Below are 223798 nucleotides of genomic sequence, written 5' to 3'. Positions count from 1 at the left end.
AGCGAGCCATGCTTTTCGCTTCGCATCGGCTTCCGCCGCGCCCGCAGCATCTGCCCCAGCCGCGTCACTTGCTCCGCCGGGCGCCGCGCCCGCAGCGTCCGCGCCAGGCGCTTCAGCAGCAGGCTCGTCATCGGGTCCACCTTCGGCCGGCTCCAGCGCATCGCCTCTCTCCTCGTCGCGTTCGATCGCCTCCACCATCGCCTCGGCGGTGGTGCGCGTGTCTTGCGGCGCGGCGGCGAGCAGCGCCGTCAGCGTCTCGGGCAGCCAGCCGCGGTCCTTGGCGAGCAGCGCCGCGCGCTCGATCAGCTTCGGCTTGCGCAGCTTGCGCGCCTCCGCGGCGGCGGCCTCGCCCTCCAGCGCGCGAATGGCCTCCTCGGCCTCCTCGCGCGGGGAGGCCTCGAATAGCGCCTTGTAGTCGAGTGTCGCGGCGACATCGGCGCGAAGCGACACATGGCGCTCGGCGAGCGCGACGAGAGCGCGCGCCTTGGTGAGCGTGATCTCCTCAGGGGCTATCGTGTGGCCGATCAGCTCGGCGAAGGCGGTGGTGAGATCAGCGAGCGGCGCTTCCGAGACAATAGCGAGCGCCGTCTCGAAGCGCATATGATGGAAGCGCGCGAGCAGCTCCGAGCGCGTCTCATAGAACAAGGTCTCGGAAGTGAGCGTGACGCCGAAATGTCCATGTGAGCAGCCGAGCGTCGCGACAGTGAGCGCCAGCGCCAGATTGAGGCTGCGGGCCGTCGCCGCGGTGAGCGCGCCACCGATCGCGGCCGCGAGAATTTCCTCGGCCTCCTTGCCGCCGGCGGGCGGCGGCAGCGGCGGCGCCTCGGGCTCCGGCTCGCGCGGCTCGCGCGGCGTCGCGGGCTTGGCGGCGCTCTTGTTGGCTGGCGGCGGCGGCGCGCGCTCCTCTTTCGGCGGCGAGGCCGGCACGGCGCGGGTGATCACCAGCGCGCCGGTGTTGTCGTAATCGGCCGTCACGCCGAGCGTGGCGCGCTCGCGCTTCGGAATGGCTCGCAACAGCGCCTTCGTCTCGATCTCCTCGCGCTCCGCGTCGGGAAGATCGATGTCCAGGAGCTTCTTCTGCTCGGCCTTGGTGTAATCCGGCGTGATGTCTTCGGGGTCCTCGTCGTCGACGACATTCGTGATCGACGCGCGGCCCCAGCCTTCGGCCTCAGCCACGCGCTCGGCCTCGGCGAGCAGCAGCGCATCGGCGGTGCGGCGGGCGATGGCGCCGTCGAGCAAGAGCACCTGCTCGTCGAAGAGGTCGTTCTCCTCCACGCGCCCGCCGGCGAGCACATAGGCGGTGCGTCGCGCCTCGTCGCCGAGGATGAACTTCGCCAGCGCATCGGTGTCGGCGATGACGTCCTGGCGCATCGCGCGCTTGACGATATAGGCGGACAAAGAGAAGCCGCCGCCGCGCGTGTGCTCGTCGAGATATTCCTCTTGCCGGGCGGTCGATCCGGCGGCGAAGGCGGTGGCGATGTCGCGATTGACCTCGCCGGTTCGCCACATATCGCGCACGCGCGGCGAGAGGCGGCCGAGCGCCAGGCGCTGGCGCACGCGCTTCTCGTCGAGCGCGAAATCGCGGGCGATGGTGGCGATGTCGAAGCCGTCCCGCTCCAGCGCCGAAAAGGCCTCGAACTCGTCGACCGGATGCAGCGGGACCTGCGTCACCGATTCCGCGAGCGCCGCCTCGCGCGCTTCGGCCTCTGTGCCGTCGAAGATGCGGACCTTCACATGTTCATCGTGCAAATCGAGCGAGCGCAGCGCGCGCCAGCGGCGGCCGCCGGCGAGGACCTGATAGGCGTCGATCGCATCGTAGAGCTTGGTGACCAATATCGGATGCAACAGCCCGCGCGCGCGGATGGTGGCGGCGAGCGTCGACACGTCGCTCTCCATGTCCTGGCGCGGATTGAGTGGCGATAGAGCGACGATGTCGCTCAAATAGACTTCAGCGTCGCGGATCGTGCTCATCGCTCGGGCCTCTCCAGAAAGCGGACGCGGGGCAGGGAGATCGTGACCATGGTCGGTGTATTTCCCGTGCCCTGGTAATGCGCGCTGGTGCGCGTGATCGTCACCGCCTCGATCGGCGGGACCGCGCGGCGCTCATGCGAGGTTTCGCGCTCTCGGCCGCGCGCGATCGTGGCGGCGAGGCGGGGCTTGGCGTCGATGGCGGTCATCGGCTTCCCCTTTCGATGCGATCGGCGATCAGCGCCAGCACCAGCGCGCCGCAGGCGGCGGCGAGATCGAGCATGGCGATGAAGACAAGCGTCGCGGCGGCGGCGTCGGCGATCGGCGCGCCGCCCAGCGCGTCGGGCAGAGCGGGCGGAATGGCCATCGCCGCGGCGGGCAGGGGAGCGCCGGCGGCGAGCGCCGCGCCGAGGCCGGCGGCGCGCATGGCCCGCGCCGTCGCCGCGATGCGCGGCAGCAGCCGCAGCGCCTCGCGCCAGGGCAGGCCGTCGCGGATGATCTCCTCGAGGAGACGCGGCTCGTCGGCGGGATCGGCGGTCGCGGCGGCGGCGTGGAAGAGGATGGTGGCGTTGTCGGGGGAGGTTGGAGGTCTGGACATGAGGTCCCTCGCAAGGCGCGAGCTGCGCTGACGAGGAATAATATGAAACTAATTGCAGCCGTCAATTAGTTTCTCATTATCCATTCTGCTAAGTTCGCGCTGTCGCGGCGCAACGCGGGTAATTTGATGACTAATCAACTGATTTTTTCGGATGAGCGGGCGATCATCACGGCGGCCATCGCCACGCTCGACGGCGTTTCCTATCCGACGGCGGCGATCAGCTCGCTATCGGTCCGCCAGGCTCCCGCGCGACATGGTTGCGCCATCGTGATTCTGTGGCTTATCGCCTTGCCCTTGCTCGCTTTCGGCGCGCTGGCCGCGCTGGTCGTCGTCGTCGAGGGGGTGCAATATTTCTCCGGGACGGCGCCGGCGGTTCACGCGCATGAGGTGCGGGAAACGATCGGGCCGGCCGGCGTCGCGCTCGTGCTCGGCCTCGTCGTGGCGAGCTTCGCGCGCCATCTCGCGCGTTCGAACGAAGTGTTCGAGCTGTGCATCGCCACCTCGGGAGCGGAACGTGTCGCGCTCGCCTCCCAAGATAAGGATTATCTCCAGCGGTTACGCACGGCGATCGAGGCGGCTATTCAGGCTGCGCATGGCGTTCGGCCGCCCCCTGCCGGCGTATAGCGCGGCATGTTGCGCGCTCGTCGCGATCTTTGAGACGAGCCTCCTCCCGCGTCTGCCACTGCATATTGGCCGGCGCGTCCGCGCCGCCGGCGCAGAGCGGCTCGATATGATCGATGATCCAGCCGGGGCAGGGGCCGGAGCGCCGTCCGGTCGCCGGACAGTGCTGCGCATGACGGAAGGCGAGTCGCGCCCAACCGCTGCGAGCGCTTTTCGCCCTCGCCGAATCGGAGCCGATAGCGAGCGGCGCGGCCGTCAGACAGGCGGCAAGGCACCCAGATAGCGCCAAGCCGAGAGCAGCTTGACGCCCTTTTCGTCCGGCGCGTTGTGAGATTTGAGCGTCCAAGTGTCTATCTGCGGACCTTCATCGATAATTTTCAACATGCAACGTCCGTCGAGCGCCTGCACGATCGCCAATTGTCCGATGAGCTGCCGAGGCGTCAAAGGCTCTGGATCATAGAGAATGAACTCGCCGTCGCAGAAGCGCGGATATTGCGAATCGCCCCGGATGATCAGGGCGGCCAGCCGTCGCTCCAGCGGCAGATAGACGGCGTCCGGGATATTGTTCTGGTCAGCGGCGTCGAGCTCCACACGGCCGGCAAGCACATAGCCGGTGACCGGAATCGCCATGGCGTCGCCCTTCATCGGGCTTTTGCCGGTCAAGAGCCAATCGAGCGAGACCCGAAAAAACGCCGCATAGCGCTTGCCGGCGCGGCTGAGGCCGGCGTGCCCGTTTTCGTGGCTGATATAGGTCGTCTTGTTCGCGCCCATGGCCTCGGCCGCGGCCGTGGCCGAGGGATAGCCGGCCGCGATGCGGGCTTGGCGAAGGCGCTCGTTGGGCTCGTCGATCATTTAATCATCATGCCGAAAAGGATGATGAGAAACTAATTGACCATGAATAATGAGTTTCATATTGTCGCCTCATGTCCCGCACCAAGCGCCTTCGCTCTCAGCTCGATTGGTCTCAGGCCCGCATCGCCGAGTTTCTCGGCGTTACGCAGGGAAATATCGCGCGCATCGAGGGCGGCGCGTCCGAATCGGGCGCGATCGGGCGGCTGCTCGATCAGCTCGAGGCCGGCGTGGCGAGCGGGGCGTTTCGCGCCGGCATGACGCCCGAGCAGGTGGTCGCCGCCATTCGCGCCGCCGCCGCCTCCCCTTTTCCGACCGAGGCCGAAGCATGACCGCACCTTGCGAGCCCCTACGTAGCGAGGCCGTGGCGGTCGACCGGCTGCTGCATCCGATCTCCCGGGCCGTCTCCGTCGAGCTGTCCGTTTGGCGCGGCGGCGAGTCGGAGACGATCGTGCTGGCGTTGCCGCGCGAGAACGCGCTCGGCCTCGCCGAGGCGCTGGCGAATGTCGCCGGCGGCCATGTTCCCCATTCGGCGGTCAAGCGCGGGAGCGGCGAGTGATGAGCGGCCGCATCGTCTTTCGCGCTTCGGCGCTCCTCTTCGCGCGGGGCCCGGTCCGCGCGTCGCGACTGGCCGGCGTTAGCGGCTACGTCCCTCCTGGGCGTTTCCTCCCAAAACTCCCCGAGGCTTCGGCCTCGGGGCTCTTTGCGTAAGGCGTTCGTTCCGCGTCGTGTCGTGATTTCAGTTCGGCCGCGGCGGCGTTGGCCCGCCGCCGCGGCGTCGCAGGGTGAATGAGATGCGCTTTCCCGACGGCTATCCTCTCGTCTCGTCCGTTTCTCCGTTGCCAACAGCATCGGGGGAAACGGTGAGAAGAGATTCGTCGAAAAGTGGAAACTATTCGTCGAACGCGCGACGCTTTTCGCGCGCGCTGGACGGGGCGGCGCGGGAGCGCGCCTGCGAATTTCTGCGCCGGGCGCATCCGGCGAAGCCCGCCGAGGCGGTCGAGGCGCGCACGGGCGGGGCGATCTCGACGGCGCGCGTGCGCAAATGGCTCGCCGGCGACGCCGCGCCGGACTTCTATGCGCTGATCCATCTCATTCGCGCCTATGGCGCCGAGTTCCTCGTCTTCGTGATCGGCGACGCGCCCGAGTCCTTGCTCGAGGCGGCGCTCGCCGAGCGCCGCGCGCGTTATCTCGCGGGCGTGAAGAAGCTCGAGGACGAAATGCAAGCGTTGCGTCGGTAGCCCGCGTTTCCTCGCATTGCGAGAGAGACATATGCGAAAATTCTGGCTGCGCGCGGCGCTCGCCGCGTCGCATTTGCGCGACTGCATTTCCGCCGGAGCCTATGCCGTCTGCACATTCGGCGTCGCTCTGGCGAATGGCTGCGATGGACTGGTGCAGCGCTGCGAGCGGCGCGCGCGCGGCGAGTTGTTTGCACAAAATGCAAACAAGGTCGGCGTGAGCGGTCTGTGGGGGCGCAGCTTCACATGGCCCGCGCCGCCGGAAGGGTGGCGAGTCGAGACGGGGGCGGACTGCGAATTTGCGCGTCGATATCTCGACCGGATTCGGCAACGCGAGATCGAAAGGCGGATTGTTTCGGCAGTCGCCAGCGGGCCGGTAGGCCCCGCGTCTTACGTCGTGACCGACGTCAATGGGCAACCGCTATGGCCGCGCTCCTGACTGTCGATGGCGCGGCGCTGCGCGGCTTCGTCGAGCGCATCGAGCGGCTCGCGGAAGAGAAGGGCGCGATCGGCGACGACATCAAGGATGTCTTCGGCGAGGCGAAGGCGCACGGCTTCGATCCGAAGATCATCCGCAAGATTATCGCGCTTCGCCGCAAGGACAAGACCGAGCGGGAGCGAGAGGACGCGCTGCTCGCGCTCTATGTCGAAGCCATCGGCGATTTTTTCGACACGCCGCTCGGCGGCGCGGCCGAGCGCGGCGATGAGTGACTGCGCGCGTCAATTTCACCAAACGAAAGGAAACGACATGCCCCTGATGACGACGGAAAAATGTTGGAGAGGCCGGACCGACTGCGTCGGCTTCGATTCGATCGAATCCGTCCCCGAAAATGTGACGGAAGAGCAGCTCGCCACGCTCGATTTCGAGCCGGAGACGTTTGTCTGCTGCGGCTTGATCGCGGCGGATTCGCGTGTGCTGCCACAGGATGCATATCGCTTCTGCTTCAAGTCGCGCGGGTCGGACAGCATGTCGGACAATGATGAGCAAGACCTCACACATGCCGCGTCCGTGATTCTCAGATCATTGGCGGTCGTCGCCACGCGCCGGGTCAATAGCGGCTGCGTCGAGGTCCCGACGATGCAGGGGCAAGGCGAAGACGATGGCTGACCTCTTCGGCGGCGCATCGGCCGGCGCGATGTTCAGATTTGCGCCCTCGAAAGAGGGCGGAAAAACTGACATCGCGATGACGCGCGACGAGATCGTGGCGCGCTTTGGTGTCGCCGATCTCAAATCCCCGCAGGCGCACAAATGCTTTCGCTGCAAGGCGTTGACGGGGACCGCGTTCGGATTTTTGAACCGGCCGGGCGGGCGGCTCGTCTTCGCCTGCACGGCGCATTTTCGGGAGTTGCAGTGATGACGCGACGGTTCACGGCGGAAGAGGATGCGCGGCTGCTGGCGCTGCGCAAGCAGTTTCCCGGCGGCAAGGGCCGGGGCGGCGTCGTCGACATTGCCGCGATCATGGAACGCCAGCCGAGCTCGGTGAGCGCGCGCTTGCGGCATCTCGGCCAAAAAGCGCCGGCCCGGCGAAAATTCACGCCCGAGGAAGATGCGCGCCTGCTGGCGCTGCACGCCGAGCATCCGAGCGCGGCGCCGCGCAAGGGCGAAACCTATTCGCATCCGATCGGCGCGCGAAAGATCGCCGCGCTCATGCAGCGCCCGGTCGGCTCGATCCAATCGCGGCTGAAGAAAATCGAGGGGAGGCAGGCGTGAGCGAGCGGGGCGAGTGGATGCAGACATATACCGGGCGGGCGTTCTACCCGCTCGATCCGCGGCCGCAGGATGTCGCGATCGACGATATCGCGCATGCGCTGGCGCATCTTTGTCGCTATGGCGGTCACTCGCGCTTCTTCTACAGCGTCGCCGAGCATAGCCTGCTGCTCGCGCGCTATGCCGCTGCCTCGCCGGACATGGCGCCGAAGGATGCGGCCGACCTCGCTTTGTGCGCTTTGCTGCACGATGCGTCCGAGGCCTATCTCGTCGATGTGCCGCGACCGTTGAAGATAATGCTGCCGCTCTATGCGGTGATGGAAGCGCGCGTGCAGGCGGCGATTGCGGCGCGCTTCGGCCTATCGCATGGCCTGTCGGGGCTGGTGCGCGATCTCGACCATCGCATTCTGACCGATGAGCGGCTGCAGCTGATGGAGACGCCGCCGCAGCCATGGGCGACGGACGCCGAGCCGCTCGGCGTGATCATCACCGGCATGTCGCCGCGGCGGGCGGAGCGCGAGTTCCTCGACGAGTTTCATCGGCTGCGATGGGGGGCGCGATGACCGCGCTCGCTCATTTCGACGCGGCGCGCGCGGCGCTCGCCGAGGCCTGCCGCATCGATCAGGCGCGCAGGATTCGCGATAGCGCCAAGGCGTTCGAGGCCTATGCGCGCGAGGCGAAGGATGGCGAGCTGATGGCGCGCGCGCTCGAATTGAGCCTGCTCGCCGAACGGCGCGCCGGCGAGCTGCTGATCACCATGGCCGAGAGCGGCGAGCGCGATGCGGGCGCGGGCGGTGATCGAAAATCACGGTCCCGCGACGGAACCGTGAAAACTCTGGCCGAGCTCGGCGTGTCGAAGAAGGAATCGGCGGCGTGGCAACAGGTCGCGCGGCTCGGCGAGCAAGAGTTCGGCGCAAAGCTCGCCGCGACGATCGGCGAGGCGCGGCGCGCGCTCATCGCCACACATGCGGAGCGCCAGGCCGCGAAGAAAGAGGCGCGGGCGCGGCGCGAGGCCGAGCTCGGCGCGGCGCAACGGGCGCTTCCGGATCGACGCTATGGCGTCGTCTATGCGGACCCGGAATGGCGTTTCGAGCCGTGGTCGCGCGAGAGCGGCATGGATCGCGCGCCGGACAATCATTATCCGACCTCCGATCTTTCGACGATCCTCGCGCGCGACGTCGCCTCGATCGCCGCGCCGGATTGCGCGCTGTTCCTGTGGGCGACGGCGCCGATGCTGCGCGAGGGGCTGGCGACGCTCGTCGCCTGGGGGTTCGAATACAAATCGCATTGCGTGTGGGTCAAGGATCGCATCGGCACCGGCTATTGGTGGCGCGCCAAGCATGAATTGCTGCTGCTCGGCGTGCGCGGCGATGTGCCGGCGCCGGCTATGGGGCTGCAATTGCCGAGCGCGATCGAGGCGCCGGTCGCCGAGCATTCGGCCAAGCCCGATGTCTTCGCCGAGCTGATCGAAATCTATTTCCCGTCGCTGCCGAAGATCGAATTGAACCGGCGCGGGCCGGCGCGGAAGGGCTGGGACGCCTGGGGCAATGAGGCCGGTTCATGAGCGAGCAGGTGCGGAAAATCTCGCTCGCCGAGCAGATACGCGCTGTCGAGGCCGCGTGGCGCATCGTCACCGGGCGCGAGCGCGCGCCGGCGCGGGCGGTGGAGCGCGAATATGCGGGCGATGTGCTGGCGCAGGCCCTGGCCTCGCTGCGCTGGCTGAAGGCCCATGAGGGCGATGTGCGGGCGGCCGTGGCGCGCGCGCCGGCGGCTGTTGCTGCGCCTTCTGTGGACGCCGCGCCGGCGGCCGAGCGCGGCAAGCCTTGCGAGTTTCCGATCGCGCGGCGCGCGGCGATGCGCTGCGCCGAGGGCGGCTTTCAGCGCTTTCTGGGCGCCGCCGATGCGGATGGCGCAGCGGCCGAGCTGCGCCGGCGCTGCGGCGTGGCGAGCCGCAAGGATTTCGATCGCGACGAGGGCGCGCGCGGACGCTGGCGCGCGCTCGAGGCGGATTATGCGGCGTGGCTGCGCTGCGCGGATGAGGGGGGCGGCGAGTCGTGATCGTGAAATGTCTCGAAAGTCGCGCCGGCGAGATGACGCGTCCTCTCGTGCGCTGGCACGGCGGCAAATGGTTGCTTGCGCCGTGGATCATATCGAACTTTCCGCAGCACCGCAGTTACGTCGAGCCTTTCGGTGGCGGCGGAAGCGTCTTGCTTCGAAAGCCGCGTTGTTATGCCGAGGTCTATAATGACCTCGACGGACGTGTCGTAAATCTGTTTCGAGTTCTGCGCGACGAGGCGAAAGCGGCTCGGTTGGTCCGAGCGCTCGAATTGACGCCCTTTGCGCGTGAAGAATTTGTCGCGTGCCATTCGCGCGATGGCGACGATGTCGAGCTCGCGCGACGCATGCTCGTCATCTGCTTTCAAGGGTTCGGGTCGAATGCACATGGGCGCGCGACTGGTTTCCGCGCCAATTCGAAGAGAAGCGCGACAACGCCGGCCGGCGACTGGCGCAATTATCCGGATGCGCTCCCAGCGATCATCGAGCGGCTACGCGGCGTGGTCGTCGAGAATCGTCCAGCGCTCGACGTGATGGCGCAACACGATTCGCCGGATACGCTGTTTTATCTCGACCCTCCATATTTGCCGAGCGTGCGAGACCGCGGGCGAGATTACGAGCATGAAATGAGTATCGAAGATCACAGCGAGATGTTGCGCGCCGTGCAATCGTTGTGCGGAATGGTTGTTCTCAGCGGATATGCCAGCGCTCTTTATGACCATTCGCTTGCCGGGTGGTCGCGCGTCGAACGACGCGCGTTCGCGGACGGCGCTCGCGAGCGAGTCGAGGTCCTCTGGCTTAACCCTGCGGCGACACATGCGTTGCCGGAGCCGTCCCTGTTTCTGAGGGGCACGCGATGAGCCTCGAGGCGCTCACTTGGGCGAAGAAGATCGGCGCGCCCTCATCGGGCGCGAAATATCTGCTGATCATGCTCGCGAACTATGCCGGGCGGAAGGGGGAGAGCTTCTATCCGCTCACCGAGATCGCCGACGACATGCAGGTGTCGGTCGATTCGGTGCGGCGCCGGCTCGGCGAGCTGCAGGATGCGGGGATGATCGCCCGCGTGGCGCGGCTTCGCAATGATGGCTCGCGCTCCTCGGACGTCGTCATTCTGCTGATGGACGATGAGACGCGCGGCTTCGCCGAGAGCCTCGGCTGGACCGCGGCGCGCGTCGGCGAGGCGGCGGCCGAAGAGGGCGATGGCGCGGAAAAGCCCGGAATAGAGCCCCTAGCAGATTGCGACCACCCCCCCGCAGATTGCGACCACCCCCTGCGGAATCTGCAAGGGGGTGGTCGCAACTGTGCGACCCCCAAAAAGAACCAACAATTAACCAACACTCAACCATCCCCTACCCCCGCTGCGCGGGGCGAGGTGGAGGTCGCTTCGCTTCGGGAAGAGGCGCAGGCGGCCGAGGGGCGCTGGAAGGCGTTCAAGGACCTCTGGCCCTTCGAGCCCTCGGCCTCTCCGGGGAAGGCGCGGGCGGCGTTCTTCGCGCTCTCGGCGGAGGATCGCGAGCACGCCATCCGCTTCGCGCCGCGCTACCTCGCGGCGACCGAGGGGAAGCGGCGCAAGCATCCGGGAAATTGGCTCGGCGATCGGGACTGGACCGGGTTTCTCGATCAGGAGCGGGAGGCCGCGGCGGCGCGCGAGCGGGTCGAGCAGGCGCAGGCCGAGCGCGATGAGCGCGATCGGGCGCGCTATGGCGGCGTGATCATCTATCCGGACAGCGAGATGGGGCGGCGGCAACATGCGGCGTGGCGACGCTATGACGCGGCGCGGGGCGTCGACAGCCGGCGGGAGCTGCGGAGCTTCCCCTTGGGGCAGGGCTATGTGCGGCCCTCGCGCTTTCCGCCCTCGGGCGGCGAGGCGCGCGACGGGCCGGACGATGCGGCGGCGTGAGACGAGGAGGGCGAGGCGAGCGGGCGGGGATGCGATGAACTGGTATGTGATCGAATGCTATCCGGGGCAGGATTTCGACGTCTGCCGCAAGCTGGCGCAGGCCGATTACAACATCTGGCGGCCGATGAAGAAGATCACCACCACCTTGCGCGAGGGGCCGATGCGCGGGCGGCGCTGTCGATCGGTTCCCCGATTCGGGCGCTATCTGTTTCTCGACTGCGAGCTGACGCCGGGGCGTCGCTTCGCGATATCCACAGAAACGGGCGTGCGTGGGTTTCTGAAGCGAGCGGGCGTCGACGAGCCGGCGATCGTGCCGGACGAATGGATGAATTTCCTGATGTTCGGCAAGGCGATCGAGGATCGGCGCGGGATCGTGTTCGCTCCCGGAACGCGCGTCACGGTGAATGCGGGGCCGCTGCGCGGGCGCGAAGGCGTCGTGAGGTCGGTTGACGACGGAACTGCCAAGGTCATACTCGACGCATTCGGATGCTTGGCCGTCGAGTCGAGCTATCTCGATCCCCTGGTGCTATGCCGCGCGATGAGCGAGAGGCGTCCGACGGGGCGGGAGACACGATCCGAACGAGATGGCACTCCGGCGCCCATGCGCACGAAAGCCGGAGACGCGAGCCCTGGTGCTATGCCGCAGGCGTCCGAGGGGCAAGCGTGACGAGACCCGCCATCGGCGGGAAGTGCGAAGCTATGAGCGCTCTCACACATGGCCACAGCCCCGCGCAACGCGGGCCGTCGCGGCGACGCACGGCCCGACAGCGACGCCGACTATGAGCGCCGCCGCCGCGACGGGCTGGCGTGGCGGGCCTGGTATGGGCTGCGGCGCTGGCGCGCGCGGGCCAAGGCGCAGCTCGCCGACGAGCCGCTGTGCCGCATGTGCGCCGCCGAGGGCAGGGTGACGGCGGCGACCGTCGCCGATCACATCGAGCCCCACCGCGGCGACCCCGCGCTCTTCTGGGCCGGCGCCCTGCAGAGCCTATGCGCCCCGCACCACAACCGCGCGAAGCAGCGCGCCGAGGCCGCCGCCCGCCACCCCTGACCAGCGCCCGCCCGCACCCCCGGGGGGTGGCAAAAGTCCAACGCGTCCCGCCCGCGACCGGTCGCCTAATCCGGCGAAAAATACCGCGTTATTCTGGAAACTTTTTTTGTTGTGGAGCCAATGGGCCGTCGACCTGACACGCCGGGCATGCAGGCAGCGAAAGGGGCTCCGGGCAAGCGGCTCTCCAAGGCGGAGCGCGCGCGCCTCGAGGCCGAGCGTCTCGCCGCCGTCATCGCCGCCGCTCCCGCCGAGTCCACCGACCCTTTCGCGCCGCCCGTCATGCTGCTCGACGAGCGGTTGAAGCCGGCCCTCACCGTCTGGCGCGAGCTCGCCGGCGAGCTGCGCCAGCTCAACATCGTGCGGACGCTCGATCGCTACACCTTCGCGGTGCTCTGCCTCTCGATCGCCGACTATATGGCCGCCGTCGACAACATCCTCGTCAACGGCGCGCAATATTGGGCGAAGACTCACGGCGGCAATAAGATGCTCCGCACCAATCCCGCCGTCCTCGTCAAAGAGCGCCTCGGCAAGTTCATCTTCGACGCCGCCGCCGAGTTCGGCCTCACGCCGCTGCGGCGCTACGCCCTGCTGCGCGAGCAGTCGCAATATGGCGGCGGCCCGCGCGCCCCCGCAGCGCCCGCCGAGGCCGCCGCCAAGGATACCGATCTGATCGGCCTCGCCGCCGTCCACGACGCCGAGCCGCCCTGCACCCAGCATTGACGTGCCTGAAACTCTCCGCGCCGCCCCGCTCATTCACGCGGCGGCGGCCGACCTCCCCGAGTTCATCGCGCGCGGCGCCGCCGAGGGCTGGGATTGGCCGACCATCTTCTGGCGCCGCGCCGCCGCCACGCCCGGCACGTGGTATGACGCCGCCAAGGCCGACTTCATGGTGGACCTGTGGCCGGACATCTTCGTCCTCACCGATCTGCGCTTCGCCGGCGTCCCCTTCCGCCTGGCGCTGTGGCAGGAGATCACGGTCCGCCTGCTGTTCGGGTGGAAGATTCCGACCGAGATCGTCGACCCGCGAACCGGCGCGAAAACCATCGCGCATGTCCGCCTCTTCCGCCGCTTGCTGCTGTGGATCGCCAGGAAGAACGGAAAGTCTGAATTTCTGGCGTCCCTCGCTCTCGCGTTTTGGGCCATCGACGCCGTCTATGGCGGCCAGGGCTATTGCTTCGCGCTCAACGAAAAGCAGGCAGGAACGGTCCTCACCAAAATGAAGGCGATGATCGCGCAACAGCCGCGCCTCGCGCGCGAGCTCGCCGTCTTCGGCAAGTCGATCTGGTGCGCGCGCAAGCTCGCCCGCTTCGAGCGGCTCACCGGCAAGGCGGCCGGCAAGCACGGCATGTCGCCCTATGTCTCGGTCGGCGACGAGATGCACGAATGGGACTCGCGCGATCTCGACACCACGATTCGGCAAGGCATGGCCGCGCAGCTGCAGCCGATCGAGCTGTTCGCCTCCACCGCGGGCCTGAAAACCGCCGTCGTCGGCTATGATCTCTACAAGGAATCGCGCGCCATTCTCGCCGGCCCGATCGAGCCGCCCGACGCCGGCGCCGACACCGGCGAGGGCATTTACGATCCGCGCTCGCTCGTCGTGATGTTCGGCCTCGAGGATGACGACGATTGGCGCGACGAGGACAATTGGCGCAAGGTCAATCCCAATCTCGGCCTGTCGCCGACGATGGACTTCCTGCGCGGCGAATATGCGAAGGCCCGCAACAACCCGCGCGCCGAAAGCCATTTCCGCCGCTATCACCTCAACCAATGGGTCGACGCCAGCATCCGATGGCTGAATGTCGCCCGCTGGGATGCTTGCGCCGCCGACAAGCAGGCTTGGAAAACCCGCGCCGAAACGCTGCGCGGCCGCGCCTGTTACGGCGGGCTCGATCTCTCCTCGGTCAAGGACCTCACCGCCCTCGTCTGGATTTTCCCGCCGGAGGAAGCCGGCGGAAAGCTCGAGATCATCGCGAAATTCTGGTGCCCGGAAGAGACGATCGAGCAGCGCTCGCGCGAGGATCGCCTGCCCTATGACCGCTGGGCGAGAATGCAGGCGCTCACGCCGACTCCCGGCGACATGGTCGATCAGAACTATGTGATGCGCGCCATCCTCGAGGATGCGCAGGTCTTCGATGTGAAGATGATCGGCTATGATCCGATGTTCGCAACCAAGCTGATCTCGGACCTGCAGGAGGAAGGCTTCGGCGCCGAGCGCATGCTCAAAGTCCGCCAGGGCCATCTCACCCTCGCCGAGCCGACCAAGATGCTCGAGGTCGAGGTCCTCGCCGGCCGCTTCGATCATGGCGGCCAGCCGGTGTTGCGGCAAATGGCGCAGAACGCGCACATCGCCTTCGATCGCAACATGAACTTCGTGCCGTCCAAGAAGCACAGCGCCGAAAAGATCGACGGCATTGCGGCGAGCGTCAACGCGCTGACGGCCATGCTGCATGCCGAAGACAAAACCTCGGCCTACGAATCCGACCGCCTCATCATCTAAGGCTGGCATTCAGTGACAGACGCCATCGCATCGAGACTGAGCAGCGCGCGCCGCCGTCGCCGCGCCGCGGCGGCCTCGGCGCCGCGCGCGAGCGGGCAGAGCTTCGCCGGTCTCGATGATCCGGCGTTCCTCGAATTCGTTCGCACGGGCCGCAATTCCATCTCGGCTTACGAGACATCGGCCGTGGTGCGTTGCATCGATCTGCGCGCCGGCGCCATCGGCATGTTGCCGCTGCGCCTCATGCGCAAAGCGTCGGCTGGCGGCGGCGTGGCCGGCGAAGCGGAGGATCATCCGCTCTTCGATGTGCTCATGCACGAGCCGAACGCTTTTCAGACGGCTTATGAGTTCAAGCGGCTGATGGAGATGCGCGTCCTGTCGCAGGGCGACGCCTTCGCGCGCATCGTCCGCACGGGGCAGCGCATCGCCGGGTTGCTGCCGATCGACCCGGCCGGCGCCGATGTGGAAGTTCAAGGCGACGGCCGCCTGCGCTATCGGTTCACGCAGAGCAATCGCAGCTTCGATCTGCCGCAGGAGGAGGTCTTTCATCTTCGCGGCTTTTCGGTCGATGGCGTGCGCGGTCTCTCGATGCTGACGCTCGCCGCCGAGGCGATCGGCCTCTCGCGCGAGGCTTCGGCGTCGCTGTTCTCGATCTATAAAACCGGCATGGCGGCCGGCGGCGCGCTCAAACATCCGAATAAACTGAGCAAATCGGCAAAAGAGGATTTGAAGCAGCAGCTCGAGAGCTATGCCGGATCGAAGAACCGTGGCCGCTTCATGGTGCTCGATGAAGGTATCAGCGTCGAGCATTTCCAGCAGACGGCCAAAGACGCGCAGACGATCGAGACGGCGCGTCACATGGTCGAGGACATCGCCCGCTTCTTCGGCGTCCCGCGCCCGCTGATGGGCATGGATGACACGTCCTGGGGCTCCGGCGTCGAGCAGCTCGCCATTCTGTTCGTGCGCTTCGGCCTCGCGCCGAGCTTCGCCAATTGGGAGCAGGCCATTCGCCGCTCGCTGCTCACGCGCGAGGAAAAGCGCCGCTACACGATCGATTTCGACGAGCGCGAATTGCTGCGCGGCTCGATGAAGGATCAGGCCGAGTTCTTCGCCAAAGCGTCCGGCTCCGGCGGTCACAAGCCGTGGATGGAGGCGAACGAAATCCGCGATCTCGTTGGCCTCCCGCCGCGTCCGGACGGCGTCGGCCTCACGCCCCCCGGCGTTCAATCGCCCGCATCACCGCAACAATGAGGCTTTCGCATGTCGCTCCGCCAGCTCCCCGCGGTCAAAGCCTTCGAGCGTCCCGATTCTTATCAGTGGGACGCCCCGTCCTCGGCGCTGGAGCTCTGGGCCGCCGCGCCCATGGTCGCGCCCCAGGCCGCGGCCGAATCCGATCAGACGATCACGATCTATGATGTGATCGGCGAGGATTACTGGACCGGCGGCGGCTTTACGGCGAAGCGCATGTCGGGGGCGCTGCGCGCGATCGGCGAGAAGCCCGTCACCGTCTCCATCAATTCGCCGGGCGGCGACATGTTCGAAGGCCTCGCCATCTTCAACATGCTCAAGGACCACAAGGCCGAAGTGACGGTGAAGGTGATGGGCCTCGCCGCCAGCGCCGCTTCGCTGATCGCCATGGCCGGCGATCAAATCCTGATGGGCCAGGGCTCGTTCCTGATGATTCACAACGCCTGGGGCGTCGTCGTCGGCAATCGCCACGACATGCGCGCCGGCGCCGACATGTTCGAGCCCTTCGACTCGGCGATGGCGGAAATCTACGCCGCGCGCTCGGGACAGACGGGCGACAAGATCGCGGCGATGATGGACGCCGAAACCTTCATCAATGCCAAGGATGCGCGCGACCTCGGCTTTTCGGACGGCGACTTCGCCGCGCCGGAAGGCGACGCCGCCTCCGATGGCGGGGCCAGCGCGCGCATGCAGTCGCGCCGCCGCCTCGAAGCTCTTCTCGCGAAACAGGGCGTGCCGCGTTCCGAGCGGCGCAAGATGTTTCGCGACGCCGGCATGCGCGACGCTGCCGATCCCGCCACGCCTCGCGCTGGCTTCGACCACACCGGTTTCGATATGGCGGCGGCCGAGCGGCTGCTCGCGACTCTCAAAGCCTGAAAGGATCAAGCATGAGCATGCACACCTCGCCGCTCGCCTATCGCGGCGTGACGCGCCTGCGCGCGGAAGGCGACCCGAACAAGATTCTCGTCGAGCTGAACAAGGCCTTCGCCGACTTTCGCGCGGCGCATGACGAGCAGCTGCGCGGGATCGACAAGCGCTTCGCCGATGTCGTCAGCGCCGAAAAGGTCGATCGCATCAATGCGGCGGTCGGCGATCTGCAGGGTGCGCTCGACGAAGCCAATCAGCGCATCGCGGCGCTCGCGTCCGGCGGCGCCGGCGGCGCGCCGGGCCGCCCGCGCGACGCCGAATATACCAAGGCCTTCCTCGCCCATATGCGCCGCGGCGATGTGCAGGCCTCGCTCAACAAGGGCACGGCGTCCGAGGGCGGCTATCTGACGCCGGTCGAATGGGATCGCACCATCACCGATCGCCTCGTCAATATCTCGCCGATGCGCGCCATCTGCCGCGTGCAGTCGATCTCGACGGGCGGCTTTTCCAAGCTGTTCAACAATCGCGGCACGGCGTCGGGTTGGGTGAACGAGACCGCGGCGCGCACCGTGACGGCGACGCCGACTTTCGGGACGCTCACCTACACGCCCGGCGAAATTTACGCCAACCCGTCCGCGACCCAGCAGCTGCTCGATGACGCCGAGGTCGATATCGAGCCCTGGCTCGCCGGCGAGGTGGAGACGGAATTCGCCTATCAGGAAGGAATCGCGTTCGTTTCGGGCGATGGATCGAACAAGCCGAACGGCGTGCTCACCTATATCACCGGCGGCGCCAATGCGGCGGCGCATCCCTGGGGCGCCATCCTCACCGTCAACAGCGGTCACGCGTCGCAGGTGACGTCGGACGGAATCGTCAATCTCATCTATGCGCTGCCGTCCCAATATACGTCAGCTGCGCGCTTCGCGATGAACCGTGACACACAGAACAAGATTCGCCTGCTCAAGGACGGGCAGGGCAATTACCTGTGGCAACCCTCCTATCAGGCGGGCCAGCCGCCGACGCTGTGCCAATATCCGATCACCGAATTGGCGGCCATGCCCAATGTCGCGGCCGGGACCAAGCCCGTGCTCTTCGGCGATTTCGACATGGGCTATCTGATTGTCGACCGGATCGGCGTGCGCGTGCTGCGCAATCCCTACAAGAACCCGCCCTATGTCGAGTTCTACACGACGAAGCGCGTCGGCGGCGGCCTGCTCAACCCCGATGTGCTGAAGGCGCTCAATATCTCCGCCTGATCGCTGATCGCGAAGCTCCGCGCGTGGCTCCTCGCGCGCCGCGCGCTCATGAAAGGACGATGGTCATGAAACTGGCGAAAGACTTCTATTGCGCGCCCATGGGCGAAATCTATCCGCGCACCATTCCGGCCGGCGAAGCCTGCCCGCCGGAGCTCGTCGACTCGGCGCGTGCGCTCGGCCTCCTCGAGGAAGAGGATAAGGGCGCGGGCGACGGCAAGGCCGGCGGGAAGCCCGGCGCCGATAAGAAGGCCGGCGGCGCGACCGGCGCGGGCGCGTAATCGCCATGTCCGGCGTCTGGCGCCTCGTCGCGCGCTCCTCCACCACCATCGTCTCGCTCGCCGAGGCGAAGCGCCAGACGAACACGGAGGATTTTACCGATGACGATGCGCTGCTGACGTCGCTGTGCGATCTGGCGACGCATCATCTCGACATCGGCGGCAACATCACGCGCCGTCCTCTGCTGACGCAGACATGGGAATATCTCGCGCCGGCGCCGATCTGCAGCGCCGATCTCCTCGAGGCGCGGCTGCGCAAGCTGCCCTTGTCCGCGGGCTTCCGGCTCGATCGCGCGCCGCTGCAGGCGGTCACGAAGGTCGAGGCGATGCAGAGCGGCGCCTATGTCGAGATTCCGCGCGAGCAATTCGTGACGCGGAGCCTCTCCGATGCGGCGACCTGGCTGCGCCTTTCCGCTGATCTTTCCTGGCCCGATGCGGATGTCGATGAGGAGGCGTGGCGCATCACCGTCCGCCTCGGCTATGGCGACTCCGCGAGTGATGTCGAGCCGGCGCTCCGCCACGCCGCATTGCTGCTGATCGGCCATCTCTATCAGCATCGTGAGGCGGTGAGCGGCTTCGGCTCGGATTTGACCGCGACGCCGCTCGGCTTCGACGCGCTGATCGCGCCGCATCGCTTCCACGACATCTAAAGGACGCCCGATGTCGACTGAATCGGAAATCGCCGAGCTGCGCGAGGAAATCGCCACGGCGCGCCAGCAAACCGCCGATCTCGCCGAGGTCCTGGAAGCGCACAAGCGCCGCACAGGCCTGCAGCTCCGCGACCTCGAGAACGAACGCGATAGGCTGAAAGCGCAAGTCGCCCAGCTCGAGGAAATGGCGATGTCGCTGCGCAAGAAACTGAGGGCCTCATGACCCTCTTCGCCGCCGAATCCTACATCCGCGAGCTGCAAGACGCGCTGCGCCCGCTGCCCGAGCCCGCCCTCGCGGCAAAGGCCGAGCGCTATACGGCCTACACCGCCGCCGGCCTCGTCACCCTCGCGCCGACCATGGCGGCGCTGGCCGAGTCCGATCGCTGCGCCCTCGTCGCCGAATGCGCCCGCCGCATGGTGAAGGCCGCCGGCGGCGATCTCCGCCCGCCCCGCCATTGCGAGCGCAGCGAATCCATCCAGAGCCACCCCGCAATCGCCGCCGAAAGGACCTGACGCCATGACCCTCTCCGTGAAGCTCGATTTCGCCCTCACCGTCGCCCAGGCCGCCGCCGGCAATTTCGGCGACGGCCCGATCTATCGTGCCCAGCTCGCCGTCCTGAAAATGTTCGGCAATGGCGTCGGCGCCGATCAGGTCGACAAATTCGTGATGCTCGAACGACAAGTGGCCTCGGCGACCAATGACGATATCGATCTCTCCGGCGTGCTCACCGGCGTCATGGGTGAGACGGTCACCTTTGCGCGGATCATCGCCGTCGCCCTCGTCAATGCCCCAAAGCTGGACAGCGCCGCGCGCAATACCACCAATCTGACGGTAGGCGGCGGCTCCAATCCGTTCTTGGGCTTCCTCGGCGGCACCACGCCGACGCTCGGCCCGTTCCGTCCCGGCGCCGGCGTCGTCCTCTGGGCTCCCGATTCGACCGGCTTCGGCGCCGTCACCAACGCCAGCAATGACATTCTCCGCATCGCCAACAGCTCCGGCGCCGCGGCGACCTATCAGCTCGGCATCATCGGCCGCTCGGCTTAAAGCAACATGCAAGCCGGCCGCATGCGCTATCTGGTGACGATCCGCCGCCGCGAGGTCATTCCCGGCGACCCCGGCGGCGTCCCGCGCGGCGATTATGCCGACGCCTTCACCACTCGCGCCGCCTTCGCACAATTGTCGGCGATGAAGGCGGCGGAAGCCGGCCTCGTCGAAGATCAGGCGCACGGCCAGCTCACCGTCTACGACTGCGCCCAAAACCGCACCATCACCGCCGCCGATCGCATCTCCTTCGCCGGCGCCGATTGGTCGATCGAGAGCGTCCAGCTCCCCGACAAGCTGCGCCGCTGGATCAAGATCGACGTGGCCCGCAAGATTGGAGGGTGAGATGAGCCCATTCGAAGCCTTGCGCAATGCGATCATCGCGGCGCTGCAGGGCAATGCCGATATTGCCGCGATCGTCGAGGCGAAGATCTATGACGAGATTCCGCGCGACGCGCGCGGCGACCCGAGCGACGCCATCGCGCCTTACATCTATCTCGGCGTGCTCGAATGGCGACGCGCCGAGATCGGCTGCCACCGCTCCTATGACGTCTCGCTCGCCATTCACGCGGTCTCGACGGGTTTCGGGCGCGCCGACATCTGGCGCCTGCATGACGCCATCGTGCCGGCGCTCGATCTCGCCGAGCTCACCCTCGCCGGCGGCCATGCGGCGACGCCGCTGCGCTGCACGGCCGGCGGCGACACGCCGGCGCTGGCGGCGCCGAAGGAAGTCACCGTCCTCCTGCAAACGCTGCTCTCCGACGCCAATCCGTGACCCGAAAGGACCGAACATGACCGTCAGCCTCGTGAACCCCTTGCCGGGGCAGAAATTCTATCTCCTCGTCGGCGACGGCGCGGTGTCGGAAGCCTTCACCTTCCTCTGCGTCGCCACCACCGTCAGCTCCAAGCATGGCGCCGAGGTCGAGGACGCCTGGGTGCCGGATTGCAACGACCCCACCGCGCTCGCCGCGCGCTCCAGCGCCGTGAAGGGCCTCACCTGGGATTTGACCGCCAGCGGCAAATGCGACCCCGCCAAGGCCTGCTATCGGCGCGTCATCGCCGCTTATCGTTCCGGCCAGCCGATTAATCTCCAGCTCATGCGCGATCTTCCCGGCGCCAGCGGCGGCGATGTCGAGCAAAGCGCCTTCATCGTCACCGATTGGTCGGAGGGGTCCTCCGATCGCGGCCTCGTCACCTTCGATCTGAGCCTGCGCGGCCAGGGCTATCCGACCGTCACCGCCAACGCCTGAGGCCATCATGCCGCAAACCTGCATTCACGCCGATCTCGCCGGCCGCCGCCGCAAATTCGAGCTGCGCCTCGGCGAGATCGGCGAATTGGAGCGCCTCTGCAACGCCGGCATAGGCGCGATCTACATGCGCCTCGTCTCCATGCAGTGGCGCAATGACGACATCCGCGAGACCATCCGCCTCGGCCTGATGGGCGGCGGCGCCAGCGAGCCGGACGCGACCATGGTGGTGATGCGCTATATCGATCCGGAGCCGAAGGGCCGCCACCTCGCCCTCGCCGCGTCGATCCTCTCGGCCTGCATAGAGGGAGCGCCCGAGGGAAACGCCGAAGGGGAGGGGCCGAAGAGCGACGCCTCGGAGACCTCTCCCCCTTCTACGAAGTCGGCGGCGCCCTCCGCTTGAGCCCGCGCGAGGTCGATCGCCTCACGCTGGCCGAGTTCGACGCGATGATCCGCGGCTATGCGCGCTCGCGCGGCGCCAAGGTCGATGTCGCCTCGGATGACGAGTATTTCGAGGCCCTGGCCGCCTTCGAAGCCGCCGGCCTCGCCTGACTCTGGACCGCGAGCCTCCAGGCTCGCTCTTTCGACGCCGAGGAAACCATGGCGCTCTCCTTCCGATTCCCCATCAGTGACGAGCGCGTCGTCATCGGCGTCGGCGGCGCGTTCGGCCCCGAGGTCCGCGCCCGCGCCTTCGCCGATATGGTGCGGCAGGATGTCGCCCGCATAGACGACGAGAACGCCCGCGCCGCCGGCGCTCGCCTGCCGTATGACATTTCGATCGACCGCAGCGGCGCCGACTTCTCGCGCATCACCGTCAAGAGCGAGATCGTCGCGCGCTGGCGGCTCGGCCATGGCGCGGTCGAGTTCATCTGGCGCATGTTGCGCAATTCCGGCCCTCATAAATCCGGAGCCTATCGCGCCTCCATGCGCTGCTATGCGGATGGCCGCGAGATCAAGGACCCGACCGAAGCGGCCGGCGCCCGCGAGGTGATGTTCCTGTCGATCGTGCCTTATGCCCGCAAGATCGAGCGCGGACAAAAGGGCTATTCGCCCGGCAAGGTCTATGAGGCGGTCGCACAAGCGGCGAAAGCCCGTTACGGCAAAGCCGCGATCATCAAATTCACCTATGCGACGCCGGCCGGTCCAGCCCCGGCGCTCACATCTTGGGCGGCCCGCAGCGCCACCGCCGCATCGCAGCGCAAGCGCAAAGGCCGCGACAATCCGCTGCGGCAGCCGGCCATTCTGATTTTCCTGGAGGCGAGATGAGCGATCTGAAGCGCGAAGCGCTCTATGTGCTGAAAGAGGAGGGCGTCGACGAAACCGCCGCGAGCCTCGCGAACCTCGCGGACCAAGAGCGCGCGGCGGCGGCCGCCGCAGAGATCCTGCAGCGCCAGCAAAAGCTACAGGACGATTCGACGACGCGCCTCGGCTCGAAGATCGAGCAGCTGACGCGCAAGCATGATCCGCTGCACAAATCCACTCAGGAGCTCGCGCGTTTCGAGGGGCTGGTCACAGTCGCACGCAAAGAGGGACTGCCCGTCAGCGATGCGGTCGTTCGCTCGCTCGATCTCGCGCGCGAAAAGCATCGCCAGTTGTCGGCGGCGATGAACGACAATGCCAAATCCTCCGGCCTCGCGCGCCATGAATTGATCAATCTGGCGCAGCAGGGCCAGGATGTCGTCGTCAGCCTCGCCGGCGGGCAAAATCCCTTCACCGTCCTGTTGCAACAGGGCTCGCAAATCGGAACGGTTCTCGGCGCGCATCAGGGCGGCGCCGGCGCGGCGATCAAATCCCTCGGCGGTTTGATCGGCGGCCTGCTCACCCCGACCGTCGTGGCGACGGGAGCCGTCGCGGCGCTCGGCGCCGCGACGCTGGCGGCGGCGTCGCATGCGGTCGCCAAGCTCGAGGAAATCGACGCCGGCGCGCGCAAGGCCGGCGTCTCCTCCGATTTCTTCCAGGTCTGGACCAAGCAAGCCAAGATCCTGAAGCTCGAGGTCGACGATCTGACCGCCGCGCTCGCCGCGGCGCGCGCGGCGTCGGCCGACACGCTGGAAAAGGGCCAGGTGCAAATCGGCTCGGGCGGCAAGCTGCTCGCCGAGCTGCAGAGCGCGGGCAAAATCTCGCGCGGCGATCTCGCCTCCTATCTCGGCGCCGATACGCAGGATGCGCGTTTGAACGCGGTGTTGCGCATCATGCGCGAGCTGCTCGCCGCCGGCCGCGAGGTCGAGGCCTTGAAGCTCGGCGAGGCTTTCTTCGGCGCGCCGGAGACGGTGCAGAAAATCGCCGACGGCTTGAAGGCCGGCAAGCTCGATATGGAGGCGCTGACCGCAGAGGCGAAAGGCGCGGGAGCGATTTTCGACGCCGAACTGGTGAAGCGCTCGGAAGAGCTGAACGCCGAGCTCGTCGTCGCTTATGCGCATCTCTCCGATTCGCTGAAGCCGGTCATGCAGGAGCTGGGCGTCCTCGGCCTGGCGCTGCGCGGCGCCTGGGTGGGGATCGTCGAGAACATCGCGGCGGCGGTGCAAAAGGCCGAAGCGCTCTATGCTCGTGTGCGCCCGGTCGTCGAGTTCATCGCTCGCGCCAAGCGCGACGGCGAGGCGATCAATCAGCTGACCACGCCGCATGCGGCCGGCGAGCCGGCGGCGAAGGTTTTCGACCGCATGCGCGGCCAGTCGACTCAGGTCTATGGCCCCGTCTATCGGCCCGAGGCGACAGGCGCGAGCAACGCCGACGTGCAAGGCGCGGTCGACACAAATCGATCGGCCGCCGCCGCCTTTTTGAAGGGGCTGGAGCCCGACACGAAAACCAGCGGCGCCGGCCGCTCGCGCGCGCCGGCGGCCGAAAAAACCGATCAGGTCGAGACCTATCTCGCGCAGCTGCGCAAGAGCGTCGAGGTGCTGCAGGCCGAGGCGGACGCGCAAGGCAAGAGCAACGCCGAGAAAGAGCGCGCCGTCGATCTCGCTCGCGCCGAGGCGGCGGCGCGCGAACGCGGAACGCCGCTCACCGAAAAGGAAATCGCCGATATCGAACGCCTCGCCGCGGCGCGCGCCGGCCTGCGCCAGCGCATAGAGGACACGACGCGCGCCGAGGAAGCCGCGCGCCAGCAGATGCAATATTTCGGCAATATCGCCGCCGACGCTTTCGAAAAAGCGATACAGGGGGGCGCCAGCCTCGACGACACGCTGCAGAGCGTGCTCAAATCGCTCGAATCCGCGGCGCTGAAAGCGGCGCTGCTCGGCGAAGGTTCGCTCGCGAACCTGTTCGGGACGCAGGGCGCGAAGGGCGAGACCGGCGGCCTCATCGGCGCGATCGGCTCCATCGCGAGCAACCTCTTCTCCGGCAAATTCGCCGCCGGCGGCACCATCCCCGCCGGCCGCTGGGGCGTCGTCGGCGAGCATGGGCCGGAGCCGGTCTATGCCGGCGACATGCCGCTCTCGGTCATGCCCAGCGCCATGGCGCGGTCGGCCTTCGGCGCGGCGCGCGGCGGCTCCGGCGCGGCGGCGTCGCCCTCGGAGATTCACATTCACCAATCGGCCAACACCGCCGTCGCGGTGAAGGAATCGCGCACGCCGCAGGGCGGCCGCCGCACCGATATTCAGGTGGTGGAGGCGGTCACCTCCGCGCTGCAATCGTCGGCGGGCCGCGCCACGCTCACGCAAATGGGCCTTCGCCCGAAGCTCCCGCGCTGGTGATCTCATGGCTTTGGTGAGATGGCCCTCGGACCTGCCGCAGCGCGTGTTGTGGGAGGGCTATTCCGAGCAGCCGGCGGACGGCCGCCGCTTCACGGCGACCTCGGTCGGCCCGCCGAAGACGGCGGGCCTCTCGTCGCGCACGCCGAAGCAAGTCCCTTGTGCGCTCATTCTCGATTACGCCGGCAAGGCGCGGCTCGAGCGCTTCGAGGAGATCGACACGCGCGGCTGCCGCCTGCCGTTTCTGATCCCGGCTCAGTCATATGACGGCCTGCCATTCTGCGACGCCGCCGGCGCGCGCCTCATCGATCACCTCGGCAATGTCTTCACCGCCAGCCGCAACTGGCTGGTGATCTTCGCCCAGGGCGCGACGCCTCAATACGCCCGCCGCGCCCATGACTGGCGCGTCACCTTCACTCTGCTGGTGCTACCCTAATGCCGCGCGTCCCATTGGGCTTCCGCCGCGCCATCACCGATCCGTTCTCGGCCGAGGATCAAGCGCTCTTGCTGACGATTACTCACCCCGATCTCGACGCCCCTGTCTATCTCTCCACCGATCCGACCGACCGCCTCTCGGTCGATCCGCCGAGCTATGGCACGGTCTCCGGCGACATCACCTATCTCTATGTGCAGATGACGGCGGTGCTGCCCGACGACAATCCGAAGACGCCGCGCCGCACGTCGCTCGAATTCGGCAATGTCGACGCCTCCTATGTCGCGCTCGCGCGCTCCTTCCTCACGCCGGCGCGCGTCGACATGGCCCTCGTCTTCGTCTCTGACCCGAATGCGGTGATGAAACGCTTCGCGCGCATGTGGCTCACGCGCGCCTCGGGCACGGACACCACCATCGCCTTCGATATCGGCCGCTTTCGCGCCGACAACATCCCCGCCGGCCGCCGCATCACCGTTCAGGAATGCCCCGGCCTGCGCGGCTCCTCCTCCTCATGACGCACTGGTCGACCGATTACATCGGCCTGCCCTGGCGCGCCGGCGGGCGCACGCGCGACGGCGTCGATTGCTATGGGCTGGCGCGCCTCGTCTATGCCGAGCGCCTCGGCATTGATCTGCCCGGCTATGACGAATCCTACGCGACCGCCGAGGAATGGGTGGAGCTCGCCGCGCTGATCGACGGCGGCCTCGCCGCCGGCCCCTGGCGCGAGATCGCGCTCGACGAAGCGCGCGAATATGACGGGCTGCTGTTTCGCCGGGGCGGCCTCGCGACACATATCGGCCTGTTCGTCGCGCCCGGCCTGGTGCTCCATGCGAGCGCTGGCCGCGCCTCGGCGATCCAGCGCCTCGAGCGCGTGCCGCTCGCGCTCGCCAAAATCCTGCGCCACTCCTCCCGCCCCTGATAGGAGCGACATGCTTCTTCCCGCGCCCGCCGGCGCCCGCATCATCGCGGCGCCGAGCTTCGATCCGTCGCGCCATGTGACGCTCGATGCGCCGGCCGGCGCGTCGATCGCCGAGATCGTCGCGCTGGCTCTGCCCTGCGCCAGCTCTGACCTGCTCGCCAATGTGCGCGTCGCTATCGGCGCGGAGATCATCGAGCGCGAGCGATGGGAGACCGAACGGCCGCCCGCCGGCGACATCGTGCTGATCCGCGTGCTGCCCGGCAATAGCGGCACATTGCGCACGGCGCTCTCGCTCGCCGTCACCGTCGCGGCCTTCGCCGCCGGGCAATTCTGGCTCGGCCCGGCGCTCGCCTCCTCGTCGCTCGGCGCCTCGCTCGGGCTCACGCAAGCGACCGCGGCGTCGCTCGCCTCGGGCCTCGCCATCGGCGCCAGCCAGGCGCTGCTCAATGCGCTGGTGCCGCTGCGCAGCAGCAGCTCGACCACGAGCGGCGACACATCGCCGAGCTATGCGGCCACCGGCTGGCGCAACACCAACAACCTCGGCGGCTTCTTCCCCGATGTGCTCGGCGAAATCCGCTTCTCGCCGCCCTATGCGGCGCTGCCCTATACGGAGGTAGTCAACGGCCAGACCTATCTGATCTGCGCCTTCCTCTTCGGCTATGGCCCTTTGGAGATCCCCGAGGATCAATTGCGCATCGGCGACACGCCGATCTCCAAATATGCCGAGGTCGAGCTCGAGATCCGCGAGGGCTATGCGGATGACGAGCCGATCACGCTCTATCCGCAGCAAGTGGCGCAGGAAGATTTCAACATCAGCCTGAAGAAGTCCTATTCCGACCAGTTCGGCGCCGCGACGCGCTCCACCGCCTCCGACGTCGCAGAGAGCGAGATCGTCGTCACCTTCACGAATGGTCTCTTCCACATGCGGACGGATGTCTCCGGCGGCAAGTCGACGACCTATGCCAAGCCCTTCGCCGTGCAGTTCCGCATCTCCGAGCGAAAGGCTGGCGTCGACGATTGGTCCGAGGTCGAGGTGTGGACCGTGCCGGATGTGCGCTTCTCGGGCTTCCAGGCGTCCCGTCGCTGGCCGCATCCGGAGCGCGGCGATTGGCAAGTGAAATGCGAGCGCCTGACGCCCGATTGGGATGACTACTCCACCGGCTCGCAAGATCAGATCGTCTCCGCCGCGACATGGACGACGCTCCGCTCCTTCCGCCCCGAATATCCGTTCAACTTCACCCATCCGATGGCGCTCGTCGTCGCGCGCGTGCGCGGCACCGATCAGCTCAACAGCGTGCTCGACACGCTCAACGGCCTCGTGCGCCGCATCTGCTGGGATTGGGATGCGGAGAGCGGCCAATGGGTGAAGCGGGCGACGCGCAATCCCGCCTCGCTCTATCGCTATGCGCTGCAGCGCTCTTCGGCGCTCTATCCGATGGAGGATGAGGACATTGACCTCGAATGGCTCGAGACGCAGTTTCACCCGTTCTGCGCCGCGAACGGCCTCACCTATGATCGCGTCCACGACTTCGAGCAGACAGAACAGGAGATGTATGACGACATCTGCGCCGCCGGCCGCGCGCTCTCGCGCGACGATGGCGCGAAATGGACCGGCTTCATCGATCGCCCGCAGGAGATCGTCTATCACCATGTGTCCGCCCGCAACGCCTCGGAGTTTTCGTTCGAGCGGCCCTATGTGATCCAGCCCGACGCTTTCGGCGTCGATTTCCTCGACTCGACCAATGATTACAAAGCGGCTAAGCGCATCGTGCCTTGGCCCGGCTTCGTCGGCGAGCCGCAGAACATCGAGAGCATAGAGCTACCCGGCGTCACCCATCCGGACAATATCTGGCTGGAGGCGCGCAAGAAGCAATATGAGGCGATCTATCGCCCCGACTCCATCACCATGATGCAGGACGGCGAGGCGCTGATGGCGGCGCGCGGCGATCTCTGCCATGTCAATTATCCGCTGCTGCATGCGTCGAACCAATCGCTGCGCGTCAAGGCGGTGAATGGCGCGGCCGTGGTGCTCGACGATCGCGTCGAGATGGAGGCCGGCAAGTCCTACGCCATTCGCATTCGCCAGCTCGCGAGCGTCGAGGGCGCGGAAGACCAGAGCATCCTGCGCAGTGTGATGACTGTGCCCGGCGATCAGGATGCGGTGATCGTCACCGGCTCGGGGACCATGCCGGCGCCCGGCGATCTGATCTTTTTCGGCGAGGCCGAATATGTCTCGGAGCGCGTGCTGCTGCATTCGGCCGAGGGAACGGACAGCCTCGGCGCGCGCGTGACCTTCATCCCCTATGCGCCGGAGATCTTCACGGCGCTGGCGGCGGAAGTCCCGCCGCCATGGAACGGCCGCATCGGCGCCGAGATCAGCGCGCCGTCGACGGCGCCCGGCCTTCCGGCGATCGGCCTCCTGCGCTCCGGCCTCGAGGCCGGCGACGAGCCGCCCTGGCAGCTCTTCGTCCCGCTCACCATCACCGTCGCCGGCGCCAAGACGGCCCGCGTCGAAGTGCAGCACCGCCTGCTCGGCGCGAGCGATTGGAGCGATTGGGCGAGCGTCATCACGTCGCCGGGAAATGTGCTGCTCGATTTCGACGATCTCGATCAGGTGCAAATCCGCGTGCGCGCCATCGGCGCCGGCGTCTCGCCGCTCGCCTCCGATTGGACGGCGATCGTCGAGCATATCGTCGCGCTCAATGATCAGGTCGAGCGCGACTATGGCGATATAGACGAGGCGGCGGACATCTTCGACGATTACGGCGCCATCACGAGCGCCGTCGGCCAGACTGCAGACTGGGGAGCGATCGAGTGAGCGCGCGCGTCAAGCATCGCCGGGGCACCGCCACGCAAAATGACGCCTATGTCGGCGGCGAAGGCGAGATCACTGTCGACACGACCAACAACCGCATAAGGCTGCATGATGGCGTGACGACCGGCGGCGTCGCGATGGCGAAGCTCTCCGATATCGCCAGCCTGCTGCCCCAAAACACCACCTCGCGCGCCGGCGCTTTATTCGCGCTGCGCGGCCATGACACGGGCGCGATCAATTGGCTCTCCGCGGTCGCCGATGCGGTGAGCCCCGATGAGGCCGACCCGTTCAACATCGTCTATTCGGACCCTTTCTGGCCGCCGTCGAGCGCCGTCTGGGCCTATGTCTTCTCCACTTTGGGCGCGGCGCTCGGGAGCTTTACGGGCGAGCAGCTCGTAGCCCTGCAAGTGGAGGCGGCGCAACTCTCGCCGACGCGCATGGCGACGACGCTGATCCGCCGCGGCCAGGCGCTGCAGGCGCTCGCGGCCATGGGCGATCTCGTCACCGTCCAGGCGGCTATCGCCGCCGCATCCGATGCGGACAGCGCCATCCTCTACGCCGAGGGCTATTGGCCGGTCGGCGGCGAGATTTGGACGATCGTCCAAACGATACTTTCGCTTACAGATCCGCAGCTCGCCGATTTGCAGGCGGCCGCGCTCGCCATCCCATGAGGCTCGGCATGACATCCCGACTGATCCACGCGCTCTTCGTCCTGATCGTCGTCGCCGGCGCGGCGATCGCCGACACCAATTGGTATAATCGCTTCAAGGTCGGCGCGGGCCTCTCGATGAGCTCGGGCGGCGTGTTGTCGTCGAGCGGGGGCGGGGGCGGCGTTGCGTTCACCTATGCGACCAAGGCGGCGTTGGTCGCTGCGATCGCTGGCGGCGCCAATCCGGAAAAGGCGACCGTCGATGCGGTCGCGACGCCCGGCGCCGGCTATGGAACATGCGGCCTCACCTATGCGTTCGCCGAGACGACGGCGGGTCTCTATGGCGAGATCGCCGCCGGCGGCGGCTTCATGATCCCGCAATATTCAAATTCGCCCGTGAAAGCGTGCGAGTTCGGCGTGGTCGGCGACGCCTATTTTCAATATGCCGGCGATGTCGGCGCCGTGACGTCGACGGGCGGCGCGTCGATTTCTGTCAGCGGCGTTCCCTATTTTCGCGCGGGAATGCAATGCGCGAGCCCTCATTGGCATTCCCGCGGCGGCGTGACATCGATCGTCACGGCGACCACCGATCTCACCTCGGGACATATCAGCGTCTCTCCCTCGATCCCGTCCGGCTCCTATAAGCTCGCGTGCTGGTTTCCGATGTCGTCCGCGACGGGGACCGACAATTGGGCGGCGCTGCAGGCGGCGATCGATTATGCGCTCTACAAAACCGCCTCCACTGTCGTCGTTCCCGATGGCGCCTTCGTGGTGTCGAAGGGGCTCAATGTCGGTTATGGCGCCAACGGCTTTCAGTCGATTTCGCTCGAAGGGCAGCAGGCTCCTCTCGTCGGCCTGGCGGGCACGAAAATCTTCTGTCGCGACACGACGCGCCCCTGCGTGAACTTCCAGGGCACGCGCTCCTCGAGGCTGCGGCGCATCGCGCTCTATGGCGCGAATTACGGTTTTGGCAGCTTCGGCGCGACATTCAACATCGGGCCGTCTCCTGATCCGCTCGATTATATCGATCCTTCTCTCGCCGTCACCGGCTCGACGCCGGGCGGACTTCAGACGAACTCGCCGCTCGTCGGCGTCTGCGTCGACTGCTATTCCGGCGATGCGCCGTCGGCTCCCTATGGCGCCGTCACCTATCCGTCGCTGCTGTTCGGGACCGCTCCCAGCCAATATGGCAAGAACTACTCCTCCGACGTGCATGTCGAGGATTGCCAGATTTTCGGCTTCGGCATCCAGGCGGCCGTCGGGCTGAACACGAACACCCAGGGCGACTTTTTCGGCGTCGACCGAACCAATATGGGCGCGGGCGCCTATGGGCTGGGAGCGTTCAACACCCAGTCCCGCAATGTTCGTGGCGTCGCGCAACAATTCCTCGGAGTGCACAGCGCCTATGTCGGCACCGCGCTCGGCGAGGGAACTGGGCAATGGGATGGCGTCTTCGATAGTCCGTCCGCCTCGACGATCTATCAATGGGTGAATTTTACAAACACGGCCTATGCAGGCGGCCTGATCCTCACGCAGAGCTATTGCGAGGTCTGCGTCCGTCTTGGCGACTGGATCGGCACCTCGACCTGGAACAGCTCGCTCGTGTTCGACGGCGGGACGTTCCAGAACGGGGAGGCCTTCAGCAATCTGATCCCCGGCTCTTATCTGACAGTCGGCCACAGGGCCGCGGTCGAGTTTCGCGGCGGCTTCCTCCTCACGGGCAACAGCCGCATCGTCACGCTTGTCAATTCGCCGGGCGGCGACGTCCATGATCTGATCCTGAATGACGTCTATCTTCGCGGCGCCTTCTATTACACGGGGGGCGACAGCGCCGTCGCGATCGCTGCGAACTACACCGGCGGCATGCCGATCGGCGCGCCGCTCTTCTCGGGTCCGCCCAAGCGATATCTGACGTCCGGCGCTGTGATCGGCGCCAAATGCGTCACCTCCGGCGCGAGCTGCGTGGACTCGCAGTTGATGCACGCCGATCTCGACGTCACGACGCGCGCCAGCCTCACACAGTTCACGACCGGCTTCGTGGATGTCGCCGGCCGCCAGTGGAAGTTCGACCTGCCGGTGTTGCAGGTCCAGCCCTACACATCCTCGGCGTTCACCACCGGCGGCGCGCCGAACTATACGTCTTGCGACGTCATAACATTCACGATCAAGGCGGCCAATTATGCTCAATCCCGGCTGCATATCGCGCCGGGCTGGCAGGTCATGGACCGCGACACAGGCACCGATTGGGTTGTGACCGCCGTGACGATCGACGGTTCCGGCAATGCGGTGGCAACGGCGCAGCAGCAGAACAGCCTGGATTTCAATGATGGCTGCGCGTCGACCTACGGCTTCTCCTCCGCCGCCTTTTTCACCTTCATTCCCGCGCCGCCGACGATCGGCGCACAGGTCGAATATGGCGACTTCACCGCTGGCTCCGCGACGGTCGCCAATGTGTCTCGCGGCGACGGCGACAATTACGGGGGCGACATCTCGAGCTGGCTCGCTGTCGGCGATACGATTTCCGGCCCGCTCCGTTACGAAAGCTCGCGACCCTGGCCGATCGGCGCCGGCAAGCAGGTGACGATCACCGATATCGTGAATGGCTCATCGGGAGGGACTGTGACGCTCTCGGCGCCCGCGGACTATTCCGGCCGATTCCCGCTTCTGCCCTATCCGGCGCATTAAGCCGCGAAATCAAAAAGGAAATAGACCATGGCCGAGGCGAAAACGCCGCTCGCATTGGTCCCGCCTGTCTCCTCGCTCGACACGGTGGTGGGCGTGCGCGACGACGGCACGGGCGCGCAAATCGTCCAATTGACCACGTCCAATCTCGCCGCGCTGCTGCAACTCGACGCGGGCGGGCTGGTGCGGTCCTCATGGACGCAGCTCGAGACGATCGTCGGCAGCTATGATGGCCAGCCGGCGCGCGTGCTCGGCGATAGCGGCCACCATAATGATCCGGTCACCTCCGGCCATCCGCAGGTCGACAATGAGGGGGATTATGGCTGGGTGGCGGCCTCCTCGGCCTGGCAGTGGCTGCGCGGGCTCTCGCCGACGCAGGCGGATGTAGCGGCCGCTGTGGCGGCCGAAGCGGCGCTCCGCACGGCGGCGGATAGCAGCGAGCAGACGGCGCGCATCGCCGGCGATGCGGCTGAGGCGACAGCGCGAGCCGCCGCCGACGCGACAGAGCAGGGGGCGCGCATCGCCGGCGATGCGGCTGAGGCGACAGCGCGAGCCGCCGCCGACGCGACAGAGCAGGCGGCGCGCATCGCCGGCGACGCCGCTTTGCAGAGCGAGGTGGACACCCTCTCCGCCGAGCTGCAAGCGCCGCTCGAGGCCGTGTCTCATCTCGCGCTCTACAGCGGCTCCGGCGACATCACGCCCATAGCGGCGAGCGACATCGGCCAAATCATCCTCGGCGTCGATCGCGCGACCGGCGCGCTGGTCGGCGATGGCGTCGGCGAGACGCCCGTCAATCGCGTGCTCGGCGCCGGCGGGATCATGCGCTACATCGGCGATGGCGCGATCACTCCGATCGTCACCGACTCCTTCGGCCGCATCTTGCTCGGCGTCGATCGGGAGACCGGCGAGGGCGTCGGCCTCTTCGCCGGCGGCGTCTCGTCATCCTCGGGCGACCCGAACGCGACGCCCGCGCCGATCGCCAGCGTCGCGAAAAACCATCTGCTGTTCTACGGCCAGTCTTTGACGGTCGGCGCCGCCGCCGGCGCGGTGCTGTCGACGACGCAGCCCTATGTCAATCTCACCTTCAGCGGCGGCCCGCGCGCGTGGAGCGGCACGGACTGGGATTTCGCGAGCTTCAAGGCGTTGGTCGAGGATGCTGTCGCGCCGGCGCCGGACGGCTACAGCAATCGCGCCGAGACCATGTGCTCCGGCGCGGCCAATTATGCGAGCACCTGCCTCGCGCTGGCCGGCGTCGCGCCGAGCGATCATGTGATCCTCGCCTCGACCGCCGGCCATGGCGGCTATCGCATTGACCAGCTGGCCAAGGGCTCTGCATGGTATGACAATTTCAAAGCCCATGTGACCGGCGCGCATCTGCTCGACGCCTCGCATGCGGTGCAGACGGTCGGCTACGGCCAGGGCGAGAGCGACGCCGATGACGCGACGCCCTATGCCTCCTATTACCCCGCGCTGGCGCAGCTGCGGTCCGACATGGATGCGGATATCCGAGCGATCACCGGCCAGAGCTCGCCGGTCTATATGCTGCTCTATCAATCGAGCTATGGCGCGCGAACGCATTCGGACATTGCGCTCGCGCATCTCCACTTCGCACAATCGAGCGACTACGCCTATCTCGTCGCGCCGACCTATGCGTTCCCCTATGCCGATGATCACACGCATCTGACGGCCGTCGGCTATAAATGGCTCGGCGCCTATTACGGCCGCGCCTATGCGGCGATCGCGCGCGGCAAAAAGCCGGTGTGGCTCGATCCCGTCAGCGCCACTGTGCGCGGCGCATTGGTGCGCGTGCGCTTCACCGTGCCGACGCTGCCGCTGGTGCTGGACGCGACCAATCTCGCGAGCACCACAGACAAAGGCTTCAAGGTGCTGGACGGCGCCTCGCCGGCGACGATCTCCAGCATCGCGGTCAGCGGCTCCGATGTGCTGATCACGCTCTCGGCGGCGCCGAGCGACGTGGTGACGGTGCGCTATGCGCTCGACGCGCTGGGCGCAGGAATCAGCATCGTCGGCGGCGCGTCTGGCAATCTGCGCGACTCGACGCCGGACATCATCACCATCAGCGGGACCGATTATCCGCTCTATCACGTCTGCCCGGCCTTCGAGCTGGTGGCGACGAAGCTCGGGGAATGACATGGCGCAAAATCCGCTCTTCATCATGCTTCCGTTCTCGGTCGATAATCCGTCGCTGCCCGTCATCCCGCTCACGCAAATCGAGCCGCTCGCGCCCGGCGAGCCCGCGGCATGGGATCATTGGATTTTCGGCGCCGGCGAAACGACGCTCACGGGCCGGGTCAATAATCATGTGTTGACGCCGCAAGGCTCGCGCGCCTGGGCCCCGAACTATGTGACGATTCCGATGGCGACCGGAAACGCGCTGGTGTCGTCGAAGACGGAATCGGCGACCGTCGCGGACACGCTCTGCTGCGTCGCGCGCATTCCCGGCGCTCTGCCGTCCGGCTCGGCGGTGATCATGGGCTCGCTCGGCGATGCGGTCTCGCCCAACACCGGCGGCGGCCTATTCGCGAGCGGATCGGCTCTCAGCCAGAATCACCGCGGTCTCTCCGGCGTGATCACCAACACCGGCCTCACGCTCGCCGCGGACATATGGATGTTTCTCGCCGTGGCCCGCGATTTCAGCGGCGCGAGCAAGACCACGCGCGTGCTGCTCGGCGGCTCGCCGCTGGTCGAGAATGGCGGGATCAGCGGGGCCTACAACAACAGCGCCGGCTATCAGGCCTTCGGCGACGCCTATCTGACGACGGCGACGACAGCGCATCTCGATCTGGCCGAGGCGGCGATCTACGTCGGCGCGATGAGCGGCGCCGACATGGCGCTGGCCTATGCCCGCGCCAAAGAGCGCCAGGCCGCGCGCGGCATTGCGGTGCTCTGACCTCGGCCCTCGTCTTCTCATTCTTCTCCATCGTCTCCCGCGCCGTGATCGCACGGCCGCGGCCTCGCGCCTGCGCGCAATCTCAAAACAGGTGACTCATGACCATGCGAATGAGCGCGGACGGCCGCGCAACATTGATTCAGCGCGAGGGCTTTCGCACGAAAGCCTATCGCGACAGTGTCGGCGGCTGGACGATCGGCGTCGGCCACACATCCGCGGCCGGAGAGCCGAAGGTCACATCCGGCCTCGTCATCACCAAGGCGCAGGTCGACGAAATCCTCTCGCGCGATCTCGGTCAATACGAGGCCGCTGTGAGCAGCGCCGTGCGCGCGCCGCTCACGCAAGGCCAGTTCGACGCGCTCGTGAGCTTTTGCTTCAACATCGGCGTCGGCGGCTTCACGAAATCGACCGTCGTCAAGCGGTTGAACGCCGGAGATTACAAGGGTGCGGCCGACGCCCTGCTATTGTGGAGCAAGCCGCCGGAGATCATGGGTCGCCGTCGCAGCGAGCGCGAGCAGTTCCTCGCCGCGCCGAAGGCGTCGCGAGCTCCTGCTCCCGAGTCGCCCGCGCCCGCGCCGTCGTCGACGACGGCCATCGCCGAGCTCCATCCCGATGAAGCGATCTCGGCCGATTATCTTCGCGCCGCGGGCTCGCGCACGATCGCCGGCGCCGATCTCGTCAAGAGCGTCGCGACCAAGGCGATCGGCGGTGACGCTGTCGCCGCGATCGTTCAGAGCCCCGATGCGATCGGCAAGCTGCAGGACGCCTATGCGGGCTTCCAGCACGGCGCCGATCTGCTGGAAATCGCAAAGAGCTATTGGCCGCTCCTCGCTGGCCTGGTTCTCGCGCTGCTCATCGCCTGGCTCGCATGGCGCGCCATCCATGCCGCCGACAAGATCGCCATGGCGCGGGTCGACGACGCCGTGAACGGCCTCAACATCGGAAGGTGATGACATGCAAGCTCTGAAGATCCTCGCCGGCGTCGTCGCCGGCCTCGCCATCCTCGCCGCCCTGGTGAGCATTCTCGCGCCCGTGGCGGCGGGCCTCTCCTTCGTCATCCGCTGACGGCCGCGCCGGGCGGTTTCCCGGCTTATTGCAAAGGTGAATAATGACCTCGATCGAATCCACTTCCGACAGTCGCACCATCAACAATGCGGTGCGTCACCAGTATCGCGTGCTCAGTGACGCCGAGAAGGCGAACATGCAGGCGATCAAAGATAAGGGCCTCGAGTTCCTGGAGCTCGTCGACAGTCTCGGGTCCAGCCGCGAGCTGTCGATCGCGCGCACCAAGACCGAAGAGGCCGTCATGTGGGCCGTGAAGCACATCACCGCCTAATCCGTCGAGTGACGGCCGCGCCGGGCGGCTTCCCGGCAACCAAAGGTGCAAAATGACGACAACGATCACTATCACGTCGCACAACTATCCGGTCCTGGTCGAAACCGTGGATCGGACGCAGACTCCGAACGGGGAACATATCTCGCGTCATGTGAGAGTGCTCTGGCCCGAGGACGGCGCGGTCGGTTTCTATTCGACCACCAGCCGCAGCATCTTCGTGCGCGACATGGAATATGACGACCCGCGCGCGGTCGCCGATCGCGCGGCGCGCTTTCCTGTTGCCGTCGCCTGATCGGCAACTCGCAAATAATCCTTACAAATTCCCCGCGCCGGGCGGCTTCCCGGCAACCTCCAAAAAATCGAAAGCACCACCATGAAAATCACATCCGCATTCGCGGGCGCGGCGCTGGCCGCTGCGTTCTGCGTCACGCTCTCAGTCTTCCTCGCGCTCACTCCGCTGCGGGATATCGGCCTCGTCGCGCTCGGCGTCCCGCTCGGCCTGTTTGGCGAGTCGATCGCCCTCCGTTGCGCCCGCCTTCCGGTGAAGACGGCGGGCTCCGCCTTCCTCTCGGCATGCGCCCTGATCGACGCCGCGCGCACGCGCGAGGCGGCGATCGTCGCCCGCATCGCCGCCGCGGCGGCCGTCGCCACCGCGGCGCTGCTGGCCGTCGCCGGCCCGTCCTATGCGGCGCAGGCCGTCGCCGCCGCGCCGCCGGCCGCCAATGTCGTCTCCATCCCCTGGGGCGACTGGCTGGCCTCACTGGCCATGGCCTCGGGCGGCCTGTTCACGTTGATCGCCTCCTACGCGCTGCGCGGCGCGCCGGCGGCGCTGCGCGCCTATCTCACCAATGACGCGATCGCCAAGGCCGCGCATTATGTGATCGCGACCGAGGTCGGGCTGGTCCAGGGCAAGACAGTGGAGATCGGCGTCGCCAATGACCTGATCTTCACCATCGCGAGCCGCCTCGTCGACAGCGAGCCGAAGATCGCCAAATGGGCGGGCGCGCGGCTCGAGCCGCTGATCGTCGCCGAGCTCTCCCGCCTCGGCCTGATCCCGCCCGAAGCCGACGCCGCCGCCCTCGGCCTGACGGCCGGAACCTGACCAGCATCGCCGCGGCAAAAAGGAAAGGGGGAGGGGCAATGCCGACGCCGAGCTGTCACGCGCAAACCGCGCTGTCTCAAATCGTCTCCGGACTTGCGACCACGACGAGCGACCGGATCGCGCTCGCGCTCGCGCCGGCGGTCGGAACGGCGCCGTTATGGATCGACAGGGCGCGCCAGATATCCGAGCTCGGCGCCATTCTCGGTCCAGGGCTCGCCGCGCTGTTCGTGGCGAGCAAGATCGTCTTGACCTGGGTGCAAATCTGGCGCGCCGCCCGCGCCCCATTGCGGGAATAGCACGCGACTCCACCCGCGACACCAAGCCCCGCCGGCTCTGCCGGCGGGGCTTTTTCGTCCGTGCTTATCCGCGGGCGGGAAAAAGGAGGTCTTGAGCCGCTGCGCGCATTGTCGCGGACATCGTGGGATATTGGCCCGTAGCTTCTTGAGCCATTGCCCATGCTTCTAGCTCAGCGGCAATTGCTGGGTCTGATTCCCGGCGTTGAATTCGAGTGATGGCTCGCTCGAGCAAGCCGATCTGCTGCGCGCGAATGTCCGCATCGGTGGCCGGGCCCCGAATAACCTGCAGCCACGTTTTAAGAGCCTCGGTAGTGTCCACGATAAGCCTCCGTTTCCAGCTGTCGGCGCTACACAATAGAGATTTTTAGCGTGAATGAGGGGGCGAGAAAATCATGTCCCCGGTCGTTGGCCTCGAGACCCGCAACACCGAGCCCCGCCGGCCCCCGCCGGCGGGGCTTTTTCGTATCCGTGCGAGGACCGAACAAGCCGCGAACCGCCACGGGACTTTTTACGGGACTCTGCGCGCCGAAAAGCTCCGTTCGTTTCCTTTTCCTGCCTCAGCCAGCGCTCGGCGGCTTGCTCAGCCAACCGAAAAATTCTATACAAACCGGGCCGTTCCGGCGGAGCGCGGGCGTAGTTCAGTGGTAGAACGACAGCTTCCCAAGCTGTATGTCGTGGGTTCGATTCCCATCGCCCGCTCCAAATTTCGTCAGGCGTGACAAGGGCTTGTCGCTCTACCGCTAACCTACGCGTTCCCCACGTTCCCCATGGCGTTCCCTATGCGTCGTTCGGCTTGCGTTCGGCTCGATGCGCCGTCCGGAGCTGCGCGACCTTGCGCGACTTCCCGATGGTCCCGCGGACGTAGCGGGCCGTGGTCGAGGCCTGCGCATGAGCGGCCTGCGACCTGATGTCGTCGAGAGCCGCGCCGGCGTCGTCGGCCTCGGATATTCCGCCCGCCCGCGCGTCCATGTTCCAGACGCCCGCCGGCACTCCCGCCGCCCGCGCCACGATGCGCCACTCTCGCGCATAGGCGTGCTCGGCGTAGGGCCGCCCGGCGAGCTCGTCGACGATCAGCGGACCAACGCGGCAATCGGCCGGGACCATGGCGAGGATCTTCATCACCAAGGGGCAGAGCTTCAGGTCATGGGCGGCGACCGCGCCCGTCTTCGTCGTGACCTTGTAGACTTCGAAGTCGGCGGACAGGTCCGCCCAGGTCAGGCCCTTCACCCAGCGCCGCCGGCCGAGACAAATTCCCGAGGCCTCCTCGCCTTCGGCGATCGGCTCCCATTCGCCGATCACGTCCCGCTGGCGCAGCGTCGTCTCGAATTGCAGCGCCGTCCCCAGCGCCAGCGACAAGCGCCCGCGCTGGAGCGCGACCGGGAGCAGGGCCTCCACATGCTCGAGCGTCAGCTTCGATCGCCGTTGCGCCGGCTGCTCGAACTCGGTCACGCGCAAGATGGCGTGGAGCCGCTGGCACTCCGGCAGCTCGGCCGCGACGCCATAGGCGACCAGGCGCCGCACCATGCTGACAATCCCATGCGCCTTGCGAACGCGCTCCGGCGCGCCGGGCTTCTTCGGCTTGCGCGCGGCGTCATACCAGCGGCGGAAATCCGCGAGCCCCAGGCAGGCCAGCGCCCGCGCGCCGAACGCCTTTTCGATGCTCTCGAGCGTCTGATCGTAAGTGCGCCGCGTGTTCCACTTCAGCCGCTGATAGGGGCTCGCCTCGTCTCGCTGATAGAGCCGCACCAGCGCCGCGACCGTGCCGTCGAAGGGGCGCTTCGACGGCGCGCCCGAGGTCGCCGCCCATTGCAGCATTTCGGCTTGCAGCTTCAAACAGGCGGACGCGATCAGCGCATGTTGCGACGAGTCGCCGATGTCGTAATGCAGCGGAACCGTTTTCGGGCGATAGCCCTTCTTCGCGATGTCGGCGCGCGCGACCCAATAGAGCCGCGTCCCGCCGCCTTTGTTCGGCCTTCGCTTCAGACCGGGGAAGTCATAGTGCATCGAGGTTCTCCTTTCCGTCCGGATTGGACGCCTCGATGTTAGAGAGGCCGTAGCGCCGGCGGAAGAAGACTTCCACGGCGGGCCAATAGCGCCCGCCCATCAGCGGATCGACGCGCGGCAGGCCTTCGCGCTCGAGCACGATCGCCTTCGCCGCCCATTCGGCCGGCGATTGCGACAAGCGCCGCGCAATTTCCGCCTCGGGCGGAAAGAGTCCCTGTGTCTTGGCGCGCAAGACGGTCTTTTCGGGAGCGGCGGCGCGCGTCATCCGTTCGCTCCCGTCGCGCCGTCGCCGAGCGGCGGGCCGCCGTTGTGGCCGAGCGGCGCAGCGCCGAGCGGCGCCCAATTGACCGGGACGTGATAGACGTCGCCGCCTTCGATCGGCGGCTCATTCTCGCGGCGGCGAATATCGTTCGGCGAGAACACGCCGATTTCACGCGCGAGCCGATAGCTTTCGTAGCGAGTTTTCATGTCGCCGCGGAGCAATTCGGCGAAATCGTGTCGGAAAAAATACGAGCGTCGGCCCGCGGTCGTAAGCAAGCAGCGCGCAAAGGCGCTTTCAAAGCGCGCAGCGAGAGGCGCAAGACAATTGCGAACAAGGGCCAGCGCCTCCTGTTCTGTATTGGCATACGTCGAACGATCTACAATCCCGACGCTCGTTGGAGGGCAATCGAAAATGCGCGCGATATCCTCGGCAGAATATTTCCTCGTGTCGAGTAACTGGGCATCCGCCGCATTGATACGAATTTCTTTGAACTCGCCGCCGTTCGTGAATACCGCCGGCCCAGCGAAGCGATTGTTGGCGCCGTGCTTGGCCATCCAGTGCTTGCGGATTTCGTCCGGCGCATCCTTGGAGGCGCCGGACGGGAATGTGATGTATCCATCCGGGTTAGAACCATTGTCGAAATAGGATCGAGCGAAATCGTTGGCGGCAACGGCGACGCCAACAGCGCCGTCAGCGATTTGCAGCGGCGACAGGCCGTAAATTCCATCGCGGCTCGGTCCCCGAACGTGAAGCATCTCTTCTTGTAGAAGCGTCCAAGCCTTTCCGCTGAAATCGGTCGCGCGATATCGACGGCGACCATTGGCGAGGACCTCGATCGATACCGTTGTCGGCGCAAACGGATGGAGTGCAATCACCTGGCCACGATTGTCACGCTCGACCCGTGCGTAAGCGTTTCCATGCAAATCATGGGATCGGATCAAGAACTCCCGCAGCTCATAGGCGCTTTGGTAATCATTCGGGCATGTGTTGAGCACATCATAAAGCGGATGATTGTCGGCCTGCTCGACGTTCGAAGGCCCGAGATTGCGATGCACACATAATGGGACGCTCGCCAACCCCTGAGATCGCCGCGCAATGCAAGCGGTCGCCACACCGAGAGCGGAAATTACACCTTCCGGCGATGTGCCGCCGGCGAGATAGCTTCCCCGCGCCGCAACGTAGGATTCGAAATAGCCGCCATTCCCGCCGGCGCGCTTCTCATAGCCGAAGACAAAGGCGAGACGTTCGATAAAGTTCATGTCAGCCTCGCAGCAATTCGGCATAACGGCGCCGGAACCAGCTCGCCGGGCGATCTTTCAGATTGCGCGCACGCGCCTCGACGATCGTATTCGTGTAGGCGGGCCACGCGCTCACAACTGAGACTTCTTTCAGCTCGACGGCGCGCAGCTCGCGGCGATTGCCGTTCCAGCGTTCATCCGTCGCGACGAAGCCAAAGGACATTCCGCCGAGGTCGCCACGCTCGGCGAGCGCGAGCATGTCGCGACCGAGCGTCGTCTCTGGAAGGTCGATCGTGAAGGCGAGGCCGCGCGCATTTTCCGCGAGGCGCAGCGTTCCGCTCTTGGTGCGGCCGAGCACGCGCGACGGATCATGATCGACCAGCGCGAGAATATCCGCGCCGCTCGCCAAGCTCGTCGCGAACGCGCCTGGCCGGATGATTTCGACATAATCGCCGACGCGCGCCTCGCTATCGAATGTCGCGGCATAGCCCTCGAGGCGTCGGGGATTGCTCCCCGACGCGCGAAGCTCGATTTGAAGGGCGCGGCGTTCCATCACTGAATGCCCGTGAGAATTTGAAGCTGCGACGGGCGGGAAACCGTCACGTCCATGGTCGCCAGCGCTGTGAGGCGCAAGCCGCCGCTCGCCGCGTCGCTGTAAGGGTCGCGAATGAGGTCGATCGCACCCCAAAGCCCGACGAAGATCGGAGGCACGCCGCCGGCGCTCGTCGTGAGAAGCGCCTTCGTCGTCGCTGGCGAGCCGGTCGGCGCCGCGAGCGCATTGCCGCTCATGACGATGGCGCCGAAGTTCTCGCGCATCCGGTCGAACTCCCATTTCGGCCCCGCATCGGACGCGAGCGTATTATCGAGCTTGTTCCACACTTCCGGCCGGATCAGCGCCTTGACATCGCCCGGCCCGGCCGCGGCGTTGGCGATCAGGAAGCGCATGACGGCTTCGCTGAAAGCCGCATAGGACGCCGCGGCGTCGATCGCCGTGGACGTAATGCCGTAGGAGCCGACCAGCACGCCCGCGGGCTCGCCGGACGCGCCGGCGCCGAGGAAAACGGCGCGGTCCATCGCCTCGCCGATCGCGCCGTTGAGATCGCGCCGCACGGCCTGCTCGAGCGCGTCGCCGCTCTGCTTTTGCGCCTTGCGCGTGATCTTCGCTTGAATGCCGAGCGTCGAGTTGGGCGCGAGCGGGCGGTCGGTGGTCGCATAGGCGGTCGGGCCGCCGACGTTCCCCGTCTCGCTCGACGCCCAAGCGGCCGCGACGCTCGACGTGGTGACGGGATATTCGACGGCGCCGGAGTCGATTTGCACGATTTCCGCGCCCATGCGGACAGCGGCGGCCTCGGCGAAAAGGCGATCGATAATCGGCATGGTGCGAACCGGGTTCGGCACGCCACTCCCGACCGTCTCGCCCGAGCGCTTCTCGAGCACGCCCCACGGGATCGGCACGCCGCGATAGCCGCCACGATTGCGCAGCTCCGTCACCACTTCGGCGGTCGCGCCGGTGAGCGCGCGGCCTTCGTCGAGATAGGAGACAGCCTGGCGCAGCTCGAACTTGCCGACCAGATCGGCATATTCGCGCTCGCCGCGGTCCGGCGATGCGATGATTTTGCCGGGCGCGTAGCGGCGTTCATACTCTGCGAATTTTTCGGCGCGCAGGATATCGCCGTCCAGCGTGCGGACTTCCTTGTCCAACGCATCGAAGCGCGTCCGGCTTTCCTCGTTCAATTCCGCGCTCGTCAGTGTCGACATTTCGGCGAGCTTTCCGGCGCGGCTTTCCTTCAGTTCGATCAAATTCGGCATGAGTAAGCCCTTCTGAGAGACGGCGCGCCCTGTGGCGGACCGCCACCGGCGGCGTCGCGCCGGCGATTCGGGAATGGGTGCGGTCACGGCGGATTGACACCCGTATCTGTGCTTTCGGGAGCGGCGATCCGCCTTTCCGTTATTGGGCCGACCGCAGGCCCTCAAAATGCGCTCCCGGAAGATCATTCCCGCGGTTTGTTGAAGAGCGCGTCGATAGCCTCGACGATTCCAGCGATGTGAATTACGCCCATGCGTGAAGCCGGCTTGATATCGTCGGCAGGCCCGTCGCCCGGATCGTCGTCGGAAACAAGAACGCCATCGCCAGGGTCATCGGCCATGAAGACTTCACTGGCGAGTCGGGCGATCGATATGGTTTGGGCTGCTGTGCTCAGGAAGGTTCCATTCCCAGTCTTGCGGTTCTCTACCCACCAGGGCGCGAGCTCGCCGCGTGCTTCCTCTGCAAGCCAACGAGAGGCGCGAGCTGCGGCGTCGATCGGCGCGTAGCCGATATCAGTCAGCGCTGCGACGAACGCGATTTCCAACGTGTTGGAGCGGTTGAAGTCGCGGGCAATTCCGGCGGTCGTGGGAGGAAGTTTCGTCGTCATGACGCCACGATTGACGGTATTCGAAACGAAATCGACGGAACAGCCCGCGACTATCGCGACTTGCTGGCGAGTGACCATATGCGCTCTCCTATTCGGAAAAATAGTTACCTATTTTCCTGAATACGTCAAGCGCTCTTGGATGAAAATCGACGACGGCTCAACAAAACTCTTCAGACGCTTTTCGGATTGTGCCTCCATACCGATGAAATTCTAGAACCTTCAACGCCGCGCGGGTCGCCCGCGCCGGGGCGGTGGAAAGCTCGCCTTCGAAGTAGAATTCCTCGTTATCCAACACCCAGAGCGCCGTGACCTCGAGAAGCGCCAAGGCTCCCTCGACGGTCGCCGGCTGGGTTTCGAGCGCGGCGCTCATCGCGGCGAATTCCGCCTTTCCCGATGCGTCGGCCCTCTCTTCGACTTCATCTAACCTATAGCGGCGCCGCACGGCGCGTAGAGCCTCGAGGTTTCTTTCGAGCCGGCTGCGCAGCGCCGTCAGCTCCGGCGTTTCGGGAATAGCCCGAAACATGCGGTCGAATTCCTCGAGGCTGAAAATCTTGCGCTGTAGAGGGTCCAGCGCGTCGACTTCGGCGCCATAAGCGGCGTGGGCGCATTCCGAGCGCTCCGCATCGGCGTCGGCTATGGCCTTCGCCGCGCGCCATTCGGCGATCGCGGCGAGCACAGGATCAATCCCCGTGCTCGCGGCGGCGAGGGCGGGAACGGCGGCGACGGGCGCGGCGGCGAGGCCGGCGATGAATTTGCGGCGCGTGCTCATGATCGGCCCCCTTACGCGGTGATTTCGCCGGAGACATGCAGCTCGATAGCCGCCATGATCTCGGGAGCGCCGCGGATGCGCCAGAGCGGCCCCCAGCGGCGTTTTTGATCAGCGAGCATGTAGCGGAGCTTCACGGGGAAGCTCTCGCCGCAGGGGACGGCCGCCAGCTCGCGGGACGCCGCGTCTTCTTCCGCCGTGAGGGCGGACGGCAGATCGCCGGGGCCAGGATAGGCGGCGACCGCACGGACGGCCGCCTTGTGGCGTTCGATCGCCGTCAGCAGAGGGTCCGCCAATGCGGGCGTCCAGGCGGGCGAACGAAGGATCGACTCGACGAAGGGGCGCAACTCGTGGCCGTCGGCGTCGTATTCGAAAGCATAAGCGAGGCCCGCTCGGACCCCGTCGAGCGTGAGAGGAACGGTCGAGAGGAATGCGGCTTCTTCGGCGCGCAGCTCGGCGAGGGTGCGGTCTCGCAAGGCCTCGGCCTCGGCCTTCGCGCGCGCGTCGCGCTTCACCATCGCTTCATCACAGGCGATATCCGCCGCCGCGTGCCGCGCCTCGGCCGCGCGAAGGCGCTCGATCGCCGCGAAGATCGGATCGACCGCGGGCGCGACATTCGCGGCGCCAGCGGGGCCAGCGCCAGGCTCGGCGTTTTCCGCGGGGAGGAAAGCGACGTTGGACAGGTCGAACATGGTCGAGTCTCCTTTGGGCAATGCGAGGCCGTTCGCCGGAAAGAGGTTTCCCGACGACGACGATGCGTGTAAAATCATGTCTACAGCCTGATTTACGCCCGTGTTTTTCAGGCTGTCAACCTGAAACAGGTTAGCGACATGAAAATCGAAGCCGTTCAATCCAAGATGGCGAGGGTCGCCCTCGGCTTGACGGGGAAGCAGTTGGCTGAAATGGCTGGCGTCTCATTGGACACAATCAATCGCCTCGAGGCCGGCGAGGAGCTGAAGCCCCGCACGGTCGCCGCGATCCGCGCCGCGCTTGAGGCGGCGGGCGTCATCTTCGTCGACGAGAATGGCGAGGGTCCGGGCGTGCGGCTCCGCAAAGGCGGGACCTCTCGCGTCCTGACGTGATCCGCGCTATTTTATCCGAAAGGCCGGCACTCCGACCGAAGAGGACCGAGAACGTGAGCGCTATCCCCTTCGACTCCCATGCCTTCGTAAAACGCCTGATCTCCGCTGGCATGCCGGAAGGACAGGCCGAGGTTTTGGCCGAGGAGCAGGCCAAGCTCATCGAGACGCAGCTCGCCACCAAGACCGATATCGAGCTGTTGAAGCACGAGCTGACAACTCGCATCGGCGGCATGATCGTCGCTCTCGGCGGCGTGCTCATCGCCGTGAAGTTCTTCGTGCATTGAGGCCGTCATGAGCGCCGCCGCCGCCGGGGCGTTCGCCGAGGCCACGAGCCAGGAACTTCCCCGCTCATTGACCGGGCTTGGCGACGAAGGGCGGACCTCGAGGCGCGCCGCGAGGAAGCCGACCCGCAATTTGCGGGTCGGTTCGCCCAAAGAGCCGGACCCGCGCCGCTTCGCGTCCCTTTGCCGAGCCAATTCCACATCAAAAATCCGCGCATAACCGCCATACCACAAGAAAAAAGTTCTTAGGAATATCGCGGAATTTTCCAGGTTGTTAGGCGACCGGTCGCGGGGCGGGCGGTGTTTGTCTTTCGAGGGGGTATCCCCTCGGCCGCCGATCACGGTCCCGGCGCGGGACTGTGATCCAAAGTCGCCGGCTGCGACTATGGCCCCGCTGCCGATCATGCCCTCAAGCCCTCGGCCGCGCCGCTCGCATCCTTCGCCTTGAGGCTCGGAGGCCACTGCGCCGGGCGTATGCAGCCGGTCGCCGCCCTGCCGAGCGTCTTGCGCTCGAACTCATGCCAGCGCTGCAACTCCGGCCCGCCGTCCCTCAACCACCATTTCCCGTCCGGCCTCTCGCAAGCCGTTCCCGCCGAGCCCTTCGGAGCGGTCGCAGGCGATGCGCCGGCCGGCGGGCTCGGCGACCGAGGCCGATAGGTCCACTTCCGCTCGCCGAGATAGGTCGACGCATGAGGCGGATGTGTCCGCCCCGCCATGGCCCCCTGGAAGGCTGCGGCCCCGCTGATCGCCGCCTCCCGATCGGTGACGCTCAACCGATCGAACGCCTTGCGAGCGCCGCCTCGGGACTCGCCGAGGCCGAAGGTCCAAGCCGCCTCGAAGCGCGACCACGCCTCATCGCGAGGGCTCGGCCTCGAAGCCTTCCCTTCTTCCTCGGAAAGCCCTTCCTCCCGCTCCTGCGGCCCCGGCAGGGGCGCGTTCGGTTTTGTGAGAGAGTCTGTGTTTTGTATCTCTATAGTTCTTTTGTATGCGTCCTGATTTACCGTATCCGGTAAATCAGGACGCGGTGATTTCAGGAAGCGGTCCACTTCCTGGATTTCAGGAAGTGGGTCCGGCTCCTCCTGAATGATCCAGCGCGAGCCGGCGATCCGCCCGGTTTCCGGGTCGCGCATCGTCTCCAGGCGAGCGAGGCCATGCTCGCGCAGCTCGCCGAGCGCCTTGTAGACCCGATCGCGACCGATCTTGTTCGCCTTGGCGAGTTGCTCGATGATTACCCGCCAATCCTCGGGCCGCGAGAGCAGATCGAACAGGATAGATCGCGCCTCACACGACAGGCCGAGCTTGTTCTGCAACAGATCATTGCTGATCGCGGTGAAGCGCGAGCGATGCGCGCCGCGCACGATGGTCATGGAAGCCGAGCTCATGCGCGCCCCCATTCGCCGCCGATCGCCGCGACATTTTCGCAAATGTCGCGTGGTGCGACATTTTTCCGCCGGCGCGACTGGCGCGGCTTCGGACATGCGAGAGTGATGCGGTTCACGTCCCGCCCGCCGTCCTCCCGGAAGCTCGGCGAGCGCACGATCAATCCCCGAGCCTCGAGCTTGACGAGGTGGCGCCGGACGCCATCGTTCTCGATTTCGCAGATGTTGCCGATCGTGGCGTTCGTGCAATTCGTCTCGCCGCGCTGATCGGCGAGCCTCGCGAGCGCCAGCAAGACGAGTTTCTGGGGAGCGCCGCCGGCGCGCTGCTTCATGGCCCAAGCCATCGCGCGCGCGCTCATGACGCGCCCCCGAAAGCGGCGGCGGCTCTCTTTTCGAGGTCAGCTTGCACGTTCCCTTCTCCTTAAGAAGAAGGGGAACATAAGGACGTGAAATCAGCGGGTTATCCGAGCTTCCCAAGCTGTATGTCGTGGGTTCGATTCCCATCGCCCGCTCCAATTTTCGTCAGGCGTGACAAGGGCTTGTCGCTCTAGCTTGCGCAACGCCGCCGCGCAGATATCGGACCGCTCGGATTGCGTCCCAGACAGCTGGATCCGGAGAATGCCCCGGCCGCGAGCGGGAGACAGGGCGTGGCTCGTCACGCGGACGTATCCTCCGAAGCCGCCGGCCAGAGCGCCCGGCGGACCTGCTCCTCGCTCAATTCATGCATAGCGTCGAGAAAAGCGCGGTCGGGGAGGAACTCCGCATAGGCGCGATAGAGACGGAACGTCGCCCGGCGCAGGGCGGCGCGATGCGCCTCCAGCCAGCGCCGCGCGAGCAGCTTCTCGAAAACGATCGGTCCGAGCTTGCCAATGGCGAGCAGCCCGAGGCCGAGCAAAGTGAAGGTCGAGACCTGCGCCAATTGCATGATGAAATTGACGAGCCATCCGAAGACGAGGCTCACGACCAGCAGCCGGAACCAGTTTCGCCGCGCCGCGTCGAGACCATAGCGCGGCAGGAAATGTGCGATCTGTCGCGCCACGTCGCGCCGCCGCCCGCGCAAGCTGCCGAGGATCGCCCGCGCGAGATCATTGCTTACCTGCGATGACCAATCGGTCATGAATTCGAATTCCGGCGGCTGGGTGAGATAGCCGCTCTCGCCGGTCAGGCGGCCGACGGTCGCGAGCTGGCGGCGGATGCGCTCGACGCGGAGCGTCCATTCCACATCGCCGAGGCGCCCACGGGCGCGCTCGAGCCGTGCGAGACGCCGATTTTCGACGATGGCCGCGAGCAGGACGAGTAGAAAATTCAGCTCGCGACGGGCGAGCTGAAAATCGAGATCGGCCGTCGCCTCGCGGTAGCGAGCGTCCCGGATCTCGACCAGGAAGCGCGCCGCCTCGCGCGCAAGGCTCGGCGCATCGGCCTCGCGGCGCGCGAGCGTGCGTTGGAGCAGTGCAAAAAACCGTGCGTTCTCAGGATGCTGCTCCGCGGCTCGGGCCCATGCGCCCTGATGCGTGGCGATGATCGAAAGAGCGTGATCGCGAATTTGATTCTGATCGGCTTCGGCAATAAGCGTTTCGTCTCTGGACATGGCGCGAAATCCAGCGGTTCGAGGCTCCGTTGGCGCGCCTTCCGCTCGGAAAGAACGCTCCAAGCGAAAAAGGCGAGAGCCTCGCGTCGCCCGACTTCCCCGAAAGAGCGAGCCTCGACAGGCTCGCGCTCGAGGAACTGCAAGACACGAGGCCGACCATATCGTCGAATTGCGGCCATGTCCCCATTCTCGTTCCTCGACATAGAGCGAGCCTGCCCATCGTGACGCCTCTCGCGCCGTCCGAGGCGAGGCCACTCCTCCGCGACTGACGCACTCGTGGGCGACAAGCAGCCTTGTCGCGCTGTGCGTCCGATTTCAGGCGCTTCTCGTCGTCGGTTCCGTGAGCGGGCGGGTCAATCTCGAGAGGTCGCTGAAGGAGGCCGCGACTCCGTTTGCGGATATATGTCGTCCGGCCCCGGTCACCATCCGCGTCGATCCCCTGGCCGATCGAAGTCGACGCGACGCCCTCGGCGGTTCGCCGAGAATCGAGCTGGTCGCGCGCTCCACCAGCGGCGCTCTGCTGACGATCCCGGAATCCTCAACGTCGATGGAGCGACCAATATTTTTGCGTCTTCCAAAGAGCGCACGCGGCGAGCGGCTTGTCACTCGGCGCGGCTGGTGCTGGCCAGCGGACGCCGATCATGCCGGACCAAAATCGAATTTCATTCGCGAGATCTTTCTGCGCAACAAGCGCGAACAGCTCGACTATCTGAAACGCAGGGTGGCCCGGACGATGCTGCGGACGCATGCGACAGAAGTGGAGCATTTCGCCGATGCGAGCCTCGCGCCGCCGGTCGCGTCAGGGCCCTATGTCGTCGCCGATATGTCAGGCCCGGCCAGCGGCTCGCGCTTCGGCGAGATCTCGAGTTCGCGTCAAAACGGCCTCGGATCAGGCAAGAATCAATTTTGATTCAATCATTTGCGCTGATCGAACCACCAATCGTCGAGGAGGAGGTTATAGGGAAGTATCGGGTAGCGAGGCGTCTTTTCCGGATGTATCAGCCTCGCGTCGTGAGCCGTCCAAATTTCCGAGGCGTGATAGAGCGGCACGAAATAGAACCCCGACAACAGAACGCGGTCGAGCGCTCGGGCCGCCGTGATCAACTCATCCCGGCTCTCGGCGGCGAGCAGCGAGTCGATTATCGCCGACACGGCCGGCGAGGCCGCGCCTGCGAGATCGCCCGCAGCATCCATCGCGATCTCGCTCCAGTGAACGCGCTGCTCGCTCCCGGGCGCCGCCGCGCTGAGCCAGCGCGCGACGACCATGTCGTAATCGAAATGCTGACGTCGCCGCACGAACTGGACATAGTCGACGAGCCGCACCCGGGCGTCGACGCCGATTTTCGCCAAAGAAGCAGAAAAGCCCAGGGCGACGCGCTCCTCATCCCGGCTGCTGACCAGGATTTCGAATTGCAGCGGCGCGCCATCCCTGACCAGCCCCGTATCGGCGCGAGCATAGCCTGCGGACTGGAGCAGCGCCTGCGCGCGTCGGGACAGCTCCCGGTCGCGCGCCGTGCCGTCATGTATCGGCGGCCGCCATTCGCCGGCCATCACATCCGCTCGGACGACATTCGAGAAGCGGGAGAGGAGGCGCATTTCGGCTGCGCTCGCAGCATGGCCCGACGAGGCGAATTCGCTCTCGTCGAAATAGCTAATCGTCCGCTTGTAGAGACCGGAATAATAATTGGCGTTGATCCATTCGAAATCGAACATCATCCCGATCGCCTCTCGCACGCGCACGTCGCGAAACGCTTCTTTGCGGAGGTTGAAGAGAAAGCCCTCTATGCCGACGGGACGCGGCGGCGTGATCGCCTCCTTGACGACGCGACCATCATCGACGATTCGCAAATCATAGTGGTTCGCCCAGCGGCCGGCGCTCGTCTCCTCGCGAAAATCGACGAGGCCGCCCTTGAACGCTTCGAACAGCGCGCCCGCGTCACGGTAGTAGTCGACATCGATCTCGTCGAAATTGAACAGCCCACGCCTCACCGGCAGGTCCTTTCCCCAATAGTTCGGATCTCGCCGAAGCACGAGCCGTTGGCCGGGCCTGACATCGGCGACGAGATAAGGGCCTGACGCGACCGGCGGCGCGAAGCTCGCATCAGTGAAATGCTCCACATCGGTCGCATGCTCGGGCAGGACTGGAAGAACGGCGAGTTGGAGCGGCAGCTCCCGGTCGTCGGTCCCTGTGAGATCGAAGAAGATCGTGTGAGCGTCGACGATCTCGGCGGCTCCGACCCGACCGAGTGTCTCCCTCAGCCGCAGCGCGCCCTTCGTCCGGAGAAGCTCGAAGGTGAACAGCACATCGGCGGAAGTGATCGGAACGCCATCGGAAAAATGCGCGCGGGGATCGAGATGAAAGGTCACGCGCCGACGCGCGTCGTCCATCTCGATGGAGCGCGCGACGAGCCCATAATAGGTCTTCCGCTCATCCTCGGAGCGCGTCATCAGCGTTTCATAGACCGCACCGAGAAGAAAAAGCGGCGACCGGACATAATTCACGTTGAAGCGATTGAGGCTCTCGAAGGCGCCGAGCATTCCGAGTCGAAGCCTTCCGCCCTTGGGCGCGTCGGGATTGGCGTAGGGCAGATGATCGAAGGTCTCGGGCAACGCCGGCGCTCCGACGATGGCGAGCCCATGCCGCGGCTCCGCCGCCTGAGACACATTTCTCGTCGGCTCGACGAGCCCGATCACGAATGCGGCGATCGCCGCGATTGAAAATCTGCGCCATTGGCCGCGCGCAGCTTCGAAAACCACATTCATCGCCGCATCCTTTTTTGATCTCGCTGATCGGGCCGCGTCGCCCTACCGCCGTGCGCGACATTCCCCTCGAACAGCCATGGGTCCTCGCGCGCTCTCCAGCGGAACACTCTCAGCCGAAGCGTTCGCGATATTCTTTAGGTCCGACGCCATGCACGCGGAGGAAGGCGCGCCGCAAGATTTCCTCCGAGCCGAAGCCGCAGCATTTCGCGATGCGCTTGCTCGGAAAATGCGTGTCGAGCAGAAGCTGCCTGGCGGCTTCGACCTTCCGTCGCTCGACCCCTTGGCCGGGCGTCATGCCCGTCTCCTCGCGATAGCGCCGCGAGAAGGTTCTCTCGCTCATTCCGGCTCGGTCGGACAGGCGGCGCAAGGACAGATCTTCCGTGAGATGGTCGTCGATCCAAAGGTGCAGCTCGGCGAAGCTGTGATTGGGCGCCTGCAGCGTCACCGCATCGCTGAATTGCGCCTGGTCGCCCGGACGCTTCGGAAACACGACGAGGCGCCTTGCGACCGTCAGCATGATCGGGCGCCCGAGATCCTCCTCGACCAGCGCGAGCGCGAGATCGATGCCGCTGGTCACGCCCGCCGACGTCCAGATCGGACCGTCATGGATGAAGATCGGCCGGGGATCGACCGTGACGCGTGGAAACTGGTGGGAGAGCCGCGCGCAGAACTCCCAATGGGTCACGGCGCGGCGCCCGTCGAGAAGGCCTGCCGCCGCGAGTATGAACGCTCCCGTGCAGACCGAGGCGACGCGTCTCGCCGAGAGCGCGCGCTGCTTGACCCATTGGGCCAGCCTTTCTTGCTCCCCCGCTTCCGTCGCGCCGCGTCCTCCAGAGATGACCAAGGTGTCGATCCTGGCGCCGGCCGCCTCGAAAGGCGTGGTCGCGATCACGAAGCCGCCGGTCGCGACAATCGCGTCGGAGGAGCTGACGATCCGAACCTCGTAAGCGGGCGGCAGACCGCGGCGCGCGAGAATGTCATTGGTCGTGGTGAAGACCTGAAACGGCCCTGTGACGTCGAGCAGTTGCGCTCTCGGAAAAGCGAGAATGTCGACGATCCGGGATGTGTTTGGCGAGATTGGTTGGATTTTTGGCGACACAGCCGTTTGCGTCCCTGCTAGCTTGCCTTGCCTAGCGCGATACGGCCTCTCTCGAGGGGCTGGACGTTCTCGAATGACGGAATGCGGCTGTCCGGCGCCAGCGGTGGGGTCTGGACAGAGTCGCGGAACGGCAAGTAGTATAGGAGGCCGAGTTGAAAATCGCAACTGCGACTATCGTTGCAAAGTCCAGCGATCCGAGCGCGTCAGAGGAATTCAGCTCCTCCGCCTCCAGCGATCATCTCTTCATGAGCCGGCGTCGAATGTTCGCTTGGCCGACACCTCCTCTGTCCATGGATTTCGCTGTTCCAGACGGCGAAATATAGCGGCGAAACGCCGCAAGTATAATTCTTATACACCTGCATAAGTTCTGAACTGCGCGCCTGTCGCCCGCAGAACTCTTGCGCGCGCCTTCGACCCTCCGGCGAAGCGCCCGGATCGACGCCCCCCCCCCCACGACCACACGGCATGATCGGGAGCCTTGAAAATGCATGACTGGATCGATCGTCGCAGGCTCCTCGCTTTCGCCGGCGCCGCCGCCGTAAGTCCGGCGCTCGGGCAGGAGACGGGGAGCGCTCATTTGCATGCCATGATGGCCCCGGACCCGACGGCGCCGAAGGTGGCGATGCTCGTCTATCCGAGGATGGTCGCGCTGGATCTGATCGGGCCGATGACCGTCTTCACGATCATGCGTTGGAATCTCCAGCTGATCTGGAAGGAGCGAACGCCCGTGTCGACTGACGTCGGCGTTCCGATCGCGGCGAACGCGACGTTCGCAGAAGCCTATTCCGATCCCGACATCTTGTTCGTTCCGGGCGGCTTGCTGGGCACGATCGCCTGCATGCAAGATCCCGAGGTCGTCGATTTCGTCGCGGCGCTCGGCGCGCGCGCCAAATGGGTCACGAGCGACTGCACCGGTAGTCTGATCCTGGGCGCGGCCGGATTGCTGCGAGGATATGACGCAACCTCGCATTGGGGCGTCGCCGATCTTCTGCCGCTGCTCGGCGCGCGCCATGTCGCCAAGCGTGTCGTGCGTGATCGCAATCGCTTGACCGCCGGCGGCGCGACCGCGGGGATCGACTTCGGGCTGGTCTTGGTTTCGGAGCTCGCGGGGGAGGAAGCGTCGCGCAGAGATCAGCTCATTCTCGAATACGCGCCCGCTCCGCCTTTCCGCAACGGAACGCCCGATGAAGCAGGGCCGGAGCGCATGGCGGATATACGCAAGGGGAGGGTCTGGATGGACGAGCAGGCCCGGCTCGCCGTCGAGGTCGCGCGTCGGCGGCTGGCGCCCGGATGACATCCGCGGCCCTGAGAGCTGCGCTGCAAATGGCCTCTCCTCAATCTGCGGGACGACGCCGTCGTCGCGGATCTTTGTCCCGATCAAAAACGCAATGATCAATCTACAGAGAAAGAACGGCCTGATGTCCACCTCGCGCTCCCTGCTCATTTTCATGCTGCAAGCGGGCGCTTCGGCGCCGGCGATCCTCGTTCTCGCCTCGTCGCCGCAGGCTCGCGCGCAATCACCAGAAACGCTCCCGACCATCGAGGTGGGACCACAACGAGCCGCGACGGGGAAGGCGCGGTCGACCGACCCATCGGCTCAGAGCTATATACGAGAGCAGGCGCAATCGACGCTCAAGCTCGCCGCGCCGATCCATGACGTGCCGCTCTCGGTCCAATTCGTGACGCGGCGAGTGATCGAGGAACGTCAGGCTCTCACCGTTCGCCAGGCGATCGAGACCGTGAGCGGCGTCGAGAGCAGCAACGCCTTCCCGGGCTCGCTGTCGTTCCGCATTCGCGGCTTCAACGACGCCGGCGCCAATTTGCGCGATGGTTTTCGCGAGACCAGCAATCAGCAAGATGTGCAAGGGATCGATCGCATCGAAGTTCTCAAAGGGCCCGCATCCGTCCTCTACGGCGGCTCCGTCGCGTCGGGCGGCGTCGTGAACATCGTCACCAAGACGCCGCTCGACGCGAATTTCCTCCATGTCGACATCGCGAGCGGCAGCTATGGATTGGTCCGGCCGACCTTCGATCTCAATCGTGATCTCACGGGCGATCATTCCCTGCTGATGCGACTCGACGGCGCCATCGACCGCTCCCACACGATCAAGCAATTCGGCGAGCAGGAGAACGTGTTCCTCAATCCCAGCATATTGTGGCGCGCGACCGAGCAGGACACGTTGCTGCTCCGCGGGCAATGGTTCAACAGCGGCTTCAGCTATGGCGCCTATCAGGCCCCGCTCGCGCAGCAGACGCTCGCGCTGCCCCTCTCCTTCAGCTACATGGATCCCAATCAGAGCCAATCCCACAAGGACGCCGAGCGCGTCAGCCTGGAGTGGACACACAAGTTCGACTCAGGGGTGAAGCTCCGCGTCGGCATGAATGTCTCCGACGTGAATTATTCGCTCGGCACGGATCGCTTCTCGCGACTGTCGGTGGCGGCGAATGGATATACGCTCTCCCGCTCTGTTCAATCCGGACCCGCGTGGGTTCAGGATTATGATTGGCAGAACGAGCTGTCGGGAAGTTTCACGACGGGGCCGCTGCAGCATGACTGGCTCGTCGGCGCCGAAGCCTATTGGAGCCTCAATCATACGATCGGCTACGCCGTCGCCGTGCCGACGCTGAATCTCCTCTCCCCCGTCTACGACGTCGCCATCGGCGCGCCGAAGCTCTCCTCCAACACCAGATCCCGCGTCGGCGATTTCGCCGGCTATGTGCAGGATTTCGTCACCCTCGCCCCGCAATGGCGTCTGCTCGCGGGCGTCCGCTACGACTCCATCACGACGAGCAGCCTCAATCAATTGTCGGCGACGCCCTGGAGCCTCAACCATGCGCAGCGGTTCTCACCGCGTTTCGGTCTGAATTTCGAGCCCATCCCCGACACCGCGCTCTACTTCAACTGGTCGAACAGCTTCGTGCCGACCACATCCACGACATCCAGCGGATCTCCGTTGCCGCCCAGCGCGTCCCAGCAATGGGAGGTGGGCGTGAAGCAGAAGGCCTTCGACAATCGCGTTCAGGCCACGCTCGCCCTCTACCAGCTGACGAGGAGCAATGTGCCGACGACCGATCCGACGAACAGCCTGTACAGCGTGGCGTCCGGATTGCAGCGGAGCCGCGGCGTCGAGCTCGATGTGGCAGGAGAGATCGCTCCCGGCTGGAACATCGTCCTCAGCTATGCGCACACTCTGGCGAAGGTGCTCCAGGACAATCGCCTTCCGGTCGGAGATCTTCTCGCCGGCGTTCCCCGCCATTCCGGCAATCTCTGGACGACATATGAGTTCCAGCCCGACTCGTCGCTGCATGGATTCGGTCTCGGCGCGGGACTGCGCGCCGAGACGCAGAGAGAGGCCGCGCTGCCCAACACATTTCTGCTTCCCGGCTATGTGCGGCTCGACGCTTCCGCATGGTATCGCTTCGACGTCGGCCGCCAACCCTTCAAGCTCCAGGTCAATTTCCAAAACATGACGAACCGGCAGATCTACGATACGGACGGGGCGTTCACGTTGCGACCGATGCAGCCGTTCACCGCGATCGCCAAGCTCAGCACGGAGTTCTGAGCGGTCGAAGCCAGAGTCGATGGGGTCGCTGGTCAACGCGGCCTCCGATCGCGGTCAGAAGGTCGAATACGTCATGCGCGATCGGAACGATCACCACTGTGAACTTATCTGCATTGACGAAAATGCTTGGTAGGGAAGCGAACAATGCTTCGGCGTGCGAATTTTCCGGAGATCGAGAGAGCCGCCAGCGCGAACGCGCTCGATGCGCGCCGACTATTGGAAACGCTCCGGCGATATTTGCCCCTTGCCGCCCATCCGAGAGGACGATTGCGGGCGTCACTGATCGGAGCCGCACAGCGCGGAGCTTTTGACGACAGATGCAGGGTGACCGGCGTGTTCGACGCCGGCGAGACCTTCGGCCTCATGTGCCAGGTCGAAATCGGCGCCGACGCCGCCAGGGCGATCTTCGTCGCGCCCATCGCCGAACTCGCGTTCGACCGCAGGCGCCCGATAACTCGAGAAATTGTCGACTACTGCCGCCGACGCCGCATATAACGTGTCCGCCAACCGTCATCAGCGAGTGAAGCGCATCAACACGCGAACTTCAAGCCGGGATCACGCTAATGACCCGCCGCGAAAGTTCGCGATGTCCAGAGAATGCGGTCTAAGCGTCTCCTTGTCGGGGATTCGGCCATGTCGAGCCAGCTTCCGTGCTTTGGCGTGTAATGCCGAAAGGTGTTGTCTCTAGGTTTCGTCACGGCCGATTTTCTGATTCGTTGGCGCGGAGGAGATTCGCGCCATGCCCGCATCTGTGGCCTGAGGACGGATTATTCGGCCGACGACCTTCGGCGTCTAGCCAAGGAATCGACTCATCGCACAGCCCTGCAGTGACATTTTTGCCGCTGCTTGTGACGCGTCTTCGTAGGTGATTGATTTTATTGGCTGGAGGACCTGGATCCTCAGCCACACTCGAGAAAGCCCCGAAATTCCGCGAGTTTCGCGGCGTCCGAAATCCGGCGACGAGGCATTTTGGACCATGCTGCTGGGCGATGCAATGGCGCGTGGATCCACAGGAGCGCGAGCCTGCGCATCGTGACGCCTCTCGCGCCGTCTCTGGGGCGATGGAGTGCTGTTGTGATATCGATCTGTAATAATTTTGTTCTGAGCTATACGGGATTTTAGGTGACGGGGCGGATCAAGCGGCGGCTTCGGCTTCGCGGGCGATCTCGATTCCGTCGCGGAATGTGACGCCTTTGATGAGTTTCGGCAACTGATTTTGTCCTTTCAGGCGCCGCCAGTTCTTCGACGCCGCCATCACGAGCTTGAACACCATGAGGCGCGCCGTGTCCTGCGAGAGCGCGCCCTTCATGCGCACCGTGCGATGACGGACCGTCGAAAACACGCTCTCGATCGGGTTCGACGTTCGCAGATGCACGAAATGCTCGGCGGGAAAGTCGAAGAAGGTCAGAAGCGTGTCGCGATCCTTCAGCAGGCAATCGACCGCCTTCTGATATTTCGGAGCATATTTCTCGGCGAAGGTCGCGATCGCCGTCTCGGCCGCCGCGCGGCTCGGCGCCTGTCAGATCTCGCGCAGATCCCTGTGGGCGTTCGGTTGAACGGACTTCGGCAGCTTATCGAGGACGTTCAACGTCTTGTGCACCCAGCAGCGCTGATGGCGCGTCTTCGGGAACGCCTCCTCGAGAGCCTTCCTGAAGCCGAGCGCGCCGTCGCCGATGGCGATCTCGGGCCCGATCGCCAAGCCGCGCTTCTTCAGATCGACGAGCAGCTCCTTCCAGCTCTGCGTGTTCTCGCGCATGCCCGTTTGAAAGCCGACCAGCTCCTTCTTGCCCTCCCAGGGCTCCGAATTCGGGTTAACGGCGGTTAACGGATGGGCTCAGGCGTGATTCCCTATCGGCGGAGTGATTCTGGAGCCGCCGTGATGAGCCTCGCCTTCGCAGTTTTCAAAGAGAAGTCGCGTCTGAAAGCGCTTCTCGACCATTTCTCGATCATTGACGACCCGCGCGAGCCCTGGCGCGTCGCGCATCCGCTTCGCGAGGTGCTGCTGCTCGTCGTCTGCGCCTCCATGGCCGATTGCGATCACTTCGACGCTATTGCATCTTGGGGCAAGGCCAACATCGGCTTCCTGCGCCGCTATTTGCCTTATGAGCACGGCGTGCCGGGCGGACGCTGGCTCACCCTGCTCATGAACCGCGTCGATCCGGCGCTGTTCTCGGCGGCCTTCACTGGCTGGGTGCGCGAGACCTGGCCGGAGCGACCCGAGCTCATCGCCATCGACGGGAAGACCTCGCGTCGCAGCCATGATCGCGCCGAGGACAAAGCCCCGCTGCATCTCGTTTCCGCCTTCGCCACCACGAGCCGCCTCGTGCTCGGCCAGGAGGCGGTCGAGGGCAAGAGCAATGAACTATCGGCCATTCCCGTCCTGCTCGATCGCCTTTCCGAAGGCGGCTCGCTGAAAGGCGCGCTCGTCTCCATCGACGCCATCGCCACCAACGCCAGGATCGCCCAGGCGATCGTGGACAAGGGCGCCGATTATCTGCTGGCGGTCAAAGCCAATCAGCCGACCCTGCGCGCCGAGATCGAGAGCGCTTTTTCCGCCGCGACGCGGATCGACACATGCGTCGATTTCGACAAGGGCCATGGCCGCATCGAGCAGCGCAGCGTGAGCGTCATCACCGAGATCGACTGGCTGAACGGCGAGCGCCGCTTTCCGGGCGAGCTGCGCCTGCCGAACGCCGCGACGATCATTCGCGTCAAATCGCAGGCCGAACTTGCCGACCGCGGCCGCTTCGAGACGCGCTATTACATCTCCTCGGCCCTTCTCCCAGCGAAGCGGGCGGGCGAGGCCGTGCGCGGCCATTGGGGCATAGAGAACCAGCTGCATTGGGTGCTCGACGTCGTCTTCGCCGAAGACCAATCCCGCTTGCGCAAGGGCCATGGCGCGAGAAACATGGCCGTCGTCAGGCATTTCGCCATCAATATGATCCGCACCGCCCCCGAGCCCGAGAACAAGCCCATGAAACCGCAGCGCAAGGCCACAAAGCCCACACGCACCAGCATCAAGCTCCGCAGAAAAATCGCCAGCTGGCGCGAGGATTATCTCGCCATCGCCTTGGAAGCCTCAGCCCGTTAACCCGGATTCAGAGCCCTGCTTGCCCTCCGGCGTCGCGCCGATCAGCACCAGCATGCATTCGGCCTGCGGCTCCATGCGCGCTTGCAGATAGACGCCGTCGGCCCACAGATAGACATAGCGCCGCGCCGCCAAATCCCTCGTCTGCCAGCTTCTATAGTCCTCCTCCCACTCACCTTTCAGCCGCGAGATCACCGCTGGCGAGAGATTGGGCGCGTCCTTGCCGAGCAAGCCCGTCAGCACGTCCTGAAAATCGCCGGTGGAGACGCCGGCGAGGTAGAGAGCCGGTAGCAGCGCATCCAGCTCTTCGTCCGCCGCCGAGCCCATTGCGGCAGGATCGATGAGGCGTAGCGGATGCGCGTGTCGTCGCTCGGCGCGCCGCGGTCGCGCGCTTTCGGCTTTTCCACCTCGACCGGGCCAATGCCGGTCTGGATCACGCGCGCCGGATCGCGCCCGTGGCGAACGACCCGCCGCCGCCCGTCCGGCAGCGCGAACTCGGCGTGTGCATCGAGAAACGCCTCGAATTCCGCTTCGACGGCCTGCGCGATGAGCCGCTTCGCCCCCGCTCGCAGGATTTCGGTGAGCGGATCGTCGATTTCGCCTTCCTGCCGGAGGGCGACAACTCTATCCTTATTCATGGCGTAACGCTCCTCTTGGAGGTTCGGGTCGGCTGCACACCAACCCCGTTACGCCGCTCTCCTCACGCCGTCATCACCCAGTTTCCGCCATAGCTCTTTTGTTCTTGACAGGCTTCGCATCTTGTTGACCATTCGCGCATGATCCGAGGCGAGGCCATTCCTCCGCGACTGACGCGCTCGTGGGCGACAAGTAGCCTTGTCGCGCTGGTCGTCCTATTTCAGGTGCTTCTCGTCGTCGGTTCCGTGAGCGGGCGGGTCAATCTCGAAAGTTCGTTGCGGGAGGCCGCGACACCGTTCGCGGATATCTGTCGTCCGGCCCCGGTCAGCGGCGACGAAGCGCCAACACATCCGATCGGGCGCCACGACTGCGCCCTATGCGGCGGCTGCCAAGACGGGATGATGGGCGCCGCTGCGCGCTTCTACCGAAGAGTTCACGTCCCGTCCCCACCATCCGTGTCGATCCCCTGGCCGATCGAAGTCGACGCGATGCCCTCGGCGGTTCGCCGAGAATCGAGTTGGTCGCGCGCTCCACCGGCGGCGCTCTGCTGACGATCCGGAATCCTCAGTCGACGTCGACGGAGCGACCAATATTTTTGCGCCTTCCAAAGAGCGCGCGCGGCGAGCGGCTTGTCACTCGGCGCGGCTGTTACTGGCCAGCGGACGCCGATCATGCCGGACCAAAAATCGAATTTCATTCGCGAGCTCTTTCTGCGCAACAAGCGCGAACTGCTCGACTATCTGAAACGCAGGGTGGGCCCGGACGATGCTGCGGACCTATTGCAGGAGACGTTCCTCAGAGCGCTGCGGCGCGAGGATCACGGCGCAATCGCCGATCCGCCGGCCTTCCTGCAACAGATTGCGATCAACCTCACCAGGGACTTCGCGCGCCGCCGACGGACGGAGGCCAATTGCCTCGTCTTCGGTGACCTGCCGGACGAGGCGCCCTCCAAAGAGGCGACGCCGGGAGACCTCTTCGAAGCCGACGAAGAATCGCGTCTCCTCCGCCAAGCGGTGGACGCGCTGCCGCCACGCTGCCGCGAGGCGTTCATCCTCTACGTTTCTGCGAGGCTGTCTCCTGCGGAGATCGCGAAGCGGCTGGGCATTTCGACGAATATGGCGCAAAAGCATATCCGTCTCGCTCTTCAGCGATGTCGGATGGCGCTGGAATAGCTGTTCGTTGGCGCGATCTCCTTTGTCTGCGCGGCGGTGCGTCGGACAGGGCGCCCATCCCTATCCGCGCGCTGCGGATGAGGCAGCCTGAAAGAAGGACATCATGCCCTGTGTACGAGCGTCGTGATGGAAAAAGACACGGACAAGCGGAAGGCAGCCGACGACGCTGCGATCGACTGGGTGATGCGATGCAATGATGGTCCGCTGTCCAAGAGAGAGCGGGCGGCTTTTCGCGCCTGGCTCCTTGCCGATGAGGCGAATCAAGACGCGTTCGACAAGATTTCGAGCGTCGTCGGCCGCTTGAGGTCGATGAATTTCGAGACCTCGCCCGAGACTCGCGGCAAGCCGCCCGCTGTCTGGTTGTCGGCGGCGGCTGTCGCGCTGACGGCCGCGACCCTCGCTTTCGGTGATCTGGCGACGATGCTTCGGTCGGGCTATTACACTTGGCCAGGTGAGACGAAACTCATCACGCTCGCCGACGGCTCGCGCGTTCATCTCGATTCGAGGTCGGCCATCGCCGTCGACTATCGCGCCGCGGAGCGGCGTCTCGTTCTCCTCGAAGGGCAGGCATGGTTCGAGGTCGCGGCCGACGCCGCTCGCCCATTCGTCGTCGCGGCGGGGCAGGGAACGACGACGGCGCTCGGCACCGCGTTCGACGTTTCGTTGGATCATGGTCGGACCAGCGTGACGGTCGGCGAGCATCGCGTCGCAGTCGTCAGCGGCGGTCGCACCGTGGTCGTCGGCGAAGGCGAGCAGAGCTCCTATGACGACGGAGCTGCTGCGGCGGCCCCGCGCAAGGTCGATCTCCTGCGCGCGACGTCGTGGCGGAACGGTTCGCTGATCTTCGAGAACGCCACGCTCGGCGAGGTCGTCGAGGCCTTCGGGCGTTATCATCGAGGTCATGTGATTTTCGCCGATCCGAATTTGCGATCGCGCCGGGTGACGGGCGTGTTCGATGCGGATGATCCCGTCGAGTCCCTCGAAGAAATCGAGGCGGCGCTCGGCCTGCGCATGACGGTTCTGACCAAATACCTGATCATCCTGTATCGCTGACGGCGCCTGCGCCGCCCCGAGAAGAATAGAAAAAAATTTTCGCGCGCGACCTCCTCTCCCTCGATCTCATGCGTCGAACTCGGTGAAAGACGTATCTGAAGGCGGCTGATCGAGGTAGAGCGATGATGGGGCGAACTGTTCGGCGCAGGGCTGGTGAGAAACACGAGGGCTCGAGAGTGGGATCGACTCTGGCCATGGCCGCTATGGGCGTTTTGACGATCGGCGCCGGCGCCGCCGACTCGCCCGCACAGGCGTCGATTCCGGCGCGAGAGCGCTTGGGGTGGATCCAGAAATATGAGATTCCGCCCGGTTCGATGGCGACGGCGCTCAACACATTCGCTTATGTCAGCGGGCTGCACATCGCATATGACGCGCGCGTGACCGAGCGCCTGACGACCTCCGGACTCGATGGCGCTTTTTCGACGAAGGACGGCCTCGACCGGCTGCTGCGCGGCTCCGGACTCGCCTATCGTTTCGCGGACAATGGACGGTCCGTATCGATCGTGCTGGCGCAGAACGACACGGGCGTCCGCACTGACGCGAGCGGCGCGACGGCGTTGCCGACCATCGATGTCGGACGCGAGGCTCGAAGCGAGAGGGGCGCCGCCGGGGTACGAGGACCGGGCGACAGAGCGACGGGATATAGCGCCCCGTCCGCCACTTCCGCGTTGAAAACGGATACGCCGATCCTGCAGACGCCGGTGGCGGTGCAGGTCGTCACGCGGCAGACCATGGATGATCAGCAGGCGATCAGCATACAAGAGGCGCTCACCACCAACGCCAGCAGCGTGTCTCAGAACCCCTCGGCCTCGACATACGACAGTTTCAACATTCGTGGCTTTTCCACCAATTACGGCGTCTACCGAAACAATTTGAGACGGCACCTCGTCTCCACCCTCGACACCTCCAATCTCCAATCCGTCGAGATTCTCAAAGGCCCGGCCGGCATGCTCTACGGCCGTGTCGAGCCGGGCGGTATCATCGATCTGGTCGTGAAGCGCCCATTGGAGACGCCATATTATTCCTTTCAGGAACAAGCCGGCTCGTTCGGAATGACGCGAACGAGCGTGGACGCCACCGGTCCCCTGACTCCCGATCGAACCTGGCTCTATCGTATCTCCGGCAATTTCATGCACGCCGATTCGTACATCGATTACGCAAATAGTCAGAACGTTTTTATCGCGCCGACGATCACCTTTCATCCCGACGAGCAATTCCGCCTGAATGTCGACGCGGAATTCCAGGACTCGATTCTCGTCGACGTTTATCAGACGATTCCTGCAATCGGAACGCGTCCGGCTTCGGTTCCCATCAGCCGATATCTGCAAGATCCGGCGGTCACCGCCAACAACCCCACCCGGCATACCCGCGAACTGATCGGTTACGATTGGACCTTCGCCTTCGACAAGGATTGGAGCCTGACCAATCGGCTGCTGTATGAATATGGATATCACGGTGTCACGACGACTTATTTCGGTTCGATCAACGAGGCGACGGGCGACGCGACGCGCCGCCTCTTCATGACACCGACTTACGTCGGATCTCTTTCCACCAATCTCGACCTCAAGGGAAAGTTCGAAACCGGTCCGTTGCGGCACGACTTGCTGGTGGGGGGCGACTTTTTCACCGAGAATCAGGATCAATATAATGGTTATCTCGGCGTATCGCCCTATGTGAAGTCGATCAACATCTATGCGCCGGTCTATGGTTCGGGCGTTCCCTACAAGCCTACGCCCAACGCCTTCACTTACGCGCGAGAGAATTGGAAAGGCCTCTATCTCCAGGACATGATCTCGGCCTTCGACGACAGGGCGCATCTGCTTCTCGGCGGCAGATATGACTGGGCGGATGCCGTCAATTCGTTCAGCTCCGTCTCCTATGTCTCCGCCAAGAACGCCGCCGTCACGATTTACAATGAAGCGTTCAGTCCGCGCATCGGACTTTCGATCCAGCCGTTTCCCTGGCTGTCATTCTATGGAAACTACTCTCAATCCTTCGGCGCCAACAATGGCGTCACCGGCGGCAATATTCCTCTGGCGCCGCAGAGGGCCCGGCAATGGGAAGGCGGCGTGAAAGCGGAGTTCTTCGACAAGCGCCTGACGGCGACCTTCGCCTATTACGACATCACGAAGACAAATATTCCGACGCCCGACCCGCTCAATCCGCGGTTCTCCACGCTGATTGGCGAAGCGGAGAGCGAAGGCGTCGAATTCGACCTCACCGGGCGTTTGGACGACAATTGGAGCGTCATCGGCAATTTCAGCCACGACTACGCCGTCGTCACGAAGGACAATAACAAGGCGAATATCGGCCGCAGGCTGCCCTCGGCGCCGCTGAACGCCGGGAATCTCTGGCTCAAATATGACGCCCACGGGGCTTTCGAGGGGTTGAGCCTCGGCGGCGGCGTCTCGATCGTCGGATCGATGCAGGGCGACACCGCCAATGACTTCCAATTGCCGGACTACACGCTCGTCAATGCGATGGCCTCCTATCGTTTCGAGGTCGAAGGCGCAGCCGTCACGGCGCAGCTGAACGTCAAGAATCTCACCGACGCCATCTACTATCCGGCTTCGTTGAATCGCACCACGATCACAGTGGGCGCGCCGCGCACGGTTCTCGGCTCCATTCGCGTGGAATTCTAGGACGTTCGGGTCTTCTTCGCCGGCGGCTCGAACGTTTGCCCAGAGCCGCCGGACGGGCATCCTCACGCTCGCCGATGATCGTTCGAGACGTTTTCCGTCGCGGACGGGAGTCGGCTGCATCCCATGAAGGAATGTGTCGCTTCTATCGATCCGACGACAAAATTTTTCTCCCGCCTTGTCGGATTCCAACGATTTCATTCGTCGTATCTTGTAGCGAGCGCCCCCCGGGATCATCGATGTCGGCGCAGCGGGAGGACCAAAAATGAAACGAGTTTTGAGTCATGTCCCCGTCCTGGGGCGCGCTCCGAAAGGTCGATCGGCGTGGCGGCTCGGACATGTTGCGTGGGGCTGCGAGAGGGAGGCGACTCGCTTCGGCGCTGACGCCGAGAGTTGGACGCCCGCTTTCGCGACAATCGAAACGCCTGTCGGCGATCCGCCGAGCCGCATATGAGGCGCACATTCCACTCAGGAACGGGCAAAGGAGGCGTGAACGCGCGACGCGAAGGGAAAGCGGGATCGAGAATTGAACGGATCATAGGCCCAAGGCGGTAGTGGACCGACATTCGAGGAACTCACATCCGAGTTTCCTGCGCGTCCCAGCGCGCCGATCGGTCAATATTTATACATATTGCCTGTATTCAGTATTTATCCTTGATACGCTAGATTTATTGATATTTTATATTGACAATATATTTGAATATATGTCTTAATAGATATCGCATGCTGTTTGGAGTTGCAGATGCGGCATCTATATTGAGCGTTCCAGTGGGGCGATCAAGTAGGTATAACTTGGAAACTCCCTTAGGAGGAAGCTATGACTGTCAAGATTGCTCAGAAGAAAGTCCTTCCGGTCATCGGTCGCGCGGCTGCGCTTTGCGGTTCGTGCTATCCGTGCAGCTGCATGTGATCTGACTGCGCCGCCGCCCTCGATGTGCTCGGGGGCGGCACTCGCCTCTTCGGGGCGATTCTGGCCGTATTCCACGAGGCGAAGATGCAGATCGGCTTCAACTTCACGCTGACCGGCACGCTCGACATGGTCCAGCAGATGATCAAAGAGCGGAAAATCGACTATGTCGAAATGTTGATCGACAATTTCGTTCATCTCCCGCCCGAGCAGATCGCGGATTCATTCGATTGTCCCGTTGCATTTCATATCATGCTTTCGAAATACCTCGAAAGAGATCGGGAGGAATTGGAGAAGCTCGGGAAGCGGCTGCGCAGATTCATCGACGTGATGCGGCCCGTCTATGTCTCTGATCATATTTTATACTTCACACACAACGGCAGAAGCCTTTTCCATCTCGGCGAAATCGATTATCGAGAATACGACCACGTGCGGAGCAAGGTCGAGCAATGGCAGGACATGCTCGGCACGCGCCTCTATCTTGAGAATTATCCGTCGATCATGGATGGCGCATGGGACGCGCCGTCCTTCTACGAGCGGCTGAGCCGGGAGACCGGGGTCGGCGTTCTCTTCGACGCGTCGAACGCGATCTGCGCTCAGAACAACACCGGCGCGCCGGTCGAGCTGTGGAAGAAAATCATCGAGACCACGCGCCATTTCCACGTTGCAGGATATGGCACGGCTTTCATCGAGCCGCGCGTCAAGGCCGACACGCACGACCGGGAGATGGCGGAGGACACGCTCGATTTCCTGAGCCGGATGCGCACGTCTTTCGACAAGCCCGGCGCGACGATCACTTATGAACGGGATTTCGACATTGACTATGAGTCGATCTCGGTCGACCTGAAAAGACTGCGCGATATTTTCCCCTGCGTCGAGGAAGAGCGTCATGAGCCTGTTGCCCACTGCGCCGGTTAGAATCGACGCCGATCTCTACGATGATCTCGCAAATCCTGCCCGCCAGTCTCTCTATCCCAGGGATTCGCGCGGCTTCATTCGCATCGATATCAGCCTTCGGGCCTACTGGCACACATTGTTCGACACATGCCCACGCCTGCTGGAGCTCTCGGGGCCGAGCGGCGGCGCCATCTTCCTGCCCTTCATGGCCTGGGCCCGGGAGAACAACCTCGCTTTCGACTGGAGCTTTTTCCTCTGGGTCTATGTCTGGCTGCAGCAATCGGAGTTCCGCGAGCGGCTCGACGAGGATCAGCTGCTGCCCGTCATGACCGCCTCCGCGACGCGATGGTTGATGATCGACCGCGACATCGATGCCTGTCAGATCGTGCTGGGAAGCCGCTCGCTCGCCGGCGCAGCCGTCGTCGGCGCCAAGATCGACAGCATCCACTGCCGGCTCGAGCAGGTCCAGCAGGTCGAATTCGAGAAGCCGCTGCCGCTCCCCGACGGCGAGTTCGGCTATTTCCTGACGCCCGGCTTCGAGATCGACCATTTTCCCGGCTGGCGGCCGCTCCCGCGATGACGCGGCCCAAAACGGGCTTCTGGCGCGGCTACTGGCCATTGCTCATGGCTCTGGCCTCGGCTCAACTCGCGCAGCAAGCGGACATCGTGATGATGAGCCGCCTCGGCGGCCCCGCCGCCGGCGCTTATGTGATGATGATGCGCCTAGCGCTCGTCGAAGTCGTGCTGATGACGGCGATGGGCGCGGTCGCATCGACGGTGGTCGCGCAGGCGCAACGAAACGGCGGGGCCGCGCCGGTCATCGGCCGCATCCTCGGCCTGGCCCTGCTGACGGGACTGCTCTGCGGCGCGCTAGGCTGGCTCCTTTATCCCACGGCGGCGAGGTGGCTGGCGGGGGAAGGCGACGTCGCGAGCCTCGTCGGCGAGGGTGTGTTCTGGCACGCGCTGGCGGCGCCCTTTCGGTTTGTGGTCAACATCGGCGCATTCGTCCTCCACGCCCTCGGTCGTGGCCCTTCGGTCGTTCGGTGGAAATTGACCGAGGCGGCGGCCAAGATCGCCGCCAATCTGCTCCTCATGGATGTTTTGGGATGGGGATTTTCGGGCTGCTTCTTGTCCGGCCTCATCGTCGGCGCGCTGTCGTCGATCTGGTGCCGCCGCATGTTGCCGCCGGGCGACGCGAGGCTTTCGCTTCCCGGATGCTCGTGGACGCTGCGCTTCCTTCGTCCGATCTATTGGGAGGCGCAGCGGCTCATATCCGTGCAGCTCGCCATACTCGCCTGCTTCTCCCTGTTCGCGGCGCCGTGGCTCGCGAATTACAGCGTCTCGCGGATGAATTCCTTCGCGGCCGGCCAGACCTTGATGCTGATGCTGTTCACGCCCTTCGTCGCGCTGACGCGATTCCTGGCGTTCCGGCACGCTGCGCTGCGCGACGGCCGGCTCTCGGCGTCGATGTGGAGAGTGTGGGCGCAGGGCGCGCCTGTCGTGGTCGCCGCCGCCCTCGCCTTGCTGGAGAGCGACGAGCTGCTCGGTCGCTTATATGGCCAGAGCGGGCATTGGTGGTCGACGCTGATCCAGGCGCTGGCGATTTCGCTTCCCCTTCGCTTCGCGGCGAATATCGCCCGAGCCTTGTTCCATTCGCAGGGCTCGTTCGCCATGGTCGCAGCCGCCGACGGCGCCGCGTTTTGGCTGATCGCGACGCCGCTTGTCGCCATCGGGCTCTACGTCGACTCCCCGGCCGTCGCTTATTCCTCGCTGATCCTTCCAGAAGCGGCCTGCGCCGCTTGGATGTGGGGCCGGCTCGGAATTCTCGCTTTCCGTGAAAAAGGACCGGTCGGCGCCGACGAAGGCGTGAAAGCTTTGCTCGAATGAAGCGTGCCGAGGGAGAGACAGGCCAATGACGGCGATCCCATGTGAAACGAACGGGCTCACGAGCGAGCCGATCGCGATGCGAGCCAAATCGAGCCTGGCCGTCCCGATATTCGCCGTTGCGCCGCGGCCCGACGGCATCTTGCTCGACAGCAACGAATTTCGCTTTCCTCTCCCGAAGAGGTTTCTGAAACGCGTCGCGGACGAGCTGTGGCCGGTCGATCTGCGATGCTATCCTGATTTCGCCGAAGTGGAAAAAATCAAGGTCGCCTTGGCGCGAGACCTCGGCGTCGAGCCCGACAATCTGTTGCTCGGGGTCGGCTCGACCGAACTCCTCGATTTGATCAGCCGCGCTTTCGGCGAAAGGGACCACAGAATCGTCACGCCGATTCCATCCTTTCCGATGTATGCTCATTACGCCAATCTGAACGATCGAAAATTCGTTCCCGTTCCGCTCGACGACGATCTCTCCTTGTCTTCGAAAGTGGCGGAGGCGCTGCTGCGGGAGCCCGGGAGCAAATCCTTCTATGTCTGCAGCCCGAATAATCCCACCGGGCTTTCCATAGAGCGAGAGACGTTCGACGCTCTCGCTTCCGATCCTCGCGCCATTTTGTGCCTGGACGAGGCATACGCCGAATATTCCGGCCGCTCCTTCGTCACGGAGGCGGCGACACGCGACAATGTCGTCGTCACGCGCTCCTTTTCGAAGATCGGCCTCGCGGGATGCCGGTTCGGCTATGCGGTCGCCTCGAAAAATCTCATCCGGGAACTCGCGAAGGCCGCTCTGCCCTATGCTCTGAACTCCCTCACCTTGCGCATTGCGCAAATCTTCATCGAGGAGATGCCGCTGATCAGAGCGGTCGTCGAGGACGTCAAGCGTGAACGGGCGCGTCTTTCGACCGCGCTGGCGAACCTGCCCGGTTTCCACCCCTACCGATCCGACGCCAACTTCCTGCTCTGCGCGGCGCCTGGCGACGCCGCCGCGCTCGCCCGAAGGTTGATCGAGCTACGAAAAATCTGGGTGCGACCCTTTTCGCCCCAATCGCGCTTACGCGACTGTCTGCGCATCGCGGTCGGTTCGCCGGAGGACAATGACATCCTTCTAGACGCCTTGAGACAGGAATCGACGATCCACGCGCCTCGGTCGGAATGATCTAGAGGCGATCGCGCCCAGCCGCCGATCGATCTTGCGGCGGGCGCCGGCGAAGCTCATGAGAACAGCAAAAAATTTTTCGGGTTCGACCTCCTCGTAATTCGTCTCATGCGTCGAACTTGGTGAGAGGCGATCATGCAGTGTTGATCAACCGAGGCAGGGCGACGACGAGACGGAACGTGCGCCACAAGGCCGCAGAGGAATCGGAGAATTCGAGGTTACGGCCGACTCTAGCAGTCGCATCGCCGGCCCTCTCACGACGGGGGACGGCGCCTATGACCGCCGGCGCGGATCTGCAAAAGGGCCGCGACCGGGAAGCGAATATATTTTCCTTCAGCTATTCCGCTTTCCGCGCGTCTATGCGTAAGGGGCCGATCATTCGCGGGCGGAGGGAATTCGAGGAGGATCGATCATGTGGGAATTGCATAGAGCGCGGACCGCGACAATTGCCGCCGGAGCGCTGATTGTCGCCGGCGCGGCGCTGGCCGCGGGCGTGAAGACACAGCCGGTCGCAGTCCGTTTCGCGCTCGTCGCCGATGGCAAGGAAGTGGGCTGCGGCGCGCCGCTCGCAAACCTCGGCAGCGGGCGCCTCGCCGGCAAGCTGCACGAAGCGCGCCTCTACGTCTATGGCTTCGAGCTGGTCGACGCCAAAGGGAAGCACACACCCATCGCACTGACGCAGAACGATTGGCAATACGCCGATGTCGCGCTGCTCGACTTCAAGGACGCGCGCGGAGGCAACGCCGCTTGCACGCCGGGCAATCCGGCCAAGAACACGACCGTCGTCGGAGCCGCGCCGCAAGGCGCCTATGTCGGTCTCGCCTTCTCTGTCGGCGCCCCGGTGGAGAGCCTCGTCGACGGCAAGCCCGTCTTCGTCAACCATTCCAATGTCGAGGCCGCGCCGCCGCCTCTCGACATTTCCGGAATGGCGTGGAACTGGCAGGCCGGCCGCCGGTTCGTGACGATCGAGGTCATTCCGCCGGCGGCGGTGATCAAGCCCGACGGCTCCAAGTCGCGGACCTGGATGGTCCATGTCGGCTCGACCGGCTGCAAGGGCAATCCGGCGACCGGCGAGATCGTCGCCTGTGCGCATGAGAACCGCTTTCCTGTCGTCTTCGACCGCTTCGATCCGAAGACGCAGCGCGTCGAGCTCGATTTGACGACGCTGTTCGAGAGCAGCGACATCAGCGTCGACAAGGGCGGCGCGGTCGGCTGCATGAGCGCGCTCGATGATCCCGACTGCCCGGCGGTGTTCCGCGCGCTCGGCCTCAATCTCGCCGACAGCGCGCCCGGCGCCAATGACGCCGGCAAGCCATCGAGGCCCGGCGTCTCGCCGATATTCTCTGTCGGCGCCGCAGCGTCGAAAGTCGCGGGCGGCAAGCAATGATGCGCGCGTCGTTTCTCGTACTCGCCGCGCTCGTTCTCGGCGCGCGCTCTGCGGCCGAGCCGGCCCCCGCCTGGAATTGGGACTTACCGAAATACATCCCGCCGCCGCGTGTTCCCGTCGACAATCCGATGTCGGAGGAGAAGTTCCAGCTCGGGCGGCGCCTCTTCTACGATAAGCGCCTCTCCGGCAATGGAACGCTCTCGTGCAGCTCCTGCCATCTGCAGGAGCGCGCCTTTACCGACGGACGCACCGTCTCCATCGGCTCGACGGGCGCGAAGACGCCGCGCAATGCGCCGTCGATCGCCTATTCCGGCTGGCATGGAACGCTCACCTGGGCCAATCCGGCGCTGGTGACATTGGAGCGGCAGATGCTCAATCCGCTGTTCGGCGCCGATCCGATCGAGATGGGCGCGAGCGACGCCAATAAGGCGGAGATCGTCGCGCGCTTTCGCGCCGACGCCGATTATCGCCGATGGTTCGCCGCGGCCTTTCCCGAAATGAGCGAGCCCATCTCCTTCGCGACGATCATCGCGGCGATCTCGGCGTTCCAGCGCGGCGTCTATTCCTTCGACAGCCGCTATGATCATTATCTGCAGGGCGAGGCGCAGCTCACCGAAGCCGAGCAGCGCGGACATGATCTTTATTTCGGTGAGAAGGCGGAATGTCATCACTGCCATGGCAGCGTCGGCCTCGACGATCAATTCGTGCATGCGAGGACGCGCGAGCCGGAGCTGCCGTTCCATAACACCGGGCTCTACGACATTGACGGAAAGGGCGCTTATCCCGCGCCCAATCACGGGCTCTTCGACATCACCGGCGATCCGGACGACATGGGCAAGTTCCGCGCGCCGAGCCTGCGCAACATCGCGCTGACCGCGCCTTACATGCATGACGGCAGCGTGGCGACGCTGGAAGAGGTGATCGACATTTATTCCGAAGGCGGGCGTAAGATCGCGAGCGGGCCGCATGCGGGCGACGGCCGCGCCAGTGCGCTGAAGAGCGGGCTGATCGTGAAGATCGATCTGACGGCGCAGGAGAAGGCTGATCTCCTCGCCTTCCTGAAGACGCTGACCGACGAGAGCCTGATCGCCTCGCCGCGTTTCTCTGATCCCTGGAGAACGCCGACCGCTGCGAAATGAGAAGCAGAGCGGTTTCGACAAGCTCTACCGCTCGCTCTCGAGAAGTTATCGGCTCCACGAGGAAAACATGGAAATCGATTCGCCGAGAGAACGATTGACTCAGCTCCAGCGAAACTTGCCTCTCCCTGCGCGGGGACGGCCGGCGCTTCTGTCGTTTCTCCGCGCCCATGCCGCCGAAATCGACGCCTCCGCGTGCTTGTGGGTGACGGAGATTTTCGATGCGGGTGAAAAGCTCGGCGTCATGTGCCGAATCGCCGTGGCCAATCGGGAAAATGGTTCATTCATTGCGCCATTCTCGCATGTCGCCGTTTCCCGAAAAGGTTCGAGACGGCGCCGCGCGTCATTCGCCGAGACCGCAGGAACCCGCTCGAGTTGAGCCACATCGACGATGTCGCATCGGCCGAACAGCGAGTTCTCGAACGAGCACATGTCGATAAATATCCAAAGTCGAATCGCCTCTCGCGACGCGGGCAGACGACCGCGGCGCGGATGATAGACTATGATGACGCATGCAACATCGATAGTTTTCCTAAACGTGTCGTTGGCCGAGAGCGGCTTGTAATTCTCCGCGACCGCGGCTTCCGGAGGAGTTCCATGCAAACCCGTCGAGAGACGCTCGAAGATCTATATCGAGCGCATGCGCCGGACATACGCAGATACGCCTGTCGTCGGCTCGGATCACAGGAGTCCGAAGACTTGGTGCATGACGTCTATTTACGTATGCTCCAGGATGCGCACAATGTCAGCCTCGACTGTCCGCGCGCTTTCTTGTTTCGTGTGGCGTCGAATCATATGGCGGATCTGCGGCGAAAGAAGAAATTGCATTCGCGCGTCGTCGACGAAGCAGCCGAGGTCAACTCCTCGGGAATCGTTTTGGAAGCGACGATCGAAGGCCTGATGGCGTTTCAGAAGCTCAAGTCATCGCTCGCCGGTCTCTCGACGCTCTGCCGGGACATGCTTCTGCTCAAGAGCTTCGAGGAACTGTCCAATGAGGAGATTGCAATTCGGCTCGGCGTTTCGACCCGCACCGTCGAGCGCCGACTGGCGAGAGCGCGAAGCGAGCTTCGGCTTCGATGTGGACCTTGATGCGGCCCCGCACAATTCCGTCGGCGACGAATGTCGCCCTGTTTCGCGGAGAGCAGCGCAGATGTCGATTTCCTCCACGCCTCCGATCGCTCCGCTCATCATCGTGGCTGTGATCTCTCTTTCCTGCGCCGCGTCGAGCGCTGCGCTCGGCGCATCGGCCGTGGCGCTCGGACGAAGTGGAAGCGGAGCGTTGACGTCTGGGGCCGCACGTGGGTTCGCGACGCTTCCGGAGGCTCGAGCCGCGGCCGAGAACAATTGTAGCCGCGACGCAAGCCTATGTTCGATCCTCGAGACTTTTCGCGACAGCTGCATCGTCGTTGCGGCCCGTGACGACAACAGCGGCTATGTCGTCAAATTCGATCACGATCTCGCGGTCGCGCACAAAGCCGCGCTGGCCCATTGCTCGATTGGCGGGCGAGGATGTAAAATATTGGAGGCCTTCTGCGACGAAAGCCCCGACACGGTCTCCGTCGCTCGATCCGACGCGGATGTCCTCGAGTTGCTCTTGAACTGGCAAGCGTGCTTCACGAAAGCGAGCCAGCCAGACAATCTCGAGACCGCCGTCGCCGCGTGCGATCGCGCCGGAGCCTTCTCGAGACTACGGCCGAGGGAGCGCGAAAAGCTCGCGCGACAGCGGTCGAAACTCACGCAAGCCCGTGGACAGGCGCTCGAGAACAAGGGCGATCCGAGCGCTTCTAAGGCCGAGAGCAACGTTGAAAGCGTCGAAGGCAGAAGATGAATCGTGATCATCTGGCGGCGAGCATCTCGCTAACCGGCGTGGCGGGCGGACCGTAGGCGCGGCAAGCGCCATGAATTGCCCTTCCACAATCTGGAAAGCTACCTCCACTCCTATATCGACGGCTGCGGGCTCGCCGCCGAGCCGATGATAGAGGCGGGAGAGGTCCGCCTCCACGGCCGCTCGCAGCGCGCGGTCGAGGACGATGGATGCGACCGGAGCGCTCCGATGCAGCAGCGTGGCGCCGAGCCCGTGCGCGCCGTGTCCGTCGGCGAGCGCGCGTGTCGCCACCGCGAGATCGATGACGGCGCAGGTGGGCGCTGCGCCGAGAAGAACCTCCCCGGCGGCGCGCCCGGCGAGCAGGGTCGCGACGCCGGCGTCGAGGTCGGCCCGCGTCGGGAACATCGGCGGGCGCCCGGCGGCGCGGGTCTCGCCGCCAGAGTCGCCGCGGACGAGGATCGAGGACGAGGCGAGCCGCATCCCCGCCGCCAGATGTCGCCATCGTCGCGAAGATTGCGCAGCCCGCTCATCGCTCGCTCTCCCGCGCATCATCGGAGGAAAGGCTGTCGAACGGCTCGCGAGTCGCGGACGATTTCCGTGGAACGCCTTCGAAGCGTCGCCGCCGCGAATGCGCGTGGAGCCCGAAGGGCGTCGGCCGGATCGACGCCTCCGGGCGTTTCGAGCGAGCGGGCGTCTCCATGCTGCGAATGACCGGCGCGATCATGCGCGCCAATGCGGCGTCGAGCGTGGCCTTCATCGCCTGCGTCATTGCGTCGATCGAGGCTGTGATGCGGAGATCGAAGGTCGAGTCGATTTTCTCTCGGGTCAGCGTGATCTCTTTAGAAAAGCCCGCCGAGCCGAGATAATCGACGACGAAAGCATGCGCCGTCTCGATCTTCGAATAGCCCTGCTGGCGCAGATAGGAGGCGAGGTTGAGCGTCAGCGCCATGAGGTCGCGCTCGATGGTCCGGCGCTTCTTCGTCTCGGTGGCGCCGCCCCCTCGCTTGATGGCGAGCGCCCAGGCGATTTCGCGCTCTTCGTCGATCGCGAGCACGTCCACATCGACGAAGCTCGCGATTTTCCCCTCGACGAATCGGATCTGCCGTTTCGGCGTCAGGGCGTATTCATGCGATTCGGCGAGCTCGAGCGCGCCTTGGGTGACGGGGAGTCCGAGATTGCGGAACACTATGCAGCCGGTTAGATCGCCGCAGAAGCGCGCTCGCGCCGATTGCTCCGCGCGGAATGGCCCGCTACTCTGCCGCCGCTTTCGGGGGGAGAGATGCTGACAGGCGAATTGCGCGGCAAGATCGATGGCGTGTGGAATGATTTCTGGTCCGGCGGCCTCGCCAATCCGCTCCAGGTCATCGAGCAGATCACTTTTCTCATCTTCATCAAGCGTCTCGACGAGATGCAAGAGAACGAGGAGCGCAAGGCGACGACGCTCCGGCGCAAGCTCGAGCGGCGCATCTTCCCGGAGGGCGCCGACGCGCGCGGCGAGCCCTATGAGAATCTGCGCTGGTCCCGCTTCAAGCATTTCGCGGGACCGGAAATGTTCCGCATCGTCGACGAGCATGTGTTCCCCTTCATCCGCGCGCTCAATGGCGACGGCGGCGCCTATGCGCGGCACATGCGCGACGCGCGCTTTCAAATTCCGAGCGCGCAGCTGCTCGCCAAGGTGGTCGACAAGCTCTCTCAAATAGAGATGGGCGATCGCGACACCAAGGGCGACGTCTATGAATATATGCTGGTGAAGATCGCCTCCGCCGGACAGAACGGCCAGTTCCGCACGCCGCGCCATATCATCGCGCTGATGGTGGAGCTGATGCAGCCGAGGCCCGAGGATGCGATCTGCGATCCCGCCGCCGGCACCTGCGGTTTTCTCGTCGCGGCCGGCGAATATTTGCGCAAGCATCATTCTGGCCTCTTCCGCGACGCCAAGCTGCGCGCGCATTTTCATGAAAGGCTGTTCAACGGCTTCGATTTCGATCCGACGATGCTGCGCATCGGCGCGATGAACATGGCGCTGCACGGCGTCGAGAACGCCAATGTCGCCTATCGCGATTCGCTCGCCGAGGATCATTCCGAGGACGCCGGGCGCTATTCGCTGGTGCTCGCCAATCCGCCCTTCGCCGGCTCGCTCGATTATGAGACGACGGCGGCCGACTTGCGACAGATCGTCAAGACCAAGAAGACCGAGCTCTTGTTCCTGGCGCTGTTCCTGCGGCTCTTGAAGACCGGCGGGCGCGCGGCGGTGATCGTGCCGGACGGCGTATTGTTCGGCTCCTCCAAGGCGCATAAGGATTTGCGCCGCCTGCTCGTCGAGGAGAACAAGCTCGAGGCGGTGGTGAAGCTGCCGTCTGGCGTTTTCCGCCCCTATGCGGGCGTCTCGACGGCGATCCTCGTCTTCACCCGCACCGGCGTCGGCGGCACGGATCATGTGTGGTTCTATGATGTGCAGGCGGACGGCTGGTCGCTCGACGACAAGCGCCAGCCGCTGCTTCCCGCCGAGAAGCTCGGCCCGACGCCGGAGACGGCGCTCGAGGAGAGCGAGGAGGAGAAGAACAATCTTCCCGACGTGCTGATGCGCTTCGAGGAGCGCGACGGCGCCGAGCGCGAGCGCCCGCGCACGGCGCAGAGCTTTTGCGTGCCCAAGGCGGACATCGCGGCGGCGGGCTATGACCTCTCGCTCAATCGCTATCGCGAGGTGGAGCATGAGGAGGTCGAGCATGAGAGCCCGGCGGCGATAATCGCCGATCTGCGGCGGCTCGAGGCGGAGATTGCGGAGGGGATGACGCGGCTCGAGGAGATGGTGGGGTGATAACTCGGGAGCATCTAAAATCGGCCCACTCCACCAGTCTTTTAAGTGACGTCGTGGATTTTCTCGATTCGCAAAGGCGTCCGGTCAAAGAGACCGACCGGACTGCAGGGCCATATCCGTACTACGGAGCCAACGGCCTTCAAGGTTGGATCGACGGATTTATATTCGACGAGCCTCTTTTGCTTCTTGCCGAAGACGGGGGGCATTTCGACGATCCGGACCGTGGGGTCGCGTATCGAATTGAGGGCAAATCGTGGGTCAATAATCATGCTCACGTGCTTCGTCCCAAGCCGTTCATGGACATTAGATTTCTTTGCCGAGTGCTAGAAAACTACGACCTTCGTCCGTTCATAACCGGAAGCACCCGAGCGAAACTCACCAAGAAGGATGCCGAACGGATTGTGATCCCGGTGCCGCCCCTCGACGAGCAGCGGCGGATCGCGGCGATCCTCGATCAGGCCGACGACCTGCGGCGCAAGCGGCGGGAGGCCATCGCTAAACTCGCCAAGCTATCAACCGGTCTCTTTGTCGAACTTTTCGGAACACCCTGGATTTCCTCTGCCTCCTCGTCCATCAGCGATTTGGGAAGCATCTCCGTATTTGAAAACGGGGATCGCTCGAGCAATTACCCAAGCGGGGACGACATATTGTCGAGCGGGATTCCATTTCTGAGCACGAAAAACATCGTCGATGACAAACTCGATCTCGGGAGCCTTCTTTTTATTTCGTCGAGCAAATTCGCATCTTTGTCGCGGGGCAAGGCGCGCCCTCATGATCTCATCATCACGCTTCGAGGCACTTTAGGAAGTTGCTGCATATTTGACGGTCCTTTTTCTACGGCTTTCATCAATGCACAAATGATGATTATCAGGCCGAAGACAGATATTTCCCCGGTATTTCTTCATGCATACCTGACATTGCCGGCGATCAAGGAGCATTTACAGCAAATTGGCAACGGCGCTGCGGTTCCTCAATTGACCGCCAAACAGCTGGCCGGACTGCCTATTCTTCATCCCTCCCCCTCCAACGCGCCTTCGCCGCCCGCGTCGCCGAGATCGACAAGCTCAAAGCCCATCACCGCGCCCATCTCGCGCGGCTCGACGCTCTGTTCGCCTCGCTGCAACATCGCGCCTTCCGCGGCGACCTCTCCGCCCCTTCCTTCTCCCGCTTGCGGGAGAAGGTGGCCTCGCGAAGCGAGGTCGGATGAGGGTCCCGCAGAAAGAGGCGCGATTTCAACGCGCGACAGCTTCCGAGGACCCTCATCCGACCCGACTTCGTCGGGCCACCTTCTCCCACGAGTGGGAGAAGGAACGCGGCCCCATCATTGCGCCCATATTGCGACTCCTTCTCTTTCCGCGCGGCTTCGGCCTCGCGCCGCTTCGCGGCCGAGGGGTGAGTGGGGTCCGGGACGCGCGGCCGCCGTTCGGCCTCGAGCGCAAAATATGTTTCATTCGGCTTCCGCGCGTCCCGGACACGGCTGCGGTTCCGCCGACATCCCGGGATCTACACATCCTCGAACCTCGCGGCCGCGGATGTTTTGGAGGCTTCACCCCTGGCCGGAGTCGCGCTCGAAGGAATGCCTCCCCCCGCCCGATCGACTTTGTCCGGCCGTCCCTGGATCACGGATCGGCCCGAGAGCCGATCCGGCGGCTGGCCAGCCCTGCCGGGACCGGGGCAGGTCCCTACATTCGGCCGCCGTCCCCCGCCCGCGCCCCTTCCCCTTGGAGCACCCCATCATGGACGGGAGCGGCGGATGTATAGGACTATTTTCCTTCAATTGTCAAGAGGCGAAGCAGGCCGGGCGCACGGCCTCCGGACATGGGCGCGCCCCTGTCGCGAGGCCGCTCCACCGGCCTCGCCACGATCGCTCATCGGTGAGGCGCGATCTGGTCGAGAAGCGCCTCGAGGTTCTTCCCTTGTTGTCGCGCGGCATGATCGAGCTTCCATGCGGCGACGCTCCGCGTCACCTCGAAATCATTCGCCAGCGACTGCACGAGCTCGGTGAGCTCGACGAGGGACGCCGGACAATGCGCGAGCCGCCACGCTTCCGCTGCGGTCGCCGAGGGCAAGAGCAGCTCGCCGGCGAATGATTTCGCCCGCCGCTCGACGTCCGGCGGCATGCGGCTATTCAGAATGTCGACGGCGCCGAGAGCGTGGCCGCGATCGAGCAGCAGATGACAAAGCTCATGCGCCAACGTCACATTGGCCGCGCGGCCCACGCCGCGCCGGCTGCTCGAATTGAGAAGAACAGCCGGACCGAAACGGTCTCCCCATATCGCCAAGGCCTCGAGAGACGAAGGCTCGACGCCTCTCGGCTCGAGCGAGACGCCGAGCTTCGACAAGAGCGCGGGCATATCGACCGCCGATTGCGAGGGCAGGCCGAGATTTTCACGCACGAAACGAGCCGCCGCCTCGCCTTGCTCATGAGCGCGTCGACCGGCGAAGCTTTCGCAGACGTGGCGGGTCGTCCATTCGCCGAGGCGATCGAGGTCAGGCGCCGAAGACTTGCCGAATGTCCGGATGAGCGAGAGAATTTGACGGATTTGCTCGGCCGGCAAGGCGCTCGCCATTCTCGCCGCTATCCGCAGCTCGTCATTATCGTTCGCCGCATCCACGACGCCGACGGGCGCCGAAAGGATCCCGTCGTCGATCATTTTCGTCGCCGTGTCCGGGTCGAGACTGGTGACCCAGGCGAGCAGTGTGCTCGGCTCGCCGATATCACGTCGGCGCCAGCTGTCGATCAAATTCGACCACCGATCGGGCCGACAGGCCAGATGGTCCGCGATTTCATCGCCGAGACGCGAAGTTTCCGCCCATGCCTGCTCGAACGGCGAGGTGCGCGCGCCCGCGCGCGTATCGATGGTGAAGCGGTCGCCCGATCGGAGCAGCCACAGCGGCGGCAGATCGAAATAGCCCGCGAAGCAAGAGGAGAGATCATGCGCCTCCTCGAAGGCGCAAACGAGCGCGTCCTCATGCTCGGCGACCTCGGGCAGCTTCTCCCACCTCTCATCGGCTTTGGCCCGCAGCTCCATCGGACGGCGAGGACTGACGGCGATGGGATAGGTCTGACGCAACAGCAGGGGCTTCCAAAATTCGGCGAGATGCGAAAGCAGGTCGTCGATTTGAACCTCGAGAAAGACGCCCTCCGCGCCGGCCGCGGGCCAAACCGGCTCGTCGTCGACCAGAACAGCGAATTCGGCCGTCGTGAAAAGGCCTTCGCCGTCGTCCGGCGACGGCAAATTCAAAAGGAATTTCAGGCCCGCTCCACTCATTTCCGCTCACCGTGCCGCGTGATATGCTTTTTCACCCAGGCTCGAAACGCGTCAGCGCATCCATTTTGGTCGGCCAATCGCTCCAACTTTGTCAATATCGGGTTCGACAGCTTCCCCCTGTACGGATAGCCGTGATAGGTGGCGCCGCCGTCGCTGGTCTGGGCCTCGTAAATGGCGCCCGCGTGAACCGCGTAAAGCCTCTTGGGCGCGGTCAGCTCACGGTCTCCATTCGGGGCGGCGACGGCTTCGTTCAGCAGGCGATCGCGTTCGGCCTCCGCAAGATTGCAGGGACATTTGCCGATCCATTTCTTGGGATCGCCGTTGTCGAACTCGATGACCGGATAGGCGTCCTTTCCGACGTGCTTGAATCGTCGCTCGCCTTTGTCGTATTTCCGTTTTGTTCCCCCTTCGGTCATCTCGCAAGATAGGTCCATGTTGGACTAGACTGATACCCGACAATAGCGTCGAATGCCCCCCATGTCCCAATTCTCATTCCTCCAATCCGAATTTCCCGATGTCTTCGCCCACGCCTCCCGCGCCGAGGCGCTGGCCCGCAGCGATTCGCGCGGCGCCGCCTTCTATTGCCGGCTGGCGCTGGAGACCGCCGTCGAATGGCTCTATCGCCATGACGGGACGCTGCGCAGCCCCTATGAGTCGAGCCTCGCCGCGCTGATCGCCGCGCCGAGCTTCCAGACGCTCGCCGGCCGCACGCTCTGCGTGAAGGCGCGCTTCGTGAAGGATGTCGGCAACGCCGCCGCCCATGGCAAGCCGGTCTCGGCGGCGCAGGCGACGAGCGCGCTGCGCGAGTTCTTCGACATCGCCTATTGGCTGGCGCGGACTTACGCCAGAGGCGGAAAGCCGGCGCCCGATGTCGCTTTCAGCATGGAGGCGCTGCCGCGGCTCGCGCAGATCGAGCGGACGACGCTCGCGCAATTGCAGGAGGTCGAGCGTCGCTTCCGGGCGACGGTGGAGGAGCGCAAAGCCGTGGAGGCCGCGCTCGCCGCGAGCGAGGAGCGCCGCGCGGCGGTGGAGGCGGAGATCGCCGCGCTGCGCGCCGAGATCGCGCAAGTGAAGGCGGCGAATGAGGCGCTTCCGGATGCGCATGACTATCGCGAGAGCGAGACACGCGATCTCTTCATCGACACGCTGCTGCGCGAAGCCGGCTTCGATCCCAAGGCGCCGGATGTCGCCGAGGTGGAAGTGCGCGGCATGCCCAATGCGAGCGGAATCGGCTTCGTCGATTATGTGCTGCCCGGCGCCGACGGACGCCCGCTCGCGCTGATCGAGGCCAAGCGCACGCGCAAGGACCCGCGCGACGGCCAGCAGCAGGCCAAGCTCTACGCCGATCGCCTCGAGGCGCAATATGGCCGGCGGCCGGTGATCTTTTACACCAATGGCTATGAGCATTGGATCTGGGACGATGCGCGTCATCCGCCGCGCCCGATCCAGGGTTTTTTGAAGCGCGACGAGCTGGAGCTGATGCTGCAGCGACGCGAGACGCGCAAGATTCTCGCGCCGGAGAATATCGACAAGCAAATCGTCGATCGCGCCTATCAGCAGCGCGCCATCCGCCGCGTGACGGAGGCCTTCGAGCGCGACCATGCGCGCAAGGCGCTGCTGGTGATCGCCACCGGCGCCGGCAAGACGCGCATCGTGATCGCGCTCTGCGATCTGTTGATGCGCGCCAATTGGGTGAAGCGCGTGCTGTTCCTCGCCGACCGCACGGCGCTGGTGCGGCAGGCGGCGAACGCCTTCAAGGAACATCTGCCGGGCGCGGCGACGGTCAATCTGCTCGACGACAAGACGCAGGAGGGCCGCGTCTATGTCTCGACCTATCCGACCATGATGCGGCTGATCGACGATGCGGGCGCCGAGGGGCGGCGCTTCGGCGTCGGCCATTTCGATCTCATCGTCATCGACGAGGCGCATCGCTCCGTCTATCGCAAATACAAAGCGATCTTCGATTATTTCGACAGCCTGCTGGTGGGGCTGACGGCGACGCCGAAGGGCGAGGTCGACCGCGACACCTATCGTTTGTTCGATCTCCAGACCGGCGTGCCGACCGACGCCTATGGTCTGGACGAGGCGGTGCGCGACGGTTTTCTGGCGCCGCCGCGCGCAGTCTCGCTGACCACCGATTTTCTCGACAGCGGCATTCGTTATGACGCGCTCTCCGAGGACGACAAGGAGAAATGGGACGCGCTCGAATGGGAGGAGGACGGCGCCGTTCCCGGCGTCGTCGAGGCGCCGGCGATCAACAAATGGCTGTTCAACGCCGACACTGTCGACCGCGTGCTCGAGCATCTGATGGAGAAGGGGCTGAAGGTCGCGGACGGCGACCGGCTCGGCAAGACGATCATTTTCGCGAAAAATCGCGACCACGCCAATTTCATCGCCGAGCGCTTCGACGCGCATTATCCCAATCTCGCCGGCCAATTCGCGCGGGTGATCGATCATTCGATCTCCTATGCGCAGACGCTGATCGACGATTTCTCGCAAGCGGAGAAGGCGCCGCATATCGCCGTGTCGATCGACATGCTCGACACGGGCATAGATGTGAAGGAGATCGTCAACCTCGTCTTCTTCAAGCCGGTGCGCTCCAAGACCAAATTCTGGCAGATGATCGGCCGCGGCACGCGCCTGTGCGAAAATCTCTTCGGCGAGACGCAGGACAAGGAGTTCTTCTACATCTTCGATTGGTGCCGCAATTTCGAGTTCTTCGACGCGCATCCCGATATCGCCGAGGGCAGGGCGGGGGAGTCGCTCGGCAAGCGCCTTTTCATCGCGCGCGTAGAACTGATCGGCGAGCTGGACGGCGCCGCGCCCGAGCCGGCCGGCGATTATGCGCAATTGCCCGCAGCGGTGCTGCACGCCGGCGAGGGCGGATCGGAGGCCGATCGCATCGCGGAGGTCCGCGCGGCGCTGGTTGGCGATCTGCGGGCGGAGATCGCCGGCATGAGCCTCGATAATTTCCTGGTCCGCCCGCATCGGCGCGCGATCGAGAAATTTTCGTCGGACGCCGCCTGGCGGCGGCTCGACGCCGACGCGCGCAATGAATTGATCGAGCATGTCGCCGGCCTCCCCTCCGCCGTCGGCGACGATGATCTCGCCGCCAAGCAGTTCGATCTGCTGCTGTTCCGGACCGAGTTGGCGCTGTTGCGCGTGGAGCCCGCCTTCGTTCGCCTCTCGGGGCGCATTCGCGCGCTCGCCTCGCTGCTCGAAGGACTCGCCAATGTGCCGAGGGTGGCGGCGGAGATCGCGCTGATCGAGGAGGTTCAGACCAACGCCTTCTGGCAGGATGTGACGCTGCCCATGCTGGAGAGCCTGCGCCGGCGATTGCGCGCGCTCGTCAAGCTGATCGAGCGCGAGAAGCGGCCGATCGTCTATTCCGATTTCGAGGATCGCAGCGGCGGCGGCGCCGAGGTGGAACTGCGCGGCCTGCCAGTGGGCACGGATATGGACGCCTTTCGTCGGAAGGCGCGCGTCTTCCTGCGCCCGCACGAGAACCATATCGCCGTCCTCAAGCTCAAGCGCGCGGAGCCGCTGACTGCGACCGATCTTTCCGAGCTCGAGCGCATCTTCAAAGAGTCGGGAGCCGACGACGCCTCCCTCGGCCTCATCCAATCGGAAGGCGGTCTCGCGCGCTTCGTTCGCTCGCTCGTCGGCCTGGACCGCGAGGCGGCGAAGAAACTGTTCTCGGACTTCGAGGACGGGCGGACGCTCACGGCCGATCAGCACGAGTTCCTGAACCTCGTCATCGACCATTTGACCGAGCGCGGCGCGATGGATCCCGCCCTGCTCTATGAGACGCCTTTCACGGATTTCGACAGCAATGGCGTCGAAGGCGTCTTCGAGACCGCCGACGTTCTGCGCCTCGTCGATATCCTCCAGCGCATGGACGAGCGCAACGCGGCGTGAAGGGAGCTTCATTGTCGGGAGTGACTGCCGCCGATTTTTCGGGTTAGATGGCTCGCTCATTTTTTCCCGTTGGATATCGCCGCGGTCGCCATGTCGTCTCATCGCATTGATTCTACGCGATACATGACCTTCGGGCCGACGCATGGTGAGCGGGCTTTCGATGAGGACGACGGCGCAGCGGGCGCACATCCAAGGTTTGCTCCCCTTCTTTTCTTTCTGTTCCTTTCGGCCTCGCCGGCAGCGGCGCAAGCCGCCGGCCCCGACTATCTCGAGGCTCAGCGGGCGCTGAAGGATCGCGGTTTCGATATCGGCGTCGTAGACGGGCGATGGGGACAGCGCTCGATCAAGGCGCTGCGAGAATTTCAGAAGTGGGAAGGCTTGCCTCCGAACGGCACGCTCGACCTCGCAACCGTCAGGCGCTTGCACGACCTCGCGTCCCCGGCGCCTGCGAAAGCCGAGATCGCGGCGCCGCCTCCGATCCCGCCGAGACGCATCGAGGAGCCGACGCCCATCGAAGGGCCCCGTCCGTCCGTTGTCGAAGCGCCGCTGCCGCAGACCCCGGCGCAACCCGCTTTCGCTCCGACGCCGGTCATTGATCCGTCCACGGTCCTCGGACGGCCGGCGCGGCCACGAGCGGCAGAGCCGGCGCCTTCGCCCCCCGCGGCGTCGCAGCGCGCCGAGACGCCGCGGCCGCTTTGGAGCGTGCTCGCGCCTATCGCTTTCCTGGCGGCTGGGTGCATCTGGGTCGTCGGTCGGCGATGGCGTCCCAAGTCAGCGCGAGGACTGGACGAGAAGGCTCCTCTTGATCGGGGAACGGAACGCCTCACGGCCGATATCTCTATCGCGTCAACCCCGAACGAGACGGCGCCCGATCCGACGATCGGAGGGCGGGTCAAAGCCTACGAAGCCACATTGGCGGCCGTGCTGGAAGCAACGCTCGTCCATTCGATCTCGTCGCCGGCCCCGGAACCAGCCGGCGAAAAGATATCGGTCGAACCACTGGAAGCGCTTCGTGCGCCGGGAGCAGCCCCCGATCCGGCCGCGGCATGCGAGCGAGAACCCACGCAAATCGACGCGAGCGATCCTGATGGACTGCGCCGCACGGACGAATTAGCGCCGAATTTCGGCGCAACGCCTCGTCCTTCGGGGAGATTGGAGAACGCCGCCGGTCGAGAAGAGTCCCGCAATCTCTCTCTCGCCGCGCTCTCTGAATTCGCTGAACCGCGGTTGCCGGAGCGCGCCGCGATCGAGCCTTCGGACCAGACGCAGAACTCCACAGAGGCCGCACAGGCGCGCGAGCTTCCGGAATCACGACTGTCGACGGAATGGATCTCCGCCGGACAGCCCGTCATCGTGGGCGGTCGGAAAATCGGCGGCGGCATGATCTATTTCGGCCGCTCTCTGCCCCGTCGAGCCGGTCGCGGCAATGAAAACTGTCTCGTCGATCCCGACCTCGAGGTGGCGGACCATTCTGGTGGTTCCGGCGGTCGTCCGGGAGATTGGCCGGACTATGCGCGTCTCACCCCGTCCTCACGGGCTGTCTATCTCGACTGGCTCGCCGGGCCTCGCAACCAGCCCGACTTCGAGATCGGCTATGTCTTGCTCTACTTCTATGGGCTCGAGCGACGACCGATGCTCGATGATCCCATAGTCCAGTGGGCGGGGTGCATGGCGAGATTGTCGCGGCGATGCGCCGCATCCTTCTCGGAACGGATGTCCCCGCCTATCTCGATGACGGCGCGGATCGCCTGCTTCGGGACGCGCGCGCGGCGGCGCTGGAGCTCGAGCTCGGATGTCGCTCGATCATCGCCGTCGGCGCGGGCAGCCTGATCCTTCCATGGGTGGGCGCGAAGCAGCTGGTTTCGCTCACTCTGGCGCTGAAAGCCAAGGAGGTGGACGCATCGCCCCTGCCGCACGCCATCGAGCTGCCGAGAACCCCTCCGGAGGAGGCCGTCCAGCTTCTCGAAAGCTTCGCCGCCGAGCCGGCGCCCTCCGCCGACGCGATCACAGCGCGCGTCTCCCGACCCTGTCGCGCGAAATTCGATGAATTCCTGCCGCCGGATTTGCTGCGGCTCGTGACGGCGGTCGAACATCTCGACATTGGCTCGATCCCGGAAACCGCGGGCGCGGTGATCGGAAAATCCGCGCCGCTTCGACGCGGGGAGTGAAGAGCGTTCTCTCAGGGCCGCTCGAAGAGAACGCCGTAGACGGGCCTGGCCTCCTCGAGGTCCGTCGTCCGGCCAGTCTGGAGGGTAAGAACGGTGGGAGGAAAGCCGCCGCTGATCTCCAGGCTTTCCAGCACCACGGTGCTTGCCTCTCCTCTCCGCAGGCGCTTGAAGTAGCGGTTCCCATGTCTGTCGCCGGCGATGATCGGCCGGCCCTCAAACCATGTGAGCGCATCGTCCGGGGAGACTGGATCGCCGATCATCAGCATCTGGCCGTCCAGGGCGACGGGCTCTGCGCTCTGACCAGCAGCTTCGACGAGCCCCTTCACCGTGGACATATGCCCACGGTTGGCGCGGACGAGGCGTAACCTCGCCGGCGCGAGGAAGGCCGGAGGTTCAGTCGTGGGGATATCCCCACGACTCGCACGGACGGGGAAAGTTCAACTGTCACCTTATGGGGACGATTGCCGATGACGGCAAGACCCGTGAGATGGTCGCCATCCCGACCCGCAAGCTCGCCTGGGGTTTGCGCCACGATGGCGCAAACCTTTGAATAGGATCCTCCAAATTTGGATCGTCCGGGCCAGTCGTCACGATATCGTTACCTGAGCGCGGATGTACCGCCGGGGCGTTTTTCTTTTCTGGGGGAGGAGCTGGACGGTCGCCGCTTGGTGACCTGAGAGCGACACGCTGGCGCGAGCCTGTGACACGAAACTGTAAGTTATTGATTTTGTTGGCTGGGGGACCTGGATTCGAACCAAGATTGACGGAGTCAGAGTCCGCAGTTCTACCGTTGAACTATCCCCCACCGCCCCGCTGACGCGAGAATCGCGGCGTGGGAGACGATGTAATGAGCCCTTTGGATCGTGTCAACTCGAGTTCCGCCATTGCTTGCGGCCGGGGGGCGAGCCGAAGCGAGGCGCGGGACGGGGTTGGATCGAGGGATTGGCGGCGCCCGCCCCGGGGGAGGCGCGAAATTATCGACAAATCGTTTAGATTCGGACGCTTCCCCGCGCTTTTTTCGCTCCCTGCGCGACATCGTTCCCTCTTGCGGGACGCCGGCTTTGTGTCACACTTCCTTCGTCCTTCTGTCGTGAAGACGAAACCAAGGGAGGCGCCATATGTCGCTACAGGGTCATCTCGTCGAGCTGGAACGCCGTCACGAGGCGCTCAAGAAAGAAATCGAGCAGGAGCAGCATCACCCCCGGCGCAATGAGGTCAAGATCCACGAGCTCAAGCGCAAGAAGCTTCAGCTCAAGGACGAGATCGCCAAGCTGCGATGCGGGCCGACATTGCATTGACGAAGCCAGGATTCGACTGAGAAAAGCGCCCGAGGCGGAGAGCGATCTCCGCCTTTTTCTGTTCATGAGCCGAAATCATGGGCCGAAAGCGTCGCGTCAGGCGCCGCGCTTGCTTCACCCCCCTCGACGATTCCCCGAGCCGAAGAGGCGCTCCTCATGCCGCTTTCCCCGCGCTATCGCGCCGCGCCTCTGCATTCGACGCTGGGCGACGAATTCTTCGACCGCGTGCAGCCAGCCGACTTTCCAAAACATATTCTGCGCCATCGCAATCAGCGCGCCGCCGCCACGGTCGGCCTCGACACGCTGACCGACGAGGAGTGGATCGCTTTCTTCGGCCGCTTCGAGCCGCTGCCGGAGAATTTCCCCGAGCCGCTGGCGCTGCGCTATCATGGCCATCAATTCCGTACCTATAATCCCGATATCGGCGACGGCCGCGGCTTTCTGTTCGCGCAATTGCGCGACGCCGAGGACGGCCGCCTCCTCGATCTCGCCACCAAGGGCAGCGGCCGCACGCCCTGGTCGCGCCAGGGCGACGGCAGGCTGACGCTCAAGGGCGGGCTGCGCGAGATTCTCGCCACCGAGATGCTGGAGGCGCTCGGCGTCGAGACGTCCAAGAGCTTCAGCCTGATCGAGACCGGCGAATCACTCTATCGCGGCGACGAGCCCTCGCCGACGCGCTCGGCCGTGCTGGTGCGGCTCTCGCATTCTCATATCCGCATCGGCACGTTCCAGCGCCTCGCCTTTCTCGACGATCAGGCGGCCATAGCGAAGCTCGTCGATTATTGCGTCGCTCAATATTTTCCCGAGCTCGCCGACGCGCCCGCCGAGAGCCGCGCGGCGGATTTTCTCGCGCGCGTCACCGCGCGCGTGGCGCGGCTCGGCGCGCGCTATATGGCCGCGGGCTTTGTCCATGGCGTGCTCAACTCCGACAATATCAACGTCACCGGCGAGAGCTTCGATTACGGCCCCTGGCGCTTCGCGCCGCGCTACGATCCGCAATTCACCGCCGCTTATTTCGACGACAGCGGGCTCTACGCCTTCGGCCGCCAGCCGGGCGCGCTCGGCTGGAATCTGACGCGGCTCGCGGAAACCGTGCTGCCGCTCGTCGGGCTGCAACGGTCGCAGGCGATTCTCGGCGAATTTCAGCCGATCATCCAGCGCGAGTTCCAGCTCGCTCTCCTCGACCGCTTCGGCCTCGCGCCGGCGGCCGAGGCCGAGGCGGAGGCGGCGCTGGCCAAGGGTCTGCTCGAATTTCTCGGCAAGACGCAGGCGGGTTTCGAGCAGACCTTCTTCGACTGGCGCGGCGGCCTCGCGAGCCGCGAGCGCGCCGCCCGCAGCCCGCAGGCCGCGCTCTATGACGCGCCCGAATTCGGCCCGCTGCGCGAGGCGCTGGCCGCCCATGAGACGGCGCCGGCCGCCAATCTCGACCATGCCTATTTCCGCCGCGACACGCCTTGCACCATGCTGATCGAGGAGGTGGAGGCGATCTGGACGCCGATCGCGGCCGCCGATGATTGGAGCGCGCTCGACGCCAAGCTCGTCGACATCGCTGCGATGCGCGAGGCCTATGGCCAGGGCGCAGCGTGATACGTCTTGAACAAGACACCCGGCGCGAGCGATAATCAGTAGCGGCGACTCGGGGCTCATGCCGAGCGTCGATGCGGTGGTCCGGTCGGTGGTGGCGAATGGTCGACAAGCTCAGCGAGGCCGAGCAAGCGGCGCTCCAGATGGAATTGGAGCGGGTGCGGCTGGAGCACCGTGATCTCGAGGCGGCGATCGACGCGCTGCTCGCCGTCGGAGCCGTCGATCAATTGCAGATCCAGCGGCTCAAAAAGCGCAAATTACTGCTGCGCGACCGCCTCGCCTTTCTCGAGGATCAGCTGACGCCCGACATCATCGCCTGACGACGGCCGCCGATCGCATAAGCGAGAAGGCCGGCGCCGATCAGCGCCGCCGCCGCGATGAGGGAGGCCGGCCGCATCGCCACTGTCGCGATCAATAGGCCGGTCGTCGCCGTCAGAAACAGCAGCGCCGCGGCGAGCTGCGGCGCCTTGCGCAGCGCCGAGCCTTCGCGAAGCCGCCGGATCAGCCAGCCGAGCACGACGGCGCCGGCCGAGAGGCTGAGCGTGACGCCGGCGAACTCCAGCAGCGTGCGCAGTCCCGCGCTCCAGACGACGACGAGGCTCATCGCCGCTTGCGCCAGCACGGCGATGCGCGGATGATCGCCATGGAGCCGGCCGAGCGGCGCCGGCAGCACGCCGTCCTGCGCCATCCGCGCATAGACGCGCGGGCCGCTGAGCAACATGGACGAGGCGGAGGTGACGAGCGCCAGCGCGATCAGCGCGCTCAGCGCCTGCTCCGCTTGCGGCCCGCCGATCGCGAGCGCCGCGATCGCGCCCGATTCGGCGACGCCTCTGATCTCCTGCGGCGGCGCGGCGTAGAGGATGACGGCGCTGACGCAAAGATAGAGGGCGATGACGAGCAGCGTTCCCGCATGCAGCGCACGCTCGACCGTGAGGCCGCCGCCCTCGACTTCGCCGGTGACATAGACCGCCGCGTTCCAGCCGGAATAAGCGTAGGAGATCCACACCAGCGATCCGGCGAGAGCGAGCAGAGAGAAGGTCTCGAGCGCCGGCGCCGGCGCCGCTCCGATCGACGCGACCGCGCTCGGCGCGCCGAAAGCGACGAACAGGGCGATCGCGCCGATTTTGACGGCGACGGCGAAGTTCTGCAACGCCACGCCGGGCGTCGGCGCGAGCGCGTGCAGCAGGCCGAGCGCGACGACAATCACGGTCGCGACGAGCGGCCCCGAGGTTTCAGGGCCGCCGGCGCGGGCGAGATAGAGCTGCGCGCCGAGCGCCGATGCGGCGATCGGCGTGGTGAAGCCGGCGACGAGCGAGATCCATCCCGCCGCGGCGCCGGCGGCCGGATGGATCAGATGGCGCAGGAAGACATATTCGCCGCCCGACTCCGGATAGCGCTCGGCGAGATCGGAATAGACGGCGACGCCGGCGAGCGCATAGACGCCGCCGAGCAGCCAGGAGAGCATCACGAAAGACGGCTCGCCGAGGTCGGCGAGCGCGAAGCCGGAGGTGGTGAACACCCCCGTGCCGATCGTGTTGGCGACGACGAGCGCCGCCGCGCCGAAGAAGCCGAGCAGCTTGCGCTCGCGCCGCGGCGTCGCGGCGAGCTTGCGCGCCTCGCTCATTGCTTTTCGAACACGAGGAAATATTGGCGCGGCAGAAAATCGTAGCTCTTCACGAAGGAATAGCCGGCCGCTTCCAGCTCCTTCTTCACCTCTTCGGGCGGAATGCGATGCTCGACCGGCGGGCCGTCGGGCGAATCGGCTTTGAAGTCGATGATGACGAGCCGTCCCTTCGGCGTGAGCCGCTCCTTCAATGCGGCGAAGTAGCGCTCGCGATAGCCGATGTGATGAAACGTGTCGACGACGAGCGCGAGATCGACCGGCTCTGGGAGATTGGCGCTCTCCGCGGTGGATTGGACCGGCGTGAGATTGGCGAGCCGCTCTCGCTGGGCGCGCTCGCCGAGATAGGTCACCATGTCGGGCTCGACATCGACGGCATAGACTTTTCCGTGCGGAATGCGCTTGGCGATCTTGGCGGCGAAATAGCCGGTGCCGGCGCCGATGTCGGCGACGCGCTCGTTGCGCGAGAGGCGCAGCGCGGCGATCACCTTCTTGGGCTTCTGCCAGGCGTCGCGCGCCGGGTCGTCGAATTTCTTCACCCATTTGGCGGCGTCGTCGAAGCGCTTGTGAAAGGCTCCGTCCGGCGACGGCGCGCCGTGGCCGCCGCCATGCTCGCCGCTCTGGCCCTCGTGCTGCATCGGTTCCGGCGCCTGCGCGCGCAGCGCCGGCGCGCCGAGAAGAGCGAGCGTGAGAACCACCGCCGCCGCTTCGATGACATGCTTCGACATTCTCATTTCTCCCCTGCAGATCATGCGCGGCGTCGCTGCTGGCTCCGCCGCGCCTTGCGTCAGAAGCCGAAGTTCACGGCCGTGTTCACCTCCCATTGCTGGCCGAGCTGCGGTCCGTTGAGGCGCTGATAGACCGGCGCGCCCGCCTCGGCGGCGATGCGGATCGGCTTGAAGCCCTCGAGCTTCAACAAATATTCGAAGCCGCCGAGCAGCTTGACGCGCTCGCCGCCCTGATATTCGGGAACCGTGCCCTGCATCGCGCCCCACAGAAGATTGTCGTGCCCATAGATGCGATCCCATATCGTCGCCGCGACGCGGCCCGTCGCGGCGAGTCCGGGCATCAGATCGAAGGCGCCCCAGGCGGAGAGCTCGTTCGACGGCCCGCGCAGATAGCCGGCGTTGTTCACGCCGAGAGCGACGCGTCCACGATAAATGGCGCCCCAGGACCAGGGGGCGAGCTTGCCGGTATAGGTGAAGCCGAACAGAGCGTCATAGGTGCCGGTTCCGAGCTGCAGCCCGTAGAAGCCGCGCTTGGTCTGATATTGCCCGGACGGGTGCATGTGATCGATCTCCTCGGCGATGCTTCCGGTCGGCACGCTGAGCCCGAGATTCACATGCAGATGGTGCACCTCGTCCTGATGCAGTCGGAACAGTCCCTGGACCATCGTGTCGCCCCAACCCTGCGTGCCGGAATAGGTCGGCCCGAGCACAGTCGATCCGCTCGCCCCCTTGAACACGGTCATCTCCATGGCGCGATCCGACAGCGAGCCCATCACCATCACATTGAACCAGTCGGTCACGCCGAACATCATGTGGAACATATGCATCTGCATCTTCATATTGTCGGGCGCGACGCGCAGCGTGCGCGTCGGATTGGCGCCGAAATAGTTGGGAAGCGCCGATATGCTGTTCGGAACCCAGGGAATCCGCGTCACCTGCGCCGGCGCGATCTGCGTGTCGTCGATGTAGTTGCCGCGCATCACCGAATAGCTCGGCGTGTAGGCGAGGCGCACATGTCCGGGGCCGACCATATGCGCGCCATAGACGCCGGCCGGCACCACCGTATGCATTCCGCCGCCGCCATGCCCCCCGGCAGAGCCGCCGGCTCCATGGCCGTCGACGGGCGTATCGGCGTCCTTGGCCTCGTCCTTCATTGCCGCGCCATGTCCGCCGGCTCCACCTTGTCCGCCGGCGCCGTGACCACCGCCTTTCCCTCCGCCGTCACGCATGCCGCCGCCGGGCTCTTCCATCTGCGCGCCTTCGGCTTTCGCGCCGGCGCCATGGCCGCCGGCGTCCGCCTCCGCACCGCCGGCGCCCGCTGTCTCGCCGCCGAAATGATAATCGAGACCGACGCGCACGATGCTGCCGCTCATGCGCGGAGAGCCGGCGCTCGTGGTCGTCCAATCGGCGGGGGCTCCGGCGTTGCCGCCGAAGGCGCTGGCGGCGGCGATCGGATAAGCGGAGGAGGTCGTGCGCGTGGCGCCGCTGTCGAGAGAATAATAGAGATATTCGCCCTTGAGGCTCCAGCTCGGCGCGAACATCCATTCGACGCCGGCGCCGGCGGTCCAGCCGGAGCGCGTCGTCAAATTGTCGAGCGCCGCGCTCGCATTCTGCGCCGGCGCGCCGGCGGCGTTCGCATAGAGCGAGTTGAGTCCGAATTTGTAGCTGACGCCGCCGAAGGCGAGGCCGCCCGTTCCATAGACCAGCACGGTCGGGTCGACGAGAAGGCCGAGACGCGCGCGCACCGTGCCGAGAAACTGCAGCGCGCCGCCGCCGTCCACGGTGTTGATCAGGCTGTCGCCTCTGGTGAGGATATTGCGCGAGACGCTGGAGACGCCGCGCATCTCGCGGCCCTGGGCGACGCCCTGGAGGTCGGCCTCGAAGCCGGCGATGATCCCGCCGAGGTGATCGAAACGGAAATTATAGCCGATCTGCACGCCGCCGAGGAATGCGCCGCCGTCATTGCCGTCGATGGAGCCGTTCAACGGCGACCAGAAGCGCGCCCGCGCCGGCCATTGGACCGGATCGGTGAGATAGCGTCCGGTCGGCGTCGGCCCGGTCGCATAGACGATCGGTCCGCTGCTCGCCGAGGCGCCGCCGACATTGAAGCCGCCATAGAGGCCGGTCCACAAGGGCGGCGGCGGACGCGGCGCGGCGTCGAGATCGGCGGCGAAGGCGCCGCCGGCGGCGAGCGTCAGCGCGCTCGCCGAGGCTGTGAGAAGCAATTTCATGTCGGGGAATCCTAAAAGGATGAAATTCGTCAGGTAGAAAGAGGAGAGAAGCCCTGATGTCGGCGCGCGCTCACTCTCGCCGCGCGCGCCACGCGCGTCGACTGTGGAAGGAGAGAGCCGTCGGAGCGCTTCAGACGCGCGGCGGCGCGCGCGGCGAGCCGGCGTTCGCCCGGCGCGGCGAACGTCTCGCCTCGTCGCCTCGAGCGATCGAGATGCGCGAAGCCGCCGTCTCCGCCGTCGCCAAGAACGGAGCGAGCGGCGGAGGGGCGCTGTCGTCGCCGCTCATGTCGCGAGCGCCGGCGCCGCAGAAAGCGCAGCAGGGCGCGGCGTCGCCGCGATGCTGCGCCGGCGCATGGTCGTGCCCGTCGACGAAACAGGTCATCGCGGCGCGAAGATCATGCGCCGACGCGCTCACGGGGGCGGGCGACGCCGCGAGGACGAGGCCCTCGAGCACGAGCATCGATGCCAGCGCCGTCGCCAGCAAGGCGCAGAGTCGATCGGTTCGCCGCATCCAAGCCCGAATCATCTGAGAAGCCGTAATGAAAACAGTGAAGTCATCATTTCTGGCGCAATGATTCGCGTCAATCGGTCCGAACACTGAGCAAATATCGAACGGAAATAGCGGCGCAGGTCGGCTCTGCGCTCACTCCACGGCGAGGCGCTCGGCCAATTCCGTCACATCGTCCCAACTCAGGAGATGGCCCCCATCGGCCGTCTCGACATGAACACCGTCCTGCGCGACCACGGCGGAGAATTCGACATCGCCGCCGACAGGGCTGAGATAAATGATGTCGGCGCGGCGCCAGTCATAGGCGAGCGCCGTGAAATTGCGTGACAAGGTCCGACCCTCTTCGAGGGTGAGGTCGAAATAAATCTGCTCGCTCAACATCATTCGCAGCATGTCGCCGAACAAGCGGTTCGACACGCGTTTGACGAGAGGATAGCTCATGCATCTTCACCCGCTCGGGCGCTCCGCGTGACGCGGCATATCGGATGACGCAGTCAAATGGTCGTCATTGCGAGGAGTGAATCGACGAAGCAATCCAGAGCCGCCGCTCGTGACTCTGGATTGCTTCGCTACGCACGCAATGACGGCGCCGAGAGCGACCCTTGGAGGCTCGCTCTTTCAGCCCTGTCAAAGCGGCCGGATCACACCCCTAGACGATGCGAACCTCTTCGGGCTTGGCGATGAACTCCAGCCGCTCCACGCGATCGAAGTCCTCGGCCGGAATCTCGAAGACGAAGCGGTTCGGATACCAGAAATTGGCGTAGGGCAGGAACAGGCTGCTCGACGAGAAGGCGGCCACTTGCTCCGAGCCCGCGAACAGCGCCGCGTCGAAGCCGACCCCATTCGTCGGCGCCGCCGTATTGTCGCCGAACACCTCGAACTGCACGAAGAATTTGGCGGAGGCGACCCCGGCCTCGACCGTCTTGATGGCGATGACGCGCAGGTCCTGGAATCGGCGGCCGAGGACGCCATCGGTCAGAAGCTGCGGAAACTCATGCGCGCGCCCCTTCTTGACCAGAGTGGCGTCGTCCAATGGCACGCCGAGGTCGGCCAATCCGGTCGGCTTCGCGGGCGCCAATGTCACGACGGCGCGGGTCTCCTGCAATGACGGCAAGATTTGCTCCTATCCCTTTCGACGTTGGAAACCCGACCAAGACCGCGGGCCCGGACCCGCTCAGGCATTTTTCGCGCCAACTGGCCTCACGCCGGGAGCGCTCCAGCGTAGGGCAGGGGCGCGAGCGCTGTGGAGACACCGGACTATCCCGGCGCCGCCGATGCGGGCAAGTTCACCGAACCTCTCGGCTCGAGATCGGATCTGGAGCCGCGGTCGCGGACGAATCCGGAGGGCGCGATTGGCTTCTCGTTCTTGGCGGACGATTTCGGCGCAGGATTATGAGATCGCGTTCGAACGCTTCGGCGGCTCATTCGCCGTGCATCCCCGCGTCGTCGATCTGGTCTGCTCGCTCGCGCATCGGCCGGCGCACTATATGGGTCTCGCCTGCGGGTCGGATATCGTGGCCGCGGCGCCCTTATGGGGCGAGCATATCGTGGCCACGCGATCGGCGCTCGAGGCCCATGACGCGTCGCAATTGATCGATGTCGGCGATGCGGAGCTGGTGTTGCCGATCGCCGACGGCGTCCGCATCGAGCCGCCGTTCGCGGCGCGGATGGTGTCGAGTCTCCATGTCGACGACGTCGCCGGTCTCGAGCGCGATTTCTGCTCCTATCCCGGTCGCGAGTCCATCGCCAGCATCAGCGTCGTGAAAGGGCTGCGCGCGGGGACGTCTCGACAATCGCCCAAATCGCAGAAACGAAGACGTCTGCAGATCCGGCGCTTTCAAGAGCGCGGCGGCGCCTTTCATCCGTTGCGCGATTGTCCGGCGCACGAGCTCGCGGCGATCTACGAGATGCTCTATCGCAAGCGATGGGGGGAGGGCGCGTTCCTGCTGGGCGAGGATCATCTGCCGCTCGTCTTTCGCGAGCTCGGCGACATGTTGTTCGGAGACATGCTGCTCCTCGACGATCGCCCCGTCGCCATGGAGCTCGTCTATGAGACGCACACGCCGCGCTGGCTGATCGCCAATGGCGTGCAGGCCGGATATGATCCGGCCTTCATAGATCTCTCCGTCGGCAGCATTCTGCTTCATCACAATCTCGAGCGTCTCGAGGAGGAAGCGATCGCCGGCGGGCGGATGCTGCGATACAGCCTCGGCTGGAGCGACGCGCCCTATAAGGCCCAATGGGCCGTCGACGAGCCGGCTTGGCGCGTGCGCGCGCCCGTCGCAGCCGCGGTCGCAGCTGCGAGGACGCGTCCGGACGCGGCTGCTGCGGCGTCGAGCCTGCGCCATATGGTTGCATCCGTTTCCTTCGTTCTGCGCCGACGTGCGCAACGCGCCGCGAAGGCGCTCACGCGGATCGGCGCTCGCGGCCGCACATCCGCGCCGCTCGCCGAATCCGATCCTTCGGCTTTCATCGATCAAGGGATTGACGAATGATGTCCACCGACTTTTCGCGCGATGCGCTCGCCCGCTGCGTCGCCGGCGCTCTCGCGCCCAATATGGCGCTGTTCCAATTGTTCTCCTCGGCGCCGAGCGCGGAGGCGGCGCGCTGCGCTTTGGAGCAGGCGATAGCGGCGTCGCAAGGCGAGGGGCGCGCGCGGCTCCTCGACGCGCAATCTCTCTGGCGCGACACGCCGGCTGCATTCGAGCTGATCAAGGCGCTCGATGAACATTATTTCGCGCAGATCGCGCGCGCCGATCACGGCGATCACATCGCGCGGATCGCCGCCGCCTATGACGCCATCGCGGCGCTGTCGCCCTCGGGCAGCGTCGCCTCTTACAGCCTCGGACGCGAGGATCTGTTGGAGAAGGCGACTGCCGAGGTCGTCGATCATCTCAGAGCGGAAGGTCTCGCGCATGAAGGTTGCGAGGCGATCGAGATCGGCTGTGGGATCGGGCGCTTTCTCGTCGCTCTGTCGCCTCTTCTGTCGTCCATCACGGGCGTCGACGTGTCGACGAAAATGCTCGAGCATGCGCGCGAGCGCTGCGCGCGCCTCGTCAATGTCGAGCTCGTGCAGGGCGACGGCCGAGGGCTGCGGCCATTGGCGGATCGTCGCTATGATCTCGCGCTCGCCATCGATTCCTTCCCGCATATCGTGGAGGCGGGAGACGAGGCGGTCCTGTCCAATCTCTTCGACATACATCGCGTGCTGCGCCCGCAAGGGCGCTTTCTGATCTTCAACTATTCCTATCGCGGCGACGACGCGCTCGATCGCCGCGAGCTTCTGCGCCTCGCGGAACGAACGGGCTTCGATGTGCGGCGCTGTGGAGATCGTCCCTTCCGCCTTTGGGACGGAACGGTCTTCGACCTCGCAAAGGCCGAACGCCCTCCGCTGCCGTGATCCTCTGAACGACGGAGATGCAGAAATTGCACAAGACTGCGCGAAGATTGGTCGCCTGTCTCGCTCGTCTCGAGGGGCGCTTTCACTCCTGGTTCGTCGACGCCTCGCCGTTCTCGGCCTATCTGTACGACCGGAAGAACGCTCGCGAGTTCGCGAATGTTTTTTGTCACGAAGCCATGCTCGCCGACAAGGTGAGGGTCGACGCCTATCGCGAGGGGATTCGCCGAGGCGTGAAGAAGGGGGATGTCGTCGTCGACATCGGCGCTGGCTCTGGAATCCTGAGCTTCCTCGCCGCCCGGTCGGCGCAGAAAGTCTATGCGATCGAGCACGCCGATGTGATCGATATGGCGCGACGGATCGGCGCCGACAATGGGATCGGCAATGTCGAATTCATCGCGCGCAACAGCCGTGACGTCACGTTGCCTTGCCGGGCCGATGTGATCGTCCATGAGCAGATCGGCGGGGAAAATCCGCTCTCTGAAAATATGATCGCCAATCTTCTCGATGCGCGTCGCAGATTGCTGAAGCCCGGCGGCCGCATCATTCCCAATCGGTTCGACATTTTCATCGAGCCCATCCAGCTGAAGGACGAATATGCCGTCGAGCTCCTGTGGGAGATGAACATAGCGGACATCGATTTTCGCTCGACGGCGCCGGCGCGCCGGCCCATGTCCGGGGAGCAGGTCACGAGCCATGAGCGCCGGACCATCTCGGTCGCCATGGTCGAGCAATGTCTCTGCGACCCGCAGCCGATTCTGAGCTTCGATCTCGAGACGATGGAGGAAAGCGATATTCCAAACCGACTGCGTTATCGCAATATCGCCGCGCGCGACGGCCGTATCGACGGCCTGTGCATTTATTTCAAGGCGAGTTTCGCCGATGATCTCGCCATAGAGACGGCGCCGACCGGACCGGTGACGAGCTGGGCGATGCTCATGTATCGCTTGGAGCGGACGTATGTCGCGCGCGGCGAGGCGGTCGAATATGACTTGGAGATGGGGTCGATCCTGAACGACTGTTCATGGTCGTTCACATGGCTGCGACCGCAGGCCGGCCGAAGCCGATCGGGCCTCGCGGCGGCGCTGTCATTCGAGGTCGCGCGCGCGCGCGGATCGGTCTAATATGGGCCCGTCCGCCGCGGCGGGACAGGCCGGGAAGAGGGTCGACGATGATGCGTTGTGGCGTAGCTCTGTTTCGCGCAGCCGTTTTCCTGATCACGCTCACGGCGTCCGCCGGAGCCGCGGATGGCTCTTCCGAGTGCAGGAGCGTTTCGGCCCTCGACCGCGGCGGCAAGCATTTCTTCGAGCTCGGAGAAGTCTGGACCGGCGTCGGAACGAGAGTGGGCTCGGCCGCATCGAGCGACGGGCGCCTGCTCCTCGCCTATTACGATCCCGACAGATGGGTGACGATTTCCGCATTCGATCCCGGCGACGGCCGGCTCTGCTCGTTTCGCCTTCCCTCGCAATTCGATGGCTGGGACGCGCATAATCGGCTGGAGATCGCGGTCAGCTCCGATGGTCTCGCGCATGTCGTCGGCAATATGCACGCCAGCAAGATGTTCTATGCGCGGGGACCGCTCGACGACATCGGCGCCATGCGACCCGAGTCGATGATCGGCAAGGACGAGAATCGCGCCACTTATCCGGTGTTTCTGAAGGACGCCTCCGGGCGCCTGTTGTTCATGTATCGCAGCGGCGGGTCGGGCGACGGCTCTTGGCTCATGAACCAATGGGGGAATGGACGCTGGACGAGGATTGGCGAATTATTCGCCTCGCGCGACGCGCGTGATCATGCGAGCGCCTATCCCACTCCCTTCGTGCAGGGGCGCGACGGGGAGATGCACATCGCCGCCATCTGGCGGCGCAATCCCGATGTCTCGAGCAATTTCGCCATCACTTATGCGAGCACGCGCGATTTCCGCAACTGGCGCGGCGAGGGCGGCAAGACGGTCTCGGCGCCGTTGCGGCCGGAGACGATGGCGATGGTCGACAGCCCCGGCGAAGGCGCCGGCCTGCTGCAGAGCACATTGCTGCTGCGGCCGGATGGAGAGCCTGCGATCATGTATATGCGCTATGGGTCGCAGGGCGCCGACGCCGTCTTTCTCGCGACGCGCGACAGCGCGCGCAATTGGCGCTCGCGCGAGATCGTCGGCGCTGCGGAGCGTAGCTCCATCGCGGGCCGGGGCGCCATTCCCAACCTTCCGCATTTTGTCATTCTGGATCAGCAGGGCGCGAAAGTGCGCTTTCGTGTGGCGCTGGCCGGCGAGGATCGGCGCCGATTCGTGCTGGATCTGACCAGCGGCGCGATCGAGCCGGACAGCGCGCCGCCGCCGCCGTCGCGGGACATTGCGATGCCGAAGGCGCTGAAGGACGGGCTGGCGGATGTCGTCGCCTATCACGGAAAGGTGCTGAAGAACGGCGCCGAGAGCGAGAGCGTCGTCGGCGCCCTGCAATGGTTCGCGCAACGCGCCAACCATGATCGTCCGCGCGAGTGCAGCAGCAACGCGCCGCTCGCTTGCCGTCCTCCGGCCTCGCCGCTCTATTATATCCCGGATGCGCGGTGACAGGATTGCGTCGAGCGCATCAGCGGCCCGTCAGCGCCTGCTCGATCTGCTCGATGACCGCCGCGCCGTAAAGACCATTCTTGTGAAAGCCGTCATTCTTTTGGCTATAGGCGTCCGGAACCGAAGAGGGCGTTTCATCGGGAAGCGCGGGAAAGCCGAGCAAGATGGGGCGCGGGGAGATTTTGTCGAGCAGCCGTCTGGTCGCCGCATCATGCATCTCGATGAAGTCGGCGATGACATGCGGCAGGCTTTCGCCATAGCGAGCGACGAGCGACCATTCGCGATCTTGGAAGCAGAGATGCGCCGGCTTCGGCTTCGGCTGGATGATGATGGGTCCAGAAAAGATTTGCGCGATCTGTTGGATCGTGAGGAGAGAGGGAAACCCCGCCAGCCGGCTCGACAAAATCTCCGTCATCACGGCGCGAGAGACGAGCGGCAGATCGGTTGCGTCTTCGATGCGCCAGTCCGCGCATCGCGCCTCCGCGAGCGGATGCGTCAGGCTGAGAATATCCTTCGTGACCAGGGGCAGCCCAAAGGCGCTGATGACGATCGCGTCATAGGCGGCGGGGTCGACGCCGAGATGCGCCGCGCCCTCGATGTCGGTGCGAACATTCTCGGGCTTCTTCGCGAATAGTCTCCCGTCCTTCAAAAGAAGGCTCGGATGCAGGCTGCCGTGCAGCGCGAAGAACGAATAGCTGAATTCAGAGCCGGGATGGGCGCGTCCACGCGACAGACGCAGAGCAGCCAAATGGGAATTGCCGATAACGCAGACACGCTTCATTTCGAGCCGAACGCCTCCAGAAGCGCCTCTTCGCACTGCACGTCCTGTTCGTCAGGGGCGTCGCCCGCGGGCTTGTCGCGCTGTGGGCTCGATGTGGTCGCCGCGGCGCTCGGCTTGGACGATCCAAAAAAATGCGACATCACGAATTCGACGCCCTTGGGCGAAACCTCGCGGTTGTTGGGCTTGTAGAACATGCCTCTGAACACCGGCGCGGTGATGATCTCATAGGACGGAAAATAATCGACATAGTCGAGGTCGCTGGCGAGATCGCCGGCGACGGCGCGTAGGACGGATTTCGAATAGGTCGTCGCGGTCAGCACATGTTGACCGCTCGCCGTGGCGGTCAGCGGCACCGGCGACACGGTCAGCAGGAAGCGCAGATTCGGATTGATCGCGCGCGCAGCGGTCATCACCGCGAGCATGTCGTCATAGATCGAATTATAGCGGTAGTTGCAGAAGCGATGGAGTTCGTCGTCGAACGAGCCCGCGAGCGTGCCGGGGCACATCGGATAGACGACTTTCGTTTCCCCATTCACCCACCCTTCGGTCAGGCCGAAGGTGAACACGAACAGGGTCGCGGTCTCGAGCGTGCGGCGAATGGCCGCCAGCGTCGCGTCGCGCGCCGCGAACATTTCCTCCGCCGAGCAAAATCCGTCGGGCTCGATCGCGGGGCGGAACGGATCATAGACCCGACCCTTGCTCTCCCACGCCTCGCGCGATTGTGGGCGAAGGCCGAGCGCCCATTCGGTCCATTGGCGAAGCAGCGCCGCCGTATAGACGTTGCCGGTGCGAAAGGAGAACACCCCATAGCCGAATTTGCGCGCGACCGCGTCCGGCAAGCCCTGCGGCGCAGGCTCGCTGTCCATCCAATGATAACCGATCGACTGCAGCGATTTCCCGATGTGCTGGGCGAAGCAGGAGCCCGCGGTCGCAATTTTGTCATCAAGGGAGAGCGACCAATCGGCGGGCCGCAGGCCGTCGATCTCGAGAGGATTGCGGCCGCCGACGGCCGGCTGCCAGAACGCGTCTCCATCTCGAGGCAGTCGATTATAGGGGTGCGACATCCGAAATCTGACTATCCGTTCGTGGGCTCAGCGCCGACCATAGCGCTCCGACGCGAGTCCCGCAACACTCTGTTGCGCAAAGCGTCATCGCCATCGGCCGGTGAAGCTGCGCCCAAATCGGCGTCGCGCCGAAATGTGGCTGCGGACCGAGCGATCGAAACGACCGCGCGTCACGCGCGTCGCCTGGGCTTGTAATTGGCCTCCACCATCGCCTCCGAGATGAAGACGAAATTGGCGCGCCGCATATAGGGACGTCCGGTGAATACCGCTTCGCTCGCCATCTCATAAATATGGAACACGCTATAGCCGAGCGATTCCAGGAGCGACTTCATCTTCTCGATCGGCACATGGCGCCGGTTGCGCACATTCATCGACGACTCCACCTCGACCAAGCCGATCGCTTGGGCGGAGAACATGCCGACGAAGCCGAGGAGGACGTCCATATCGAGACCCTCCGTATCGATCTTGAGATAATCGATATTGCCGATCTGGTTCTGCTTGCAGAACAGATCGCCGGTAGAACTCTCGACCATCTCGACGGTGACATTGGTCTTGCCGGCTTCGGCGACGCTATTGTGAAGAGCGCCCGGCGTGTTGGTGATCTCGACGCTGCCGGCGCGCTTGCCGAGCGCCATATTGTGCAAATTGATGGATGCGATGTCGCCGATATTCTCCTTCATCATCTCGTAGGTCGCACGCACGGGCTCGAAGGAGTGGATCGTCGCTTCCGGAAACTCCTCGTGCATCTCGAATGCGGATTGTCCGATATTGGCGCCGACGTCGAAGATCATCCGGATCGGGGTCGCGTCCAGATGCTTGCGCACGAGCGGGAACAAAGGACGGGACGTGTGATAGTCGGGCTTGTGCAGCTTCTTCATGTCATATCCTCGGGCGCGACCAGACCGCGGTTTACGATTTCTGGCCCGAGCTGTCATCTGGATCGTCGAGATACAGCGACTGCGTCTTCTGCAGCTGAGACCAGTGCCGCGAGCCCGACTGATAGGAGGCGGCGACGCGCATCATGCGATCGGACCACGCCTCCTCGATGGTGAGGAAGCGGTGCGGCGGAACGCGGTTCGCGTTCTTCGCGCGGCCGAACAGACGGTTCATCAACACGAGGCCGGTCACGCTGGACAGGCTGCCGGTCATGCGTCGGTCGATTCCCGCGAGGCCTTCCTTCAGGCATTCGAGCAGGAAGGGATGGCCGGGACGCGCGCCGAGAAAGGAGTTGGTGAGATAGCCCGGCGGGCGCGGGTCGGCCAGAGGCTGATGCTCGACGAGCACCAGCTCCTCGTCGAGGAGCTCCTTCAGGAACGGGCGATTCACGAAATTCTTCAGATCGCTCCAGAAGCCGCCGAAACGATAGAGCAGGACGAGACGGATGAGGTTCGACTGCATCGTCGGAAACCGACAAATGCGGATCGCCTCGAGCACATTATGTCCTTCGAAATCGCGGAGAACGTCCTCCAGCTCCGAAATGCGCCAGAGATGGATGTCGAGATCCGGATGGTGCTTGGTCCAGGTCGCGATATTGCGTTGCACATCCTTTGGCGCGGGGTCGCTGCTCGGCGCTTCTCCGGGCGGCTCGATCCATAATTGGTGAACGATGTAGGGAATCATGTCTCTCTCGGCAGCTAGAGGAGAATTCGGTCCAGACGCATCGAAGCCGATCCTCGTAAAGAAGTTCGGCATTTGTTCGATATGAGGCGATCTCTCTGCGTCGAACTTCGTTCCTTCACGCCGCGATGCGGCGCCCCTGGCCAGTGGGCGGAAAATAGATTCATGACCAGATCGCCCCCGCAAAAGCGCGGCCGCCACCGCGCGCGAGGATGAGATGGATCGCATTCGCGCGAGCGAATTCCGTTCGATCGGAAAAGCGCTCTGGCGGCGATGACCCGGGCCGCGCGGTTTTTGACCGCCCTTTGCCGTTGCCGAAGTCGAGGAGGTGGCGCGCTCTTACCGGCGTGTTTTGGTCCGAACGCCTCGGTTCGGCTGAGTCTTTTCGCTCGTTCATGAGCCTTCGGCCTATCGTCAGCGCCGGACGGCTGTGATCAGCATCGACCGATAATAGATATCCATGGCCAATGCAACCCGATCGACATTGACCGCCCATCCGCGCGAACGCAGTTGTTGCAGGAAATCGGCGCCCGGCTCTCGATAGACGGCGAGCTTTCGACCCTTGCCGATATGGGCGAAGGCCGGCGGCGCGCGCTCGATGAGCTCGCCTTCGCGAAACTCGATCAATGTCTTCGTCGTCGCGGGGAACGGCCAGAAGAACCGATCCTGGAAGATCACCGTGGCGCCCTTGCGGGAAATGCGCTGCATCTCGTCGAGGAACCAGTCGAAGTCCGGCACGAAGCGCAGCACGTCGCGCACGAGCACGATGTCCGCGCAAGCCGTGTCCGTGGTCTCCAGCCGATCGGCGAAGCGGATCTAGAAGTCCAATTCCGACTTCGCCTCGCGCTCGGGGAACAGCGACAGGCTGCGATAATCGGGATGGGAGCCGAGCGCGTTCTTGAGGCTTCGATCGCCGGTGAAATCCAGGATCGCGCGGCCGGCCAGGCCGCCGCTCTTGGCGCTGCGCATCAGCGTCTCGCCGACGCCGCCGTCGATCAGCCGCACCAAGAGCGACGCGAGCTCATTGCTGCGAAACGACGCCTTGCAGCGGGGGCAGGGCTGGTCCTCGGCGATCGCGTCGCTCTGGGTTCCGCAGATCTGGCAGAAATACCCGAGCGCCTTGAAGTTCGTGGCTTCCACGTTCATGTCCGCCTCTCTCCTCAAAGCTTCGTCGCGACGACCGCCGGATAGCGGCCGAGCGAGCCGATCATGCGGTGGCTGTCGTAGAAATAAGCGCGCATTCCGGCTTTCGCATGCCAGTCGAGAATGTCGGCCCCGAACTCGGTGAAGGTGAGCAGCGGCTCGCCCTGCGCGGTGCGGTGATATTTCGGCTCCGCCAGATGCTCGATGCGCCCATCGATGAGCTTTGCACGCGCTGTCGAGGCGGGCGGAATCGGCCATGGGATCGGAATGGTGAAGATATGCGCCCCGCCGGGCTTCAGCACCCGGGCGATGTCCGCGATCGCCTTGCGTGGGTCCGGCAGATGCTTGAGTAGATCGCTCGTCAGCACCAGATCGACGCTCTCCTTCTCCAAGGCGCGGCGCTCGACGTCCGCGCTCGCAACCGGCTGCTGCGACTCTCCGATCGGCAGATCCTCGAACAGATAGGCCTGTTGATAGTTCGGCAGCTTCTTGAAGCGCCGCGCGAATGGGCCGTGAGCGCCTTGCTCGACGATGGCGAGCTGCGTAAACAGTTCGTTGCGCGTGAAGCGATCGAGGAAGAACTCGGTCCCATCGGCGAAATGCGAGAGAATGGCGGCCGCCTGATTGCGAAATCGCAAGGAGGCATTGCACGAGGGGCAGGCGAAATGATCTCTCGCCTGGCGAAGATCGTCGCCCTCGAAGCGGCCTTTATGACCGCAGAGGTTGCATATTCCCTCGTATGAGTAGCGTAGGGCCGTCATTCCGCAAGAGCCTCCACATTGGGTTCGCGCCTCGAGAGGTCAGCTGCAGAACCCCATATCCCTTAGTATCGGTTCCAATCGGCTTCGCCAAGAGACGCTTTCGATGATTTCGCTTCGACGCTCGGCGTCGACCTTCGGCCCGCCGCCGGCGAGCGCGACGTCGAGCTTCTCCAGAAAATCCGCATGTCCATCGGCGACGATGCTATAGGGCGCGATTTCCTCGATATTGGCCACGGCGGTGGTGATGATCGGAACATGCAGGCAGAAATACAGATACAGCTTCAACGGATTCATGTTGTTGCTGACCTCGTTGGCCACATGCGGCATCATCGCCACGTCGAAATGGCGGATGAACCGGACCGCTTCGTCATAGGGGCGGACGCCCAGGAAATGCACGTTCGGGCACTCGTCCAGCAGCCTCGCCTTGGGGAAGTTGTGCGCCGATCCGATGAGCACGACGCTCTTGTCCGGATGAGCGTCGGCGACCTTCTTGATGAGATCGATGTCGACGCGGTCGCGGAGATTGCCGACATAGCCGATGATGGGACGCGGCAGCGCGCGCAGCGCCGCCGGCATCGGCCAGCTCTCGGAGGCCTCGAAGGCTTCGGCGCCATTGGGAACGACGCGGATATCGCTGCGCAGCTCGGCGAATCCCTCCTGCACCGGCGTGCAATTGCAATAGACGAGATCGGCGCGCGACAGCGCCTCGCGATAGGCCGCCTGCAGCCGGGCGACATATCTCTCGTGCCGCGACGAGGTTCTCTGATCGTCGATGATGTCGGCGATGATCAATCCCGGATTGACGACGTCGATGATGGTGGCGAGGTCGAAGACGACGGGACACACCCACAGGATCGGATCGAAGCCGATGCCGGCCTCCGCCATGGCGGCGGAGATGAACGCCGGATAATCGCTCTTCTCCGGCAGCTTGACGCCGAGCACCTCGCGGACGTCGTCCGAGCGATAGATGAAGGCCCGCTGCGATTTATCGAGCGTGAGAAAACGCTGGATCGTGTTCATGGCGACGAGATTGCCCTGGTCGGCGACCGCGTGGCCGTTCTTTTGGATCTGCTTGTGCAGGTCCGAGCCGCTCATCGGCGCGTCGAGGTGCAGAATATTGCGGATGTGCCCCGACTCGCGCAGATATTTGAGCATCATGTCGGAGCGGCGTCCGTAGATGCCGGAGTCGTTCTGCTTCCACAGGAAGACGAGATCGCGCGGCCGCTTCTCCTGCGTGAAGCGCGTGATGCGGATGGTTCTGCGCGCAGCCTCGTCGAAGCGTTGCAGGCCGACGCCGGTGCGGCGCTCGATGAAGTCGAGCGCTTCGTCGAAACGTCGCGTGTCCGGCCTCGCCTCGGCCGCGGCGTCGATCGCCGCCTGAATGCGCGACGAGTTGAGCGCATAGGTGAATTCGGAGAGATAGAGCGAGCGGGACGCCTCGCTCTGCTTCGGCTCCGGCGGCGCCTCGGAGAATTCCTTCAGCACGGCGATCAGATCTTCGTCCGTCGCCACCGCGCGAATGGCGCCGGTGGCGATGAGATCCTCGAGCGGCGGCACCGGCGTCGCGATCACCGGCACGCCCATCGCGAGCGCGTCGGTGAGCTTGGCGGGAATTTGAAATTCGGCGACCGGCGACTCGGGATCCTGGAGAATCGGCACGAGATCGGCCATGGCGACGAGCTTGGGGAGATCGCTCCAGGGCTGGTCCGGATGCAGCGAGATGCGCGCTTTCTTATATGCCTTCAGGCGAGCGGAGAGGCGCCTGTCGGTGATCGTGCCGATCACGCAGAGCTTGACGTCGGGCGCGTCTATGCTCTCGAGCGCGTCGGCGATGGTGAATATGCCTTTGTGCGCGCGCGGCGTGCCGAGGAAGAGGATGATGCGGTCCTTCGGTCCGAAGCCGAAAGCGGCGCGAGTCGCGGCGCGGTCATAGAGCGCCGGATCGAACAACGTCTCGTCGCGGCCGTGGCGGACCATCTCGCCGCCGAACTTGCGCTGCAGAGCGACATTGGAGACGGTCACCGCATCGGCGTTGTCGATCAACGTCTCGCACAGCCGCGTCCACAGCTCGGAATGCGGCGTGTCGATCGCCTCCTCGTTCTCGAGCGCCTGCGCGCAGAACGATTCGAAGTCGATCGGATCGTGATTGGGGAAGAAGGAGAGCTCATGGTCGTCCACGTCGACGACCATGCGGCAGCCGCTCGCGAGCTTGATCAGAGCGCCGAGCAGCAGGCTCGGCAGTCTCGGCTTGCTGACATAGACGACGTCATAGTTCTTCGAGCCGGCGATCTGCTTGGCCTGCTCGACGAGATCGCGCAGACGCTCGGCCTCGAACGTGCGCATCGTCATCGGCGAGTTGGCGATCGGGCCCCACAGCTTGCCGCCATAGCGCGCAAACAGCGGGCCGACCAGCTCGACATTGTAGCGGCTGGCCAGCATGTCGGCGAGAAGATAGGCGCGCCCCGCGGGATTATGGCCCATGTCCCAGGAGACCACGACGGCGTTCTTGCGGCCCGGCTGGTGCTCTCGACGCGCGACCGGGCTGCTGCTCTTCTCGGCCATCTTCTCCGCGATCTTGGCGCGTTCGGCGCGCCGCCGAAACACCATGGGCAGCTTGCGCGTCTCTGCGGGCCGCGCTTCCGTCGGCTTCGGCGCGCCCGCGGCCATCGCCGGGCTCAGGGGGAGAGCGGCCTTATGCGGTCCGGCGGTGACCGAGACGACGAGATCGGCGGCGCCGACGAGGTCGCTCGGCAGCGGAGCCGAAAAGGCGAACGCCTTGCCCCCGCGCGCGTCGGCGCGCGGCTCCGCCGCGACGAAGCGGCCGAGCGGACGGCCGTTGACCTCGATCTCCAGCTCGACGGGCCGGTCTGGCAGCCAGCGCCAGACGGCCCAGCCGCGCACCGAGTCCGAGACGCTCTCGATCTCGCCGTCGAGCGCGCCGCAGGAGGACAGCGGCAGGGTGGAGACGACCTCCGCGCCATACACGAGGCCGATCGTCGGCGGCGCGGCGAAGAAGCCCAATTGCGGGTCCTGCGCGGCCAGCGCCGCGACGAGCTTCTCGAGCCCGATCTCGAAGCCGACGCGGTTGCTGTCGTAATAGAGGAATTTCAGATCGGGGCGGGGAAGGTCCGGCTCGACGCGCATCAGCTCGAGGTCGCCTTGCTTCAACAGCGCCGGGCGCTTGTCCTTGACGTTCTGATCGGCGAGCCAGCCGAACAGCACGCCCTTGGCGTTGACGCCCTCGAGGCGTCCGCGCGCGGAATCCGGCTTCGTGCGCAGCTGAGCGTCGGCGCGAAGCTCGGCGCCGCCTCCATCCAGCGACACGACGAGCTTGCCCGGATCGATGTCGGGGAGCCGGACATAGGCCGTGAAAGCGCAATTGCCGTCGCCCTTCCTGGCCTTGACCAAATCATCGCGGCTCGAGCGGACCAGCCGGCAGTCGATTCGCTTGCGATCGTAATAGATGTCGAAGCGCGACGGGAACGTGCCGGTCTTGCGATCGAGCGCCCAGCCGGTCACGGCGGACAGCTCGTTGCCGACGACGAGCTCCTCGAGGCGGCCCTCATAGGCGCGCCCGAGCTGCGTCGACGAAGGAGCCGTCCGGCTCTCTGCAGCCTCGGCGGAGGCGGCGCCTTTGTCCCTGGTCGTGACGAAATGGTAGAAGGGGCTGACGTTCGCAGCGGCGATATGCGGATGCGCCCGCAGATATTCGGAGGTCGAGAAGGCCCGGTTCGGCTCGAATCCCTTGCGCCAGCCGACCGTCAGATAATGCTCGAGAGCCGTGTCGATCGGCACCGAATAGCGTTTGCTGTAGTAGCTCGGATCGAACTCGGGCTCGATCACGCGGCGCTGCACCTCGACGAGCTCTTGCTCGGACTCCGGGAATTTGCGCAGCTCGCCGTCGTCCTTGTGCTGAGAATAATGCGTCAGGGGATTTTCGGACAGGCGTCCACCGAGGTTGCGGTCCTTGTAGAACAGCGTATGAAAGGAGGAGGACGGATTGCGGCCTTCGCGCCAGCCGTGATTCACGAAGTGAATAAAGGGGTCCATGCCAGCATTCTTGACATCCGGATAAGCATTTAAGTAATATTGGGCATCAAAATAAGACTTTTCTTCTTGGCGCGACTGGAGAATTCGTGAAAAAAGTCGAAACACTGCTTGATCCCCTCGTTGCTTGTCTGTGACGCTCAGAATTCCAGAGCGGGACATCAGAACAGTTCGACGCCTCGGGAGAGGCTCTATCCTCTGCGAAACCGCAGCGATCGACACGTTCTCGACGTTGAGAAGCTCCCGGTCCGTCCTGACCCGATGCGATCTCGCATGGTCGTGGCGAGAGCGAGGCGTTGCGATCGGGATCACTCACGCCGGGGTTTCATTCACGCAAAGAGTCCATAGACCTGTCGATAGCACAGACAACGCTTTGTCGGCAATCGTCAAACGGGCGGCGGCGTCCCCGCTCCCGCTTCGCCCTGCGCGGCGCGGCGGCCGCTGGTTTTCGGGGTCCAATCAGAGGCCTTCGACGAAGACGACCAGTCCCGGCGCCGCCGCGCGGCGCCGAATGCGCGTCGACGATCGGTTCCAGCGTCGTGGCCGCGCTCGTCGCGGGCGGTGGAATGAGCATTGCCGATCTGGAGTCCGCGCGCCGATCGGCTTTGACCTCGCTCCCATATTGCGGTAGATCATCTTGGTAACGAGCCCTGGCGTTACGCGCCGGGGCTTTCGCGCGTTTGTAAGGGATCGAAGGCGAAAGCCGATGGCGAATGTGGTGGTGGTCGGGGCCCAATGGGGCGACGAGGGCAAAGGCAAGATCGTCGATTGGCTCTCGCTCGAGGCCGATGTCGTGGTGCGCTTCCAGGGCGGCCACAACGCCGGCCATACGCTCGTCATCAACGGCAAGACCTATAAGCTCGCGCTGCTGCCCTCCGGCATCGTGCGGCCGGGCAAGCTCTCAGTCATCGGCAATGGCGTCGTCGTCGATCCGCATTTCCTCGTCGGCGAGATCGAGCGGCTGCGCGAGCAGGGCGTCGCGATCGGCCCGGACAATTTCAAGATCGCCGAGAATGCGCCGCTCATCCTCTCGTTGCATCGCGAGCTCGACGCGCATCGCGAGGAGGCCGCCGGCAATGGCGTGAAGATCGGCACCACCAAGCGCGGCATCGGCCCCGCTTACGAGGACAAGGTCGGGCGCCGCTCCATTCGCGTGATGGATCTCGCCGAGCCCGACACTCTCGACGACAAGATCACGCGGCTGCTCGCCCATCACAATCCGCTGCGGCGCGGCCTCGGCCTTCCCGAGATCGAGGCCGCGGCTCTGCGCGAGGAATTGCTCAGCGTCGCGCCGAAGATTCTGCCCTTCATGGATGCGGTGTGGGAGCTGCTCGCCGAGGAGCGCCGCGCCGGCAAACGCATCTTGTTCGAGGGCGCGCAGGGCGTGCTGCTCGATGTCGATCACGGCACTTATCCTTATGTGACCTCCTCCAACACCGTCGCCGCGGCGGCGGCGAGCGGCTCGGGCCTCGGACCCGGCGCCATCGGATATGTGCTCGGCATCGCCAAGGCCTATACGACGCGCGTCGGCGGCGGTCCGTTCCCGACCGAGCTGACCGACGCCATCGGCGAGCTGATCGGCGACCGCGGCCATGAGTTCGGCACCAACACCGGGCGGCGGCGGCGCTGCGGCTGGTTCGACGCGGTGCTGACGCGGCAGGTGGTCAAGACCTCGGGGATCAACGGCATAGCGCTGACCAAGCTCGATATTCTGGACGGTCTCGAGGAAATCAAAGTCTGCACCCATTATCTTCTCGACGGCGTCCGCATCGATCGCCTGCCCGCCTCGCAGGCGGCGCAGGCGCGGGTGGTCCCGGTCTATGAGACGATCGAGGGATGGAAGGGAACGACCGGGGGGGCGCGCTCCTGGGCCGATCTTCCCGCTCAGGCGATCAAATATGTGCGGCGCATCGAGGAGCTGATCGGCGCGCCGGTCGCGCTTCTATCGACGAGCCCTGAACGAGACGACACGATTCTCGTGCAAAATCCGTTCGAGGATTGACGCGAATCGCTCGAAATGGTCTTGAAGTGGCATGGCTGACTACTACTCGCTGCTCTCCCGCGCGGTCGCGTCTCTGCCGCAGTCCGCGCCCGAGTCTCGTCAGGCTGTCTATGAGCGCGCCCGCAAGGCGCTGTTCAAGCAGCTGCGCAGCATTCAGCCTCCGGTCGCCGAAGGGGACATAGAGTCCGAGGGCCGGGCGCTCGACGAAGCTATCGCCAGGGTGGAGCTGGAGGCGGTTCGCGGCGGCGAGCGGCCGGTCGAGCGCAAGGAGCCTCCCGCTCCGCCGCCATCCGCGCCGCTGCGCGTCGCCACAGAGCGGCCCGCCGCTCCGACGCCGCCGCCGGGCGAGCCCGTCGCGCCGCCGCCGGAAATCGAGCGGAGCGCCGAGCCGCCTCTGCGAGAGGAAGGGTCGACGCCCTCGGCGTCGCAGCGTCCGGCTGCGCCGCTGCCCTCGCTGCCGGAGCCGACGAGCAATTCACGGCGCATTCTGGTCATCGCCGGCGTGCTGGCGGCCGTGGTCGCGCTGGTGGCGCTGCTGGCGCTGCAGTTTCGCGAACGGCCCGAGGATCTCGCCAAGCTGGCGCCGGAGCCGCAGACCGCCGAGGAGCCGGAGGAGGGCGCCAAACTTTCCGACCGCGTCGGCGGGGCCGAGCCGGCGGCGCCGGCCGAGACCGGCAGGGCGCCCGATCAGGGGCAGAAGGCGCAACCCGTCGCCGTGGCGCAGAAGGCCGAGCTATGGGTGGCCGCGCCCGAGGAGGCGAGCAAGGTCAAGACCTTTCCGGGCACGGTGATCTGGCGGCTGGAGAGCCTGCCGTCCGGCGCCGAGCAGGCGCTGACGCCGGCTATTCGCGGCGACATCGACATTCCCGGCGCGAAGATGAAAGCCGCGCTGGTCATCCAGAAGAATTTCGATCCGGCGCTCTCCGCCTCGCATACGATCAATGTGTCGTTCCAATTCGCGCCGGGCGGCGAGCTCAAAGGGGTGAAGACCATCGCGCCGCTGCAGATGCGCCGTCCCGAGGCGCAGTCGGGCGAGCAGATATCGGGCGTTCTGGTGCCGATCACCGAGAATAATTTTCTGCTGGGCCTTCTCCCCGGCAATCCCGAGGCGCGCAATCTGACGCTGCTGCGCGCGCCGCTGATCATCGACCTGCCGATGCAGCTCGAGAACGGCCGCGCCGCGACCATCGCGCTGGAGAAGGGCCCCGCCGGCGAGCGCGTGTTCCTCGACGCGCTGGACGCCTGGGCGGGGAAGTAGGGCCGGGCGCTCTTCCTTCTCCCGCTTGCGGGAGAAGGTGGCCCCGCGAAGCGGGGTCGGATGAGGGTCCGCGCCGTTAACGCACATTCTTGAGGATACAGCACAGCGCCTTTTTCTGAAAGCGCCCTCATCCGACCCTCGCTGACGCGAGGGCCACCTTCTCCCGCCTTGCGTGAGAAGGGGCGCACCTTCTCGCTCCCGCCTACATCACCACCGTCAGCCGCTGCGCCGCGCGGGTGACGCCGGTATAGAGCCAGCGGGCGCGGTGCTCGCGGAAGGCGTGGGACTCGTCGAACAATGCGACATTGTCCCATTGCGAGCCCTGCGCCTTGTGGACGGTCAGCGCATAGCCATAATCGAACTCGTCCGAATCCTTGCGCTGCGCATAAGGGATCTCCTCGCCGCCGCCGTCGAAGAATTGCGGCAGCACGCCCACCCTTTGCAGCTTGCCGGCCGTCTCCTCCGATTCGACCAGCAGCCGCACCTTGCCGCGCCGCACCGCGCCGGCGCTCTTCACCGCGAACAGCGCGCCGTTGAGCAGGCCCTTCTTGCGGTTGTTGCGCAGGCAGACGAGCTTCTCGCCGGTCTGCGGCAGCGCGCCGGAGAAGCCGCGCAACTGGCGCAGCCGCGCATTATAGGCGCGGCGCGTGCGGTTGAGGCCGACGAGCACCTGATCGGCGCCGGTGACGAGCGACGGATCGAGCCCGTCGCGCCGCACCACCTGCGTCTCGCCATAGACGCCATAGTCGAGCCGGCCGCCCTCGCGAATGATCATCGACAGGCGCACGATCGGATTATCGGCGGCCTGACGATGCACCTCGGTCAGCATCACATCGGGCTCGGCCTCGGTGAAGAAGCCGCCGCCCTTCACCGGCGGCAATTGCGCCGGATCGCCGAGCACCAGCACTTTCTTGCCGAAGGAGAGGAGGTCGCGGCCCAATTCCTCGTCGACCATGGAGCATTCGTCGATGATGATCAGCGTCGCCTTGGCCGCCTCGCTCTCCTCGTTCAGCTCGAAGCTCGGCTCCTCGGTCTCCGAATCGGTGGCGCGATAGATGAGGCTGTGAATGGTGCGCGCGTCCTTGCAGCCCTTGGAGCGCATGACCAGCGCCGCCTTGCCGGTGAAGGCGCCGAACACGACCTCGCCGTCGACGCTCTCGGCGATATGGCGCGCGAGCGTCGATTTGCCGGTCCCGGCATAGCCGAACAGGCGGAAGAGCTGAGCGCGCGGTTCCTTCAGCCAAGCGGCGACGGCGGAGAGGGCGCGCTCCTGTTCGGGAGACCAGACGGGCATGGGAAGAATACTCGATTTGAGGCGCTGGTCAGAATGGCGGAAGCGGCGCCTATCGGCAAGGTTCGCGCGCGTGGGGGGCGCGGTCGGTTCGAATGCCGCGCCAGGAGCCGATGTTCGCACGCGTTCCATATAACTGGCTTATGCGCGAGCGGCGACGCCCCGCGCCCGACGAGGGGGCGCGGGTTCCATATTTGGCGCTCATGCGAAGGGGTAGAACGCCGCGCCCGACGTGGTGTGCGGTTTCATATCGCTGCGTGATGCGATTGATCGCTATTCAATAGCCGTCCTAACGCGGTTAACACCGCCAGCTTTTTCCCATGCTTTGTAACGGTGATTCGCAGCGCCGAAACTGATGTTCATGAGTTCCGAAACAGCATAGCGAGTTTTCCCGGCATCAAAATAGCGATAGCAAATTTCGATTCCGCGTTTCGTCAGCTTTTCTATGCCGCCAACTTCGTATTTATTTGCTGGGTCTTTGGGATCAAATTCAGAAGTGTCAGCACTCTCTTCTGGCACAAGCAGAAGCCTAAGGCGCTCTAAAGCAGAGGTGATGTTGTCGATGGCCGCACCAATGGCAGCGGGGTCGTAGGGAGGCAGGTTGGCGGATGGCGACATAATTGACTCCTTGGAGGATTCGGCTTGAACTACAGCCTTCTATAGGTACCTTAAGGAGGTAATGTCAATCCCCTTCCATAACCTAGTTACAGAAAATGATTTGACTCCCGCTACGTGCGCAATTCAAGACTTTTGCAACACGCGCCGCGCCCTTGCTTATCAAGGGTTTCCAGCGTGTCAAAAGTTCGGTGCGAAAGTCGCGTGCAATCCCGGTTGAAATTGTGGTTCAAAGCGCTATAGTTTATAGCGCTATGGGGGCGCGGTGCGCGTTTTCAAAATCAGATGGTTTGTGCGGTTCGCCCGCGGCGAGCGGATCGACGACGAGAGTCTGAGCGAAGCGATCACCCGCGCCGCGCGGGGCCTCGTCGATGCCGATTTGGGAGGCGGCCTGATCAAGCAGCGCGTCGCCCGGCGCGGCCGAGGACGTTCCGGCGGCTATCGGATGATCATCGCCTATCAGGAGAAGGAGCGCGCCGTTTTCCTATACGGGTTCGCCAAGAACGAGAGGGAAAACATCGAACCGGACGAATTGGAGGATTTGCGCCTCGTGGCGCGCGGATGGCTCGAGGCGACAGCGGAACGCATCGAGGCGGCCATCGCGGACGGAGCGCTTCAGGAGGTGCAACATGACGAAGAAAGCAACGCCTAGCCGTTTGCGCGAAGCTCTTCTCGAAACGGCGGGAGACATGCGCCGCCTCGGAATCATGGACGCGACGACGCATGAAAAGATCACTCTGCGTCAGCTCGGAAAGGGCGCCACGCCCGAGCTCGCGCCGTTCACGGGCGAAGAAATCCGGAGCCTGCGTGAAAAGGCGCGGTTGAGCCAAGCGGTCTTCGCTCGCTATCTCAACCTCACCGTCGGCTATGTTTCGCAGTTGGAGCGCGGCGCAAAGCGGCCCAGCGGCCCAGCCCTCGTTTTGCTCGATCTCATCCGCCGCAAGGGCATGGAAGCGATTCTCTAGTTCTACTGCGTCACATGATCGCAAATGCATCAAGAGCAGTGTCTTTTGACGCATCCCAACGAAAATGGGGCTCGGCATTGCGAGTGAAACGAAGCAATCCTTCAGCCGTGGGGCGGCATCTTCCGATATTTCGCGGCGGCTCTGGATTGCTTCGTCGCTACGCTCCTCGCAATGACGCTACCCCGATGATCGCGGGCTTGTTGTGACACAGTTAGAACTAGAGCGCTTGCCGAGAAGGTTTTCTGCGAGACGGTCACTGGATGACGGCATTGGTTCACCGACATAATGCCCGTTATCGTCCCCCATTCTCACGCCCCATTCCCGGTAAAACTCCGCGGCGCCGGCGCCAGCACCTTCGCCGCGCCGCCCGAGATCTCCAGCACCGACAGGCCGCGGTCGTTCGACCCATCCGCCTTGAAGCGGAACACGCCGTCGGCGCCGTTGAAGCCCGACGGATTGGTGAGCACATTTTCCGAATAGCGCTGCGAGCCCTGGCTGCGCGAGAGCGCGATGGCGAGCGACACCGCGTCATAGGCGAGCGTCGCGATGCGCGCCGGATCGGCGTTGAACTTGGCGCGATAGCGCTGCGCCAGCGCGTTGAAGCCGGCGTTCTCCGGCGCGACGAACCAGGCGCCCTGCAGCGCCGGCAGCTTCAACACGCGCGCGTCGTTCCAGAGGCCGGTGCCGAGAATCTGAATGCGTTTCGTGTCGATATTGGCCGCCATCAATTCGCGCGAGACGGCGGTCATCGCCTCCGCCTGCTCGGGGATGAATAGAGCGTCGATCTGCTCGCTCGCGGCGGCGATGCGCTGCACGGAGGGCTGCAGGGCGCCCGGCTTGTAGCGCTCTATGGTGAGCACGCGCAGATCATGCTCGGCGGCGCTCTGCTGGAACTGCGCCAGCGCGACATTGCCGTAATCGCCCTCGGGCGCCAGCACGGCGACCGATTTCTTGCCGCGCTCGGCGGCATAGCCGACGACGCGCTGCACATAGGATTCGACCTGGAAGGACAGGAGATAGACGCCGTGGCCGCCCACCGAGGCGTCGGTCGAGAAGGCGATCACCGGCTTGCCCGCGTCGCGCGCGACCCGCGCCGCCTCGCGCACCGAGCCGGAGAACACCGGGCCGATGACGATCTCGGCGCCCTCGTTCAGCGCCGCCTGCGTCGCCTGCGCGGCGCCGGCGGGCGTCGAATGATCGTCCTTGACCAGAATGGTCACGTCATTGGCGCCGCTCTCGGCATAGGCGAGCTTGGCGGCGTTGCGCAGCGAGGCGCCCACCTGGCTCGGCCCGGAGGCCTGGCTCAGCGGCACGATCAGCGCGATGCGCGTCGCGCCGGTGCCGATCTGCTCGCTGCCGTCGGTGAGCGGGCCGACCTCGACCGCGCCGAGCGGCGCCGCGAGCTTCGTGTCGCGCGCGCCGGGAACGCCGGGGCCGGAGAGCGGATTGCAGGCGATGAGCGACAGCGCCGCGCCGAGCAGGAGCAGCGCGCGCGCCGTGCTCGCGATTCCGCGCCGCGAAGATTCGCCGACATGACCCATGATTCGAACCAAGCCTCCCGCCCGAACGGCGCGTGACACGAAATCACCGTCCTATACGCGACTGCGGTAAGCAAACGGCAACCCCTAAAATGATCTAGAAGCGATTTTTGCGGGGAAATTGCGGCCTTGATGGCCGCGTCGCCGTTCTGTAAAAAGAACAGTCGGTCGATTATCAGAACGGCGCAGGCGCCGGGGAGGACGTGATGGCCGCCAGCAGAGAGGACGCTCCGCGCGCGCCGGGCTATGCCGCTTTCGGCCTGCGCGCCGAGGCGGAGAAGATCGAGCCCGGCCTGCATCTCGTGGCGACGCCGATCGGCAATCTGAAGGATATTTCGTTCCGCGCGCTCTCGACGCTCGCCGCGGCCGACGCCGTGGCGGCCGAGGACACGCGCGTCACCAAGACGCTGCTGGCGCATTACGGCATATCGACGCCGCTGGTCGCCTATCACGAGCACAATGCGCAAGTGATGCGGCCGCATCTCATCGCGCGGCTCGAGGCCGGCGCGGCGCTGGCGCTCGTTTCCGACGCCGGCACGCCGCTGATCTCCGATCCCGGCTATAGGCTGGTGGCGGAGGCGCTGGAGCGCGGGATCAAGGTCACCTCCGTGCCGGGGCCTTCGGCCGTGTTGGCCGCGCTCGTCGTCGCCGGCCTGCCGACCGACCGCTTCTTCTTCGAGGGCTTCCTGCCCAGCAAGAGCGGCGCGCGGCGCGCGCGCCTCGCCGAGCTCGCGCGCATTCCCGGAACTCTGGTGTTCTTCGAATCGCCCCGGCGCATCGCCGAGACGCTCGAGGATTGCGCCGCCGTGCTCGGGTCCCGCGAGGCGGCGATCGCCCGCGAGCTGACCAAGCTCTACGAATCGGTGCGCCGCGGCCGGCTCGATGCGCTCGCGGCGGCGCTGCGCGAGGAGGAGCCGCCGAGGGGCGAGATCGTGCTGCTGATCGCGCCGCCCGGCGCGGGCGCCGAGGAGGCGAGCGAGGCCGAGCTCGACGCGCAGCTCGAGGCGGCTCTCGCCGATCATACGGTGAAGGATGCGGCGAGCGTCGTCTCCGCCGCGACCGGCCGTCCGCGCCGTGAAGTCTATGCGCGCGCGATCAAGCTCGCGGCGGGGCGCGAGCCATGAATGAGGACAGCGCCGCGCGGCGCGCCCGCCATCTCGGCGGGCTGCGCGCCGAGACCCTCGCGGCGCTGTGGCTGCGCTGCAAGCTCTATAGAATCCTGGCGCGGCGCTATCGCTTGCGCGGCGCCGAGATCGACATCATCGCGCGGCGCGGCCGCACCATCTGCTTCGTCGAGGTGAAGGCGCGCGCGAGCCTCGAGGAGGCGATGGTCGCCATCACCGAGGAAAAGCGCAGGCGCGTGTCGCGCGCGGCCTCGCATTGGCTCGCGTCCAACCCCTGGGCCGTGGATCACGTGCTGCGCGCCGACGCGGTGTTCATCGCGCCGCGGCGATTGCCGCTGCATGTCGAAGCGGCGATGAAATTGGATTTATAGTCACGAACGGCGCCGCCTCTCCCTTCTCCCGCCAGAGCGGGCGAAGGGAAACGCCCCTCAATCGAACAGGCTGGACACGCTCTCCTCACGCGCGGTGCGGGCGATCGCCTCGCCGATCAGCGGGCCGATCGGGATGACGCGGATGTTGCGCGCCTCCTGCACCGCCGAGGTCTCCGCGATCGTGTCGGTCAGCACCAGCTCCTTCAGCTTGGAGGCGGCGATGCGCGCCGTCGCCGAGCCCGAGAGCACGCCATGGGTGATATAGGCCGAGACCGAATTGGCGCCCTTGGCCAGCAGCGCGTCCGCCGCATTGCACAGCGTGCCGCCGGAATCGACGATGTCGTCGATCAGGATGCAATTGCGTCCCGTCACGTCGCCGATGATGTTCATCACCTCGGATTCGCCGGCGCGCTCGCGCCTTTTGTCGACGATGGCGAGCGGCGCGTCGATGCGCTTGGCGAGCGCGCGCGCGCGCACCACGCCGCCGACGTCCGGCGAGATCACCATCACGTCGCGCAGATTCTGCCGCTGCTTGATGTCGGCGACCATCACCGGCGCGGCGAACAGATTATCGGTCGGAATGTCGAAGAAGCCCTGGATCTGCCCGGCGTGCAGATCGACGGTCAGCACGCGGTCGGCGCCGGCGCGGGTGATGAGGTTGGCGACGAGCTTGGCCGAGATCGGCGTGCGCGGCCCCTGCTTGCGGTCCTGCCGCGCATAGCCGAAATAGGGCAGCACGGCGGTGATGCGCCGCGCCGAGGCCCGCCGCAGCGCGTCGATCATGATGAGCAGCTCCATCATGTGATCATTCGCCGGCGCCGAGGTGGACTGCACGATGAACGTGTCCTGCCCGCGCACATTTTCCTGGATTTCGACGAACACCTCCATATCGGCGAAGCGCCGAACCTGCGCTCGGCACAGCGACACGCCGAGATAGGCGGCGATCGTTTCGGCGAGAGCGCGATTGGAGTTGCCAGCGAGAATTTTCATCGCGGCCATAGACGGGCATCCTTACTCGAAGACCAAGCCGGCCTCTTAGCAGCGATGGACGGCGCGGACAATACGGCAATAATGTGACACCGACGCCGGCTCGCCCGAGCGGCCAGCCGATGCGCCGCCCCTCGAGAGCGAGCCCTTCAGGCTCGCTTTCCGGGCTGTCAGCTCATTCGGCGCAGACCCTCACGCCGGACGCCGGCAGACGATCTTCATATATTCCTGCCCCTCGCGTGGGGCGATCGCGACGCCCGCTATGGTCGTCTGGCCCATCAGCCCGCATTGCAGCGCGCTCGCGACCTTCGGGCCCTGCACGACGTCTATCGCCGTCTCGGGCCGGCAGTCGCTCGGCGAGACCGAGAGCGAGCAGATCAGGATCAGGATCGAATAGGGCGTCATCGACAGATCTCCTCATGAGGAATCCGCGGGTCCGCATCCTCCCGGCGCCGGCGTCGAGGCCGGACGAGGCTTGTCGACAATCTACGGCATGTTCCATGCCACTTGGATGCGCTATGAGGGTCGGAACGCTTCGGCTCGAATGGTGAGGCAATAATGTCACAATTAGCGCCGCCCGCCGCCTCGGCACCCCCCGCCGTCTTCCACGCGCCCTTGCACGCGCCCTTGCGCGCGCCCGAGCGCGTGCGGCTCGAGGGGGAGCGTGTGGCGCTGGTCCCGCTCGCCGCCGCTCACGCCGACGAACTCCACGCGGCGACGCATGGGGCGGAGCGGGAGGAGGTCTGGCGCTATATGTTCAGCGGCCCTTTCGTCGACGCTCAAGCCTTCCGCGCCGACATAGAGGAGAAGGCGCGCAGCGAGGAGCCGTTGTTCTTCGCCGTGATCGACAAGAAGAACGGCCGCGCCGTCGGTTTTCAGGCCTATCTGAACATCGAGCCAGCGCATCGCGCCGTCGAGGTCGGCTGGGTGCTCTATTCCCCGGCGCTGCAACGCACCGCGGCGGCGAGCGAGGCGCAATATCTCTTCGCCGCCCATGCTTTCGAGACGCTCGGCTGCCGCCGCTATGTGTGGAAATGCGACGACGCCAATGAAAAGTCCAAGGCGGCGGCGATTCGCCTGGGATTCGTTCCCGAGGGCCTCTTCCGGCAGCATATGATCGTCAAGGGCCGCAACCGCGACACGGCCTGGTTCTCGATGCTCGATGGGGAATGGCCGGCGCGCAGGAGCGCCTTCGAGGCCTTCCTCGCCAAGGAGAATTTCGACGCGCAAGGGCGCCAGAAAACATCGCTTTCGGCCTTGAACGGCCGAATCTCCGCGGCAAATAGAGGCTGAGAGGCGTCCGGCCCGGCCGGGTGATTGCCTCTCGACTCGTATGATGCTTAAGAAAACCGAGCAGCGAGCCGGCCTCACATCGCCGGTGGTCGTTCGCCGAACGCGCTTCGGACGGTTCCCCTGAGATGACGACGGCAGGCGCAGGCGTCCCCGACGAGACGGAATTGAACAGCTTGGGCTTGCCCAAGCCGGCGCAGGACACGCGCGTCGTCGTCGCCATGTCCGGCGGCGTCGATTCGAGCGTCGTCGCCGCGCTGCTGGCCGAGCAGGGCTATGACGTCGTCGGCGTCACGCTGCAGCTCTACGACCATGGCGAGGCGGTCCATCGCAAGGGCTCCTGCTGCGCCGGCCAGGACATCCACGACGCCCGAAGGGTCGCGGCGAGGCTCGGCATCCCCCATTATGTGCTCGATTTCGAGACGCGCTTCCGCGAGACCGTGATCGACACTTTCGCGCAGAGCTACGCCAGCGGCGAGACGCCGGTGCCCTGCGTCGCCTGCAATCAATTCGTCAAATTCGTCGATCTGTTCGAGACGGCCAAGGATCTCGGCGCCGACGCTCTGGCGACCGGCCATTACATCGCCTCGCGGCCCGGGCGCGGCGGCCGCGGGCTCTACCGGGCGATGGACGCCGCGCGCGACCAGAGCTATTTCCTCTTCGCAACCACCCGCCCGCAGCTCGACATGCTGCGCTTCCCGCTCGGCGAATACGCCAAGCCGGACGTGCGCGAGCTCGCCCGCCGCTTCGATCTCGACGTCGCCGAGAAGCCGGACAGCCAGGACATCTGCTTCGTCCCGAGCGGTCATTACAGCGATATCGTCGAGCGGCTGTCGCCGGGCGCGGCCGTGCCGGGCGAGATCGTCCATGTCGACGGCCGCGTGCTCGGCCGCCACGCCGGCGTCATTCATTACACCATCGGTCAGCGGCGCGGCCTCGGCCTCGGCGCCGCCGTGGCCGGCCGCGCGAGCGATCCCCTGTATGTAGTGCGGCTCGACGCCGCCCGCGCGCGCGTCATCGTCGGCCCGCGCGAGGCGCTGGAGACCCGCAGCGTCCGGCTGCGCGACGTGAATTGGATCGGCGAGGGCGAGCTCGCCGACCTGCCCGAGGGCGGTCTCGAGATCGAGGCGCGCGTGCGCTCGACCCGTCCGCCCACGCCGGCGCGGCTGCTGCCGCTCGCCGGCGGCGGCGCTCAGGTGCTGTTCGAGACGGGCGAGTTCGGAGTGTCGCCGGGCCAGGCCTGTGTCTTCTACGATCGCGACGGAGCGCGGGCGCGGGTGCTGGGCGGCGGGTTCATCGCCGCGGCCGAGCACGCCGCCGAGCCCACGGAGCCCATTCTCGCCGAGGAGGGAAGAGCGACATGACCGACGCGCGCCCGGGCTTTCGCTTCTTCGCTCACGCGCTCGACCGGGCGGCGATCGAAGCGGCCTATGCGCGCTGGGCGCCGGTCTATGATCTCATCTTCTCCAATCTCCTCGGCCCGGGCCGCATCGCCGTGGCGGCGATCGCCTCGCGCGCCGACGGACGCATTCTCGACGTCGGCGTCGGCACCGGCCTCGAGCTGCCGATGTTCCGCAAGAGCGCGCGGGTCGTCGCCGTCGATCTCTCGGAGCCGATGCTGAAGCGCGCCGCCGGCCGCGTCGCCCGGCAGGGCCTCGCGCAAGTGGCCGGGCTCGCGCGCATGGACGCGAGCCGCCTCGCTTTTCCCGATTCGAGCTTCGCCTGCGTGGTCGCGCCTTATCTGCTGACGGTCGCGCCGAGCCCGGAGGACACGCTCGACGAATTCGCCCGCGTCGTGCGACCGGGCGGCGAGATCGTCCTCGTCAACCATGTGAGCTCGCCGGACGGGCCCTTCTTCGCGCTCGAATCCTTCATCGGCGAGCGCGTCGCCTCCCTGCTCGGCTGGCGCGTGCAATTCCCCTGGTCGATCATCGGCGACTGGATCGATTCGCGGCCGGACATGCGGCTCATCGATCGGCGCGTCCTGCCGCCCCTCGGCCTGTTCACGCTGACGCGCGTCGAGCGCCTCGCCACCTCCGGCGACGGCGCCCATCCCCCGACGCTGGGCGATCGGATGCCGCTCGAGCGCGTGTGACGCGCGCCGCCGGCGCGATTGCGGCTCCCCTCCCGGTCTGGTATCAAAACGTGAACGAAACGATTCTGCGCCGCCGCGGCCGCTCGCGCTCGCGCCCCCTTCTCGACGGCAGAGGCGATAGATGGAAAGTCGCAGGATTCTGGTGACGGGCGGGGCCGGATTCCTCGGGTCCCATCTTTGCGAGCGTCTCCTCGACGATGGCCATGAGGTGCTCTGCGTCGATAATTTCTTCACCGGCCGGCGCCGCAACATCGAGCGCCTGTTCGATGACCGCAAATTCGAGCTGCTGCGGCACGACGTCACTTTTCCGCTGTTCGTCGAGGTCGACGAAATCTACAATCTCGCCTGTCCGGCCTCGCCGATCCATTATCAGTTCGATCCCGTGCAGACGACGAAGACGAGCGTGATCGGCGCGATCAACATGCTCGGCCTCGCCAAGCGTCTCAGAGTCAAAGTCTTCCAGGCCTCGACCTCGGAGGTCTACGGCGATCCGACGGTGCATCCGCAGCCCGAATCCTATTGGGGCCACGTCAATCCACTCGGGCCGCGCGCCTGCTATGACGAGGGCAAGCGCTGCGCGGAGACCTTGTTTTTCGATTATCACCGCCAGCACCGCCTCAAGATCAAAGTGGCGCGGATCTTCAACACCTATGGGCCGCGCATGCATCCCAAAGATGGGCGCGTCGTCTCCAATTTCATCGTGCAGGCGCTGCAGAACCAGCCGATCACCGTCTATGGCGAGGGACAGCAGACGCGCTCCTTCTGCTATGTGGACGATCTCATCCGCGGCTTCGTCGCGCTGATGGACGCGCCGGATGCGGTCACCGGGCCGATCAATATCGGCAATCCGACCGAATTCACCATTCGTCAGCTCGCCGAGACCGTGATCGACCTCACCGGCTCGCGATCGCCGCTCGTGTTCGAGCCGCTGCCGGCCGATGACCCCAAGCAGCGGCGGCCGGATATTTCGGCGGCCGAGCGGCTGCTCGGCTGGCGGCCGACGATCGCGCTGCGCGAGGGCCTGGTGCGCACCATCGCTTATTTCGACGAGCTGCTCGGCAAATGTGACGGCGCGCCAGAGCGCTCACCGTTCATCGCGGGGTGACGATCGAAGATTCCGTCACGACGCGCTCGACGCCGTCGCGCTCGCCCCGAATGCGGTATTGAAGCCCCGTGCCCCCGTCCGGCAGGAGGCGGAGAATTTCCGACGGCGCTCTTTCCGACAGGACGCCGACCACGCACATGACATGCGCGCCGAGAGGGAACTTGTGAGTGGCGCGGTGATTGTTGCGCGGAGGGCTGCGTCGCCCGATCGCGCTCGTCGAACGGTTCATTGCTCGGCCTTTCCACAAGAGATCGTGGCGGACGCCTAGCATCCGCCTTGACCATATGGCGCGTGCGCGGCCTCCGGCGAGCGCCGCGCGGAGCTTTTCGCAATGCGAAAGGACCTCCCTTTCCCGCGCCTCGGATCGAGAGCGAAGGATCGAGCATGCGCAGCGAACGGGGACTCGACGTCGTCAACTTTCTGCTCGCCGACGTGCAGGGCGGGGTCGGCCCCTTTCTCGCGATCTATTTGTGGTCCAGCCGACATTGGGACGCGACGCAGATCGGCGTGGTGATGACGATCGCCGGCGTCTCCACCGTCTTGGCGAAAACGCCGGCTGGAGCGCTGGTCGATCGGACGAGCCACAAGCGCGGGCTCGTCGCCGCCGCCTGCCTTCTCGTCGCCGTGGGGGCGTCGGCGCTCGCGCTCTTCCCCGGCTTTTGGCCCGCGGCGGCGGCGCAGGCCATGGTCGGCGCCTGCGACGCGGCTTTTCCGCCCGCGATCGCCGCCATCAGCCTCGGCGTCGTCGGCCGCGCTCTGTTCGCTGGCCGGGTCGGGCGCAATGAGGTGTTCAATCATCTGGGCAATGTCGTCGCCGCCGTTCTGGCGGGGTTGGCCGGCTGGCTGATCGCCCCGGTCGCCGCGCTCTGGCTGGTCGCGTTGTTCGCCAGCGTCAGCGCGCTGGCGCTTCGCATGATCGACCCGCGCGAGATCGACGACCGCGTCGCGCGCGGCCTCGACGATGGCGCGGGCGAGTCGAAGAGGCGATCGCCGAACGGGTTGCGCATCATTCTCGAATCGCGTCCCTTGCTCATCTTCACGGCGGCGATCACGCTGTTTCACTTCGCCAACGCCGCTATGCTGCCGCTCGTGGGCGAGCGTCTGAGCGTCGGCGAGGATCAAAAGGGCTCGATGTTCATGGCGGCCTGTATCGTCGTAGCGCAGATCGTGATGATCCCGATGGCGGCGCTGGCCGGCGCCAAGGCCGGGACATGGGGCCGCAAGCCGCTGCTGCTCGCCGCTTTCGCTGCTCTTCCCCTGCGCGGCGCGCTCTACACCTTGACCGACGATCCGGCTTTTCTCATCGCCGTCCAGATGCTCGACGGCGTCGGCGCCGGATTATTCGGCGCGTTGTTCTTCATCGTCGTCGCCGATCTCACCGAAGGCTCGGGCCATTACAACCTCGCGCTCGGCGCGGTCGGCGCGACATGGGGGGCGGGAGCGGCGCTGAGCAACGCCGTCGCCGGCGTCGTCGTCGATCGAGCAGGCTTCGACGCCGCCTTTCTTTTTCTCGCGGGAATCGCGACGCTGGCGTTTCTTCTGCTCTGGCTGGCGATGCCGGAAACCCTCGTCGCCACGCCGACCGCGCGGCGCCCATGACCTCCCCGGCCGACGCGCCGCGTGGCGGCTTCTGGAGAGCGATCGGCGCCACGGCGATCATATTCGGTGGCGCGCTTCTCGCGGCGGCGGTGGGGACGGCGGCCGGATTCGGCCTCCTCGCGGCCGTCGGCGCCGGTTCGGCGCTCTGGGCCGATCGCCAGGAGGTCGCCGCCATCGCGATCTTCGCCGCCACCTATTTCGTCGTCGCGACCGGCGCGGCTCCGGGGAGGCTGCGGCTCGATCGCGCCGGCGCGGCGCTGCTCGGCGCGAGCCTGATGGTCGGCCTGGGCGTCCTGCCGCTCGAGGACGCCTATCGCGCCGTCGATTTCGACACGATCACGCTGCTGCTCGGCATGATGATCGTCGTCGCCAATCTGCGTCTCTCCGGCTTCTTCCGCCTCGCCAGCAATTTCGTGGTCTGCCGCGCGCGCAGCCCGCTCGCGCTGCTCGCCGCGATCGTGCTCGTCTGCGGCGCTTTCTCGGCGTTTCTCGTCAATGACGCCATCTGCCTCGTGATGACGCCGCTCGTCCTCGATCTCGTGCGCAAGCTGAGGCGCGATCCTATTCCCTATCTCCTCGCCATACCGCTTTCCGCCAATATCGGCAGCGTCGCCACCATCACTGGCAATCCGCAGAACATGATCATCGGCGGACTGTCCCATATTCCTTACGGCGCATTCGCCGCCGCGCTGTGGCCGGTCGCCGCCGTGGGTCTCGTCGCCACAGTCGCGCTGCTCGCGGTCATGCATCCGCGCGAATTTTTGACGCGCGCGCCGCTGCCGCAAGTCACTCCGGCGCCGGCGCGGGCGCGGCTTCCGCTCGTCGCCAAATCGGTGATCGTCACGCTCGCCATGATGGTCTTGTTCTTCGCCGGACAGCCGGTCGCCAAGGTGGCGATCGTCGGCGGCTCGCTGCTGCTGCTCACCCGCCATGTGAAGGCCGAGAAGATTTACCGCGAGATCGATTGGCCGCTGCTGCTGATGTTCGTCGGCCTGTTCATCGTCGTCACCGGCCTCGAGCAGACGGCGCTGACGCAAGAGCGCGTCGCCGCCATGGGCCGGCTCGACCTCGGATCGAGCCCGGTTCTCGCCGCGCTCGCCGCCGGCCTCTCCAATCTCGTCAGCAATGTGCCGGCGGTGCTGGTGCTGAAGCCCTTCGTCGCCGGCCTCGCCGATCCGCAGCGCGCCTGGCTCGTCGTCGCCATGGCGACGACGCTCGCCGGCAATTTCACTCTCGTCGGCTCGGTCGCCAATCTCATCGTCGTCGAGCGCGCCAAAGCCGCCGGCGTCGCCATCGGCTTCTGGGCCTATTTCAAGGTCGGCGCGCCGCTCGCTCTCCTGACCATCGCCTTCGGCGCGGCGCGTTTATGAGGGAATATTCGCGCAAGCGGCCGCAACTTTATGAGCGACATCACGTTTTTTCTCAAAGTGGGGGGCCAGAAAGGGAGGTCGAGATGGCGAGCGCACATCATGGGCTCGAGCTGATCTCGAGCGAGCATATCGTCGGCGCGAGTGTCTATGATCCGGGCGGCAAGGAGATCGGCGAGATCGATCATCTGATGATCGATCCCGAAACCGGACGCGCCCGCTACGCCGTGGTGAATTTCTGCGGCTTCATGTGTCTGCGGCCGGGCCATCACGCCGTGCCTTGGAGCACGCTGTGCTACGACAAGGATAAGCAGCGCTATACCAGCGAGGTGACCGCCGAGCAGCTGGAGAAGGCGCCGGATTACGACGCGGCGAGCTGGACCGATCGCGATTGGGAAACCCGCGTTCACACGCATTATGGCGCGTCGCCCTATTGGGAGAGCGCCGCGCGGTGATGGCGCCGGCCTCAGGCTGGCGCCTGCTGCGCTCGCATCAAATGCCGCTGGATCAGGCCGCCGACGAGATCGGCATGGGTTTGCGCGAGATCGTGGCCGGCGTCGGGAATGACGTGAAGCGATGCGCTGGGCAGAAGCTCTCGCAGCCGTTCCCCCACGGAGGGCGGGCTGATCGCGTCGCGATCGCCTGAGATGAGCAGCGTCGGCGCCGCGATCGACGGCAAGCGCGAGGACAGATCCGCGACCGGGTCGGCGATCCATCGCGCCGCGCGCGGGAACAGGCGAAAATAGGCGCGTCGCCAATCCGCGCCGCCGAGCTCTGCGATCGGCACGCCGCCTGCCGTGGCGGTCAGCACGAGACGCCCGACTTTTTCGGGCGCGGCCAGCGTCGCCGCGAGCGCGACGAAGCCGCCCATGGATTGGGCGACGATATCCACCGGCTCGCTCATATGCGCCAGCGTCATCGCAATGAGGTCGTCGACGCGGCCGATCTTCGCGTCGGCCGGCTCGTCGCCGAGACCCGGCCAGCTCAGGAACAGGCCGTCGCAGCCGGCGCGTTCGGCCGCCGGCTTCCAGAAAGCGGCGCTGCCGGCGGCGCCGGGGAGAAACAGGATCTTGGTCATGAGGTCCGTCGTTCGATCGAATCCGCGCAATTATATCCGCTCGAACGGAATCGTTCGAGTGATGCGAGGCCCGCGCTTCGATCGAGACGGTGTCCGGGCCGACCACAGGTCGATCATGGCCGAAGGCCGTGCTATTTTCGCCATGTCATGAGAGCCGGGAAGACGCCGCGGCGTCATTGCGAGCGGAGCGAAGCAATCCAGAGCCGTGGGGCATCGCTTGCTTCTCGCAATCACGCCGCCAGCTTCCGCGGGCTCATTCGATATATTTTTTCAGCTCACTATTCCATCGACGAGCCATTTTCGAATGCTTTTCACTTCGCCGATTTTTCTGTTCGGCTTTCTTCCCGTCGTCCTCTGCGGCTTTCTGATTCTCGAGCGCCGGGGCGATGCGGAAAGCTGTGCGCTGTGGCTGACGGCCGCGTCCTTCGTCTTCTATGGCTGGTGGAGCCCGAGCTTTCTCATCGTGCTGCTGGCGTCGACGGCGGCCAATTTCACTTTGGCGCGCGGCATGGAGCAGATGCGCGGCGCGCTCCGCCGCGCCGTCTTCATCGCCGGCCTCGCCGGCAATCTCGCGCTGCTCGGCTATTTCAAATATGCCGACTTCCTGATCTCCTCGGTCAATGACGTCGCCGGAACGGAATTTGTCCTTCTGCACATCGTCCTGCCGCTCGGGATCTCCTTCTTCACCTTTCAGAAGATCGCCTATCTCGCCGACATTCACGCCGGCCGGGCGGTCGCCGGCCGTTTCGCCGATTTCGTCCTCTTCGTCTTCTTCTTCCCGCAGCTGGTCGCCGGGCCGATCGTCCATCACGCGGAGATGACCCCGCAATTCTCGCGTCTCGCGCCGGTGGGCGGCGGCGTGGATTGGGTGCGGCTCGCGACCGGCGCCGCGATCTTCCTCATCGGGCTCATCAAGAAAATCGTCGTCGCCGACCAGATCGCGCCCTACGCCTCGCCCGCCTTCGCCGCCGCCCAGGACGGGCCGGTCGGCCTGCTGCTCGGCTGGCAGGCGGCGCTCTGCTACAGCGCGCAGCTCTATTTCGATTTTTCCGGCTATAGCGACATGGCGATCGGCCTCGCGCGGCTGTTCGGCCTGCGCCTGCCGGCCAATTTCGCCAGCCCCTACGCCGCGACCTCGATCGGCGAGTTTTGGCGCCGCTGGCATATGACATTGTCCCGCTTCCTGCGCGACTATGTCTATATTCCGCTCGGCGGCGGCCGCTGCGGCGCGACGCGGCGCGGCCTCAATCTGATGGCGACCATGCTGCTCGGCGGCCTCTGGCATGGCGCCGGTTGGACCTACATCCTCTGGGGCGGCCTGCACGGCCTCTATCTGCTGATCGCCCACGCCTGGAGCGGCTGGGGGCGCCTCGCTCTGCCGCGGCCGCTCGGCTGGCTGCTCACGCTCGCCGCGGTCGTCGTCGCCTGGGTTCCTTTTCGCGCCGCGAGCGTCGGTGACGCCGCCAATATCCTCGCCGGCATGGCGGGCCTGCACGGGCTGCATGGCGCCGGCGCGGCCATTGAGGCGCCGGGGGGCCTCGTCGCGGCGATGGCGATCCTCGCCGCTTGCGCCGTGCTGCCGAACACGCAGCAGATCATGCGCGCTTATGAGCCGACGCTCGGCGCGGCGCCGGCGCCGGGCCGGCGTCAAATCCCGCTCGTCTTTTCCCCATCCTTCGGCTGGGCCGCCGGCCTCGGGCTCGGCGCGGTCGCCGTGGAGTTGTTCTCATGGCAGACGTCCGAATTCCTGTATTTCCAGTTCTGACGTCCCAGGCGGCTTCGCCGTCGGCAAAGGCCGCCGCCATGCGCCGCTGGCTGATCGCGACCGCCGCCTGCGGCCTCGGCTGCCTTGCCGCTCTTCTCGCCCTCGTGCTCGCGACCGATGTGTTCGCTTTGTTCGGCACGCGCGCATCCGCCATCCCCGTTCCGCAGAATTTGCGGCTCTCGACCGGTGGCGACCGCGCGATCAAGGCGCTCGCGATCGCGGCGCTGAAGGAGCCGCTCGACGTGCTCTTTCTCGGCTCCTCGCGCGTCGTCTTCGGCTTCGATCCGGCGTGCCGAAGCCTCGAGGGATTGCGCGCCTACAACGCCGGCCTCAATGGCTCGCATTCCGACGAGGCGGCCGAGGTGCTCCATTACGCGCTGGACCATGGGCCGAAGATCGCGCGCGTGGTCTGGAACATCGATTTCGAGGAGTTCTTCCGCGAGAGGGAAGGCGCCGGCGATTTCGCGCAATCGGGCTTCGCCGGCGCGTCGCCCCTCTCTGTTCAGCTTCGCCATGCCCTGACTTATGAGGCGCTGCGCAAGTCGCTGGCGGCCATCTTCGGCGGACAGAGCTTTTATATGGATGTGAATGGCTTCTATCATTACGATCGGCAGGCGCCCGCCAATCTCGATAATGGCCGCGACTTTTCCGCGCTGCCGACGCTGCGCGACTGGTTTCCGCATTACCTGCTGACGTTGCAGGATCGATTCGCGATCGCCGCGGAGCAGCGCTTCGCACGTCTCGAGGAGGCGATTCGCGAGGCGCGCGGCCGCGGCGTCGCCGTCGATATCGTGCTGATGCCCACGCATGTCGCGCGCCGCGCACTGTTCGACCTCGCCGGCTTGCAGCCGCGCTTCGAGCTGTGGAAGCGCCGCCTCGCCGAGAGCGTCGCCGCGGCGGCGGAAGGCGAGGGCGCGCCGCTGCGCGCTTTCGATTTCACCGAGATCGGCGAGATCGCGCGCGCGCGCTTCGGGCCGGGCGGACCGCTGGAGCGCTCGCCGCTATTCTTCGAAGCGCTGCATCCAAAGCCGATCGTCGGCGAGATGATCCTCGCCCGTCTGCTGGACCGCGGTCCTCGCGCAAAGTTCGGCGATTCGCTCGCCGAGACGACGCGGCCGGAGCGCCTTGCCGCCGACCGCGCCGCGCTTGCCCGCTGGCAGGCCGAAAACCCGACGCTGGTCGCGACGATCGCCGCCGTTGTGCAGGCGAATGACCACCGTGACGAGCCGCTCGTCGCGACTGTTCGCGCGGAAGCCTCGTTTCTCATGCGCGAATAGACTAGTCGGGCTGAAGGAGCGAGCCTGAAGGCTCGCGGTCCAGGAGCCGCAATTGGACCGCGAGCCTTCAGGCTCGCTCTCGAGGGCCGTCAGCTCGAGTGCAACAGCCCCTAAATATGCAGCGCGCGGCCAAAGGCGTCGAGCGCGCTCTCATGCATCGTCTCGGACAGGGTCGGATGCGGGAAGATCGTCTCGATCAGTTCCGCTTCCGTCGTCTCCAGCGTCATGGCGATCACGAAACCCTGGATCAGCTCGGTGACCTCGGCGCCGATGAGATGCGCGCCGAGCAGGCGTCCGCTCTTTGCGTCGAAGATCGTCTTGATCAGACCCTCGGTCTCGCCCATGGCGATGGCCTTGCCATTGCCGAGATAGGGAAAGCGCCCGATCTTCAGCTCGTATCCCGCCGCTTGCGCCGCGGCCTCGGTCAGCCCGACCGAGGCGATCTGCGGATGGCAATAGGTGCAGGCCGGAATGCGCGTGCGCTCGATCGGGTGCGGGGCGAGGCCGGCGATCGCCTCCACGCAGACCGTTCCCTCATGCTCGGCCTTATGCGCCAGCATGGGCGGGCCGGCGACATCGCCGATGGCGTAGAGCCCCGCCACATTGGTGCGCAGCAGCCCGTCGACCTTGATCACGCCGCGCTCGAGCGCGACGCCCAGCGCCTCGAGTCCGAGATTTTCGCTGTTGGGAACGACGCCGACCGCCGAAATCACCCGTTCGGCCTCCACCATGCTTTCCGCTCCGCCCTCGGCCGCGATGGTCGCGACGACGCTGCCGTCCTTCGTGTCGAGCTTTGCGACCTTGGCGCTGGTCAGAATGCCGATTCCCTGCTTCTCGAAGGATTTGCGCGCGAAAGCGGCGATCTCGGCGTCCTCCGCCGGCAGGATTTGCGGCAGCGCCTCGACCAGCGTCACCTTTGCGCCGAAGGTCCGGTAGAAGGAGGCGAATTCGACGCCGATGGCGCCGCCGCCGACGATCAGCAGCGATTTCGGCATCGCCTGCGGCGCCAGCGCCTCGAAATAGGTCCAGACGAGCTTTCCGTCCGGCTCCAGCCCGGGCAGGGCGCGCGGCCGAGCGCCAGTCGCGACGATGATGTGCTTGGCCTTATAGGTCCCTTCGCCGAGCGTCGCCTTGGGCTTTGGAAATTGCGCCCTTTCGCCGAAGGAGGGCGGCGCGGCGACGCCGATCTCGCCCGGCGCGGTGATCCGCGCCTCGCCCCAGATCACGTCGATCTTGTTCTTGCGCATCAGAAAATCGACGCCGGAATTGAGCCGTGCGGCGACAGTGCGCGAGCGCTTCACCAGCGCCTGCGGATCGTAGGAGATCTCGCCCGTGATGGTGAGGCCAAAGTCCTTCGCGTGCTGGGCATAGCGAAAAATATCGGCGGCGCGCAGCAGCGCTTTGGTCGGGATGCAGCCCCAATTGAGGCAGATGCCGCCGAGATGCTCGCGCTCGACGACCGCCGTCTTCAGCCCGAGCTGAGCGGAGCGGATGGCGGCGACATAGCCGCCGGGCCCGCCGCCGATGACGAGAACATCATAATCACCCATGGCGAACCTCGAATCGAAAGCTGCGCGCCCCTTCGTCATGATACAAACAAAAGAGGACTGTCTGTCGAGGCAAGTCCAAGAGTCGATCGGTTTATTGAGGGGCGCGCGCCTTCCCTCACGAAACTGCTTGAAACGGATCGTGTGTCATGACATGTGTCATGACACGAGATTCAGTTTCGAGGTGAGAACGGCCTCCTCACGCGCCGGGCGTTCGATCGTTCGCTCGGCAAAGTAGCTAGGGCGACTTAGCGAAGAGATCCGGAATTGGGCGTCCGGCGAACCGGAATCTCGGCTTCAAGGCTCCGCCTCGGCGGAGCCTTTTCGTTTAGACGGCGCGTTTCAAATGTCCTTTTTCGCGGCGGCTCTGGACCTTTTGCTCGGAAATTCGATAAAAACTGGCGATATGATAACGCCCGCGTGCGTCTGGCTCGATATTGACGGCCACGAGGATGATTGCGCCGGCGGCGACGATGCGACCAACGAGCTCGATTTTGCCATGGTTGTTGATATCATCACCGACATACAAAGGGGCTGTGACCACGGCCGATACATGTGGCTGAATGACGGGGTATTCATCCGGGTGCCGTCTCGACGCGTGAATTTGAGCGCCGCGAGAGAGGATCACATCGCCCGGGTCCAGCTCATAACCGAGAACACGGTTTATCATCTCGACCGGCAGCGGGCCGAGGATCAGATCGGGGATTTTTGCGGCGTGCTTTTTTTTCATCAACGAATAGGTGTCTGCAACGCTGCTCGAGGCTGAGTCTCACAATATCGCCGGGGGACGACCCGTTCGAAAAAAAACCCGCCGGCGGCGCGCGCCGCGGCGGGTTTCGCATTCGGGACCGGACGAGCGCCGCTCAGGCGCTCTGCGGCAGCGCGGACTTGGCCTTCTCGACCAGCGCCTTGAACGCCTCCGGCTGGCTGATGGCGAGCTCGGAGAGGACCTTGCGGTCGATGATGACGCCGGCCTTGGTCAGGCCGTCGATGAAGCGGCTGTAGGTGATGCCGAACTCGCGCACCGCGCCATTGAGGCGCTGAATCCACAAGGCGCGAAACACGCGCTTCTTCGCCTTGCGGTCGCGCGTCGCATATTGCATCGAGCGGTCGACGGCGGCCTTGGCGGCGCGGATGGTGTTCTTGCGGCGGCCGTAGAAGCCTTTCGCGGCGTCGAGGGTCTTCTTGTGCTTGGCGTGGGAGGTGACGCCGCGCTTGACGCGAGCCATGATGCGATCCTTTCAGGAAATTCGAGAATGCGGGGGACGGAACGGGCTCAGCCGTTCGGCAGGAAGTATTTCTTGATGTTGTCGCCGTCCGTCTTGAAGAGGACGGAGGTCCCGCGCAGATTCCGAATCTGCTTGTTGGTTCGCTTGATCATGCCGTGGCGCTTGCCCTTCTGGGCGTAGACCACCTTGCCTGTGCCGGTGATCTTGAAGCGCTTCTTGGCGCCGGACTTGGTCTTCAGCTTGGGCATTTTGCTCTCCTCGGGCGAGGCCCGGTTGGTCGCGCCGACAGAATCGGCGCCTGTTTCGCGCGAGCGAAAAGAACCGCCACGGCAGCCCATCACTGGCCGGGCGGTTCGGAAGCGGGGCTTATAGGCGGAAAGACGGGCGAAAAGCAAGCAGGGCGGGAGGCGGCTCGGCGGCCCGTCCTGTGACAGCGTGGCGCATCGCGCATCGCACGCTGGGGCTCGCGAATACCCGCGGTTGAAACAAATTGGTCACACTCACCCCCGATGCTGAACCTTCAGCGGAAAACGGGGGGATTCCGATGGAGCAGAAGAGACAGGGTAGAAGGCGGATTGCGGCATTGGCGACGACCGCTCTGGCGGTCGTCATTCTCGGATCGGCGTCGGCGGCGACGCGCAAGCCGACGAGCCCGGCCCAATTCGACGCCGCACGCGCCGCTTTCCTGGCCGATCTGCAGAAAGGCGCCGTCGCGGCGGCGGCCGCGAACGCGACCAGCACGCTCGAAATCCAGCTCGGCGAACGGCTCTTTTCCGACAAGAACCTGTCGCTGCGGAGAAATCAATCCTGCGCCAGCTGCCATCAGCTCACCCCGGCCCGCGATTCGAAGACGGGAAAGCGGCTTCCAGCGCCTGGCTTCGTCGACGCCGACAATGTCGAGCACGGCACGCCGGTGTCCGACGGTTCGGTTCCGGGGCGCTTCGGCAGCCTCAACGCGCCGAGCGCCGCTTATGCCGCCTTTAGCCCGGCCTTCCATTGGGATTCGGACGAGGAGCTCTATGTCGGCGGCCAATTCTGGAATGGACGCTCGGCGACGCTCGCCGATCAGGCCGGCCAGCCCTTTCTCAATCGCGTCGAGATGGCGATGCCGAGCAAGGCCGCCGTCGTCGACCGGCTGAAGGCGAATGCGAATTACCGCGAGCTGTTCTGGTCGGTCTACAAGTTGAAGATCGACCGATCGCTCTCGGCGAAGGAGGTCGAGACCGTCTATGGCGCGATGACGCGGGCGATCGCCGCCTTCGAGCGCACCCGGCCCTTCGCCAAATTCAACGCGAAATTCGATTATTTCATGGTGGGGCGCACGAAGCTGACCCCGCTGGAGCTCGAAGGGCTCGTGCTCTTCGACGGCAAGGCCAAATGCGGCGGTTGCCATATCAGCACGCCGACGCAGCACGCCGACGGGACCTGGACGCCTGCGCTGTTCACTGATTTCACCTATGACAATATCGGCGTCCCGCGCAATGTCCTCATCCCCGGCGACCCTGCGCCCGACAAGGGTCTCGGAGGGCGCCCCGAGATCGCGGCCGTCGATCCTCAAAAGCTCGAGATCGGCAAGCAGAAGGTGATGACGCTGCGCAACATCGCGATCACGCCGCCCTATGCGCATAATGGCGTGTTCGCGACGCTCGAGCAGATCACCCATTTCTACAACACGCGCGACACGCTCGGGCGCGTGCCGGACAATCGCAGCTCCCGCTTCGGCGTCACCGGCTGGCCGGCGCCCGAGAGCCCGCGCAACGTCAACGCCGACGAGCTCGGAAACCTCCGGCTCACGGCGCATGAGGAAGCCGCGCTCGTCGCCTTCATGAAGACGTTGACCGACGATTATCCGAGCTGGGGACAGGACCCCAAAGTTCCTCCGGGCTCGTCGCCGCCTTATTGGCAGTGATGCGCCCCGTCCCTCCGCCGGTCGACGGGGCGACGGACAAGGGGTGATGGCGCAGCCAATGCGCGAGCGCGGCCAGCTCGGCGAGATCGCTGTAGCATCCGCCGAGCGCGACGAGATTGCGGAGCTGCAGACGCAGCAGCGCGCCTCGCAGCTCCCGCCGCGCGCCGGCCCAGTCGCGAAAGCGCGGGAGCAGCCACCAGAGGCGGGAGGGATTGGGCGAATAGCGCTTTTGCTGCACGAGGCCGGTCTTCGCGCTCAGAAACTGGCGGAGGAGCCATTTGGCGACCCCATCGCGATAGAGAAGCTCGAGCGGCAGGGCGAGAGCGAACTCGATCATCGCGCGATCGAGGAAAGGCGACGCGAAGGACATCTCTGGGCCGATCGCCCGCCGCGCCGCCAGCCATAGCCCGCGATATTTGGCCCCGACATGCTTCAGCGCATAGATGCGGTCGCAGAGCGGATAGCCGTGCCGCTCGAACAGGGCCCGCCGCTCGGCCCATTCCGCCTCGCGTTCGCGCCGCGCCCAATCCTCGGCCGCGCGTGGATCGAGGCCGAGCGCCGCGAGCGCCGTGAGGCGGAAGCGGCCGGGCGTCGCCGGCTGGCGCCGCCGGCGGATGTAGTCGTCGAGCGTGAGACCGGCGACGGCTCTGGCGTAATCGCTGCCGCCGGGCGGCAGGCCGCGCGTGTAATCGTCGAATTCGAGGAAGAGATCGCCGACGAAATCGCCGTCGAGGCAGAGGCGCGTCCCTTCGGCGAGCGCGCTCGCGCCGATCGCATGGACGCTGGTCGCTTGCGCGTAGCCGCTCGGCGCGTCGCAGTCTCGGGCCCGCAACGCCTCGACTGCCGCCGCGAACTCGCGTCGGCCGACGCGCACGGGCCGATGTGGGACGCCGAGCCGTGCGGCGGCGCGCGCGGCCTCCCGCAGTTCCGAATAGCGGCGCGGCGCATAATCGGCGGTCACGCCGACGACATTCATCCCCGCTTCGCGCGCCAGAAAGGCGATGATCGCGGAATCGGTCCCGCCCGAGAGGAAGCAGGCGACGCGATCCTCGCCGGCGCTCAGCGAGCGAAGATAGCTGGTCGCGATGTCGGCGAATTCGTCGCAGGCTGCGTCCAGCGACAGACCGGGGCGCGGCTCGATATCGTTCCAATCAAAATAAGCGTGAGAGACGACCCTTTCGGCCGTCAGGATCGCCAGCGACGCCGGCTCGACCTCATGGACTCCGTCATAGAGCGGGCGCAGGCCGCAGCCGCCGTGAACCGCCCAATGATACAGCGCCTCCGGCGACAGAGCGCCGGTCGCATGGGGAGCGAGATCGCAAAGGCGCGTCGAGACGAGCGGCGCGCGGCTTCTCCGGTCGAGACGATAGATGGGGACGCTGGCGACGAGGTCGGTGATCGCGATGGTTCTGTTCTCGCCGTCGCGAATGACGATGGCGAACTCGCCGCGCAATTTGCGGCAGAAGGCGATGAGGCGCTCGATGGACGCCGGCTCGCGAAAGACGGGGTCCTCGGCGCCGAGCCGGCGGCCTTCGTATATGGGAGCGCCCTCGATGGTGACGCAAATCGCGCCGGCGCCGATCGCATCCAACAGCAGCTGCATTCTCGAAGTCTCTGCAATAATTCACGAAACAAATTAGAGGCGAGGCGCTGCGCGCGTCCGTCTTCGCGAGCGCTCCAAGCGGTCCAGAAGCCGTGGGGCGGCCCCTCGATTGCTTCATCGCTTCTCGCGATCACGCCGCCTTTTCCGTCTCGGCGCCCGGCCAGGGAAGCCGCTGATTGCGGCGACAGAGCGGCCTCGCCGACAGTCTCCGCGGCACATGCCGCTGGCCCTGCGCGGCAAATGCCCTTAAAGGGCGGTGCCGACGATCCATTCATCCGAGCGAGCCAAAGCCGTGACCACGCCTCAGCCGAGCGATCCCATCTCGCGGCGGCGCACCTTCGCCATCATCTCCCATCCGGACGCCGGCAAGACCACGCTCACCGAGAAGCTGCTGCTGTTCGGCGGCGCCATTCAGCTCGCCGGCGCGGTGAAGGCCAAGCGCAACGCGCAGCAGACACGCTCCGACTGGATGAGCATAGAGCGCGAGCGCGGCATTTCCGTCGTCACCTCGGTGATGACCTTCGAATATGGCGGCTGCGTCTTCAATCTGCTCGACACGCCCGGCCATGAGGACTTTTCCGAGGACACCTATCGCACGCTGTCGGCGGTGGACGCCGCGGTGATGGTGATCGACGCCGCCAAGGGCATCGAGGCGCGCACGCGCAAATTGTTCGAGGTCTGCCGGCTGCGCGACATTCCGATCGTCACCTTCATCAACAAGCTCGACCGCGAGTGCCGCGATCCGTTCTCGCTGCTCGACGAGATCGAGAAGACGCTGGCGCTCGACACGGCGCCCGTCACCTGGCCCATCGGCTCCGGCCGCAGCTTCGCCGGCACCTATCGCTTCGGAGCCAAGACCGTGCGCAAGGTCGATTCCGACGCCGAGCCCATGCCGGTCGGCGGGCTCGAGGACCCGGCGCTCACCGCTCTGCTGCCCGCCCATGACGTCGCGGCCTGGCAGGAGGAGGCGATGCTGGCGGAGGAGGGCTGCAAGCCTTTCGAGCTCGCGGCCTTTCGCGAAGGGCATCTGACGCCGGTGTTCTTCGGCAGCGCGCTGCGCAATTTCGGCGTGCGCGATCTCATCGACGCGATGGCCGCATATGCGCCGAGCCCGCGAGGGCAGGAGGCGGACAAGCGCGCCGTCGCCCCGGCGGAGCCGAAGATGACCGGCTTCGTGTTCAAGATTCAAGCGAATATGGACCCGAACCACCGCGACCGCATCGCCTTCATGCGCGTCTGCTCGGGTCGGCTCACGCGCGGCATGAAGGCGAAGATCGTGCGGACGGGCAAGATGATGAGCCTCAACGCGCCGCAATTCTTCTTCGCCCGCGACCGCTCCATCGCGGATGAAGCCTTCGCCGGCGATGTGGTCGGCATTCCCAATCACGGCGTCTTGCGCATCGGCGACACGCTCACCGAGGGCGAGGACATCTCCTTCCGCGGCGTGCCGAGCTTCGCGCCGGAAATCCTGCGCCGCATCGTCATCTCCGACGCGATGAAGGCCAAGAAGCTGCGCGAGGCGCTGCGCCAGCTCGCCGAGGAGGGCGTGGTGCAGCTGTTCCTGCCCAATGACGGCTCCGGCGCGCTCGTCGGCGTCGTCGGCGCGCTGCAGCTCGACGTGCTGGCGACGCGGCTCGAGGCCGAATATGGGCTCGACGCCAAATATGAGACCTCGCGCTTCTCGATCTGCCGGTGGGTCACGTCCAGCGATCCCGTCGCCTTGAAGAGCTTCATCGACTCGCATGGCTCGTCCATGGCCGAGGATCTGGACGGCGCGCCGGTGTTCATGTCGCCGAGCGAGTTTTCCTTGCGCTATGACGCGGAGCGGCATCCGGCGGTCGTGTTCTCCGATGTGAAGGATTATCAGAAGAGCGCGGCGGGGAAGGGGTGACGGCGGGGGGCGTGATGCTCGTCCCCACGTGAAATGTCCCGGCGCTTCTGCGATGTGAGTCTCGGCTGTAAATTTCGTTCGAGACGTCGCGACGCCTCCCGCGCCCCTCACCTCACCTCTCGCCGCAGGCGGGGAGAGGGGCTGCCGGCGCCGCTGGTATTTCGCGCAGACGGCGCTCCTCTCCCGCTCGCGGCACGGCTGTCCGGGGAATGAGTCGATAAGTCGCGGGCGCATGCCTGGTACTTCCGAAGGTTTCGGGGTATTTTCCGGTTGTCGAGACTGGAAAATAAAGGACCAGACATGCGCTTCCAGAATAGCGTTTTTGTCGACTTGCTCAAGCCGATCGATCGTCGCGCGTTCGGCCAAATCGTCGCGCGCCACAAGGGCGACGCCTACGACAAATCCTTCAAGAGCTGGGATCATCTCGTCGTCCTGATCGCCGCTCAGCTCGGCGGCGAAACGAGCCTGCGCAGCCTCGAGGCCGCCTTCAACGCCAACAGCGGCTCCCATTATCACCTCGGCGTCCGCAGGATCGCCCGCTCCACCCTCGCCGAAGCCAATGCGCGCCGGCCCGTCGGCGTCTTCGCCGATCTGTTCGCGCGCCTCTCCTGCGAACTCGACCGCAGAACGCGCCGCGACGGCGCCGAGCTGCTGCGCCTCATCGATTCGACGCCTATCCCGTTGAGCAAATTCCACGACTTCGCCCGCTCGAACGGCCGCATCCACGGCATGAAGATGCACGTCGTCTACGATCCCGGGGTCGACCGCCCCTTCTGCGTCGAGGTCACGCCCGCCAATGTCAACGATGTCGAGATCGGCAAGAAGACGCCGATCGAGGCCGGCGCGACCTATGTCTTCGACAAGGGCTATTATGATTTCAAATGGTGGAGGGACATTCACGAGGCCCGAGCCTTGTTCGTCACGCGCCCCAAGAGCAACACCCGCCTCGCCGACCTCGCGGATCGGGAGATGCCGCAGACGCGCGGCGAAGGCTACACCGTGCTCAGGGATTGCGAGGTCGAGCTCGCCAGCAAGGGCGACTCGAAACTGCCCATGCCGCTGCGTCGCCTTCATATTCAACGCGATGCGCTGAAGGACGGCAAGCCGCAGCTGATCGTCGTGATCACCAACGACCGCTCTACAAGGCGCGCTGGGCCATAGAGCTGCTGTTCCGCTGGATCAAGCAGCATCTCAACATCCGCAAGTTTCTCGGCGAAAACGAGAACGCCGTGCGGCTGCAGCTGATCGCGGCGATGATCGCTTTCGTGCTGCTGCGCATCGCCGCCCACCGCCACGATATCGAACTCGCGCATCTGCGGTTCTCGGAGCTCGCCGGCAGGTTTCTGTTCGAGCGGCGACCGATCGACAGACTCGAACGGCCGCCGCCCAAATATCAGGCCGCGCGGCGGCGCATATCGCCGAGGCAGCTGGAGCTCGCCTATGCCTGATTTTCCCCGGACAGCCGTGCGCTCGCGGGGAGAGATGAGTGGCCGGGCCGTTGGTCGCAATCGAGACGCCGCGAGCAAATCGCGGCAGCGGCTTGACCGGCCCCGGCTTCTCTCGTAACATTCCGGTCGAAATTTCTCGAAGGAGCGAAGCCGTGGGCGGCATTCTTCTCGTAAGCAGGGCGCTGGAGACGGATCGGGGATGACCCGAGTTCCGCAGCCAGCGCTATCCCGAGGCCCCTCAGGGGCCTTTTTTATTGCCCGCAAGCCCACTCGACTGTGATGTCGACGCGACTTTGATGAGCCGATCGGAGTGACGAGAATGGCCAGAAAAATGACCGGAGCGGAAATGGTCGTCGAAGCCCTGAAGGATCAGGGCGTCGAGATTATCTTCGGCTATCCCGGCGGCGCCGTGCTTCCGATCTATGACGCGCTCTTCCACCAGGAGAAGGTGCAGCACATTCTCGTGCGCCACGAGCAGGGCGCCGCCCATGCGGCCGAGGGCTATGCGCGCTCCTCCGGCAAGGTCGGCGTGCTGCTGGTCACCTCCGGACCCGGCGCCACCAACACCATCACCGGCCTCACCGATGCGCTGATGGACTCCATTCCCGTGGTCTGCATCACCGGCCAGGTGCCGACGCATCTCATCGGCTCGGACGCCTTTCAAGAGTGCGATACGGTCGGCATCACCCGTCACTGCACCAAGCATAATTATCTGGTGAAGAGCGTCGACGATCTGCCGCGCATTCTGCACGAGGCCTTCTATGTCGCCTCGAGCGGGCGGCCGGGCCCTGTGGTCATCGACATCCCCAAGGATGTGCAATTCGCCAGCGGAACCTATACCGGCCCGCGCAACGTCCATCACAAGACCTATCAGCCCAAGCTCGAGGGCGACACGGAGTCTATCCGCCGCGCCGTGAAGATGATGGCCGCCGCCAAGCGGCCGATCTTCTACACCGGCGGCGGCGTCATCAATTCCGGTCCCGCGGCCTCGACGCTGCTGCGCGAGCTGGTGTCGCTGACCGGCTTTCCGATCACCTCGACCTTGATGGGCCTCGGCGCCTATCCGGGCTCCGGCCCCAATTGGCTCGGCATGCTCGGCATGCACGGCACCTTCGAGGCCAATAATGCGATGCATGATTGCGATCTGATGATCGCCGTCGGCGCGCGTTTCGACGATCGCATCACCGGACGGCTCGACGCCTTCTCGCCCGGCTCGAAGAAGATCCACATCGATATCGATCGCTCCTCGATCAATAAGAATGTGAAGATCGATCTGCCGATCGTCGGCGACTGCGGCCATGTGCTGGAGAGTCTGGTGCGCGTCTGGCGCTCCGAGGCGATGCACGCCGAGAAGCAGCCGCTCGACGGCTGGTGGAAGACGATCGACCATTGGCGCGAGCGCAAGTCGCTCGCCTTCCGCAATTCGGACAAGGTGATCAAGCCGCAATACGCCGTGCAGCGGCTCTATGCGCTCACCAAGGATCGCGATCCCTACATCACGACGGAAGTCGGCCAGCATCAGATGTGGGCCGCGCAGCATTATCATTTCGACGAGCCCAATCGCTGGATGACTTCCGGCGGGCTCGGCACCATGGGCTATGGTCTGCCGGCGGCGATCGGCGCGCAGCTCGCGCATCCGAAATCGCTGGTCGTCGACATCGCCGGCGAGGCCTCGATCCTGATGAACATTCAGGAGATGTCGACGGCGATCCAATATCGGCTGCCGGTGAAGGTGTTCATCCTCAACAATGAATATATGGGCATGGTGCGCCAGTGGCAGGAGCTGCTGCACGGCGGGCGCTACTCGCACTCCTATTCGGAGGCGCTGCCCGATTTCGTGAAGCTCGCCGAAGCCTTCGGGGGCAAGGGCATCCGCTGCTCGGACCCGGCGGAGCTCGATAGCGCGATTCTCGAGATGATCGACTATGACGGGCCGGTGATCTTCGATTGTCTCGTCGAGAAAAACGAGAATTGCTTCCCGATGATCCCGTCGGGCAAGGCGCATAACGACATGCTGCTCGCCGATCTCGGCGACGACGCCGGCGTCGAGCTCGGCTCGATCATCGACGAGAAGGGCAAGATGCTGGTGTGAGAAGGGCGAATAGCGAATAGGGAGTAGCGAATAGAGCTGTTCCGAATTCGACTATTCGCTACTCGCTATTCGCTACTCGCTGGAAACAGACACATGAACGCTCCCATCTCTCCACCCTCGCCCTATTCCTCGCCGTCGGCGCGGTCCAATGTCGAGACGCACACGCTCTCGGTTCTGGTCGACAATGAGCCGGGCGTGCTGGCGCGCGTCGTCGGCCTGTTCTCGGGGCGCGGCTATAACATCGAGAGCCTGACGGTGGCCGAGGTCGCCCATGCCGAGCATTTGTCGCGCATCACCGTGGTGACCTCGGGCACGCCGGAGACGATCGAGCAAATTCAGCATCAGCTCGAGCGTCTCGTGCCAGTCCACAAGGTGACCGACCTCACCGTCTCGGCGCGCTCGCTGGAGCGCGAGCTGGCCATGGTCAAGGTGCGCGGCAAGGGCGAGAACCGCACCGCCGCTCTGCAGATCGCCGACGCCTTCCGCGCCCGCGTGGTCGATGCGACGGCGGAGAGCTTCATTTTCGAGCTGACCGGCAGGCCGGACAAGATCGACGAATTCGTGGGGCTGATGCGCCCGATCGGGCTGGTCGAGGTCTCGCGCACCGGCGTCGCGGCGATCTCGCGGGGGCCGGAGCCGATCTGAGTGGACGCGCGGGCGGTGCGGATATACATTGTATATCCAACCGAGGAGGTCGAGCCATGCGCGCCAAAGTCGCCAAATGGGGGAACAGCGCGGCGTTGCGTCTTCCCAAGGTTCTGGTCGAGGAGCTCGGCCTGCAGCCGGGTCAAGAGGTGGAGCTGGTGCTCGAAGGGCGCGAGGCGCGCCTCAAGCCCATCCCGCGCTTTCCCGTTTACCGGATCGAGGACCTCGTCGCCGAGATGAAGCGGCTCGGCCCGCAGAACGAGCCGCCGCTCGAGGATTGGGGACCGGACGTCGGGGCCGAGATCATCGAGGACGACTACTCGCGGGAACAGCCCGGGCGCGTCGCAACGGCAAAGGAAAAAGATGATTCCGACGGCCGGTGACATCGTCTGGGCCGAGCTCGACCCGGTGCGCGGGCGAGAGCAGGCAGGGCGGCGTCCCGCGCTGGTCCTGTCGGATCGATCCTATCACGAGATTTCTGCACGGGCGATCATCTGCCCCGTGACCTCGAATATGCGAGAATGGCCGTTCAACGTCGCGTTGCCGCGAGGCATGAGGACCAAAGGCGCCGTTCTCGTCGACCAGATACGGGCGGTCGATCGTTCGATGCGCCTCCATGGGTTGATCGAGACGGCGCCCGACGAAGTCCTCTCTGAGGTTCGGGCGAAGCTCGCCGCGCTCGTCGGGTTCGACGTTCGAGACCTGTCGCACCTGTGAGGACGGCGGGATTCGGCCCTCGGCGGCGGGCGAATTCTCTGCGCCCTTTGACGGCGGGCGAATGGCCGCTTAGAAGGCGAGCACAACTATCGATGGGGCGGCCGAGGAGAGCCTGTCCCGCAATTTCGGGGAACGGGCCAGCATGCGCGTCTATTACGATCGGGATGCCGATATCAATCTGATCAAGGGCAAGAAGGTCGCGGTCGTCGGCTATGGCAGCCAGGGCCACGCCCATGTCCTGAACCTCAAGGATTCCGGCGTCGCCGATGTGGCCGTCGCGCTGCGCCAGGGCTCGGCCTCGGCGAAGAAGGCCGAGGGCGCCGGCGTCAAGGTGATGGAGGTCGCCGAGGCCGCCAAATGGGCCGACGTCGTCATGATGCTGACGCCGGACGAGCTGCAGGGCGAGATCTACGCCGCCGAGCTCGCGCCGAATTTGAAGACCGGCGCGGCGTTGTTCTTCGCTCATGGCCTCAACATCCACTTCAACCTCATCGAGCCGCGCAAGGATCTCGACGTCATCATGGTCGCGCCCAAGGGCCCGGGCCATACGGTGCGCGGCGAATATCTGAAGGGCGGCGGCGTTCCCTGCCTCATCGCCGTGCATCAGAACGCCTCCGGCAATGCGCTCGAGCTCGGCCTCTCCTACGCCTCGGCGATCGGCGGCGGCCGCGCCGGCATCATCGAGACGAGCTTCCGCGAGGAATGCGAGACCGATCTCTTCGGCGAGCAGGTCGTCCTCTGCGGCGGCCTCGTCGAGCTGATCCGCAATGGCTTCGAGACTCTGGTCGAGGCCGGCTATGCCCCGGAGATGGCCTATTTCGAATGCCTCCACGAGGTGAAGCTGATCGTCGACCTCATCTATGAGGGCGGCATCGCCAATATGAATTATTCGGTCTCCAACACGGCCGAATATGGCGAATATGTCACCGGCCCGCGCATCATCACCAAGGACACCAAGGCCGAGATGAAGCGCGTGCTGGAAGACATCCAGTCCGGCAAGTTCACCCGCGACTGGATGCTCGAGAACAAGGTCAGCCAGACGTCGTTCAAGGCGACCCGCACGCGCAACGCCGCCCATCCGATCGAGGAGGTGGGCGCCCGTTTGCGCGGCATGATGCCCTGGATCGGCAAGAACCGTCTGGTCGACAAAGACCGTAACTGAGCGCCGCCGGAGAGCGGACCGACATCGCGCGCTGCACGCGAGGGCTGGCCAGCTCTCGCGTGTGGCCAAAGAGGGCGTTTGCATCCCGAGGCCGACGATAGAGACGAGGAGCGCGGCCGCGCCCTCAAACGGGACATTTTCGCGATCACGCAGCTGCGCATGGCGGGCGCGCTCGACGCGATGATGAAATATTTCGCGGCCGATGTCGTCGTTCACTACCGCTGCACAAAGGAAGGGCTCTTCCTTCCCGGCGAGCTGCACGGAGTGGACGCGTTCCGGGAGAATATTCGCCTCACCGACGCCGCATACGAGCCGCTCGGCTTCGAGGTGCTCGATATTCTGGCGCAAGGCGACACGGGAGTGGTGCGCTGGCGCAACTCCTGGCGCTGCCGCGGGACGGGCCGGGTCGCCACGCTCGATATGGCGCATTTCTTGCGGTGGCGAAACGGATCGATTGTCGAGGTGTTCGAATATCTCGACTATCATGGCTGGGGGGCGACGGCGGACGAGGCGCGTCTCGACAAGTGAGTTCGTTCGGCCGATGGCCGAGCTGGCCGACGGACGGCGAGGGCGCCCGGCGGCAGAGTGGCAGAAAGCCCCGCCGCGCGTCCGTAGAGGCCGTGAATGACTGATTTCGATGATCTATTTGCCGCGCGTCCGCCGGGCCTCGACCGCGCCGAAATCCTGCGTCGCGCCGAGCTGCTCGCCACTTGGCGGGCCGATATGCCGAACAGTTTCGCGATTTTGCGTGGGCTCTTTTCACCGGACGTCGCCTGCGAGTTCATCGGCGACAAATCCCGCATCCCCTATGCCGGCCGGCATGTCGGAGTCGAAGCGCTGATCGCCGTCGTGCGCGTCATCCATATCGAGTTCGAGCAGTCGAATCACGAAATCGAGGACATCGTCGTCGATGGCGGCCGCGTGGCCGTGCGGCGCCGGGTCGATTGGCGGCATCGCGGCACCGGCCGGCGCGGCCGCGTCGATCTCGCCGAATTCGCGCGCTTCGAAAATGGTCTCATCGTGGAGATGATCGAATTTCGTGATTCCATGGCCATATTGGCGATGCAGGACGAGCCGAGCTGGCCGTGACCCCGCGCGAATGGCTCGCGGTCCAAGCGCGGCCCCTGGACCGCGAGCCTTCAGGCTCGCTCTAGAGCCTTGAAAAAATCGAACACTTCATATCGGAGTCATCTGCGATGAAGCTGCGCTTCCACACGCTCGACGTTTTCACGGATCGCCGCTTCGCCGGCAATCCGCTCGCCGTCGTGCTCGCGGCCGACGCGCTCGATGGCGCGACGATGCAGAAGATCGCGCGCGAGTTCAATTTGAGCGAGACGGTTTTCGTCCTGGAGCCGCTCGACCCGGTGAACACGGCGAGGCTGCGCATCTTCACCCCTTCGGCGGAGCTGCCCTTCGCCGGCCATCCGACCATCGGCGCCGCGGCGCTGATCGCTTCACGGCGCGCGCCGGACATGTTGGCGCGCAATGGTCTGGTCGTGGCGCTCGAGGAGGAGATCGGCGTCCTGCGCTGCGACGTCTCGGCCGGCGCCGAAGGGCGCGTCTTCGCTCGTTTCGCCGCGCCGCGCCTGCCGTGGGGCGGAGGCGAGCCGCCGCAGACGGCCGCGCTCGCCGCGGCGCTCGGCCTCGAATCGGCCGATATCGGCTTTCGCCGTCATGCGCCCTCGCGCTTTTCCGCCGGCGTCGAGTTTCTCTTCGTGCCGGTGAATTCGCGCGCCGCCCTCGATCGCGCCCAGCCCGACCTGTCCGCCTTCGGCGCGGTCCTCGGCGCCTCGCGCGGCGCCTATCTCTACACCACCGAGACGATGGCGCAGGACAGCGCCGTGCTGGCGCGCTCCTTTCCGCATGGCGTCGGCGTCGCCGAGGATCCGGCGACCGGCTCGGCGGCGGCGGCTTTCGCCGCGGTCGCCCACGCCTTCGAGGCGCCGGAGGACGGCGAGCACGAATTCGTCATCGAGCAGGGATATCGTGTGGGCCGGCCGTCGCGGATCATCGTCGGCTCGCGCATCGAATGCGGACAACTCGCCGCCGTCTCCGTGGCCGGGGCCAGCATCGGCGTGCTGAGCGGGGAGCTCGAGCTGTGAGCGCGGCGATCGAGCTCATCACCGTCGACCGCCTCCGCTGCGTCGTCGCAGAGCATGATTGGGCCTTCGACCGCGAGCGCTCGGCGGAGATCGACGCCCATTGGCGCGCGCGCCTTTCCGCCAATCCCGCCCTCTATGACGGGCCGGTGCTGCTCGCCCATGAGGTCGAACCGGTCCGCGACGCCGACGGCGGCGACGCTCTGCAGGTGAAGTTCTTTCACACGCGCTTCTCGCGCTTTCTCGCCTGGCGCGATTTCGGCTTTCCGGGCGAGGGGGTGCAGAATTGCTTCTCCATGCCGGCGCTGCGCTCGGCCGACGGCGCCTTTCTGCTCGGCGAGATGGGCGTCGGCCACTCGGCCGCCGGCGCGATCTATTTTCCTGCCGGCACGCCCGATCCGAGCGACATTCGTGATGGATTCGTCGATCTCGAGGACAATCTGCTGCGTGAGCTGCAGGAGGAGACCGGCGTCGCTCGAGGAGAGGTGCGGCTCGAGCCGCGCTGGACCATCGCGCTGGCCGGGCCGCGCGTCGCCTGCCTGCGCATCGCCCATTGCGTCGAGACGGCGGCGGCGCTGGAGCGGCGGATCACGGCCTTCCTCGCGGCGCAGGAGAAGCCCGAGCTCGCCGGCGTGCGCATGGCCGCCCGCCGCGCCGACCTCGCGGAACCGCGGCTGCTCGACTTCATCCGCCGCTTTTTGGAGCCGCTTCTGCCCGAATAGAGGGCTGAAACCAGGAATCGGTGCTGAATTTCCGGCGGACGCGGTGTAGATTGCCGGGCCATGAACAAAGCGCAAGCAATGGGCGAGACCGAGCCGGCGCGGGTCGGCTGGCCGGGCGACGGACGCGGCGGCGCGATTTTGCGCGCCGCGCTCGCCGGCCGCTCGATCGTGCTCGTCGGCATGATGGGCTCCGGCAAGACCTCGATCGGCCAGCGTCTCGCGCAGCGGCTCTCCCTGCCGTTCAAGGACGCGGACGCGGAGATCGTCGCCGCTGCGGCGGGCATGTCGATCCCCGATATTTTCGCCAAATATGGCGAGGCGCATTTCCGCGACTGCGAGCGGCGCGTGATCGCGCGGCTGCTCGCCGGCGAGCCCTGCATTCTGGCGACCGGCGGCGGCGCCTTCATGGACGAAGGCACGCGCGAGCGAATCAGGGAGCGTGGCCTCTCTCTCTGGTTCGACGCCGCCCATGACGTTCTGCTGCGCCGCGTGCGTCGCAAGGGCGATCGTCCGCTGCTGCAGACCAGCGATCCCGCGGCCGTGTTGCGCCGGCTGATGGACGAGCGCTATCCGGTCTATCGGCAGGCGGATATCGCCGTGCTGTCGCGCGATGTCGCGCATGAGGTGATGGTGGAGGAGACTTTGGCGGCTCTCTATGGCTGGGCGAAGGGAGAGCCGGAGAATGCGGCCTCGACGGCGGATCTCGCTCGCTTCATGACCTCGCGGCCGCCGCCGCGCGCCATCGAGCCGCAGACGGTTCCGGTCGGCCTCGGCGACCGAGCCTATGACATCGTCATCGGCGCCGGCCTGCTCGATCAGGCGGGCGACCATATCGCCCGCGTCGCCCCGGGCGCGGCCTGCGCCATCGTCACCGATGGCAATGTCGCGCGGCTGCAGCTGCCGGTGCTGCGCCACAGCCTGGAGGCGCGCGGCATTCGCTCGAGCGTGATCGTCGTCGAGCCGGGCGAAGGCTCCAAATCCTTCCCGGTGTTCCAGAGCGTCTGCGAGCAGATTCTCGAGGCGAGGATCGAGCGGCGCGACGTCGTCGTCGCGCTCGGCGGCGGCGTCGTCGGCGATCTCGCCGGCTTCGCCGCGGCGAGCGTGCGGCGCGGATCGCGCTTCGTGCAGATTCCGACGACGCTGCTGGCCCAGGTCGATTCCTCGGTCGGCGGCAAGACCGGCATCAACACCGCGCAGGGCAAGAATCTCGTCGGCGCCTTCTATCAGCCGTCGCTGGTGCTGGCCGATGTCGACGCGCTCGCCACATTGCCGCTGCGCGAGTTCCGCGCCGGCTACGCCGAGATCGTCAAATACGGACTCATCGACGATTTCTTCTTCTTCGAATGGCTGGAGAGCAACGCCTCGGCCGTCTTCGCCGACCGCGCCGCGCGCGTGGAGGCCATTTCGGTGAGCTGCCGCGCCAAGGCGAAGATCGTCGCCCGCGACGAGACCGAGCAGGGCGACCGCGCGCTGCTCAATCTCGGCCACACCTTCGGTCATGCCTTCGAACGGCTGGTGCATTACGACAGCGCGCGGCTGGTGCATGGCGAGGGCGTCGCCATCGGCCTCGTCTGCGCGCTGCGCTTCTCGGCGCGGCTCGGCATGTGCAGCCTGCAGGAGGCCGAGCGCGTCGAGCGTCATCTGACGCGCGTCGGCCTGCCGACGCGCATTCGCGACATTCCCGGCTGGCGCGCCGACGCCGATTCGGTGCTCGACGCCATGTTCCAGGACAAGAAGGTCGAGAAGGGCGCTCTCACCTTCGTTCTGCTGCGCGGCATCGGCCGCTCCTTCGTCGCCAAGGGCGTCGATGTGGACGCCGCGCGCAGCTTCCTCAAGGACGAGATGGCGCGCGAGTAGGATCATGCACGGCGGCGCCGACACAGGACTCGACATCGACATCTGGCTCGCCTCGGCCATCGTGCTGGCCTGCGTGCTGCTGTCGGCTTTCTTCTCGGCCTCGGAGACGGCGCTGACCGCGGCCTCTCATGCGCATATGCATGCGCTGGAGAAGGAGGGCGACGCGCGGGCGAGGCTGGTCAATCGCCTGCTGCGCCAGCGCAATCGCATGATCGCGGCGCTGCTGCTCGGCAGCACGCTGGTCAATATCGGCGGCTCCGCCTTCACCACCAGCGTGCTCGTCTATCTCACCGGCGAGAGCGGCGCGATCTACGCCACCATCATCATGACGGTGCTGCTGCTGGTGTTCGCCGAGGTGCTGCCGAAGACGGTGGCGATCAACCACCCCGATCGCCTGTCGCTGCGCGTCGCGCGCGTCATCAATGTGTTCGTCGCCGTGTTCGGCCCGCTGCTCATCGCGGTCGAGGCCTTCGTGCGCGCGGTGCTGAAGCTGTTCGGGGTCGAGATCGGCCATGGCCGCACGCTGCTGTCGCCCTATGACGAGCTGAAGAGCGCCGTCGACATTCTGCACGAGGAGGGCACGGTCGAGCGCAATTGGCGCGACATGTTCGGCGGCGTTCTCGATCTGCAGATTCTGCATGTCGGCGATGTGATGATCCATCGCACCAAGATGCGCACGATCGACGCCGATCTTCCGCCCGACGAGATCGTGCGCGAGGTGCTGGCCTCGCCCTTCACGCGCATGCCCCTGTGGCGCGATCGGCCGGATAATTTCATCGGCGTCATCCATTCCAAGGATTTATTGCGCGCGCTCGATGCGGTGAATGCCGATTTCTCCAAGCTCGACATCGACGACATCGCGCTCGAGCCCTGGTTCGTGCCGGAGTCGACCTCGCTCGAGGATCAGCTGCAGGCGTTCTTGAAGCGCAAGACGCATTTCGCGCTGGTCGTCGACGAATATGGCGAGGTGATGGGGCTCGTGACGCTCGAGGATATCTTAGAGGAGATCGTCGGCGACATCAGGGACGAGCACGATCTCGCCATGCAGGGCGTGCGTCCGCAGCCGGACGGCTCGGTGCTGGTCGACGGCGCCGTGCCGGTGCGCGATCTCAACCGCGTGATGGAATGGAGCCTGCCGGACGAGGAGGCGACGACGATCGCCGGCCTCGTCATTCACGAGGCGGCGGCGATCCCGGAAGCGGGCCAAGTGTTCAACTTCCACAATTTCCGCTTCGAGGTCATGCGCAAGATGCGCAATCGCATCACCGTGCTGAAGGTGACGCCGGCGGAGGCGAAGCCGCCGGAGTGAGGCGAGCCTCGGCGCGCCTCCAGCAATGACCGCGGCGCCTCCGCCTCTTCTCCCCGCTCGCGGGGTGAGGTGAGGGGCGAGGCGGGTTGGCGTGATGGAGACGCTGCGAGCCTTCTCCGGGCCCGCTCCGCAAGCGGCCAGCGCCGAGCAATTCCTCCGACTCCTAACGGACTAGCGGCTTCCCCTCCGCGTCCTTCAAATTCTCGCTCCAGCTCTTGCGGATCAACGCGATCACCGAGGAGGGCATCGGCTCATAGTCGAGCTCCTCCGCCGCCGCGCCGCCTTTGACGAAGGCCCAATCGAAGAATTTCAGCGCCACTCGCGCCGCCTCCGCATCCTTCGGCGTCTTCGGCAGCAGGATGAAGGTCGCGGCGGCGATCGGCCAGGACTGCGCGCCGGGCTGATCGGTCAGCAGGCGAAAGAAGCCCGGCGCATGCGCCCAATCGGCGTTGTCCGCGGCGGCGCGAAAGCTCTCCTTGCTCGGCGCCACCACCCTGCCGTCGTGATTGACCATGTGAACGACGGTGGAGCCGCTCTGCTTCGCATAGGCGAACTCGACATAGCCGATCGCGCCCTTGGCGGTGGCGACATTATTGGCGACGCCCTCATTGCCCTTGGCGCCCATGCCGAGCGGCCAGTCCACCGCGACATTCTCGCCGACCGTCTCCTTCCACTTCGCTGAGGCGTGCGAAAGATAATCGGTGAAGCAGAAGGTCGTGCCCGATCCGTCGGAGCGATGCACGACGACGATCGGCTGCGCCGGCAGCTTCGATTTCGGATTGAGCGCGGCGATCGCCGCATCGTCCCAGCGCGCGATCTCGCCGAGATAGATGCGCGCCAGCGTCGGCCCGTCGAGAACGAGGTCGCCGGCTTTCAGTCCGTCGAGATTGACGATGGCGACGACGCCGCCCGCCACCTGCGGCCATTGGATGAGCCCGGCCGCCTCCAGCTCGGCGGCGGTGAGCGGCTGGTCCGAGGCGCCGAAGGTGACCGTGCGCGCCTTCACCTGGCGAATGCCGCCGCCGGAGCCGATCGACTGATAATTGACCCGATCGCCGGTTTCCTTGCTGTAGCTCTGCGCCCATCGCGCATAGACCGGCAAGGGAAAGGTCGCGCCGGCGCCGGAGATGTCATAGGCGAGGGCGGGAGCGGCGACGAGAACCGCCGCCGCGAGCGTCGCGCCCCGGGCAAAACCATAAATATGCATGCAAGCGTCTCATCTTTTGCGAGCGACCCGAGCGAGGCGGCAGGCGCCGCCAATGGCCGCGTCGCTGTCATCTCTTCGTCACACAGCTGCTTGTCTCACGACCTCGGGCGAGCTGCCAAGCCTCCGGGCGCCGAGAAAAAAATTGTTCTTTTCCGTGAGCTTTCCTATTCTAATCAACAAGGCGGCAGGGACGGAGCGGGATCGCGGGGCGATGCAGGACGAAATGCGGACAGCCGAGGAGCGCGCGCGGGACGCGGCGCGCAGCTTGCGCGGGCGACTCATCGCCGCCGGCATGCGGCCGACGCGCCAGCGCGTGGCGCTGGGCGAGCTGCTGTTCCGCGGCGGCCATCGCCATGTGACGGCCGAGAAGCTCTATGAGGAGGCGCGCGCCGCCGCTCTGCCGGTCTCTCTCGCCACCGTCTACAACACGCTGCACCAGCTCACCGACATCGGCCTCCTGCGCGAGATCGCGGTCGATGGCGCGCGCGTCTATTTCGACACCAATGTCAGCGAGCATCATCACTTCCTCATCGAGGATGGCGACGCTCTGGTGGATATTCCCGGGGCCGAGATCGATGTGGTGAATTTGCCCGCGCCGCCGCCGGGGATGCGAATCGCCCGAGTCGATGTGGTGGTGCGATTGGTGAAGGACCAGCGGCGGCGAGGCTGAGGGCTCTCCCTGCAGAACCTCAATCGATCTTCTCGCCCGGATACACGCCCCACAAATTCTCCTGGTGGACATAGCCGTCGAATCCGTCGCCAGAGACGCGGCACCACGAGCCGTCGCAAAGGCGCAGATTGGCGACGACGCCGGGCGACAGCCGGGCGAGGGGGGTCGAGCGGTCGCGGGCGTAGGCGAGCGCGGGCTCCTTCTTCCACGGGGCGACCAGCGCCGTGCGGCGGCCGGAGAGCAGCGAGTGCAGCACCCACCCCTCCGTCCCCTCGGAATCGCGAATCTTGCGCCATGTCTCGAATTCTGCGGTGATCTCCACCGGCAGGCCGGCGCGCTCATAGACCCAGAGGGTCGGATGCTCCTTGCTCGGCCCCTCGTGGAGATTGACCCGGTCCGATTTGAGGCTGACGAATCGCGGCAGCGCGAGGCCGGAGACCGGGCCGATCTGCTGCTGCGCCGGGGCCGCGCCCGCAAAGAGCAGCGCGGCGGCGAGCGAGAGGACGGCGAGGAGCGAGCCCGGCTCGGCGTTTCGTGGGCGGAAAGTCGGCGATTCGGGCATGGTCTGCGTTGTCCTCAGCGAAGGCGTCCCATCGGCCGGGCGACGCGTCGTCTTGTCTTTGTCCCGCCATCTGATAGGAAGCTTGGAGGGAAGGCGGCGCGGGCGGCGAACAGGTCTTTTCATCCATCGTCGTTAAGGCCAGGTTGAAGAGACGGTTCATCGCTCCCAAAGCTCGGCCGTGATGCGCCGCGCAGCGGCGGCAACATAGTCGAGCGAGGCGGGAGGACGAAGGGGAAGATGGCGAAAAAGAAGCCGCTCGTCGTGGTGACACGTCGGCTCCCCGAGGTGATCGAGACGCGCATGTGCGAATTATTCGACACGCGGCTCAATGTGTCGGACCGTCCGGCGACGCGCGAGGAGCTCGTCGAAGCCGTGCGCACCGCGGATGTGCTGGTGCCGACCATCACCGACCGGATCGATTCCGGCCTCATCGGCCAGGCCGGCGACCAATTGAAGCTCATCGCCAATTTCGGCAATGGCGTCGACCATATCGACGTCGCCTCGGCGCTGCGGCGGTCGATCACCGTCACCAACACGCCGGGCGTCCTCACCGAGGACACCGCCGATCTCACAATGGCGCTGATCCTCGCCGTGGCGCGCCGGCTGGTCGAGGGCGCGCGCACCATTCCGGACGGCGGCTGGTCCGGCTGGTCGCCGACCTGGATGCTCGGCCATCGCATCACCGGCAAGAGGCTCGGCATCGTCGGCATGGGCCGGATCGGCCAGGCGCTGGCGCGCCGCGCCGCGGCTTTCGGCCTGTCGATCCATTACCACAATCGCCGCCGCCTGCCGGCCGAGATCGAGGACCAGATCGAGGCGACTTATTGGGAATCGCTCGACCAGATGCTGGCGCGCATCGACATATTGTCGATCCACTGCCCGCATACGCCGGCGACCTATCACCTGCTCTCCGCCCGAAGGCTCAAGCAATTGCGCCCGCACGCCATTCTGGTCAACACGGCGCGCGGCGAGATTGTCGACGAGAATGCGCTGATCCGCATGCTCGAGGCGGAAGAAATTTCCGGCGCGGGGCTCGATGTGTTCGAGCACGAGCCCGCCGTCTCCCCCAAGCTGTTGAAGCTCGCCAAATCCGGCAAGGTGACGCTGCTGCCGCATATGGGCTCGGCCACCAATGAGGGCCGGGTGGACATGGGGGAGAAGGTCATCATCAACATCAAGACCTTCATGGACGGGCATCGCCCGCCCGACCGAGTCCTGCCCAGCATGTTGTGAGCCGCCGAATTTCGGCGCGCGCGGCGATTCGCAAAAAAAAGCCATATCCGACACGCAGCTTGCGGATCAGCGATTCGGGAAGAAGGATCGAGGAATGAACAAAATTCTGACCGCCCTCGTCATCGGCCTTTCGGCGTCGGCTCTGCTCGCGACCGCGCAAGCGAAGGGCAAGCGCGAGGCGGCCAAGCCGAAGGAGGAGGGGGGCGAGCCGCAGCAGGAGCAGGTCCTCACCTATAAGCCGTTCCCGCATAATCATATTTTCAATCTTCAGGACATCAACGGCAAGGCTCCGTCGGCCGACATCTGGATCCGCATCGATTCGACGATGCGCGGCTCGGGCTTTTCGGGCTGCAAATCCTGGTCGGGCGTGTTCATCGTCGGCGCCAATCGGCTGGGGCCGAAGGCGATGCCGGCCGTCGCCGATGCGAAATGCGATCCGGCGCTGCAGGCGATCGAGCGCGATTTCTGGCAGGTCATGCTCTCCGGCCCGTTCTGGGACACGCAGGGCTCTGACCTCATCCTCAAGGGCTCCAAGGGCGGCGTGCTGCGTTTTTCGCGCTCGCTCTGATTCTCTGGGAGGAGGGCATGGGCGCCGGACGGGGAGCCGTGCCGACCCTCTCCGTCCTCGCCATCGCCGGTTATCGCTCGCTTCACGACCTCGTCGTTCCTCTCGAGCGCCTCAACATCGTCACCGGGCCGAACGGCAGCGGCAAATCGAGCCTCTATCGCGCCTTGCGTCTGCTGGCGCAGACCGCGCAGGGAGGACTCGTCGCTTCGCTCGCGCGCGAAGGCGGGCTGCGCTCGACGCTCTGGGCCGGGCCGGAGCGGATCGGCCGTAGCGTGCGGGCCGGCGCGCATCCGGTGCAGGGAACCGTGCGCCGCGAGGCTGTGAGCCTCAAGCTCGGCTTCGGCGCAGAGGATTTCGGCTATTGCATCGATCTGGGCTTTCCGTCGCAACCAGCGGGCTCCTTCGCGCTCGATCCGGTCATCAAGCGCGAATGCATCTGGGCGGGTCCGGCCTATCGACAATCCGCTCTGCTCGTCGACCGGCGCGGTCCGTCGCTGCGCTGCGCCGGTCCGACAGGCGCGCTGGAGCCGCTGCCGGAGACGCTGGCGGGCTTCGAGAGCATGATGACGGAATTCTCCGACCCCCGCGACGCGCCGGAAATGGCGGCCGTGCGCCAGAAGCTGCGCTCCTGGCGCTTTTACGATCATTTCCGCACCGATTCCGACGCGCCGTGCCGGCGTCCCCAGGTCGGCACCCACACGCCGGCGCTCGCCGACGACGGCGCCGATCTCGCTGCGGCGCTGGAGACGATTCGCGTGATCGGCGATAAGCGCGGATTGGACGATGCGATCGACGACGCCTTTCCCGGCGCCGCGATCGAGGTCATCGACACGGATGGCTGGTTCAAGATCGCGATGCATCAGCACGGCCTGCTGCGAGCGCTGGAGACGAGCGAGCTTTCGGACGGAACATTGCGTTATCTGATTTTGGTCGCCGCGCTGCTGTCGCCGCGGCCGCCGGAGCTGCTGGTGCTCAACGAGCCGGAGACGAGCCTGCATGCCGATCTGATCGCGCCGCTGGCGCGTCTCGTCGAGCGCGCCTCGCGCCACTCGCAGACGATCGTGGTGACGCATGATCGCCGGCTCGTCGAGTTGCTGAGCGAGGTCCGCGACGCGAAGCTGATCGAGCTCGAGAAGGATTTCGGCGAGACGCGCGTCAAAGGAGCGCTGGATTCACGCCCGCGCTGGGAGTGGCCGAAACGCTGAGCGAAGCGGAGACGCCGCGGTCTTTGCCGGAAGAGCCAAAGTGTGCCGGGAGAATTGCTCGGCGCCGGCCGCCTCCTCTCCCCGCTTGCGGGGAGAGGTACGGAGAGGGGCCCGGGAGGGCTCGCGGCGTCTCTCCATCGCGCCTACCCGCCTCGCCCCTCACCTCACCTCTCCCCGCGAGCGGTTTCGCGAGCGGGGAGAGGAGGCGGCGGCGCCGCGGTTGTCGCTCGACGAGCCCGAGACTGCCGGGAGAATAGCTCGGCGCCGGGCGCCCCTCTCCTCGCTCGCGGGAGAAGGAAGACCGCGCTCCTTCACGCCGCCAGCGCCAGATCGTCGATCACAGCGCGCAGAAACCGCGCCGCTTCGCCGCCGGTGACCACGCGATGGTCGAAGGTGAGGCTCAGCGGAAGCAGCCGCCGCGCGACGATGCGTTCGCCATCGGGCACGGCGGCGCGGCGCACGCGGCCGGCGCCGAGGATCGCCACCGTCGGCGGCAGCACCACCGGGGCGGCGTAGCGCCCCGCGATCATGCCGAAATTGGAGAGGGTGATGGTCGCGCCGCGCAATTCCTCCGGCGGAATGGCGCGCGATTCGATATCGGCGCGCATGCGGTTCAGCCCGTCGCGCAGATCGGCCGGATCGCGCTCGGCGACATTGCGCAGCACCGGCACGAACAGTCCCCCTTCACCCGAATCGACGGCGATGCCGAGATCGACGCGCTTCAGCACGCGCCGCGCCAGCGCATGCGATTCGAACCAGGCGTTGAGCGCGGGCTCTGCGCGGCAGCCGCACACGAGCGCGCGGATGAGCCGCAGTGTCGTATCCGTTCCCTGCGCCCAGTCCTCGATATCCGCGTCGTCGACGACCGTCGCGGCTGCGACCTCCGCTTGCGCCAGCGCCATGTTCTGCGCCATGGCGCGGCGAAAGCCGCGCAGCGGCTCGGCCGGCTCGGTCTCGGACAAGATTCGCGCGACGCGCTGCACATCGCTCGCGGTGATGACGCCGTCGGGCCCCGACGGCGTGACGATGCCGAGATCGACCTCGAGACGCCGCGCCAGCGCGCGCACCGCGGGCGTCGCGCGCACGCCGGCGACGCCATGATCGACGCCGGCGGCGCCCTCCTGCAGCACGCGCCCGCTGGTTTCCATCGCGCCGACCACAGTGCCCTTGTCGGCGCTCTCGTCGCGCGCGCCGACGAAGCCGATCAGCGGCCCGCCGATGCGCACGATCTCGCCCGCCTCGGCGAACAGCTTTTCAATTCGTCCCGCCTGCGGCGACGGAATCTCCACGACCGCCTTCGCCGTTTCGACCGAGACGAGCGGCTGATCGGCCGCGACCTCCTGGCCCGGGGCGACATGCCATTGGACGAGCTCGGCCTCCTGCAATCCTTCGCCGAGATCGGGAAGACGAAAGATGTTCATGCGGACGCCTCCATCGTCTCGCGGACCGCGGCGGCGATGCGGTCGACGCTCGGCAAATATTGGTGCTCGAGCCGCGCCAGCGGAATGACGACGTCATAGCCGGTCACACGCTTCACCGGCGCGAGCAGAAAATAGAGCGCGCGCTCGGCCAGCAGCGCGGCGATCTCGGCGCCGAAGCCGCTGGTGCGCGCCGCCTCCTGCACGATGACGCAGCGGCCGGTCTTCTCCACCGAGCGCAGAATGGTTTCGCCGTCGAGCGGCTTCAATGTCGCGACGTCGATGACCTCGCAATCGATTCCATCTTCGGCGAGTCGATCCGCGGCGGCGAGCGCCTCGTGAAGCATGCCGCCCCAGGCGACGAGCGTCGCGTCGCGCCCTTCGCGCGAGATGAAGCAGGCGTCGAGCGGCAGCGCCTCGCCGTCGTCGGCGACCTCCTGCTTGAACAGACGATAGAGCCGCGTCGGCTCGAGGAAGACGACCGGATCGGGATCGCGTATCGCCGCCAGCAGCAGACCATAAGCGCGTGACGGAGAGGAGGGGATGACGACGCGCAGCCCCGGCACATGCGCGAGCATCGCCTCGGGACTTTCCGAATGATGCTCGGGCGCATGAATGCCGCCGCCATTGGGCGCGCGCAGCACCATGGGGCAGGTGAGGCGTCCGCGCGTGCGATGGCGCAGGCGTGAAGCGTGATTGATCAGCTGATCCATCGCCGGATAGAGGAAGCCGCTGAATTGAATCTCGACGACGGGCTTCAAGCCCATCGCCGCCATGCCTATCGCCGCGCCGGCGATGGCCGCTTCGGCGAGCGGCGTGTCGATGACGCGCTCGCATCCGAAGCGCTGCTGCAATCCGAGCGTCGCGCGGAACACGCCGCCATTGACGCCGATATCCTCGCCGAGCAGCAGCACGGCGGAGTCATGCTCGAGCTCATGCGCGAGCGCGCGATTGACGGCTTCGACGAGTGTGAGCTCAGCCATGGCGCGCTCCTTCGACGCTCATTGTGACGGGAGCAGCGCTGAAGCGATGAAGGAGTCGCCCCACGGCTCTGGATTGCTTCGCTGCGCTCGCAATGACGGCTGGGCCGCCCGTCATTGCGAGGAGCGCAGCGACGAAGCAATCCAGCAGCCGCGTGACGGTTGTCGTTTGCGCTTCCGTGGTGGAATGCTCAGCCATGACGCGCTCCGTCGGAGGCGAAGCGCCGCGCTTCCTCATATTGATCGCGCATCGACGGCGGAAGCTGCGCGAACAGATGATCGAACATGGCCGCAAAGCTCTGCGGCGGCGTCGCCAGATAGGCTTCGACCGCGCGCTCCACCTCCTCGGCGTTTTCGCGCCCGAGCCTGGCTTCATCCTCTTCGTTCCAGAGGCCACGCTTGGTCAGATAATTGCGCAGCCGCGCGATCGGCTCCTGCGTCGCGGCGCGCCGCACGACATCGGGATCGCGATAGCGCGTCGCGTCATCGGCCGTCGTATGGTCGCCGAGCCGATAGCTCAGCGCTTCGATCAGCGTCGCCCCGCCGCCGCTGCGCGCGGTCTCGATCGCGCGATTTGCGACATGATGCATGGCGAGCGCGTCATTGCCGTCGACGCGCAATCCAGCGACTCCGGCGGCGATCGCCTTGTGCGCGATCGTCGGCGCAGCGGTCTCCAGGCTGCAGGGCGTCGATATCGCCCATTGATTATTGTTCACGACGACGACGAGCGGAACATCGAAGACGCCGGCCATGTTCAAGGCCGAATAGAAATCGCCGGTCGAGGTGCCGCCGTCGCCGATGATGGCGACCGCGACGCTCGCTTCGCCGCGCAGCTTGAAGGCGTAGGCGGCGCCGACCGCATGCGCGATCTGTGTGCCGACGGGAACGCAGATCGGAAAATCCCGGCGCGGAACGGCGTAATCGCTGCCGCGCTCGTCGCCTCCCCAATAGACGAGATTTTCCGTCATGCTCATGCCGCGCAGAAGCTGCGCGCCATGGTCGCGATAGGAGGGCGCGAGCACATCCTCCTCGCGCATCGCCGCGCCGACGCCGACGCCGATCGCCTCCTGGCCGAGCGCCGAGGCGAAAGTGCCGAGCTTGCCCGTGCGTTGCAGAGCGACGGCCTTGCTGTCATAGGCGCGCGTGCGCGCCATGGCGTGATAGAGCCGCAGCGCGAGCTCGGGCGCGATCGCCTCCGCAGGGGGCGCGCCGCAGAGCGCGCCGTCGGGCGCGAGGAAACGAAGCGGGTCGATCGGAATCGAGACGTCTGCAACCATGGCGTTCTCGGCCTCGAGCATCATGCGCGACTTAAGGCGCCGGTTCGCGCTTTTCATCGGCGCGTCGAAATTTTTTGGGCGCGCCGAAATTTTTTGATCACGCCGTCAGGCGCTCGCCGTCCTCGCGCGCGCGTCCCGCAGGCGTGAACGCGTCCATATTGCCCCAGTCGACGATGCTCGCCTTCAGCTCCGGCGCGGTCAGCACGGCAAGAAACTCGAGATGTTCCGGATGATCCGGCGAGCCGATGAAGGCGCGCGCGAATTCGTCACGGCTGAACACGTCGCGTTGGCGGATCATATTGAAGGAGACGAGATCGGCGCGGTGATCCGCGGCGAGACGCACGAATTCCGGCATCTCGCGGAAATTCGCCGTCTGCACCACCATGGAGAAGTGCAGATGCGAGATCGCGCCGCGCTGGCGCAATGTTTTGACGAAGGCGAGATTTTCGAGCAGCCGTGCGAAATTGCCCGGCCGCCGCACGATGGCGTAGGTCGCGGCGCGCGCCGCGTCGATCGAGATCTGCACGCCGCCGACATGGCCCTCGAGCGACAGGTCGCGCCAGGCGCGCGCGTCCAGGAGCTGGCCGTTGGTGTGCAGATGAATCTTCAGCCCCGGATATTCGCCGGCGGTGATGCGCTTGATGACATTGCGGAAATGATTGCTGCCGAAGGCGTCGCCGGAGCCGGTGATCACCACCTCCTCGGCATGGCGCAGCAGCGGCAATATGGCGCTCTCCATCAGCGCGTCGAGCCGCGCCTGCTGCGCCTTGTTCGCGAGATAGAGTCCCGAGCGGCAGGACGGACAAGCGAGATTGCAGGATTTGTCGTGGCTGAGAACGACATATTTGGGCGAGGGGGCGGGAGCGCCGGAGCGATGCTGCGCGATCATCTGCTGCGCTTGCGCCGACGCGCGCGGCGGCAGAGCGCGGCTCGCGATCAGCGGACAGGTGCGGTGATCGCAATGGCGAAACGAGCCGTCGACGATCGACTCGCGAATCTCGCGCGCCGCGGCGCTGTTCCACAGCGCTTGCGGATCGCCGGAGAGCGCGCCGATCGGCTTGGGCAGCCAGACCGGACAGCAGACGAAGGCGAGGCCGGTATGCGTCGTCTCGACCGTGTGAAAGGGTCGCGCGCAAAAATGTGTGCGAAGATAGGCGCGCATGTCCGCGTCGCGCGGCGAGAGGCGCGCGCGGCGCTGGCGCCAGGGCAGCATGAAGACATTGTTGATCCAGGCGCCGACCGCATTGAGCCGCTCGCGCCCGAGCGCGTCGTGCAAGGCGGGGTGAGCGAGGAGGCCGAGCAAACGCTGCGGCGCGAGCGTCAGCGTCAGCTCGACGAACAGAGAAATCAATCGCGACAATCGGGCGCTTCCGGCTACGACGAAACCATGGCGCAGTCTATGGCGCGGCGCCATGGCCGCGCAATGACGGCCCGGCGCTAAGCAATGCTACCGATAACGCATGCGGATCGCGCTTTTCGCGGCCGCATGCTTGAAGCCGCGCTCGCCCGCGCCACATCGCGCATATGTCCGCGCTGTTCAAATCCGACGCCTTCGCCTTCGTCGACGAATTCGGGCCGGAGAAGATCGTTTATCTGAGCACGCCCGCCGCCGGCCTCGAGGCGATCGTCGTCATCGACAATGTCGCCGCCGGTCCCGCCATAGGCGGCGTGCGCATGGCTCCCGATGTCGGCGTCGAGGAGTGTTTTCGCCTCGCGCGCGCAATGACGCTGAAGAACGCGGCCTGCGGGCTACGCCACGGCGGCGCCAAATCAGTGATCTTCGGCGACCCCGCAATGCCCATGGACGAAAAGGAGCGGGTGATCCGCGCCTTCGCCAAGGGCATAGAGCCTCTCACCGATTATATTCCCGGTCCCGACATGGGATTGGACGAGACCTGCATGGCCTTCGTGCATGACGAGATCGGCCGCGCCGTCGGCCTTCCCGCCGAGCTCGGCGGCGTGCCGCTCGACGAGATCGGCGCGACGGGTTTCGGCGTCGCCATAGCGGCGGAGGTCGCGGCGCCGCGCGCCGGGCTCTCGCTTTCCGGGGCGCGCGTGGTCGTCGAAGGCTTCGGCGCCGTCGGTCGTCATGCGGCGCGCTTTCTCGCGCGGAGAGGCGCGGTCCTCGTCGGCGCCTCGGATCGACGCGGCGCGATCTATGATGCGCGCGGCCTCGACATAGAGGCGCTGTCGCTGTTGCGCGCCAAGGGCATGAGCGTTTCCGCGCATTCGGTCGGCGAAAGGCTCGGCTCCGACGCGCTGCTGCGCGCGCCTTGCGATATTTTCATTCCTGCGGCGCGGCCGGACGTGCTGCGCGCCGACAATGTCGAGACGCTCGACTGCAAGCTCGTCGTCGAAGGCGCCAATATTCCGGCGACGGCGGAGGCGGAGCGGCGGCTGTTCGAGCGCGGAATCGTCGCCGCGCCCGACTTCATCGCCAACGCCGGCGGCGTCATTTGCGCGGCGGTGGAATATGCCGGCGGCGACGCGGCTGCGGCTTTTGCGGCGATCGAGGAGAAGATCGGCCACAATATGCGCAGGATCGTCGAGCGCGCCGATGCGGCGGGCGTGTCGCTGCGCGACGCCGCGACATCGCTCGTCGAGCAGCGGCTGCGCAAGATGAACGCGACGCGCCGCTGGCACGCGTGACCACCGGGGAATGCGATCCTTCAGGCTCGCCTTTGCGCGATTGCTCTTTCAGCCGTTCGACGACGCATCCGACTCGAGCACCGATTCGACGCGATTGCGGCCGTTGAGCTTGGCGAGATAGAGCGCGCGATCGGCTCGGCGGACCATCGTCTCGGCGGTGTCGCCGTCGACATATTGCGTCACGCCGAAGCTGCAGGTGATTTTGCCGATGTCCTCGAATGAGAGGCGCTCGACCGCGGCGCGCAGCTTCTCCGCTGCGTTGCGCGCCATGGCGCCGTCGGAGCCGGGCGTCAGCAGAATGAATTCCTCTCCGCCCCAGCGCGCCAGCAGATCGGAGCGGCGCACCAAGGCGCGCGCGGCGTCGGCGAGCCGCACTAGCGCGCGGTCGCCCGCCTGATGGCCATGCGCGTCATTGATGGCCTTGAAGAAGTCGACGTCGAACAGCACGAGCGAGAGCGGATCGCCATAGCGGCCAGCGCGCGCCATCTCGCTGGCGAGAGCCTGATCGATGCGCAGCCGGTTGAACAGGCCGGTGAGTGGATCGGTCACGGCCTGCTGGCCGAGGTCGCGGGCGAGCTCCTGCAGATGCAGGCGCTTGTCCATCTGAATGCCGTCGTGGAGCCGGCGCTCCTTGCCGACGAGATAGATCAAGGTCATCGTCGTCGCCAGCAAAGTGACGATGATGCCGAGCACGCGCGAGGCGAATAATTCGCGTGTCGGCGTCGCCAGCACCAGCGACCAGCCGCCGCCGCGCGCGAAGCTGCGCCGCAGATATTGGCGCTCGTCATTGACCGAGGTCCATATGTCGTCCACGAACTCGCGCTTCAGCATGGGCCGGCCGCGCAGCGCGCCGAAGCGGCGCTCCGCAGCCTCGGCCTGCGTCGCGTCGAGCGGCCACATCGGACGGAGCATGTTGTCGGGACGATTGGTCATCGCCACCACCCCATCGGGATCGACGAGATAATAGGCGTGTTCGAAGCCGATGAGATCGATCTCCACATCGGCGAGCGTTCGCACCAGCTGCGCGACGCCGACGACGTCGCCGACCGCATTGCGGATCGGCTCGCCGGCCGCATATTCGATCACGCCGCGCGTGCGGTCGAAGACGAAGCAGCGCGCCGAGGCGCCGCTCAGCGCCTCGGTGAAGGAGCCGCGCCTCGCATAGTCGCGGGCCTCCGCCATCCCCGCCCGTCGTCCGGCTGCAGCGACGACGGCGCCGGAGCGATTCATGATCATGCCGATCTCGGCGCCCGATGCGTCGACATGCAGCTCGAGCGCGGATGTCGCCTCCTCATCTGTCGATGGACCCTTCGTCTGCAGCGCTGCGCGCACAGACGGCGTTCCCGCCAGCGTTCTCGCCATAGCGTCGAGCGCGTCGGTCTCGCTGCCCAAGCGGCTGGCGAGCAGAGCGAGATCGCCGCGCGCCTCCATGACGACGCTGTGATTGTAAATTTTGCCGAGGTAGTTGGTGAGCGCCCAACCGCCCAGCAGGATCGCGGCCATCGCCGCGATGGTCCAGCCGAACTGCTTGCGCAAATAATCGGTGTAGCGCCGCGAGGCGAGCTCGAGCGCGAGCTGGTTCTGGCGGATCGACCAGACGGAGAACGCGATCCAGCAGCCGAGGAGCCCGCGCCAGAGCTGGATCGGCGTTCCCGTCACGGCCACGAAGGATCGAGCGTTGAGCTCATTGGCCGGAAAGAACGGCGCCGGCCCGACGACCAGCCCCGCGGCGACCGAATAGAGCGCGAAGCCGACGGCTGCGAACCTCAGAAATCGGCGTCCGTCTCCGCTCAGATTTTGCGCGCGACGCGCCACCGCGCAGGCGGCCGCGCTCGCGCCGATGAAGGCGATCAGATAGCGCGCGACGACATTCGCGGCCGGCAGGCCCGACCACAAGGCGACGAGCGCGACGGGGAATATCAGAGGCGCATAGATCGTGACGTCGATCCCGTGCCCGAGGCGCGCCCATTCGAGCCGCGCGAACTCCAGCAGAAACAGAAAGGAGACGGTGAGAAAGACGAAGCGCAGCAGAGCGAAATAGCGGTCGTCGCCGACGACCAGCGCAAACAGCTCCATCCATTCGAGGCAGCCATGCGAATAGCCGAACAGGCCGAGAGCGGTCCAGCTTTCCTCGCGCGCGCCGCCGCCCGCGCCGCTCATGCAGACTGCGCCGAGCAGCATGAAAGCGAGGCCGTAGAAGAAATAGATGAAGTCGAGCTGCTCGCCGAGAAAGGTCGCCATGATCTCCCGCATGCGCCCTCGTCCGCGCTCGCCGCGGGCGGTCCGCCCGATCCGCTTCCCACTCACATTGGCGAGGAGCGGCGAACGTCAAGGCGCAACCGAGGCGATGGTTGAAATCGGGACGCCTGCGTGAGAGTCTCGCGCCGGCGTTCTTTCGTTCGAGCGAATTCTAATCGATCGAACGATTTCGTTCGATCGGAAAGCGCTTCAGGCCGCGCGCGGCCTTCGACGGGGCCGGGCATGGCGTCGCAACGCAAGATCATCCATATCGACATGGACGCCTTCTACGCGTCGGTGGAGCAGCGTGACGATCCGGCGCTGCGCGGCCGTCCGGTCGCCGTCGGCTCGCCGCGCGAGCGCGGCGTCGTCGCCGCCGCGAGCTATGAGGCGCGCAAGTTCGGCGTGCGCTCGGCCATGCCTTCGGTCACGGCGCAGCGACGTTGTCCGGAGCTGATCTTCGTTCCGCCGCGCTTCGACGTCTATCGCGAGGTGTCGCGCGGGCTTCGTGCCATCTTCCTCGACTACACGCCGCTGGTCGAGCCGCTCTCGCTCGACGAGGCCTATCTCGACGTCACCGAGAATCGCAAGGCCATGGCTTCGGCGACGCGCATCGCCGAGGAGATCCGCGCGCGAATAAAGGAAGAAACGGGCCTCACCGCCTCGGCCGGCGTCTCCTACAATAAATTTCTGGCCAAGCTCGCCTCGGATCATCGCAAGCCCGACGGGCTCTTCGTCGTCACGCCGCAGATGGGGCCGTCCTTCGTCGCCGATCTCGCCGTCGGCCGCTTTCACGGGGTCGGGCCGGCGACGACAAAGAAGATGAACGCGCTCGGCATAGAGACGGGGCGCGATCTGCGCGCGCAGAGCCTCGAGTTTCTGCAGCGCAATTTCGGCAAATCCGGCGCGTTCTATTATGGAATCGCGCGCGGCGTCGACGAGCGGCCGGTGCGACCCGACCGCATCCGCAAATCCATCGGCGCCGAGGTCACTTTCGCGCGCGATCTCCACGCCCACGAGGAGGCTCGAGCGGCGCTCGCGCCGATCGTCGCGCGCGTCTGGAGCCATTGCCAGCGCGCCGCAACGAGTGGACGCACAGTGACGGTGAAGGTCAAATATGCGGACTTCCGCCAGATCACACGACGCAGCACTCTGGCGGCTCCCGTTGCCGGCGCGGCCGAGCTCGAGCGTTCGGCGCTCGCGCTGATGCACCCGCTGTTTCCCTCGCCCGCGGGCGTGCGACTGCTCGGCGTCACGCTCTCTTCGCTCTGCGCAGCGGAGTCGTCGAGCGATCCGCAGCTCGCGCTCGCGGTGTGAGCGCCGCGATCAGGGCGCCGTCCAGGGATAGGTCCAGGTCTCGGTCAGCGTCCGCGGGCCGGCCTTGAGAAACGCGCGCAGATCGGCGGTCTCGCCCGGCTTCGTCACCACGTCGAACATGGCGCGCAGCCCGTCGATATGCGGATTGGCGGCGACGCTCGAGCGGATCACCGAGCCTTTCGAGGTGGTGACGACAGCCTCGACCTGCGACGGATCATTGACGAAATAGGAGAGCTCGCCCTCGGCGAAATCGACGATGAACCGCTGCGCGCCGGGCGTCACGGGCTCGGACGAGCCGAGCGCCCGCGCCGTCGTCGCGAATGTGTTGACGGCGCGCCCATTCGGCGACAGGCGCTCGAGATCGAGCAGCGAGGTGATGCGATAGGCGTAGGAGAACGGCTTGCCGATTTCCGGCGCGGCGCTTCCGACGAAGGAGACGACGATATTGTCATTGGTCTCGTCTGGCGTCGGCAGCTCCAGCAGCTCGATCGCGCCCTCGCCGAACGGCGTTTGCGGCTCGACGAAATAGCTCGGCCGCGTCTCATAGGCGAGCTCTATGTCCTGATAGGAATCGAAGTCGCGGTCGCGCTGCATCAGGCCGAAGCCGCGAATATTCGGATCGGCGAAAGTCGTCATGCGCGCCAGCGGCGGATTGCCGAGCGGGCGCCACAGCCATTCCTTCGATTCGTCATGGACGAGCAATCCATCCGAATCATGCAGCTCGCCGCGAAAGCCGTCGCGCATGCGGCGGTCGTTCTCGCCCGTCAGATACATCGAGGTGAGCGGCGCGAGCCCGAATTTGACATTGGCGCGGCGCGCGAACAGCGTCGCCTGCACGTCGATCGTGCTCTCCTGGCCGGCCGAGAGCTCGAAGCGGAAGGCGCCGGTCGCCGCCTCGCTGTCGAGCAGCGCGTAAATGACGGCGCGATTGCTTCCCGCCTGCGGGGTCTCGATCCAGAACTCGCGGAAGAACGGAAAAATCTCCGAATTGTCGCCGCAGCCGATGCAGAGCGCGCGCGCCGAGAGCCCATATTTCTGGCCGCGGCCGAGAAAGCGGAAATAGCTCGCGCCGAGGAAGGAGATCGCCTCGTCGTAGATATGCGGATCGTTGAGCGGATAATGCAGGCGAAAGCCGGCGAAGCCGACATTGATCGGCAGCGGCTTGTCGAATTTGTTGCGGCCATAGTCGAACAGCGCCGGCGAATAGGGGATCGGCGTCGGAATGCCGTCGCGGATCGTGTTCACCGTGACCGGGCGCTTGTGGAGAAAGCCGAGGTGGAACGTATGCAGCCGGAACGAGCCGGGAATATTGGCGAACAGCGCCCGCTCGGGCTTGAAGCGTATGTCCCGCCAGGAGTCGAAGTCGAGACGGTCGAGCTGCTCGGGCAGCTGCGGCGGCGCCGCCTCGAAGGGCGCGCCGGCGAGGTCGCGCGCGCGGCGGACCACATCTTCGAAGCCGAAATGAGGGGCCTGGCCATTTGGAGCCGTCTGCGCGACGGCGCGTCCGAGCAGCGTCGCCTGCGCGCTCGCTGCGGCCATCGCGCCGATGAGACGGCGGCGGGAGATGTCGGTCATTTCACTCGGCTTCCGATAAGAATAAAGGCTCGCCGGCAGGCGGCCGGCGTGGGGCGTCGCAAACGAATTGGGCGTTCTTGGGGACGCCCGGGTCGCCGGCGCCGAGCGCGTCGCTATATGGCTCGTCGTCGCGCTCTCGTCTCTGCGTAGCCGGCTTCCGCCGCTCTCGCAAGCGGCTCGAGCGCGGCTGTGCCGCCTGTGCAGGCGGAGCGGTGAAGAAATGCGCAGCCGGCGCAAAAAAGCCCTTGTCAACCGAGCCAAAGCGCGTATTTACAGGGTTGCCCAATTTCGCACGTGCCTGTGGTCGTGTGTCGGTCGGCGGGGATCCGGACAAGAGGCCGGTTAACCACCGAAATAAAACCGGCAGCCGGAGGCGAAACCGGCGAACCTCGCCTGAGCGAGGGATCGCGACTTAAAGCAACGACGGACCGGGCTTTTTCGTCTCTGTCGGCCCTCCAAAGGCCGGCGTACCGAAGAGGCTTGTCTTTCTTGCCGGGCGTGCGGAAAGGGATCAATCCCCTTCCAAGCGATGGCTATGCAGGTCGGAATCACATGTCCGTCAGGACATGCGCGTCCGCGCCTTCATTAGCCTACGGCGCATCACCCGATCGCCTATGCGGCGCCCTCACGGGCGGCGTGTCGGCGATCCTGGATCGCAGTCGTATCGATATGCAGCGCGTCTCCACAGCGCCTGCGTAAACGGCGACGTGCATCCGCTCGAAGCCCTTGGCCACTCCGCGGCTTTTGCGCCGCGACTTCGTTGGGGATGCCGCAGCTATGACCGATCGTATCCGCGAATTTCTCGAGGCCCGTCGTCGCGCCGGACGCGACACCGGCCCGTGCCTCGTCGTCGACCTCGACATCGTGCGCGACAATTACCAGAGCTTCGCCCGCGCGCTGCCGGACACGCGCGTGTTCTACGCCGTGAAGGCCAATCCGGCTCCGGAGGTGCTCGCTTTGCTGGCGCGTCTCGGCTCCTGCTTCGACACGGCCTCCGTCGTCGAGATCGAGCAGACGCTCGCCGCCGGCGCGACGCCCGACCGCATCAGCTTCGGCAACACGATCAAGAAGGAGCGCGACATCGCGCGGGCCTATGCGCTCGGCGTGCGCCTGTTCGCGGTCGATTGCGAGGCGGAGGTCGAGAAGATCGCCCGCGCCGCGCCGGGCGCGCGCGTGTTCTGCCGCATCCTCTGCGACGGCGACGGCGCCGAATGGCCGCTGTCGCGCAAGTTCGGCTGCGCGCCGCAGATGGCGCCGCGCGTCCTCGAGCATGCGCATCGTCTCGGCCTCACGGCCTATGGCGTCTCCTTCCATGTCGGCTCGCAGCAGCGCGATCCCGGCATGTGGGACGGCGCGCTGAAGTCGGCCGCCGAGATCTTCAACGATCTCGCCGAGCGCGGCATTCAGCTGCAGATGGTCAATCTCGGCGGCGGCTTCCCGACGAAATATCTGAAGAATGTTCCGGTGGTGAAGGCCTATGGCCAGGCGATCTTCCGGGCGCTCTCCAAGCATTTCGGCAACCGAATTCCCGAGACCATCATCGAGCCGGGCCGCGGCATGGTCGGCAACGCCGGCGTGATCGAGGCCGAGGTCGTGCTCGTGTCGAGGAAGTCGGACGATGATCCGGTGCGCTGGGTCTATCTCGACATCGGCAAGTTCAACGGCCTCGCCGAGACCACCGACGAGATGATTCGCTATCCGATCCGCACCGAGGCGGACGGCGACGCGACCGCGCCCTGCGTGCTCGCCGGGCCGAGCTGCGATTCGATCGACGTGCTGTACGAGAAGGACCCTTATCTCCTTCCGATCGGCCTGGAGATCGGCTCGAAAGTGCTGATCGAGGGAACCGGCGCCTATACGACGACCTATTCGTCGGTCGGCTTCAACGGCTTCCCGCCGCTCGAATCCTTCGTGATCTGAGCGAGCGCCGGACCGCGGGCCTTCGGGCTCGCCTCTAGACGAAAGACCGCGAGCCTCCGAGGCTCGCGGTCCGCCTCTTCGCCCCTTGTCAGTCCCGTTCGGCGGGCGCGCATCTGCGCGCCAGGCGCGAGGGTCGTCCGTCCTCGATGGAGGAACCGATGACCTTTTGTCACTCCTTTCACGATTCCCTCGGACCGCGAGCCTTCAGGCTCGCCGGCGCCGCCTCGGGAGCGAGCCTGAAGGCTCGCGGTCCGGTCTTCGACATCGTCGACGAGACGCCCGCCGATGTCGATGCGCGCGAGGCGCTGCTCGACGAGGCCTTCGGCCCGGCGCGCTTCCTGAAGACCTGCGAGCGTCTGCGGGCCGGGCGCCGGCCCGCGCGCGGCCTCGCGCTCGTCGCCATGGACGACGAGCGGCTCGTCGCCACCCTGCGGCTGTGGGACATTCACGCCGGCCCGGGCCGCCCGGCGCTGCTGCTCGGCCCGCTCGCGGTCGCGCGCTCGCATCGCTCGCTCGGCCTCGGCGCCGCGATGATCGAGACGGGCCTCGCGCGCGCCGCGGCGCGCGGCCATGGCGCCGTGCTGCTCGTCGGCGACGCGCCATATTACGAGCGTTTCGGTTTCGATGTCGCGCTGACCGAAGGGCTGGTCATGCCGGGCCCGGTGGAGCGCGAGCGCTTCCTCGGCCTCGAGCTGATCGAGGGCGCGCTCGCCGGAGCGCAGGGCCGTGTGGCGGCGACCGGAGAGCGCGCGTCTCGCGCGCTTCGTCGCGCCGCGCCCTCGGCCCGCGCGGCCTGACGTCAGCTCGTCTTCCTGGCGGCGATCGCCCAGACCGCCGCCAGGAAGAAGCCCTTGCACAGCGGCAGCAGCGCCAGCGACGCGACGATGGTGACGCCGAGCAGCACCGCCATCTCCGCCGGATAGGACAGAAGCTCGCGGCTCTCGAAAAAGATCAGCAGCGGCACGATGATATGGGCGACGAGGCCGATGGTCAGCCAGGCCGGCCCGTCGTCGGCGTCGACGCCCTCGAAGCTCTCGCCGCAATGCGGACAGGTCTCGACGCGCTTCAGATAGCCGGCGAACAGCGCGCCGGCGCCGCAGCGCGGGCATTTGCGCAGGACCCCGCGCCGCAGCGCGGTCGCGAGCGAGGGGGTCGTCATCGGCCGGCGTCCCGGGCCGGCTCGACGCCGATGTCGGCGAGGCTGAAGGCGAGCTCCGGCGCCAGCATGGGCGTAAGCCGCGCGCTCGCCGGATGTTCGCCGATCTCGGCGTAGCCGGTCGCGCCGAGCCGGCGGTGAATCCAGGTCGTCGCTCTCACCGCATCGACGACCCACACCTCGCGCACGCCGAAGGCCGCATAGACGCCGATCTTGCGGCCCTTGTCATAGGAAAGGCTCGAATCGGCGATCTCGATCGCCAGCAGCACGGCTGGGCCGTCGAGCGCCGTCAGCGCGAGGCCGCGCGGAAAGACGCAGAAGTCGGGCTCGACGAAGCTGCGCGCGTCGAGACGTAGCGTGGTCTCTGGCGCGATCTCCACATGATCCGGGGCGATGCGCTGCAGGTGGCGATTGACCGCGATCTTCACCCATTCATGCCGGGCCCCTTTGGGCGACATGGGCACGACCTCACCGCCGATCAGCTCGAACCGCTCGTCCTCGTCGAGGATGCCGGCGCGAACCATCTCCTCGATTTCCGCGACGCTCCAGCAGCGCCGGGGAAGTCCCTCGGCGGCCTGGGTCTCGCGCGGAAGATCGAGCGGGCGCAGATGCGGGTTCATGCGCGCAATATAACGCATCGCGCCGGTCCTTGCATCGCAATCTCGAGCGAGTTCGCCGCGGCCGCGCGTCACAGCCCCGCAGCCCTGGCCGGGATCGACTCCTCGCCGGCGCAGCCAGGAGGCGAAGGCGCGCCAGTCGGCCTCATAGGCGCGGCGCGTATTGTCGGAGCGGGCTTTGCGGGCATAGTCGGGCGCGCTTGCCGAGAGCGGCGAGATGCGCTGGCGGCGCGGGCAGGGCGGGGGCGTCGGAAGAAGGCGACGCATCGGCCTCTTCGCTCGCCGGCCGCTTCGCCGAAGCCGGGGGAGGCGCCGATGCGCGGCGCGTGCTAGACTCAATCGTTCGATGTCTTCATTTTCTCGCGCCGGCGGAGCGCTCATGACCGCGACCACCATTCGACTCGAGACGGCGAAGCGCTTGACCGCGCGCCAGGAGCTGGAGCTCACGCGCGCCGCTCATGCGCGCAACGCCGCCTCGCGCGAGCTGCGCCGGCGTCTCGCCTGGCTGCTGAACGCCTGCGATCGGTATTCGGAGACCGTCGCGCTTCTGGCCGGGGCCGCGGACCTCGATTTCGGGGAGGCGATGCTGCGGACCAATGCGTTGCTGGCGCTCGAGACCCATGAGGCGACGCGCGAGGCGATCGTCTCCGCCGATTGCGCTTTCGCGCTCGCCGATGCGGATCGCCGCCGCGCCGCCGCGCTCGCCGACCGGGGAAAGGCCGAGATGCGGCTCGGCGACGTCCGCGCCGAGCGCACGCTCCGAGAGGCGCTGGCCCTCGATCCGCACAACAAGGACGCGTGCAAACGTCTCGCCGCGCTGTGCTTCTCCACGCGGGAGCCCGGCGCGGCCCTGGCGCTGGCCGAGGCTCTCGTCGCGCAGGGCGTCGGTCATTCGCGGGTGCTGGCGGCGCAGGTGCTGGCGCTCGCGCGGCTCGGCCGGATCGAGGAGGCGCGCGAGGCGGAGGCGCGGGAGCGTCTGCAGCTGGTCTCGCGCCTGTCGCCCCCTCCCGGCTGGGCGAGTCGGCAGGCGTTCGACGCGGCGCTCGCCGCCGAGCTCGTCGCCCATCCCGGGCTGCATCTCGAACGTTATGGATCGGCCTCGCATCGGACCTGGCGCATCGACAGCACGATCTCGCATTTCGCGCCGCTGGCGCAGCAGCTTCTCGCCCGCATAGCGACGATCGCCGAGCGCCACGTCGCGACGCTCGCCGCCGCCGTCGATCATGCGATGATCCGCGTCCGCCCGCCCGAGCTGGTCCTGCACAGCTGGTGCGTGATCACCGACGAGGACGGCTACGAAACCTGGCACGTCCATCAGCACGGCTGGCTGAGCGGCGTGTATTATGTCGCGACGCCGCCGGGAATCGCCGAAGCTCGCGACGAACGCGGCCATATCGCCTTCGGCCTTCCGGAGGATCTGGTCGGCGAGGAGGCCGCCCGCGCCTTCGGCTCGGGCCTCGTTCGTCCGGAGCCGGGGCTGATGATGCTGTTCCCCGCCCATTGCTATCACCGCACCTATCCGCATCGCGCCAGCGGCCGCCGCATCTGCGTCGCTTTCGACTTCCGGCCGGCGTGACGGGCGTTGGCGATGCGGCGGCTCTTCGGTTTCGGACAGATCATCGCCAGCGAGGCGCCGGTTCCCGGCGCGCGCGATTGGGTCGGCGATGAAGCGACCGCTCCCGGCGTCGTCATCTTCTGCGACGTCGCGGCGGAGGACGCTTTCGCAGCCCCCGCCGGCTTTTCCCGCGAAGGCGATGCGCTGCGGCTCGCCGTTCCGGGGATCGCGAGCTATCTCTGCTCGGCGTCGGCCATAGAGGTGACGCCGAGCGCTCACGCAAAAACGGAGGAGATCGGCGAGCGGCTCATCGCCGGCGCGCTGCCCGCGTCGCTGTGGATGCAGGGCCGGCTGGTGCTGCACGCCGCGGCGGTCTGCGCGCGGCCGGGCGGGCCGGCGCTGGGAATTCTGGGGCGTTCGGGCGCCGGCAAATCCACTCTGGCGGCGGCGCTGGTCGCGGACGGCGCGGCGCTGCTCGCCGATGACAGCATAGCGATCATTCCAGGTTCCGGCGCGGCGACCGTCTGCGGCCTGCCGGGAGGCCTGTTCCTGCGCGAAGGCTCGCAGGCGCGCCGGTTCCATCCTCTCGCCGCTGATCGCATGATCGACGCGGCGCGCCTCGGCGCGCTGATCGTGCTCGATGACGCCGTTGACGAAGAGCCGATGCGTCTCTCCCAGCGCAAGGCGCTCGAAGTCCTGCTCGCGCATCGTCATCGCCCGAATGCGCCGGCGCTGATGGGGCTGCAGGCAGCCGCGCTTCTCCACAGCGTCGAGGTCGCGCGCTCCGTCCCGGTCTATGCCTGGGGACGGCGCAATGTCATGATGGATCGCGCCGGCAGGGCCGAACGGCTCGCGCGCGCGTCGATCGACGAGAGAATTGAATTATGAGCGAGACGATTTGGCGCCGCGACGATCATTGGGTCGGATCCGAGATCGAGGACAGCCTCGTCATGATCAATGTGAACACCGGCTTCTATGTCGCGCTGAACAGCACCGCCTATGCGGTCTGGAACGCTCTGGACGCTCCGGCGAGCGCATCCGAGATCGCATCGAAGCTGGTCGAGCTCTTCGACGTGCCGCCCGATGAATGTCGCGCGGCCGTCGTGCGCCTGTTGCAGAAAATGCAGACGCTCAATGTCGCGCAGCCGGTCGCGGCCTGACGCCGTCGATCATTCACGGTTGTGGCGACGCCGAGTTTCTAGTACGAATTCGAACCGTCGATAATCATAAAGATCGCGTGTTTATTTGAGGGAGGAGTGAACGTCATGGCGGAACTCTACTTAGGCCAGATCATCCAGGGCGGTTGGAATTTCGCGCCCGCGCACACCGCGCTCTGCAACGGCCAGCTCGTGCCCATCCAGCAGAACTCCGCGCTGTTCGCGCTGCTGGGCACCACCTTCGGCGGCAATGGCGTCAATAATTTCGCTCTGCCGGACCTGCGCGGCCGCACCCCCGTTCATTGGGGCCAGGGTCCGGGATTGTCGAATTACGTGATCGGTCAGCAGGCCGGCGTCGAGACCGAGACGCTGCTGTCGACGAATCTGCCGGCCCATAATCACAGCGCCACCTTCACCTCGACCTCGAGCTTCAATGCGTCGGGCGTCCAGCCCAAGGCCTCGCTGCAGACCCCGGACAATGGAACAGTGCTCGGCCATGCGGTCGACCTCAATCAGACCGGCTCCGCGCCGGCGATCTACTGTCCTGCGGGCACCGCCACGACTATTCCGCTCGGAGGGCTCAATGTCGCCGGCACGGTCACCGTGGGCGCCACCGGCGGCAATGTGCCGATCTCGACGCTGCAGCCCTATCTCGCCATCACCTTTGTCATAACGTTGACTGGTATTTTCCCGTCTCGCAGCTGAGCGCGGGCGGATATAAGCGGGGGGCGGGAGCCGCGGCGCGACGAGTCGGCTCCCGTCCGTCCATTCATGGCCGCGAATATGGAGAGGCTGACCTATGACCGCAACGCCCGAATCAGAGCCTCCGGTCTCCACGCCGGCTTCGACGTCTCGCAAGATTTGGGTGGAGCCTGAAATCGAGGCGCTGGCCATCGAGCAGACCGAGTTTTTGTTCGGAGTGGGCCTCGATGGCAATCCCGGGAACGCCCCCGACTGCACCCAATCCTGACCCGGCTCCCCGGTTGGACAGTCCCCGCCGACATTGCGAGCGGAGCCTAGCAATCCAGTTGTCTGCGTCAGCGAAAATAATGGGCCTCGAGAGCGAGCCTGAAGGCTCACGGTCCGAGCGCCTGGACCGTGAGCCTTCAGGCTCGCTCTTTCAGCCCTGTCAAATCGACTGAATCAGACCATTGGGCTCGAGCGGCAGAGCGCCAGCAGATCGGTCGGCGCCCCCGGGCAGGGGGCCTCGACGAGACGGCGAAAGGATCGATCGAGATAGATGATCGAGCCCGAGAGAATATCTCGATCCGATCGCGGTCCGAACAAGGACGCGCCGACGATGAAGCCGCCGGGAACAGCGATCAGCCCGCGCGTCATTCGCTCGGAAATTTTTATACGCGCGCCATTCGCATCGATGATCTCGCCCGCGAACGACCCGCAATGCCAGATCGACCCGTCCGGCAGGGGCAGAATGTCGTGACAATGACGCCCCGGCAGCGGCTGACGCGAGAGCAGATTGAAATCGCGGTCGAGCCAGGCGAGCTCGCTCGGCTCCTCGGGGAGAACCGGGCCATTGTGCAGCATCAGAGCAATGCGCTCGCCGACCTCGGCGATCGAGTTGATGTGGCGATAGGCGCCGCCGCCGCCCGGCCGCGGCCCCACCTCGATCGGCTGGCGAATATCGTGGAGGCCGCCGTCGAGCCGCAGCCGCACGATCGACTGGCGCGCGGTGTCGACGACGCACAGGAGATCGTCGATCACCGCGATCTGATGACATTGATTGTGCAGCCCCTCGGCGAGCACGACGAAATCGCTGAGCCGGCCGTCGTGCAGATGAAAGCGCAGGATGCGGCCCATGTCGCTCGAGCCGGCGGGATCGTCGCAGGCCTCGAACAGATAGATCGCGTCCTCGTGGCGGGCGACGCCGAAGAAATAGCCCCACAACAGCCGCTTGACGCCCTCCCGTCGTCCGGCGAACAGCCCGAGGCGGGTCGAGATCAGGCAATCATGGCCGGCGACCACGGGATCAGCCACGCGAATCTCGCGTCGGCCATAGGCCGCGCGGGCCAGCGCGTGACGCAATTTCCGCTCGGAGAGGGGTGAGGGCGTCTCAGGGCTCCGAATTTGGGTTAACAAGCAGAGAGTTTCCAGCGTCATGGCCGCGCTTGTCGCGGCCATCCACGCCGCGACGGCTCGCAATATTGGATCATGAGCCGAACATCACCGCCTCTTTTTCCCGCGCGTCGCGATGTCACGGCGTGGATGGCCGCGACAAGCGTGGCCATGACGCTGTTGCTCGGAAGCTGTCAATCCGGATTCGGAACGCTGGAGGGCGTCGGCACGGCGTCGCGATTAAACCAACGCAGGACCGAGTCAAGATCGAGGACATGGATTTGAAGAGCGGATTATACGGCGTCGTCCGCCTCGACGGCGGGCCTGTGGAGGCCGCGGATTGCGCTGCTCTCGGTCTGACGCGCGCGACGGGCTCCTTTGTCGCCGCCGGCGTGGACCGCGTCGATCCTCGCGCCGTGCATCGCGCTGATGCGGGCGGATGCTGCTGCATATTGCTCGGCTATCTCGATGAGCCGCAGGAGCTCGCCGTCCGCCTCGGCCTGCCGGTCGACTCCGGCTTCGCGCTTCTGGCGGCGGCCGCTCATGCGCGCTTCGGCGCCGAGGCGCCCGCGCATATGCTCGGCGAATGGTCCTGCCTCGTCTGGCGCGCCGAGGAGCGGCGTCTCGCGCTGATGACCTCGCGGGCGCTGCGTGATCCGGTGCTCCATGCGCGCAAGGGCGCGAGCGTCGTCCTCGCGCCCTCCATCCATGCGCTGCGCCGCCTTCCCTGGATGCCGAACGACATCGACCCGGAGGGCTTTGCGGCGACCATGGCCCGCCATCGCGCGGTGCGTCCGTTCAACACCCGCAGCCTGCTGCGCGGGGTGGAGGCCCTGCCGCCTGGCGCCTGCGTGACCTTCGATGCGGGTGGGACGCAGCTGCGTCGCATCGGCGCTCCAGTGGCGGCTCCGCCTTTCGCCGGCTCCTTCGCGGACGCGCTCGCCGAGGCCGAGACATTGCTGCGCCAGATCCTGCGCCAGCGTCTCGCGCGTCACGGCGGGCTGGCGGTCATGCTCAGCGGCGGCCTCGATTCCTCGACGCTCGCCGTCGTGGCGGCGGCGGAGCGCGCCGCGGGGCAGAGGCTGACGCTGCTGACCTCGGCGGCGCCCGAGGAAAGCGGCCTGCCCGACGAGACGCCCTTCGCGCGCATCGTCGCCGATCGTCTCGGCCTGCCGCTCACTCTGGTGCGCCCATCGCCTCAGGCGCGGCTGTTCCGGCCGTCGCGCCGCCATTGTCTCGCGCGCAATGATCCGACCCGCGCGACCTGGCATCATTTATACGAAGCCTTTTTCGTAGCGAGCGGCGCCGCCGGCCATGCGGAGCTGATCGACGGCTCGGGCGGCGAATATACATTCACCGCCGCCTTCCCCTTGGCGACGCCGGCCTATCGCTTGCGCCGCGCTCTGCGGCGGCTGCGCGATCATGTCGATCCGCGTCGCGGAGCTCCACACTGGCCCGAGGATGGCTTCAATGTGCGGCTGGCGCCGGGGCTGCTTTCCGGCCTGCCGTCGCATCTCGAGGAGACATGGCGCCGCCCCTGGAGCGCCGAGCCGGCCTTCGATCCGCGCGGCCGCTGGGGCTATTGCCAGGGCGTCGAGAAGCTCGACAACAGCCCGAGCGAGACGATGATCGGCGCCGCGCGAATTGTCCCACCCTTTCGCGACCAGCGGCTGCTGCAGCTCTTCTCGGGCTTTCCAGCGCGCTACTCCAACCATGGCGGCGCATCCCGCGCCCCGGCGCGCGCGCTGCTCGACGGACGGCTTCCCGATTCGATCCGTCTGCGCCGGTCGGGCCTGGCGTTCTGTCCGGATTTCTATCCGCGCCTCGCCGCGGAGGCGCCGGAGGCGCGGACGCGCCTGCTCGCCTTCCGCCGCGCGGGAATCGGCGAATGGCTCGATCTCGACTGGCTCGACCAGCGGCTCGCGCGTCTCGACGCCGAGCCCCGCCCGCCGGTCGCCGAGGCGTTCCGCATTCAGATCACCGCCAATGTCGCCGAATTCCTGCTCGCCTGGAACGAGGGCGCCGACGCTCTGGAGTGAGCTCACGCGCCGAAGATCTCGCTCGGCGCCATACGCACCGCGCGCATGGCGCGGGTCGCGTCGAATTTCGCGCGCGCGGTCTCGACGGCGTAGGTGATCAAGAGCGATCGACGCGGAGCGCCGGCGATGTTGCGCGTCGCGCCATGCAGCACATTCACATCGAGCACGACGATGTCGCCGGCCTCGCCCTCGAGGATGGTGGTGGGCGGGCCATCCTCCTCGCGCAGCGCCAGACCAGCGCCGCGATGCGTGCCGGGCGCGAAGCGCGTCGCTCCGTTGGGCGGCCCGAACGAATCGAGAAAGGCCAGTGCGGAGACGATCTCCACTACTGCGGCCGCCGGCGCGTCGCGGTGCAGCGCCTGTCCGCCGCCGCCGGCGCGCGGCTCGCGCCCTTCGACCTGGACGAGCGCGAAGGGAGCCTGCAAGACATGATGAGCCGCGGCGAGCAGGATCGGCAGACGGCAGGTGGCGGCGACGGCGGGATCGAGATCGAGCATGGAATGGCGCCAGTCGGCGCCGCGCGGGACCGGCCACTCCGACGAGGCGCGCGCCCCCGCCTCGAAGGCGGCGCGCAGCGGCGCGAGCAATGGCGCGGGAATGGCGCCGCGCAGCAGCGCGAAGCCGTCCCGGTCGAGGGCCTCGGCGGCGGTCGCGGCCTCCGATGCAGGATCGTTCATGTCGGCTCCTCGCTTTCTTCTCCACAGGGCCGAACGTCGAGGCCGATGGCGATGCGCAGCGCCTCGCTGCGCGTCGGAACGACGTCGTGGAACATATGGGAGGGGAAGACGACGAGCGTCCCCGGCTCGGGCGCGACATGGCGGACGCTCCACGCCGGCCGGTGGCCGCCCGTCAGCCTCTCGCATTGGCCGAGCGCGAGACGGCCGCGCAGATCAGAGCCCGCGAGGACGCTCGAGGGCGCCTCGACGTAATAGACGCCGGACACATAGCCGCCCGGATGGACATGCTCGCCATTGCGGCCCGCGCCGCGCAGGAAGACGACCACTTCCTCGATGCGTCCCGCCGCGGGCGCCGGCCCGTGAAGGCCGAGCGCCGGCATTGCGGCGATATAGCCGTCGAAGGAGCGGCGAAAGAACTCGCGCAGCGCCAGCAGGAGCGGATCGCGCCTTTGCGGAAGGCCGCCGTCGATCACGCAATCGGGCCGCGGCGTCGGCGTCTGGCCCATATTCGCCAGCAAAAAGGCGGCGAGGCGCCTGTTGAACAGATCGACGGCGCCGAGCGCCGCCGGCGGCACGAAGCGGAAGAGCATGACATGACGATCGGGGTCGATCAGGGCGCGCGCCTCCTGCGTCCGGCCGAGCCGGCTATAGGCGAGCGCCCGGAAGGCGAGGCGCTGAGCGTCGAAGCGCCGCGTCGCCGGCAGCGCCGCGCAAAATGCCAGCAGCGGCTCGGCGTCGGAGGCGTGGCTGAGGAGGCGCAGCGCCGCCTCCAGCGCCAATGCGTCGGCGTCGTCCTCGGCGAAGGCGCGCGCATATTCTCTCAGCGCGTCCTCGGGCCGCCCGAGCGCCTCCAGCGCTCCGCCGCGCGCCCGCGCGACGCCGCGCCCCTGCGCCCGCTCGCAGATGTCGAGCGCCGCCGCCGGCTCGCCGATCGCGAGATGGCATTGCGCCAGCCGCCCCCATGAGGTGAAGCCGCTCGGCTCCGCCGCCGCGCTCGCGCGCAAGGCGGCGATGGCCTCGCCATGCCGACCCTCGTCCATCAGCGCCGCGCCGAGCCGCTCGCGCAGCGCCGGCCGGTCGGCCGCGGCGTCGACGGCGGCGCGCAGGACCTTTGTCGCCGCGCGTCGCGAAATGCGACGCGCTTTCGGGGGCTCGATCTCCATCCACTGCATGGCGCGGCCCTGGACCGCGAGCCTTCAGGCTCGCTCTTGGACATATCGCATTGGGAGCTCCCGCCCACCAATGGGGGCGGGCTCGACATCCGCGACGATGGCGATGCGCCATTCGCTGCAGCGCGTCGGAACGACGTCATGGAACATATGGGCGGGGAACACGACGAACATTCCGGGCTCGGGCGCGATGTAGCGGGCGCCCCAGACCGGCTCATGGCCGCCGGCGGTCTCATGGCACCGGCCCACGGCGAGCCGGCCGCGCCGCTCGACATTTGTCCGGATCGCCTGCGGCGTGTGGACATAATAGACGCCCGTCAAATAACGGCCGCGATGAACATGCTCGCCATTGCGCGCCTCGTTGCGCAGAAAAGTGGCCCCGTCGGCGATGTCGCCCGCAACCGGCGGCGGCATCAGCCGATCGAGGCCGAGCGCCGGCAGAGCGGCGATATAGGCGTCGAACGACTGGCGGAAGAAGGCGCGCAATTCCTGCAGCAGCGGGGCGCGCATATGTCTCAGCGCGTAATCATGCACGCAATCGCGGCGCGGCGTCGGCGTCGCTCCGGTGTTGGCCAGCAGCCAGCCGGCCAGCCGCGCGTTGAACGCGTCGACGCCGCCGCTCTCGCAGGCCGGATCGAAGCGGAAGGACATCACATGACGCTCGGGATCGATCAGCGCCGACGCCTCCTCCCGCCGGCCCAGCCGGCTGCAGGCGAGCGCGCGGAACGCCCTTTTCTGCACGTCGAAGCGCGCCGTCGCGGGCAGGGCGTCGCAGAAGGCGAGCAGCGGCGCGGCGTCCGCCGCGCGGCAGAGGAGGCGCAGAACAGCGTCCAGCGCGATCGCGTCGGTCTCGTCCTCGCCGAAGGCGCGGCGATAGCTTTCCAGCGCTTCGTCCCGCCGGCCCAGCGCCTCCAGCGCGGCGCCGCGCGCCCGCGCCACCCGGGCGCCATGGCCGCCGGCCCTGTCGCAGATCGCCAGCGCCGTCGCCGGCTCGCCAATCTCGTTATGGCATTGCGCCAGCCGTCCCCAGGATGTGAACCGCGCGGGATCGGCCTTTGCCCGCGCGTCGAAGGCGGCGATGGCCTCGCGATGGCCGCCCTCGTCCATGAGCGCGGCGCCGAGCCGCTCGAGCAGAGGGAGCGGATCGGGCGCCGTCGCCACGGCGGCGCGCAGCACCTTGGTCGCGGTCGCTCGCGAGATCCGCTTCGTCTCCGGGCGCTCGACCTCGACCCATCGCATGCGCCGACCTTTCGTCTGCCGCGTCACGCCGCGCAGGGCGATCGAGCGAAGGACAAAATCCCCAACCCTCGTCCTGAGGAGCCGCCGCAGGCGGCGTCTCGAAGGACGGCCGCTGGGCGAAATCTAAGGTCTCTACCCTTTGCCGTCCTTCGAGACGCCCGCTTCGCGGGCTCCTCAGGACGAGGGTCGGGGATCGTTATCCTCCGCTCAATTCCCCTCGATCGAACGGCCCGTTCGGCGGATCAGTTGAACACGGCCTGATAGTAATGACCGGGCGCGTCGAAGCCGAGCGACGCCATCTGCTCGATATAGATGGCGTCGGGTCCCCATTCGCCGCAACGCATTGCGTAGACGCCGGGGAGCAGCAGCACCTCCGGCGCGCTGCGGAAAACGAGGTGGAACGGCGGACGCGCCGTCAGCCCGTGATTGGTCAAGGGCTTCGCGCTCACCAGCTCGAGCGCGGCGGGGCTGGGATTGCAGTCGGCGAGAAGAATCTGACCGATCATGGGGACGAATTCGTCCAATGTCATCGGTCGTGGCGCAATATCATGTATCGACATGAATGTGATTCTAGCCTCTCGGAAAAGTCGCGACAAGCCATGACCAACGACTCCGAGACCAAAGACTCGCTGCTCGACCCGGCCGCCGCCGCGGCGGCTTTCGACGGCTTCGTCGCGACGCGGGCGCCATGGCTCACCGTGCGGCCAGAGGCGCCGGAGGACGCGCCCTTCCTGCGCGCTCTGTTCCTCGCCGATCATCCGCTCGCCGCCCTGCTGCCGCCCGTAATGCTCGAGCAGCAGGCCGATATTCGCATGGCGGCGTTCCGTGACGGCCATCCCGGGGCGATGCGGCGCATCTTCGAGTCCGGCGCTGCGCCGATCGGGCGCGTCATCATCGATTGGAGCGCGCCGGACGGCAGCCTCTGCGTCGATCTCGCGGTCGCGCCCGCTCATCGCCGCCGCGGCGTCGCCGGCGCGGCGCTGGAGGCGTGGAAAGCGGCGGCCGACGCGCGCGGCCTGCGCTGCGCTCTCACCGTGCTCGCCGATAATCCGGCGCGCGCGCTCTATGCGCGTCACGGTTTCGTCGAAGCGCCGGGCCAGGAGGGCGAAGCGGGGGTCCGCATGATCCGCGCCGCGCCGGCCGAGCGCGAGCAGGGGCTTCCTTCGATTGATTCGCGTTGCTAAGCTTTCGGGCGCCGACTCGAAAGGAGCCGCCTTGCTCGCCGATCTCGCCTATGGCCTCGTCTCCTTCGCCGCCTATTTCCTCGGCTGCCTCGCTTATTGCGCGGCCTATTGCGTCGTCTACACGCGGCTCACCGCGCATGACGAATATGCGCTCATCGTCGAGCAGCACAACGCTTCCGCGGCCATCGCCTTCGGCTCCAGCCTCATCGGCTTCGCCATCGCGCTGGCCGGCGCGGTTCACAACACCACATCGGCGACCGAGTTCATCGTCTGGGGCTTCGTCGCCTTCGCGACGCAGCTCGTCGCTTATCTGCTCGCGCGCCTCGCGCATCCCGGCCTCTCCGCGGCGATCGAGCAGAACGCCATCGCCGCCGCTGTCTGGCTCGGCGCCGTCTCTCTTTCGGCCGGCGTGCTCAGCGCCGCCTGCATGAGTCCGTGAGATGGGACCCAAGGAGTTCGGCCGTCGCGGCGTCGCGGCGCCGCCCGTCGTCACCAATGCGCCGCAGGGCCTGCCCGGCGTCCTCGCGCTGTCGCCGGCGCGCAAGCGCTCGCTCGCCATTGCGCTGGTCGCGCTCGGCGCCGGCTCGCTCGGCGGCTTCGCCGCCTATGAAGCCGCCGCGCCGTCCGATTGTCCGCGCGAGGGCGATCCGCCGCAGGGAGAATGCGCGCATAAGAGCGGCGGCGGACATGGCGGCTCCTCCTCCCGCAGCGGCTGGTTCTTCGGCGGCTCGGGCGGGCATGACTCGTCCGGCTCGTCGCATACGGGCGGTTCATCGAGCATCCGTTCCTTCTTCGGCGGCTTCGGCCATATGGGCTTCGGCCACGGCGGCGGCTCGTGAAGCGGCGCGCCTTCGCGCCGCGCCCCGATTTCGCCGAGCACGCCGCGCGCATCGGCTTTCACTTCGCCCATATCGACGGCGCGCCCTATTGGGACGAGAGCGCCGCTTATATTTTCTCGATGCGCGAGATCGAGGATGATCTCGAGCAGGCGACCTCCGATGTGTCGGCGCTGTGCGACGAGGTGATCGCGCGCGTCGTCGCCAGCGAGGAGCTGCTCGAGAGACTGCGCATTCCGCGTCACGCCTGGAGCCTCATCGCCGAGACCCATGCGCGACGCGAACCGTCGCTCTATGGGCGTTTCGATTTCGCCTATGACGGCAAGGGTCCACCGAAGCTGCTCGAATATAACGCCGACACGCCGACGAGCCTCTATGAATCGGCGGTGGCGCAATGGCATTGGCTGGAACAGATGATCGCGCGCGGGCGTTTGCCCGGCGACGCCGATCAGTTCAACTCGCTGCATGAGCGGCTGATCGCGCGCTGGCGCGAGATTGCCAATGGCGCCTTCGTGCATCTCGCCTGCATGAGCGCCAGCGTCGAGGACGCCGGCACGCTGCGCTATCTCGCCGATTGCGCGATGCAGGCCGGCTCGCAGACGGCGCTGCTCGACATGGGCGACATCGGCCTGCGCGGCGATGTCTTCATCGATCGCTCGGGACGGCGCATCGAAGGCCTGTTCAAGCTCTATCCATGGGAATGGATGTTCGCCGATGCATTCGGCTCCTCGCCGGCGATGCGCGCCACGCATTTTCTCGAGCCGCCGTGGAAAGCGGTCGCTTCCAACAAGGGCTTTCTCGCGCTGCTGTGGGATGCGGCGCCGGGCCATCCAAATCTTCTGCCCTGCTTCTTCGAGTGTGATGGGCGCGCGGCGGAGCTGCGCCGCTATGCGCGCAAGCCGCTCTATTCGCGCGAAGGCGCCAATATCGCGCTCGTCGACGGCGACGCGCGCCTCGCAGAAACGGGCGGGACCTATGGCGCCGAAGGCCATGTGCGCCAGGAGCTGCATCTGCTGCCCGATTTCGACGGCAAGCGTCCGGTGCTCGGCTGCTGGCTCGTCGGCGACGCGCCGGCGGGCCTCGGCGTGCGCGAGGATGCAGCGCTCGTCACCTCCGATCGCTCGCGCTTTTTGCCGCACGCCATCATCGATTGACGCGCCTTCGGGCGAGGCGTACCTTCTTCTTTGTAATAAGAATAAGCTAAGGGAGAACGACCATGCCCGACGTCACTTTCTCCACTCCGCTCCTCCACAAGAATGTCACCGTCTATGCGGTCGCCGGCGACACGCACACGATCCTCGCCGTCGCCGAGGCGAACAAGATTCCCATTCCGCATGATTGCAAGGACGGCGAATGCGGCTCCTGCCTCATCGAGGTCATGCCGCTCGACGACAAGACCATGGGCGCCATGCTCACCGAGAAGGAGAAGGCGCAGCTCAAATCCATGGGCAAGATCAGCAATGACGAGATCAGACGCGCCGAGGTCGACGACATTCCGCCGAAATATCGGCTCGCCTGCCAATATGTGGTGCGCGACCAGGATATTCTGGTGACATTCACCGGCGAGCCCGGCGGCGCGAGCTGAGCGTCGTCGCCGCGCTCCTCGCAATGACGGCGCCCCAATCGTTGCGGCTTCTCGTGGCGCGGCGCCGAGAAATCTACCGATCGCCGTCGCTTTGCGAGCATTGCTCCGCGGCGTGATGTGGTTGGCCCGGACAAGCCCACGGCTGTCCGGGCCAAAAATTGCAAAAATTGGTTGTACAAGCGCATCGACTCTAATCCGGTCTCGAGTTTGGCGACTCGTCGGTCAACGTCATGCGCCACAAAAATACAGTTTTCCACGATCTGCTCGAACTGGTCCCCTTGAACGCTTTCGATATTCCGGTCGCGCAGGATGGCGTTGACGACCTCGTTCGCAGCTGCACGACAGTCGATTTGACCGGGCCGAAAGGGCGAGCCTGAAGGCTCGCGGTCCAGGGTCGCGCTCGGATCGCGAGCGTCAGAGGTTCACCCTCGGTCTCATCGCCCCGCTGGTCGAAACCCAGAATCGCCCTAATGCTCTGTTCATGATCCGAGTTGGTAAGAGTTTCGCGCGAAGAGGTCGGCGCGCGGGGCGCGCCGGCTCGAACGCCTCGACATCGAACTTTTTCCAGCGCCCGGAGACGGCTCATGTGTGGAATTGTCGGCATTCTGGGGCGCGAGCCCGTCGCGCCCGCGCTCGTCGAGGCGCTGAAGCGGCTCGAATATCGCGGCTATGATTCGGCGGGACTCGCCACGCTGGAGAAGGGCCGGCTCACGCGGGTGCGGGCCAGCGGCAAGCTGCGCAATCTCGAGGACAAGCTCGCCGCCGCGCCGCTCTCCGGCCTCGTCGGCATCGCTCATACGCGCTGGGCGACGCATGGCCGCCCCACCGAAGCCAACGCGCATCCGCATGCGAGCGCCGGCCTCGCCGTGGTGCATAATGGCATCATCGAGAATTTCCGCGAGCTGCGCGAGGAGCTTTCCGCCAAAGGCCATGTCTTCGCCACCGAGACGGATTCGGAGGCGGTCGCCCATCTCGTCGCCGAGGAGCGGCGCTCCGGCGCCGGCCCGCGCGAGGCCGTGGCCAGCGCGCTGACGCGGCTCCACGGCGCCTTCGCGCTCGCCTTTCTCTTCGATGGTGAGGAGGATCTCTTGATCGGCGCCCGCCGCGGCGCGCCGCTCGCCGCCGGCTGGGGGCGCGACGGCGTCTATCTCGGCTCGGACGCGCTGGCGCTCGCGCCTTTCGCGCATACGATCGCCTATCTCGAGGAGGGCGACCATGTCGTGCTGACGCGCGACAAGATCACCTTCTATGACGCCGCCGGCCGCGAGACCGAGCGGCGCCGGCAGCCGCTGCAGGCGGGCGCCTTTCTCGTCGACAAGGGCAATCACCGCCATTTCATGGCCAAGGAGATCGCCGAGCAACCCGAGGTGGTCGGCCGCACGCTCTCGCATTATCTCGACCTCGCCGCCGGCAAGGTGCGCCTCCCCTTCGATCTCCCCTTCGATGCGGAGAAGCTGTCTCGCGTCACCATTTCCGCCTGCGGCACCGCTTATTACGCCGGGCTCATCGGCCGCTATTGGATCGAGCGCCATGCGCGGCTCGCGGTGGAGATCGACATCGCCTCGGAGTTCCGCTATCGCGAGGCGCCCTTGCCCGCCCATGGGCTGACGATCCTCGTCTCGCAATCGGGCGAGACCGCCGACACTCTGGCGGCGCTGCGCTACGCCAAGGCGCAGGGCCAGCACATTCTCTCCATCGTCAATGTCGAGACCTCGACCATCGCGCGCGAGAGCGACACGGCGGCTTTGACTTTGGCGGGCCCGGAAATCGGCGTCGCCTCGACCAAGGCCTTCACCTGCCAGCTCGCCGTCTTCGCCGCGCTCGCCATCGCGCTCGGCCGCGCCCGCGGCGTGCTGAGCGAAGAAGACGAGCAGCGCCTCGTGCGCGAGCTCGCCGCGACCCCGGGTCAGATGGCCGCGGCGCTCGCCCGCGAGGCTGAGATCGAGCCGGTGGCGCGCGATGTGGCGCGCGCGTCGAGCGTGCTCTATCTCGGCCGCGGCGCGGCCTATCCGCTGGCGCTGGAAGGCGCGCTCAAGCTGAAGGAATTGTCCTATATTCATGCGGAAGGCTACGCCGCCGGCGAGCTGAAGCACGGGCCGATCGCGCTCATCGATTATGCGATGCCGGTGATCGTGCTGGCGCCGCCGGACGCGACCTTGGAGAAGACCGTCTCCAATCTCCAGGAGGTCGCCGCGCGCGGGGGCCATCTCATTCTCATCGGCTCTGCGGCGGCGCGCGCGGCGGCGGCCTCGGAGCTCGCCGGCTTCATCGAGCTGCCCGAGATATCGAGCGCCTTCGCGCCGCTCGTCTACGCCATCCCGGTGCAGCTGCTCGCCTATCATGCTGCGGTGTTCATGGGGAAGGACGTCGACCAGCCGCGCAATCTCGCCAAGAGCGTGACGGTGGAGTGAGGCGCTTCCGCTGGGCCGGCATTTGTCGTAACGTATGGAAGCCAACGGAAGCTCGGGCCGTCATTGCGAGCGGAGCGAAGCAATCCAGAGCCGCGGGGCGGCGCCTTTGTTGCTTCGTCGTCACGCTCCTCGCAATGACGCCGGCCCGGTTGTTGCGAGGCCTGCCATGCCGATCACGACCCAGTCGATCCATGAGTTCAATCAGGACACCAGCCGAGCCAAGAGGGCCGTGGCGCGCGGACCCGTCTCCATCACCGATCGCGAGGCGACCCACGGTCGGATGACGCTCGCGGAAGCGTTGGCGCAGCCGGAGGCTCCTGATTTCAATTTTGCGCCGCCGCGTGCAGAGGGATTGTTTCGCAAGCCCGATCTGCTCTGATGTTCGTTCTCGACGCCAATGTCGTCTCGGAGCTTCGCCGTCCGGAAAAAGCAAATAGTTCTACTGCGTCATGAGAATCCGTAACGATCGGGGCGGCGTCATTGCGAGGAGCGAAGCGACGTTGTAATCCAGAGCCCTCCCCGTGGCTCTGGATTGCTTCGCTCCGCTCGCAATGACGGCTTCAGCTTCCGTTGGTTCACATCAAGATCTGTCTTGGATGACTTTTTTTATGTGACACAGTCGGCCGCCGTCGCGCAGATTTGCGCGCGTGTGACGCGCTGATCGCGGCGACGGCGCTCGCGCATGGCATGACCGTTGTCACGCGCAACATCGCGGATTTTGCGCCGATGAAGGCGTCTGTGCTCGATCCTTGGCGCTAGCCAGCTCCCCGGATGCGCGCCGCTGTCGAAAACCCGGTCACATTTCTCGAGACTTGGGCTAAGGGATGAGCAGCGGATTCGAGACGAGGGGGGCGCGTCGCGCCGCTCGGGCTCGAGGCGAAATTCAAGGGAAAGCAACTCATGTCGCGCGCACAATCGGCGTTCCTCGCCCGCAAGGACGTCCCGGGACGAAGCGAGCTCCAGAAGGCCGTCGACGGCCTCGGCTTCAAGGTCGTCATCGACGACACTTATGTCCCGATGAAAACTTCGGGCTATCTGCCCTGCACATTCGACGGCGAGGATTCGGGCTTCACGATCAAATTTCTCGAGGTCGATCCCAATGCCGAGCGTCCCGAGGACCTGAAGGCCGCGCTTGGGGACAGGGATGTGGAGATCACTTTTCGCTGGAGCGGCGACGCGCGCGAGGTGGTCAGCGCCATGGCGGTCGGCGCGGCGCTCGCGACGAGCTTCGGCGCGGTCGTCTATGACACGGGCGACAAGACGCTCGTCTCCAGCGACGAGCTGCTCGCGAAGGCGCGCAAGGCCGCGTCCGCGCTTTAGAAGCGGCGCAGTCGCGCAATAGAGCGGCGCTGACCTTCGATGTCCGGAGATCAGCGCGGCGCGCGCTCGCGCGCTATTTCTTCCCCCTGTCGAACGGGTTCTCGCCCGAGCGCACCGAGATGCGGATCGGCGTCCCGGGCAGAGCGAAGGCCTTGCGCAATCCGTTCGTCAGGAAGCGCATATAGCTCGCCGGCAGCTCCTCGAGCTGATTGCCGAACAAGATGAAATAGGGCGGACGCGCCTTGGCCTGCGTCATATAGCGGATCTTGATGCGGCGGCCGGAGACCGCCGGCGGCGGCGTCTCGTCGATCGCGCTCTCCAGCCAGCGGTTGAGCCGGGCCGTCGAGATGCGGCGGTTCCATACCTCATGCGCCTCCAGCACCGCGCGCATCAGCCCTTCGAGGCCGTAGCCGGTCGCGCCCGAGACGGGAACCACCGGGCAGCCTCTGATCTGCGGCAGCAGGCGCTCGGCCTCCTCGCGCAGCTTGGCGAGGCGCGTTCCCGGATCGTCGACCGCGTCCCATTTGCCGAGCGCGATCACCACCGCCCTGCCTTCGCGCGCGGCGAGATCGGCGATGGTCAAATCCTGCTTCTCGAACGGAATGGCCGAATCGAGCAGCAGCACGACGACCTCGGAGAAGCGCACGGCGCGCAGCGCATCGGCGCCGGCGAGCTTCTCCAGCTTGTCGACGACGCGGGCGCGCTTGCGCAGGCCAGCCGTGTCGAACAGCTTCATCTCGCGATCGCGCCAGCGGAACTCGACGCCGATCGAGTCGCGGGTGATGCCGGCCTCCGGCCCGGTGAGCAGACGATCCTCGCCGAGCAGCCGATTGATCAGCGTCGATTTGCCGGCATTGGGCCGGCCGACCACGGCGATGCGCAACGGCTTGGTCGGATCGGCCTCGCTGCCGTCCTCGTCGGCGGAGATTTCGACGTCGGTCGTCGCCTCCTCGTCCTCATCCGGCGGTTGCGTCGCCTCGGGCAGAGCCTCGAGCAAGGCGTCATAGAGCTCGCCGAGGCCTTCGCCATGCTCGGCCGAGAGCGGCACAGGATCGCCGAGCCCGAGCTCGTAGGACTCGACGAGGCCGGCCTCGCCCTTCTTGCCTTCGGACTTGTTGGCGGCGAGCACCACCTTCTTGCCGGCGCGGCGCACCAGATCGGCGAAATATTTATCGTCCGGCGTCACGCCGACGCGCGCGTCGATCATGAACAAAATGGCGTCGGCCGATTCGATCGCCGCCTCGGTCTGGGCGCGCATGCGTCCCTCGAGCGTCGCAGACGCCCCTTCCTCGAGCCCGGCGGTGTCGATGATCGTGAAACGCAGATCGGCGAGACGCGCCTCGCCCTCGCGGCGGTCGCGCGTCACGCCCGGCCGGTCGTCGACGAGCGCGAGCTTCTTGCCGACGAGCCGGTTGAACAGCGTCGATTTGCCGACATTCGGTCGGCCGATGATGGCGAGTGTGAAGGTCATGAGCGGCATCGAGCCCGCGCTGGCGGCCCGCCTATTTCACTTCCACCGCCGGCGCGTCGGGCGCCGGGGCGGGGGCCGCGGGCGCCGGCGCGGACGGCGTCGGCTTGCCGCCGCGCGCGGCGTTCAGCAGCGCCTGATAGGCGGAAGCGCGCTGGCGCATCGCATGCGGCGCGTCGAGATTGTCGAGCAGCAGCTTGAACACGCGCTGCGCCTCGTCGAAATCGCCGTCGTTCAGCGCGTCGAGGCCGATCAGCTCCTGCGCCGTGTAGCGGAACGGCCCGTCGGAGGTGACGAGCTCGCCGAGGCGATCGACCATTTTCGAGCGGTCGCCCTGCTCGAGCGCGACGAGCCCGGCCCGCAGCTTGGCCACCTCCTGGGTGAGGCGGTCGACGCTCTTGTCCTGCGCGACGGCGTCGAAAGCGGCGAGCGCCTTCTCCTTGTCGCTCTTGGCCAGCTCCTCGGCGGCGCGCAGCCGGGCCAGAGTCGCATAGCCCTTGGGCGTCTCCTTGGCGACCGCCTCGAAGGCGGCCGCGGCCTCGGCGCTCTTGCCCGCCGCCGCCAGCTCGGCCGCAGCGCCATAGCGCTGATTGGCGGCGAAGGCCGCCTCGAGGCGCTTGTTCTCGTAGAAGCTCCAGGCCGCGGTTCCGGCGACGATCAGCGCCGCCGCGACGATCACCGGCGTCCGATAGCGCTTCCAGAGATTGGCCGCCTGATCGCGGCGGACGTCCTCGTCGACCTCGCGGAAAATATCGGACATGGCGCTCCCCGAAAGCTGCGCGGCGGACCGATCCCGGCGCGAAAGCCGCTGTTAGCATGGCGCAGGCGGCAAGACCAGTTGCGCGGCGCCGCCGCCAGGGCTTCCGAATCCGTGTCGAAAATCCTTTGTCGTTCCACCGTCATGGCCGCGCTTGTCGAGACAAGCGCGGCCATGACGGTGGAAATGCTCTGCGCGCTAATCTGAATTTGGCGCCCCGTCCGCCCCTTGCCCGCCGCTCCGCGCTCCTCTAGTCATGGAGCCGCCATGAAGCGCGCCTGCCGGAGAACGGGCCGATGATGTCGCACTGGTCCAATCTCCTCGTCCTCGGCGCCGTCGCCGCTGTGGCCGTCGTCGTGCTGCTCGGGCTGATCAATCTGTTGCGCAAGGGCGACCGCAACCGCTCGCAATTGCTCATGCGGTGGCGCGTGGGCTTGCAATTCTGCGCGCTTCTGCTGATCCTTGCGGTCCTCGCTTTCCGACACTGAACGAGATTTCAATTCGATGGTGCGTCTCGATAAAATCTACACGCGCGGCGGCGATTCCGGCGCCACCTCGCTCGCCACCGGCGAGCGGCGGCGCAAGGACGATCTGCGCGTCGAAGCCTATGGCGCGGTCGACGAGGCCAATTCCGCCATCGGCGTGGCGCGCCTCGCCACCGCCGCCGAGCCGGCGCTCGACGCCATGCTGGCGCGCATTCAGAACGATTTGTTCGATCTCGGCGCCGAGCTGGCGACGCCGCAGAGGCCGGGCGTCGAGCCGAACGGCGCCGCCCGCCTCGCCATTCTGCAATCGCAGGTCGACCGGCTGGAGCGCGAGATCGACACGCTCAACGCCGCGCTCGCGCCCTTGAAATCCTTCGTGCTGCCGGGGGGGACCGCCGCCGCCGCGCATCTTCATGTCGCCCGCGCGATTTCTCGCCGCGCCGAGCGCATGATGGTCGCGCTCGCCAATGCGCCGGAGGAGACGGTGGACGCGCCGGCGCTGCGCTATGTCAATCGCCTGTCGGATTTCCTCTTCGTCGCCGCGCGCTACGCCAATCGCGAGAAGGGCGATGTGTTGTGGACCCCCGGCGCGACGCGATAGCGCGCTTTCCGATCGAACGGAATCGTTCGATCGATCAGAATTCGCTCAAATGAAAGAACTCGAGGTCTACTGCGTCAGGGGAAGCCGTAATGATAGGGGCGGCGTCATTGCGAGGAGCGGAGCGACGAAGCAACCCAGGGGCCGCCCCACGGCCCTGGATTGCTTCGCTCCGCTCGCAATGACGGCCCCGGCTTCCGTTGGCTCACATTTCATGGTGTGACAAATCGGGGTGGCGCGGCCGTTCACCGCGCCTTCGCCTCCGGCGCGAGCCAGCGCTTGATCGGCGGCGAGTCCAGCGCGCCGGCCGCCGTTCGCGTCTCGCCGTCGGCGCCGATCAGCGCGGTGAAGGGCAATTCCCCGCTCCAATGGTGGTCGACCTCGCGATAGAGCTGGTCGACGCTCTCCTCGGCGAAGGCGAAATTCGCCGCTTGTCGCAGCCCCACCTTGTCCATGCGCGCCTCGACGCGATGACGATCGCGCAGCCGGTCGGCGTTGACGAAGACGAAATCGATGTCGCGGCGTTCGCGCGCGAGCCGCGCCCAATCGGCGAGCTCGAGCACGCAGGTCGGGCAGGCGACGGACCAGAAATGCACGATCAGCGGACGTCCCGCATGGGCCTTGCGGATGAGGGCGTAGGAGCCCTCGGCGAAGGGCTCGGGATCGCTCGCAGCCGCCGGAGCAGCGGCGCAGGCGGCGAGGCCGGCCGCGAGCAGCGCATGAGCTCTCGCTCGCTGTGTCCTCGCACGCAGCATCGTTCAGTCCCTAAAAAGACAGCGCCGCATCTTCACATAGCGTAAAACGACCGCTCACGCTATCGGCGTCCCAGGTCGTCTTAAAACGCAAACATTTGTTGACCGCGCGCGCCGCAAAGCGGAAAAGCTTTGGATAGAGCCTGCTCGGCCGCACTGGCCGAGACGCCGCGCCGCCTTCGGAAAAGATGACGATCGTGAACAAGATAGGACGCCTCGCTGCGCTGGCGGCGGTCGCCGCGGCGCTGAGCGTCGAGCCCGCCGTGATTCGTTTCGCCCCCGCGCAGGAAGCCGCGCCGACTCCGGCTCCGGCTCCGACGAGTCCCGCGCCTGCGCCCGCCGCGTCTGCTCCTCCTGCGCCCGTGCCCGCGCCCGCTGCTGCGCCGGCTCCCGCTCCGGCCGAGCCCGTTCCCGCCGCGCCTGCGCCAGCCGCTGCGGGCGAGACGCCCGCTCCCGCTCCGCAGGCGCAGGTCGCGCCGAAGCCCAAGCCGAAACCCAAGCCGGCGCCGCCGCGCGAGACCGCGCTGTCCGATGATCCGACTCCGGCGCTGCAGCCGGAAACTTTCTTCACCACCTCGCTCGCCTCGGAGCGCTATGCGGCGATCGCCGACGCCGGCGGCTGGCCCAAGGTCGGAGCCGCTCTGAAGCCGGGCTCCAGCGGTCGCGCCGTCGCGGCGCTGCGCAAGCGGCTCGCGGTCGAAGGCGATCTGCCGAGCGCCGCGGCCGCTGGCGAAGGCTGGGACGGCGCGCTCACCCAGGCGGTGAAGCATTTTCAGTTCCGCATGGGGCTGAAGCAGACCGGCGTCGTCGCCGGGGCCACGCTGCGCGAGCTCGACGTGCCCGCCAATGTGCGCTTCCGTCAGCTCGCCTCCTCGGCGCAGCGGCTCGCCGGCAATAATTTCCCCTTCGGCCCGCGCTATATCGTCGTGAATATTCCCTCTGCGGCGGTGGACGCCGTGGAGAACGGCCGCGTCGTGCGCCGCTACACGGCGATCGTCGGCGGCGTCGACCATCCCTCGCCAGAGGTCGAAGCGCGGGTCGGCGCGGTCAATCTCAATCCCACCTGGACGGTGCCGGTCTCGATCATCAAGAACGAGATCATGCCCAAGATGCAGAAGAACCCGTCCTATCTGGCGAAGCTCCGCATCCGCGTGCTCGACAATCACGGCGCCGAGGTCGATCCCAAAACGATCAATTGGGCGAATGAGCGCGCCGCCAATTACACGCTGCGCCAGGATTCGGGCGCGGGCAACTCGCTCGGCTCGATCCGCATCGCCATGCCCAACAAGCACGCCGTCTATATGCACGACACGCCGAGCAAGCGGCTGTTCGCCAGCGACTACCGCTTCCTCTCGCATGGCTGCGTGCGCGTCGAGGGCGTCTATGATCTCGCCGCCTGGCTGCTGCAGGGCGCTTCCGGCTCGCCGAGCGGGCAATGGGACAAGGCCGCGATCCTGGCCAAGATCGCCGGCGGCGAGCGGCAGGACGTGGCGCTGCCCAAGCCCGTGCCGGTGGTGTGGGTCTATATGACCGGCTGGGCCTCGGCCGACGGGACGGTGCATTTCCGCAACGACGTTTATGGCGTCGACGCGGTCGGGGAGGCGCGGGGCGACCGCTGAGCGCGCGCGAGCCTTCGTCTACTCGCCCTTGCCGCGCGCGCTCTCGTGCCAGCGGCGCAGGCAAAGATGCGTCAGCAGCGTCAGCGCGCCATAGATCGTCACCCCTGCCGCCGAGACCAGCGCCAGCGCCGCGAACATGCGCGGAATGTCGAGCCGATAGCCCGCTTCCGAAATGCGGAAGGCGAGGCCGGCGCCCTGGCCCGCGGCGCCTGCGGCGAGCTCGGCGGCGATGGCGCCGATCAGCGACAGGCCGCCGCCGATGCGCAGCCCGGTGAGGAACTGCGGCAGCGCCGCTGGCGCGCGCAGCAGGATCAGCTTCCGCCAGGGCGAGGCGCGATAGAGATCGAACAGCTCGACGAGCGCGCGGTCGACCGAGGCGAGGCCGAGCGAAGCGTTGGCGAGAATGGGAAAGAAGGCGACCAGAAAGGCGCAGACCAGCACCGCCCGCGCCGGCTCGAGATAGACGAGCAGCAAGGGCGCGATGGCGATGATCGGCGTCACCTGCAGCACGATGGCGAAGGGCATGATCGCGCGCTCCAGCGCGCGCGAGCGCGAGATCAAGAGCGCCAGCGCGACGCCGCCGAGCGTCGCCAGCGCCAGGGCCTCGAGCGCGGTGGCGAGCGTCACCAGCAGCGCGGAAAAGAGGATCTCGCGATCCTTCACCAGCGTCTCGGCGATGAGGCTCGGCGCCGGCAGCACATAGGTCGGAATGGCGAAGCCGCGGACACCCGCTTCCCAGGCGGCGAGCGCGCCGGCGAGCACGGCCAGCGGCAGCAGCGCATCGCGAAAGCTCACCTTGCTCACAGGCGCTCTCCCGAAGCGCTGCGCAGAGCGGCGGAGGCGCGCCGGCAGAGCTGCGCGAATTGCGCGCTCGCGCGAAACTCCTCGTCGCGCGCGATATCGGCGTCGATCTCGATCTCGTCGATGATCGCGCCGCCGCGCGCCGCCAGCGCGAGAATGCGCGTCGAGAGATAGACGCTCTCATAGACCGAATGGGTGACGAAGACGATCGTCGTCCCGGTTTCGCGCTTGAGCGCCAGCAGGTCGTCATTGAGACGAAAGCGCGTCACCTCGTCGAGCGCGGCGAAGGGCTCGTCCATCAGCAGGAGCGACGGCCGCGTCACCAGCGCGCGGGCGATCGCCGCGCGCATCTTCATGCCGCCGGAGAGCTGGCGCGGCAGCGCGCTCTCGAAATCGGCGAGGCCGACGCGGGCGAGCGCCTCGCGCACGCGCGGCGCCGCCGTTTCGCGCGCGACCCCCTCGAGCCGCAGCGGCAGATAGACATTGGCGAAGACATCGGCCCAGGGCAGCAGCGTCGGCTCCTGGAACACGAAGCCGGCGCGCGCCGCCTGCGCTCCGCGCCAGTCGATGCGCCCACGGCTCGGCTCGGTGAGGCCGGCGATGAGCCGCAGCGCCGTCGATTTGCCGCAACCGGAGGGGCCGAGCAGAGTGAGGAGCTCGCCCTCGCGCAGATCGAGATCGAAATGGTCGAGCGCCGCGACGCCATTGTCATAGGCCTTGCCGATCCCGCGCAGGCAGACGAGCGGGGCGGCCTGCGCCGCGACGCGCAGGGTCACGGCGCGCTCGCCGCCTGCGCCGGGCGCAGCTCGACGCCGATCTTCTTGTTCACGAAGCGCGTCGTATAGCCCTTCGCGATGTCGAGATCGGCGGGGAAGACGCCCGCCTTGGCCATCTTGTCGAAGAAGCTCTTCACGCGGGCGTCGGTCATGGCGCCGATGCCGAGAGTGAGCGAATCGCCGCTGTCGACGATGCCGCGCTCCTTCATCTTGGCGTAGGAATAAGCGAGCTGGCCCTCGGACATTTCGGGATTGTCCTTGCGGATCGCGGCGTCGGCGGCGGCATGGTCGCCGTAGAGATAATGATACCAGCCGATGATCGAGGCGTCGACGAAGCGCTGCACCAGATCGGCCTTGGCCGCGATCGTCTCGGCGCGCGTCTCGATCGTCGTCGAATAGCTGTCATGGCCATAATCGGCGAGCAGGAAGACGTTCGGCGTGAAGCCGCCCTGGCGCGCGATCTCGAAGGGCTCCGAGGTGAGATAGCCCTGCTGGATGGAGTTCTTATCGGCGAGGAAGGGCGCGGAGTTGAAGGTGTAGGGTTTCACCTTCTCCTCCTTGAAGCCATAGGCTTGGCGAAGCCATTGGAACACCGAGACGAGATTGTCGTTGCCGATGAAGGCGGTCGCTTTCGGCAGATCCTCGAAGCGGTCGAGCCCCGCGCCGGGATGCGACATGAAGATGATCGGGTCCTTCTGGAACAGGCTGGCGACGGCGACGATCGGCGCCTTCTGCTGCACGGCGGAGAAGGTCTGAATGAGATTGGCGCCCATGCAGAAATCGACGCGCCCGGCGGCGAGCAGAAGGCGCGCGTTGGACTGCGGCCCGCCCTGCACGATGCCGACGTCGAGACCGTATTTGGCATAGGTGCCGTCGACGACGGCTTGATAGAAGCCGCCATGCTCGGCCTGCGCCCGCCAATTGGTGGCGAAGGAGACTTTGTCGAGCGCCAGCGCCGGCGCGGCGAGCAGAAAGGCCGCGAGCATTGCGGCGAAGCGTTTCGTCATCGATTGCCTCGTTTGAGTGTCTTTGCAGGAGGGGCGCTATGGCGAAGAGCATCCGAAAGGTCTAACTTCCTCGCCATGCTTCCGTCTCGTTATTGGACCGACCTCACCACCGTGGACTTCCGTGACCTCGACAGGTCGCGCGTCATCGCGGTCCTTCCGCTCGCCGCCGTCGAGCAGCATGGGCCGCATCTGCCGGTCGGCGTCGACAGCGCGATCATGCAGGGCATGATCGAGCGCGTGGTCGAGCGTCTGCCGGAGGATCTCGACGTCCTGTTCCTGCCGCAGCAGGCGATCGGCGTCTCCATCGAGCACGGCGATTTTCCCGGCACGCTCACGCTCTCGCACGAGACCGCGCTGCGGCTCGTGACCGAGATCGGCGAAGGCGTCGCCCGCGCCGGCTGCCGCAAGCTCGTACTCCTCAATTCGCATGGCGGCAATACGCCGCTGCTCTCCCAAGCCGCGCTGGAGCTGCGCGCGCGTCGCGGAATGCTCGCGGTCGCCTGTTCCTGGCACCGCTTCGGCTATCCCGACGGGCTCTTCCCGGAAGACGAGATCCGCCTCGGCGTGCATGGCGGCGAGATCGAGACCTCGCTGATGCTGGCGCTGGCGCCCGATTTCGTCGACACGGCGCGCGCCGCGCGCTTCGGCTCGGAGAGCGAAGCTTTCGAGCGCGAGTTCACCTGGTTGCGCGCCGACAAGCCTATCGGCTTCGGTTGGATGACGCAGGATTTGTCTCGCGACGGTGCCCTCGGCGACGCCGCCGCGGCCAGCGCCGCCAAGGGCGAGGCCGCCGCCGATTATTGGGCCACCGCCTTCGTCGAGCTGCTGCGGGATGTCGAGGCCTTCGATCTGGAGCGGCTGCGGTCGTAAAGCGAAATCGCGCCGTTCTCTTCCTTCTCCTGCAGGGCGGGAGAAGGAAGTCACGCCCTTAATTCTATGTTCATGCTCCGGCGCGATCCATCGCTGATGTCCGACTCTCCAGCGAAACCCGCGCGCAAGCCCGCCGCCTTCCCCGCGGCGCCCGAGATCGCGCGAGCGGCGCAGGATTGGCTCGACTATCTCTCCGGCGAGAAGCGCTGCTCGCGCCATACGCTCGCCGCTTATGCGCGGGATGCGCGCTTCTTCCTCGCTTTTCTCGCGGAGCACAAAGGCGCGCCGGCGAATGCGGCCCTGCTGGGCGCGCTCGCGCCTGCGGATCTGCGCGCCTTCATGGCCCGGCGCCGCGCGCAGGGCGTCGAGAACCGTTCGCTGCTGCGCGGGCTCGCCGCGGTGCGCTCGCTGATGCGCTTCCTGGAAAAGCGGGACCTGGCCAAAACGGACGTCTTCGCCGCCATTCGCGCGCCCAAGCGGCCGCATGCGCTGCCCAAGGCGCTCGGCGTCGCCGACGCGCGCGAGCTGGTCGATCCCGCGACCCGCGCCGGCGAGGCGCGCGAGCCCTGGATCATCGCCCGCGACGCCGCCGCGCTGGCGCTGCTCTATGGCGCCGGCCTGCGCATTTCCGAGGCGCTGTCGATCGACCGCGACGCGGCGCCGATCGGCAAGATCGACCGCGTCACCATTCACGGCAAGGGCGGCAAGACCCGCGTCGCGCCGATCATCGAGCCGGTGCGGCGCGCGATCGAGGACTATATCCGGCTCTGTCCCCATGAGCTGTCCGGCGGGCCGCTGTTCATCGGCGCGCGCGGCGGCCGCCTGTCGCCGCGCATTCTGCAGCTCGCCATGGAGCGCATGCGCGGCGCGCTCGGCCTGCCGGACAGCGCGACGCCGCATGCGCTGCGCCATTCCTTCGCCACCCATCTGCTCGGCCGCGGCGGCGATCTGCGCAGCATTCAGGAGCTGCTCGGCCACGCCTCGCTGTCGACCACGCAAATCTACGCCGCGGTCGACAAGCAGCGCCTGCTGGAGGCGTATCGTTCGGCGCATCCGCGGGCGGGGAGGGGAGAGAGTAGGGAGTAGGAGTCTGAGTGGCGCCCCGTCATTGCGAGCGTAGCGAAGCAATCCAGAGCGGCAGGGAGACTCCTCCGCCGATTGTCCAATGCGTCGATGACCGGGCCTCGTTTTCTGCTACCTCGATTTGAATTTGCTTTGATTTTTCCCTTTCGCGTCAACCCTGGCGCGGTGAAATTATTCAGCGGCGGCACAGGCTCGTTTTTCTCCTGCTGCGCCCTTCCTTAAGCAGCGTGCCGGGGCTGCGGCGGTGCGGAAGCACATGGCGCCGCGGGCCTCGAAGGCGCGAGGGTCGGACTGCGCGCGGGGAGCGACGCAGCCGATCGCAGGAGGGGAACATGCGCGAAACGCCGAGATTGTCGCTGCTCGGGCTGCTGCTCGCAATGGCGTTCGCCTATGGCGTCTGGATCATCGTCACCTCGGGGCAGGCGGTCTCGGCCGACGCCTGCCTCGGCTACGCGCTCTGCCGCTGATCGGCGCGCGGCGCGTCTCTCACGATGCGCCGCGCCGCTTCACCATCGCGCGAAGGAGCGCGACCCGCCGGAAAAATTGCGACCGTCCCTCGCCGAACGCAGCGGAAAGCCGCGCCGCGACATAGGCGCGCGCCTCGCGCAGGCGCTGGCGCACCGGATCGACGAGGCCATGCGCCCAGGCGCTTACACGCAGCACGAGCGCATAGAGCCGCGCGAACCAGGCGATCTGCATCAGCTTCTCGCGGCTGGCGTCGAAGAGGAAAGACGTGACGCCGAGCGCCAGCGTCTTGGCGGCGAAAATGACGCAGAGCCCCATGAGCACATGGCCATGGGCGATGGCGGCGACCGCCATCAGCTTCAGCGGAAAAATAGTGATCGCAGGAACGGTGAAGACGGCGAGCGTCGCCACTGGCGACAGGCCGCCGATGAAGGCCCGCGCCCGCGGCTCCAGATCCTTCAGCCCCGAGGCGTGGGCGAGCCACACCAGCGCCAGCTTCACATTGTCCCACAGCCAGCTCTCGATGAGAAAGAGCACGGCCAACGCGAACCAGAAGGCGCGGGAGAGGCGTTGTTTCAGTTCGTCCATGGGTGGCTCCTCTTCTTTGGGGGAGTGGGCAGTAGTGAGTAGGCGGTCGTTCCGCGGCGTCACATAATGAAAAACAACGAAAGATGGGTCGTCATTGCGAGCGTAGCGAAGCAATCTAGAGCCTCGGGGCGGCTCCTGGATTGCTTCGTCGCTTCGCTCCTCGCAATGACGGCGCCCCGAACGTTGCGGCTTTTCGTGACGCAGTAGGCAGTCGGTCTCACTTCCTCCCCGCCCTTGCCGCGATCGCCAGCAGCGCGCGGCCCGCCTCGATCTCGGCGACCGAAGCGTCGACCCTTGCGCGCCGCTGCGCCTCGCGCAAGGGGGCGATCACGCCCGCGATCTTGGCCGCGGTCCAGCTCTTCAAATGGCGCTCCAGCGCCGGACGCGGAAACACGCCGAAGCCGCTGCGCATCAATATGGTGACGCCGGCGTCCGTCCGCCCGCCCTCGCGATCGGCGGCGAGGCGCGCGCGATGCAGCGCCATCGCATAGCGCAGCGCGCCGCCGAGCAGTTGTCCCGGATCGGCGCCTCCTGCGAGCGCCCGGTCGAGTTCCTCCCCGGCCGCCGCCGCCACGCCCGAGAAGGCGTCGATCACCAGCCGGTCGGAGGCGATGGCGGAGGCGTGGGCGACGATGTCCTCGACATCCTTCGCCTCGACCGTCGTCTCGCCATGCTTGTAGAGCGCGAGCTTGGCGAGCTCGGCGCGGCTCATGCGGCGGTCCTCGCCGAGCGCGGCGCGCAGCAGCATGCGCGCCTCGGGCGTGGCGGCGAGCCCCGCCGCGCGCAGGCTCTCGTCGATCAGCGCTTCGAGGTCCTGCTCGGCGTCCGGCTGGCATTCGATCGCGGCGCCGAGCTTGGCGGGCTCGATCAGCTTGCGCAGCGGCGCGTCGCGCTTCAGCACGCCCGCGGTCACCACCACGGCGCAATCGCGCGGCGGCGCGGCGAGCAATTGCTCGAGCGGCGCATTGATGGATTTGGACCCCGCCTCGACCAGGATCGCCCGCCGCCCGCCGAACATCGGCACCGTATTGGCTTCGTCGAGCAGCGACAGCGGATCGGCGGCGACGGCGTCGCCGCTCATCTCGATGCATTGGAACGGATCGCGGCGATCGTCCACGCGCTTGGCGATCAGCGCGAGCGCGCGCTCGCGCACGAGGCCGGCGTCGGCGCCATGGAGCAGGAACAGAAAGATCGCCGCGGGCGGCGCATCGACGAAGCGCTGCGCCTCGCGGCTCTTGACGGCGACCATGCGAAACCTCGGCGAAGGCGAGGATCCTGTCTAGCCTCCGCGACGCGCGAGAACCAGCCAGAATCTCGACGCGCGCTCCTTCTCCCGCAGGGTGGGAGAGGGCGCCCTCGCGTCAGCGAGGGTCGGATGAGGGCGCCCCCGGTTCGCGCGATTTCTCTTTGTGATAATTGAATATAATCACTCAAATCGGCGTGGACCCTCATCCGACCCGGCTTCGCCGGGCCACCTTCTCCCGCGAGCGGGGGAAGGAATCGCGCCGCCTTGTGGCGGGCGCGCTTTTGCCTATAGTCCGCCGCTCACGAGAGGCGAAAGCGAGATGACAACGGCAATTTTGACGATCGGCACGCGCGGCAGCCCGCTCGCCCTGGCGCAGACCCATGAGGTCCGCCGGCTGCTGGCGGCGGCGCTCGGGGCGCCCGAGGAGGCGCTGCCGATCGAGATCATCCGCACCACCGGCGATATGATCCAGGATCGGCCGCTCGCCGAATCGGGCGGCAAGGGGCTCTTCACCCGCGAGCTGGACATCGCCCTCGCCGAGGGGCGGATCGATCTCGCCGTGCATTCGTCCAAGGATCTGCCCACCCATCTGCCGCCCGAGATCGCCATCGCCGGCTTTCTGCCGCGCGAGGATGTGCGCGACGCCTGGATCGGTCGCGGCGGCGCGAGCCTCGCCGATTTGCCACAAGGCGCCGTCGTCGGCACCGCCTCGCTGCGGCGCGGCGCCCAGGTGAAGCGCCTGCGGCCGGATGTGTCGGTCACGCTGCTGCGTGGAAATGTCGAGACGCGGCTGCACAAGGTGGAGAGCGGCGAGGTCGACGGCACGTTGCTGGCGCTCGCCGGGCTGAAGCGCCTCGGCCTCGCCGATAAAGCGACCGCCATTCTGCCGCTCGAGGATTTTCTGCCCGCGGCGGGGCAGGGGGCCATCGCCATCACCAAGCGCGCCGGCGACGCGCGCACGCGCGACGCGCTGGCGCCGATCCTGGATGCGGCCACCGGCGCGGCGCTCGCCGCCGAGCGCGCCTTTCTCACTGTGCTCGACGGCTCCTGCCGCACGCCGATCGCCGCTCATGCGCGCGTCGATGGCGATGCAATGGAGTTTCATGGCTTGGCGCTGCGCGCCGACGGCTCCGAAATCTATGAGGCGCGCCGGCGCGGGGCGGCGATCGACGCGGCGCGGCTCGGCGACGACGCGGCGAATGAAATCCTGCTGCGCCTGCCGCATGGCGTCGCGGGCCTCTCATGAGCCGCGTGCTCGTCACGCGCGCGCGGGACGACGCCGAACGCACGGCGGAAAAATTGCGGCGCCTCGGCCATGAGCCGATCCTCGCGCCGGTGACGGAGATCGTCGCCACCGGCGCGGCGATTCCGCGCGAGAGCTTCGACGCGGTACTCGCGACGAGCGCGCGGGCGCTGCGCCACGCGGGCGAGGATGTCGAGACGCTCCGCGACGTTCCGCTTTATGTGGTCGGCGCGCGAACCGCCGAAGCGGCGCGCGCGCGGGGGCTGCATGTGGAAGCGAGCGCGAGTGATGTCGCGGGACTGATCGCGCTATTGCGCGAGCGTTTTCCCACGCCGCGCCGCTTCCTCTATCTCGCCGGCCGCGACCGCAAGGACGCGCTCGAAGAGTTTTTGCGCAGCTGCGGCCATGAGACGCGCGTCGTCGAGATTTATCACGCGCAGGAGACGGCGGCCCTCCCGGCGGATGCGCTCGCGGCGATGGCGTGCGGCGAGATCGATGTCGTGCTGCATTATTCGGCGCGCAGCGCGGCGCTGTTCCTGGCGCTGACGCAGGGGCGCGTCGAGGCGCGCCGGATCGAGGCGGTCGCGCATCTCGCTCTGTCGGCGGACGTCGCGCGCGTGCTGCGCGGCGCCGGCTGCACGCATGTGCGCGTGGCGTCGTCACCGAATGAGGACAGCCTGCTTCAATCGTCTCGAGCGCCGCCCGTGGTCAGCCGCCGAGCGCCTGGGCCGGAATGACGAGGACCGGCTGGTCGGCCCCGTGAATGACTTTCGCGCTCACGCTGCCTTTCAGCGCCTGTGTCCATCCCTGGAGGCCGCTCGTCGGCATGGCGATCAGATCGGCGCCGATCTCCCGCGCATGGTCGATGATCGTCTCGGCGACGGGACCATGCCGCAGCTCGACCGCCGGCGCCGATGCGCCGAGGCGTGGCGCCGCCTCGCCGACATGCAGCAGGCGGATGCGGCAGGCGGGATCGAGCCGCGCCGCGGCGCGTGACAGCCAGAGCCACGCCGGCTCTGCGGCGTCCGTCAAATCGACGGCCATCAGCACGAGCCGTAGCCGCATCTCGCCGGTCCCGGCGTCGACGAATCCCTTCTGGCCGTCGCGCAGGAACAATGCCGGCGTCCCGGCGGCTTGGGCGGCGGCCTCGGCGGTCGAGCCGAGCAGCAAACGCTGCAGGGCGCTCGCATGGGTCGCAAGAATCAGCAGGTCGCATCGGTGAAGCTCGAGATAGGACCGGATGCCGTTGACCGGATCATGCGCTTTCACAAGCGCCTTGCGGATGTCGCATCCGAGCCGCTCGGCCACCGCGGCCTCGCTCGCGCCGCGCTCGATCATTCCCCAATCGGCGAGCGTGTCGCGCACATGTGGAAATTGCGACCAGTCGTGCGGCTCTCCCGCGCCGCCGATGTGCAGCAGATGCAGCAGGCCGCGCGCGGCGACGGCCATGCGCAGCGCGTGAGCGAAAGCGGCGCTGCTCTGTGGCGAGAAATCGGTCGGAAAAACGATCGAGCGAAAATAGTCGTCGGACATGTGAGAGGCCTTTCGGTCGGGCGAAGCGAGCCGACGATAGAAGCTCGCGCGGCGCCGAACAATCGGCGCTCTACCGCAGGCGACGCACGCGCACGGATCGATCCCATTGCACGAACCGACCGCTTCAAATGACGGAAGGCGGGGCGAGACCGAGCGCCTCGCGCATGAGGACCCATGCGCTCCACAGAATGGCGGCGGCTCTCCCTATGCTCGCGAGGATCGAGCCAGTCGCTCGAGCGTCACGGCGATCGCGAATATCGCTCCGCATCGGGCACGCGCGGTGTTCGTTCGTCGTCTCGATGGTCGCCGCGTGTCATGCCGGTATAACTCGCGTCGCCCGCTTCTGTCGCTTTCTTGACGGAGCAAAAAAGAGGGCATATACCCTCAATCATGACGGACCCACTCGACCTCGCCGAGATTCGCGCCTGTGCGCAAAGCTGCGCGGCCGCCAATGTGCGCCGCGCCGGGCGCGCCGTCGGGCGGCTCTATGCGGAGAGCTTCGCCGAGATCGGGCTGGAGCCGACGCAATATTCGCTGCTCGTCGCCTGCACGCTCGCCGAGGGCGCGACCGTCGGCAAGCTCGCCGAGGTTTTTCTGCTGGAGCGCAGCGCCCTCGCGCGCAATCTGGCGGTCATGGAGAAACGCGGATTGTTGCGCGTGAAACCCGGCGAGGATCGCCGCACGCGCAAGGTCTTCCTCACCGCGAAGGGCAGGACGACGCTCGCTGCGGCCTTGCCGCGCTGGCGCGAGGCGCAGGCGAAAGCGGAGAAGGCCTTCGGCCCCGAACGGCTGGCGAATCTCGTCGGCGAAGCCCGCGCGCTCGCCGATGCGATGCAGAAAAAGGATCATGCGGAAGAGTGAACGTCGGAGCGCTTCCGATCGAACGGAATTCGCTCCGAAGGCCCGGTAGAGCGAGCCTGAAGGCTCGCGGTCCAAACCCGGCCTCTGGACCGCGAGCCTTCAGGCTCGCCCTTAGAGCGCCACCGCTCGCGACGAAAGGGGTATATGCATATGTCTACCGCTTTGCTCGAAACGGCCGGTTCTCTCGCCGCTCCCTTCCCGGCGCGCCGTCTGCGCGAGATGGCGCTCGCCGCCGGCGCCGACGATGTCGGTTTCGTCGCGCTCGACGATCCCGCGCTCGATGGCGAGCGCGACATTATTCGCGCGGCCTTTCCCTTCGCCAAGACGCTCGTCTCCTTCGTGATGCGCATGACTCGCGACAATGTGCGCAGCCCGGCGCGCTCGGCGGCCAATGTCGAGTTCCATCGCGTCGGCGACGAGACCGATGCGGTGGCGCATCGTCTCGCGCGCGCGTTGGAGGAGATGGGCGCGCGCGCGGCCTATCCGGCGATGGCCTTTCCGATGGAGGCGGCGCGCTGGCCCTCGCGTATGTGGATCGTCGCGCACAAGCCGATCGCGGTCGCCGCCGGGCTCGGGCGCATCGGCATACATCGCAATGTCATTCATCCGAAATTCGGCAATTTCATCTTGCTCGGAACCGTCGTCGCCGATCTCGAGCTCGATTCCTATGCGCGCCCGCTCGACTTCAATCCCTGTCTCGAATGCAAGCTCTGCGTCGCCGCCTGTCCGACCGGCGCCATCGCGCCCGACGGCGCGTTCCAGTTCGAGGCTTGCTACACACATAATTATCGCGAGTTCATGGGCGGCTTCACCGATTGGGTCGAGACCATCGCCGACGCGAAGAGCGCGCGCGCCTATCGCCGCGACATGAGCGATTCCGAGACCGTGTCGATGTGGCAGAGCCTCGCCTATGGGCCCAATTACAAGGCCGCCTATTGCCTGGCCGTGTGTCCCGCCGGCGAGGATGTGATTTCCTCCTATCGCGACGACCGCAAGAAATTTCTCGAGGAGATCGTCGATCCGCTGCGCGCCAAGCAGGAGACGATCTATGTGACGGCGGGCTCGGATGCGGAAGATTATGTGAAGCGCCGCTTTCCCAACAAGAGCGTGAAGCGCGTTGGCAATGGCCTGCGCGTCGCATCCATCGCGGGCTTCGCGCGCGGGATGTCGCTTCGTTTTCAGCGCAAGCGCGCGGGAGGCTTGCGCGCCGTCTATCATTTCGTCTTCACCGGCGCCGAGCGCCGCGATCTCACCGTGGCGATCGCCGACGGACGGCTCAGCGTGGAGGAGGGGTTGATCGGAACGGCCGATCTGCGCATTCGCGCCGATTCGCAGGTCTGGCTGCGCTTCCTGCGCAAGGAGGCCAATCTCTTCTGGTCGCTGGCGCGCTTGAAGATACGGCTCCGCGGCGATCCGCGCCTGCTCGCCGCCTTCGGCCGCTGCTTTCCGTGACGAGCCGCCGCCGGCTCGGAAAAAATGTTTCTGATCGTTGACCGAACCGGCGGTCGCGGATAAGCTTCAGACATTGGTTACTTTTCGAGGAGAGCGTCGAATGCGGCGGCGCGGGAAATATTTTATCGGTTGTTTGCTGCTGGCGAGCCTATCGCCTCTGGTCGAGAGCCGGGCGGGTGATCGCGTGTTCGGCTACCTCGATCCATCGAGCAACAGCTTCACGCCCGCCACCGGCTCCGCCGCGCTCATGTCGGGCAAGAGGACCGCGTCGCCCGTCGCCGCCGCGCCGCCGATCGTTCGCCGCGGCAAGCTCATCGTGACGGTGAACATTCAGTTCGCGCCGGATTTTCCGACCAATCTGCGTGTGACCGCGGTCGTCGTGGCGACGACCACGCCGGCGCCGACCGCGGATCCCTCGACGGCCACGTCGACCATCGCTTTAGCCAATGTCGCGCGCTCCGGCTCCGTCGGAGTCGCGGAGGTCGAGCTGCCTTACGCTTTCACGACGACGGCGGCGACCGACAAGGTTCTGCTCTCGACACTTCTCTTCCATCCGGACGGCGAGGTCGATCTGGACCAATCGATCTCCCTGCCTGCCGACGGCGCGACAACGCGCGTCACCGTATCGCATCGAATTTGAGGATGAGGCCCATGTCTCGATTCGGTAGGCTCGGCGCCGTTCTGGCGATGACGGCGTTCGTTTCGGCCAGCGGCTCTGCGGATGCGGCGACGATCACGCGGCGCGGAACCTTCAATGTGACGGTGACGATCCTGTCGCCCTCGACGATCCCGAAGGCGACATTGTTCACCCTGCGCGCTTCGGTCATCGTCAATGGGACGCAGACGCGGCAGACGGAGGCGGCGACGCAGCTCGTCGCGAAGACCAAGGATACGCAGATCGTGACGATCTCGGTTCCGTATCTGTGGAAATTGGAGCAGCCCGTCAATTCGAAGGCGAGCCTCACCATCGGCGTTTCGGCCACGACCTCGAACCAGCAGCCTTTGTTCAACGAGGCGACGCGAACCTTCGCGGTGACGCTGCCCGCGCATGGCGCGACGACGTCGGTCGCCACCTCGCTTCGACTTTGAGACAAGAGTGGCCGCAGCAGGCAGGAGAAGCTTCATGGGAACGAGATGGACGGGCGCCATCGCTCTCGCGGTCGTCGCCTCGACATGGGTCGGGGGAGGACTTCGCGCAGAGCCGAAAAATTCGGCTATGGTCGTCGAGCCTCGACTCGCTCCGACCAGTGTGGGTGTCGGCGGAACATTGGCGATCACCGCCACGATCGCCGCGAGTCCCGATCTTCCCGACGGCTCGACGGTCTTTTATTCGGCCAATGCGAACGCCGTCGACGCCTCCTTTTCCAATGCTCACTCGGTCGCGGGTTCGGCGACGGTGATCGGGCGCAAGGTCGCGATCTCCGTCGCTATGCCTTACCTCTGGAAATTGGTCGCCGCGGGCGAGGATATGACCGTGTCGATGTTCGTGAGCGCCAATAGCTCGGTCGCAGGGGTCGGCCATAGTCTCACGGCGAGCTTCTCGAAGACTTTCGCGACGCCGGGTTCCGGCGTGACGACGCCGGTCGCTTTCTCCGGCGCGCTCTAGAATAGTTTCGTTCGGGCGAATTCTGATCGATCGAACGATTCCGGTTCGGTCGGAAAGCGCTCTAGATCGCGGGGCGGCGATGAGCAATAGGCGAGCTTCCTTTTTCGTGACGTCGGGCGCCCTGCTCGTCGCATTCGCCGCGCATGCGGGGCCCGATCTCGCGCTCCCGCCGGGAGTGGTCTGGCCGCCGGCGCCCGAGCAGCGCCCGCCGGCCGGGGCGATCCCCGGCTATTATGATCCGGCGACGAAGACATTTCAGCCGCTCGCCGCCACCCCGGCGGCGGCGAAGACCTATTCGGTCACCTTCGTCGTCCCCCTCTCCTTTACATTCAAGAACAGCTCGGCGACGGATTGGGGGTCGATCAATTGTCAGGCGACGATCAGCTATCGCGCGCCCGATAATTCCATCTCGCGCGCCGACGCCGGCAGCGAGGGGTTCGACGCCTTCTCGACTCAGCCGCAAATCACCTCGAAGCAGAGGATCACGACGACGAGCGAAGCCAATCCGCGCGGCGTCGTCACCGTGCAATGCACGGCGTACGACGATAATGGACGCGGGTACAGCACGCGGCAGGTGAAGAGCTTCACCATCGTCAATGGCGTGGTGACGACGCCTTTCACCTTCAACATGCCGTGATCGGTCTGAACCAGAGTGCGATGGATCGACGACAGGTCGTGATGCTGGGCGGCGGTCTCGCCGGCGCCGCGCTGCGCGGAAGGGCGCGTGCGGATGCTCGCAGACCGGCGCTCGAGGCGGTTCTGTTCGACGCGGCGCTCTGCGAGGCGGAGTTTCCGGGCCGGGCCGGGGCGGCGAGCTCATCAATCTCTGGCGGATGCGCCCGGCTGGGCCGCGCGCCGGCTTCGGTCGCGTCTGCCGCCGCGCGCTCGCGCCTTCGGCGCGCCCTCACGAAAAAAGCCGGTTTTCACTTCCCGGCAAAAGGCGCTAAACAACCCGCCGAGCAATCCCACATGAGCGAGACCGATCCCCCATGGCGCGCCAGTTCATCTATCACATGCAGGGTCTGACCAAGACCTATCCCGGCGGCAAGAAGGTTCTCGACAACGTCCACCTCTCCTTCTACCCCGACGCCAAGATCGGCGTGCTCGGCGTCAACGGCGCCGGCAAATCGACCTTGCTGCGCATCATGGCCGGCATGGACAAGGAGTTCACCGGCGAAGGCTTCGTCGCCGATGGCGCCAAGGTCGGCTATCTGCCGCAGGAGCCGCAGCTCGATCCCGCTCTCGACGTGCGCGGCAATGTGATGCTCGGCGTCGCCGAGAAGAAGGCGATCCTCGACCGCTACAATGATCTCGCGGTGAACTATTCCGACGAGACCGCCGACGAGATGACGACGCTGCAGGACGAGATCGAGGCCAAGGGGCTCTGGGATCTCGACAGCCAGGTCGATCAGGCGATGGAGGCGCTCGGCTGTCCCGCCGACGATTCCGACGTCACCAAGCTCTCGGGCGGCGAGCGCCGCCGCGTGGCGCTGTGCCGCCTGCTGCTGGAGCAGCCGGAAATGCTGCTGCTCGACGAGCCGACGAACCATCTCGACGCCGAGACGGTGAACTGGCTCGAGGGGCATTTGCGCAATTATCCCGGCGCGATCCTGATCGTCACCCACGATCGCTACTTCCTCGACAATGTGACGGGGTGGATTCTCGAGCTCGATCGCGGCCGCGGCATTCCCTATGAGGGAAATTACACCAGCTGGCTGAAGCAGAAGCAGAAGCGCCTCGCGCAGGAGAGCAGCGAGGACAAGGCCCGCCAGCGCGCGCTCGAGGCCGAGAGCGAGTGGATCTCCGCCTCGCCGAAGGCCCGTCAGGCCAAGTCGAAGGCGCGCATCCAGCGCTATGAGGAATTGGTCGCCAAGCAGAACGAGAAGGCGCCGACGACCGCGCAGATCGTCATTCCGGTGGCCGAGCGCCTCGGCGCCAATGTCATCGACGTCGAGCATGTGTCGAAGGCCTTCGGCGACCGCCTGCTCATCGACGACCTCTCCTTCAAGCTGCCGCCCGGCGGCATCGTCGGCGTAATCGGCCCCAACGGCGCCGGCAAGACGACCATGTTCCGCATGATCACCGGCCAGGAGAAGCCAGACAACGGCGCCGTGACTGTGGGCGAGAGCGTGCAGCTCGGCTATGTCGATCAGTCGCGCGACGCGCTCGACGACAAGAAGACCGTGTGGGAAGAGATTTCCGGCGGCAATGACATCATCTATCTCGGCAAGCGCGAGATCAACTCGCGCGCCTATTGCGGCGCCTTCAACTTCAAGGGCACGGATCAGCAGAAGAAGGTCGGAATGCTCTCGGGCGGCGAGCGCAACCGCGTGCATCTCGCCAAGATCTTGAAGCAGGGCGCCAATGTGCTGCTGCTCGACGAGCCGACCAACGACCTCGACGTCGACACTTTGCGCGCGCTCGAGGATGCGCTCGTCGATTACGCCGGCTGCGCGGTCATCATCTCGCATGACCGCTTCTTCCTCGACCGCATCGCCACCCATATGCTCGCCTTCGAGGGCGATTCGCACGTCGAATGGTTCGAGGGCAATTTCGCGGACTATGAAGAGGACAAGAAGCGTCGCCTGGGGCTCGACAGCGTGATCCCGCATCGGCTGAAGTATAAGAAGTTCTCGCGCTAGAGCGCTTTCCGATCGAACGGAATCGTTCGATCGATCAGAATTCGCTCAAACGAAACAACAACTTTAGAGCCCGATCAAACGGAGCTCGCTCGAATGAAAGAATGCTGACACGTTATCCGCTCGGATAACGTGTCAGCGGCGCGCGCTGGCCCTCCCGAGGGACGCTCGCCTCGCTTCCTGGAATTTTCGCCGGCGCCTGTTGGCGCTGCTCGCGCATGCTACCATATTCTGGTATCAGAGAACATGAACGCGAAGCATCGGCGCACCTTGGAGGCGATCTTCGCCCGTCCGGTCCCCTCGGATATTCGCTGGACGGACATCGAAAGCCTCCTCATCGCGCTCGGGGCGGAGCGTTCCGAGGGCCGCGGCTCCCGCGTTCGTTTCCTGCTGGCTGGCGCCGAGGCGGTTTTCCATCGGCCGCATCCGCAGCCGGAAACCGACAAGGGCGCCGTCGCAGCGGTTCGCCGCTTCCTCGAAAGCGCGGGAGTGACGCCATGATTCTGAAGCATGAAGGCTACATCGCCGAGGTGAGCTATGAGGACGGCGATGCGCTCATGAACGGCGTCGTCGTCAACGCTCGCGGCACGCTTCACTTCGCCGGCCGCGACATAGATGATCTGCGCCGGGCTTTCGCGGAGACGATCGACGACTACCGAGAGTGGTGCAAGGATCGCGGCGTCGAGCCGGAGAAGCCCTATTCGGGCACGCTGTCGCTGCGCATTCCTCCGGAACTGCACAAGCGCGTCGCGGAGCAGGCCGCAAAGGCCGGCGAGAGCATCAATCAGTTCATCGCCGCGCGGCTCGCAGATGTCGCGTAATCCCCTTAGAGCGCTTTCCGATCGAACGGAATCGTTCGATCGATTAGAATTCGCTCAAATGAAAGAATGCTAGGGCACTATCCGATCCAATTGGATCGGATAGTGCCCTGATCGAGGAGCGACCATGCACGGCCAGGACCGATTTCTGCTCGCCGGCGTCATGGGCTGGCCGATTTCCCATTCGCGCTCGCCGAAAATCCACAATTACTGGCTGGCGCGCTATGGGCTCGATGGCGTCTATGTCCCGCTCGCGATCGAGCCCGAACGGCTGGCGGCGGCGCTGCGGGCGTTGCCGGCGCTGAATTTTTCCGGCTGCAATCTCACCATTCCGCATAAGGAGGCGGCGCTCGCCATCGTCGATGATCTCGACCCGACCGCGAAACGCGTCGGCGCGGTCAATTGCGTGGTGGTGGAGGAGGACGGAACGCTGGTCGGGCGCAATTACGACGGTTTCGGCTTCACCGCCTCGCTGCGCGCCGCCGCGCCCATGTGGCGGGCCGACGCCGGCCCTGCCGCGGTCATCGGCGCTGGCGGCGCCGCGCGCGCCGTGATCGCCGGGCTCATCGACGCCGGGGCGACCGAGGTGCGCGTGTTCAACCGGACGCTGGAGCGCGCCGAGACCTTGGCCCGGGATTTCGGACCGCCGGTCGTGGCCCATCGCTGGGAAGCGCGCGAGGCCGGCCTCGCCGACGCCGCGCTGCTGGTCAATACAACGAGCCAGGGGATGGTCGGCCAGCCGCCGCTCGATTTGCGGCTCGACGCGCTGCCGGCGGGAGCACTCGTCTCCGATATCGTCTACGCCCCGCTGGAGACGCCGCTGCTGGCGGCGGCGCGCGCGCGCGGCCTCGTCGCCGTGGACGGGCTCGGCATGCTGATCCATCAGGCGCGGCCGGCGTTTCGCGACTGGTTCGGGATCATGCCCGAGGCGACGCCGGAGCTGCGCGCAATGATCGAGGCGACGTTGTGACAGGCGGGCCGCAATCGGCATAGGCGCGACGCCGCCTGCTTCTACTATTCAGAACAGCGATCTGGACTTGAGCCAAGGTAGCTTAGGCCGTCATCAACTCAGTTGAGGGGTCATTTTGAGGTCCCTCAGCTTTGCGTTGGCGATGACGATGATTTTTCGCATAATTGCGGAAAGGGCGACAATGGGTTTTTTGCCGTTTGCGAGAAGCCTCTTGTAGACGTCGCGCAAGGCAGGATTATGCCTTGCGGCTGACATAGCGGCCATGAACAGCACGCGCTTGACCTCCGGCCTGCCGCCGGTCATGCGGCGGTAGGCGTCTTTTTCACCGCTCTGTCGCGGATGGGGAGCGAGGCCGGCGAGAGAGGCGGCGCGTCGCCGATCACAAGAGCCGAGCTCGGGCATGAGGGCGAGCAAGGCGGCGGCGGTCTTTGCTCCGAGACCGGCCACGCGGCGCAAGGCTTTTTCGGAGCGGCGCAGCTCGTCATGCGCCTCGATCAGAGCGGCGATGTCGGCGTCGATCGCCGCGATCTGAGCATCGAGACAGTCGAGAAGCGCTTTCAAATAGCTCTGCACCGGCTCGGCTCCAGGGGCCTGCGCGCGGTTTGAGAAAGCGGTGCGCTGGACGACGAGATCGCGTCGCGTGAGCGCCAACGCCTGCAACTTTCCGCGGGTTTTGTCGGGCGCCTGCCAGCGGGCGAGCTGGAGATGACGCTCCTGGCCGTAGCGGGCGAGAGCGCGGGCGTCGAGGGCGTCGGTTTTCCCGTGGACGCCCAAGGATCGGATAAAGGCCTTCACTTTTCTGGCGTCGGCGCGGTGGGCCGGGACGCCGGCCGCGAGGAGGGCGGCGAGGAGAGCGGCCTCATAACCACCGGTGGCCTCGCAGACGACCAGGCAGTCGGGATCGAGGGTCGCCGTCCATTCGGCGAGGGCGACGGGATCATTGGCGATGGATTTGCGGCTCTGATCGCGGCTGACGAAAATCTCGATGCGGGCCTTGCCGACGTCGCAACCGATGATACGAGGGGCGGTGGTGGAGATGGACATTCGGGGCTATCCTGAAGGAGCTTATGATTGTCTTCGGGCGTTCGCCTTTCGACGCAGAGGCCCGTGCAACTCATCAAGCGTTTCAAAGGAAAGCGGACCGCCGACCATGATGACGACGGACGTCGCGCCCAATTGCGAGACGGTCTGACGGTCCGCGCCTCGGGCCGGGTGGCCACCCGGCCCGAGGCATCCCGCTCACGCGGGACGGCCCTTCATTAACATCTCGCCATCAGACAATTGCGAGCGCAGCGAAGCAATCTAGAGCCGCGGGGCGGCCCCTTGGTCACTTCGCTCCTCGCAATCCGATCCTTGTGGCCTAAGTCACGCGACGAAAGTCGAGACCCGCAGCTTGAACGGCGCGTGCTGGAACGCCAGCCGCCGCGTCAGCTCGGCGACCTCGCCGGCCTGGCGAACGAGGCTCGAATAGCGCTCGCTGGCGAAGCGCGACTGCAGCTCGAGCGCGTCGCCGACCGTTTTCGCGGCGCCCAGAGCCAGCGCGAAGTCCATCATGGCGGCGGCGTTCTCGTTGAAGAGATCGAGCGTCTTCAGCGGCAGCGCGCTGGCGTCGAGCGTCGCCGGCGCGGCGCTCGTCACGGCGGCGACGATGACGAGCGGCTCGGCCGCGGCGGGACTCGGCTCGGGCTCGACCGCGGCGAGCGGCTCGATGATGATATTCGCCGCGGTCGCGGGCTCGAGGATCTCGGCCGGGGCGACAGCTTCGCTCGCGACCGGCTCGGCCTCGAGCGCGCTCACGATCGTGTCGGCGAAGGTCGTGTCCGACGGAGCGGCGAAGGGCGTGTCGGCGGGCGGGGCGACCGGCTCGTCGGCGTCGAGCTCGTCTTTCAGGGAGATCGGCGCGACCTTGGGCGCGCGCGGTTTCGCGGGACCTTTGAAATGGGTTGCCATCGCTGCGGGCTCCTAATTGCGGGCTCTGGCGCGCCCGGCTCGTCTCGAAAACGCCGCCACTCGACGCGCGGCAAGCCACGCGCTCGAGGCGCGCGGCGTGCGATCACCGGCCGGTCGCGGCCTTTTGCAGCGCTGCGCCGAGATCCTTGGCCTGCGACTGAATCGATTCGACCTGGGTCTTCACATATTCCGTTTGCAGGGTGAGCACTTCCTGCGGGTCTTTCGCATGCAGCAGCTTGCGCGCGAGCTCGAAGGCGGCGTTGACATTGGCCTCGGCGTAGCCGAGCGCCTTGGCGCTCACATCGGTCGCGCCGGTCTGAAAGGTCGAGGTGCTCGTCTCGAGGGAGCTGATCGCCTTCTGCGCGGCGCCGGCATAGCCTTCGAACGCCTTGCGAGCCTGCTCCATGCTCTTTTCGGCGAAATCGCGCACTTCGTTCGGAATCTGGAAGATCGGTTCGCTCACGAAGGATATCCTTTTCGTCACGTCGTTCGAAGGGCTGGCCCGGCCGATCGCGACCGTCGGCCCGGCAACGCACCGATCCGCCTCAGCGAGCCGGACGGCGCGACTATGGCGCAATTCATGCTGCATTGCAACATGCTTTACGGGCAGCCGCCGCGGCCGTTCACCATAAACGGTCGAACCTGTTCGAAACGGCCTCTGCCGCATAGACCAAGCCGCGTGAAACCTTTAAATTTCTCTTAACCGATCGCTCGCTTCGTTCGATCGGCCGCGTTCGGGGCGCAGTCGAGATGCAGGACGAATCTGTGAGCGTGGGCGATGCAGCCCTGCAAATTCGCGAGGATCCCGCCTTCGCGGCGCTGGAGGATTCGGGCGCGCCGATCGTCGCCGCCGTCGGAGTTCCGCCCGCGATCGTCTATCTCAACGAATCGGCGCGCGCCGCTTTCGGCGCCGACGCCGCCGCGCTCGGCGAAAGGCTGTTCCGCGGCGAGGAGGAGGGGGCCCGTCGCCTCGCCGAGCTCGCCGTCTCGACGCAGCATGGCGCCGCGCCGCGCCTCGAGCGCCTGCGCTTCTCCTTTGGTCCGATCGCGCAGACGGTGACCATCCTCTGCCGCAAGACCCGCGCGGCCGAGCAGGGTGGTCTGTTCCTGATCGCGGCGCTCGGCGTGCGGGCGCGCTCGCAGGCCGAGCTCGCGTTGCAACAGGCTCCCTCTCTCCCGGTCGAACCGGAGCCGCGTCCGATCGTCGAGGCGGCGGCCGAGCCCGAGCCGGCGCCGTCCCTCGTCATGCCGGATCCGGAGCCCCCTTCGGTCCCGGCCGTCGAGCCGGAGTCCGCGCCGGAGCCAAGAGCGGGCGAGCCTGCCGGCGAGCCTGCTTCCAAGCCGGCGCGGCCCGAGCGCTTCATCTGGCGCACGGACGCCGAGGGTCGCGTCGTCGTTGTGACGGGGGCGCTCGCCGATGTGGTCGGCCGCGACAATAGCGACATCGCCGGCCGCAGCTTCGTCGAGACGGCTCGCCGGCTGCGCCTCGACCCGCGCGGCCGCCTCGACGAGGTCCTCGCCTCGCGGCGCTCCTGGAGCGGAGTCGAGCTGGACTGGCCGTTGCAGGGCGGCGGCGCGCGCGTGCCGGTCACGCTCGGCGCATTGCCCATTTTCGACGACGCCCGCCGCTTCGGCGGTTTTCAGGGCTATGGCGTGCTGCATGTCGGCCGCCTGCGCTTCGAGCCGCCGGCCGCCGAGCCCGCGCCGCCGGCGGAGGCGCCCGAGGCTGCGGCCGAATTGCCGGAAGCCGCGCCGCTCGTTTCCACAGGGGGCAAGGTGGTTCCGCTGCGTCCGCAGCTCGCGCTTCCGCGCTTCGAGGACGGCGCGGCTGCGGCCGGAGAGCCGCTGACGGCGAGCGAGCGCGCCGCCTTCGACGAGATTTCCCGCGCCCTCGGCGCCGGGGCGAGGACGGGCAAAGGCCCGGCGCGCGAGCTGATCGAGGCGGTGGGGCAGGCGACCGGCTGCGAGCCCCCGGCCTGGCCCGAAAGCGACGAGGCGGAGCCCATCGGCCTCGCCCGCGCCCGCGCCCTTCTGGACCGCCTGCCGGTCGGCGTTCTGGTGGCGCGTGGCGCGCAGGCGCTCTACGCCAATCGCACGCTGCTCGATTATCTCGGCTATCCCGATCTCACGGCGCTGGCCGCCGAGGGCGGCGCCGCGCGGCTGTTCGTCGGCCCGCGTCTGCAGGACGCGTCGGAGGGCGGCGCCAATGTGCTCGAGCTGCGCGGCGAGGACGGCGAGCGGCTCGACGCCGATGCGCGCCTGCAGGCGATCGATTGGGACGGCGGCCCGGCGACGCTCGTCACTCTGCGCAGCGCGCGCCCCGCAGCCGGCGCCGCCGAGGCCGCGCGGCTCGGCGCGTTGGAGAACGAGCTGGCCCGACGCCAAAGCGAGATGGAGGAGCTGCGCACCACGCTCGAGGCGACCGGGGCCGCCTATGCCGTTCTCGATCGCGACGGCCGAATCCGCAGCGCCAGCGGCGGCTTCGGCCGTCTCCTCGGCGAGGAGCCGGAGGCGCTGGCCGGCGAGCCGCTGGCCGCGCTGTTCGCCGAGGCCGATCGTGCGGCGGTCGCCGATTATCTGCGCGGTCGCGAGCCCGGCGCCGATGGCCTGCGGGCCTCGGTCCGGGCGCGCAAAGGCGCGCTGCAGCTGACGCTGGTGGGGATTGGAGCGGAGCAGCGGCGCTGCGCGGTTCTGCGCGAGCTCGGGCCGCGTCGCGGCGCGGACGAGGCGCTCGAGGCCGCGCGCCGGGAAGCCGAGCGCGCCAACGCCGCCAAGACCGATTTTCTGGCCAAGGTCTCACATGAGGTGCGCACGCCGCTCAACGCCATCATCGGCTTCGCCGAGGTGATGATGGAGGAGCGCTTCGGGCCGCTCGGCAGCGAGCGCTACAAGGAATATCTGAAGGATATCCACACCTCCGGCCTGCATGTGCTGAGCCTCGTCAATGATCTGCTCGATCTGTCGAAGATCGAGGCCGGCAAGATGGAGCTCGACGTCGAGCGCATCGACGCCAACGCCATGATCGCCGAATGCGTGTCGATCATGCAGCCGCAGGCCAATCGCAGCCGCGTGCTCATCCGCCTGTCGCTGTGGCCGCGGCTGCCGCGCGTGCTCGCCGACGGGCGCTCGCTGCGGCAGATATTGCTCAATCTCCTCTCCAATGCGGTGAAGTTCAACGAGGCCGGCGGACAGGTGATCGTGTCGAGCGCGCTCACCGACGCCGGCTATGTGGTGATCCGCGTGAAGGACACGGGGATCGGCATGAGCGAGAGCGAGATCGAGACGGCGCTGGAGCCGTTCCGCCAGGTCGGCCCGCACAAGGCGAGCGGCACCGGGCTCGGCCTGCCGGTGACCAAGGCGCTGATCGAGGCCAATCGCGCGTCTTTCTCGATCACCAGCCGCAGGAACGAGGGCACGCTGGTCGAGGTCGCCTTCCCGCCGCCGCAGGTGCTGGCGGCGGAGTAGGCGCGAATTGTCGCGGTCCGAGCTTCTTTCGGCCGGAGCAATGGAAATTCTTTCAAAACGAAATGTTTGTTCTGCTCGGTAGGGAATAAGGCTAATGGCATCGATTGACAGAGATATTACGGAGTTTCTGCAATCTTGCGCCATGTCGGGCGTGAAGACCGTGCTTCCTCAGGGAACATTCGAGGTGAGCAAATCGGTCAGGCTATATGATGACGCCCATATCTGCGGCTTCGGCGCGTTGGAGACGACGCTGGTCCTGGCTGACGGTGTGAATGACAATATGTTCACCAATGCGGATCACCGTAAGGGCAACAAAAATATCCGATTAGAGAATATACGTATTATAGGAAACGATAAGCGTCAGTGGAAGCCGGCTACCGAACAACGGTCGAGCTTTTGCAATGGTGTGTATCTTATCAACTCCGGCTCGGTGTCATTCTGTGATATATACATTTATGATATGCTGCAGACAGGGCTGCACTTTACATTTTGTAATGATGTTTCGATCGATGGCCTCTATGCAGAAAATATTGGTTGGAGCGGACTCGGCACGACAGGAACCAATAATATCGTTGCGATCGATTTGATGGTGGTCAATTCGGGATTGGATAGTCGTCATTCCGCCGTGCATTTGGATGGCGGCAACTGCGCTTATGTGCAGGGAGCCATTCATCGATGCGTCGGCAATGGCGTGATGTTGGATTCGACTTACGGTAAGCTGACCAATTGCCTGGTTCAGGTGAACGCGCGCGATTGCATGCGCGGCGTGGCTCTGATCGGCAATCCGGTCTCTCAGCCGAGCAATATTTGTGTGAGCAAGTCGACATTCGTCGACAATGAGATCGGCGTCATGATCTCCAATGCGCATGGCGCTTTCGTGGTCGATTCTCATATCGAAGGCAGTCGCGAGTGCGGCGTGCTGTTCCAAGGTAAAGTCGGCGGCTATGACTCGTTTGTCGCAAATTGCAGTTTTGCGAGGAATGTCGTCGACGTGAATCAGCTGCACCAGAGCCGGAACAACTTCTTGATCGACAACGAGTTGGAGAGCGCGTGACGCGCGCCGCGATCGGCGCCGATCGTCTCGCCGCTTCCGCAGCCGCGGCCGCGCCGGGCCGTCGGGAGCGCAGGAGCTTGATTATGCGCCGCACGCGCCGATAAATATCTGCGTCGCAATGGCTCCCTATGGCGCGGGGCCCTTCGCCGGACCCGCGGGGGAACAGTCTTGCCCACCATCGACCTCAACGCCGATCTCGGCGAGGGCTTCGGCGCCTGGCGCATGGGCGATGATGACGCCATGCTCGGTCTCGTCACCTCCGCCAATGTCGCCTGCGGCTTTCACGCCGGCGATCCCGACATCATGGCGCGCTGCTTCGCGCTCGCGCGCGAGCGCGGCGTCGCGATCGGCGCGCATGTGTCCTTTCCCGATCTCGCCGGCTTCGGGCGCCGGCGCATTCCCTATTCGCCCGCCGAGATCGAGCGGCTCGTCGCCTATCAGATCGGCGCCGCGCAGGCGCTCGCCGATTATTGCGGGCATCGGCTCACCCATGTGAAATGCCATGGCGCGCTCGCCAATATCGCCGAGAGCGAGGCCGAGATCGCGCGCGCCGTGGCGCGGGCGACGCGAGCGGTCGACCGCGATCTCATTCTGCTCGCGATCGCCCGCAGCGCTCAAGTGCTGGCGGCCGAGGAGGCGGGGCTCGCCGTGGCCCGCGAGGCTTTCGCCGACCGCGCCTATACGGACGAGGGGCGGCTGACGCCGCGCGGCCTGCCGGGCGCGGTGATCGAGGACGCCGAGCGCGCCGCCGAGCGGGTGCTCGCCATGCTGGAGGCGCAGGCGCTCATCTCCGAGAGCGGCGCGCTGCTGCCGACGCCGATCGACTCCATTTGCGTGCATGGCGACACGCCCCATGCCGTGGCGGTGACGCGGCGGCTGCGCGGCGCGCTGGAGCGGGCGGGTTTCCGGCTCGCGAGCTTTACCGCCGCGGAGGCGTGAGATGCTCCATCCAGCGTCGCGCTGGCTCGACGCGGGCGAGGCGGCGCTCGTCGTCGAATTCGGCGACAGCGTCGATCCGGCGATCAACGCCCTGGTGCTGGCGCTGGACGCGGCTCTCGGCGCCGCGCCGCTCGAGGGGATCGTCGAGACCGTTCCCACCTATCGCTCGCTGATGATCCATTACGAGCCGCTGGCGCTTTCGCGCGCGGCGCTGGTCGCCCATCTGCGCGCGCTGCTGCAGGCGGGCGAGACGCCCGCCGCTTCCGCGCCCGGCCGTCGCTGGGTCGTTCCCTGCTGCTATGAGCCGCCGCTGGCCGAGGATGTCGAGGCGGCCGGGGAGGCGCTGGCGCTGGCGCCCGAGCGCCTCGCCGCGCTCCACGCCGGCGCGCTCTACCGCGCTTATATGTATGGCTTCGCGCCGGGCTGGTGCTATCTCGGCGGGCTTCCTGCCGCGCTCGCTCTGCCGCGCCGCGCCGCGCCGCGCGGGCCGACGCCGCGGGGCGCCGTGCTGATCGGCGGCGGACTGTCGCTGATCGGCGCCGCGCCCATGCCGACCGGCTGGTATGTGATCGGCCGCACGCCCGAGCGCATGTTCGCGCTCGACCGTGATCCGCCCTTCCTGTTCGACCCCGGCGACGCGATCCGTTTCGAGCCGATCGACCGCGCCGCTTTCGCGCGGCTGGAGGAGAGTGCGGGGCGAGGCGAGATCGTCTCGCGGCTGGAGTCTGGGGGCGTCCCGTGACGGCGGCGCTGCTCATCCGCTCGGCCGGTCCCGGCGTCACCGTGCAGGACGGCGGCCGTTGGGGCTATCTGCGCTATGGCGTGACGCCCGCCGGTCCCATGGACGCGGGCGCGCTCGCCGCCGCCAATCTCGCGGTCGGGGCGCGCATAGATGCGGCGGCGATCGAAGTGTCGCTCGGCGGTCTGGAGCTCGAAGCCGAGGGGGAGGCGATCGGCCTCGCTGTCGCCGGCGGCGCTTTCGATCTGCGGCGCGACGGCGCGCCGCTGCCGCCGGCCTGCCGGCTGACGCTGGAGCCGGGGGCGCGCCTGTCGATCCGCGCCGGAGCGGCGGGCGCCTGGTGCTATATCGCCATCGCCGGGCGGCTCGATCTGCCGCCGGCGCTGGGCGCGCTCGCGACCCATACGCGATCGATGCTCGGCGGGCTCGCCGGGCGGGGGCTCGCGGCCGGCGACCGTCTGGCCCTCGCCGATCTTCGGAGGCCGTCATTCGATGCGCTCGCGATCGAGGCGCCTTGGCTCGCGCCCTCGGCGGCGCCTGTCCGCGTCATCCTCGGACCGCAGGACGACCGCTTCACCGAGGCGTCGCTGCGCGCCTTTCTCGAAGCAACATGGAGCGTCGCCGCGCGCAGCGACCGCATGGCCTATCGGCTGGAGGGGCCGCGGCTCGCCCATCGCGATGGACATGACATCGTCTCGGACGGCGTCGCGCTCGGGGCCATTCAGGCGCCGGGCGACGGCGCGCCGCTGGTGCTGATGGCGGACCGCCAGCCGACCGGCGGCTATCCCAAGATCGCCAATGTGATCGGCGCCGACATCGCCCGTCTGGCGCAGAAACGGCCGGGCGAAACGCTGAGCTTCACGGCGGTCACGGTCGAGGAGGCGGTGGGGCTGCGCCGCGCGCGCCACGAGGCGATCGCCGCCGGCGTGGGCCTGCGGCCGCTCGCGCCCGAGCTGACCGCGGAATTTCTGCTCGCCGCCAATCTCATCGGCGGCGTCGCCGACGCGACCGAAGATTGAGCGGATCCGAGACGTTCTGCCTTCTCCCGCAAGGCGGGAGAAGGTGGCCTCGCGCAGCGAGGTCGGATGAGGGCCCATCAGAAGAGGGCGTCAGTCGACCGCCGCTTCGAGGGCCGGAGCCGGGCTCGTCTTTTCCGGCTCGGGGACCGGCTCGGCGATGGCGACGGCAGGGGCGGCGGCCCGCGCGGCGCGCCAAGCGGCGAGACGGCGCCACCAGGGCTCGCCGACATGCAGATGGCGGCGCAGCGGTGTCTTCATGATCGCGAGCACGAGGCCGATGCTGAACAGGCACCACACCGCCGGCCATTCATTGATGTTGGAGGTGGTGAGGCTCGCGGCGAAGGGGCCGGCCACATAAGAGAACAGGGTGAAGCGCCAGCTGCCGATCAGCGCCGGCGTCAGGAAGGCGAGCAGCGGATAGGCGAGATAGCCGCGGCCGAGATAGGCGTTGTCGGCCATGCTGTTGCCGATGCCATTGGTCGGCACCAGCCAAGCCAGATGCCATTCGCCATGGACGGTGCAGAGGAACTCGCCGCAGAGCGGCCGGCCCGGCTGGCAATGTCCGGCCCATTGGAACGGATAGAGCTGCACCAGCATGGAGATGGCGCCGATGAAGCAGGCCGCGAACACGATCGGCGCGACGCGCTTGGCGGCCTCCTTCGGCATGAAGTAGAGCGCCACGGCGTTGATGAAGAAAGGCTGGAAGGTGATGTGCAGATAGCCGAACAATGTCATCATCTGATTGAGCGGCGAATCGCACTGGTCCAGCACCGCATAGCTGACCGCCTGCAGCGCCTCCATGCTGGAGAAATAGAGCAGGCAGCCCCAGAGCGCCAAGGGCTCTTTCTTGATCGCGCTATAAATTGCTCCGCCGACGCCCACCGTCGCCAGCACCGTCGACGCTTCCCCACTCCAGCACATGGAATGTACCCTATCTTTCTTCTAGTTGTGGCTCAGATAGACAATTTCGGCGCGGCTGTCGAGCGCCCTCGCGCTCCAGCGCCCGCGCGCACATCGCCGCAGCGGCGCGCCCGGCCGAGCTCTCGGCTTAACCGATCATTAACCGCGCCGGTCCGACAGTGGCGCGACCATCGACAGACCGTCGGTCGCCGTGGAGGCGCCCATGCCGATCATCGCCGCAAAGCCATTCGGGGTCTTCTCGCCGCAGGGGCTGCGGCGCGCTGTCTTCGTCGTCGCCTCGATCGCCTTCGGAACGGCGGCCGGCTATATGCTCGGCTCGCGCACGGGCGTCAAGGACGCGATCGAGGCGGGCCAGAGCATAGACGCGGAGACTTTGTCCAAGGCGCTCGCCTGGAAGCCGGAGGTCGCCTCGATCGATCTGCGCCGGCGCCGCGAGATCGCGCAAATGCTCGACGACGTGCGTTCGGCGCGCGCGCAGATCGAGTCGCTGCGCCATGAGCGCGAGGCGCTGCGTCCCGGCGAGCGGCTGCGCGCCCTCGAGGCCGCGCGCGAGGCGGGCGCCGCGCGTCTCGACCGGCTGGAGGCGCGGCTCTCGCGGCTCGAGCGGACGCAGGTCGATCCGACGCCGACGGGCTCCGTGCCCAAG

At 66.1% G+C, this 223798-nt stretch carries 225 protein-coding genes, 2 tRNA genes and 6 pseudogenes (2 of these 233 cut by a window edge); 154 read left to right on the top strand and 79 right to left on the bottom strand.

The genetic code is table 11. The annotated features are described in order from the left end of the window. The 3 genes in view from CQW49_RS07560 to CQW49_RS07550 are tightly spaced (each overlapping or abutting the next) and all read right to left on the bottom strand, a layout consistent with a single transcriptional unit that may run on beyond the window. Positions 1 to 1971 carry the 5' portion of a ParB/RepB/Spo0J family partition protein gene (locus CQW49_RS07560; protein ID WP_003615833.1) on the bottom strand. It extends 279 nt beyond the left edge of the window, so only the first 1971 of its 2250 coding nucleotides appear in the window; it begins with the start codon at positions 1969 to 1971; its stop codon lies off the left edge, out of view. Further along, a complete protein-coding gene (locus tag CQW49_RS07555; protein WP_003615834.1) occupies positions 1968 to 2177 on the bottom strand; it encodes a hypothetical protein in 210 nt (69 codons plus the stop codon). The genes CQW49_RS07560 and CQW49_RS07555 overlap by 4 nt, the downstream gene beginning before the upstream one ends. Further along, positions 2174 to 2566, bottom strand: a complete 393-nt coding sequence (locus CQW49_RS07550) for a hypothetical protein (protein WP_024749889.1) — start codon at positions 2564 to 2566, stop codon at positions 2174 to 2176. Before CQW49_RS07550 ends, CQW49_RS07555 begins: the two co-directional genes overlap by 4 nt. Positions 2567 to 2692: 126 nt before the next feature. On the opposite strand from CQW49_RS07550, the gene CQW49_RS07545 reads away from it, so the two are divergent. Next, the gene (locus CQW49_RS07545) at positions 2693 to 3190 is read left to right on the top strand and encodes a DUF6232 family protein (protein ID WP_003612596.1); all 498 of its coding nucleotides are present in this window, start codon (positions 2693 to 2695) and stop codon (positions 3188 to 3190) included. Positions 3191 to 3442: 252 nt separating this feature from the next. Here CQW49_RS07545 and CQW49_RS07535 read toward each other — a convergent pair whose 3' ends face one another. Next, entirely contained in the window at positions 3443 to 4039 is a 597-nt protein-coding gene (locus CQW49_RS07535; protein WP_003612597.1) for a S24 family peptidase, read from the bottom strand. A gap of 71 nt (positions 4040 to 4110) precedes the next feature. On the opposite strand from CQW49_RS07535, the gene CQW49_RS07530 reads away from it, so the two are divergent. From CQW49_RS07530 to CQW49_RS07310, 46 genes are all read left to right on the top strand, one after another. Continuing rightward, positions 4111 to 4368, top strand: coding sequence for a helix-turn-helix domain-containing protein (locus CQW49_RS07530; protein ID WP_003612598.1), 258 nt, complete (start codon positions 4111 to 4113; stop codon positions 4366 to 4368). Then, on the top strand, positions 4365 to 4595 hold the full coding sequence (locus CQW49_RS07525; RefSeq protein WP_003612599.1) for a hypothetical protein: 231 nt from the start codon (positions 4365 to 4367) through the stop codon (positions 4593 to 4595). The genes CQW49_RS07530 and CQW49_RS07525 overlap by 4 nt, the downstream gene beginning before the upstream one ends. 304 nt (positions 4596 to 4899) lie before the next feature. Then, positions 4900 to 5277: a hypothetical protein gene (locus tag CQW49_RS07520; protein WP_155931297.1), complete on the top strand. Its 378-nt coding sequence runs from the start codon at positions 4900 to 4902 to the stop codon at positions 5275 to 5277. Between the two features lie 31 nt (positions 5278 to 5308). Continuing rightward, the gene (locus CQW49_RS07515; RefSeq protein ID WP_003612602.1) at positions 5309 to 5713 is read left to right on the top strand and encodes a hypothetical protein; all 405 of its coding nucleotides are present in this window, start codon (positions 5309 to 5311) and stop codon (positions 5711 to 5713) included. Further along, positions 5698 to 5985: a DUF2312 domain-containing protein gene (locus CQW49_RS07510; RefSeq protein ID WP_003612604.1), complete on the top strand. Its 288-nt coding sequence runs from the start codon at positions 5698 to 5700 to the stop codon at positions 5983 to 5985. Before CQW49_RS07515 ends, CQW49_RS07510 begins: the two co-directional genes overlap by 16 nt. A 37-nt stretch (positions 5986 to 6022) precedes the next feature. Further along, positions 6023 to 6382 (top strand): hypothetical protein, encoded by a 360-nt coding sequence (locus tag CQW49_RS07505; RefSeq protein WP_003612606.1) that lies wholly within the window; start codon positions 6023 to 6025, stop codon positions 6380 to 6382. Beyond that, a complete protein-coding gene (locus CQW49_RS07500; RefSeq protein WP_003612607.1) occupies positions 6375 to 6629 on the top strand; it encodes a hypothetical protein in 255 nt (84 codons plus the stop codon). Before CQW49_RS07505 ends, CQW49_RS07500 begins: the two co-directional genes overlap by 8 nt. After that, positions 6629 to 6985 (top strand): SANT/Myb-like DNA-binding domain-containing protein, encoded by a 357-nt coding sequence (locus tag CQW49_RS07495; RefSeq protein ID WP_003612608.1) that lies wholly within the window; start codon positions 6629 to 6631, stop codon positions 6983 to 6985. Before CQW49_RS07500 ends, CQW49_RS07495 begins: the two co-directional genes overlap by 1 nt. Further along, a complete protein-coding gene (locus CQW49_RS07490; RefSeq protein WP_003612609.1) occupies positions 6982 to 7545 on the top strand; it encodes a hypothetical protein in 564 nt (187 codons plus the stop codon). The genes CQW49_RS07495 and CQW49_RS07490 overlap by 4 nt, the downstream gene beginning before the upstream one ends. After that, a complete protein-coding gene (locus CQW49_RS07485; RefSeq protein ID WP_003612612.1) occupies positions 7542 to 8546 on the top strand; it encodes an MT-A70 family methyltransferase in 1005 nt (334 codons plus the stop codon). The genes CQW49_RS07490 and CQW49_RS07485 overlap by 4 nt, the downstream gene beginning before the upstream one ends. Then, on the top strand, positions 8543 to 9040 hold the full coding sequence (locus CQW49_RS07480) for a hypothetical protein (protein ID WP_003612614.1): 498 nt from the start codon (positions 8543 to 8545) through the stop codon (positions 9038 to 9040). The genes CQW49_RS07485 and CQW49_RS07480 overlap by 4 nt, the downstream gene beginning before the upstream one ends. A gap of 2 nt (positions 9041 to 9042) precedes the next feature. After that, a complete protein-coding gene (locus tag CQW49_RS07475) occupies positions 9043 to 9897 on the top strand; it encodes a DNA adenine methylase (protein WP_244441327.1) in 855 nt (284 codons plus the stop codon). Beyond that, positions 9894 to 10937 carry a helix-turn-helix domain-containing protein gene (locus tag CQW49_RS24450; RefSeq protein ID WP_003612616.1) on the top strand — a complete coding sequence of 348 codons (1044 nt, stop codon included), beginning with the start codon at positions 9894 to 9896 and terminating at the stop codon, positions 10935 to 10937. The genes CQW49_RS07475 and CQW49_RS24450 overlap by 4 nt, the downstream gene beginning before the upstream one ends. Before the next feature lie 34 nt (positions 10938 to 10971). After that, the gene (nusG, locus tag CQW49_RS07470) at positions 10972 to 11604 is read left to right on the top strand and encodes a transcription termination/antitermination protein NusG (RefSeq protein WP_003612618.1); all 633 of its coding nucleotides are present in this window, start codon (positions 10972 to 10974) and stop codon (positions 11602 to 11604) included. Between the two features lie 48 nt (positions 11605 to 11652). Then, positions 11653 to 11985, top strand: a complete 333-nt coding sequence (locus CQW49_RS07465) for a hypothetical protein (RefSeq protein WP_003612620.1) — start codon at positions 11653 to 11655, stop codon at positions 11983 to 11985. Positions 11986 to 12105: 120 nt separating this feature from the next. Then, on the top strand, positions 12106 to 12705 hold the full coding sequence (locus tag CQW49_RS07460) for a P27 family phage terminase small subunit (protein ID WP_003612624.1): 600 nt from the start codon (positions 12106 to 12108) through the stop codon (positions 12703 to 12705). A 1-nt stretch (position 12706) separates the two neighbouring features. After that, on the top strand, positions 12707 to 14482 hold the full coding sequence (locus CQW49_RS07455) for a terminase large subunit (protein ID WP_003612626.1): 1776 nt from the start codon (positions 12707 to 12709) through the stop codon (positions 14480 to 14482). Between the two features lie 12 nt (positions 14483 to 14494). Beyond that, on the top strand, positions 14495 to 15730 hold the full coding sequence (locus CQW49_RS07450) for a phage portal protein (RefSeq protein WP_003612628.1): 1236 nt from the start codon (positions 14495 to 14497) through the stop codon (positions 15728 to 15730). A 9-nt stretch (positions 15731 to 15739) separates the two neighbouring features. Further along, on the top strand, positions 15740 to 16603 hold the full coding sequence (locus tag CQW49_RS07445) for a head maturation protease, ClpP-related (protein ID WP_003612630.1): 864 nt from the start codon (positions 15740 to 15742) through the stop codon (positions 16601 to 16603). An 11-nt stretch (positions 16604 to 16614) separates the two neighbouring features. Next, positions 16615 to 17850: a phage major capsid protein gene (locus tag CQW49_RS07440; RefSeq protein WP_003612631.1), complete on the top strand. Its 1236-nt coding sequence runs from the start codon at positions 16615 to 16617 to the stop codon at positions 17848 to 17850. 65 nt (positions 17851 to 17915) lie between these two features. After that, positions 17916 to 18128: a hypothetical protein gene (locus CQW49_RS07435; RefSeq protein ID WP_003612632.1), complete on the top strand. Its 213-nt coding sequence runs from the start codon at positions 17916 to 17918 to the stop codon at positions 18126 to 18128. Between the two features lie 5 nt (positions 18129 to 18133). Continuing rightward, on the top strand, positions 18134 to 18775 hold the full coding sequence (locus tag CQW49_RS07430; protein WP_003612633.1) for a head-tail connector protein: 642 nt from the start codon (positions 18134 to 18136) through the stop codon (positions 18773 to 18775). Between the two features lie 10 nt (positions 18776 to 18785). Beyond that, complete coding sequence (locus tag CQW49_RS07425; RefSeq protein ID WP_003612634.1) at positions 18786 to 18998, top strand: hypothetical protein; 213 nt, start codon at positions 18786 to 18788, stop codon at positions 18996 to 18998. Then, complete coding sequence (locus CQW49_RS07420; RefSeq protein ID WP_003612637.1) at positions 18995 to 19288, top strand: hypothetical protein; 294 nt, start codon at positions 18995 to 18997, stop codon at positions 19286 to 19288. The genes CQW49_RS07425 and CQW49_RS07420 overlap by 4 nt, the downstream gene beginning before the upstream one ends. A gap of 4 nt (positions 19289 to 19292) precedes the next feature. After that, on the top strand, positions 19293 to 19820 hold the full coding sequence (locus tag CQW49_RS07415; RefSeq protein ID WP_003612639.1) for a hypothetical protein: 528 nt from the start codon (positions 19293 to 19295) through the stop codon (positions 19818 to 19820). A 6-nt stretch (positions 19821 to 19826) separates the two neighbouring features. Beyond that, on the top strand, positions 19827 to 20162 hold the full coding sequence (locus CQW49_RS07410) for a head-tail adaptor protein (protein ID WP_003612641.1): 336 nt from the start codon (positions 19827 to 19829) through the stop codon (positions 20160 to 20162). 1 nt (position 20163) lies between these two features. Continuing rightward, positions 20164 to 20592, top strand: coding sequence for a DUF3168 domain-containing protein (locus tag CQW49_RS07405; protein WP_003612642.1), 429 nt, complete (start codon positions 20164 to 20166; stop codon positions 20590 to 20592). A 16-nt stretch (positions 20593 to 20608) separates the two neighbouring features. Then, complete coding sequence (locus tag CQW49_RS07400; RefSeq protein WP_003612643.1) at positions 20609 to 21067, top strand: phage tail tube protein; 459 nt, start codon at positions 20609 to 20611, stop codon at positions 21065 to 21067. 7 nt (positions 21068 to 21074) lie between these two features. Then, positions 21075 to 21467 carry a gene transfer agent family protein gene (locus CQW49_RS07395; RefSeq protein WP_003612644.1) on the top strand — a complete coding sequence of 131 codons (393 nt, stop codon included), beginning with the start codon at positions 21075 to 21077 and terminating at the stop codon, positions 21465 to 21467. Beyond that, the gene (locus tag CQW49_RS24445) at positions 21464 to 21616 is read left to right on the top strand and encodes a hypothetical protein (protein ID WP_003612645.1); all 153 of its coding nucleotides are present in this window, start codon (positions 21464 to 21466) and stop codon (positions 21614 to 21616) included. Before CQW49_RS07395 ends, CQW49_RS24445 begins: the two co-directional genes overlap by 4 nt. A gap of 48 nt (positions 21617 to 21664) precedes the next feature. Further along, positions 21665 to 22330, top strand: a complete 666-nt coding sequence (locus tag CQW49_RS07390) for a hypothetical protein (protein WP_003612646.1) — start codon at positions 21665 to 21667, stop codon at positions 22328 to 22330. Then, entirely contained in the window at positions 22327 to 24756 is a 2430-nt protein-coding gene (locus CQW49_RS07385) for a phage tail length tape measure family protein (RefSeq protein ID WP_003612648.1), read from the top strand. Before CQW49_RS07390 ends, CQW49_RS07385 begins: the two co-directional genes overlap by 4 nt. A 4-nt stretch (positions 24757 to 24760) precedes the next feature. Continuing rightward, complete coding sequence (locus CQW49_RS07380) at positions 24761 to 25189, top strand: hypothetical protein (RefSeq protein WP_003612649.1); 429 nt, start codon at positions 24761 to 24763, stop codon at positions 25187 to 25189. Continuing rightward, positions 25189 to 25701 carry a hypothetical protein gene (locus CQW49_RS07375; protein ID WP_003612650.1) on the top strand — a complete coding sequence of 171 codons (513 nt, stop codon included), beginning with the start codon at positions 25189 to 25191 and terminating at the stop codon, positions 25699 to 25701. The genes CQW49_RS07380 and CQW49_RS07375 overlap by 1 nt, the downstream gene beginning before the upstream one ends. Next, entirely contained in the window at positions 25698 to 26105 is a 408-nt protein-coding gene (locus CQW49_RS07370) for an NlpC/P60 family protein (protein ID WP_003612651.1), read from the top strand. Before CQW49_RS07375 ends, CQW49_RS07370 begins: the two co-directional genes overlap by 4 nt. Before the next feature lie 10 nt (positions 26106 to 26115). Further along, positions 26116 to 28923, top strand: coding sequence for a TipJ family phage tail tip protein (gpJ, locus tag CQW49_RS07365; protein ID WP_003612652.1), 2808 nt, complete (start codon positions 26116 to 26118; stop codon positions 28921 to 28923). Next, the gene (locus CQW49_RS07360; protein WP_003612653.1) at positions 28920 to 29591 is read left to right on the top strand and encodes a hyaluronate lyase N-terminal domain-containing protein; all 672 of its coding nucleotides are present in this window, start codon (positions 28920 to 28922) and stop codon (positions 29589 to 29591) included. The genes gpJ and CQW49_RS07360 overlap by 4 nt, the downstream gene beginning before the upstream one ends. Positions 29592 to 29599: 8 nt before the next feature. Further along, the gene (locus tag CQW49_RS07355; protein ID WP_003612654.1) at positions 29600 to 32254 is read left to right on the top strand and encodes a hypothetical protein; all 2655 of its coding nucleotides are present in this window, start codon (positions 29600 to 29602) and stop codon (positions 32252 to 32254) included. Between the two features lie 27 nt (positions 32255 to 32281). After that, a complete protein-coding gene (locus tag CQW49_RS07350) occupies positions 32282 to 34402 on the top strand; it encodes a sialate O-acetylesterase (protein ID WP_003612655.1) in 2121 nt (706 codons plus the stop codon). A gap of 1 nt (position 34403) precedes the next feature. Beyond that, positions 34404 to 35162: a hypothetical protein gene (locus CQW49_RS07345; RefSeq protein ID WP_003612656.1), complete on the top strand. Its 759-nt coding sequence runs from the start codon at positions 34404 to 34406 to the stop codon at positions 35160 to 35162. A gap of 110 nt (positions 35163 to 35272) precedes the next feature. Beyond that, positions 35273 to 36112 (top strand): lysozyme, encoded by an 840-nt coding sequence (locus CQW49_RS07340; RefSeq protein ID WP_157926073.1) that lies wholly within the window; start codon positions 35273 to 35275, stop codon positions 36110 to 36112. A gap of 158 nt (positions 36113 to 36270) precedes the next feature. After that, positions 36271 to 36498, top strand: a complete 228-nt coding sequence (locus CQW49_RS07335) for an Acb2/Tad1 domain-containing protein (RefSeq protein ID WP_003612661.1) — start codon at positions 36271 to 36273, stop codon at positions 36496 to 36498. Positions 36499 to 36550: 52 nt separating this feature from the next. Then, entirely contained in the window at positions 36551 to 36790 is a 240-nt protein-coding gene (locus tag CQW49_RS07330; RefSeq protein WP_003612664.1) for a hypothetical protein, read from the top strand. Between the two features lie 81 nt (positions 36791 to 36871). Then, a complete protein-coding gene (locus tag CQW49_RS07325; protein ID WP_003612665.1) occupies positions 36872 to 37600 on the top strand; it encodes a hypothetical protein in 729 nt (242 codons plus the stop codon). A gap of 38 nt (positions 37601 to 37638) precedes the next feature. Then, complete coding sequence (locus CQW49_RS07320; protein ID WP_003612666.1) at positions 37639 to 37896, top strand: hypothetical protein; 258 nt, start codon at positions 37639 to 37641, stop codon at positions 37894 to 37896. A gap of 627 nt (positions 37897 to 38523) precedes the next feature. Then, positions 38524 to 38598 (top strand) — tRNA-Gly (locus CQW49_RS07310). Positions 38599 to 38673: 75 nt separating this feature from the next. Here the strand turns inward: CQW49_RS07310 and CQW49_RS07305 are convergent. The 8 genes from CQW49_RS07305 to CQW49_RS07270 form a co-directional block, all read right to left on the bottom strand. Then, a complete protein-coding gene (locus tag CQW49_RS07305; RefSeq protein ID WP_003612667.1) occupies positions 38674 to 39900 on the bottom strand; it encodes a hypothetical protein in 1227 nt (408 codons plus the stop codon). Continuing rightward, positions 39890 to 40165: a hypothetical protein gene (locus CQW49_RS07300; RefSeq protein ID WP_003612668.1), complete on the bottom strand. Its 276-nt coding sequence runs from the start codon at positions 40163 to 40165 to the stop codon at positions 39890 to 39892. The genes CQW49_RS07305 and CQW49_RS07300 overlap by 11 nt, the downstream gene beginning before the upstream one ends. After that, the gene (locus tag CQW49_RS07295) at positions 40162 to 41421 is read right to left on the bottom strand and encodes a phage portal protein (protein ID WP_003612669.1); all 1260 of its coding nucleotides are present in this window, start codon (positions 41419 to 41421) and stop codon (positions 40162 to 40164) included. The genes CQW49_RS07300 and CQW49_RS07295 overlap by 4 nt, the downstream gene beginning before the upstream one ends. A 1-nt stretch (position 41422) precedes the next feature. Next, positions 41423 to 41953: an HK97 family phage prohead protease gene (locus tag CQW49_RS07290; RefSeq protein ID WP_003612670.1), complete on the bottom strand. Its 531-nt coding sequence runs from the start codon at positions 41951 to 41953 to the stop codon at positions 41423 to 41425. Continuing rightward, positions 41953 to 43209, bottom strand: a complete 1257-nt coding sequence (locus tag CQW49_RS07285) for a phage major capsid protein (RefSeq protein ID WP_003612671.1) — start codon at positions 43207 to 43209, stop codon at positions 41953 to 41955. The genes CQW49_RS07290 and CQW49_RS07285 overlap by 1 nt, the downstream gene beginning before the upstream one ends. 182 nt (positions 43210 to 43391) lie before the next feature. After that, positions 43392 to 43892: a hypothetical protein gene (locus CQW49_RS07280; protein WP_003612672.1), complete on the bottom strand. Its 501-nt coding sequence runs from the start codon at positions 43890 to 43892 to the stop codon at positions 43392 to 43394. Between the two features lie 79 nt (positions 43893 to 43971). Continuing rightward, entirely contained in the window at positions 43972 to 44583 is a 612-nt protein-coding gene (locus CQW49_RS07275; RefSeq protein WP_003612673.1) for a twin-arginine translocation signal domain-containing protein, read from the bottom strand. 11 nt (positions 44584 to 44594) lie between these two features. Next, positions 44595 to 45272 (bottom strand): hypothetical protein, encoded by a 678-nt coding sequence (locus CQW49_RS07270; RefSeq protein WP_003612674.1) that lies wholly within the window; start codon positions 45270 to 45272, stop codon positions 44595 to 44597. Positions 45273 to 45410: 138 nt separating this feature from the next. Between CQW49_RS07270 and CQW49_RS07265 the strand changes: the two genes are divergently transcribed. Both CQW49_RS07265 and CQW49_RS24440 read left to right on the top strand, forming a co-directional pair. Continuing rightward, the gene (locus tag CQW49_RS07265) at positions 45411 to 45662 is read left to right on the top strand and encodes a helix-turn-helix domain-containing protein (RefSeq protein WP_003612675.1); all 252 of its coding nucleotides are present in this window, start codon (positions 45411 to 45413) and stop codon (positions 45660 to 45662) included. 53 nt (positions 45663 to 45715) lie between these two features. After that, positions 45716 to 45946, top strand: coding sequence for a CCDC90 family protein (locus CQW49_RS24440; RefSeq protein WP_003612676.1), 231 nt, complete (start codon positions 45716 to 45718; stop codon positions 45944 to 45946). A 398-nt stretch (positions 45947 to 46344) separates the two neighbouring features. On the opposite strand, the gene CQW49_RS07260 is transcribed toward CQW49_RS24440, so the two are convergent. The 5 genes from CQW49_RS07260 to CQW49_RS07230 form a co-directional block, all read right to left on the bottom strand. Next, entirely contained in the window at positions 46345 to 47325 is a 981-nt protein-coding gene (locus CQW49_RS07260) for a hypothetical protein (RefSeq protein WP_155931299.1), read from the bottom strand. Further along, positions 47322 to 47654 carry a helix-turn-helix domain-containing protein gene (locus CQW49_RS07255; RefSeq protein ID WP_157926072.1) on the bottom strand — a complete coding sequence of 111 codons (333 nt, stop codon included), beginning with the start codon at positions 47652 to 47654 and terminating at the stop codon, positions 47322 to 47324. The genes CQW49_RS07260 and CQW49_RS07255 overlap by 4 nt, the downstream gene beginning before the upstream one ends. A 323-nt stretch (positions 47655 to 47977) precedes the next feature. Continuing rightward, a complete protein-coding gene (locus tag CQW49_RS07250; RefSeq protein WP_003612679.1) occupies positions 47978 to 48910 on the bottom strand; it encodes a hypothetical protein in 933 nt (310 codons plus the stop codon). 915 nt (positions 48911 to 49825) lie between these two features. Beyond that, entirely contained in the window at positions 49826 to 51673 is a 1848-nt protein-coding gene (locus tag CQW49_RS07235; protein ID WP_003612684.1) for an extracellular solute-binding protein, read from the bottom strand. Positions 51674 to 51782: 109 nt separating this feature from the next. Continuing rightward, positions 51783 to 52772, bottom strand: coding sequence for a GlxA family transcriptional regulator (locus CQW49_RS07230; RefSeq protein WP_003612685.1), 990 nt, complete (start codon positions 52770 to 52772; stop codon positions 51783 to 51785). Between the two features lie 484 nt (positions 52773 to 53256). Here CQW49_RS07230 and CQW49_RS07225 point away from each other — a divergent pair, with 484 nt between their 5' ends. From CQW49_RS07225 to CQW49_RS24435, 3 genes are all read left to right on the top strand, one after another. Continuing rightward, the gene (locus CQW49_RS07225; protein ID WP_003612688.1) at positions 53257 to 54066 is read left to right on the top strand and encodes a DJ-1/PfpI family protein; all 810 of its coding nucleotides are present in this window, start codon (positions 53257 to 53259) and stop codon (positions 54064 to 54066) included. 124 nt (positions 54067 to 54190) lie between these two features. Next, on the top strand, positions 54191 to 56335 hold the full coding sequence (locus CQW49_RS07220) for a TonB-dependent siderophore receptor (protein ID WP_157926071.1): 2145 nt from the start codon (positions 54191 to 54193) through the stop codon (positions 56333 to 56335). A gap of 324 nt (positions 56336 to 56659) precedes the next feature. Then, on the top strand, positions 56660 to 56830 hold the full coding sequence (locus CQW49_RS24435; protein WP_155931300.1) for a hypothetical protein: 171 nt from the start codon (positions 56660 to 56662) through the stop codon (positions 56828 to 56830). Positions 56831 to 57470: 640 nt separating this feature from the next. On the opposite strand, the pseudogene CQW49_RS07215 reads toward CQW49_RS24435, so the two are convergent. Next, a pseudogene (locus tag CQW49_RS07215) lies at positions 57471 to 58127 on the bottom strand (IS256 family transposase); the annotation flags it as partial. 87 nt (positions 58128 to 58214) lie between these two features. Between CQW49_RS07215 and CQW49_RS07210 the strand changes: the two are divergent. Next, positions 58215 to 59426 (top strand): ISAs1 family transposase, encoded by a 1212-nt coding sequence (locus tag CQW49_RS07210; RefSeq protein ID WP_024749405.1) that lies wholly within the window; start codon positions 58215 to 58217, stop codon positions 59424 to 59426. 15 nt (positions 59427 to 59441) lie between these two features. Here the strand turns inward: CQW49_RS07210 and CQW49_RS25495 are convergent. Next, positions 59442 to 60061 (bottom strand): annotated as a pseudogene (locus tag CQW49_RS25495) (transposase); the annotation flags it as partial. A gap of 669 nt (positions 60062 to 60730) precedes the next feature. On the opposite strand from CQW49_RS25495, the gene CQW49_RS07190 reads away from it, so the two are divergent. The 12 genes and pseudogenes from CQW49_RS07190 to CQW49_RS26300 form a co-directional block, all read left to right on the top strand. Beyond that, complete coding sequence (locus CQW49_RS07190) at positions 60731 to 61231, top strand: RNA polymerase sigma factor (protein WP_003614712.1); 501 nt, start codon at positions 60731 to 60733, stop codon at positions 61229 to 61231. 126 nt (positions 61232 to 61357) lie between these two features. Then, a complete protein-coding gene (locus tag CQW49_RS07185) occupies positions 61358 to 62284 on the top strand; it encodes a FecR family protein (protein WP_003614713.1) in 927 nt (308 codons plus the stop codon). Positions 62285 to 62460: 176 nt separating this feature from the next. Continuing rightward, a complete protein-coding gene (locus CQW49_RS07180; RefSeq protein WP_003614715.1) occupies positions 62461 to 64926 on the top strand; it encodes a TonB-dependent siderophore receptor in 2466 nt (821 codons plus the stop codon). An 814-nt stretch (positions 64927 to 65740) separates the two neighbouring features. Further along, entirely contained in the window at positions 65741 to 65833 is a 93-nt protein-coding gene (mbnA, locus tag CQW49_RS26165; RefSeq protein WP_003614758.1) for a methanobactin, read from the top strand. An 84-nt stretch (positions 65834 to 65917) separates the two neighbouring features. After that, positions 65918 to 66748 (top strand): methanobactin biosynthesis protein MbnB, encoded by an 831-nt coding sequence (gene mbnB / locus CQW49_RS07170; protein WP_065083569.1) that lies wholly within the window; start codon positions 65918 to 65920, stop codon positions 66746 to 66748. Continuing rightward, positions 66720 to 67307, top strand: coding sequence for a methanobactin biosynthesis protein MbnC (mbnC, locus tag CQW49_RS07165; RefSeq protein WP_003614727.1), 588 nt, complete (start codon positions 66720 to 66722; stop codon positions 67305 to 67307). The genes mbnB and mbnC overlap by 29 nt, the downstream gene beginning before the upstream one ends. Next, entirely contained in the window at positions 67304 to 68614 is a 1311-nt protein-coding gene (mbnM, locus tag CQW49_RS07160; RefSeq protein WP_003614730.1) for an MATE family efflux transporter, read from the top strand. Before mbnC ends, mbnM begins: the two co-directional genes overlap by 4 nt. A gap of 76 nt (positions 68615 to 68690) precedes the next feature. Continuing rightward, positions 68691 to 69764, top strand: coding sequence for a pyridoxal phosphate-dependent aminotransferase (locus CQW49_RS07155; RefSeq protein WP_244441328.1), 1074 nt, complete (start codon positions 68691 to 68693; stop codon positions 69762 to 69764). 412 nt (positions 69765 to 70176) lie between these two features. Further along, positions 70177 to 71151: an MbnP family copper-binding protein gene (locus CQW49_RS07150; protein ID WP_003614734.1), complete on the top strand. Its 975-nt coding sequence runs from the start codon at positions 70177 to 70179 to the stop codon at positions 71149 to 71151. After that, positions 71148 to 72290 carry a methanobactin export MATE transporter MbnM gene (locus CQW49_RS07145; RefSeq protein WP_003614736.1) on the top strand — a complete coding sequence of 381 codons (1143 nt, stop codon included), beginning with the start codon at positions 71148 to 71150 and terminating at the stop codon, positions 72288 to 72290. The genes CQW49_RS07150 and CQW49_RS07145 overlap by 4 nt, the downstream gene beginning before the upstream one ends. A gap of 372 nt (positions 72291 to 72662) precedes the next feature. Continuing rightward, the gene (locus CQW49_RS07140; protein WP_155931301.1) at positions 72663 to 73376 is read left to right on the top strand and encodes an RNA polymerase sigma factor; all 714 of its coding nucleotides are present in this window, start codon (positions 72663 to 72665) and stop codon (positions 73374 to 73376) included. After that, positions 73279 to 73761 (top strand): annotated as a pseudogene (locus tag CQW49_RS26300) (DUF4189 domain-containing protein); the annotation flags it as partial. The gene CQW49_RS07140 and the pseudogene CQW49_RS26300, both read left to right, overlap by 98 nt. 213 nt (positions 73762 to 73974) lie before the next feature. Here CQW49_RS26300 and CQW49_RS25490 read toward each other — a convergent pair. After that, on the bottom strand, positions 73975 to 74592 hold the full coding sequence (locus tag CQW49_RS25490; RefSeq protein ID WP_003614748.1) for a M41 family metallopeptidase: 618 nt from the start codon (positions 74590 to 74592) through the stop codon (positions 73975 to 73977). Positions 74593 to 74638: 46 nt separating this feature from the next. Next, a complete protein-coding gene (locus CQW49_RS07130; RefSeq protein WP_003614750.1) occupies positions 74639 to 75298 on the bottom strand; it encodes a hypothetical protein in 660 nt (219 codons plus the stop codon). A gap of 93 nt (positions 75299 to 75391) precedes the next feature. Between CQW49_RS07130 and CQW49_RS07125 the strand changes: the two genes are divergently transcribed. Further along, positions 75392 to 76930: a type I restriction-modification system subunit M gene (locus tag CQW49_RS07125; protein WP_003614751.1), complete on the top strand. Its 1539-nt coding sequence runs from the start codon at positions 75392 to 75394 to the stop codon at positions 76928 to 76930. Next, positions 76927 to 77364: pseudogene (locus CQW49_RS25485) on the top strand (restriction endonuclease subunit S); the annotation flags it as partial. The gene CQW49_RS07125 and the pseudogene CQW49_RS25485, both read left to right, overlap by 4 nt. 1434 nt (positions 77365 to 78798) lie before the next feature. On the opposite strand, the gene CQW49_RS25480 reads toward CQW49_RS25485, so the two are convergent. Together CQW49_RS25480 and CQW49_RS07110 are read right to left on the bottom strand one after the other, a co-directional pair. Then, positions 78799 to 80202 carry an ImmA/IrrE family metallo-endopeptidase gene (locus tag CQW49_RS25480; protein ID WP_003611957.1) on the bottom strand — a complete coding sequence of 468 codons (1404 nt, stop codon included), beginning with the start codon at positions 80200 to 80202 and terminating at the stop codon, positions 78799 to 78801. Next, positions 80199 to 80618, bottom strand: coding sequence for a hypothetical protein (locus tag CQW49_RS07110; protein ID WP_003611960.1), 420 nt, complete (start codon positions 80616 to 80618; stop codon positions 80199 to 80201). The genes CQW49_RS25480 and CQW49_RS07110 overlap by 4 nt, the downstream gene beginning before the upstream one ends. A gap of 61 nt (positions 80619 to 80679) precedes the next feature. Between CQW49_RS07110 and CQW49_RS07105 the strand changes: the two genes are divergently transcribed. From CQW49_RS07105 to CQW49_RS25060, 4 genes and pseudogenes are all read left to right on the top strand, one after another. After that, on the top strand, positions 80680 to 84120 hold the full coding sequence (locus CQW49_RS07105; protein ID WP_003611962.1) for a DEAD/DEAH box helicase family protein: 3441 nt from the start codon (positions 80680 to 80682) through the stop codon (positions 84118 to 84120). 90 nt (positions 84121 to 84210) lie between these two features. Beyond that, positions 84211 to 84483: pseudogene (locus CQW49_RS26295) on the top strand (peptidoglycan-binding domain-containing protein); the annotation flags it as partial. 339 nt (positions 84484 to 84822) lie between these two features. After that, complete coding sequence (locus CQW49_RS07100) at positions 84823 to 85950, top strand: TerB N-terminal domain-containing protein (protein ID WP_244441329.1); 1128 nt, start codon at positions 84823 to 84825, stop codon at positions 85948 to 85950. A gap of 11 nt (positions 85951 to 85961) precedes the next feature. Continuing rightward, entirely contained in the window at positions 85962 to 86288 is a 327-nt protein-coding gene (locus CQW49_RS25060) for a hypothetical protein (RefSeq protein ID WP_155931303.1), read from the top strand. A gap of 11 nt (positions 86289 to 86299) precedes the next feature. Here the strand turns inward: CQW49_RS25060 and CQW49_RS07095 are convergent, their stop codons facing one another. Both CQW49_RS07095 and CQW49_RS07090 read right to left on the bottom strand, forming a co-directional pair. Then, positions 86300 to 86623: a hypothetical protein gene (locus tag CQW49_RS07095; protein ID WP_024749912.1), complete on the bottom strand. Its 324-nt coding sequence runs from the start codon at positions 86621 to 86623 to the stop codon at positions 86300 to 86302. A gap of 396 nt (positions 86624 to 87019) precedes the next feature. Next, positions 87020 to 87093: transfer RNA gene (locus CQW49_RS07090), tRNA-Gln, on the bottom strand. Positions 87094 to 87406: 313 nt separating this feature from the next. Here CQW49_RS07090 and CQW49_RS07085 point away from each other — a divergent pair. The 3 genes from CQW49_RS07085 to CQW49_RS07075 all read left to right on the top strand — a co-directional run bounded on the left by CQW49_RS07085 (position 87407) and on the right by CQW49_RS07075 (position 89490). After that, positions 87407 to 87586, top strand: a complete 180-nt coding sequence (locus CQW49_RS07085; protein WP_003611965.1) for a YdcH family protein — start codon at positions 87407 to 87409, stop codon at positions 87584 to 87586. A gap of 156 nt (positions 87587 to 87742) precedes the next feature. Continuing rightward, positions 87743 to 89173, top strand: a complete 1431-nt coding sequence (locus CQW49_RS07080; protein ID WP_003611966.1) for a protein adenylyltransferase SelO — start codon at positions 87743 to 87745, stop codon at positions 89171 to 89173. Between the two features lie 98 nt (positions 89174 to 89271). Beyond that, positions 89272 to 89490 carry a YdcH family protein gene (locus CQW49_RS07075; protein WP_003611967.1) on the top strand — a complete coding sequence of 73 codons (219 nt, stop codon included), beginning with the start codon at positions 89272 to 89274 and terminating at the stop codon, positions 89488 to 89490. Here the strand turns inward: CQW49_RS07075 and CQW49_RS07070 are convergent. From CQW49_RS07070 to CQW49_RS07045, 6 genes are all read right to left on the bottom strand, one after another. After that, positions 89463 to 90794 (bottom strand): APC family permease, encoded by a 1332-nt coding sequence (locus tag CQW49_RS07070; RefSeq protein ID WP_003611968.1) that lies wholly within the window; start codon positions 90792 to 90794, stop codon positions 89463 to 89465. The genes CQW49_RS07075 and CQW49_RS07070 overlap by 28 nt on opposite strands. Next, positions 90791 to 91519 (bottom strand): class I SAM-dependent methyltransferase, encoded by a 729-nt coding sequence (locus tag CQW49_RS07065; RefSeq protein ID WP_003611971.1) that lies wholly within the window; start codon positions 91517 to 91519, stop codon positions 90791 to 90793. Before CQW49_RS07065 ends, CQW49_RS07070 begins: the two co-directional genes overlap by 4 nt. Before the next feature lie 59 nt (positions 91520 to 91578). Continuing rightward, on the bottom strand, positions 91579 to 93750 hold the full coding sequence (locus CQW49_RS26045; RefSeq protein ID WP_003611972.1) for an outer membrane protein: 2172 nt from the start codon (positions 93748 to 93750) through the stop codon (positions 91579 to 91581). A 130-nt stretch (positions 93751 to 93880) separates the two neighbouring features. Continuing rightward, the gene (locus tag CQW49_RS07055; protein WP_155931304.1) at positions 93881 to 94261 is read right to left on the bottom strand and encodes a hypothetical protein; all 381 of its coding nucleotides are present in this window, start codon (positions 94259 to 94261) and stop codon (positions 93881 to 93883) included. A gap of 132 nt (positions 94262 to 94393) precedes the next feature. Then, a complete protein-coding gene (locus tag CQW49_RS07050; protein ID WP_003611974.1) occupies positions 94394 to 94699 on the bottom strand; it encodes a hypothetical protein in 306 nt (101 codons plus the stop codon). Between the two features lie 208 nt (positions 94700 to 94907). Beyond that, positions 94908 to 95372: a hypothetical protein gene (locus CQW49_RS07045; protein WP_003611975.1), complete on the bottom strand. Its 465-nt coding sequence runs from the start codon at positions 95370 to 95372 to the stop codon at positions 94908 to 94910. A 238-nt stretch (positions 95373 to 95610) separates the two neighbouring features. Between CQW49_RS07045 and CQW49_RS07040 the strand changes: the two genes are divergently transcribed. From CQW49_RS07040 to CQW49_RS07025, 4 genes are read left to right on the top strand one after another with little or no spacing between them, the layout of a single operon-like run. Then, complete coding sequence (locus tag CQW49_RS07040) at positions 95611 to 96753, top strand: GNAT family N-acetyltransferase (protein WP_003611978.1); 1143 nt, start codon at positions 95611 to 95613, stop codon at positions 96751 to 96753. Continuing rightward, the gene (locus CQW49_RS07035) at positions 96750 to 97658 is read left to right on the top strand and encodes a class I SAM-dependent methyltransferase (RefSeq protein WP_024749914.1); all 909 of its coding nucleotides are present in this window, start codon (positions 96750 to 96752) and stop codon (positions 97656 to 97658) included. Before CQW49_RS07040 ends, CQW49_RS07035 begins: the two co-directional genes overlap by 4 nt. Before the next feature lie 17 nt (positions 97659 to 97675). Then, positions 97676 to 98779: a class I SAM-dependent methyltransferase gene (locus CQW49_RS07030; protein ID WP_024749915.1), complete on the top strand. Its 1104-nt coding sequence runs from the start codon at positions 97676 to 97678 to the stop codon at positions 98777 to 98779. 47 nt (positions 98780 to 98826) lie between these two features. Then, complete coding sequence (locus CQW49_RS07025) at positions 98827 to 100221, top strand: BNR-4 repeat-containing protein (protein WP_003611983.1); 1395 nt, start codon at positions 98827 to 98829, stop codon at positions 100219 to 100221. Between the two features lie 19 nt (positions 100222 to 100240). Here CQW49_RS07025 and CQW49_RS07020 read toward each other — a convergent pair whose 3' ends face one another. The 8 genes from CQW49_RS07020 to CQW49_RS06985 form a co-directional block, all read right to left on the bottom strand. After that, the gene (locus CQW49_RS07020; RefSeq protein ID WP_003611985.1) at positions 100241 to 101002 is read right to left on the bottom strand and encodes a hypothetical protein; all 762 of its coding nucleotides are present in this window, start codon (positions 101000 to 101002) and stop codon (positions 100241 to 100243) included. Beyond that, positions 100999 to 102066 (bottom strand): GSCFA domain-containing protein, encoded by a 1068-nt coding sequence (locus CQW49_RS07015; RefSeq protein ID WP_003611987.1) that lies wholly within the window; start codon positions 102064 to 102066, stop codon positions 100999 to 101001. The genes CQW49_RS07020 and CQW49_RS07015 overlap by 4 nt, the downstream gene beginning before the upstream one ends. A 170-nt stretch (positions 102067 to 102236) precedes the next feature. Beyond that, positions 102237 to 102944 carry an FkbM family methyltransferase gene (locus CQW49_RS07010; protein ID WP_003611989.1) on the bottom strand — a complete coding sequence of 236 codons (708 nt, stop codon included), beginning with the start codon at positions 102942 to 102944 and terminating at the stop codon, positions 102237 to 102239. A 31-nt stretch (positions 102945 to 102975) separates the two neighbouring features. Next, positions 102976 to 103686 (bottom strand): glycosyltransferase family 32 protein, encoded by a 711-nt coding sequence (locus CQW49_RS07005; RefSeq protein WP_003611991.1) that lies wholly within the window; start codon positions 103684 to 103686, stop codon positions 102976 to 102978. A 411-nt stretch (positions 103687 to 104097) separates the two neighbouring features. Beyond that, a complete protein-coding gene (locus tag CQW49_RS07000) occupies positions 104098 to 104448 on the bottom strand; it encodes a hypothetical protein (RefSeq protein ID WP_099831756.1) in 351 nt (116 codons plus the stop codon). Between the two features lie 51 nt (positions 104449 to 104499). After that, complete coding sequence (locus CQW49_RS06995) at positions 104500 to 104829, bottom strand: hypothetical protein (RefSeq protein WP_099831755.1); 330 nt, start codon at positions 104827 to 104829, stop codon at positions 104500 to 104502. Between the two features lie 14 nt (positions 104830 to 104843). Further along, on the bottom strand, positions 104844 to 105464 hold the full coding sequence (locus CQW49_RS06990) for a class I SAM-dependent methyltransferase (protein ID WP_157926070.1): 621 nt from the start codon (positions 105462 to 105464) through the stop codon (positions 104844 to 104846). 162 nt (positions 105465 to 105626) lie between these two features. Beyond that, positions 105627 to 109742, bottom strand: coding sequence for a glycosyltransferase family 4 protein (locus CQW49_RS06985; protein WP_003611995.1), 4116 nt, complete (start codon positions 109740 to 109742; stop codon positions 105627 to 105629). A gap of 598 nt (positions 109743 to 110340) precedes the next feature. On the opposite strand from CQW49_RS06985, the gene CQW49_RS06980 reads away from it, so the two are divergent. Together CQW49_RS06980 and CQW49_RS06975 are read left to right on the top strand one after the other, a co-directional pair. Further along, positions 110341 to 111636, top strand: coding sequence for an adenylosuccinate synthase (locus tag CQW49_RS06980; RefSeq protein ID WP_003611996.1), 1296 nt, complete (start codon positions 110341 to 110343; stop codon positions 111634 to 111636). A 31-nt stretch (positions 111637 to 111667) separates the two neighbouring features. Further along, positions 111668 to 112894 (top strand): hypothetical protein, encoded by a 1227-nt coding sequence (locus CQW49_RS06975; protein WP_003611997.1) that lies wholly within the window; start codon positions 111668 to 111670, stop codon positions 112892 to 112894. Positions 112895 to 113096: 202 nt separating this feature from the next. Here the strand turns inward: CQW49_RS06975 and CQW49_RS06970 are convergent, their stop codons facing one another. Further along, positions 113097 to 114188, bottom strand: coding sequence for an ATP-dependent DNA helicase (locus tag CQW49_RS06970; RefSeq protein WP_003611998.1), 1092 nt, complete (start codon positions 114186 to 114188; stop codon positions 113097 to 113099). A 270-nt stretch (positions 114189 to 114458) separates the two neighbouring features. After that, the gene (locus tag CQW49_RS06965) at positions 114459 to 114803 is read right to left on the bottom strand and encodes a hypothetical protein (protein WP_169732076.1); all 345 of its coding nucleotides are present in this window, start codon (positions 114801 to 114803) and stop codon (positions 114459 to 114461) included. A gap of 289 nt (positions 114804 to 115092) precedes the next feature. On the opposite strand from CQW49_RS06965, the gene CQW49_RS06960 reads away from it, so the two are divergent. Then, positions 115093 to 115452, top strand: coding sequence for a type II toxin-antitoxin system RelE/ParE family toxin (locus CQW49_RS06960; protein WP_346772649.1), 360 nt, complete (start codon positions 115093 to 115095; stop codon positions 115450 to 115452). Continuing rightward, positions 115430 to 115765, top strand: coding sequence for a helix-turn-helix domain-containing protein (locus CQW49_RS06955; protein ID WP_003612000.1), 336 nt, complete (start codon positions 115430 to 115432; stop codon positions 115763 to 115765). Before CQW49_RS06960 ends, CQW49_RS06955 begins: the two co-directional genes overlap by 23 nt. A gap of 308 nt (positions 115766 to 116073) precedes the next feature. Here CQW49_RS06955 and CQW49_RS06950 read toward each other — a convergent pair whose 3' ends face one another. Further along, a complete protein-coding gene (locus CQW49_RS06950; RefSeq protein WP_003612002.1) occupies positions 116074 to 117306 on the bottom strand; it encodes a penicillin-binding protein activator in 1233 nt (410 codons plus the stop codon). Between the two features lie 203 nt (positions 117307 to 117509). Here CQW49_RS06950 and rsmI point away from each other — a divergent pair, with 203 nt between their 5' ends. Next, positions 117510 to 118427 carry a 16S rRNA (cytidine(1402)-2'-O)-methyltransferase gene (rsmI, locus tag CQW49_RS06945; RefSeq protein WP_003612004.1) on the top strand — a complete coding sequence of 306 codons (918 nt, stop codon included), beginning with the start codon at positions 117510 to 117512 and terminating at the stop codon, positions 118425 to 118427. Continuing rightward, positions 118424 to 118798: a YraN family protein gene (locus CQW49_RS06940; protein ID WP_003612006.1), complete on the top strand. Its 375-nt coding sequence runs from the start codon at positions 118424 to 118426 to the stop codon at positions 118796 to 118798. The genes rsmI and CQW49_RS06940 overlap by 4 nt, the downstream gene beginning before the upstream one ends. Positions 118799 to 118855: 57 nt before the next feature. Here CQW49_RS06940 and CQW49_RS06935 read toward each other — a convergent pair whose 3' ends face one another. Next, positions 118856 to 119797: a ribose-phosphate pyrophosphokinase gene (locus CQW49_RS06935; RefSeq protein WP_003612009.1), complete on the bottom strand. Its 942-nt coding sequence runs from the start codon at positions 119795 to 119797 to the stop codon at positions 118856 to 118858. A gap of 180 nt (positions 119798 to 119977) precedes the next feature. Beyond that, positions 119978 to 120190 (bottom strand): hypothetical protein, encoded by a 213-nt coding sequence (locus tag CQW49_RS06930; RefSeq protein ID WP_003612010.1) that lies wholly within the window; start codon positions 120188 to 120190, stop codon positions 119978 to 119980. A 153-nt stretch (positions 120191 to 120343) separates the two neighbouring features. Between CQW49_RS06930 and CQW49_RS06925 the strand changes: the two genes are divergently transcribed. The 7 genes from CQW49_RS06925 to CQW49_RS06890 all read left to right on the top strand — a co-directional run bounded on the left by CQW49_RS06925 (position 120344) and on the right by CQW49_RS06890 (position 127696). Next, positions 120344 to 121078 (top strand): GNAT family N-acetyltransferase, encoded by a 735-nt coding sequence (locus tag CQW49_RS06925; RefSeq protein ID WP_003612011.1) that lies wholly within the window; start codon positions 120344 to 120346, stop codon positions 121076 to 121078. 125 nt (positions 121079 to 121203) lie between these two features. Continuing rightward, positions 121204 to 122439, top strand: coding sequence for a tRNA 2-thiouridine(34) synthase MnmA (gene mnmA / locus CQW49_RS06920; protein ID WP_003612012.1), 1236 nt, complete (start codon positions 121204 to 121206; stop codon positions 122437 to 122439). After that, a complete protein-coding gene (locus CQW49_RS06915) occupies positions 122436 to 123170 on the top strand; it encodes a class I SAM-dependent methyltransferase (RefSeq protein WP_003612013.1) in 735 nt (244 codons plus the stop codon). The genes mnmA and CQW49_RS06915 overlap by 4 nt, the downstream gene beginning before the upstream one ends. Positions 123171 to 123291: 121 nt before the next feature. Next, positions 123292 to 124275: a UDP-glucuronic acid decarboxylase family protein gene (locus CQW49_RS06910; protein ID WP_003612014.1), complete on the top strand. Its 984-nt coding sequence runs from the start codon at positions 123292 to 123294 to the stop codon at positions 124273 to 124275. A gap of 384 nt (positions 124276 to 124659) precedes the next feature. After that, positions 124660 to 125874: an MFS transporter gene (locus CQW49_RS06900; RefSeq protein ID WP_003612018.1), complete on the top strand. Its 1215-nt coding sequence runs from the start codon at positions 124660 to 124662 to the stop codon at positions 125872 to 125874. Next, a complete protein-coding gene (locus CQW49_RS06895) occupies positions 125871 to 127244 on the top strand; it encodes an anion transporter (RefSeq protein WP_003612020.1) in 1374 nt (457 codons plus the stop codon). The genes CQW49_RS06900 and CQW49_RS06895 overlap by 4 nt, the downstream gene beginning before the upstream one ends. An 83-nt stretch (positions 127245 to 127327) precedes the next feature. Then, complete coding sequence (locus CQW49_RS06890; protein WP_003612021.1) at positions 127328 to 127696, top strand: PRC-barrel domain-containing protein; 369 nt, start codon at positions 127328 to 127330, stop codon at positions 127694 to 127696. A gap of 11 nt (positions 127697 to 127707) precedes the next feature. Here CQW49_RS06890 and CQW49_RS06885 read toward each other — a convergent pair whose 3' ends face one another. After that, positions 127708 to 128319 carry an alpha/beta fold hydrolase gene (locus CQW49_RS06885; protein ID WP_003612023.1) on the bottom strand — a complete coding sequence of 204 codons (612 nt, stop codon included), beginning with the start codon at positions 128317 to 128319 and terminating at the stop codon, positions 127708 to 127710. A 304-nt stretch (positions 128320 to 128623) separates the two neighbouring features. Between CQW49_RS06885 and CQW49_RS06880 the strand changes: the two genes are divergently transcribed. Next, a complete protein-coding gene (locus CQW49_RS06880; RefSeq protein WP_003612025.1) occupies positions 128624 to 130084 on the top strand; it encodes an MBOAT family O-acyltransferase in 1461 nt (486 codons plus the stop codon). Then, entirely contained in the window at positions 130048 to 131361 is a 1314-nt protein-coding gene (locus CQW49_RS06875) for a hypothetical protein (RefSeq protein WP_003612027.1), read from the top strand. The genes CQW49_RS06880 and CQW49_RS06875 overlap by 37 nt, the downstream gene beginning before the upstream one ends. 110 nt (positions 131362 to 131471) lie before the next feature. Here the strand turns inward: CQW49_RS06875 and lpdA are convergent, their stop codons facing one another. The 4 genes from lpdA to rpmI form a co-directional block, all read right to left on the bottom strand. Next, positions 131472 to 132911: a dihydrolipoyl dehydrogenase gene (lpdA, locus tag CQW49_RS06870; protein WP_003612029.1), complete on the bottom strand. Its 1440-nt coding sequence runs from the start codon at positions 132909 to 132911 to the stop codon at positions 131472 to 131474. 325 nt (positions 132912 to 133236) lie between these two features. Then, the gene (locus CQW49_RS06865; protein WP_003612030.1) at positions 133237 to 133638 is read right to left on the bottom strand and encodes a hypothetical protein; all 402 of its coding nucleotides are present in this window, start codon (positions 133636 to 133638) and stop codon (positions 133237 to 133239) included. Between the two features lie 133 nt (positions 133639 to 133771). After that, positions 133772 to 134137, bottom strand: coding sequence for a 50S ribosomal protein L20 (gene rplT / locus CQW49_RS06860; RefSeq protein WP_003612032.1), 366 nt, complete (start codon positions 134135 to 134137; stop codon positions 133772 to 133774). 47 nt (positions 134138 to 134184) lie between these two features. Beyond that, positions 134185 to 134385 (bottom strand): 50S ribosomal protein L35, encoded by a 201-nt coding sequence (gene rpmI / locus CQW49_RS06855; RefSeq protein ID WP_003612034.1) that lies wholly within the window; start codon positions 134383 to 134385, stop codon positions 134185 to 134187. Between the two features lie 335 nt (positions 134386 to 134720). Between rpmI and CQW49_RS06850 the strand changes: the two genes are divergently transcribed. Continuing rightward, positions 134721 to 136046 (top strand): cytochrome-c peroxidase, encoded by a 1326-nt coding sequence (locus CQW49_RS06850; RefSeq protein WP_024749919.1) that lies wholly within the window; start codon positions 134721 to 134723, stop codon positions 136044 to 136046. Here CQW49_RS06850 and CQW49_RS06845 read toward each other — a convergent pair. Beyond that, the gene (locus CQW49_RS06845) at positions 135961 to 137649 is read right to left on the bottom strand and encodes an asparagine synthase-related protein (RefSeq protein ID WP_003612038.1); all 1689 of its coding nucleotides are present in this window, start codon (positions 137647 to 137649) and stop codon (positions 135961 to 135963) included. The two genes, CQW49_RS06850 and CQW49_RS06845, sit on opposite strands and share 86 nt — an antisense overlap. Positions 137650 to 137941: 292 nt before the next feature. Between CQW49_RS06845 and CQW49_RS06840 the strand changes: the two genes are divergently transcribed. From CQW49_RS06840 to CQW49_RS06780, 13 genes and pseudogenes are all read left to right on the top strand, one after another. Further along, positions 137942 to 139540, top strand: a complete 1599-nt coding sequence (locus tag CQW49_RS06840) for a peptide chain release factor 3 (protein WP_003612039.1) — start codon at positions 137942 to 137944, stop codon at positions 139538 to 139540. 300 nt (positions 139541 to 139840) lie between these two features. Then, positions 139841 to 140988: pseudogene (locus CQW49_RS06835) on the top strand (IS4 family transposase). Positions 140989 to 141307: 319 nt separating this feature from the next. Next, positions 141308 to 143080 (top strand): acetolactate synthase 3 large subunit, encoded by a 1773-nt coding sequence (locus tag CQW49_RS06830; RefSeq protein ID WP_003611276.1) that lies wholly within the window; start codon positions 141308 to 141310, stop codon positions 143078 to 143080. Positions 143081 to 143173: 93 nt separating this feature from the next. Beyond that, on the top strand, positions 143174 to 143725 hold the full coding sequence (gene ilvN / locus CQW49_RS06825) for an acetolactate synthase small subunit (protein ID WP_003611278.1): 552 nt from the start codon (positions 143174 to 143176) through the stop codon (positions 143723 to 143725). Between the two features lie 56 nt (positions 143726 to 143781). Then, positions 143782 to 144108 (top strand): AbrB/MazE/SpoVT family DNA-binding domain-containing protein, encoded by a 327-nt coding sequence (locus CQW49_RS06820; protein WP_003611280.1) that lies wholly within the window; start codon positions 143782 to 143784, stop codon positions 144106 to 144108. Beyond that, the gene (locus CQW49_RS06815) at positions 144089 to 144442 is read left to right on the top strand and encodes a type II toxin-antitoxin system PemK/MazF family toxin (protein ID WP_003611282.1); all 354 of its coding nucleotides are present in this window, start codon (positions 144089 to 144091) and stop codon (positions 144440 to 144442) included. Before CQW49_RS06820 ends, CQW49_RS06815 begins: the two co-directional genes overlap by 20 nt. A 142-nt stretch (positions 144443 to 144584) precedes the next feature. Continuing rightward, the gene (ilvC, locus tag CQW49_RS06810; RefSeq protein ID WP_003611283.1) at positions 144585 to 145604 is read left to right on the top strand and encodes a ketol-acid reductoisomerase; all 1020 of its coding nucleotides are present in this window, start codon (positions 144585 to 144587) and stop codon (positions 145602 to 145604) included. A 78-nt stretch (positions 145605 to 145682) separates the two neighbouring features. Next, positions 145683 to 146132: a nuclear transport factor 2 family protein gene (locus CQW49_RS06805; RefSeq protein WP_003611285.1), complete on the top strand. Its 450-nt coding sequence runs from the start codon at positions 145683 to 145685 to the stop codon at positions 146130 to 146132. Positions 146133 to 146228: 96 nt separating this feature from the next. Then, the gene (locus CQW49_RS06800; RefSeq protein WP_003611286.1) at positions 146229 to 146693 is read left to right on the top strand and encodes a nuclear transport factor 2 family protein; all 465 of its coding nucleotides are present in this window, start codon (positions 146229 to 146231) and stop codon (positions 146691 to 146693) included. Positions 146694 to 146800: 107 nt separating this feature from the next. Then, positions 146801 to 147706: a PhzF family phenazine biosynthesis protein gene (locus CQW49_RS06795; protein ID WP_003611289.1), complete on the top strand. Its 906-nt coding sequence runs from the start codon at positions 146801 to 146803 to the stop codon at positions 147704 to 147706. Then, on the top strand, positions 147703 to 148425 hold the full coding sequence (locus CQW49_RS06790) for an NUDIX hydrolase (RefSeq protein WP_003611292.1): 723 nt from the start codon (positions 147703 to 147705) through the stop codon (positions 148423 to 148425). Before CQW49_RS06795 ends, CQW49_RS06790 begins: the two co-directional genes overlap by 4 nt. A gap of 60 nt (positions 148426 to 148485) precedes the next feature. Beyond that, positions 148486 to 150282, top strand: coding sequence for a 3-dehydroquinate synthase (gene aroB / locus CQW49_RS06785; RefSeq protein ID WP_099831754.1), 1797 nt, complete (start codon positions 148486 to 148488; stop codon positions 150280 to 150282). A 4-nt stretch (positions 150283 to 150286) separates the two neighbouring features. After that, the gene (locus CQW49_RS06780; protein WP_003611295.1) at positions 150287 to 151591 is read left to right on the top strand and encodes an HlyC/CorC family transporter; all 1305 of its coding nucleotides are present in this window, start codon (positions 150287 to 150289) and stop codon (positions 151589 to 151591) included. Between the two features lie 163 nt (positions 151592 to 151754). Here the strand turns inward: CQW49_RS06780 and pstS are convergent, their stop codons facing one another. Next, the gene (gene pstS / locus CQW49_RS06775; protein ID WP_003611296.1) at positions 151755 to 152798 is read right to left on the bottom strand and encodes a phosphate ABC transporter substrate-binding protein PstS; all 1044 of its coding nucleotides are present in this window, start codon (positions 152796 to 152798) and stop codon (positions 151755 to 151757) included. 211 nt (positions 152799 to 153009) lie between these two features. On the opposite strand from pstS, the gene irrA reads away from it, so the two are divergent. After that, complete coding sequence (irrA, locus tag CQW49_RS06770) at positions 153010 to 153468, top strand: iron response transcriptional regulator IrrA (RefSeq protein ID WP_003611297.1); 459 nt, start codon at positions 153010 to 153012, stop codon at positions 153466 to 153468. Positions 153469 to 153487: 19 nt separating this feature from the next. Here the strand turns inward: irrA and CQW49_RS06765 are convergent, their stop codons facing one another. Further along, on the bottom strand, positions 153488 to 154030 hold the full coding sequence (locus CQW49_RS06765) for an SH3 domain-containing protein (RefSeq protein WP_003611298.1): 543 nt from the start codon (positions 154028 to 154030) through the stop codon (positions 153488 to 153490). Between the two features lie 237 nt (positions 154031 to 154267). Here CQW49_RS06765 and CQW49_RS06760 point away from each other — a divergent pair, with 237 nt between their 5' ends. The 3 genes from CQW49_RS06760 (at position 154268) to CQW49_RS06750 (ending at position 157036) form a co-directional block, all read left to right on the top strand. Next, positions 154268 to 155263 (top strand): 2-hydroxyacid dehydrogenase, encoded by a 996-nt coding sequence (locus tag CQW49_RS06760; RefSeq protein ID WP_003611299.1) that lies wholly within the window; start codon positions 154268 to 154270, stop codon positions 155261 to 155263. Positions 155264 to 155357: 94 nt separating this feature from the next. Continuing rightward, complete coding sequence (locus CQW49_RS06755; protein WP_003611300.1) at positions 155358 to 155831, top strand: META domain-containing protein; 474 nt, start codon at positions 155358 to 155360, stop codon at positions 155829 to 155831. A 17-nt stretch (positions 155832 to 155848) separates the two neighbouring features. Further along, positions 155849 to 157036 carry an AAA family ATPase gene (locus tag CQW49_RS06750; protein WP_003611302.1) on the top strand — a complete coding sequence of 396 codons (1188 nt, stop codon included), beginning with the start codon at positions 155849 to 155851 and terminating at the stop codon, positions 157034 to 157036. A gap of 311 nt (positions 157037 to 157347) precedes the next feature. Here CQW49_RS06750 and CQW49_RS06745 read toward each other — a convergent pair whose 3' ends face one another. From CQW49_RS06745 to CQW49_RS06730, 4 genes are all read right to left on the bottom strand, one after another. Then, positions 157348 to 158457 carry a dihydrolipoamide acetyltransferase family protein gene (locus CQW49_RS06745; protein ID WP_003611303.1) on the bottom strand — a complete coding sequence of 370 codons (1110 nt, stop codon included), beginning with the start codon at positions 158455 to 158457 and terminating at the stop codon, positions 157348 to 157350. Further along, a complete protein-coding gene (locus CQW49_RS06740; protein WP_003611304.1) occupies positions 158454 to 159437 on the bottom strand; it encodes an alpha-ketoacid dehydrogenase subunit beta in 984 nt (327 codons plus the stop codon). Before CQW49_RS06740 ends, CQW49_RS06745 begins: the two co-directional genes overlap by 4 nt. A 188-nt stretch (positions 159438 to 159625) precedes the next feature. Continuing rightward, positions 159626 to 160711, bottom strand: coding sequence for a pyruvate dehydrogenase (acetyl-transferring) E1 component subunit alpha (gene pdhA / locus CQW49_RS06735; RefSeq protein ID WP_024749921.1), 1086 nt, complete (start codon positions 160709 to 160711; stop codon positions 159626 to 159628). Between the two features lie 97 nt (positions 160712 to 160808). After that, complete coding sequence (locus CQW49_RS06730; RefSeq protein ID WP_003611309.1) at positions 160809 to 162071, bottom strand: radical SAM/SPASM domain-containing protein; 1263 nt, start codon at positions 162069 to 162071, stop codon at positions 160809 to 160811. A 164-nt stretch (positions 162072 to 162235) separates the two neighbouring features. On the opposite strand from CQW49_RS06730, the gene CQW49_RS06725 reads away from it, so the two are divergent. Next, entirely contained in the window at positions 162236 to 163360 is a 1125-nt protein-coding gene (locus CQW49_RS06725) for a Glu/Leu/Phe/Val family dehydrogenase (RefSeq protein WP_003611310.1), read from the top strand. A 48-nt stretch (positions 163361 to 163408) separates the two neighbouring features. On the opposite strand, the gene CQW49_RS06720 is transcribed toward CQW49_RS06725, so the two are convergent. Continuing rightward, the gene (locus CQW49_RS06720; protein WP_003611313.1) at positions 163409 to 165613 is read right to left on the bottom strand and encodes a sensor domain-containing diguanylate cyclase; all 2205 of its coding nucleotides are present in this window, start codon (positions 165611 to 165613) and stop codon (positions 163409 to 163411) included. 228 nt (positions 165614 to 165841) lie between these two features. Here CQW49_RS06720 and dinB point away from each other — a divergent pair, with 228 nt between their 5' ends. After that, the gene (gene dinB, locus CQW49_RS06715) at positions 165842 to 166915 is read left to right on the top strand and encodes a DNA polymerase IV (protein ID WP_003611315.1); all 1074 of its coding nucleotides are present in this window, start codon (positions 165842 to 165844) and stop codon (positions 166913 to 166915) included. A gap of 9 nt (positions 166916 to 166924) precedes the next feature. On the opposite strand, the gene CQW49_RS06710 is transcribed toward dinB, so the two are convergent. Then, positions 166925 to 168490 carry an OpgD/OpgG family glucan biosynthesis protein gene (locus CQW49_RS06710; protein WP_003611317.1) on the bottom strand — a complete coding sequence of 522 codons (1566 nt, stop codon included), beginning with the start codon at positions 168488 to 168490 and terminating at the stop codon, positions 166925 to 166927. A gap of 777 nt (positions 168491 to 169267) precedes the next feature. Here CQW49_RS06710 and CQW49_RS06705 point away from each other — a divergent pair. Together CQW49_RS06705 and CQW49_RS06700 are read left to right on the top strand one after the other, a co-directional pair. Then, positions 169268 to 170410 carry a type III PLP-dependent enzyme gene (locus CQW49_RS06705; RefSeq protein ID WP_003611318.1) on the top strand — a complete coding sequence of 381 codons (1143 nt, stop codon included), beginning with the start codon at positions 169268 to 169270 and terminating at the stop codon, positions 170408 to 170410. Between the two features lie 158 nt (positions 170411 to 170568). Next, positions 170569 to 171207, top strand: coding sequence for a GNAT family N-acetyltransferase (locus tag CQW49_RS06700; protein ID WP_003611319.1), 639 nt, complete (start codon positions 170569 to 170571; stop codon positions 171205 to 171207). A gap of 2 nt (positions 171208 to 171209) precedes the next feature. On the opposite strand, the gene CQW49_RS06695 is transcribed toward CQW49_RS06700, so the two are convergent. Continuing rightward, entirely contained in the window at positions 171210 to 171569 is a 360-nt protein-coding gene (locus CQW49_RS06695; RefSeq protein WP_003611320.1) for a DUF983 domain-containing protein, read from the bottom strand. Further along, positions 171566 to 172450, bottom strand: a complete 885-nt coding sequence (locus tag CQW49_RS06690; protein ID WP_244441330.1) for a Uma2 family endonuclease — start codon at positions 172448 to 172450, stop codon at positions 171566 to 171568. The genes CQW49_RS06695 and CQW49_RS06690 overlap by 4 nt, the downstream gene beginning before the upstream one ends. A gap of 112 nt (positions 172451 to 172562) precedes the next feature. Between CQW49_RS06690 and CQW49_RS06685 the strand changes: the two genes are divergently transcribed. From CQW49_RS06685 to CQW49_RS24430, 5 genes are all read left to right on the top strand, one after another. Continuing rightward, complete coding sequence (locus tag CQW49_RS06685; protein ID WP_003611322.1) at positions 172563 to 173759, top strand: putative 2OG-Fe(II) oxygenase; 1197 nt, start codon at positions 172563 to 172565, stop codon at positions 173757 to 173759. Between the two features lie 12 nt (positions 173760 to 173771). After that, positions 173772 to 174626, top strand: coding sequence for a hypothetical protein (locus tag CQW49_RS06680; protein ID WP_003611323.1), 855 nt, complete (start codon positions 173772 to 173774; stop codon positions 174624 to 174626). Beyond that, positions 174623 to 174898: a PqqD family protein gene (locus tag CQW49_RS06675; protein ID WP_003611324.1), complete on the top strand. Its 276-nt coding sequence runs from the start codon at positions 174623 to 174625 to the stop codon at positions 174896 to 174898. Before CQW49_RS06680 ends, CQW49_RS06675 begins: the two co-directional genes overlap by 4 nt. A gap of 105 nt (positions 174899 to 175003) precedes the next feature. Then, entirely contained in the window at positions 175004 to 175600 is a 597-nt protein-coding gene (locus CQW49_RS06670) for a phage tail protein (protein WP_003611325.1), read from the top strand. Between the two features lie 94 nt (positions 175601 to 175694). Beyond that, positions 175695 to 175865, top strand: coding sequence for a hypothetical protein (locus CQW49_RS24430; protein WP_003611326.1), 171 nt, complete (start codon positions 175695 to 175697; stop codon positions 175863 to 175865). Positions 175866 to 176038: 173 nt separating this feature from the next. Here the strand turns inward: CQW49_RS24430 and CQW49_RS06665 are convergent, their stop codons facing one another. Next, positions 176039 to 176890, bottom strand: coding sequence for a hypothetical protein (locus CQW49_RS06665; RefSeq protein ID WP_155931305.1), 852 nt, complete (start codon positions 176888 to 176890; stop codon positions 176039 to 176041). A 353-nt stretch (positions 176891 to 177243) separates the two neighbouring features. On the opposite strand from CQW49_RS06665, the gene CQW49_RS06660 reads away from it, so the two are divergent. Beyond that, entirely contained in the window at positions 177244 to 179007 is a 1764-nt protein-coding gene (locus CQW49_RS06660; protein WP_024749925.1) for an asparagine synthase-related protein, read from the top strand. A 2-nt stretch (positions 179008 to 179009) separates the two neighbouring features. Here CQW49_RS06660 and CQW49_RS06655 read toward each other — a convergent pair whose 3' ends face one another. From CQW49_RS06655 to CQW49_RS24425, 4 genes are all read right to left on the bottom strand, one after another. Continuing rightward, complete coding sequence (locus tag CQW49_RS06655; RefSeq protein ID WP_003611330.1) at positions 179010 to 179684, bottom strand: phytanoyl-CoA dioxygenase family protein; 675 nt, start codon at positions 179682 to 179684, stop codon at positions 179010 to 179012. Next, positions 179681 to 180856: a putative 2OG-Fe(II) oxygenase gene (locus tag CQW49_RS06650; RefSeq protein ID WP_003611331.1), complete on the bottom strand. Its 1176-nt coding sequence runs from the start codon at positions 180854 to 180856 to the stop codon at positions 179681 to 179683. The genes CQW49_RS06655 and CQW49_RS06650 overlap by 4 nt, the downstream gene beginning before the upstream one ends. Before the next feature lie 24 nt (positions 180857 to 180880). Further along, complete coding sequence (locus tag CQW49_RS06645; RefSeq protein ID WP_003611332.1) at positions 180881 to 182092, bottom strand: putative 2OG-Fe(II) oxygenase; 1212 nt, start codon at positions 182090 to 182092, stop codon at positions 180881 to 180883. Between the two features lie 242 nt (positions 182093 to 182334). Beyond that, positions 182335 to 182598, bottom strand: a complete 264-nt coding sequence (locus CQW49_RS24425) for a DUF6916 family protein (protein WP_197507798.1) — start codon at positions 182596 to 182598, stop codon at positions 182335 to 182337. 93 nt (positions 182599 to 182691) lie between these two features. Here CQW49_RS24425 and CQW49_RS24420 point away from each other — a divergent pair, with 93 nt between their 5' ends. The 9 genes from CQW49_RS24420 (at position 182692) to CQW49_RS06600 (ending at position 189428) form a co-directional block, all read left to right on the top strand. Further along, positions 182692 to 183276, top strand: coding sequence for a GNAT family N-acetyltransferase (locus tag CQW49_RS24420; RefSeq protein WP_003611334.1), 585 nt, complete (start codon positions 182692 to 182694; stop codon positions 183274 to 183276). Between the two features lie 31 nt (positions 183277 to 183307). Continuing rightward, positions 183308 to 183715 (top strand): DUF350 domain-containing protein, encoded by a 408-nt coding sequence (locus CQW49_RS06635; protein WP_003611336.1) that lies wholly within the window; start codon positions 183308 to 183310, stop codon positions 183713 to 183715. 1 nt (position 183716) lies between these two features. Continuing rightward, positions 183717 to 184115, top strand: a complete 399-nt coding sequence (locus CQW49_RS06630; RefSeq protein ID WP_003611338.1) for a hypothetical protein — start codon at positions 183717 to 183719, stop codon at positions 184113 to 184115. Then, entirely contained in the window at positions 184112 to 185266 is a 1155-nt protein-coding gene (locus CQW49_RS06625; RefSeq protein WP_003611340.1) for a glutathionylspermidine synthase family protein, read from the top strand. Before CQW49_RS06630 ends, CQW49_RS06625 begins: the two co-directional genes overlap by 4 nt. Positions 185267 to 185328: 62 nt before the next feature. Beyond that, on the top strand, positions 185329 to 185697 hold the full coding sequence (locus CQW49_RS06620; RefSeq protein WP_003611342.1) for a 2Fe-2S iron-sulfur cluster-binding protein: 369 nt from the start codon (positions 185329 to 185331) through the stop codon (positions 185695 to 185697). Positions 185698 to 186281: 584 nt separating this feature from the next. Next, positions 186282 to 188108 (top strand): glutamine--fructose-6-phosphate transaminase (isomerizing), encoded by a 1827-nt coding sequence (glmS, locus tag CQW49_RS06615; protein WP_003611344.1) that lies wholly within the window; start codon positions 186282 to 186284, stop codon positions 188106 to 188108. 166 nt (positions 188109 to 188274) lie between these two features. Further along, positions 188275 to 188487, top strand: coding sequence for a hypothetical protein (locus CQW49_RS06610; protein WP_003611346.1), 213 nt, complete (start codon positions 188275 to 188277; stop codon positions 188485 to 188487). Between the two features lie 260 nt (positions 188488 to 188747). Beyond that, a complete protein-coding gene (locus CQW49_RS26160) occupies positions 188748 to 188867 on the top strand; it encodes a PIN domain-containing protein (protein ID WP_338065212.1) in 120 nt (39 codons plus the stop codon). Between the two features lie 141 nt (positions 188868 to 189008). After that, positions 189009 to 189428: a hypothetical protein gene (locus tag CQW49_RS06600; RefSeq protein ID WP_003611348.1), complete on the top strand. Its 420-nt coding sequence runs from the start codon at positions 189009 to 189011 to the stop codon at positions 189426 to 189428. Between the two features lie 73 nt (positions 189429 to 189501). Here the strand turns inward: CQW49_RS06600 and der are convergent, their stop codons facing one another. Continuing rightward, positions 189502 to 190899, bottom strand: coding sequence for a ribosome biogenesis GTPase Der (gene der, locus CQW49_RS06595; protein WP_024749928.1), 1398 nt, complete (start codon positions 190897 to 190899; stop codon positions 189502 to 189504). A gap of 31 nt (positions 190900 to 190930) precedes the next feature. Continuing rightward, positions 190931 to 191656, bottom strand: coding sequence for a tetratricopeptide repeat protein (locus CQW49_RS06590; protein WP_003611351.1), 726 nt, complete (start codon positions 191654 to 191656; stop codon positions 190931 to 190933). A gap of 293 nt (positions 191657 to 191949) precedes the next feature. On the opposite strand from CQW49_RS06590, the gene CQW49_RS06585 reads away from it, so the two are divergent. Then, complete coding sequence (locus CQW49_RS06585; RefSeq protein ID WP_003611353.1) at positions 191950 to 192141, top strand: twin transmembrane helix small protein; 192 nt, start codon at positions 191950 to 191952, stop codon at positions 192139 to 192141. A 16-nt stretch (positions 192142 to 192157) separates the two neighbouring features. Continuing rightward, positions 192158 to 192739, top strand: coding sequence for a cob(I)yrinic acid a,c-diamide adenosyltransferase (locus CQW49_RS06580; protein WP_003611354.1), 582 nt, complete (start codon positions 192158 to 192160; stop codon positions 192737 to 192739). A gap of 242 nt (positions 192740 to 192981) precedes the next feature. Here the strand turns inward: CQW49_RS06580 and CQW49_RS06575 are convergent, their stop codons facing one another. Both CQW49_RS06575 and CQW49_RS24415 read right to left on the bottom strand, forming a co-directional pair. Next, complete coding sequence (locus tag CQW49_RS06575) at positions 192982 to 193491, bottom strand: TlpA family protein disulfide reductase (RefSeq protein WP_003611356.1); 510 nt, start codon at positions 193489 to 193491, stop codon at positions 192982 to 192984. Positions 193492 to 193501: 10 nt separating this feature from the next. Next, entirely contained in the window at positions 193502 to 193693 is a 192-nt protein-coding gene (locus CQW49_RS24415; protein ID WP_155931306.1) for a hypothetical protein, read from the bottom strand. Between CQW49_RS24415 and CQW49_RS06565 the strand changes: the two genes are divergently transcribed. After that, positions 193677 to 195107: a L,D-transpeptidase family protein gene (locus CQW49_RS06565; protein WP_003611357.1), complete on the top strand. Its 1431-nt coding sequence runs from the start codon at positions 193677 to 193679 to the stop codon at positions 195105 to 195107. The genes CQW49_RS24415 and CQW49_RS06565 overlap by 17 nt on opposite strands. A gap of 18 nt (positions 195108 to 195125) precedes the next feature. Here the strand turns inward: CQW49_RS06565 and CQW49_RS06560 are convergent, their stop codons facing one another. From CQW49_RS06560 to CQW49_RS06550, 3 genes are read right to left on the bottom strand one after another with little or no spacing between them, the layout of a single operon-like run. Further along, positions 195126 to 195911: an ABC transporter permease gene (locus CQW49_RS06560; protein ID WP_003611358.1), complete on the bottom strand. Its 786-nt coding sequence runs from the start codon at positions 195909 to 195911 to the stop codon at positions 195126 to 195128. After that, entirely contained in the window at positions 195908 to 196684 is a 777-nt protein-coding gene (locus tag CQW49_RS06555) for an ABC transporter ATP-binding protein (RefSeq protein ID WP_003611359.1), read from the bottom strand. Before CQW49_RS06555 ends, CQW49_RS06560 begins: the two co-directional genes overlap by 4 nt. Next, on the bottom strand, positions 196681 to 197691 hold the full coding sequence (locus CQW49_RS06550; protein WP_003611360.1) for an ABC transporter substrate-binding protein: 1011 nt from the start codon (positions 197689 to 197691) through the stop codon (positions 196681 to 196683). Before CQW49_RS06550 ends, CQW49_RS06555 begins: the two co-directional genes overlap by 4 nt. Positions 197692 to 197766: 75 nt before the next feature. On the opposite strand from CQW49_RS06550, the gene CQW49_RS06545 reads away from it, so the two are divergent. The 3 genes from CQW49_RS06545 (at position 197767) to CQW49_RS26040 (ending at position 200111) form a co-directional block, all read left to right on the top strand. Further along, positions 197767 to 198561, top strand: coding sequence for a creatininase family protein (locus tag CQW49_RS06545; RefSeq protein ID WP_003611361.1), 795 nt, complete (start codon positions 197767 to 197769; stop codon positions 198559 to 198561). A gap of 96 nt (positions 198562 to 198657) precedes the next feature. Further along, complete coding sequence (locus CQW49_RS06540; protein WP_024749929.1) at positions 198658 to 199647, top strand: tyrosine recombinase XerC; 990 nt, start codon at positions 198658 to 198660, stop codon at positions 199645 to 199647. 329 nt (positions 199648 to 199976) lie between these two features. Beyond that, the gene (locus CQW49_RS26040; RefSeq protein ID WP_003611363.1) at positions 199977 to 200111 is read left to right on the top strand and encodes a hypothetical protein; all 135 of its coding nucleotides are present in this window, start codon (positions 199977 to 199979) and stop codon (positions 200109 to 200111) included. A gap of 19 nt (positions 200112 to 200130) precedes the next feature. Here the strand turns inward: CQW49_RS26040 and CQW49_RS06535 are convergent, their stop codons facing one another. Both CQW49_RS06535 and holA read right to left on the bottom strand, forming a co-directional pair. Next, positions 200131 to 200697 carry a hypothetical protein gene (locus CQW49_RS06535; protein ID WP_003611364.1) on the bottom strand — a complete coding sequence of 189 codons (567 nt, stop codon included), beginning with the start codon at positions 200695 to 200697 and terminating at the stop codon, positions 200131 to 200133. A gap of 217 nt (positions 200698 to 200914) precedes the next feature. Further along, entirely contained in the window at positions 200915 to 201946 is a 1032-nt protein-coding gene (holA, locus tag CQW49_RS06530) for a DNA polymerase III subunit delta (protein ID WP_003611365.1), read from the bottom strand. Between the two features lie 316 nt (positions 201947 to 202262). Between holA and hemC the strand changes: the two genes are divergently transcribed. Together hemC and CQW49_RS06520 are read left to right on the top strand one after the other, a co-directional pair. Further along, a complete protein-coding gene (hemC, locus tag CQW49_RS06525) occupies positions 202263 to 203189 on the top strand; it encodes a hydroxymethylbilane synthase (RefSeq protein WP_003611366.1) in 927 nt (308 codons plus the stop codon). Continuing rightward, the gene (locus CQW49_RS06520) at positions 203186 to 203923 is read left to right on the top strand and encodes a uroporphyrinogen-III synthase (RefSeq protein ID WP_003611367.1); all 738 of its coding nucleotides are present in this window, start codon (positions 203186 to 203188) and stop codon (positions 203921 to 203923) included. Before hemC ends, CQW49_RS06520 begins: the two co-directional genes overlap by 4 nt. Here CQW49_RS06520 and CQW49_RS06515 read toward each other — a convergent pair. Continuing rightward, positions 203895 to 204719 (bottom strand): universal stress protein, encoded by an 825-nt coding sequence (locus tag CQW49_RS06515; RefSeq protein WP_003611368.1) that lies wholly within the window; start codon positions 204717 to 204719, stop codon positions 203895 to 203897. The two genes, CQW49_RS06520 and CQW49_RS06515, sit on opposite strands and share 29 nt — an antisense overlap. 390 nt (positions 204720 to 205109) lie before the next feature. On the opposite strand from CQW49_RS06515, the gene CQW49_RS06510 reads away from it, so the two are divergent. From CQW49_RS06510 to CQW49_RS06465, 10 genes are all read left to right on the top strand, one after another. Then, entirely contained in the window at positions 205110 to 205580 is a 471-nt protein-coding gene (locus tag CQW49_RS06510; RefSeq protein WP_003611370.1) for a MarR family winged helix-turn-helix transcriptional regulator, read from the top strand. Between the two features lie 150 nt (positions 205581 to 205730). Then, on the top strand, positions 205731 to 207032 hold the full coding sequence (locus CQW49_RS06505) for an SCP2 sterol-binding domain-containing protein (RefSeq protein ID WP_024749930.1): 1302 nt from the start codon (positions 205731 to 205733) through the stop codon (positions 207030 to 207032). Between the two features lie 100 nt (positions 207033 to 207132). Next, a complete protein-coding gene (locus CQW49_RS06500) occupies positions 207133 to 207672 on the top strand; it encodes a hypothetical protein (RefSeq protein ID WP_003611374.1) in 540 nt (179 codons plus the stop codon). A gap of 11 nt (positions 207673 to 207683) precedes the next feature. Then, positions 207684 to 208121, top strand: coding sequence for a hypothetical protein (locus tag CQW49_RS06495; protein ID WP_003611376.1), 438 nt, complete (start codon positions 207684 to 207686; stop codon positions 208119 to 208121). A 34-nt stretch (positions 208122 to 208155) separates the two neighbouring features. Then, complete coding sequence (locus CQW49_RS06490) at positions 208156 to 208638, top strand: hypothetical protein (RefSeq protein ID WP_003611378.1); 483 nt, start codon at positions 208156 to 208158, stop codon at positions 208636 to 208638. Between the two features lie 106 nt (positions 208639 to 208744). After that, on the top strand, positions 208745 to 209275 hold the full coding sequence (locus CQW49_RS06485; protein WP_003611380.1) for a hypothetical protein: 531 nt from the start codon (positions 208745 to 208747) through the stop codon (positions 209273 to 209275). Between the two features lie 352 nt (positions 209276 to 209627). Beyond that, positions 209628 to 211280, top strand: coding sequence for an energy-dependent translational throttle protein EttA (ettA, locus tag CQW49_RS06480; RefSeq protein WP_003611381.1), 1653 nt, complete (start codon positions 209628 to 209630; stop codon positions 211278 to 211280). 243 nt (positions 211281 to 211523) lie between these two features. After that, the gene (locus CQW49_RS06475) at positions 211524 to 211778 is read left to right on the top strand and encodes a type II toxin-antitoxin system HicA family toxin (RefSeq protein ID WP_003611383.1); all 255 of its coding nucleotides are present in this window, start codon (positions 211524 to 211526) and stop codon (positions 211776 to 211778) included. Continuing rightward, positions 211775 to 212098: a type II toxin-antitoxin system HicB family antitoxin gene (locus CQW49_RS06470; protein WP_003611384.1), complete on the top strand. Its 324-nt coding sequence runs from the start codon at positions 211775 to 211777 to the stop codon at positions 212096 to 212098. The genes CQW49_RS06475 and CQW49_RS06470 overlap by 4 nt, the downstream gene beginning before the upstream one ends. A 124-nt stretch (positions 212099 to 212222) precedes the next feature. After that, positions 212223 to 213065 (top strand): shikimate dehydrogenase, encoded by an 843-nt coding sequence (locus tag CQW49_RS06465; RefSeq protein ID WP_003611385.1) that lies wholly within the window; start codon positions 212223 to 212225, stop codon positions 213063 to 213065. Between the two features lie 93 nt (positions 213066 to 213158). Here the strand turns inward: CQW49_RS06465 and CQW49_RS06460 are convergent, their stop codons facing one another. The 3 genes from CQW49_RS06460 to CQW49_RS06450 all read right to left on the bottom strand — a co-directional run bounded on the left by CQW49_RS06460 (position 213159) and on the right by CQW49_RS06450 (position 215478). Beyond that, complete coding sequence (locus CQW49_RS06460) at positions 213159 to 214109, bottom strand: IS110 family RNA-guided transposase (protein ID WP_003616302.1); 951 nt, start codon at positions 214107 to 214109, stop codon at positions 213159 to 213161. A gap of 321 nt (positions 214110 to 214430) precedes the next feature. After that, entirely contained in the window at positions 214431 to 215015 is a 585-nt protein-coding gene (locus tag CQW49_RS06455) for a phasin family protein (protein WP_003614499.1), read from the bottom strand. A gap of 103 nt (positions 215016 to 215118) precedes the next feature. After that, on the bottom strand, positions 215119 to 215478 hold the full coding sequence (locus CQW49_RS06450) for a phasin (protein WP_003614500.1): 360 nt from the start codon (positions 215476 to 215478) through the stop codon (positions 215119 to 215121). 308 nt (positions 215479 to 215786) lie between these two features. Here CQW49_RS06450 and CQW49_RS06445 point away from each other — a divergent pair, with 308 nt between their 5' ends. The 5 genes from CQW49_RS06445 to CQW49_RS06425 all read left to right on the top strand — a co-directional run bounded on the left by CQW49_RS06445 (position 215787) and on the right by CQW49_RS06425 (position 222231). Beyond that, a complete protein-coding gene (locus tag CQW49_RS06445; RefSeq protein WP_244441332.1) occupies positions 215787 to 218480 on the top strand; it encodes a histidine kinase dimerization/phospho-acceptor domain-containing protein in 2694 nt (897 codons plus the stop codon). Between the two features lie 94 nt (positions 218481 to 218574). Continuing rightward, complete coding sequence (locus tag CQW49_RS06440; RefSeq protein ID WP_003614503.1) at positions 218575 to 219534, top strand: right-handed parallel beta-helix repeat-containing protein; 960 nt, start codon at positions 218575 to 218577, stop codon at positions 219532 to 219534. 168 nt (positions 219535 to 219702) lie between these two features. After that, positions 219703 to 220473, top strand: a complete 771-nt coding sequence (locus tag CQW49_RS06435; protein ID WP_003614505.1) for a LamB/YcsF family protein — start codon at positions 219703 to 219705, stop codon at positions 220471 to 220473. Between the two features lies 1 nt (position 220474). Beyond that, positions 220475 to 221215, top strand: a complete 741-nt coding sequence (locus CQW49_RS06430; RefSeq protein WP_003614506.1) for a 5-oxoprolinase subunit B family protein — start codon at positions 220475 to 220477, stop codon at positions 221213 to 221215. Beyond that, a complete protein-coding gene (locus CQW49_RS06425) occupies positions 221212 to 222231 on the top strand; it encodes a 5-oxoprolinase subunit C family protein (protein WP_003614508.1) in 1020 nt (339 codons plus the stop codon). The genes CQW49_RS06430 and CQW49_RS06425 overlap by 4 nt, the downstream gene beginning before the upstream one ends. A gap of 90 nt (positions 222232 to 222321) precedes the next feature. Here the strand turns inward: CQW49_RS06425 and CQW49_RS06420 are convergent, their stop codons facing one another. Then, positions 222322 to 223152 (bottom strand): DUF5765 domain-containing protein, encoded by an 831-nt coding sequence (locus CQW49_RS06420; RefSeq protein ID WP_003614509.1) that lies wholly within the window; start codon positions 223150 to 223152, stop codon positions 222322 to 222324. Positions 223153 to 223354: 202 nt separating this feature from the next. Here CQW49_RS06420 and CQW49_RS06415 point away from each other — a divergent pair, with 202 nt between their 5' ends. Then, positions 223355 to 223798, top strand: partial view of a hypothetical protein gene (locus CQW49_RS06415; protein ID WP_003614510.1) — the 5' portion only. The gene runs 99 nt beyond the window's last position; the window shows 444 of its 543 coding nt (coding positions 1-444); it begins with the start codon at positions 223355 to 223357; the stop codon falls past the right edge of the window.

Source organism: Methylosinus trichosporium OB3b (assembly GCF_002752655.1).
Classification (GTDB): domain Bacteria; phylum Pseudomonadota; class Alphaproteobacteria; order Rhizobiales; family Beijerinckiaceae; genus Methylosinus; species Methylosinus trichosporium.
Note: the sequence above shows the minus strand (reverse complement) of the source record. Positions and strands in the feature narration are given on the sequence as shown.

Coding starts and splice junctions, on each gene's coding strand:
- CQW49_RS06755 (WP_003611300.1), top strand. CDS start 155,358: ATGAACAAAATTCTGACCGCCCTCGTCATCGGCCTTTCGGCGTCGGCT.
- CQW49_RS07400 (WP_003612643.1), top strand. CDS start 20,609: ATGACCGTCAGCCTCGTGAACCCCTTGCCGGGGCAGAAATTCTATCTC.
- CQW49_RS07340 (WP_157926073.1), top strand. CDS start 35,273: ATGAGCGCGGACGGCCGCGCAACATTGATTCAGCGCGAGGGCTTTCGC.
- mbnM (WP_003614730.1), top strand. CDS start 67,304: ATGACGCGGCCCAAAACGGGCTTCTGGCGCGGCTACTGGCCATTGCTC.
- CQW49_RS24425 (WP_197507798.1), bottom strand. CDS start 182,598: ATGATCGGTCAGATTCTTCTCGCCGACTGCAATCCCAGCCCCGCCGCG.
- CQW49_RS25480 (WP_003611957.1), bottom strand. CDS start 80,202: ATGAGTGGAGCGGGCCTGAAATTCCTTTTGAATTTGCCGTCGCCGGAC.
- CQW49_RS07420 (WP_003612637.1), top strand. CDS start 18,995: ATGACCCTCTTCGCCGCCGAATCCTACATCCGCGAGCTGCAAGACGCG.
- CQW49_RS06660 (WP_024749925.1), top strand. CDS start 177,244: ATGGATTTGAAGAGCGGATTATACGGCGTCGTCCGCCTCGACGGCGGG.
- CQW49_RS07415 (WP_003612639.1), top strand. CDS start 19,293: ATGACCCTCTCCGTGAAGCTCGATTTCGCCCTCACCGTCGCCCAGGCC.
- CQW49_RS07030 (WP_024749915.1), top strand. CDS start 97,676: ATGCAGAAATTGCACAAGACTGCGCGAAGATTGGTCGCCTGTCTCGCT.
- CQW49_RS07125 (WP_003614751.1), top strand. CDS start 75,392: ATGCTGACAGGCGAATTGCGCGGCAAGATCGATGGCGTGTGGAATGAT.
- CQW49_RS07525 (WP_003612599.1), top strand. CDS start 4,365: ATGACCGCACCTTGCGAGCCCCTACGTAGCGAGGCCGTGGCGGTCGAC.
- CQW49_RS07390 (WP_003612646.1), top strand. CDS start 21,665: ATGGCGCTCTCCTTCCGATTCCCCATCAGTGACGAGCGCGTCGTCATC.
- CQW49_RS06935 (WP_003612009.1), bottom strand. CDS start 119,797: ATGGCCGCGATGAAAATTCTCGCTGGCAACTCCAATCGCGCTCTCGCC.
- CQW49_RS06550 (WP_003611360.1), bottom strand. CDS start 197,691: ATGACGAAACGCTTCGCCGCAATGCTCGCGGCCTTTCTGCTCGCCGCG.
- CQW49_RS07330 (WP_003612664.1), top strand. CDS start 36,551: ATGACGACAACGATCACTATCACGTCGCACAACTATCCGGTCCTGGTC.
- CQW49_RS06440 (WP_003614503.1), top strand. CDS start 218,575: ATGGCATCGATTGACAGAGATATTACGGAGTTTCTGCAATCTTGCGCC.
- nusG (WP_003612618.1), top strand. CDS start 10,972: ATGAACTGGTATGTGATCGAATGCTATCCGGGGCAGGATTTCGACGTC.
- CQW49_RS06875 (WP_003612027.1), top strand. CDS start 130,048: ATGGCAGACGTCCGAATTCCTGTATTTCCAGTTCTGACGTCCCAGGCG.
- CQW49_RS06600 (WP_003611348.1), top strand. CDS start 189,009: ATGTCGCGCGCACAATCGGCGTTCCTCGCCCGCAAGGACGTCCCGGGA.
- CQW49_RS06655 (WP_003611330.1), bottom strand. CDS start 179,684: ATGAACGATCCTGCATCGGAGGCCGCGACCGCCGCCGAGGCCCTCGAC.
- CQW49_RS24430 (WP_003611326.1), top strand. CDS start 175,695: ATGACCGCAACGCCCGAATCAGAGCCTCCGGTCTCCACGCCGGCTTCG.
- CQW49_RS06495 (WP_003611376.1), top strand. CDS start 207,684: ATGTCTCGATTCGGTAGGCTCGGCGCCGTTCTGGCGATGACGGCGTTC.
- CQW49_RS06540 (WP_024749929.1), top strand. CDS start 198,658: ATGTCCGACTCTCCAGCGAAACCCGCGCGCAAGCCCGCCGCCTTCCCC.
- CQW49_RS07345 (WP_003612656.1), top strand. CDS start 34,404: ATGGCGCAAAATCCGCTCTTCATCATGCTTCCGTTCTCGGTCGATAAT.
- CQW49_RS07110 (WP_003611960.1), bottom strand. CDS start 80,618: ATGACCGAAGGGGGAACAAAACGGAAATACGACAAAGGCGAGCGACGA.
- CQW49_RS07440 (WP_003612631.1), top strand. CDS start 16,615: ATGAGCATGCACACCTCGCCGCTCGCCTATCGCGGCGTGACGCGCCTG.
- CQW49_RS06710 (WP_003611317.1), bottom strand. CDS start 168,490: ATGACCGACATCTCCCGCCGCCGTCTCATCGGCGCGATGGCCGCAGCG.
- CQW49_RS07020 (WP_003611985.1), bottom strand. CDS start 101,002: ATGAAGCGTGTCTGCGTTATCGGCAATTCCCATTTGGCTGCTCTGCGT.
- CQW49_RS06565 (WP_003611357.1), top strand. CDS start 193,677: ATGACGATCGTGAACAAGATAGGACGCCTCGCTGCGCTGGCGGCGGTC.
- CQW49_RS07010 (WP_003611989.1), bottom strand. CDS start 102,944: ATGAAGAAGCTGCACAAGCCCGACTATCACACGTCCCGTCCTTTGTTC.
- holA (WP_003611365.1), bottom strand. CDS start 201,946: ATGGTCGCCGTCAAGAGCCGCGAGGCGCAGCGCTTCGTCGATGCGCCG.
- CQW49_RS26045 (WP_003611972.1), bottom strand. CDS start 93,750: ATGAAATTGCTTCTCACAGCCTCGGCGAGCGCGCTGACGCTCGCCGCC.
- ilvC (WP_003611283.1), top strand. CDS start 144,585: ATGCGCGTCTATTACGATCGGGATGCCGATATCAATCTGATCAAGGGC.
- CQW49_RS07190 (WP_003614712.1), top strand. CDS start 60,731: ATGCCGGACCAAAAATCGAATTTCATTCGCGAGCTCTTTCTGCGCAAC.
- CQW49_RS06740 (WP_003611304.1), bottom strand. CDS start 159,437: ATGGCTGAGCTCACACTCGTCGAAGCCGTCAATCGCGCGCTCGCGCAT.
- CQW49_RS07255 (WP_157926072.1), bottom strand. CDS start 47,654: ATGAAGCAGCGCGCCGGCGGCGCTCCCCAGAAACTCGTCTTGCTGGCG.
- pdhA (WP_024749921.1), bottom strand. CDS start 160,711: ATGGTTGCAGACGTCTCGATTCCGATCGACCCGCTTCGTTTCCTCGCG.
- CQW49_RS06610 (WP_003611346.1), top strand. CDS start 188,275: ATGCCGATCACGACCCAGTCGATCCATGAGTTCAATCAGGACACCAGC.
- CQW49_RS06830 (WP_003611276.1), top strand. CDS start 141,308: ATGGCCAGAAAAATGACCGGAGCGGAAATGGTCGTCGAAGCCCTGAAG.
- CQW49_RS07500 (WP_003612607.1), top strand. CDS start 6,375: ATGGCTGACCTCTTCGGCGGCGCATCGGCCGGCGCGATGTTCAGATTT.
- CQW49_RS07220 (WP_157926071.1), top strand. CDS start 54,191: ATGTCCACCTCGCGCTCCCTGCTCATTTTCATGCTGCAAGCGGGCGCT.
- CQW49_RS07185 (WP_003614713.1), top strand. CDS start 61,358: ATGGAAAAAGACACGGACAAGCGGAAGGCAGCCGACGACGCTGCGATC.
- CQW49_RS06975 (WP_003611997.1), top strand. CDS start 111,668: ATGGCTGACTACTACTCGCTGCTCTCCCGCGCGGTCGCGTCTCTGCCG.
- CQW49_RS06955 (WP_003612000.1), top strand. CDS start 115,430: ATGACGAAGAAAGCAACGCCTAGCCGTTTGCGCGAAGCTCTTCTCGAA.
- CQW49_RS07435 (WP_003612632.1), top strand. CDS start 17,916: ATGAAACTGGCGAAAGACTTCTATTGCGCGCCCATGGGCGAAATCTAT.
- CQW49_RS07380 (WP_003612649.1), top strand. CDS start 24,761: ATGGCTTTGGTGAGATGGCCCTCGGACCTGCCGCAGCGCGTGTTGTGG.
- CQW49_RS07260 (WP_155931299.1), bottom strand. CDS start 47,325: ATGAGCTCGGCTTCCATGACCATCGTGCGCGGCGCGCATCGCTCGCGC.
- CQW49_RS06725 (WP_003611310.1), top strand. CDS start 162,236: ATGTCCGCGCTGTTCAAATCCGACGCCTTCGCCTTCGTCGACGAATTC.
- CQW49_RS07105 (WP_003611962.1), top strand. CDS start 80,680: ATGTCCCAATTCTCATTCCTCCAATCCGAATTTCCCGATGTCTTCGCC.
- CQW49_RS07325 (WP_003612665.1), top strand. CDS start 36,872: ATGAAAATCACATCCGCATTCGCGGGCGCGGCGCTGGCCGCTGCGTTC.
- CQW49_RS07145 (WP_003614736.1), top strand. CDS start 71,148: ATGATGCGCGCGTCGTTTCTCGTACTCGCCGCGCTCGTTCTCGGCGCG.
- CQW49_RS07065 (WP_003611971.1), bottom strand. CDS start 91,519: ATGTCGAAGCATGTCATCGAAGCGGCGGCGGTGGTTCTCACGCTCGCT.
- CQW49_RS06795 (WP_003611289.1), top strand. CDS start 146,801: ATGAAGCTGCGCTTCCACACGCTCGACGTTTTCACGGATCGCCGCTTC.
- CQW49_RS06580 (WP_003611354.1), top strand. CDS start 192,158: ATGGTGCGTCTCGATAAAATCTACACGCGCGGCGGCGATTCCGGCGCC.
- CQW49_RS06865 (WP_003612030.1), bottom strand. CDS start 133,638: ATGAAAAAAAAGCACGCCGCAAAAATCCCCGATCTGATCCTCGGCCCG.
- CQW49_RS07265 (WP_003612675.1), top strand. CDS start 45,411: ATGAAAATCGAAGCCGTTCAATCCAAGATGGCGAGGGTCGCCCTCGGC.
- CQW49_RS06745 (WP_003611303.1), bottom strand. CDS start 158,457: ATGAACATCTTTCGTCTTCCCGATCTCGGCGAAGGATTGCAGGAGGCC.
- rpmI (WP_003612034.1), bottom strand. CDS start 134,385: ATGCCCAAGCTGAAGACCAAGTCCGGCGCCAAGAAGCGCTTCAAGATC.
- gpJ (WP_003612652.1), top strand. CDS start 26,116: ATGCTTCTTCCCGCGCCCGCCGGCGCCCGCATCATCGCGGCGCCGAGC.
- CQW49_RS06890 (WP_003612021.1), top strand. CDS start 127,328: ATGGCGAGCGCACATCATGGGCTCGAGCTGATCTCGAGCGAGCATATC.
- CQW49_RS06705 (WP_003611318.1), top strand. CDS start 169,268: ATGACCGATCGTATCCGCGAATTTCTCGAGGCCCGTCGTCGCGCCGGA.
- CQW49_RS07465 (WP_003612620.1), top strand. CDS start 11,653: ATGGCCACAGCCCCGCGCAACGCGGGCCGTCGCGGCGACGCACGGCCC.
- CQW49_RS07350 (WP_003612655.1), top strand. CDS start 32,282: ATGGCCGAGGCGAAAACGCCGCTCGCATTGGTCCCGCCTGTCTCCTCG.
- CQW49_RS06895 (WP_003612020.1), top strand. CDS start 125,871: ATGACCTCCCCGGCCGACGCGCCGCGTGGCGGCTTCTGGAGAGCGATC.
- CQW49_RS06460 (WP_003616302.1), bottom strand. CDS start 214,109: ATGTCCATCTCCACCACCGCCCCTCGTATCATCGGTTGCGACGTCGGC.
- CQW49_RS07385 (WP_003612648.1), top strand. CDS start 22,327: ATGAGCGATCTGAAGCGCGAAGCGCTCTATGTGCTGAAAGAGGAGGGC.
- mbnC (WP_003614727.1), top strand. CDS start 66,720: ATGAGCCTGTTGCCCACTGCGCCGGTTAGAATCGACGCCGATCTCTAC.
- CQW49_RS07270 (WP_003612674.1), bottom strand. CDS start 45,272: ATGTTCGACCTGTCCAACGTCGCTTTCCTCCCCGCGGAAAACGCCGAG.
- CQW49_RS07295 (WP_003612669.1), bottom strand. CDS start 41,421: ATGAACTTTATCGAACGTCTCGCCTTTGTCTTCGGCTATGAGAAGCGC.
- CQW49_RS07250 (WP_003612679.1), bottom strand. CDS start 48,910: ATGTCCAGAGACGAAACGCTTATTGCCGAAGCCGATCAGAATCAAATT.
- CQW49_RS06455 (WP_003614499.1), bottom strand. CDS start 215,015: ATGGCAACCCATTTCAAAGGTCCCGCGAAACCGCGCGCGCCCAAGGTC.
- CQW49_RS07545 (WP_003612596.1), top strand. CDS start 2,693: ATGACTAATCAACTGATTTTTTCGGATGAGCGGGCGATCATCACGGCG.
- CQW49_RS26040 (WP_003611363.1), top strand. CDS start 199,977: ATGCGCGAAACGCCGAGATTGTCGCTGCTCGGGCTGCTGCTCGCAATG.
- lpdA (WP_003612029.1), bottom strand. CDS start 132,911: ATGGGTGATTATGATGTTCTCGTCATCGGCGGCGGGCCCGGCGGCTAT.
- CQW49_RS06520 (WP_003611367.1), top strand. CDS start 203,186: ATGAGCCGCGTGCTCGTCACGCGCGCGCGGGACGACGCCGAACGCACG.
- CQW49_RS07480 (WP_003612614.1), top strand. CDS start 8,543: ATGAGCGAGCAGGTGCGGAAAATCTCGCTCGCCGAGCAGATACGCGCT.
- CQW49_RS06980 (WP_003611996.1), top strand. CDS start 110,341: ATGGCGAATGTGGTGGTGGTCGGGGCCCAATGGGGCGACGAGGGCAAA.
- CQW49_RS07285 (WP_003612671.1), bottom strand. CDS start 43,209: ATGCCGAATTTGATCGAACTGAAGGAAAGCCGCGCCGGAAAGCTCGCC.
- CQW49_RS07535 (WP_003612597.1), bottom strand. CDS start 4,039: ATGATCGACGAGCCCAACGAGCGCCTTCGCCAAGCCCGCATCGCGGCC.
- mnmA (WP_003612012.1), top strand. CDS start 121,204: ATGACGACGGCAGGCGCAGGCGTCCCCGACGAGACGGAATTGAACAGC.
- mbnA (WP_003614758.1), top strand. CDS start 65,741: ATGACTGTCAAGATTGCTCAGAAGAAAGTCCTTCCGGTCATCGGTCGC.
- CQW49_RS07305 (WP_003612667.1), bottom strand. CDS start 39,900: ATGCACTATGACTTCCCCGGTCTGAAGCGAAGGCCGAACAAAGGCGGC.
- CQW49_RS06670 (WP_003611325.1), top strand. CDS start 175,004: ATGGCGGAACTCTACTTAGGCCAGATCATCCAGGGCGGTTGGAATTTC.
- CQW49_RS06925 (WP_003612011.1), top strand. CDS start 120,344: ATGTCACAATTAGCGCCGCCCGCCGCCTCGGCACCCCCCGCCGTCTTC.
- CQW49_RS06465 (WP_003611385.1), top strand. CDS start 212,223: ATGCACGGCCAGGACCGATTTCTGCTCGCCGGCGTCATGGGCTGGCCG.
- CQW49_RS25490 (WP_003614748.1), bottom strand. CDS start 74,592: ATGCGGCTCGCCTCGTCCTCGATCCTCGTCCGCGGCGACTCTGGCGGC.
- CQW49_RS06700 (WP_003611319.1), top strand. CDS start 170,569: ATGACCTTTTGTCACTCCTTTCACGATTCCCTCGGACCGCGAGCCTTC.
- CQW49_RS24450 (WP_003612616.1), top strand. CDS start 9,894: ATGAGCCTCGAGGCGCTCACTTGGGCGAAGAAGATCGGCGCGCCCTCA.
- CQW49_RS06420 (WP_003614509.1), bottom strand. CDS start 223,152: ATGTGCTGGAGTGGGGAAGCGTCGACGGTGCTGGCGACGGTGGGCGTC.
- ilvN (WP_003611278.1), top strand. CDS start 143,174: ATGAACGCTCCCATCTCTCCACCCTCGCCCTATTCCTCGCCGTCGGCG.
- CQW49_RS06845 (WP_003612038.1), bottom strand. CDS start 137,649: ATGCAGCTGCTGTTGGATGCGATCGGCGCCGGCGCGATTTGCGTCACC.
- CQW49_RS06940 (WP_003612006.1), top strand. CDS start 118,424: ATGAATGAGGACAGCGCCGCGCGGCGCGCCCGCCATCTCGGCGGGCTG.
- CQW49_RS06765 (WP_003611298.1), bottom strand. CDS start 154,030: ATGCCCGAATCGCCGACTTTCCGCCCACGAAACGCCGAGCCGGGCTCG.
- CQW49_RS06470 (WP_003611384.1), top strand. CDS start 211,775: ATGATTCTGAAGCATGAAGGCTACATCGCCGAGGTGAGCTATGAGGAC.
- CQW49_RS07320 (WP_003612666.1), top strand. CDS start 37,639: ATGCCGACGCCGAGCTGTCACGCGCAAACCGCGCTGTCTCAAATCGTC.
- CQW49_RS07050 (WP_003611974.1), bottom strand. CDS start 94,699: ATGAGCTATCCTCTCGTCAAACGCGTGTCGAACCGCTTGTTCGGCGAC.
- CQW49_RS06590 (WP_003611351.1), bottom strand. CDS start 191,656: ATGTCCGATATTTTCCGCGAGGTCGACGAGGACGTCCGCCGCGATCAG.
- CQW49_RS06645 (WP_003611332.1), bottom strand. CDS start 182,092: ATGCGATGGGTCGAGGTCGAGCGCCCGGAGACGAAGCGGATCTCGCGA.
- CQW49_RS06880 (WP_003612025.1), top strand. CDS start 128,624: ATGCTTTTCACTTCGCCGATTTTTCTGTTCGGCTTTCTTCCCGTCGTC.
- CQW49_RS06685 (WP_003611322.1), top strand. CDS start 172,563: ATGACCGCGACCACCATTCGACTCGAGACGGCGAAGCGCTTGACCGCG.
- CQW49_RS06760 (WP_003611299.1), top strand. CDS start 154,268: ATGGCGAAAAAGAAGCCGCTCGTCGTGGTGACACGTCGGCTCCCCGAG.
- hemC (WP_003611366.1), top strand. CDS start 202,263: ATGACAACGGCAATTTTGACGATCGGCACGCGCGGCAGCCCGCTCGCC.
- rsmI (WP_003612004.1), top strand. CDS start 117,510: ATGGCCGCCAGCAGAGAGGACGCTCCGCGCGCGCCGGGCTATGCCGCT.
- CQW49_RS07075 (WP_003611967.1), top strand. CDS start 89,272: ATGGTCGACAAGCTCAGCGAGGCCGAGCAAGCGGCGCTCCAGATGGAA.
- CQW49_RS07445 (WP_003612630.1), top strand. CDS start 15,740: ATGTCGCTCCGCCAGCTCCCCGCGGTCAAAGCCTTCGAGCGTCCCGAT.
- CQW49_RS06675 (WP_003611324.1), top strand. CDS start 174,623: ATGAGCGAGACGATTTGGCGCCGCGACGATCATTGGGTCGGATCCGAG.
- irrA (WP_003611297.1), top strand. CDS start 153,010: ATGCAGGACGAAATGCGGACAGCCGAGGAGCGCGCGCGGGACGCGGCG.
- CQW49_RS07055 (WP_155931304.1), bottom strand. CDS start 94,261: ATGCGGCGAACCGATCGACTCTGCGCCTTGCTGGCGACGGCGCTGGCA.
- dinB (WP_003611315.1), top strand. CDS start 165,842: ATGGCGTCGCAACGCAAGATCATCCATATCGACATGGACGCCTTCTAC.
- CQW49_RS06475 (WP_003611383.1), top strand. CDS start 211,524: ATGAACGCGAAGCATCGGCGCACCTTGGAGGCGATCTTCGCCCGTCCG.
- CQW49_RS07015 (WP_003611987.1), bottom strand. CDS start 102,066: ATGTCGCACCCCTATAATCGACTGCCTCGAGATGGAGACGCGTTCTGG.
- CQW49_RS06430 (WP_003614506.1), top strand. CDS start 220,475: ATGCTCCATCCAGCGTCGCGCTGGCTCGACGCGGGCGAGGCGGCGCTC.
- CQW49_RS07085 (WP_003611965.1), top strand. CDS start 87,407: ATGTCGCTACAGGGTCATCTCGTCGAGCTGGAACGCCGTCACGAGGCG.
- aroB (WP_099831754.1), top strand. CDS start 148,486: ATGAACAAAGCGCAAGCAATGGGCGAGACCGAGCCGGCGCGGGTCGGC.
- CQW49_RS07225 (WP_003612688.1), top strand. CDS start 53,257: ATGCATGACTGGATCGATCGTCGCAGGCTCCTCGCTTTCGCCGGCGCC.
- CQW49_RS07410 (WP_003612641.1), top strand. CDS start 19,827: ATGCAAGCCGGCCGCATGCGCTATCTGGTGACGATCCGCCGCCGCGAG.
- CQW49_RS07155 (WP_244441328.1), top strand. CDS start 68,691: ATGCGAGCCAAATCGAGCCTGGCCGTCCCGATATTCGCCGTTGCGCCG.
- CQW49_RS07375 (WP_003612650.1), top strand. CDS start 25,189: ATGCCGCGCGTCCCATTGGGCTTCCGCCGCGCCATCACCGATCCGTTC.
- CQW49_RS06815 (WP_003611282.1), top strand. CDS start 144,089: ATGATTCCGACGGCCGGTGACATCGTCTGGGCCGAGCTCGACCCGGTG.
- CQW49_RS06575 (WP_003611356.1), bottom strand. CDS start 193,491: ATGCTGCGTGCGAGGACACAGCGAGCGAGAGCTCATGCGCTGCTCGCG.
- CQW49_RS06915 (WP_003612013.1), top strand. CDS start 122,436: ATGACCGACGCGCGCCCGGGCTTTCGCTTCTTCGCTCACGCGCTCGAC.
- CQW49_RS06780 (WP_003611295.1), top strand. CDS start 150,287: ATGCACGGCGGCGCCGACACAGGACTCGACATCGACATCTGGCTCGCC.
- CQW49_RS06680 (WP_003611323.1), top strand. CDS start 173,772: ATGCGGCGGCTCTTCGGTTTCGGACAGATCATCGCCAGCGAGGCGCCG.
- CQW49_RS07550 (WP_024749889.1), bottom strand. CDS start 2,566: ATGTCCAGACCTCCAACCTCCCCCGACAACGCCACCATCCTCTTCCAC.
- CQW49_RS07275 (WP_003612673.1), bottom strand. CDS start 44,583: ATGAGCACGCGCCGCAAATTCATCGCCGGCCTCGCCGCCGCGCCCGTC.
- CQW49_RS07515 (WP_003612602.1), top strand. CDS start 5,309: ATGCGAAAATTCTGGCTGCGCGCGGCGCTCGCCGCGTCGCATTTGCGC.
- CQW49_RS06650 (WP_003611331.1), bottom strand. CDS start 180,856: ATGCAGTGGATGGAGATCGAGCCCCCGAAAGCGCGTCGCATTTCGCGA.
- CQW49_RS07495 (WP_003612608.1), top strand. CDS start 6,629: ATGACGCGACGGTTCACGGCGGAAGAGGATGCGCGGCTGCTGGCGCTG.
- CQW49_RS07485 (WP_003612612.1), top strand. CDS start 7,542: ATGACCGCGCTCGCTCATTTCGACGCGGCGCGCGCGGCGCTCGCCGAG.
- CQW49_RS07395 (WP_003612644.1), top strand. CDS start 21,075: ATGCCGCAAACCTGCATTCACGCCGATCTCGCCGGCCGCCGCCGCAAA.
- CQW49_RS07460 (WP_003612624.1), top strand. CDS start 12,106: ATGGGCCGTCGACCTGACACGCCGGGCATGCAGGCAGCGAAAGGGGCT.
- CQW49_RS07405 (WP_003612642.1), top strand. CDS start 20,164: ATGAGCCCATTCGAAGCCTTGCGCAATGCGATCATCGCGGCGCTGCAG.
- CQW49_RS07505 (WP_003612606.1), top strand. CDS start 6,023: ATGCCCCTGATGACGACGGAAAAATGTTGGAGAGGCCGGACCGACTGC.
- CQW49_RS07280 (WP_003612672.1), bottom strand. CDS start 43,892: ATGGTCACTCGCCAGCAAGTCGCGATAGTCGCGGGCTGTTCCGTCGAT.
- CQW49_RS06930 (WP_003612010.1), bottom strand. CDS start 120,190: ATGACGCCCTATTCGATCCTGATCCTGATCTGCTCGCTCTCGGTCTCG.
- CQW49_RS06885 (WP_003612023.1), bottom strand. CDS start 128,319: ATGACCAAGATCCTGTTTCTCCCCGGCGCCGCCGGCAGCGCCGCTTTC.
- CQW49_RS07335 (WP_003612661.1), top strand. CDS start 36,271: ATGACCTCGATCGAATCCACTTCCGACAGTCGCACCATCAACAATGCG.
- ettA (WP_003611381.1), top strand. CDS start 209,628: ATGGCGCGCCAGTTCATCTATCACATGCAGGGTCTGACCAAGACCTAT.
- CQW49_RS06970 (WP_003611998.1), bottom strand. CDS start 114,188: ATGCCCGTCTGGTCTCCCGAACAGGAGCGCGCCCTCTCCGCCGTCGCC.
- CQW49_RS06950 (WP_003612002.1), bottom strand. CDS start 117,306: ATGGGTCATGTCGGCGAATCTTCGCGGCGCGGAATCGCGAGCACGGCG.
- CQW49_RS07300 (WP_003612668.1), bottom strand. CDS start 40,165: ATGACGCGCGCCGCCGCTCCCGAAAAGACCGTCTTGCGCGCCAAGACA.
- CQW49_RS06690 (WP_244441330.1), bottom strand. CDS start 172,450: ATGCGTCGCCTTCTTCCGACGCCCCCGCCCTGCCCGCGCCGCCAGCGC.
- CQW49_RS06910 (WP_003612014.1), top strand. CDS start 123,292: ATGGAAAGTCGCAGGATTCTGGTGACGGGCGGGGCCGGATTCCTCGGG.
- CQW49_RS07080 (WP_003611966.1), top strand. CDS start 87,743: ATGCCGCTTTCCCCGCGCTATCGCGCCGCGCCTCTGCATTCGACGCTG.
- CQW49_RS06585 (WP_003611353.1), top strand. CDS start 191,950: ATGATGTCGCACTGGTCCAATCTCCTCGTCCTCGGCGCCGTCGCCGCT.
- der (WP_024749928.1), bottom strand. CDS start 190,899: ATGACCTTCACACTCGCCATCATCGGCCGACCGAATGTCGGCAAATCG.
- CQW49_RS07530 (WP_003612598.1), top strand. CDS start 4,111: ATGTCCCGCACCAAGCGCCTTCGCTCTCAGCTCGATTGGTCTCAGGCC.
- CQW49_RS06965 (WP_169732076.1), bottom strand. CDS start 114,803: ATGTCGCCATCCGCCAACCTGCCTCCCTACGACCCCGCTGCCATTGGT.
- CQW49_RS06535 (WP_003611364.1), bottom strand. CDS start 200,697: ATGGACGAACTGAAACAACGCCTCTCCCGCGCCTTCTGGTTCGCGTTG.
- CQW49_RS07370 (WP_003612651.1), top strand. CDS start 25,698: ATGACGCACTGGTCGACCGATTACATCGGCCTGCCCTGGCGCGCCGGC.
- CQW49_RS07355 (WP_003612654.1), top strand. CDS start 29,600: ATGACATCCCGACTGATCCACGCGCTCTTCGTCCTGATCGTCGTCGCC.
- CQW49_RS24420 (WP_003611334.1), top strand. CDS start 182,692: ATGACCAACGACTCCGAGACCAAAGACTCGCTGCTCGACCCGGCCGCC.
- CQW49_RS07095 (WP_024749912.1), bottom strand. CDS start 86,623: ATGTCCACGGTGAAGGGGCTCGTCGAAGCTGCTGGTCAGAGCGCAGAG.
- CQW49_RS06695 (WP_003611320.1), bottom strand. CDS start 171,569: ATGACGACCCCCTCGCTCGCGACCGCGCTGCGGCGCGGGGTCCTGCGC.
- CQW49_RS06505 (WP_024749930.1), top strand. CDS start 205,731: ATGTCTACCGCTTTGCTCGAAACGGCCGGTTCTCTCGCCGCTCCCTTC.
- CQW49_RS06800 (WP_003611286.1), top strand. CDS start 146,229: ATGACTGATTTCGATGATCTATTTGCCGCGCGTCCGCCGGGCCTCGAC.
- CQW49_RS07235 (WP_003612684.1), bottom strand. CDS start 51,673: ATGAATGTGGTTTTCGAAGCTGCGCGCGGCCAATGGCGCAGATTTTCA.
- CQW49_RS06995 (WP_099831755.1), bottom strand. CDS start 104,829: ATGAACGTGGAAGCCACGAACTTCAAGGCGCTCGGGTATTTCTGCCAG.
- CQW49_RS06515 (WP_003611368.1), bottom strand. CDS start 204,719: ATGTCCGACGACTATTTTCGCTCGATCGTTTTTCCGACCGATTTCTCG.
- CQW49_RS07430 (WP_003612633.1), top strand. CDS start 18,134: ATGTCCGGCGTCTGGCGCCTCGTCGCGCGCTCCTCCACCACCATCGTC.
- CQW49_RS06620 (WP_003611342.1), top strand. CDS start 185,329: ATGCCCGACGTCACTTTCTCCACTCCGCTCCTCCACAAGAATGTCACC.
- CQW49_RS07210 (WP_024749405.1), top strand. CDS start 58,215: ATGAGCCTCGCCTTCGCAGTTTTCAAAGAGAAGTCGCGTCTGAAAGCG.
- CQW49_RS06490 (WP_003611378.1), top strand. CDS start 208,156: ATGGGAACGAGATGGACGGGCGCCATCGCTCTCGCGGTCGTCGCCTCG.
- mbnB (WP_065083569.1), top strand. CDS start 65,918: ATGCAGATCGGCTTCAACTTCACGCTGACCGGCACGCTCGACATGGTC.
- glmS (WP_003611344.1), top strand. CDS start 186,282: ATGTGTGGAATTGTCGGCATTCTGGGGCGCGAGCCCGTCGCGCCCGCG.
- pstS (WP_003611296.1), bottom strand. CDS start 152,798: ATGCATATTTATGGTTTTGCCCGGGGCGCGACGCTCGCGGCGGCGGTT.
- CQW49_RS07025 (WP_003611983.1), top strand. CDS start 98,827: ATGATGCGTTGTGGCGTAGCTCTGTTTCGCGCAGCCGTTTTCCTGATC.
- CQW49_RS07005 (WP_003611991.1), bottom strand. CDS start 103,686: ATGATTCCCTACATCGTTCACCAATTATGGATCGAGCCGCCCGGAGAA.
- rplT (WP_003612032.1), bottom strand. CDS start 134,137: ATGGCTCGCGTCAAGCGCGGCGTCACCTCCCACGCCAAGCACAAGAAG.
- CQW49_RS06510 (WP_003611370.1), top strand. CDS start 205,110: ATGACGGACCCACTCGACCTCGCCGAGATTCGCGCCTGTGCGCAAAGC.
- CQW49_RS07510 (WP_003612604.1), top strand. CDS start 5,698: ATGGCCGCGCTCCTGACTGTCGATGGCGCGGCGCTGCGCGGCTTCGTC.
- CQW49_RS07425 (WP_003612634.1), top strand. CDS start 18,786: ATGTCGACTGAATCGGAAATCGCCGAGCTGCGCGAGGAAATCGCCACG.
- CQW49_RS07555 (WP_003615834.1), bottom strand. CDS start 2,177: ATGACCGCCATCGACGCCAAGCCCCGCCTCGCCGCCACGATCGCGCGC.
- CQW49_RS06720 (WP_003611313.1), bottom strand. CDS start 165,613: ATGCGGGAGATCATGGCGACCTTTCTCGGCGAGCAGCTCGACTTCATC.
- CQW49_RS06820 (WP_003611280.1), top strand. CDS start 143,782: ATGCGCGCCAAAGTCGCCAAATGGGGGAACAGCGCGGCGTTGCGTCTT.
- CQW49_RS06900 (WP_003612018.1), top strand. CDS start 124,660: ATGCGCAGCGAACGGGGACTCGACGTCGTCAACTTTCTGCTCGCCGAC.
- CQW49_RS06500 (WP_003611374.1), top strand. CDS start 207,133: ATGCGGCGGCGCGGGAAATATTTTATCGGTTGTTTGCTGCTGGCGAGC.
- CQW49_RS07070 (WP_003611968.1), bottom strand. CDS start 90,794: ATGAGCGAGGCGCGCAAGCTCGCCGCGACGCCGCGGCGCGAGCGCAAG.
- CQW49_RS06630 (WP_003611338.1), top strand. CDS start 183,717: ATGGGACCCAAGGAGTTCGGCCGTCGCGGCGTCGCGGCGCCGCCCGTC.
- CQW49_RS06750 (WP_003611302.1), top strand. CDS start 155,849: ATGGGCGCCGGACGGGGAGCCGTGCCGACCCTCTCCGTCCTCGCCATC.
- CQW49_RS07150 (WP_003614734.1), top strand. CDS start 70,177: ATGTGGGAATTGCATAGAGCGCGGACCGCGACAATTGCCGCCGGAGCG.
- CQW49_RS07035 (WP_024749914.1), top strand. CDS start 96,750: ATGATGTCCACCGACTTTTCGCGCGATGCGCTCGCCCGCTGCGTCGCC.
- CQW49_RS06545 (WP_003611361.1), top strand. CDS start 197,767: ATGCTTCCGTCTCGTTATTGGACCGACCTCACCACCGTGGACTTCCGT.
- CQW49_RS07290 (WP_003612670.1), bottom strand. CDS start 41,953: ATGGAACGCCGCGCCCTTCAAATCGAGCTTCGCGCGTCGGGGAGCAAT.